Source organism: Arthrobacter sp. GmRoot5-12, assembly GCF_059739365.1.
Window position 1 is genome coordinate 798934 of the sequence record NZ_AP046056.1, and the last position, 227555, is coordinate 1026488.

At 65.7% G+C, this 227555-nt stretch carries 210 protein-coding genes, 1 tRNA gene, 3 rRNA genes and 1 pseudogene (2 of these 215 only partly in view); 86 read left to right on the top strand and 129 right to left on the bottom strand.

The window, feature by feature from the left end; genetic code table 11:
- Both AC6JAM_RS03520 and AC6JAM_RS03525 read right to left on the bottom strand, forming a co-directional pair.
- Window positions 1-691 carry the 5' portion of an APC family permease gene (locus tag AC6JAM_RS03520; protein WP_497934070.1) on the bottom strand. The gene continues 659 nt to the left of window position 1, outside the view, so 691 of the gene's 1350 nt are visible here — the first part of the coding sequence; its start codon is at window positions 689-691; its stop codon lies beyond the left edge, outside the window.
- Window positions 692-700: 9 nt separating this feature from the next.
- Window positions 701-1579 (bottom strand): carbon-nitrogen hydrolase family protein, encoded by an 879-nt coding sequence (locus AC6JAM_RS03525; protein ID WP_497934071.1) that lies wholly within the window; start codon window positions 1577-1579, stop codon window positions 701-703.
- 96 nt (window positions 1580-1675) lie between these two features.
- On the opposite strand from AC6JAM_RS03525, the gene AC6JAM_RS03530 reads away from it, so the two are divergent.
- From AC6JAM_RS03530 to AC6JAM_RS03550, 5 genes and pseudogenes are all read left to right on the top strand, one after another.
- Window positions 1676-2443, top strand: coding sequence for a FadR/GntR family transcriptional regulator (locus tag AC6JAM_RS03530; protein ID WP_268002720.1), 768 nt, complete (start codon window positions 1676-1678; stop codon window positions 2441-2443).
- A gap of 344 nt (window positions 2444-2787) precedes the next feature.
- Complete coding sequence (locus tag AC6JAM_RS03535; RefSeq protein ID WP_497934072.1) at window positions 2788-3681, top strand: Ltp family lipoprotein; 894 nt, start codon at window positions 2788-2790, stop codon at window positions 3679-3681.
- 445 nt (window positions 3682-4126) lie between these two features.
- Window positions 4127-4303, top strand: a complete 177-nt coding sequence (locus AC6JAM_RS03540; RefSeq protein WP_268002718.1) for a hypothetical protein — start codon at window positions 4127-4129, stop codon at window positions 4301-4303.
- Between the two features lie 184 nt (window positions 4304-4487).
- A pseudogene (locus AC6JAM_RS03545) lies at window positions 4488-4670 on the top strand (J domain-containing protein); the annotation flags it as partial.
- A gap of 474 nt (window positions 4671-5144) precedes the next feature.
- On the top strand, window positions 5145-5735 hold the full coding sequence (locus AC6JAM_RS03550; protein WP_497935889.1) for a nuclease-related domain-containing protein: 591 nt from the start codon (window positions 5145-5147) through the stop codon (window positions 5733-5735).
- An 87-nt stretch (window positions 5736-5822) separates the two neighbouring features.
- On the opposite strand, the gene AC6JAM_RS03555 is transcribed toward AC6JAM_RS03550, so the two are convergent.
- The 3 genes from AC6JAM_RS03555 to hisC form a co-directional block, all read right to left on the bottom strand.
- The gene (locus AC6JAM_RS03555; RefSeq protein WP_497934073.1) at window positions 5823-6788 is read right to left on the bottom strand and encodes a protein NO VEIN domain-containing protein; all 966 of its coding nucleotides are present in this window, start codon (window positions 6786-6788) and stop codon (window positions 5823-5825) included.
- A gap of 154 nt (window positions 6789-6942) precedes the next feature.
- Complete coding sequence (locus tag AC6JAM_RS03560; RefSeq protein ID WP_497934074.1) at window positions 6943-8355, bottom strand: amino acid permease; 1413 nt, start codon at window positions 8353-8355, stop codon at window positions 6943-6945.
- 44 nt (window positions 8356-8399) lie between these two features.
- Window positions 8400-9491, bottom strand: coding sequence for a histidinol-phosphate transaminase (gene hisC / locus AC6JAM_RS03565; RefSeq protein ID WP_497934075.1), 1092 nt, complete (start codon window positions 9489-9491; stop codon window positions 8400-8402).
- Between the two features lie 93 nt (window positions 9492-9584).
- Between hisC and AC6JAM_RS03570 the strand changes: the two genes are divergently transcribed.
- The 7 genes from AC6JAM_RS03570 to AC6JAM_RS03600 all read left to right on the top strand — a co-directional run bounded on the left by AC6JAM_RS03570 (window position 9585) and on the right by AC6JAM_RS03600 (window position 16338).
- Window positions 9585-10088 (top strand): Lrp/AsnC family transcriptional regulator, encoded by a 504-nt coding sequence (locus AC6JAM_RS03570; RefSeq protein ID WP_018762049.1) that lies wholly within the window; start codon window positions 9585-9587, stop codon window positions 10086-10088.
- Window positions 10089-10180: 92 nt separating this feature from the next.
- Window positions 10181-10606 carry an SRPBCC family protein gene (locus AC6JAM_RS03575; protein ID WP_497934076.1) on the top strand — a complete coding sequence of 142 codons (426 nt, stop codon included), beginning with the start codon at window positions 10181-10183 and terminating at the stop codon, window positions 10604-10606.
- Between the two features lie 110 nt (window positions 10607-10716).
- Complete coding sequence (locus tag AC6JAM_RS03580; RefSeq protein ID WP_223994096.1) at window positions 10717-12375, top strand: thiamine pyrophosphate-binding protein; 1659 nt, start codon at window positions 10717-10719, stop codon at window positions 12373-12375.
- Between the two features lie 163 nt (window positions 12376-12538).
- Window positions 12539-13033 carry a DUF3106 domain-containing protein gene (locus tag AC6JAM_RS03585; protein ID WP_056393274.1) on the top strand — a complete coding sequence of 165 codons (495 nt, stop codon included), beginning with the start codon at window positions 12539-12541 and terminating at the stop codon, window positions 13031-13033.
- A 97-nt stretch (window positions 13034-13130) separates the two neighbouring features.
- Window positions 13131-13880 (top strand): SDR family oxidoreductase, encoded by a 750-nt coding sequence (locus tag AC6JAM_RS03590; RefSeq protein WP_497934077.1) that lies wholly within the window; start codon window positions 13131-13133, stop codon window positions 13878-13880.
- Between the two features lie 84 nt (window positions 13881-13964).
- Window positions 13965-14720: a hypothetical protein gene (locus AC6JAM_RS03595; RefSeq protein ID WP_497934079.1), complete on the top strand. Its 756-nt coding sequence runs from the start codon at window positions 13965-13967 to the stop codon at window positions 14718-14720.
- A gap of 58 nt (window positions 14721-14778) precedes the next feature.
- Window positions 14779-16338, top strand: a complete 1560-nt coding sequence (locus tag AC6JAM_RS03600; RefSeq protein ID WP_497935891.1) for an HD domain-containing phosphohydrolase — start codon at window positions 14779-14781, stop codon at window positions 16336-16338.
- Between the two features lie 45 nt (window positions 16339-16383).
- Here AC6JAM_RS03600 and AC6JAM_RS03605 read toward each other — a convergent pair whose 3' ends face one another.
- Window positions 16384-17457, bottom strand: coding sequence for a methyltransferase (locus AC6JAM_RS03605; protein ID WP_497935893.1), 1074 nt, complete (start codon window positions 17455-17457; stop codon window positions 16384-16386).
- A gap of 352 nt (window positions 17458-17809) precedes the next feature.
- Between AC6JAM_RS03605 and AC6JAM_RS03610 the strand changes: the two genes are divergently transcribed.
- The gene (locus AC6JAM_RS03610; protein ID WP_497934080.1) at window positions 17810-18226 is read left to right on the top strand and encodes an SRPBCC family protein; all 417 of its coding nucleotides are present in this window, start codon (window positions 17810-17812) and stop codon (window positions 18224-18226) included.
- Window positions 18226-18699 (top strand): MarR family winged helix-turn-helix transcriptional regulator, encoded by a 474-nt coding sequence (locus AC6JAM_RS03615; protein ID WP_497934081.1) that lies wholly within the window; start codon window positions 18226-18228, stop codon window positions 18697-18699. Before AC6JAM_RS03610 ends, AC6JAM_RS03615 begins: the two co-directional genes overlap by 1 nt.
- A 61-nt stretch (window positions 18700-18760) precedes the next feature.
- Here AC6JAM_RS03615 and AC6JAM_RS03620 read toward each other — a convergent pair whose 3' ends face one another.
- Together AC6JAM_RS03620 and AC6JAM_RS03625 are read right to left on the bottom strand one after the other, a co-directional pair.
- Window positions 18761-19504 carry a hypothetical protein gene (locus tag AC6JAM_RS03620; RefSeq protein WP_497934082.1) on the bottom strand — a complete coding sequence of 248 codons (744 nt, stop codon included), beginning with the start codon at window positions 19502-19504 and terminating at the stop codon, window positions 18761-18763.
- Window positions 19505-19890: 386 nt separating this feature from the next.
- Entirely contained in the window at window positions 19891-21135 is a 1245-nt protein-coding gene (locus AC6JAM_RS03625; protein WP_497934083.1) for a virginiamycin B lyase family protein, read from the bottom strand.
- A gap of 170 nt (window positions 21136-21305) precedes the next feature.
- Here AC6JAM_RS03625 and AC6JAM_RS03630 point away from each other — a divergent pair, with 170 nt between their 5' ends.
- A complete protein-coding gene (locus AC6JAM_RS03630) occupies window positions 21306-21773 on the top strand; it encodes a hypothetical protein (protein WP_018770521.1) in 468 nt (155 codons plus the stop codon).
- 88 nt (window positions 21774-21861) lie between these two features.
- Here AC6JAM_RS03630 and AC6JAM_RS03635 read toward each other — a convergent pair whose 3' ends face one another.
- Window positions 21862-22182 carry a GYD domain-containing protein gene (locus tag AC6JAM_RS03635; RefSeq protein WP_018770522.1) on the bottom strand — a complete coding sequence of 107 codons (321 nt, stop codon included), beginning with the start codon at window positions 22180-22182 and terminating at the stop codon, window positions 21862-21864.
- Window positions 22183-22433: 251 nt separating this feature from the next.
- Here AC6JAM_RS03635 and AC6JAM_RS03640 point away from each other — a divergent pair, with 251 nt between their 5' ends.
- Together AC6JAM_RS03640 and AC6JAM_RS03645 are read left to right on the top strand one after the other, a co-directional pair.
- Window positions 22434-25139, top strand: a complete 2706-nt coding sequence (locus tag AC6JAM_RS03640; RefSeq protein ID WP_497934084.1) for a PEP/pyruvate-binding domain-containing protein — start codon at window positions 22434-22436, stop codon at window positions 25137-25139.
- A gap of 209 nt (window positions 25140-25348) precedes the next feature.
- Complete coding sequence (locus tag AC6JAM_RS03645) at window positions 25349-25615, top strand: hypothetical protein (RefSeq protein WP_018770524.1); 267 nt, start codon at window positions 25349-25351, stop codon at window positions 25613-25615.
- Window positions 25616-25660: 45 nt separating this feature from the next.
- Here the strand turns inward: AC6JAM_RS03645 and AC6JAM_RS03650 are convergent, their stop codons facing one another.
- Together AC6JAM_RS03650 and AC6JAM_RS03655 are read right to left on the bottom strand one after the other, a co-directional pair.
- A complete protein-coding gene (locus AC6JAM_RS03650) occupies window positions 25661-26557 on the bottom strand; it encodes a diacylglycerol/lipid kinase family protein (protein ID WP_497934085.1) in 897 nt (298 codons plus the stop codon).
- A 9-nt stretch (window positions 26558-26566) separates the two neighbouring features.
- A complete protein-coding gene (locus AC6JAM_RS03655) occupies window positions 26567-26833 on the bottom strand; it encodes a hypothetical protein (RefSeq protein WP_497934086.1) in 267 nt (88 codons plus the stop codon).
- Window positions 26834-26931: 98 nt separating this feature from the next.
- Between AC6JAM_RS03655 and AC6JAM_RS03660 the strand changes: the two genes are divergently transcribed.
- Entirely contained in the window at window positions 26932-27402 is a 471-nt protein-coding gene (locus AC6JAM_RS03660) for a hypothetical protein (protein WP_224084306.1), read from the top strand.
- Window positions 27403-27410: 8 nt separating this feature from the next.
- Here AC6JAM_RS03660 and AC6JAM_RS03665 read toward each other — a convergent pair whose 3' ends face one another.
- Window positions 27411-28265, bottom strand: coding sequence for a GmrSD restriction endonuclease domain-containing protein (locus AC6JAM_RS03665; RefSeq protein WP_497934088.1), 855 nt, complete (start codon window positions 28263-28265; stop codon window positions 27411-27413).
- A 268-nt stretch (window positions 28266-28533) separates the two neighbouring features.
- Here AC6JAM_RS03665 and AC6JAM_RS03670 point away from each other — a divergent pair, with 268 nt between their 5' ends.
- A complete protein-coding gene (locus AC6JAM_RS03670) occupies window positions 28534-29289 on the top strand; it encodes a YoaK family protein (RefSeq protein WP_497934089.1) in 756 nt (251 codons plus the stop codon).
- Between the two features lie 29 nt (window positions 29290-29318).
- Here AC6JAM_RS03670 and AC6JAM_RS03675 read toward each other — a convergent pair whose 3' ends face one another.
- The 3 genes from AC6JAM_RS03675 to AC6JAM_RS03685 all read right to left on the bottom strand — a co-directional run bounded on the left by AC6JAM_RS03675 (window position 29319) and on the right by AC6JAM_RS03685 (window position 33429).
- Entirely contained in the window at window positions 29319-31175 is a 1857-nt protein-coding gene (locus AC6JAM_RS03675) for a metallophosphoesterase family protein (RefSeq protein ID WP_497934090.1), read from the bottom strand.
- Window positions 31172-32254: a hypothetical protein gene (locus AC6JAM_RS03680; RefSeq protein ID WP_478222255.1), complete on the bottom strand. Its 1083-nt coding sequence runs from the start codon at window positions 32252-32254 to the stop codon at window positions 31172-31174. Before AC6JAM_RS03680 ends, AC6JAM_RS03675 begins: the two co-directional genes overlap by 4 nt.
- Before the next feature lie 305 nt (window positions 32255-32559).
- Window positions 32560-33429, bottom strand: a complete 870-nt coding sequence (locus AC6JAM_RS03685) for a DUF1295 domain-containing protein (RefSeq protein WP_497934091.1) — start codon at window positions 33427-33429, stop codon at window positions 32560-32562.
- A gap of 213 nt (window positions 33430-33642) precedes the next feature.
- On the opposite strand from AC6JAM_RS03685, the gene AC6JAM_RS03690 reads away from it, so the two are divergent.
- Entirely contained in the window at window positions 33643-34074 is a 432-nt protein-coding gene (locus AC6JAM_RS03690) for a DUF2177 family protein (protein WP_018770534.1), read from the top strand.
- A 135-nt stretch (window positions 34075-34209) separates the two neighbouring features.
- On the opposite strand, the gene AC6JAM_RS03695 is transcribed toward AC6JAM_RS03690, so the two are convergent.
- Both AC6JAM_RS03695 and AC6JAM_RS03700 read right to left on the bottom strand, forming a co-directional pair.
- Window positions 34210-34356: an MFS transporter small subunit gene (locus AC6JAM_RS03695; protein WP_200830938.1), complete on the bottom strand. Its 147-nt coding sequence runs from the start codon at window positions 34354-34356 to the stop codon at window positions 34210-34212.
- 1 nt (window position 34357) lies between these two features.
- Window positions 34358-35743, bottom strand: coding sequence for an OFA family MFS transporter (locus AC6JAM_RS03700; RefSeq protein WP_018770536.1), 1386 nt, complete (start codon window positions 35741-35743; stop codon window positions 34358-34360).
- A 262-nt stretch (window positions 35744-36005) separates the two neighbouring features.
- Here AC6JAM_RS03700 and AC6JAM_RS03705 point away from each other — a divergent pair, with 262 nt between their 5' ends.
- Together AC6JAM_RS03705 and AC6JAM_RS03710 are read left to right on the top strand one after the other, a co-directional pair.
- The gene (locus AC6JAM_RS03705) at window positions 36006-36494 is read left to right on the top strand and encodes an SRPBCC family protein (protein WP_497934093.1); all 489 of its coding nucleotides are present in this window, start codon (window positions 36006-36008) and stop codon (window positions 36492-36494) included.
- Window positions 36495-36499: 5 nt separating this feature from the next.
- Entirely contained in the window at window positions 36500-38176 is a 1677-nt protein-coding gene (locus AC6JAM_RS03710) for an FAD-binding dehydrogenase (RefSeq protein WP_497935895.1), read from the top strand.
- A gap of 72 nt (window positions 38177-38248) precedes the next feature.
- On the opposite strand, the gene AC6JAM_RS03715 is transcribed toward AC6JAM_RS03710, so the two are convergent.
- Entirely contained in the window at window positions 38249-38749 is a 501-nt protein-coding gene (locus AC6JAM_RS03715) for a GNAT family N-acetyltransferase (RefSeq protein WP_497934094.1), read from the bottom strand.
- 107 nt (window positions 38750-38856) lie between these two features.
- Here AC6JAM_RS03715 and AC6JAM_RS03720 point away from each other — a divergent pair, with 107 nt between their 5' ends.
- Window positions 38857-39747: a potassium channel family protein gene (locus AC6JAM_RS03720; RefSeq protein WP_134165533.1), complete on the top strand. Its 891-nt coding sequence runs from the start codon at window positions 38857-38859 to the stop codon at window positions 39745-39747.
- A gap of 31 nt (window positions 39748-39778) precedes the next feature.
- On the opposite strand, the gene AC6JAM_RS03725 is transcribed toward AC6JAM_RS03720, so the two are convergent.
- The gene (locus AC6JAM_RS03725) at window positions 39779-40795 is read right to left on the bottom strand and encodes a LacI family DNA-binding transcriptional regulator (protein WP_026265967.1); all 1017 of its coding nucleotides are present in this window, start codon (window positions 40793-40795) and stop codon (window positions 39779-39781) included.
- 206 nt (window positions 40796-41001) lie between these two features.
- On the opposite strand from AC6JAM_RS03725, the gene AC6JAM_RS03730 reads away from it, so the two are divergent.
- The 5 genes from AC6JAM_RS03730 to AC6JAM_RS03750 all read left to right on the top strand — a co-directional run bounded on the left by AC6JAM_RS03730 (window position 41002) and on the right by AC6JAM_RS03750 (window position 46746).
- Window positions 41002-42969: a glycoside hydrolase family 127 protein gene (locus AC6JAM_RS03730; RefSeq protein ID WP_497934095.1), complete on the top strand. Its 1968-nt coding sequence runs from the start codon at window positions 41002-41004 to the stop codon at window positions 42967-42969.
- Window positions 42970-43008: 39 nt separating this feature from the next.
- Window positions 43009-44295, top strand: a complete 1287-nt coding sequence (locus AC6JAM_RS03735) for an ABC transporter substrate-binding protein (RefSeq protein WP_056393237.1) — start codon at window positions 43009-43011, stop codon at window positions 44293-44295.
- A 61-nt stretch (window positions 44296-44356) separates the two neighbouring features.
- The gene (locus tag AC6JAM_RS03740) at window positions 44357-45316 is read left to right on the top strand and encodes a carbohydrate ABC transporter permease (protein WP_223994064.1); all 960 of its coding nucleotides are present in this window, start codon (window positions 44357-44359) and stop codon (window positions 45314-45316) included.
- Between the two features lie 27 nt (window positions 45317-45343).
- Window positions 45344-46204: a carbohydrate ABC transporter permease gene (locus tag AC6JAM_RS03745; protein ID WP_056393234.1), complete on the top strand. Its 861-nt coding sequence runs from the start codon at window positions 45344-45346 to the stop codon at window positions 46202-46204.
- Window positions 46205-46239: 35 nt separating this feature from the next.
- Window positions 46240-46746, top strand: coding sequence for a DinB family protein (locus AC6JAM_RS03750; protein ID WP_223994056.1), 507 nt, complete (start codon window positions 46240-46242; stop codon window positions 46744-46746).
- 24 nt (window positions 46747-46770) lie between these two features.
- Here the strand turns inward: AC6JAM_RS03750 and AC6JAM_RS03755 are convergent, their stop codons facing one another.
- A complete protein-coding gene (locus tag AC6JAM_RS03755; protein WP_223994054.1) occupies window positions 46771-47649 on the bottom strand; it encodes a CPBP family intramembrane glutamic endopeptidase in 879 nt (292 codons plus the stop codon).
- Window positions 47650-47739: 90 nt separating this feature from the next.
- Window positions 47740-48789 carry a helix-turn-helix transcriptional regulator gene (locus tag AC6JAM_RS03760; RefSeq protein ID WP_223994052.1) on the bottom strand — a complete coding sequence of 350 codons (1050 nt, stop codon included), beginning with the start codon at window positions 48787-48789 and terminating at the stop codon, window positions 47740-47742.
- A gap of 183 nt (window positions 48790-48972) precedes the next feature.
- Between AC6JAM_RS03760 and AC6JAM_RS03765 the strand changes: the two genes are divergently transcribed.
- Window positions 48973-49407: a nuclear transport factor 2 family protein gene (locus AC6JAM_RS03765; protein WP_018770549.1), complete on the top strand. Its 435-nt coding sequence runs from the start codon at window positions 48973-48975 to the stop codon at window positions 49405-49407.
- 81 nt (window positions 49408-49488) lie between these two features.
- Here AC6JAM_RS03765 and ppsA read toward each other — a convergent pair whose 3' ends face one another.
- The 4 genes from ppsA to AC6JAM_RS03785 form a co-directional block, all read right to left on the bottom strand.
- Window positions 49489-51909, bottom strand: coding sequence for a phosphoenolpyruvate synthase (gene ppsA, locus AC6JAM_RS03770; protein WP_134165530.1), 2421 nt, complete (start codon window positions 51907-51909; stop codon window positions 49489-49491).
- Window positions 51910-52054: 145 nt separating this feature from the next.
- A complete protein-coding gene (locus AC6JAM_RS03775) occupies window positions 52055-52873 on the bottom strand; it encodes a pyruvate, water dikinase regulatory protein (RefSeq protein ID WP_018770551.1) in 819 nt (272 codons plus the stop codon).
- Window positions 52874-52967: 94 nt separating this feature from the next.
- Window positions 52968-53777, bottom strand: a complete 810-nt coding sequence (locus tag AC6JAM_RS03780; protein ID WP_497934097.1) for a slipin family protein — start codon at window positions 53775-53777, stop codon at window positions 52968-52970.
- Between the two features lie 111 nt (window positions 53778-53888).
- Window positions 53889-54416, bottom strand: a complete 528-nt coding sequence (locus tag AC6JAM_RS03785) for a DUF222 domain-containing protein (protein ID WP_497935897.1) — start codon at window positions 54414-54416, stop codon at window positions 53889-53891.
- Between the two features lie 419 nt (window positions 54417-54835).
- Here AC6JAM_RS03785 and AC6JAM_RS03790 point away from each other — a divergent pair, with 419 nt between their 5' ends.
- Both AC6JAM_RS03790 and AC6JAM_RS03795 read left to right on the top strand, forming a co-directional pair.
- Complete coding sequence (locus AC6JAM_RS03790) at window positions 54836-55324, top strand: hypothetical protein (protein ID WP_497934098.1); 489 nt, start codon at window positions 54836-54838, stop codon at window positions 55322-55324.
- A complete protein-coding gene (locus tag AC6JAM_RS03795; protein ID WP_186447861.1) occupies window positions 55317-55457 on the top strand; it encodes a hypothetical protein in 141 nt (46 codons plus the stop codon). The genes AC6JAM_RS03790 and AC6JAM_RS03795 overlap by 8 nt, the downstream gene beginning before the upstream one ends.
- Here AC6JAM_RS03795 and AC6JAM_RS03800 read toward each other — a convergent pair.
- The 5 genes from AC6JAM_RS03800 to AC6JAM_RS03820 form a co-directional block, all read right to left on the bottom strand.
- Window positions 55454-55714 carry a hypothetical protein gene (locus AC6JAM_RS03800; protein ID WP_497934099.1) on the bottom strand — a complete coding sequence of 87 codons (261 nt, stop codon included), beginning with the start codon at window positions 55712-55714 and terminating at the stop codon, window positions 55454-55456. The two genes, AC6JAM_RS03795 and AC6JAM_RS03800, sit on opposite strands and share 4 nt — an antisense overlap.
- A 173-nt stretch (window positions 55715-55887) precedes the next feature.
- Entirely contained in the window at window positions 55888-56985 is a 1098-nt protein-coding gene (locus tag AC6JAM_RS03805) for a DUF2891 family protein (protein ID WP_497934100.1), read from the bottom strand.
- A gap of 34 nt (window positions 56986-57019) precedes the next feature.
- Window positions 57020-57991, bottom strand: a complete 972-nt coding sequence (locus tag AC6JAM_RS03810) for a DUF979 domain-containing protein (RefSeq protein ID WP_018770558.1) — start codon at window positions 57989-57991, stop codon at window positions 57020-57022.
- Window positions 57988-58701: a DUF969 domain-containing protein gene (locus tag AC6JAM_RS03815; protein WP_018770559.1), complete on the bottom strand. Its 714-nt coding sequence runs from the start codon at window positions 58699-58701 to the stop codon at window positions 57988-57990. The genes AC6JAM_RS03810 and AC6JAM_RS03815 overlap by 4 nt, the downstream gene beginning before the upstream one ends.
- A gap of 211 nt (window positions 58702-58912) precedes the next feature.
- Window positions 58913-59590, bottom strand: coding sequence for a GntR family transcriptional regulator (locus AC6JAM_RS03820; protein ID WP_056393210.1), 678 nt, complete (start codon window positions 59588-59590; stop codon window positions 58913-58915).
- Between the two features lie 69 nt (window positions 59591-59659).
- On the opposite strand from AC6JAM_RS03820, the gene AC6JAM_RS03825 reads away from it, so the two are divergent.
- Entirely contained in the window at window positions 59660-60637 is a 978-nt protein-coding gene (locus tag AC6JAM_RS03825; RefSeq protein ID WP_497934101.1) for a prenyltransferase/squalene oxidase repeat-containing protein, read from the top strand.
- A 7-nt stretch (window positions 60638-60644) separates the two neighbouring features.
- On the opposite strand, the gene AC6JAM_RS03830 is transcribed toward AC6JAM_RS03825, so the two are convergent.
- The 8 genes from AC6JAM_RS03830 to AC6JAM_RS03865 form a co-directional block, all read right to left on the bottom strand.
- Entirely contained in the window at window positions 60645-62393 is a 1749-nt protein-coding gene (locus AC6JAM_RS03830; RefSeq protein ID WP_497934102.1) for an acetyl/propionyl/methylcrotonyl-CoA carboxylase subunit alpha, read from the bottom strand.
- Window positions 62386-64056 (bottom strand): 5-oxoprolinase subunit B/C family protein, encoded by a 1671-nt coding sequence (locus AC6JAM_RS03835; RefSeq protein ID WP_497934103.1) that lies wholly within the window; start codon window positions 64054-64056, stop codon window positions 62386-62388. The genes AC6JAM_RS03830 and AC6JAM_RS03835 overlap by 8 nt, the downstream gene beginning before the upstream one ends.
- Window position 64057: 1 nt before the next feature.
- Window positions 64058-64816, bottom strand: coding sequence for a LamB/YcsF family protein (locus tag AC6JAM_RS03840; protein WP_497934104.1), 759 nt, complete (start codon window positions 64814-64816; stop codon window positions 64058-64060).
- A gap of 486 nt (window positions 64817-65302) precedes the next feature.
- Window positions 65303-65419, bottom strand: a 5S ribosomal RNA gene (gene rrf / locus AC6JAM_RS03845).
- 172 nt (window positions 65420-65591) lie between these two features.
- Window positions 65592-68721, bottom strand: a 23S ribosomal RNA gene (locus AC6JAM_RS03850).
- A gap of 539 nt (window positions 68722-69260) precedes the next feature.
- Window positions 69261-70783: ribosomal RNA gene (locus AC6JAM_RS03855) — 16S ribosomal RNA — on the bottom strand.
- The 16S, 23S and 5S rRNA genes sit together here, the layout of an rRNA operon.
- A 664-nt stretch (window positions 70784-71447) precedes the next feature.
- A complete protein-coding gene (locus tag AC6JAM_RS03860) occupies window positions 71448-72182 on the bottom strand; it encodes an excalibur calcium-binding domain-containing protein (protein WP_497934105.1) in 735 nt (244 codons plus the stop codon).
- Window positions 72183-72248: 66 nt separating this feature from the next.
- Entirely contained in the window at window positions 72249-73649 is a 1401-nt protein-coding gene (locus tag AC6JAM_RS03865; protein ID WP_497934106.1) for a GmrSD restriction endonuclease domain-containing protein, read from the bottom strand.
- A 278-nt stretch (window positions 73650-73927) separates the two neighbouring features.
- On the opposite strand from AC6JAM_RS03865, the gene AC6JAM_RS03870 reads away from it, so the two are divergent.
- On the top strand, window positions 73928-74320 hold the full coding sequence (locus AC6JAM_RS03870; protein ID WP_478222267.1) for a VOC family protein: 393 nt from the start codon (window positions 73928-73930) through the stop codon (window positions 74318-74320).
- 40 nt (window positions 74321-74360) lie between these two features.
- On the opposite strand, the gene AC6JAM_RS03875 is transcribed toward AC6JAM_RS03870, so the two are convergent.
- The 4 genes from AC6JAM_RS03875 to AC6JAM_RS03890 are packed head-to-tail and all read right to left on the bottom strand — an operon-like array spanning window position 74361 to window position 78296.
- Window positions 74361-75386 carry a LacI family DNA-binding transcriptional regulator gene (locus tag AC6JAM_RS03875; protein ID WP_018771323.1) on the bottom strand — a complete coding sequence of 342 codons (1026 nt, stop codon included), beginning with the start codon at window positions 75384-75386 and terminating at the stop codon, window positions 74361-74363.
- A 36-nt stretch (window positions 75387-75422) separates the two neighbouring features.
- On the bottom strand, window positions 75423-76154 hold the full coding sequence (locus tag AC6JAM_RS03880; protein ID WP_018771324.1) for a cupin domain-containing protein: 732 nt from the start codon (window positions 76152-76154) through the stop codon (window positions 75423-75425).
- Between the two features lie 3 nt (window positions 76155-76157).
- Window positions 76158-77138 carry a DUF6807 domain-containing protein gene (locus AC6JAM_RS03885; RefSeq protein WP_478222268.1) on the bottom strand — a complete coding sequence of 327 codons (981 nt, stop codon included), beginning with the start codon at window positions 77136-77138 and terminating at the stop codon, window positions 76158-76160.
- Between the two features lie 24 nt (window positions 77139-77162).
- The gene (locus AC6JAM_RS03890; protein WP_497934108.1) at window positions 77163-78296 is read right to left on the bottom strand and encodes a Gfo/Idh/MocA family protein; all 1134 of its coding nucleotides are present in this window, start codon (window positions 78294-78296) and stop codon (window positions 77163-77165) included.
- A 262-nt stretch (window positions 78297-78558) separates the two neighbouring features.
- Between AC6JAM_RS03890 and AC6JAM_RS03895 the strand changes: the two genes are divergently transcribed.
- A complete protein-coding gene (locus AC6JAM_RS03895; RefSeq protein WP_495635358.1) occupies window positions 78559-80961 on the top strand; it encodes a glycoside hydrolase family 3 N-terminal domain-containing protein in 2403 nt (800 codons plus the stop codon).
- A gap of 8 nt (window positions 80962-80969) precedes the next feature.
- Here AC6JAM_RS03895 and AC6JAM_RS03900 read toward each other — a convergent pair whose 3' ends face one another.
- Window positions 80970-81665, bottom strand: a complete 696-nt coding sequence (locus AC6JAM_RS03900) for a helix-turn-helix transcriptional regulator (protein WP_497934109.1) — start codon at window positions 81663-81665, stop codon at window positions 80970-80972.
- Between the two features lie 73 nt (window positions 81666-81738).
- Here AC6JAM_RS03900 and AC6JAM_RS03905 point away from each other — a divergent pair, with 73 nt between their 5' ends.
- Window positions 81739-82479: an alpha/beta fold hydrolase gene (locus tag AC6JAM_RS03905; protein WP_478222271.1), complete on the top strand. Its 741-nt coding sequence runs from the start codon at window positions 81739-81741 to the stop codon at window positions 82477-82479.
- 17 nt (window positions 82480-82496) lie between these two features.
- Here the strand turns inward: AC6JAM_RS03905 and AC6JAM_RS03910 are convergent, their stop codons facing one another.
- From AC6JAM_RS03910 to AC6JAM_RS03940, 7 genes are all read right to left on the bottom strand, one after another.
- On the bottom strand, window positions 82497-83183 hold the full coding sequence (locus AC6JAM_RS03910) for a DUF624 domain-containing protein (RefSeq protein WP_134165941.1): 687 nt from the start codon (window positions 83181-83183) through the stop codon (window positions 82497-82499).
- 49 nt (window positions 83184-83232) lie between these two features.
- The gene (locus tag AC6JAM_RS03915) at window positions 83233-84867 is read right to left on the bottom strand and encodes an ABC transporter substrate-binding protein (protein ID WP_056389425.1); all 1635 of its coding nucleotides are present in this window, start codon (window positions 84865-84867) and stop codon (window positions 83233-83235) included.
- Between the two features lie 5 nt (window positions 84868-84872).
- Complete coding sequence (locus AC6JAM_RS03920; protein ID WP_026266084.1) at window positions 84873-85742, bottom strand: carbohydrate ABC transporter permease; 870 nt, start codon at window positions 85740-85742, stop codon at window positions 84873-84875.
- Between the two features lie 83 nt (window positions 85743-85825).
- Complete coding sequence (locus AC6JAM_RS03925; RefSeq protein WP_018771333.1) at window positions 85826-86806, bottom strand: ABC transporter permease; 981 nt, start codon at window positions 86804-86806, stop codon at window positions 85826-85828.
- 9 nt (window positions 86807-86815) lie between these two features.
- Window positions 86816-88942, bottom strand: a complete 2127-nt coding sequence (locus tag AC6JAM_RS03930) for a beta-galactosidase (protein WP_497935899.1) — start codon at window positions 88940-88942, stop codon at window positions 86816-86818.
- Window positions 88943-89172: 230 nt separating this feature from the next.
- Window positions 89173-89775 (bottom strand): SOUL family heme-binding protein, encoded by a 603-nt coding sequence (locus AC6JAM_RS03935; protein WP_497934110.1) that lies wholly within the window; start codon window positions 89773-89775, stop codon window positions 89173-89175.
- Window positions 89776-89834: 59 nt separating this feature from the next.
- Window positions 89835-90341 carry a DUF3592 domain-containing protein gene (locus AC6JAM_RS03940; RefSeq protein ID WP_497934111.1) on the bottom strand — a complete coding sequence of 169 codons (507 nt, stop codon included), beginning with the start codon at window positions 90339-90341 and terminating at the stop codon, window positions 89835-89837.
- A 135-nt stretch (window positions 90342-90476) separates the two neighbouring features.
- On the opposite strand from AC6JAM_RS03940, the gene AC6JAM_RS03945 reads away from it, so the two are divergent.
- Both AC6JAM_RS03945 and AC6JAM_RS03950 read left to right on the top strand, forming a co-directional pair.
- Window positions 90477-90938: a MarR family winged helix-turn-helix transcriptional regulator gene (locus AC6JAM_RS03945; protein ID WP_018771337.1), complete on the top strand. Its 462-nt coding sequence runs from the start codon at window positions 90477-90479 to the stop codon at window positions 90936-90938.
- A complete protein-coding gene (locus tag AC6JAM_RS03950; RefSeq protein WP_497934112.1) occupies window positions 90935-92191 on the top strand; it encodes an MFS transporter in 1257 nt (418 codons plus the stop codon). Before AC6JAM_RS03945 ends, AC6JAM_RS03950 begins: the two co-directional genes overlap by 4 nt.
- An 85-nt stretch (window positions 92192-92276) precedes the next feature.
- Here the strand turns inward: AC6JAM_RS03950 and AC6JAM_RS03955 are convergent, their stop codons facing one another.
- From AC6JAM_RS03955 to AC6JAM_RS03995, 9 genes are all read right to left on the bottom strand, one after another.
- Window positions 92277-92519: a hypothetical protein gene (locus tag AC6JAM_RS03955; RefSeq protein WP_497934113.1), complete on the bottom strand. Its 243-nt coding sequence runs from the start codon at window positions 92517-92519 to the stop codon at window positions 92277-92279.
- Window positions 92520-92623: 104 nt separating this feature from the next.
- Window positions 92624-92974 carry a cupin domain-containing protein gene (locus AC6JAM_RS03960; protein ID WP_497934114.1) on the bottom strand — a complete coding sequence of 117 codons (351 nt, stop codon included), beginning with the start codon at window positions 92972-92974 and terminating at the stop codon, window positions 92624-92626.
- A gap of 152 nt (window positions 92975-93126) precedes the next feature.
- Window positions 93127-93516: a VOC family protein gene (locus tag AC6JAM_RS03965; RefSeq protein ID WP_018771341.1), complete on the bottom strand. Its 390-nt coding sequence runs from the start codon at window positions 93514-93516 to the stop codon at window positions 93127-93129.
- 239 nt (window positions 93517-93755) lie between these two features.
- On the bottom strand, window positions 93756-94079 hold the full coding sequence (locus tag AC6JAM_RS03970) for a hypothetical protein (protein WP_026266086.1): 324 nt from the start codon (window positions 94077-94079) through the stop codon (window positions 93756-93758).
- Window positions 94080-94144: 65 nt separating this feature from the next.
- Complete coding sequence (locus tag AC6JAM_RS03975) at window positions 94145-94489, bottom strand: iron chaperone (RefSeq protein WP_018771343.1); 345 nt, start codon at window positions 94487-94489, stop codon at window positions 94145-94147.
- Window positions 94490-94498: 9 nt separating this feature from the next.
- A complete protein-coding gene (locus AC6JAM_RS03980) occupies window positions 94499-94966 on the bottom strand; it encodes an SRPBCC family protein (RefSeq protein WP_056389409.1) in 468 nt (155 codons plus the stop codon).
- Window positions 94967-94997: 31 nt separating this feature from the next.
- Window positions 94998-95915: a 2-hydroxyacid dehydrogenase gene (locus AC6JAM_RS03985; RefSeq protein WP_497934115.1), complete on the bottom strand. Its 918-nt coding sequence runs from the start codon at window positions 95913-95915 to the stop codon at window positions 94998-95000.
- On the bottom strand, window positions 95912-96694 hold the full coding sequence (locus AC6JAM_RS03990) for a DeoR/GlpR family DNA-binding transcription regulator (protein WP_018771346.1): 783 nt from the start codon (window positions 96692-96694) through the stop codon (window positions 95912-95914). Before AC6JAM_RS03990 ends, AC6JAM_RS03985 begins: the two co-directional genes overlap by 4 nt.
- 70 nt (window positions 96695-96764) lie before the next feature.
- Window positions 96765-97907 carry a Gfo/Idh/MocA family protein gene (locus tag AC6JAM_RS03995; RefSeq protein WP_026266087.1) on the bottom strand — a complete coding sequence of 381 codons (1143 nt, stop codon included), beginning with the start codon at window positions 97905-97907 and terminating at the stop codon, window positions 96765-96767.
- A 139-nt stretch (window positions 97908-98046) separates the two neighbouring features.
- Between AC6JAM_RS03995 and AC6JAM_RS04000 the strand changes: the two genes are divergently transcribed.
- From AC6JAM_RS04000 to AC6JAM_RS04045, 10 genes are all read left to right on the top strand, one after another.
- Window positions 98047-98949 (top strand): PfkB family carbohydrate kinase, encoded by a 903-nt coding sequence (locus AC6JAM_RS04000; RefSeq protein WP_018771348.1) that lies wholly within the window; start codon window positions 98047-98049, stop codon window positions 98947-98949.
- A 20-nt stretch (window positions 98950-98969) separates the two neighbouring features.
- Window positions 98970-99854 carry an aldolase gene (locus AC6JAM_RS04005; protein WP_495635350.1) on the top strand — a complete coding sequence of 295 codons (885 nt, stop codon included), beginning with the start codon at window positions 98970-98972 and terminating at the stop codon, window positions 99852-99854.
- A 92-nt stretch (window positions 99855-99946) separates the two neighbouring features.
- Window positions 99947-101236 carry an ABC transporter substrate-binding protein gene (locus AC6JAM_RS04010; protein WP_144601326.1) on the top strand — a complete coding sequence of 430 codons (1290 nt, stop codon included), beginning with the start codon at window positions 99947-99949 and terminating at the stop codon, window positions 101234-101236.
- Entirely contained in the window at window positions 101233-102189 is a 957-nt protein-coding gene (locus AC6JAM_RS04015) for a carbohydrate ABC transporter permease (protein WP_018771351.1), read from the top strand. Before AC6JAM_RS04010 ends, AC6JAM_RS04015 begins: the two co-directional genes overlap by 4 nt.
- Window positions 102190-102193: 4 nt before the next feature.
- A complete protein-coding gene (locus tag AC6JAM_RS04020) occupies window positions 102194-103009 on the top strand; it encodes a carbohydrate ABC transporter permease (RefSeq protein WP_018771352.1) in 816 nt (271 codons plus the stop codon).
- A 79-nt stretch (window positions 103010-103088) separates the two neighbouring features.
- Window positions 103089-104528 carry an NAD-dependent succinate-semialdehyde dehydrogenase gene (locus AC6JAM_RS04025; RefSeq protein WP_497934117.1) on the top strand — a complete coding sequence of 480 codons (1440 nt, stop codon included), beginning with the start codon at window positions 103089-103091 and terminating at the stop codon, window positions 104526-104528.
- Window positions 104529-105272, top strand: a complete 744-nt coding sequence (locus AC6JAM_RS04030; protein WP_018771354.1) for a sulfite exporter TauE/SafE family protein — start codon at window positions 104529-104531, stop codon at window positions 105270-105272.
- A 43-nt stretch (window positions 105273-105315) separates the two neighbouring features.
- Window positions 105316-106590, top strand: coding sequence for an AGE family epimerase/isomerase (locus AC6JAM_RS04035; protein WP_497934118.1), 1275 nt, complete (start codon window positions 105316-105318; stop codon window positions 106588-106590).
- 99 nt (window positions 106591-106689) lie between these two features.
- Window positions 106690-106878: a hypothetical protein gene (locus AC6JAM_RS04040; protein WP_018771356.1), complete on the top strand. Its 189-nt coding sequence runs from the start codon at window positions 106690-106692 to the stop codon at window positions 106876-106878.
- A 225-nt stretch (window positions 106879-107103) separates the two neighbouring features.
- A complete protein-coding gene (locus AC6JAM_RS04045; protein ID WP_497934119.1) occupies window positions 107104-108345 on the top strand; it encodes an MFS transporter in 1242 nt (413 codons plus the stop codon).
- 7 nt (window positions 108346-108352) lie between these two features.
- Here the strand turns inward: AC6JAM_RS04045 and AC6JAM_RS04050 are convergent, their stop codons facing one another.
- Entirely contained in the window at window positions 108353-108688 is a 336-nt protein-coding gene (locus AC6JAM_RS04050) for a cupin domain-containing protein (protein ID WP_018771358.1), read from the bottom strand.
- 147 nt (window positions 108689-108835) lie between these two features.
- On the opposite strand from AC6JAM_RS04050, the gene AC6JAM_RS04055 reads away from it, so the two are divergent.
- The 3 genes from AC6JAM_RS04055 to AC6JAM_RS04065 all read left to right on the top strand — a co-directional run bounded on the left by AC6JAM_RS04055 (window position 108836) and on the right by AC6JAM_RS04065 (window position 111348).
- A complete protein-coding gene (locus AC6JAM_RS04055) occupies window positions 108836-109243 on the top strand; it encodes a DUF1304 family protein (protein ID WP_018771359.1) in 408 nt (135 codons plus the stop codon).
- A gap of 88 nt (window positions 109244-109331) precedes the next feature.
- Window positions 109332-110543 carry a mechanosensitive ion channel family protein gene (locus AC6JAM_RS04060; protein ID WP_018771360.1) on the top strand — a complete coding sequence of 404 codons (1212 nt, stop codon included), beginning with the start codon at window positions 109332-109334 and terminating at the stop codon, window positions 110541-110543.
- A 52-nt stretch (window positions 110544-110595) separates the two neighbouring features.
- Window positions 110596-111348: an ArsR/SmtB family transcription factor gene (locus AC6JAM_RS04065; RefSeq protein ID WP_056389385.1), complete on the top strand. Its 753-nt coding sequence runs from the start codon at window positions 110596-110598 to the stop codon at window positions 111346-111348.
- Window positions 111349-111416: 68 nt separating this feature from the next.
- Here AC6JAM_RS04065 and AC6JAM_RS04070 read toward each other — a convergent pair whose 3' ends face one another.
- The 5 genes from AC6JAM_RS04070 to AC6JAM_RS04090 form a co-directional block, all read right to left on the bottom strand.
- Window positions 111417-112763: an alpha-L-fucosidase gene (locus tag AC6JAM_RS04070; RefSeq protein ID WP_497934120.1), complete on the bottom strand. Its 1347-nt coding sequence runs from the start codon at window positions 112761-112763 to the stop codon at window positions 111417-111419.
- A 57-nt stretch (window positions 112764-112820) separates the two neighbouring features.
- The gene (locus tag AC6JAM_RS04075; RefSeq protein ID WP_018771363.1) at window positions 112821-113720 is read right to left on the bottom strand and encodes a carbohydrate ABC transporter permease; all 900 of its coding nucleotides are present in this window, start codon (window positions 113718-113720) and stop codon (window positions 112821-112823) included.
- A complete protein-coding gene (locus AC6JAM_RS04080) occupies window positions 113710-114597 on the bottom strand; it encodes an ABC transporter permease subunit (RefSeq protein ID WP_495635345.1) in 888 nt (295 codons plus the stop codon). The genes AC6JAM_RS04075 and AC6JAM_RS04080 overlap by 11 nt, the downstream gene beginning before the upstream one ends.
- 91 nt (window positions 114598-114688) lie before the next feature.
- Window positions 114689-115945, bottom strand: a complete 1257-nt coding sequence (locus AC6JAM_RS04085) for an ABC transporter substrate-binding protein (protein WP_051081442.1) — start codon at window positions 115943-115945, stop codon at window positions 114689-114691.
- Window positions 115946-116158: 213 nt separating this feature from the next.
- Window positions 116159-116896, bottom strand: a complete 738-nt coding sequence (locus AC6JAM_RS04090; RefSeq protein WP_018771366.1) for a FadR/GntR family transcriptional regulator — start codon at window positions 116894-116896, stop codon at window positions 116159-116161.
- 183 nt (window positions 116897-117079) lie between these two features.
- Here AC6JAM_RS04090 and AC6JAM_RS04095 point away from each other — a divergent pair, with 183 nt between their 5' ends.
- From AC6JAM_RS04095 to AC6JAM_RS04130, 8 genes are all read left to right on the top strand, one after another.
- The gene (locus tag AC6JAM_RS04095; protein ID WP_018771367.1) at window positions 117080-118477 is read left to right on the top strand and encodes an L-fuconate dehydratase; all 1398 of its coding nucleotides are present in this window, start codon (window positions 117080-117082) and stop codon (window positions 118475-118477) included.
- Entirely contained in the window at window positions 118474-118902 is a 429-nt protein-coding gene (locus tag AC6JAM_RS04100; RefSeq protein ID WP_018771368.1) for an RbsD/FucU domain-containing protein, read from the top strand. Before AC6JAM_RS04095 ends, AC6JAM_RS04100 begins: the two co-directional genes overlap by 4 nt.
- Before the next feature lie 10 nt (window positions 118903-118912).
- Complete coding sequence (locus AC6JAM_RS04105) at window positions 118913-119788, top strand: amidohydrolase family protein (protein ID WP_082581688.1); 876 nt, start codon at window positions 118913-118915, stop codon at window positions 119786-119788.
- 2 nt (window positions 119789-119790) lie between these two features.
- Complete coding sequence (locus tag AC6JAM_RS04110) at window positions 119791-120762, top strand: aldo/keto reductase (protein WP_497934122.1); 972 nt, start codon at window positions 119791-119793, stop codon at window positions 120760-120762.
- Between the two features lie 40 nt (window positions 120763-120802).
- Window positions 120803-121648, top strand: a complete 846-nt coding sequence (locus AC6JAM_RS04115; RefSeq protein WP_018771371.1) for a fumarylacetoacetate hydrolase family protein — start codon at window positions 120803-120805, stop codon at window positions 121646-121648.
- A 27-nt stretch (window positions 121649-121675) separates the two neighbouring features.
- Complete coding sequence (locus tag AC6JAM_RS04120; protein WP_018771372.1) at window positions 121676-122434, top strand: SDR family NAD(P)-dependent oxidoreductase; 759 nt, start codon at window positions 121676-121678, stop codon at window positions 122432-122434.
- Window positions 122435-122486: 52 nt separating this feature from the next.
- Window positions 122487-123776, top strand: coding sequence for a hemolysin family protein (locus AC6JAM_RS04125; protein ID WP_497934123.1), 1290 nt, complete (start codon window positions 122487-122489; stop codon window positions 123774-123776).
- A gap of 130 nt (window positions 123777-123906) precedes the next feature.
- Window positions 123907-124323, top strand: a complete 417-nt coding sequence (locus AC6JAM_RS04130) for a hypothetical protein (RefSeq protein ID WP_056389367.1) — start codon at window positions 123907-123909, stop codon at window positions 124321-124323.
- A 44-nt stretch (window positions 124324-124367) separates the two neighbouring features.
- Here the strand turns inward: AC6JAM_RS04130 and AC6JAM_RS04135 are convergent, their stop codons facing one another.
- From AC6JAM_RS04135 to fdhA, 4 genes are all read right to left on the bottom strand, one after another.
- Window positions 124368-125729, bottom strand: a complete 1362-nt coding sequence (locus tag AC6JAM_RS04135) for an MFS transporter (protein ID WP_495635341.1) — start codon at window positions 125727-125729, stop codon at window positions 124368-124370.
- Window positions 125730-125796: 67 nt separating this feature from the next.
- Complete coding sequence (locus AC6JAM_RS04140) at window positions 125797-126747, bottom strand: serine hydrolase (RefSeq protein ID WP_497934124.1); 951 nt, start codon at window positions 126745-126747, stop codon at window positions 125797-125799.
- A 143-nt stretch (window positions 126748-126890) separates the two neighbouring features.
- A complete protein-coding gene (locus AC6JAM_RS04145) occupies window positions 126891-127244 on the bottom strand; it encodes a GNAT family N-acetyltransferase (protein ID WP_497934125.1) in 354 nt (117 codons plus the stop codon).
- A gap of 113 nt (window positions 127245-127357) precedes the next feature.
- A complete protein-coding gene (fdhA, locus tag AC6JAM_RS04150; protein WP_018771377.1) occupies window positions 127358-128569 on the bottom strand; it encodes a formaldehyde dehydrogenase, glutathione-independent in 1212 nt (403 codons plus the stop codon).
- Window positions 128570-128882: 313 nt separating this feature from the next.
- On the opposite strand from fdhA, the gene AC6JAM_RS04155 reads away from it, so the two are divergent.
- A complete protein-coding gene (locus AC6JAM_RS04155; protein WP_018771378.1) occupies window positions 128883-129857 on the top strand; it encodes an aldo/keto reductase in 975 nt (324 codons plus the stop codon).
- A 26-nt stretch (window positions 129858-129883) separates the two neighbouring features.
- On the top strand, window positions 129884-130213 hold the full coding sequence (locus tag AC6JAM_RS04160) for a DUF6457 domain-containing protein (protein ID WP_026266091.1): 330 nt from the start codon (window positions 129884-129886) through the stop codon (window positions 130211-130213).
- A gap of 13 nt (window positions 130214-130226) precedes the next feature.
- Here the strand turns inward: AC6JAM_RS04160 and AC6JAM_RS04165 are convergent, their stop codons facing one another.
- A complete protein-coding gene (locus AC6JAM_RS04165) occupies window positions 130227-132554 on the bottom strand; it encodes an FdhF/YdeP family oxidoreductase (RefSeq protein ID WP_497934127.1) in 2328 nt (775 codons plus the stop codon).
- Between the two features lie 251 nt (window positions 132555-132805).
- Here AC6JAM_RS04165 and AC6JAM_RS04170 point away from each other — a divergent pair, with 251 nt between their 5' ends.
- On the top strand, window positions 132806-134542 hold the full coding sequence (locus tag AC6JAM_RS04170; RefSeq protein WP_497934129.1) for a RecQ family ATP-dependent DNA helicase: 1737 nt from the start codon (window positions 132806-132808) through the stop codon (window positions 134540-134542).
- Between the two features lie 37 nt (window positions 134543-134579).
- Window positions 134580-135782 (top strand): TerC family protein, encoded by a 1203-nt coding sequence (locus AC6JAM_RS04175; RefSeq protein ID WP_497934131.1) that lies wholly within the window; start codon window positions 134580-134582, stop codon window positions 135780-135782.
- A 24-nt stretch (window positions 135783-135806) separates the two neighbouring features.
- Here AC6JAM_RS04175 and eda read toward each other — a convergent pair whose 3' ends face one another.
- The 6 genes from eda to AC6JAM_RS04205 form a co-directional block, all read right to left on the bottom strand.
- Window positions 135807-136433, bottom strand: coding sequence for a bifunctional 4-hydroxy-2-oxoglutarate aldolase/2-dehydro-3-deoxy-phosphogluconate aldolase (gene eda, locus AC6JAM_RS04180; RefSeq protein WP_223993965.1), 627 nt, complete (start codon window positions 136431-136433; stop codon window positions 135807-135809).
- Window positions 136426-137946 (bottom strand): mannitol dehydrogenase family protein, encoded by a 1521-nt coding sequence (locus tag AC6JAM_RS04185; protein WP_497935902.1) that lies wholly within the window; start codon window positions 137944-137946, stop codon window positions 136426-136428. Before AC6JAM_RS04185 ends, eda begins: the two co-directional genes overlap by 8 nt.
- Complete coding sequence (locus tag AC6JAM_RS04190; protein WP_497934133.1) at window positions 137880-138866, bottom strand: PfkB family carbohydrate kinase; 987 nt, start codon at window positions 138864-138866, stop codon at window positions 137880-137882. The genes AC6JAM_RS04185 and AC6JAM_RS04190 overlap by 67 nt, the downstream gene beginning before the upstream one ends.
- Entirely contained in the window at window positions 138863-140074 is a 1212-nt protein-coding gene (gene manD / locus AC6JAM_RS04195; protein WP_056389343.1) for a D-mannonate dehydratase ManD, read from the bottom strand. The genes AC6JAM_RS04190 and manD overlap by 4 nt, the downstream gene beginning before the upstream one ends.
- A 101-nt stretch (window positions 140075-140175) precedes the next feature.
- Window positions 140176-141204, bottom strand: coding sequence for an L-idonate 5-dehydrogenase (locus AC6JAM_RS04200; protein WP_056389340.1), 1029 nt, complete (start codon window positions 141202-141204; stop codon window positions 140176-140178).
- Entirely contained in the window at window positions 141201-142598 is a 1398-nt protein-coding gene (locus tag AC6JAM_RS04205) for an MFS transporter (protein ID WP_497934134.1), read from the bottom strand. Before AC6JAM_RS04205 ends, AC6JAM_RS04200 begins: the two co-directional genes overlap by 4 nt.
- A gap of 185 nt (window positions 142599-142783) precedes the next feature.
- Between AC6JAM_RS04205 and AC6JAM_RS04210 the strand changes: the two genes are divergently transcribed.
- Window positions 142784-143509, top strand: coding sequence for a GntR family transcriptional regulator (locus tag AC6JAM_RS04210; RefSeq protein WP_142068455.1), 726 nt, complete (start codon window positions 142784-142786; stop codon window positions 143507-143509).
- 78 nt (window positions 143510-143587) lie between these two features.
- On the opposite strand, the gene AC6JAM_RS04215 is transcribed toward AC6JAM_RS04210, so the two are convergent.
- Window positions 143588-143851: a hypothetical protein gene (locus AC6JAM_RS04215; RefSeq protein WP_018771390.1), complete on the bottom strand. Its 264-nt coding sequence runs from the start codon at window positions 143849-143851 to the stop codon at window positions 143588-143590.
- Window positions 143852-144186: 335 nt separating this feature from the next.
- On the opposite strand from AC6JAM_RS04215, the gene AC6JAM_RS04220 reads away from it, so the two are divergent.
- The gene (locus AC6JAM_RS04220; RefSeq protein WP_497934135.1) at window positions 144187-147834 is read left to right on the top strand and encodes a TM0106 family RecB-like putative nuclease; all 3648 of its coding nucleotides are present in this window, start codon (window positions 144187-144189) and stop codon (window positions 147832-147834) included.
- 54 nt (window positions 147835-147888) lie between these two features.
- On the opposite strand, the gene AC6JAM_RS04225 is transcribed toward AC6JAM_RS04220, so the two are convergent.
- From AC6JAM_RS04225 to AC6JAM_RS04235, 3 genes are all read right to left on the bottom strand, one after another.
- Window positions 147889-148203, bottom strand: coding sequence for an acylphosphatase (locus AC6JAM_RS04225; RefSeq protein ID WP_056389332.1), 315 nt, complete (start codon window positions 148201-148203; stop codon window positions 147889-147891).
- 105 nt (window positions 148204-148308) lie between these two features.
- Window positions 148309-149250 (bottom strand): pullulanase X25 domain-containing protein, encoded by a 942-nt coding sequence (locus AC6JAM_RS04230; RefSeq protein WP_018771393.1) that lies wholly within the window; start codon window positions 149248-149250, stop codon window positions 148309-148311.
- A 261-nt stretch (window positions 149251-149511) separates the two neighbouring features.
- Window positions 149512-150573, bottom strand: a complete 1062-nt coding sequence (locus tag AC6JAM_RS04235; RefSeq protein WP_186447840.1) for an adenosine deaminase — start codon at window positions 150571-150573, stop codon at window positions 149512-149514.
- 312 nt (window positions 150574-150885) lie between these two features.
- On the opposite strand from AC6JAM_RS04235, the gene AC6JAM_RS04240 reads away from it, so the two are divergent.
- A complete protein-coding gene (locus AC6JAM_RS04240; protein WP_056389450.1) occupies window positions 150886-151527 on the top strand; it encodes a LysM peptidoglycan-binding domain-containing protein in 642 nt (213 codons plus the stop codon).
- A gap of 182 nt (window positions 151528-151709) precedes the next feature.
- On the opposite strand, the gene AC6JAM_RS04245 is transcribed toward AC6JAM_RS04240, so the two are convergent.
- Window positions 151710-152297, bottom strand: coding sequence for a hypothetical protein (locus AC6JAM_RS04245; protein WP_018771396.1), 588 nt, complete (start codon window positions 152295-152297; stop codon window positions 151710-151712).
- Between the two features lie 156 nt (window positions 152298-152453).
- Here AC6JAM_RS04245 and AC6JAM_RS04250 point away from each other — a divergent pair, with 156 nt between their 5' ends.
- The 5 genes from AC6JAM_RS04250 to AC6JAM_RS04270 all read left to right on the top strand — a co-directional run bounded on the left by AC6JAM_RS04250 (window position 152454) and on the right by AC6JAM_RS04270 (window position 157559).
- Window positions 152454-153374 carry an MSMEG_6728 family protein gene (locus tag AC6JAM_RS04250; RefSeq protein ID WP_142068461.1) on the top strand — a complete coding sequence of 307 codons (921 nt, stop codon included), beginning with the start codon at window positions 152454-152456 and terminating at the stop codon, window positions 153372-153374.
- Window positions 153375-153377: 3 nt separating this feature from the next.
- Window positions 153378-154238, top strand: a complete 861-nt coding sequence (locus tag AC6JAM_RS04255) for an SDR family oxidoreductase (protein ID WP_144601316.1) — start codon at window positions 153378-153380, stop codon at window positions 154236-154238.
- A gap of 69 nt (window positions 154239-154307) precedes the next feature.
- Window positions 154308-154703 carry a DUF1622 domain-containing protein gene (locus AC6JAM_RS04260; RefSeq protein ID WP_223993955.1) on the top strand — a complete coding sequence of 132 codons (396 nt, stop codon included), beginning with the start codon at window positions 154308-154310 and terminating at the stop codon, window positions 154701-154703.
- A gap of 275 nt (window positions 154704-154978) precedes the next feature.
- Complete coding sequence (locus tag AC6JAM_RS04265; RefSeq protein WP_497934136.1) at window positions 154979-156508, top strand: HNH endonuclease signature motif containing protein; 1530 nt, start codon at window positions 154979-154981, stop codon at window positions 156506-156508.
- A gap of 232 nt (window positions 156509-156740) precedes the next feature.
- The gene (locus tag AC6JAM_RS04270) at window positions 156741-157559 is read left to right on the top strand and encodes a YqjF family protein (RefSeq protein ID WP_223993952.1); all 819 of its coding nucleotides are present in this window, start codon (window positions 156741-156743) and stop codon (window positions 157557-157559) included.
- Window positions 157560-157586: 27 nt separating this feature from the next.
- Here AC6JAM_RS04270 and AC6JAM_RS04275 read toward each other — a convergent pair whose 3' ends face one another.
- Both AC6JAM_RS04275 and AC6JAM_RS04280 read right to left on the bottom strand, forming a co-directional pair.
- The gene (locus tag AC6JAM_RS04275) at window positions 157587-157907 is read right to left on the bottom strand and encodes a hypothetical protein (RefSeq protein ID WP_018769623.1); all 321 of its coding nucleotides are present in this window, start codon (window positions 157905-157907) and stop codon (window positions 157587-157589) included.
- Window positions 157908-157953: 46 nt separating this feature from the next.
- Window positions 157954-160407: a Tex family protein gene (locus tag AC6JAM_RS04280; protein ID WP_497935904.1), complete on the bottom strand. Its 2454-nt coding sequence runs from the start codon at window positions 160405-160407 to the stop codon at window positions 157954-157956.
- 137 nt (window positions 160408-160544) lie between these two features.
- Between AC6JAM_RS04280 and AC6JAM_RS04285 the strand changes: the two genes are divergently transcribed.
- Window positions 160545-160862, top strand: coding sequence for a hypothetical protein (locus tag AC6JAM_RS04285; protein WP_018769621.1), 318 nt, complete (start codon window positions 160545-160547; stop codon window positions 160860-160862).
- Between the two features lie 251 nt (window positions 160863-161113).
- Here the strand turns inward: AC6JAM_RS04285 and AC6JAM_RS04290 are convergent, their stop codons facing one another.
- The 4 genes from AC6JAM_RS04290 to AC6JAM_RS04305 all read right to left on the bottom strand — a co-directional run bounded on the left by AC6JAM_RS04290 (window position 161114) and on the right by AC6JAM_RS04305 (window position 165840).
- Entirely contained in the window at window positions 161114-162184 is a 1071-nt protein-coding gene (locus tag AC6JAM_RS04290; RefSeq protein ID WP_134165609.1) for an alkene reductase, read from the bottom strand.
- A 120-nt stretch (window positions 162185-162304) separates the two neighbouring features.
- A complete protein-coding gene (locus tag AC6JAM_RS04295) occupies window positions 162305-163048 on the bottom strand; it encodes a PKD domain-containing protein (RefSeq protein WP_497934138.1) in 744 nt (247 codons plus the stop codon).
- Window positions 163049-163236: 188 nt separating this feature from the next.
- Window positions 163237-163902, bottom strand: a complete 666-nt coding sequence (locus tag AC6JAM_RS04300) for a DUF6318 family protein (protein WP_497934139.1) — start codon at window positions 163900-163902, stop codon at window positions 163237-163239.
- Between the two features lie 210 nt (window positions 163903-164112).
- A complete protein-coding gene (locus tag AC6JAM_RS04305) occupies window positions 164113-165840 on the bottom strand; it encodes a purine-cytosine permease family protein (RefSeq protein ID WP_497934140.1) in 1728 nt (575 codons plus the stop codon).
- A 184-nt stretch (window positions 165841-166024) separates the two neighbouring features.
- On the opposite strand from AC6JAM_RS04305, the gene AC6JAM_RS04310 reads away from it, so the two are divergent.
- Window positions 166025-166459 (top strand): pyridoxamine 5'-phosphate oxidase family protein, encoded by a 435-nt coding sequence (locus AC6JAM_RS04310; RefSeq protein WP_026265824.1) that lies wholly within the window; start codon window positions 166025-166027, stop codon window positions 166457-166459.
- 19 nt (window positions 166460-166478) lie between these two features.
- Entirely contained in the window at window positions 166479-166922 is a 444-nt protein-coding gene (locus AC6JAM_RS04315; RefSeq protein ID WP_018769616.1) for a very short patch repair endonuclease, read from the top strand.
- 129 nt (window positions 166923-167051) lie between these two features.
- Here the strand turns inward: AC6JAM_RS04315 and AC6JAM_RS04320 are convergent, their stop codons facing one another.
- A complete protein-coding gene (locus AC6JAM_RS04320) occupies window positions 167052-168191 on the bottom strand; it encodes a glycosyl hydrolase (protein ID WP_497934141.1) in 1140 nt (379 codons plus the stop codon).
- Window positions 168192-168521: 330 nt separating this feature from the next.
- Between AC6JAM_RS04320 and AC6JAM_RS04325 the strand changes: the two genes are divergently transcribed.
- Entirely contained in the window at window positions 168522-168932 is a 411-nt protein-coding gene (locus AC6JAM_RS04325; RefSeq protein WP_018769614.1) for an Hpt domain-containing protein, read from the top strand.
- Here AC6JAM_RS04325 and AC6JAM_RS04330 read toward each other — a convergent pair.
- On the bottom strand, window positions 168905-169669 hold the full coding sequence (locus AC6JAM_RS04330) for a response regulator transcription factor (RefSeq protein WP_186447835.1): 765 nt from the start codon (window positions 169667-169669) through the stop codon (window positions 168905-168907). The genes AC6JAM_RS04325 and AC6JAM_RS04330 overlap by 28 nt on opposite strands.
- Window positions 169670-169763: 94 nt before the next feature.
- Here AC6JAM_RS04330 and AC6JAM_RS04335 point away from each other — a divergent pair, with 94 nt between their 5' ends.
- The gene (locus tag AC6JAM_RS04335) at window positions 169764-171419 is read left to right on the top strand and encodes a sensor histidine kinase (RefSeq protein ID WP_497934142.1); all 1656 of its coding nucleotides are present in this window, start codon (window positions 169764-169766) and stop codon (window positions 171417-171419) included.
- A 19-nt stretch (window positions 171420-171438) separates the two neighbouring features.
- Here AC6JAM_RS04335 and AC6JAM_RS04340 read toward each other — a convergent pair whose 3' ends face one another.
- From AC6JAM_RS04340 to AC6JAM_RS04390, 11 genes are all read right to left on the bottom strand, one after another.
- Window positions 171439-172692 carry a 5-methylcytosine restriction system specificity protein McrC gene (locus AC6JAM_RS04340; RefSeq protein ID WP_186447836.1) on the bottom strand — a complete coding sequence of 418 codons (1254 nt, stop codon included), beginning with the start codon at window positions 172690-172692 and terminating at the stop codon, window positions 171439-171441.
- Complete coding sequence (locus AC6JAM_RS04345) at window positions 172679-174910, bottom strand: McrB family protein (protein WP_268002643.1); 2232 nt, start codon at window positions 174908-174910, stop codon at window positions 172679-172681. Before AC6JAM_RS04345 ends, AC6JAM_RS04340 begins: the two co-directional genes overlap by 14 nt.
- Window positions 174911-174980: 70 nt before the next feature.
- Window positions 174981-175238: a PLDc N-terminal domain-containing protein gene (locus tag AC6JAM_RS04350; protein ID WP_026265820.1), complete on the bottom strand. Its 258-nt coding sequence runs from the start codon at window positions 175236-175238 to the stop codon at window positions 174981-174983.
- An 83-nt stretch (window positions 175239-175321) separates the two neighbouring features.
- Complete coding sequence (locus AC6JAM_RS04355) at window positions 175322-175738, bottom strand: acyl-CoA thioesterase (protein ID WP_268003354.1); 417 nt, start codon at window positions 175736-175738, stop codon at window positions 175322-175324.
- 110 nt (window positions 175739-175848) lie between these two features.
- A complete protein-coding gene (locus AC6JAM_RS04360; RefSeq protein WP_326498086.1) occupies window positions 175849-177885 on the bottom strand; it encodes an ABC transporter ATP-binding protein in 2037 nt (678 codons plus the stop codon).
- 41 nt (window positions 177886-177926) lie between these two features.
- A complete protein-coding gene (locus tag AC6JAM_RS04365) occupies window positions 177927-179660 on the bottom strand; it encodes an ABC transporter ATP-binding protein (protein ID WP_134165617.1) in 1734 nt (577 codons plus the stop codon).
- 260 nt (window positions 179661-179920) lie between these two features.
- Window positions 179921-182134 carry an MDR family MFS transporter gene (locus AC6JAM_RS04370; RefSeq protein ID WP_497934143.1) on the bottom strand — a complete coding sequence of 738 codons (2214 nt, stop codon included), beginning with the start codon at window positions 182132-182134 and terminating at the stop codon, window positions 179921-179923.
- Entirely contained in the window at window positions 182127-182621 is a 495-nt protein-coding gene (locus tag AC6JAM_RS04375) for a MarR family winged helix-turn-helix transcriptional regulator (RefSeq protein ID WP_497934144.1), read from the bottom strand. Before AC6JAM_RS04375 ends, AC6JAM_RS04370 begins: the two co-directional genes overlap by 8 nt.
- 155 nt (window positions 182622-182776) lie before the next feature.
- Entirely contained in the window at window positions 182777-184465 is a 1689-nt protein-coding gene (locus AC6JAM_RS04380) for a thiamine pyrophosphate-binding protein (protein ID WP_497934145.1), read from the bottom strand.
- A gap of 4 nt (window positions 184466-184469) precedes the next feature.
- Window positions 184470-185534 carry an agmatinase gene (gene speB / locus AC6JAM_RS04385; RefSeq protein WP_018769602.1) on the bottom strand — a complete coding sequence of 355 codons (1065 nt, stop codon included), beginning with the start codon at window positions 185532-185534 and terminating at the stop codon, window positions 184470-184472.
- Window positions 185535-185647: 113 nt separating this feature from the next.
- A complete protein-coding gene (locus AC6JAM_RS04390; RefSeq protein ID WP_018769601.1) occupies window positions 185648-186223 on the bottom strand; it encodes a helix-turn-helix domain-containing protein in 576 nt (191 codons plus the stop codon).
- Window positions 186224-186481: 258 nt separating this feature from the next.
- On the opposite strand from AC6JAM_RS04390, the gene AC6JAM_RS04395 reads away from it, so the two are divergent.
- On the top strand, window positions 186482-188002 hold the full coding sequence (locus tag AC6JAM_RS04395) for a sodium:solute symporter family protein (RefSeq protein ID WP_497934147.1): 1521 nt from the start codon (window positions 186482-186484) through the stop codon (window positions 188000-188002).
- A gap of 91 nt (window positions 188003-188093) precedes the next feature.
- On the opposite strand, the gene AC6JAM_RS04400 is transcribed toward AC6JAM_RS04395, so the two are convergent.
- Entirely contained in the window at window positions 188094-188315 is a 222-nt protein-coding gene (locus AC6JAM_RS04400) for a hypothetical protein (RefSeq protein WP_018769599.1), read from the bottom strand.
- 266 nt (window positions 188316-188581) lie between these two features.
- Here AC6JAM_RS04400 and AC6JAM_RS04405 point away from each other — a divergent pair, with 266 nt between their 5' ends.
- A complete protein-coding gene (locus AC6JAM_RS04405) occupies window positions 188582-189742 on the top strand; it encodes a VIT1/CCC1 transporter family protein (RefSeq protein WP_056389060.1) in 1161 nt (386 codons plus the stop codon).
- Window positions 189743-189745: 3 nt separating this feature from the next.
- Here AC6JAM_RS04405 and AC6JAM_RS04410 read toward each other — a convergent pair whose 3' ends face one another.
- Window positions 189746-190879: an LOG family protein gene (locus tag AC6JAM_RS04410; RefSeq protein ID WP_134165621.1), complete on the bottom strand. Its 1134-nt coding sequence runs from the start codon at window positions 190877-190879 to the stop codon at window positions 189746-189748.
- A gap of 266 nt (window positions 190880-191145) precedes the next feature.
- Between AC6JAM_RS04410 and AC6JAM_RS04415 the strand changes: the two genes are divergently transcribed.
- Together AC6JAM_RS04415 and iolB are read left to right on the top strand one after the other, a co-directional pair.
- Complete coding sequence (locus AC6JAM_RS04415) at window positions 191146-191886, top strand: GntR family transcriptional regulator (protein WP_056389192.1); 741 nt, start codon at window positions 191146-191148, stop codon at window positions 191884-191886.
- 17 nt (window positions 191887-191903) lie between these two features.
- Window positions 191904-192797: a 5-deoxy-glucuronate isomerase gene (gene iolB, locus AC6JAM_RS04420; protein ID WP_497934148.1), complete on the top strand. Its 894-nt coding sequence runs from the start codon at window positions 191904-191906 to the stop codon at window positions 192795-192797.
- Window positions 192798-192810: 13 nt separating this feature from the next.
- Here the strand turns inward: iolB and AC6JAM_RS04425 are convergent, their stop codons facing one another.
- Entirely contained in the window at window positions 192811-194013 is a 1203-nt protein-coding gene (locus tag AC6JAM_RS04425; RefSeq protein ID WP_478222299.1) for an MFS transporter, read from the bottom strand.
- Between the two features lie 172 nt (window positions 194014-194185).
- Between AC6JAM_RS04425 and AC6JAM_RS04430 the strand changes: the two genes are divergently transcribed.
- Window positions 194186-194635: a MarR family winged helix-turn-helix transcriptional regulator gene (locus tag AC6JAM_RS04430; RefSeq protein WP_134165624.1), complete on the top strand. Its 450-nt coding sequence runs from the start codon at window positions 194186-194188 to the stop codon at window positions 194633-194635.
- 65 nt (window positions 194636-194700) lie between these two features.
- Here AC6JAM_RS04430 and AC6JAM_RS04435 read toward each other — a convergent pair whose 3' ends face one another.
- The 7 genes from AC6JAM_RS04435 to iolC are packed head-to-tail and all read right to left on the bottom strand — an operon-like array spanning window position 194701 to window position 203065.
- Window positions 194701-195576 carry an MFS transporter gene (locus AC6JAM_RS04435; RefSeq protein ID WP_497935907.1) on the bottom strand — a complete coding sequence of 292 codons (876 nt, stop codon included), beginning with the start codon at window positions 195574-195576 and terminating at the stop codon, window positions 194701-194703.
- Window positions 195577-195608: 32 nt separating this feature from the next.
- Window positions 195609-196622, bottom strand: a complete 1014-nt coding sequence (locus AC6JAM_RS04440; RefSeq protein WP_018769591.1) for a Gfo/Idh/MocA family protein — start codon at window positions 196620-196622, stop codon at window positions 195609-195611.
- Window positions 196623-196654: 32 nt separating this feature from the next.
- Window positions 196655-197566 carry a sugar phosphate isomerase/epimerase family protein gene (locus AC6JAM_RS04445; RefSeq protein ID WP_223993925.1) on the bottom strand — a complete coding sequence of 304 codons (912 nt, stop codon included), beginning with the start codon at window positions 197564-197566 and terminating at the stop codon, window positions 196655-196657.
- A 22-nt stretch (window positions 197567-197588) separates the two neighbouring features.
- Complete coding sequence (locus AC6JAM_RS04450) at window positions 197589-199130, bottom strand: CoA-acylating methylmalonate-semialdehyde dehydrogenase (protein ID WP_488315038.1); 1542 nt, start codon at window positions 199128-199130, stop codon at window positions 197589-197591.
- A gap of 38 nt (window positions 199131-199168) precedes the next feature.
- Window positions 199169-201097: a 3D-(3,5/4)-trihydroxycyclohexane-1,2-dione acylhydrolase (decyclizing) gene (iolD, locus tag AC6JAM_RS04455; protein WP_268003350.1), complete on the bottom strand. Its 1929-nt coding sequence runs from the start codon at window positions 201095-201097 to the stop codon at window positions 199169-199171.
- Between the two features lie 31 nt (window positions 201098-201128).
- Complete coding sequence (locus AC6JAM_RS04460; protein ID WP_268002637.1) at window positions 201129-202064, bottom strand: Cgl0159 family (beta/alpha)8-fold protein; 936 nt, start codon at window positions 202062-202064, stop codon at window positions 201129-201131.
- Window positions 202061-203065 (bottom strand): 5-dehydro-2-deoxygluconokinase, encoded by a 1005-nt coding sequence (gene iolC, locus AC6JAM_RS04465; protein WP_497934149.1) that lies wholly within the window; start codon window positions 203063-203065, stop codon window positions 202061-202063. Before iolC ends, AC6JAM_RS04460 begins: the two co-directional genes overlap by 4 nt.
- A gap of 382 nt (window positions 203066-203447) precedes the next feature.
- Between iolC and AC6JAM_RS04470 the strand changes: the two genes are divergently transcribed.
- On the top strand, window positions 203448-203807 hold the full coding sequence (locus tag AC6JAM_RS04470) for an ArsR/SmtB family transcription factor (RefSeq protein ID WP_488315041.1): 360 nt from the start codon (window positions 203448-203450) through the stop codon (window positions 203805-203807).
- Window positions 203807-204289, top strand: a complete 483-nt coding sequence (locus AC6JAM_RS04475) for an SRPBCC family protein (RefSeq protein ID WP_497934150.1) — start codon at window positions 203807-203809, stop codon at window positions 204287-204289. Before AC6JAM_RS04470 ends, AC6JAM_RS04475 begins: the two co-directional genes overlap by 1 nt.
- On the opposite strand, the gene AC6JAM_RS04480 is transcribed toward AC6JAM_RS04475, so the two are convergent.
- From AC6JAM_RS04480 to AC6JAM_RS04555, 16 genes are all read right to left on the bottom strand, one after another.
- A complete protein-coding gene (locus AC6JAM_RS04480; RefSeq protein WP_497934151.1) occupies window positions 204247-205065 on the bottom strand; it encodes a triose-phosphate isomerase family protein in 819 nt (272 codons plus the stop codon). The genes AC6JAM_RS04475 and AC6JAM_RS04480 overlap by 43 nt on opposite strands.
- A gap of 29 nt (window positions 205066-205094) precedes the next feature.
- Window positions 205095-206441 carry an MFS transporter gene (locus AC6JAM_RS04485; protein ID WP_018769582.1) on the bottom strand — a complete coding sequence of 449 codons (1347 nt, stop codon included), beginning with the start codon at window positions 206439-206441 and terminating at the stop codon, window positions 205095-205097.
- Window positions 206442-206542: 101 nt separating this feature from the next.
- Window positions 206543-207310 (bottom strand): SDR family NAD(P)-dependent oxidoreductase, encoded by a 768-nt coding sequence (locus AC6JAM_RS04490; protein ID WP_497934152.1) that lies wholly within the window; start codon window positions 207308-207310, stop codon window positions 206543-206545.
- A 17-nt stretch (window positions 207311-207327) separates the two neighbouring features.
- Window positions 207328-208281, bottom strand: coding sequence for a 3-hydroxyacyl-CoA dehydrogenase family protein (locus tag AC6JAM_RS04495; protein ID WP_488315042.1), 954 nt, complete (start codon window positions 208279-208281; stop codon window positions 207328-207330).
- Entirely contained in the window at window positions 208278-208772 is a 495-nt protein-coding gene (locus AC6JAM_RS04500; RefSeq protein WP_488315043.1) for a ribose-5-phosphate isomerase, read from the bottom strand. Before AC6JAM_RS04500 ends, AC6JAM_RS04495 begins: the two co-directional genes overlap by 4 nt.
- Before the next feature lie 10 nt (window positions 208773-208782).
- Window positions 208783-210504, bottom strand: a complete 1722-nt coding sequence (gene dhaL / locus AC6JAM_RS04505) for a dihydroxyacetone kinase subunit DhaL (protein ID WP_497934153.1) — start codon at window positions 210502-210504, stop codon at window positions 208783-208785.
- Window positions 210505-210550: 46 nt separating this feature from the next.
- Window positions 210551-211549 carry a sugar phosphate isomerase/epimerase family protein gene (locus tag AC6JAM_RS04510; protein WP_497934154.1) on the bottom strand — a complete coding sequence of 333 codons (999 nt, stop codon included), beginning with the start codon at window positions 211547-211549 and terminating at the stop codon, window positions 210551-210553.
- A gap of 132 nt (window positions 211550-211681) precedes the next feature.
- The gene (locus AC6JAM_RS04515) at window positions 211682-212371 is read right to left on the bottom strand and encodes a GntR family transcriptional regulator (RefSeq protein ID WP_018769576.1); all 690 of its coding nucleotides are present in this window, start codon (window positions 212369-212371) and stop codon (window positions 211682-211684) included.
- A 115-nt stretch (window positions 212372-212486) separates the two neighbouring features.
- Window positions 212487-213263 (bottom strand): SDR family NAD(P)-dependent oxidoreductase, encoded by a 777-nt coding sequence (locus AC6JAM_RS04520; protein ID WP_018769575.1) that lies wholly within the window; start codon window positions 213261-213263, stop codon window positions 212487-212489.
- A 9-nt stretch (window positions 213264-213272) separates the two neighbouring features.
- Window positions 213273-214622 carry an MFS transporter gene (locus AC6JAM_RS04525; protein WP_497934156.1) on the bottom strand — a complete coding sequence of 450 codons (1350 nt, stop codon included), beginning with the start codon at window positions 214620-214622 and terminating at the stop codon, window positions 213273-213275.
- Between the two features lie 219 nt (window positions 214623-214841).
- Window positions 214842-215573: a FadR/GntR family transcriptional regulator gene (locus tag AC6JAM_RS04530; RefSeq protein ID WP_018769573.1), complete on the bottom strand. Its 732-nt coding sequence runs from the start codon at window positions 215571-215573 to the stop codon at window positions 214842-214844.
- A 191-nt stretch (window positions 215574-215764) separates the two neighbouring features.
- On the bottom strand, window positions 215765-216667 hold the full coding sequence (sucD, locus tag AC6JAM_RS04535; RefSeq protein WP_497934157.1) for a succinate--CoA ligase subunit alpha: 903 nt from the start codon (window positions 216665-216667) through the stop codon (window positions 215765-215767).
- Window positions 216668-216678: 11 nt separating this feature from the next.
- Window positions 216679-217848, bottom strand: coding sequence for an ADP-forming succinate--CoA ligase subunit beta (gene sucC / locus AC6JAM_RS04540; protein ID WP_018769571.1), 1170 nt, complete (start codon window positions 217846-217848; stop codon window positions 216679-216681).
- 225 nt (window positions 217849-218073) lie between these two features.
- On the bottom strand, window positions 218074-218790 hold the full coding sequence (locus tag AC6JAM_RS04545) for a hypothetical protein (protein WP_497934158.1): 717 nt from the start codon (window positions 218788-218790) through the stop codon (window positions 218074-218076).
- A gap of 20 nt (window positions 218791-218810) precedes the next feature.
- Complete coding sequence (gene pcrA, locus AC6JAM_RS04550; RefSeq protein ID WP_497935909.1) at window positions 218811-221360, bottom strand: DNA helicase PcrA; 2550 nt, start codon at window positions 221358-221360, stop codon at window positions 218811-218813.
- Between the two features lie 96 nt (window positions 221361-221456).
- Window positions 221457-222287, bottom strand: coding sequence for an inositol monophosphatase family protein (locus AC6JAM_RS04555; protein WP_134165632.1), 831 nt, complete (start codon window positions 222285-222287; stop codon window positions 221457-221459).
- 32 nt (window positions 222288-222319) lie between these two features.
- Here AC6JAM_RS04555 and AC6JAM_RS04560 point away from each other — a divergent pair, with 32 nt between their 5' ends.
- Window positions 222320-222946: a hypothetical protein gene (locus AC6JAM_RS04560; RefSeq protein WP_497934159.1), complete on the top strand. Its 627-nt coding sequence runs from the start codon at window positions 222320-222322 to the stop codon at window positions 222944-222946.
- Here AC6JAM_RS04560 and AC6JAM_RS04565 read toward each other — a convergent pair.
- Window positions 222943-223716 (bottom strand): DUF998 domain-containing protein, encoded by a 774-nt coding sequence (locus tag AC6JAM_RS04565; RefSeq protein ID WP_134165634.1) that lies wholly within the window; start codon window positions 223714-223716, stop codon window positions 222943-222945. The genes AC6JAM_RS04560 and AC6JAM_RS04565 overlap by 4 nt on opposite strands.
- Window positions 223717-223799: 83 nt before the next feature.
- Here AC6JAM_RS04565 and AC6JAM_RS04570 point away from each other — a divergent pair.
- The 3 genes from AC6JAM_RS04570 to AC6JAM_RS04580 all read left to right on the top strand — a co-directional run bounded on the left by AC6JAM_RS04570 (window position 223800) and on the right by AC6JAM_RS04580 (window position 224802).
- Window positions 223800-223872 (top strand) — tRNA-Arg (locus AC6JAM_RS04570).
- A gap of 1 nt (window position 223873) precedes the next feature.
- Window positions 223874-224368: a DUF6314 family protein gene (locus AC6JAM_RS04575; protein ID WP_497934160.1), complete on the top strand. Its 495-nt coding sequence runs from the start codon at window positions 223874-223876 to the stop codon at window positions 224366-224368.
- Window positions 224365-224802 carry an NUDIX hydrolase gene (locus tag AC6JAM_RS04580; protein ID WP_142068542.1) on the top strand — a complete coding sequence of 146 codons (438 nt, stop codon included), beginning with the start codon at window positions 224365-224367 and terminating at the stop codon, window positions 224800-224802. Before AC6JAM_RS04575 ends, AC6JAM_RS04580 begins: the two co-directional genes overlap by 4 nt.
- A 10-nt stretch (window positions 224803-224812) precedes the next feature.
- On the opposite strand, the gene AC6JAM_RS04585 is transcribed toward AC6JAM_RS04580, so the two are convergent.
- On the bottom strand, window positions 224813-226726 hold the full coding sequence (locus AC6JAM_RS04585) for an ABC transporter ATP-binding protein (protein ID WP_018769563.1): 1914 nt from the start codon (window positions 226724-226726) through the stop codon (window positions 224813-224815).
- Window positions 226723-227555 carry the 3' end of an ABC-F family ATP-binding cassette domain-containing protein gene (locus AC6JAM_RS04590; protein ID WP_497934162.1) on the bottom strand. Its footprint extends 835 nt past the window's final position, so only the last 833 of its 1668 coding nucleotides appear in the window; its start codon lies beyond the right edge, outside the window; the stop codon is at window positions 226723-226725. The genes AC6JAM_RS04585 and AC6JAM_RS04590 overlap by 4 nt, the downstream gene beginning before the upstream one ends.

A 227555-nucleotide genomic window follows, 5' to 3' on the forward strand; every position in this document is an offset into this window, starting at 1 on the left:
GCATGATGGCGCGCGGCACGGTGCGACGCGGGTTGATGGTTTCCTCGGTGAGGGTGGTGACGGCGTCGAAGCCCAGGAACGAGTACGCGGCGATGGCGGCGCCGGCGGAGATGGTGGTGAAGCTGGCGGTGTCGTTGAAGAACGGCTGGCCGCTGGCAAGTCCCCCGGCGCCGTTGGCGGACACCACGCTGCCGATGGCCAGCGCCACGAAGAACACGAGGACCAGCAGCTGGAACGCCATCAGCACGTAGTTGGCCTTGTCCGCCACCTTGATGCCCAGGATGTTCAGCAGCGTGGTGATGACGATGAAGCCCACGATCCAGACGCCGATGGGGACGCCGGGGAACTGGGCGGTCAGGTAGGAGCCGCCGATGAGCCAGATGACCATGGGCAGGAAGAGGTAGTCGAGCAGCACGGCCCAGCCCACCAGGAAGCCCACGCGGGGATCGATGGAGCGGCGGACGTAGGTGTAGGCGGAGCCGGCCACGGGGTAGGCGATGGCCATCCGGCCGTAGCTGTGCGCGGTGAACAGCATGGCCACGAGCGCCACGAGGTACGCGGCGGGCGCGGCGCCGCCGGTGGTTTCGGCGATGATGCCGAAGATCCCCAGGACGATGATGGGGGTCAGGTACGCCAGCCCGAACAGGACCAGCGAGGGCAGCTTCAGCGTGCGGGTGAGGGTGGTTGTCACGGTGTTTCCTTAGGGCTTGTAGGACGGCGGTGTCCAGGTGGCCGGATTGATCCGGCCTTGGTAGACGGAAAGTTCGACGGCGGGCTCCCCCTCGCGGAACTGCGACCAGGGGCGGTTGAGGTTCTCGGTGCCGTGCGTGCGGACATGCTCGATGGCGGCCAGGTCCAGTTCCGCGGTGAGCAGCACCGGCTGATCGTCCGGGGACTCGGCAAGGGTGTTGCCCTCCGGGTCCACGATGATGCTTTGGCCCTTGCCGGTGGGGCCAGCACAGTTGACGCTGACCATGAACACCTGGTTCACGATCGCGTTCGCCTTGGCGAGGACGAGCTCCTGTTTCCGGTCCGGCGTCGTGGTTTTGACGACGTTGAGGATCACCTCGGCGCCCATCCAGGCGAGCTGGCGGGACACCTCCGGGTACCAGGCGTCGTAGCAGATGTTCAGGCCGACCCTGCCGATGCCGGGCAGGTCCACGGTGGTGAACCGGTCGCCTGGATCGTAGGGCTCGAACGGGCGCCAGGGGAAGATCTTCCGGTAGTAGCCGGCGAGCTCCCCTTCGGGGGACAGGACCAGCTGGGTGTTGAACAGCTGGCCTTGGGGGCCGCGTTCGCAGACACTGCCGGGGACCAGCCAGATGTTGAGGTCTTTGGCGAGCTGTTGGAGTTCTTTGACGCGTGGGCCGTCCAGGGGCTCGGCGCTCGCCTGGAGCATTTCGGTTCTTTGCAGGTCCGGGTTTTGGTCGCCGAAGAGGTGCAGCTCGGGGAAGACGACCAGCTTGCTGTGCTGCTGGGCTTCGAGGGCTGCTTTGACCTCATCGGCGAACGCCGAGACGGGCTCGCCAATGAGCCGCGGCCGGGACTGGGCGGCGATGAGGGGAAGGATGCGCTGCATGGGTTTTTCTCCGCTGTGGGGTGTGATCCGGGTTATATTAGATCAGAATGATCCAATAAAGGGAAGGGGGCTGGCGTGGGCCGTAAAGTTGCGGATATGACGGATCAGCTGGAGGACACCGCCGAACCCGCCCGCCTTGGTGCGGGCAGAATGCCCTCGATGGAGCGGCGCAGTGCGATGGACGCTGTGCGGATGCGGATCGGGATGGCGATTTCGCTGGGGCTGTTGAAGCCTGGCGAGCGGTTGCCGGACCAGGAGGACGTGGCGTTGGGTCTTTCGGTCAGCCCGATCACGGCCCGCCGAGCGCTGGCGAGCCTGGCTGAACAGGGCGTGGTGGTTCGGCGGCGCGGCCGGGCCGGCGGGACGTTCGTGGCGGACTCGCCGCCTACGGATGTCTTGGCGTCGCTGTCGGCGTCGCCAGCAGAGTCCCAGGCCGTGAACCGGCTGGTGGACCGGCGCCTGCTGTTCGAATGCGCCGTCACGCACTATGCGGCGGTCAATGCAACTGACGAGCAGCTGGACGAGCTTGAGCGGCTGACCCGGGAAATGGCTGAGGCGACCGATTGGTCCTATTACCACCGGATGGACGAGCAGTTCCATCAACTGGTGGGCACGGCGTCATGTCTGGACTCCGCTGTCGAGGTTTATCACGAGACGCTCGCCGAGCTCTACGACTACTTCATCCCCTACCCGATCGAGAAGCTGCACAAATCCAACCAGGACCACATTGCTCTGGTGGCAGCCCTCCGTGCCGGCCGCGTAGAGGAAGCGGTGGAGGTGGCCCGGAAGCACGTGGACATCCTGCACCGGACGATGTTCATGGGGCTGGCGGAGGGCGGACCCCCAGTCAAAATGTTGGACTGACCGCGCGCTGCTCGCTGTATATTTCCGCAATCGCAGCCCAAACTTTCACCCTCGCCTGAGCTGAGACTCACAAAGCATCAAGGAATAGTCAAGATTCGCGACTAATAGTCAGGATTCGCGCAGTTTTAACTTAGGAACCAAAAATGTCGATGTTTTCTCGGATCTAATGAAATGACTTCGACGCTATTGGGGGAAGCGAAGATGCTGTGTCTGTCGGTTGGATCGGTGTACCGCTTTATGCGGCCGCGCTCCACGCTGAATTTCCTCCATGCGCGTCCATCATCACACCCAAACCCGCACGCTTCGCATCGCACGTCGGTCAGGTGTCCTATGGAAGGACTCTCATGAGCCAGCAACCCTACACAGCCCCCTATCCTCAGAACTACGGCTATGGTCAGCCGCCAGTAAGCAACAAGTCGTTCCTGACGACTTGGCTACTCTCACTACTCTTGGGCGTGTTCGGCGTCGACCGCTTCTATCTTGGCAAGGTGGGGACCGGCATCCTGAAGCTGGTCACCTTCGGCGGCTTTGGCATCTGGGCCTTGATAGACCTCATCCTGGTGCTGGCGAACAAGACCCGCGACAAGCAGGGGCTTCCGCTCGAAGGATACGACAAGCACAAGAAGATAGCTTTGATCGTAACGGGCGTTGTTATCCTCCTGAGCATCGTGGTCAACTCGGCCCGCGCGGGTTCTACCGCTTCGTCTGCTCCCGCTGCTTCGACTGAAAAGGTCGCCACTGCAGCCCAGACTGCTGCGGCCGCCCCGAAGGCGACAAAGGACCCTGCTGTTGCAGCTGCCGAAGCTGAGGCCGCAGCGAAAGCGAAGGCTGAGGCCGATGCAGCAGCCAAGGCCAAGGCCGAAGCCGATGCTGCCGCCAAGGCTAAGGCTGCCGCTGATGCCGCAGCTGCTAAGGCTGCCGCCGACGCTGAAGCTGCTGCCAAGAAGGGCACTGTCAGTCAGCAGAACGCTCTGCGGAAAGCCGAGAGCTACCTCAACTTCAGCGCTTTCTCCCGTAGCGAACTGATCGGACAGCTGGAGTACAACAAGTTTTCTACCGACGATGCAACGTGGGCTGTAGATCGTGTGACCGCCAACTGGAACGATCAGGCAGCCAAGAAAGCCGCAAGCTACCTCAAATTCACATCCTTCTCACGTGGCGACCTGGTCGACCAGCTGATCTACAACGGCTTCACCCCGGAACAGGCCGAGTACGGTGTGAGCACAACAGGCCTTTAGCGACTCGCCATCGCTCCAACGGCACTGAGGCTGGTCGGCGGGTTGACTTTGCAACAAAAACACCTGCTGGCATTTGGCCTTGATGTCCCCCTGGATGCTGAACAGGGGGACATTTCCGGACTCCGGATATCAATCACCAACAACGACGGCTCATGCCATGTATCAATACATTTTCAAGGGGGAATTTAGTTTGAAACTCATCACAACCTTCGCCAGTGGCGCGCTCCTGTGCTTGGTCCTTTCGAGCTGCGCGGGGTCACCCCAAGCAGCTCCTACCGTCACTCATACTGTGACTCAGACGGCCACGGCGACCGTAACAGCCACTGCGACCGTGACGGGGATTGCGACGGTAACAGCTGAGCCTGTTGCTCCTGCCGTGGTGGCGGCCCCAGCGCCAGCCCCTGTTGCTCCAGCGACTGCAATAATCCCTGCCCAGGTTGCAGGTATGAATGCAGAGGCATTGGACGATGAGCTGTCGGCGTTGGGGTTCAAAAAGATCGTCTACAACGCTGACACCGGCAAGACAGTCCTTCTGCTTAGCAACTGGACAGTCACCGGAATCGATAACGCCGGGGCGCAACAGGCCGTCGACAAGGCAGTCGTCGTCCACGTAACGAAGTGATGCTGCTTCCTCGGCCTCCCGCGCCTGGTGGACGAAAGGGTCGCATCGTCTCGATGCCATCTCAAGAATGAAAATGGCGTTTGAAGGACGAAAGTCAGCTGGCTGCTGCGGGCGTTTGAGGCTCCGGGACAGAAATTAGTCCCGCGAGTAGGCTGCCTGAGGGGAATCGAGAGGAACAGTGCGGATGACGCAAGCAACCGTCACACACTACGAGGTGCTTGGAGTACCACCAACGGCGGATACGGCCGAAATAAAAAAGGCGTACCAGCGCAGGCTCAGGACTTCACACCCAGACACTGGCGGCAGCACAGGGCTATTTCGACTCGTGCAAGAAGCCTACGAGGTTCTCTCCGACCCGGCTCGGAGGGCCGCCTACGACAGCAGTACGGACAAGAATTCTGGAGGCACCAGCGGTCAGCGGCCGCAACAGAAACCGTCGCCCCAACCGGATTCCTCTCAGCAGAAGTCGAAAGCAGCTTTCACGGATATGGATCAGCCACCCGGCCCACCGCCGTGGACTGGCCCGGCCGTCGAGTACCGGCCACCACTTGTCCCGCCCTCGGGCGAACCGCAGAAAATCCGTCGACCTGCACCGCCCTGGACTCGCACTTGGCGTACGGTCTTCTTTGTTCTCGGCAGCGTCTGCAGCGTCCCGCCCTTGTTCAGTACCATTTGGTACTTCAGCACTACTCAGTCAAACCCTAACTGGTTGGTCACGGGGCTGACCTGTCTTCTTATCACCGTCCTAACTGCCGGATTCTGGTTCGTAATCGCCAGGCTCCCAAAGTGGTGGACAACCAGGAAACGCCCTGCACCGCCCACCGTCCTTGCCAGCGCCTACTTGGTTGAGGAAATCCTCAGCCGCCCCGTCCATGGCGTTCCGGGTCGCGGTCTTTCCGTGGGACGCTTCGGCGATAAGGCAGAAATCGGCGCAGAAGGCGAACGTCGCACCGCGCGACTCATCACTGATTCCGTCCTTTCTGGAATACCGTCCGCACGGCTGATCAACGGCCTCCGCTGGCCCGGGTCCGAACACGCCGACCTCGATCACGCCGTCATTGCGGGAAACAGGATCGCTCTGATCGACTCGAAAATGTGGGCGGACGGCGCCTACTGGTGGGACAACAAGCAGCTCTTCCGCAACGGCCGCGAGCTTAAAGCCTTCGGGTTGGGAGCAGGTGTCGAGGCAATTCGTGCAGCTTATCCCGGGTTCGTCGTTGACGGCTGGGTCGTGCTGCATTCGCCATCGGGGAGCCTCACGATGCCATCAGTAGAGCGTGCAGGCATGTTTCCGCTTCCCGGCAGGGCCCCCGTCAGGCTGGTCACTCCACTGGAACTCGTCAACGAGGTCCGTGCCTTCTTGGTTCAGGGCGATGCTCCGCATGCGGTCCAGGTCCCCGCTTTGGCCGCGCTCCTCCGATCAATGTTGTAGGCCTTAACCACTTTCGCAGTTTCGTTTCGAACCTGAACGGCCACGGGCAGCGCTCAAGGATGCAGTCCTCTCAGAAAGCCCTTGTCTTCAAGGCGCGGACTCGGGAAGCGTCCAATCGAAGGCACGGGGACGAAGTTGCCGCTCCTCAGGATTAAAGGGAAGAATCGTGAAGTCGCCCTCTTCAGGGTCCACCGCCCCGTCCAATAACCGCATTCCCGACCAGACGCCCATCATGCACAATCCCGGATTTTGCCGCGCGTGCTCAACCTCATTTGGGGTCACGATGACCGTTTCCCCCTTGCTCTGAGTACCTTTCGCTTCAAGATAAATAGTCTCCCCGCTTTTCACAGCGAATGCGTCGTAGGGACGATTCTGCCGGGTGTCTGTCACCGTCCAGCCACGCTCCCGGTAGTAGCACATGAGACGATCCTGCGCGGCGTTCTCAATCGCTTTGCGGACGTCCGCGTCCATCTGCAGCCCTTGACCCCCTGCACCTGGCGTATCCCGCGACTCGGATTGACGAGTGTCTTCTGCCGCTCTGGTATCAGGGTCCCGATCATAAGAAACGGGGTTTCTGCGGTACTCGACCGGTGTCCCTAACAAAGCCTCGTGAACTGGATGCCCTGCAGGCAGAACCCGGCCAATTAGCGCCTTTTTTGGAGCCCCTGTGCGATTATCAGGCAGTATCTCGTAACCAGGGTTTTGAAGTTCCGCGACAAGAATGACTCGGCTTTGATAATTGAGAGCCGCCCAGCGCTCGGTCGCGATGCGGCTGCCACTCAAGGACCAGATGCCACGATTGTGATCCCAAAGTTGTTCAAGTGTTGCCTCGGGATCATAGCCCCACCAGTCACGCGGGAGGGGATCATCGCTATCGGCCGTCTGCCGGTCGATGAGCCTGATGTTGATAACCATGAACTGAGTATCGCTCAACGATCGCAAATAGCTGCCGTGCCGCTCCAGCAGCACGTTGCCTGTCCCGGAAATATCGGCTGCCCTTCCGCATGCTTTGGCGTCCCTTCTGTTCTCTAAGGCCTGATGTTCCGGATTCAACTGCCGCAACTTTTCGGTCTGTGCTTCCGGGATCTAGGCATATGTAGAACTGAGCCACCGCCGCCGGTCTCCTGCATTGCGAAAGCGCGCCCGGCCAAAGCCGGACGCGCCCTCAGCGTGTGCTGAACACCGCGAGTAGCTCGCAGCGCCTCCTTCAGTCGACGAGCACCGACGCCTTGGCCTGCTCGGAGGAGCTAACAACGGCCGGAACCTTCCCCGAACGGTGATTGAACCAGTTCGCGACAGCCAGCAACGCGACCAGCCCAAAAGTGCTCAGGAGCTGCGGACGGGAATCCTCGCCGATGAAGCCCACTGTGAAGATCGCCGCCAGGATCAGGAGGCCAAGGGAAGTGAGCCACGGGAAGCCCGGCATCCGCAGGGGAAGCGCCATCCCGTCGCGATCGGCGCGGAGGCGCAGCGCGAGCTGGGCCAGGAGCGCGGACGTCCACACCAGCAGGCAGGTCGAACCCACAATGTTCAGCAGGACCGGAAGGACTTTCTCCGGGAACGCCAGCTCCAGCACCACCGTCACAACGCCGAAGGCGACGCTGGCCAGCACGGCGACAACGGGCACCCGGGCCTTTGACACCGACGCGAGCCAACGCGGTGCCTCACCCCGCTCGGCCAGGGAGAACGCCATGCGGGAAGCTCCGTAGAGGTTGGCGTTGAGCGCGGACAGCAGTGCCGCAACGGCTACGAGCGTGATGGCGGTGGCCGCGCCAGGCATGCCGGCGGCGTCCAGCACTGCGGCGAAGGGGCTCTTCAGTCCTGCCGAACCCACGGGAACCACGGCTGCGATGACGAAGATGGCACCGATGTAGAACACCAGGATCCGCCACAGCACCGTCCGGACTGCCTTCTTCACGCTGCGCGCCGGCTCGGCCGTTTCGGCCGCGGCCACGGACACGATCTCGGTACCGCCGAACGCGAACGCCACCACGAACAGGGCCGTCGCAATCCCTGCGAAACCGCTCGGGGCGAAGCCAGCGCCGGTGAAGTTGGCCAGACCCGGCGACTGCACGCCCGGCAACCAGCCGAACAGCAGCGCGGCACCCACCAGCAGGAACCCGACGATCGCCGCCACCTTGAGCAGGGCGAACCAGAACTCGAACTCACCGAAGTTCTTCACGCTGGTCAGGTTCACGGCGGTGAGCACCACGATGAACACAAAGGCCATCAGCCACACCGGCAGGGCCGGGAAGATGGTGGCCAGTAGGCCCGCCGCGCCCAGAGCCTCGGCGGCGATGACCACCACCAGCTGCAGCCACCAGAGCCAGCCGACGGTTGCACCCGCCACCGGCCCGTAGGCCTTGGCGGTGTAAACGGAGAAAGCGCCGCTGTCCGGGTTGGCTGCGGCCATCTCGCCAAGGGCCCACATCACCAGGATGATCAGCGTGCCGGCCACGAGGTAGGCGATCAGCACGGCCGGCCCGGCGGCCTTGATGCCCGCGCCGGAGCCGATGAACAGTCCGGCGCCGATGGCGCTGCCCAGCCCCATCATGGTGAGCTGGCGGGGCTTGAGGGCTGCGCCGAGGGGGCGGGCAGACGTCTTTGTCTGTTGTTCCATGTGGATTCCTCTTAGTTGTAGGTGGAACTGTTGGGGATAAAAGTTCAGGCCGTGTGGGTTTCGAGGAGCCGGAGCACGCGGTTGTTGGAGGCGGGGTCGGCAACGGTGATCCGCACGCCGTCGCCCTGGTACGCCCGGACCATGATGCCCGCGGCATTGAACGCGTCCACCAGCGTCGCCAGCAGCTGCTCGTCGGCGCGGATCCACAGGAAGTTGCCCTGGCTCGGCTGCAGCTTCCAGCCCTGGGCTGCCAGCTCCGCGGCCATCCGTGCGCGCTCATGCTTCACCGCCGAGACCCGCGCTTCCATCTCCTCCCCCGCATCCAGCGACGCGATGGCTGCCTTCTGGGCCAGCGCGCTCACGGCGAAGGGCAGGGCGGTGCGGCGCAAACCTTCGGCGATTGCCGCCGTCGTAATGGCATACCCGACCCGCAGGCCGGCGAGTCCGTAGGCCTTGGAGAACGTGCGCAGGATGCAGACGTTCGGGTAGCGGCGGTAGAGCGCCAGGGAGTCGGGGCTGCCGTCGGCGTACTCCACGTAGGCCTCGTCGATCACCACCAGGACGCTGGAGGGCACGGACTGCAGGAAGGCCTCGAGTCGGTCGTGGCTGATCGGCACGCCGGTGGGGTTGTTGGGTGTGCAGAGCAGGATCACCTTGGTGCGGTCGGTGACGGCGGCGGCCATGGCGTCCAGGTCGTGGCCCTCGGCGTCGTCCAGCGGGACGCGGACTGCCCGGGCACCGGCCAGCTCCACCAGGATGGGGTAGGCCTCGAAGGAGCGCCAGGCGAAGACCACCTCGTCCCCGGCGTCGCACAGTCCGGTGATGATCTGCTGCAGGACGCCGACGCTGCCGGGCCCCACCGCCACCTCATCCGCGGTGACGCCCAGGTGCCGGGCGAGCAGTTCGCGGAGTTCGACGGCGGCCATGTCCGGGTAGCGGTTCATCCTGCCGGCCGCTTCGGTCACGGCGGCGGCGGCTGCGGGCAGGGGCTCGTAGTGGCTTTCGTTGCTGGCGAGGGCGGCGATGTTCGCGCCGGCGCCGCGCCGGCCGGGAACGTACGCCGGGAGTCCGGTGACGGCGGCACGAAGGGTGGGCAACGCGACCACGGGTTTCGCCAGGAGTTGATCAGGGCTCATGAAGACCGATCATGGAAGTGACCCGGACCACATTGCAAGGTACGCTTCCATGCTTGGGACTTCTGCTCAACTTCTAGTATCTCTGGTGAAAATATGACCATCGCAACCTCTCGCACCCTTGATTCCCTGGACGGCCGGATCATCCTCGCCCTCGACAAGGACCCCGAAGCCAGCGCCCTGGCACTCTCCCGGACACTCGGCGTCGCCCGCAACACCGTCCACGCCCGGCTGGCGCGGCTCGAGCGCAGCGGCGCGCTCCGCTCCTTCAGCCGCAGGCTGGACCCCGCCGCACTCGGCTACGAACTCATGGCCTTCCTCTCCCTCTCCATCAGCCAGACCCGGACAGGCTCGGTGGAGAACGGGCTCGCCGCCATCCCGGAGGTCATCGAGGTGCACGCCACCACCGGCGACGCTGACCTCATGGCCAAGGTGGTGGCCCGCGGCACGGCCGACCTCTACCGCATCACCAACGAGATCCTTGAGATCGACGGGATTGAGCGGACCAGCACGGCCATCTCCATCCTGGAGCTAATGCCGCCCCGTTACGACGGCCTCATCAGCCGGCTGTCAGAGCAGGAATCCCGCCCGGCGGACTAACCACATCCGACGGCGTACTTCTTCGCAGCTTCCCGGCGTGCGGGCGAACCCCGTCTCTCGCCTCCGCGTGCCGGTGAGCGCATACTGAACGCATGCCAACCTTCCGGCTGTCCACGTTCGTCGGAGCGCCCCCTGAGCGGGTTTTCGCAACCTGGACTGATCCTGACCGGTTCCATGAATGGATCGGCGGAGTCAGCGGCGTGACCGACCGCGTCGGCCCTATCGATGAGGCCGGCAGCCGCTACACGGTGCAGTTCGGGCGGATGACGAGCCCCACCGAGGTCCTCGCGGTCGAGCGGCCTCGGCACATCCGCACCCGCTTCGGCAACGCCATCCTGAAGGGCGAGTCCGATGTGACATTCACCGCCGATGGCGCGGGCACCCGCATTGACCAGGTGATCGTGACGCGCGGTTTCGTGTCCGCGATTTTCGGCCGGCTCTTCGCGACCGGCTCGTATCAAGGCAGCTTTCAGGGCGAGCTGGAGACGTTCCGGAAGCTCGTTGAGCGGGAGGCGTGATACGCACCACAGCTGGGCGTTTTGTCAGTTAGCCCGCTCCTCTGCCGCCAAAAGTACCAACTGCATTTCCGTGTGTTGCCTGTTTCGCCGCCAGGCCACACGATGCCTGCATGACTTCACTCACCGTCTCCGGCCGCGTGGCGCAGGTTCTCAGCAGCTATGTCAGCGACGTCTTCGGCGTCATGGGCAACGGCAACGTCTACTTCCTGGACGCCGCCGAGCAGCAGGGCCTCCGCTTCTCCCCCGTCCGGCATGAGGGCGCCGCCATCGCCGCGGCCGACGCCTACTACCGGACCTCGGGACGGCTCGCCGCGGGCACCACCACCTACGGCCCCGGCTACACCAACGCGCTCACCGCCCTGGCCGAGGCGGTCCAGGCGCAGATCCCGGTGGTGCTGGTCACCGGCGACGCCCCCACCACCGGCGCCCGGCCCTGGGACGTGGACCAAACAGCCATCGCCACCGGCCTCGGCGCGGCCACCTTCACCGTCACCCGCGACGCCGCGGGCGCCATCACCCGGCAGGCGGTGGAGTACGCACTCACGCGCCGCACCGCCGTCGTCCTTGCCATCCCCTACGATCTCGCGGCCCTCGAGGCCGGGGACGAGGACCTTCCGGAGCCGGCGGCACCAAAGGTGACGGACGACGTCGACGGCGGCCTTGGGCAGGTTGCCCGCCTGCTGGCCGGTGCCAGGCGGCCGCTGATCCTGGCCGGCCGGGGTGCGCACCTGGCCGGAGCAGGCCCGGAACTCCGCGAACTCGCCGACCGGCTCGGCGCACTGACCGCCGGAACCGCCCTGGCGCTCAACCTCCTCAAGGGCGAGGGGTACCTAGGCGTGGCCGGCGGTTTCGGCACCGACACCGCCGCCGGGCTCATGGGCGAGGCCGACGTGGTCCTGGTGGCCGGGGCCAGCCTGAGCCCGTTCACCATGCGGTTCGGGCACCTGCTGGGCCCGGACAGCACCGTCATCCAGATCGACACCGCGGTGGAGCCGACGAATCCGCGGGTGGACCTTTTCGTTCAGGCAGATGCGAAGGCCGCCGCTTCACGGCTGTTGTCGCTACTGGACGGCGAGGCCGCTGTGGCGGGGTGGCGGGCCGAAGCCTCGAAGCGTCTGGCTGCGGGGCCGGGGCAGGATTTGGGTTCGGCCGAAACTGTGGACGGGCGCCTGGACCCGCGCGCCCTCGCCACCGCCCTTGACGCCGTGCTGCCGGAGCGCCGCACCGTGGTCCAGGACGGCGGCCACTTCATCGGCTGGGCGCCCATGTACTGGAACATCCCGCGGCCGCAGGACCTGGTGATGGTGGGGACCGCCTACCAGACCATCGGGCTGGGCCTGGCCAGCGCCGTCGGGGCAGCCCGCGCGCTGGAGGACGTCCGCACTCTGGTGCTGGCCTCCGGCGATGGCGGTTTCCTGATGGGCCTGTCCGACCTCGAGTCTCTGATCGGTACGGCCCGCAGCGCCATCGTGGTGATCTACAACGACGCCGCCTACGGGGCCGAGATCCACCAGTACGGCTCGCAGGGGCTCACCGAGAAGCCGATGCTGATTCCGGAGGTGGACTTCAGTGGAGTTGCGAGTGCTCTTGGGGCTGAGTCAGCTGTCATCCGCTCCCTTGGCGACCTGTCCGCGCTGCAGGATTGGATCGACGCCGGCGCTCGCGGAACCTTTGTTGCGGACTGCCGGATCACCTCCAGCGTGCGGGCGCCGTGGCTGACTGAGTGGATGAACGCGACGCGGGCGGCGAAGGCTGCAGTAGTGGGATAGTCGGATCGGTCGATCTCCACGGTTGACAATCACGTCACCAGCGGCGCCGCCCATTGCCGCAACGATGTCCCTTAGTTGTGGGTGGAACCCTTGAAACAGCGGACGCGTCCCTCCGCGGATACCATGTGGAGCACAGGCGCAAGTAGGAAAGACGGGGGCACACATGACGTTGACTAGCGAGGACGATGTCAAGAAAGCGCTGAACATTGACTCTTGGCGGAACCTATCCAAGGAAAAACTTCTCACTTTCGTGGCAGAGATGCCGCAGATGGACAAAGAAGTTGCGTTTAAGGCCATCGAGCAGTTTCCGCATTTCAAATCGCTCGTGGCCGAAACACTGGATTCTCTTGAGCAGCGGTACGAGAGCACCCAAAAATTCAGCTGGAAAAGTCAGAAGAAGGTACACGACGCATACAAGTCGTATCGAAAGACCCTGAATCGCGAACTGGAACGCGATAATCTCACCGTTGAAGACAGATTCAGGATTCTAGAAATGATTCGCGAATCAGTCGACAGGGAGGCAGTGAAGGACAGCGAGCACAAGGCATTTGCAATCAAGATGGTCACAGTCGCCGCAACTGTCGGTGTCGCTGCGGTAGGAGCAGCCGTTGCTGCACTTGGAGGAAAGGCCGGATTCGGTAGCAGCGACAGGGCGTAGGATCAACGTCCGATGCCGCGGCGGTGGCGGGTTAGAACCCGTCGGAAACGCCCACAGACCAGCAGCTTTGTCAGTCACCCGGCATAGGATTCCAACCATGAGGATTGCCGTTGCAGGGGGAACCGGTACAGTGGGCCGCCACGTCGTGGCCATCGCCAGGAAACGCGGGCATGAGGTGGCCAGCCTCAGCCGCGCGGAGGGGGTGGACCTGGTCAACGGGCGCGGCCTCGATCAGGCACTCCAAAATGTCGAGACCGTCATCGACGTCTCCGGCATCCAGGCCATGTCCACCAAGAAGGCCGTGGATTTCTTCACCAACGCCACCCAGAACCTGCTGGCGGCCGGGAAAAAGGCCGGCGTAAAGCACCATGTGGTGCTGTCCATTGTTGGCATCGATAAAGCCAATTCGGGACTGTACGCCGGGAAGCTGGTGCAGGAGGACGAAGTCAGGCACGGCGGCATTCCCTGGACCATCCTCCGGTCCACCCAGTTCCACGAGTTCGTGCCGATGTCCATCAAGGCCGCCTCAGTGGGCCCGCTGGTCTTCGTGCCCACGATGGTCACCCAGCCGGTGGCGGCAAAGGAGGTGGCCGCGGCCCTGGTGGACGCGGCCGAGGCCGGGCCGAAGGGACGCATTCCAGACCTCGGCGGCCCGCGGACCGAACACCTGAAAGGCCTGGTGGCGGCCTACCTGGCTAAGACGCAGCAGAAAAAACTGATCGTACCGCTCCGGGTGCCGGGCGCCATGGGCAAGGCAATGCGCAACGGCGGGCTGATCCCGGCGCCGGGTTCCGCCGTCGGACGCCAGACGTTCCAGGAGTGGCTCGACGCCATCGGCGCCGCGTAAAAGCCGATGCTAAATGGGGCAACTGCCCCATGCCCCTGCTGCGGCCCGGTCATAGTCTCGCCTCATAGAGAAAAGGAGGCGGCCATGACCATCTACCAGCCGCAGTCATCAGCAGAGGCAACACCCAAACTTGCCGACCTTCCCGAGGACGCTGCCGAGCACTTCGCCGGCTACGCCGTCCTGGGGCTGCCTTTCACCAGCGGCCACTACCTGGCGTTCCGGGATTTCCCGGTGAGCTCCGTTGGCCCCGGCTACCGCTCCGTCTGGCACCGGACACCCGGCGGCGAGTGGACCATCTACGCCAACACCGCACCGGAGTTCAGCTGCGCCCGCTACTTCGGGGCGGCCGTCCACCATACGGTGGAGACCGACGTCGACATCCAGTGGAGCGGGCCCTTCACCGCGCTGATTACGGTGCCGGGAGTCCTCGACTGGCACCTGCAGCTGGGCACCTCCGCGGCCACCACGATGCTGACCGCCATGGCAGTGCGGATGCCGGAAAGCCTGTGGCGGAACGAGCTGGTGCTCCGGGCCATGGGGGCATTCGCCGGCCCGCTGCTCGGCGCGGGCAGGATGAAAGTATCAGGCGTTGTGCCCAATGGCCAGACGTTCCAGGCCCAGCCGCGGCAGCTGTGGCTCGTGACGGATTCCCAGGCCACCATCCGGGATGAGGATGCCGGAGTTCCGGGCCCACTGCCGGTCCAGGACCACCTGGCGGACTTCTGGCTTCCACAGCGTGGACTGTTCGGAGCGCAGGTGGGCGTCAGGTTCCCGTCCACCGCACAATCCGCCGGACCAGGCCCCGTCCAGGCACGGACCGGGAAGAACCAGACGGCATAACAGCCGCACGCGTGGTCCCTACTGCCGTGGCTGGCGGCTTCCTAGAATGGCAGGTGTGATGCAGTCACCGGCTGCGCCCCGGCGCAGCGAAGTCCTGGCCGCGCTGTCGCTCGCCATTGACCTGGGGCTGGGGCAGCCGATGGAGCACATGCTGCGTGCGTCCCTGCTGGCGCTGCGGATCGCCGGGGCTGCGGGCGTTGACGCCGCCGGCCAGGGCAGGATCTACTACGCCAACCAGCTGGCCTGGATCGGCTGCCACGCGGATTCCTTTGAACTCGCCGCGCTGTTCACGGACGATATCGCCTTCCGCGCCGACTATTACCGCCGCGACCAGCACGGCCTGCCCATGTACGCCGGCATGTTCAGCCACGCCGGCGCCGGCCTCCCGCCGCTGGCCCGTGTTGCCCGCTGGACGCGTTTCGCGGCGACCGGCAGCGGCGCCGTGCGGACCATGATTGCCTCGCACTGCGTCTCCGCCGGGGTGCTGGCCAGCAGTGTAGGGCTCGACGACGGCGTGGCAGGACTGCTCACCCACACCTTTGAGCGGTGGGACGGCAAGGGCCTGCCGGAGGGGGTGGCGGGGCCGGACATTCCATTGGAGATGCGGATCATGCACCTGGCGGATACGGCCGAGGTCTTCCTGCGGAGGGAAGGAGTGGCCGGCGCGGTGGCCATGGTGCGGGCACGCCGCGGCAGCCAGTTCGATCCGGCACTGGCCGGGCTGTTCATCGACCAGGCTGAGGCACTCACCGAAGGACTCCTCGACGTCGACTGCTGGCAGGCGGCCCTTGACCTGGCTCCCACTGACGCTCCCCTGTCGGGCAGCCAGCTGGATACAGTGCTGCGCGCCATCGGCGACTTCGCGGACCTCAAGTCCCCCTACACGGCCGGACACTCCCGCGCAGTGGCGGCCCTGGCGGCCGCCGCGGGCGAGGAGCATGGGCTGCCGGCGGACGACATCAGGGAGCTCCGCCGTGCAGGCTGGGTGCACGACTTGGGCCGCCTGGGGGTATCCAACCAGGTCTGGGACAAGAAGGAGCCCCTCTCAGCGCTGGAGCTGGAACGTATCCGCATGCACCCGTACCTGGGCGAACGGATCCTCAGCCGCGTTCCCGGCCTGAAGGGCGAGGCGGCCCTCACCGGCTCACACCACGAGCGGCTGGACGGGTCCGGCTATCCACGCGGGATCGGCGGAAACGAGCTGGGGGTAAAGCAGCGGATCCTGGCGGCAGCGGACTCCTACCATGCCTCCGTGGAGCCACGCCCGCACCGGCCCGCGCTCACTCCGGCCGATGCGGCCGCCCGTCTCCGGCAGGAAGTTTCAGCCGGGAGGCTCGCCGCCGGAGCAGTGGAGGCCGTACTTGTGGCGGCCGGCCAGCAGCCCCGCCGTTCGCACGTCGCCGCGGCTGGACTCACCCCGCGGGAAGTGGAAATCCTCGGCATGCTCTGCCGCGGCATGACTCCGGCCGAGATCGCGGACAGCCTCTTCCTTTCCCGGAAGACCGTCCGCAACCACGTGGAGCACATCTACACCAAGATCGGTGCAACCAACCGGGTGGGTGCCACTTTGTTCGCGATCAGGAACGGCCTGACCGATTACGGGACGGCGCCCAATTAGCGCCGGGCCGCGCAGTGCCCGCCTCGTGGGGCACATCCCTTGGTGCTAGCGGCTGACAAGCCGCCACAAGGACGTGACCTCGGCCGAGCGCGCCTCGAACAGGGGATCTTCGCGGTCGGAAGCTTTCGGATGCGTTGGCTTGGTGTCGAGCCGCTCCGTCACCTTCAGCCCGGCCGCTTCGACGGCGGCCAGCAGGTCCTTCCGCGACCGCAGGCCCAGGTGCTCGGCCAGGTCGGACAGGACCAGCCAGCCCTCACCGCCCGGCTGCAGATGGCCGGGGAGTTCGTTCAGGAAGCGGAACAGCATCCTGCTCCCAGGGTCGTAGACGGCGCTGTCCAGGCTGGAATGCGGCGTGGCCGGAATCCAGGGCGGGTTGCACACGATCAGCGGTGCCCGTCCGGGCGGGAACATGTCGGTCAGGACCGCCTCCGCGCGGTCCTGGACACCGAGGTTCCGGAAATTCTCAGTGGCGCAGGCGATGGCACGCGGCTCGTTGTCGGTGGCGATCACGCGGCGGACGCCGCGGCGGGCGAGGACGGCGGCGAGCACTCCGGTGCCGGTTCCCACGTCGAACGCGAGCGTGTCAGAGGGCAGTGCAGCGGCCGCCACGAGATCCACGTACTCGCTGCGGGTGGGAAAGAACGTGCCGTAATGCGGGTGGATGCGGTCCTGCAGGGCATCGACGTAGACCCCGGTCCGGCGCCACTCGTGGGCGCCGACGGCCCCGACGAGCTCGTGCAGGGACACCACGGAAGATTCTCCAATGTCTCCGTACGCTTCCGCGGCGGCTTCCCGGACGTCTGGTGCGCGGCGCAGCGGCACCACCGGACCCGGATCAAGGGGAATCAGCAGCAGGCCCAGGATGCGTGCCCGGTGTGAGGCGGCCTGCCGGTGCCGGTAGAACTTTTCGGCGGGGGTGCCTGCGGTCTTCATTCCGGCGCCTATCCGGCGGTCCAGGGCGTTGAGGATCTGCCGCGCGTTGTGGAAATCTCCGTGCCAGAGCATCGCGATCCCCTGTGACGCCATGCGGTACGCATCGTCGGCCGTGAGGGAGTCGTCCACCACTTCCACGCGCCCCGGTGCCGGCCTGCCGTTCGCCGAGCGCCACCGCGCGGTCATGCCGGCGCCGGCCTCAACCCAGGCCACGTATCCATCCACCGCAGCAGCGCGCGAAGGTTTGGGGTCAGCGGGTGGGATTCCCGCGGGAGCTGGGGTGTGAGTAGGGATGAAGATCCATTCCAAGATATTGGGGGCAATCGGATCCTGACGATTGCAGTGGCGGTTCGATGACGTCCAAGGCGGCGGGCCAGGATTCCAGACCGACATCCGGCAGTAAACCGGGCTTGGTCGATGGGGCGCTGAAGCCCTTGAACCTACATGTCAGGATACAGGAGCGCCCCGGGTTGCCTCTGGACAGAAATAGTCTGTGCATAGATAATCTTTGCATAGACCATCTGCCGAGGAGGCCACCATGTGGGAATACGAGAACAGCATCGAAACCAGTGCCCCGCCTGAGTCCATCTGGCGGCTGTGGTCCGACGTCGAGAACTGGGGCGCCTGGAACGGGGAGATCGAGAGGATCGAGATCAACGGCCCGTTCGCCGCGGGCTCGCAGATCCTGATGACGCCCCCGGGTGACGATCCGATCCCGCTGGTCATCGGCGAAGCTATTGAAAACGAACGGTTCGTGGACGAGGCCCGCTTCGGCAACCTTCTCCTAAGGACCACCCACCGCATCGACCCCATCGAACCCAACCGGAACCGGGTGGTGTACCGGATGGAGATCACCGGCGACGGCGCCGATGAAGCCGGCACGCAGATTGGGCCCGGCATCACCGCGGACTGGCCCGAGACCATGGCCGCGCTGGTCAGGATGGCTGGCGGCTGATGCCACTCAATCCCGGCGAAAGTCCCGGATTCCTGCTCTGGCACGCCACACTGCGCTGGCAGCGGGACATCGCGGCAGCCTTGGCGCCACTCGACCTCACCCACGTGCAGTTCGTGCTGCTCGCCTGCGCCTGGTGGCTCAACAACCAGGGTGAGCACCCGAACCAGCTGGCCCTGGCACGGCAGGCCGGCACCGACGTCAAGATGGCCTCCCAGGTCCTGCGCGCACTGGAAGCCAAGGGACTCATCGAACGGGAAGTCGATCCGGCGGACACCCGTGCCAAACGGCTGCGCGTCACCGACGCCGGAGCCCAGCTGGCGCCACGCGCAATCGCCGCCGTCGAACTCGCCGACGCGCAGTTCTTCCAGCCTGTGCCCGTCGACGACGCCATATCCCTGCTCCGCCGCCTGGCCCGTCCAGACCTGGGAGCGCCCACGACGCCGGCCAAGGAAAGCCGTTCCAAGCACACTTGATGAAGCCGCGGTTACTTCCTCTTCGTCAGGGCAGGTCCACGGTCAGGTCCCGCTGCAAAAATCAGGCATGCCAGGCGATGGCGTTTTGAACAAAGGCGGCAATGCGTTGTACCGAAGCATCACCGGATGGATGGCCAGCTGAATAAGTAGCAGCCGCTTCCCGGACACAGCCGTCCAGTTCCGGCCAGGAGATCCAACAGAAAACCTCCGGTAGGCGGGCCACCAGCTCGGATTCAGACGGAAGGGATACGTCGGCGACACGTTCCAGCACGGGACCGAGGAAGCGGCCTACGGCTTCGGCTAGCTCAAGTTGGCCAAGGCCTTTGACCCGAACCGGCGGGGTTGCACCCAAAAGAAAAAGCACAGGAGCAGCGGGCCCGGCCTTGGACATTAGGGTGATGTATTCGCGCGCCAATTGTTCGGGCTGAAAACTGCCGTACCTGATGCGTTTGGCTTCAACCAATGTGTACGTGCTTGGAGTCTCAAAGATTGCGTCCGGCTGGACTGTCAATTGGGCTTTGCCGCCACCCGCACCGAGATTGAAGTCGCCGGGAAGAAAATGCATCTGCAAATTCTCGGCCTCTGCTGCAAGCTTGTTGCGGGCATCATCGGCTCCATGGGCAGACCTCAGGATGCTTCCCAGGAAGTGGGTCCTGGGAAGGAAGTCGAGGCCCACCAGCACTTCTGCCGTAAGGACATTCTCACGCCCCTGGCCGCCGGCTCTATAGTCACGTGCTTTCTCCCATGAGATTTCTTCCAGGAGCTTTCCCACGATTGAACTGGAGGCGGTGGTTGCAATTTCCAAAGGTTCTCCTTCGACACAGCACGACGGCGTTTGTCGCGACAGTAGCCCAATTGTCGCGGACCGGGTGGGAACCCGCACCGAGATGGCAAAGGTGCTACTCCCGGAACTCAATTCCGGGATGGCTTTTGACGATCCATGGCACGGGCCTTGAATTTCCCGGAGGTATCACTCGTGAGAGGCTTGGAGAAACTCACATTGGGGGACACTGTGGATATTGCGTGGATGCTGTTGAATGCGGCGGTAATGGTTGTGCCTGTGGCACTTGGCGCAACTCTTTTGTATTGGATCATTAGGCTGGGCGTGAAGCATGGCCTGAGGTCGTACTACGCGCAGAGCAACCAGAGGCCGGACGCTGTCAGCCCGGCGCATCAGCCGGAGCGCTTGGGCTAGTCCAGCGCCCACACCTCGGCGCCGTCAGCCCCGCTGACCTTCCGGCGGCGGCGCAGCACCACAACAAGCAAGGCGGCGCCGCCCAGGAACAAGGCGCCCGCTCCGGCGGCGACTGCCGGAAGTGCCACATCGAAGGATCCCTGGGCGATGTCGGCACCATCTGACCCGGCACCATTTGACCCGGCACCATCTGATGCGCCGCCGTCGGCTGCTGCTGGCTCTCCCCCGCCCGTGGTGGGCGCCGCTCCGGTGGCCGGTCCGCCGTCGAGCACTGTCAGTGACCTGCTTTTCCTGTTGACAACCACCACGGACCCGTCGCTCCGCTGCACCATCCGGGCAGGATCGTCCCCGGTGGCGATGGTATGCGCGGCAGCCGTCGCCCCGGCGGGGATGACGGAGACGGTGTCGTCCAGGCTGTTGGTCACGTACACGGTCCCGTCGGCAGCGGCCAGCACCTCCTGCGGCGCAGTGCCCACAGGAATCCGCCGCGCCACCGTTGTGCCGCCGGGCTCGATCACCGCAACATCGTTGGTGAGGATGTTGGCCACATAGACGGTCCCGTCCGGCGCTGCGGCGATCCCGTGCGGCTCGGCCCTGGCACCCACATCAATCGTGTGCGACGGCCACGGCGCACCGGCCGGAACCACGGTGACGGTGCCGGCCAGCTGGTTGGTGGCATAGGCCGTCCCGTCCTTGGCCAGTGCGACCTTCACTGGATACGGCCCGGCCTGGATGATCCGCTGCACCCACGCATCGCCCGGCTTCACCACCGACACCGAGTTCTGGTCCGAATTGACCACGTAGAGCGATCCCTCCGGCCCCACGGCCAGCCACCGCGTACCGGCAGGAACCTTCATCACCAGCGAGACTTCGTCCGTGCCCGGTGCCACCACGCCGATTTCTGGCTGCGCACCATTGCTCTGCGCCACGTACAGCGTCCCGTCCGGCGTTACGGCCAGCGAGGTGGGGAAGTGCCCGGTGGTGATGGTGCGGGACGGCACCGTCTCCCCCGGCCTGTAGACGTTGACGCCGCCGCCCCAGTTGTAGTCGCTGACGTACAGCGTGCCGTCCGGGCCGGACGCAATACCCAGCGGCTGGCCGACGGCGCCAATCACCTTCGGATCGGCCGCGGACGCGGGGGCGGCTACGACGGCGGATCCCAGTATGAGCGAAGCGGTGGCCAGCAGTGCCGTCCCGGCAGAAAGGGCCGCGCCTGCGGCACGGCGGAGCGGCAGATGCATCACGGTGTTCCCCCAAACGTATTGCCGACCCCCGCGGCAATCCTCCGATCCTACCTGCGGTCCACACCGTGGGCGCTCCGCGGGTCGCAGAAGTCTTTGCCACCCCGGAATAGCCCCGCCCGCCGTGGTGCGCGTACGCGCACGCTGCCAAAAGGGCGCATAGTTAGAAGATGACAGGTCCTTACACCCGGGGTGACTCCTACAGCAGCGAGGTTTCCCGGAAACACATCAGGCAGGCGCTCGAGAACTACGGGGCAACGGACATCATCTTCAGCCAGCGGGGAAGCCTGGGCGCCGTCGCCTTCAAGGGCGACGGCAGGCAGTTCCGGATCGTCATGCAGTTGCTGCAGTCAGAAGGTGCCCTGGCCATCCGCGGGGACATCGCGGACAGCCGGCTCCACGAAGCGAACGCCAAGGTCCTGGAACGCGTCAACCGCAAATCCTGGCATGCCCTGGCGCTGGCCATCGACGCCAAACTCGGGGCGGCGGCAGCCGGCATTGCCACGCTTGAATCGGAATTCCTGGCCCATGTGGTTCTCCCCGGAAACCACACCGTGCTCGACGAACTCGAGCCCATCATCGACTCCGCCTACCGCTCCGGCCAGCGTCCCTCCTTCGGCCATCCGGCCCTACCCTAGGCCCCACACTCCACGCTGGCACGCCCAAGCCGGCGGGCCGCCGTCGTAAATTCCCCGACGCCGGCCCACTGCCAAAGTGCAAACCCGCCTATTGTCCCGGGGCCCGGTACGACGGCGTCTTCTTGGCGGCCTCGTCCAGGTCTTCCACGGTGAGGAGCGGCTTCAGGCGGACGTTGACGTTCCCGGTCGAATTGATCAGCAGCGACAGTGCCGCGGCACTTGCATCGTCCGGCGCCTCGAACACGCCAAGGACGTCATAGTAGCCAAACGCGTAGTAGAAGCTCTCCAGCGAGCCGCCCACGGACTTCAAGGCCTCCGCCAGGGCATCACGCCGCTTGGTACCGCCTTCCTGCATCAGCCCCTTGATCCCCTGGCCCACGTACGTTGCTTCAAACAAATACTTCGGCATGGTCTTTCCTCCCTGGCATGTGCATGCGACGGCGCCACGTTCCGCGGATTACGGATGTCCGGCCCCGACAAGGCCGAAAGTATGCCTCCGGCTACAGGCAGTCAATACGCGGAGATACCTAATGGCGGGCGCCGTGGCAACACCGCGATTAGGGGTATGCGGACGCTTCCGGAAGGCCGTTAGGCCCTAGCTGGGTCCCGGCGCCGCGGCACAGGCTGGAACATGTCAATTGCAGGAGGACGGCTCCCGGGATGCAGGCGGGTGTGCCGTTCGAAGCGGCCGACGGCGATGCGCGGCATGGGGACACAGTCATGACCTATGTCAAGGACTTGGGCGACGTGGGCCGGGACGAGCTCGGCACAGCCGGCGGCAAGGCGGTGGGCCTCGGCGGCCTCATCCAGGCCGGCCTGCCAGTCCCGCCGGGGTTCGTCCTCACCACCGCCGCCTACTCGGAATTCGTCACCGGGAACAACCTCGATGCGGCCATCCGGGAACTGGCCTCCCTTCCACCCGACGCCTCGCCGGAGGACTACGAACACGCCTCCGGGCAGCTACGGGCCCTGTTCGGCAAAGGCACCATGCCACCGGCCATCAGAACCGAACTCGCGGGCGCCTACCAACGCCTGGGCAGCGGGACGTCCGTGTCGGTGCGTTCCTCCGCCACCGCCGAGGACCTCCCGTCGGCCAGTTTCGCCGGGCAGCAGGAAACCTACCTGAACGTCCGCGGCCAGGACGCCCTGACCCAAGCCGTGACCGACTGCTGGGCCTCCCTCTGGACGGCGCGCGCCATGGCCTACCGCGCCCGCGAAGGTGTGCAGCCCGGGCAGGTGCGGCTCGCCGTCGTCGTCCAGCAGATGGTGGAAGCCGGCGCCGCCGGCGTCATGTTCACCGCCAACCCCGCCAACGGCCGGCGCGACCAGACGGCGATCAGCGCCGCATGGGGCCTGGGCGAGGCCGTGGTCAGCGGAACGGTGACCACCGATGACCTGGTGGTTGAGTCCGCCACCGGCAGGATCATCTCGCGGCAGACGGCCGACAAGGAGGTCATGACCGTTCCCGTGGAGAACGGAACCCGGGAGCAGCCGGTGGCGGAAGCCCGCCGTCGTGCGCCTGTCCTGGATGACGCGGCAGCTGCGGAACTGGCCCGCTACGGCCAGCGGATCACAGACCACTTCGGGGCACCGCAGGACGTCGAATGGGCGCGGGCCGGCAGCCGGTTCTTCCTGCTGCAGTCCCGGCCCATCACCGCACTGGCCGAACCCGCGGCCGAGGTCCCCGAGACCTGGCCCGTGCCCTATCCCAACGGGCTCTACTTCCGGGCGAGCATCGTGGAGCAGATGCCGGACCCGCTCTCCCCGCTCTTCGCCGACCTCATTGACGGCTCGGTGTCCCGCTCGCTGTCCGCCCTGATGAACCAGGCGCTGGGCATTAACTCCCTCCGCGAAAGCGACGTGCGGTTCCCCACCATCAACGGCTACGCCTATTACTACTACCGCAACTGGGCCATGCTGCGGATGACGGGCCGGACGGTGCCGGCGATGGGGGCGCTGTTCCGCGGCACGGCGCACATGGGCATCGCCGGGTGGCGCGACTATTCGCACCCGCGCTACGAACGGGTGATCAAGGACTGGTCCGTGAAACCCCCCTCGGAGCTCACCGGCGGGCAGTTGCTGGACGGCGTTCAGGCCCTCCTGGACGCCGGAACCGTGTACTACACGGCCGTGCAGTCCATCATTCCGCTCGCCGCCATGAGCGAGATTTCCTTCCGGGCGTTCTATGGCAGGGCCGTCCGGCGCCACGGCGATCCCCCGGCCCAGGCGTTCCTGCTGGGCTTCGACAGCGAACCCATCCGGGCGGAAAAGTCCCTCTACGATCTGGCGGGCTGGGCGCGCAGCGATCCGGCGCTGGCAGCGGCTTTGCTGGAGCGGCCGACGGCGGAGCTCGCCGGGTGCCAGCGCACAGGTGCCGCACCGGAAGGGGTGGACGACGTCCTGTGGCAGGAATGGCGGCTTGCCTTCAAGGAGCACCTGGACCTGTACGGGCATGCCGTCTACAACCTGGACTTCGCCACCCCGGTGCCGGCCGACGACCCGTCCGCCCAGCTGGAGACGGTGAAGTTCTACCTGCGCGGGCAGGGCACGGACCCGCACGAGCGGCAGCGGCAGCTCACCGAACGCCGGGAGGAACTGACCCGGGAGATGGCCGCCCGGCTGGGGCCGCGGCGCCGGGCCCTGTTCCACCGGCTGCTGAAGTGGGCCCAGGAAACGGCACCCGCACGCGAAGACGCGCTGGCCGACGTCGGGCTGGCCTGGCCGCTGATGCGGCGCATGCTGCTGGAACTCGGCCGGCGCCTGGTGGACTCCCACGTGGTCGCGGCGCCGGATGACGTGTTCTGGCTCCGGCACCAGGAGCTGCGGAGCGCCGTCGAATTCGGTCTCGCCGAGCCCGGGGCTCCGGCCGCCGTGGTGATTGCGGGAGCTGCCCGTCCCGTCCGGGCCGCCGCCGTCGAGGATCGCCGGATGCTGTGGCGGGGCCAGGCGAAGGCGAATGCACCGCAGATGCTTCCCGAGAGCAAGTGGATGGAACGGTCTTTCGGGTCGTGGATGCCGGCAGGCTCCCAGCACCAGGCCGGCGACGTGATCAAGGGCGCCGGCGCCAGTTCCGGCAAGGTCACCGCACCGGCGCGCGTCCTGCGCGGACCCGGGGATTTCGGCCAGATGCGGCCCGGCGAGGTGCTGGTGGCCCGCATTACTACTCCCGCGTGGACTCCGCTGTTCGCCATGGCGTCCGCCGTGGTGACCGACGTGGGCGGCCCGCTGAGCCACAGCTCCATCGTGGCCCGCGAGTATGGCATCCCGGCGGTCCTGGGCACCGGGGTGGCGACGCAGCGGCTCAGCAGCGGGCAGCGGATCGCCGTGGATGGCGACGCCGGTACGGTCACCATGGAACGCCCCTGACCGGGCATCGGATGGCAGTCCCGCTGGCAGCCAGAAAATGCCAGGGCTTCCGGCACGTTGGAGCCCGCTATTGGGCGTACACTCAACGTACCCGGGACACCTGTGACTGGACATCCTGTCTCCGACAGTACGTCCCTTGGGTCCCTCCGCCGGGCAGCAGCCGACACTCTCTTCGACTCGCATCCGGCAACTGCCACGAAAGGCACACCATGACAGATCTGCGCATCCGCGACCACTGGAACCAGCTTCCCTCCGCTGTAACGCAGTGGCTGCTGGAAAACCCGGGGTGCATGATCCTCCCGCGGACGCTCTCCGCGGAAATCAGTGCGGCCAATGGCGAAGCGGCCAACGACGACGTCCACGGCGAGACCACGCTGTCCCAGCAGGACATGGACTTCATCCGGATGAAATCACATGAGGCAGCGAACGGACAGCCGGACACCGGTTACACCTTCTTCGACTCCGTCCAGCCGTAACCACTTCCGGCCTGTACGGCACGGGCGCAGTCCTGCGGCGAACGGTCACAGAGTGGCCAGGGCACCCTTGGCGCTTTCCACCAGGACATGCGTACCTGCCTGGATATGGACCACCTCGCCGTCGATCTGGCACGGCACAGCGTTCCGCGTGGAAAAGGCATAGCTGGTGACGCTGGGCTGCTCCCCCAGGCCCAGCGTCACGGCCCGGAGCGTCATCAGCGCCATCTTCATCAGCCCGGCGTGGGGCAGGGTCACTACCTCGAACCGGCCGTCGTCCGGATAGTGCGACTCACTGACCGTTCCGTACTTCGCCATACGGGAGATGTTGGCCAGGATCAGGCTGTCGAACTTTGCCGTGGCCCCGTCGTCCCGCACGAGCTCGAACGGCCTCAGGTTCCGGAGCGTGCGGGCAACGGACACCAGTTCCAGGACTTTTCCCTTGCCGCCCTTTTCGATGCCGATGGCCATCAAGGGCGTCAGCCCGAAACCCACGTAGGAATGCGCGTACAGGACCTCCTCCCGGCCGCCGCTGCGGAACGTGACGCGCAGCAGGTCGATGGGCCGGACCGCTTTCTCCCGGATTGCCTGGCTGAGGGTCCGGGCGGGCAGGCTCCGGTAATGGTCATTGGCGTTGCCTGCAGGAATCACGGTGCACACCGCTTTGCTGCCGGGAACGTCCATCACGCCGTTGACCACCTCGTTGTACCCGCCGTCGCCGCTGACGGACACGATGAGTGGTGCACCCCGCCCAGCCTCGGTCCGCGCAAGCACGCGGGCGTGCCCCGCATACTCCGTGGGCAGCAGCTCAACCGGCAGGCCCGGCAGGTCTGCGGCCAGGTCCTGATGCAACGCCTCGATCCGCGCGTCCATCCCGGCCCTGCCCGGATTGAAGATCACAAGGGCGCGGTCAAAGAGGGCCGCGGGTGCTCCGTCATCGGCCATGGCGTCCCGCTACTCCCCCATCCCGGGGTGGACGGGAACGTAGTCGACGCTGTTGCCGGAGTTGGTCCGGCCCGCGGTGGTCCGGGAGTAGCCGCGCGCATCCAGCCCGTTTTTGGCGCGGAATTCCGCGAGCGCGGCGTCGTAGGCGTTGTTCAGGGTTCGGCCGGAGAACTCACCCGTAGTGCCGTCTTTGAAAGCGATCCGGATCCGGACGCTTGCCGGGTAGTGCCGGTTCATCCGGATGAAGCCGTCTGCATCCTGCTCGAGGGTAATCAATTGGGTCTGCTTTCGTTCGTGGGAGCAGTCTCAAGTTTGCCGCAGATTCCTTGAAAATCCCTTTACGGCCGATGCCATACTGGTCCATGGCGATGGGAATGACCAGGCGCGGGGCGTGGCTGCGGTACGGACTGGTCTCGGTCCTGCTGATTTTGATCCACGTGGGCGCCCTGTGGTTCTTCTCCGACGGCGTCTACCACGGCAACGCAAACGTTCCTCTCTTCAAATTTCCGGAAGAAGTGGATGTCCTGTACATCCTGACGTTCACTCCCCTTTTCATCGGACTCAAGTACCGGGTCTACGACGCCGCGGTGCGGGCCGCCACCAGGAACTACAGGCCTCGCGCGGCGGTGGTCTGTTTCGTCGCCGGCTATGTGGTGGCCCTGGCGATGGACGTGGCATGCCTCGTCGCGGCGTCCAGGCCCATCGCGGATTCAGGGCTGTCCATCCTGGGCTCTGTCTTCCAGACGCCGCTGGTCCTCCTGGTTGCCGGCGCGCTCATTGCGGGGGCCGGTATGCAAAACGGCAGGCCACCGGAAACGGGGCCCGCTCCCTTCCCCGGGCGCTAAGCCCGCGGCTACCCTTCGCAGGCCACCCCGTCGCCGTCGCCGTCCAGCCCGGCCCGGTAGCCGGCAGTGCCGGCATACAGCGGCGCGGCTCCGGCAGCCACCGCCTCGGCGCAGTTCGCGTAGTACACAACAGTCGTAGCGGCGGCGGGCGCCACAGTCGCCGGTGCTGGCTGGCCGGGGCAGCTTGCCAGGATGCTGGCGATCGCGTCGTGCTCCGCCTGCGTCACCCACAGGCTGTACCGCGCCTTCACCGACACCTGCCGGGCCGCATACTCACATCGGAAGGCCTTGGTCGGCGGCAACCAGGTGGCCGCGTCGCCGTCGCCCTTTTGCTGGTTGGTGGGTCCGTCCGTTGCCTGCAGGTTCAGCGGATCATTCGCGAACGCCGTCCGCTGCTCGGTGGTCAGCTGCTGCGCGCCCTTCTGCCAGGCATCGCTGAGCGCCACCACGTGGTCGATCTGCACGGCGCCGCTGGTGGTGGCGCCGCGGACGAAGTTGATGACCGTTCCGGTGTACGGGTCCGCCAGCACTCCGGTCTTGACCGTGCAGGTGACGCTGCCGGTGTAGGTGACCTCGGTAAGGTCCCGCCGCAGGATGTCGTTGCGGGTGTCGCAGCCGTTCTGGTCCACGTCCGCCCACGTTGGCCCGAACAGCGACCGCTCGTACCCCGTCTTCGGCGCCCGCCCCTTGACCGGGAGGGTCTCCAGCACATCGGCTGCATTGACGGCGACCGTGCTGCCGTCGGCAGCAACCGCCGGCAGGCCTGGTGTGAAGAGCGCCAACAACGCGGAAAGGACGACGGCGGCCGTCCAGCGCGTGCCTGGCGCGGGTATTGTTTCGGGCAAGGACGTGAAGCTGGACATGCAGTTCCCCAGGTTGTGCGCAGCAAGAGTTGACGGCGCCAGCTCCCCCAAGACCGCTGGCGCCACGGATGAGCCTAGCGGCCGGCACCTGCCAAAACGGCCGGTTGGGGACCAACTGGGCCAATCCTTCCCGACTCCTGCGCCAACCCTGCGGCTGCTCCCTCTTCCCGCGTTTCCCGGGCCGGCAGGGCCCCGGCGCATACTGGAACAGTCGCCCCTGCTGGGCACAATCCGCGTCCCGCCACCAGGACTGCCGAAAGGTATGCGCATGCCCGCCCGCTTCCTCCCCGCCCATCCGGCCAGGCTGCACCTGGTGCTCATGCTGGTCCTCACGTTTTCCACCGGGGTGCTCGACGCCGTCGGTTATCTGGGCCTGGACCGGGTGTTCACGGCGAACATGACCGGCAACGTGGTGATCCTGGGCATGGCGCTGCTGGGCGGGGACAACCTCCCGGTCCTTGGCCCCATCGTGGCGCTCACGGGATTCATGACCGGCGCCGTCATCTCCGGCCGGGCGCTGCGGCCCACCACGTCAGGGTGGAACCGCCGCACCACCGGGCTGCTGGTGGGCGTCAGCGCTGTGATGGCTGTTGTGGCCACCCTCCTCCTCAGCGGCGTGCACCCCAGGCACAATGAAGCCCTGACCGTTGCCATCACCGGCACCCTGGCGGTGACCATGGGTGTGCAGGCCGCCACCGCGCGGCACCTCAACGTCAAGGATGTCCCCACCGTGGTGGTCACTTCCACCATCACGGGCCTGGCGGCCGACTCCCGCTTTGGCGCCGGCACCCACCCGTTCTGGGGACGGCGGCTCGCGGCGATCGGACTCATCATGGCCGGCGCAGCGGTGGGCGCCGGGTTCGTGCAGCTCCACCTGGGGCTCGGGGTCCTGCTGACCGCACTCCTCACCCTCGGCGTCGCCCTGCTGGGCCGGACAGGCGTGCACAAGTACGGCGCAGACACGGCGACGGCGGCACCCGGGCCGGGTGCCGCCGTCGAAAGCCCTCCGGAGGCGGCTACGTAGGCTTCCGCTGCATCATCATTGGCTCCCGCTCACGGACCCGCCGGCCGCACCACGATGGCCGAGCCGCACTGGTTGATGAGCGTGCCCAGGCTTGAGGATGCCGTGGCGGCCTTCGTGCCGGTGGCGGACGTATCGGTCAGCGGAAGGGCGTTGACCTCAATGGCCGCGTTCGACTTGGCCGCGATATTGGAGGTGGCATCACCCAGCTCGGTGGTCCCTGCCGGTGGCGTGAAGGACGTGGTGGCCGAGTTGGTGCCGTTCCTGACGCCGTGGGCGGTCAACAACAGCGACCCCGGTGTTACCGGCGTGATGGACGGCGCCCGGACATCCGGGTAGGCCACCCCGCTGTTGGTGTCCGTGGTGGGCGTGACGTCCAGCGGCGTTGTGGTGTTTGCGCCCTGGACGGCAACAGTGGACCAGGCATACCGGGAGGCGGGCTCAGGCACGCTCGGCGCGGTATCACCGGCCTGCATCACCCGGTACCAGACTGCCTGGTGCGCCGAGGCGGAGCTGGCGCTGGTGAAATCGCCCACTGCCCGCGTCCACCCCGCCGGAGCGGTGGTGTTCGCGGACCCGGACACGGTTACCTGCGAGTACAGGAATACCGTGTCGCCAGGCTGCCAGCCTGCCGGCAGGGAGGGCGTATAGGACCCGGCCGCCGTCAGTTCACCCGATCCCGTGGCCGTCGACCGGACCGAGACGGCTGTCGCCGGGGGCGTCGTCGTCGTGGGCGTCGGCGTTGGAGTCGGTGTTGGCGTTGGAGTTGGAGTCGGGGTAGGCGTTGGCGTGGCAGTTGCAGTCGCTGTCGCCGTAGCGGTCGGCGTCGGGCTTGGTGAAGGGGCAGGCCGGGTGACCGAGAAATTGTCGGTGAACGTCCCGCCCGAGGCGCCGACGAATGACCCGCTCAGGGTGGTGCTGGTCACCGACACCTTCAGGAAGCCATACGTTGGATTGTTGTTGCTGCCCATGAATCGCTGGAAGTACGGAGCCGTCGTCGTGTTGCTCTCACTGTTGAGCGACCTGCCGCCCGAACCAACTGTGGCCAGGATGGTCCCGGTACCGGCGGCGAACTGCCCCGTCGGATCGGTGTCCGCCACACAGTCGGGATTGAAGCTGGTGACGGGGATGGACGTGCAGCTGCCCTTGAGCGCCAGCGGGTAGCTGCGAGCGTAGGCATGGTCGTGGGCCTGCAGGTACAGATCCACCTTCTTGGACACCAGCATGTTCATCAGGTCAGGACTGGCGGCACAGGGGTAGTTCACCATCGACAGGCAGTACATGTGCATGCCAACGATGATGAAGGGGATCCCGGCAGCACGGGCCGAGTCGATGGCCGACGTCACGAATTTGTAGCCCTGCGTCCCGGACTTGTAGGACCAGTCAAGGCCGCTTCCGCTGTACGTCAGCTTCGGGGACACCATGATCAGCCGGACCAGGGGGCTGGTTGCCGGATAGTCCGTGTAGAACTGCTGGGCGTAATTCCCCACCGAGCCGAGCTTGTCCGGCAGGCACGAGGCGAAGTTGGACCAGACGCCGTCGGGCCCGTCGTCCTCGTGGTTCCCGGTGATGAACTCATAGGGCATGGTCCCGGCATGCTGCTTGACGAAAGAACACCAGGCAGACTCCGGGGTGATCTGGGAGTATGACAGGTCGCCGAGGTTGAACATGGCGGAGGTCCCGGCGTTGCGTGCCGCATCGATCACCTTGCCGGTGTTCGTGTTGCCGCCGGTGTCACCGGCGAACCCCAGGCTCACGGTGGTGGCCGCGGTGGCCTGCGGGTTCCACGATGTGGCAAGGAAGGAGACATTCGCAAGGACGAGTGCAGTGCCGAGAAGGACTGCCAGCGCCAAGCGCAGTGGGTGGCGCATGCGCCTGCGGGCGTTCACTTGCAGCTCCAAACAGTAGCGCGGCGCAGCCCGTTGGCTGCGGCGGAGTACCCGGTGATAACGGTGGGGCCGGCCTGCCGTGAGGCCGACGTGGCCGCCCCGGACACTCCGGTGAACTGGCCGTCAGAGCCTGGCGGCAGGATCCGTGCGCTCTTGCCGATCCACATCACCGCTTGGGGGCGGTCCCCGCGGAAGGACGACGAACTGCCGGTTCCCACCGCGATGCCCGGAACGCCCGATGCCGCACTCGAGGAGGGGCCGGCTGCCGCGCCTGCATCGCTGACGGAGCCGGACTTGTCCCAGGTGGCAGCGTGGGTTCCCTCATTGACGGCGCTCTGGCCGATCGCCTGCCCCGTCGAGTCGATGGCAAGGACCACGCCGCCGCGCCCGCTAAGGGTCGGAAGGGACGTCGGGGTACCGGCCGGCGACCACAGGACCGGCGTGCCGCCGCTGTCGAGGGCCACCCCGCCGATCGTGCCGTCCGGACCGATCGCGAAAGCATGCCCACCTTGTGCACCGGCGGGCAGGGTGAGCGCCCGGGGTGCCGTGGTCAGCGTGGACCAGACAGCGGGACGCTCGTCGTCATCCGCGCCCGGGCCGTCCGAGTGCTCCTCGTCGTTGATCAGCGCACCGACCACGACGCCGCTGTCCGAGACCATCGACGGGAGCGCGATGTCACCCGGGTTGACGGGAAGGGTGTGATAGACACCGTTCTGCCACCACCAGCCGACCAGGACCTCATTGGCCGTGTCATATCCCGTGCCGACGACTACTCCGTCCTTGTTTACGGAGGTGGGGACTGCGGCATCGAGTGGAATCGCCAACTGGGTGGGCTGGCCATCGCGCCAGAGCACCGGCGCGGATCCTCCGGAGGCAGTATCGGCGAGGCCTACCACCAGGCCGTTGCTGCTCGACGCCACTGCGTTGCTGCCCTGGCCGCCGATGCCCGGGAGCAGGGTGGCCGAACAGTTTGTGGCAGCGGGCAATTGCGCGCCAGCGGCTGTCGCGGCAACCGGCACCATGACCATGCCGCCCTCGGCCGCAAGCAGGAGCGCCGTCAGCACCGCCCCGGGTTTCATGTCCTTCGGCCTGTTGAGCCAGGGAGGCCTGCCTCCGCTGCCCGGTAGACCCCTGTTGAAATTCCTATGCTTTGACAATGTCGCTCCCCGGAGTAGAACCCCACGTCCCCAGCAACGTGCAGCGCAAGAGGCCTCTGCATAACCGCACTGTCTTTCGAGACTACGTTGCCACCCCCCGCCGGGCACGGGTAAGGGGGTACTCGGATCGGAGGTTAGGGGCTACTTGCTTGGAGCGAACCGCCCTTCCAAGCCGCGACGGCGGCACCCAACCCGGGTGCCGCCGTCATACGTCCTGCCCAAAGCCCCTATTTGAGCTTGGGGACCAGCACGGGCGTGTTCTTCTTGTACTCCTCATAGTCCGCCTGGCCGCCCCACTTCTGGTCCGCCTTCTTCTCCAGGGGCGGCACGCCGCTGCCCTTGATCAGCAGCAGGGCCACGAAAACCGGGGAGATTAGGGCCGCCCACTGCCAGCCCTGCAGGACGGGCAGGGCGATGATGGCCACGCCCACCCAGAGCGTGATCTCGCCGAAGTAGTTGGGGTGGCGGGACCTGGACCACAGTCCGGTGCTGATGAAGCGGCCCTTGTTGGCGGGGTCGTCCTTGAAGCGGGTCTTCTGGAGGTCAGCCACGGTCTCGATGGCGATCCCTGCGGCCCATACCAGCAGGCCCACCCAGAAGAACCCGTCCAGGCCCATCTTCTGGTCGGACGTGATGGCCACCCAGGCCAGCGCCGCGGTGAGTACCACCCACAGGCCCTGGATGGTCCAGGTGTTCAGGAAACGGAAGAAGTCCGGCTTGAGCTCATCGAAGCGGTCGTCCTTGCCGTGCTTGCTGATCCGCATAAACAGGAAACTGCCCAGCCGCGCGGCCCACAGCACCACCATGGCCGCCAGCACCATGCCCCGCGCGTCCACGCCCGGGGAGGCCAGGACCAGGAACACCGTGATGGAGATGTAGGTCAGGGCGCCGGTAAGGTCGTAGAACTTTTCCGTCTGCGCCTTGTAGGACGGGATGAACACCAGCCACTGGATCACGAACGCGATGGCAACCCCCAGCGCGAACACCGGGAACCCGCCAATCCGGGAGCCGCCCTGGCTGCCGGCCAAGGCAATGAGAACCGCCACCACCACGGCAATTACGGTGCTGATGAGTGCCTTGCGGCTCTTTTCGTTCACGGACACGTTCCTTTCCCCTGGCCCGCCGCGCTCTGCTGCACGGTCGGTCCCAAATCATGCGGCCACCTTCATTCTCCACAACGCACGGCGCCTGCCACTTGGTCTTCGGAGCGGCGGGGGGCTTGTATGGGTGGCCCGCACGTTTGACCAGTCCATCCCTTGCCACGGCGCCGAACAGCTTCTGCAACCGTCACCGACACAAGGAGTCAAAGCATGGGCCCCCGCACCAGGAACTGGCTGATCACGTACGTTGTCAGCGCACTGATATTCGCGGTGCTGGATGTGGTGTGGATCCTGCTGGTGGCCAACCCGCTGTACCAGAGCCAGATCGGCCACCTGCTGGCGCCCAGGGCCAATCTGCCCGGCGCTGTCCTCTTCTATGTCATCTTCGTGGCGGGGATGGTGCACTACGGCGTCCGGCCCAACACCCCCGGCATTAGCCTGCGGCAGCGGGTGGGCGGCGCTGCCCTCTTTGGGTTCTTCACCTACGCCACATGGGCGCTGACCGGGTTCGCTGTGCTGAAGGATTTCACGGCCCTGGTGGCCGTGACGGACATCCTGTGGGGAGCCGCAGCCTGCAGCGTGGTCACGTGGCTGACCGCAACGGTGCTGCGCAGCCGGCTCGCCAACCCTGCCACGGCCTGACGCCTGGCGTGATGCGCGCCCAGAGTGGCCCAGTTTTCATGGTGAAACCCTGAGTATCGCGGGCGGCTCCCGTTGCTTGCCGACCAAAACTGGGCCACTGTGACGCACGGCCCAACGCTGGCCCAGCCCGGGCGGCTACCCGAACAGCGCCGCCACCTGGGTCAGCGTTTGGAAGACCCCAAAGGCCAGCGGGATTCCCACCAAAACCCAAGCCAGTACCAGCCTGCCGGTGGACCGGTGGACCGGCTGATGCGCGCCGTGGTTGTGTGCTGTGCTGCTCATTTCATGCCTCCAGGGAAGATTCGTGCCGCTCGGGGCGGCGTTCGTGGAACCGTGCGTCGACGGGCTTGACCAGCAGGTTGGCCACGAACCCGATGACCAGCAGGGCCACCATGGTCAGCAGCGCGGGCTGGTAGGACGCGGCATTCAGCTGCCCGGGCTTGCCCTGCGCGTCCAGGATGCTGTTGACGATCAGCGGCCCGGCCACCCCGGCCGCGGACCAGGCGGTGAGCAGCCGGCCGTGGATGGCGCCTACCTGGTACGTCCCGAAGAGGTCCCGCAGGTATGCAGGGACGGTGGCAAACCCGCCGCCGTAGAAGGAGATGATGACGAAGGCAAGCACCACGTAAAGGGCGGTGGCGGTGGATCCGGCCAACGCCAGCACCGTATACAGCACGGCGCCCACGCCCAGGTACACCATGTAGATGCGCTTGCGCCCCGTGACGTCGGAGGTGGCGGACCAGGCGAAGCGGCCCGACATGTTGCCGATGGACAGCAGCCCCACAAAGCCCGCAGCAACGCTCGCACTGACCAGGGACTTTCCGTCGGACTGCCGGAAGAAGTCCTGGATCATGGGCGCCGCCTGCTCCAGGATGCCGATGCCGGCCGTGACGTTGCAGAACAGCGCCACCCATACCAGCCAGAACTGCCGGGTCTTGATGGCGTTCTTCGCCGACACGTTCTCCGTGGTGACGAGCTTGGCCGCCTTGACCTTGGCGGGGTCGAACCCTGCGGGCCGCCACCCGTCGGCGGGCACCCGGACGGTGAAGGCGCCGAACAGCATGTAGGCAAGATAGACGACGGCGAGCGTCAGGAAGAGCTTGCCCACGGCATCGCCGCTGGCCACCCAGCCCTGGGCGCCGGAGTTCGGATCGTACGCCTTCAGCAGGGCCTGGGACACGGGGCTGGCGATCAGCGCGCCGCCGCCGAAGCCCATGATCGCCATGCCGGTAGCCAGGCCGGGGCGGTCCGGGAACCACTTGATCAGCGTGGACACCGGCGAGATGTAGCCGATGCCCAGGCCGATGCCGCCCACGAAGCCGTACCCGAGGTAGACGAGCCACAGCTGGTGGGTGAAGATACCCACCGAGCCGATCAGGAAGCCACCCGCCCAGAACATCGCGGAGGTGAACATCGCCTTGCGCGGGCCGTTGGTGTCCACCCAGGTGCCCATGACAGCGGCGGAAAGGCCCAGCATCACGATGGCGATGGAGAAGATGACGCCGATCTCGGTCAGGCTGGCCCCGAAGTGCTTGACCAGCGCCGTCTTGTAGACGCTGGTGGCGTAGGCCTGGCCGATGCACAGATGGACGGCGAGCGCCGCGGGCGGGACCAGCCAGCGGTTGAAGCCCGGCGGGGCGATGGAGTGGTCACGGTCCAGGAAGCCCATGGTTGATTCCCTTTGCTTGTCGATGACGTCGATGTCTGATCGATCCAGAGGCGAAAGGCCTTGTTGAACCCGGGCCCTTTGCCTTGGGCTATCATCATGCAAATCATCAGCAAACGTACTATTGGCGCGCCGAGCGGCAGGAATTGCGCGGCGAGCGGCTTGGTTGGCTGAGGCACTCCCCTGTCAGCCCTGCACAGCCCATCGGGCACGCACACGCAGCGCCTTGCTTTCCGCCCGCCGCGGCGGATGGCAGAGTGGGACGATGAGTGAGCAACCAGCCGCGCTGGTCCTGAACCTGGAGTGCACGGTCCCGTCCCCGCCGGAGACAACGTTCCTGCTGCTGACGGAACCGGCCCGGCTTGCCGAGTGGTGGGGCCCGCACGGCTTCAGTATCCCCGAAGTGGACATCAACCTGGTGGCGGGCGGGCGCTACCAGTTCCGCATGGCCCCGCCGGAGGGCGAACCGTTCCACCTCTCAGGAGAGTTCCTGGAGATCGATCCGCCCTGGCGCCTGGTCTACACCTTCGCCTGGGAGGAACCGGCGCCGGACGACACCGAGACCGTCGTGGACCTCTCCCTCGCCAGCACCGGAACCGGAACCCGGGTGGTGCTCTCGCAGGGACCGTTCCTCACGGAGGAGCGGCTGGAACTGCACCGGAACGGGTGGAGCGATTCGTTCGAAAAGCTGGCTCGTGCCGCCGGGAGCGCCGGCCGCTCCGGTGCCGCCGGCAGCCGGGACAACACCCGGTGACAGGCCTGGACGCGGACGTCATCATCATCGGCGGTGGCCTGGCCGGGCTGGTGGCCAGCAATGAGCTGGTCCGTGCGGGCAGGCGGGTGGCCATCGTGGACCAGGAAAACCCGGCCAACCTGGGCGGGCAGGCCTTCTGGTCCCTGGGCGGGCTCTTCCTGGTGGACACCCCCATGCAGCGGCGCCTGGGCGTGAAGGATTCCTTCGACCTGGCGTGGCAGGACTGGCAGGGTTCCGCCCAGTGGGACCGGCTTTCCGGGCCCAACCCTGAGGACGAGTGGGCACAGCAGTGGGGCCGTGCCTATGTGGAGTTCGCCGCCGGTGAGAAGCGCGCGTGGCTGCAGGCACAGGGCATCCGGTTCACCCCGCTGGTGGGCTGGGCCGAGCGCGGCGACGGCAGGGCCGGCGGCCACGGCAATTCGGTCCCCCGCTTCCACGTCCCGTGGGGGACCGGCACCGGGGTTTCGGAGCCGTTCGCGGACAAGGCGCGGGCGGCCTCCGGGGCGGGCAGCGCCAGGTTCTTCTTCCGGCACCGGGTGGACGGTTTAACGTTCGACGGCGGCACGGTCACCGGGGTGCGGGGCGCGGTGCTGGCGCCTGATGATTCCCCGCGCGGGGTGTCCTCAAACCGGGATGTTGTTGCCGATTTCGAACTCCGGGCCCAGGCCGTGGTGATCGCGTCCGGCGGAATCGGCGGCAACCACGGGCAGGTTCGGCGCTGGTGGCCTGCGCGGCTGGGGACGCCGCCGCGGAAAATGGTCACAGGCGTGCCGCAGCACGTCGACGGACGGATGCTGGACATCGCAGACGGGGCCGGGGTGCGGCTGGTGAACCGTGACCGGATGTGGCACTACACCGAAGGGATCCAGAACTGGAACCCCATCTGGCCGGACCATGCCATCCGGATCCTGCCCGGCCCGTCGTCCCTCTGGTTCGATGCCCTGGGCCGGCGCCTTCCCTCCCCCGGCCTGCCCGGCTACGACACCCTGGGCACACTCCGCCTCCTCCGGACAACGCCGGAGCTCCAGCAGCACGACCATTCCTGGTTCATCCTCAACCAGCGCATCATCGAAAAGGAGTTCGCCCTCTCCGGCTCCGAGCAGAACCCGGACATCACCAACCGGGACCTCAAGCTGCTGCTGAAGACCCGGCTGGGCCGCGGCGCGTCCGGTCCCATCGAGGCGTTCAAGGAGCACGGCGCGGACTTTGTGGTGGCGGACAACCTGGCGGACCTTGTCCGCGGAATGAACGGGCGGACTGACCAGCCGCTGCTGGACCATGCGCTGATAAGGCGGCAGATCGAGGAGCGCGACGCCGAGATCAGGAACCCCTTCTCCAAGGATGTCCAGGTGGCGGGCATCCGCAACAGCCGCCGGTACCTGTGCGACCGCCTCTTCCGTACCGTCAAGCCGCACCGGATCCTGAACCCCGCCGCGGGCCCTCTGATCGCCGTCCGGCTGCACGTTGTCACGCGGAAGACGCTGGGCGGGATCCAGACCAACCTTGACGGCCAGGCCCTCGGACAGGACGGCGCCCCCATTCCCGGGCTGTACGCCGCCGGCGAGGCAGCGGGGTTCGGCGGCGGCGGCGCCCACGGCTACAACGCGCTGGAAGGCACCTTCCTGGGCGGCTGTCTCTTCACCGGCCTGACCGCCGGCCGGGCGCTCGCCCGGGCGCTATGAACTGACTCCGCACTAAGCCCCGCGCTGCACTCAGGCGGGCGCTGCACTCAGGCCACGGGCCGCCGTCGAACACTATTGGCTGCTGCGCCGGACCAACCGGAACTCCGGCAGCCCCTCCCACTCGGGTGGCAGCGTGTTGCGCCTGCCGTCCGGCCGGAACCCCTGCTTCAGGTAGAAGGCCAGGGCGCGGGGATTGTTCTCCACCACCCAGAGGTAGGCCGGGCCGGAGCCGACGGCGGCGCTCACCAGGGCTGCCCCAAGGCCCGTTCCGTAGGTCCGCCGGAGGGTGTAGATCGAGTAGAGCTCCACGGCTGCGGGGCCGTCGTCGTCGCGCCCCGGGCCGGCGTCCGCGAAGCCCACCAGGTCATTGTCGGCGTCCAGCGCGAGGATCCGTGGCTCGTCAGTGGCCAGGAATGGCCGCCGGCGTTCCACCCGCTCGGGGATGCTGGCCCTGCGGCGGCGGAAGAATTCCGCAGAGAGCAGATGCGGGTAGCACTCCTCATGGGCCAGAGTCTGCATGAGCACCACCGCCTCGGCGTCCTCCGGTGTCGCTTGGCGAAGTCGAAAGTCCATGGCGCCAGCCTAACCAGTGGCCCCTCGCTCCCACGCCGTGTTCCGCCGTCGAACCTCTATGCCTTGTCCGGTCCCCGGTTGGGCAGCCCGCGCACTTAAGATGAGGCATGAACTTCGAGGACGCGCTCCTGACGGTGATTGGTGCCGCGCTGATTCTGCTGATGGTCGCCGACGTCTTCCATACCCTGCTGTACCCGCACGGCTCGGGCCCGGTGGGCCGGACGATCATGCGCGGGTTCTGGCTGCTGTCCAGGAGACTCAGGGGCGGGGCGTCCTCCATCGCAGCCCCGCTGGCCATGGCGGCTGTCATCGCTGCGTGGGCGGCGCTGGCTGCCGTGGGCTGGGCCCTGCTGTACCTCCCCCATTTGTCGAACGGGTTCTCCTACTCGGCCAACGTGCCACGGCAGGCTGACTTTGCGGAGGCCCTGTACATCTCGCTGGTGGCCCTCTCCACCGCTGGATTCGGTGAGATCGTGGCCACGCACCCGCTGCTGCGGCTAGTGATGGCGTTCCAGGCCGTGGCCGGTTTCGGCCTGCTGACCGCCACGGTCTCGTGGATCCTGCAGACCTACCCGGCGCTGAGCCGCCGGCGCGCACTCGCCCACCAGTTGAACCTGTTCCGGGAAGCGGCGGGTCCGTCCGGCATCGCCTCACTTGATGCACGGCATGCAGCAGGACTGCTGGAATCCATGGCGGAAAACGTGGCGTCCGTGAGCATCGATCTCCTGTCCTTCCACGAGACCTATTACTTCCATGAGGTGGAGCAACGGGGTTCCCTTCCCGCCACCATCGCCTACGCCCACCACCTGGCCTCGGATGCGCAGGGCAGCGACAACCCCGAACTCCGGTTTGCCGGGCGGATGCTCTACGCGGCGCTGGACGACCTGGCCGAAGTGCTGCGCGGGAAGTTCGGCCACGTGGGAAGCACGTCCTCCGATGTGTTCGACCACTACGAGCTCCACCACAGGCACCGGCGGCCCCCGGAACCGCGGCCATAGCCGCAGGCGCTGCCAACCGTTTGCCGGCGGGTCACCCCCGCGGACCGGAGGACTCACGGACGATAAGGTCACAATCCACGATATGTACGCCCGGAAGGGGTATGCCGTCGAGCGCTGACAGCAGGGCCTCACCCGCCCGCCTGCCAATAGTGGAGAGGTTCAGGTCAATGCTGGACAGATGCGGTCTGTACCCATCGGTGAACGGGGACCAGTTGTCCACGCCGATCAGTGCCACGTCGTCGGGGATCGACAAGCCATGCCGCTCAAGTTCGTAGGCGGCGCCACGTGCGATCTGGTCGCTGCCGCAGAAAATCGCATCGACGTCGGAGTGGCTGGCCAACAGCGCGCGGACCCCGTTGTGGCCCCATTCCTCCGTCCAACTGCCGTACCAGACATCCCCTACCGGCTCCAGTCCCTGGTCGGCCATTGCAGCGAGGAAACCGTCCGCCCGCAGGACCGCCGACGCGTGGTTTTCCAAGCCCGTGATATGGGCAATCCGGCGTCGCCCGGTCTTAACGAGGTGGTCAACGGCACGGCGGGCACCACCCCGCTCGTCCCCCGTGACGGAGCAGTCCCCCGGGTCCTTCGACGGCGCGAACGCATAGACTACCGGCACTGGCAGGTTTTCACCGAGCGGCGGCCGCGGATCCACTTTGCGGCCCACGACGATGATTCCGTCCACCTGCCGCGCCAGCAATGTACGCACGTAGTGCTGTTCCCGGATGGGATCATCCCTGCTGTCACAAAGGAAGCAAAGCATCTCGCCCAGGCCCAGGGCGTCCTCGACGCCGCGCAGGATGGGGATGCTGAAGCGTCCATAACTGTCGGTGGTGATAACCCCCACGGTGTAGGTCCTGCCACTGCGGATGCTCCGGGCGGCACCGTTCGGCAGCCAGCCCACCTCCTCCGCGGCGGCGCGTACCCGCAGCCGGGTCGATTCCCGCAGTTGGCCCGTCCCGTTCAGCGCCTTTGACACCGTTCCGGTCGATACTCCCGCCCGCGCGGCTACAGCCGCGATGCCGGAAGAACGGAAACTATTTTCCGTCACAAGTCCCCCTTTCACCGCCGGACCAATTCCTCATAGAGCCGAAAAGTCGCTTTTCCGCCCGCATAAAGCCTAGCAGAAGCCGTTGACAGGTGAGACGCAGGTCACTTAGGGTTGGGCCTCGGAAGACGATTTCCTGATTTTCCGTTTCCGGCTTTTCCGGATTCTGTCCCGTCTCCCTCCGATTCACACTTTGGAAGAGGTCATTGATGACATCTGTTCACCACAGTCCAGCACCGTCCGCAGGGCAGGGTACCGGCGGCGGGACCGCAGCGGGGCCCGTCGGGGCGACGACGTCCGGACACTACGCGCTGCGCCCGCTGGCCTTCGATTCCGTGCAGCTGCGCCCAGAGGGACATCTGGGCAGCTGGCAGGAGCTCAACCGGACCTCCACCATTCCGCATTGCATCGACAATCTGGAATCCAGCGGCGCCCTCGACAACTTCCGGCGGCTGGGCGGCGAGAGCGACGCGGCGTTCCGCGGATTCTGGTTCCAGGACTCGGACCTGTACAAGACGCTGGAGGCTGTGGGCTGGGAGGCCGGCAGGCAGGCGGATCCGCGGTGGGAAGAGTATGTGGCGTCCATGGGCGAGCTGCTGGCCAAGGTGCAGGAGCCGGACGGCTACCTGAACACCTGGGTCCAGGGCGTTGAGCCCGGGAAGCGCTGGGACAAGCTGCAGTGGAGCCACGAGCTGTACACCGCCGGCCACCTGCTGCAGGCGGCAGTTGCCGTGGCCCGCACCACAGGCAACGGAGCCGTCGTCGAGGTGGCCCGCCGCGTCGCCGACTGCATCGTGGAGAACTTCGGCCCCGGCGGCGCCGAAAAGATCGACGGGCACCCGGAAGTGGAAACCGCATTGGTGGAGCTCTACCGCCTGACCGGAGACAAGCGCTACCTTGAAACGGCCGTCCGGCAGCTGGAACTGCGCGGGCACGGCATCCTCCCCGACGACAGGTTCGGCCGCCAGTATTTCCAGGACCACCTTCCCATCCGCAAGGCGGCCCACGAGGCAACAGGTCACGCAGTGCGCCAGGTCTACCTTTCCACCGGAGTGGCCGATGCCTACCTCGAAAACGGGGACGCATCCCTGCTGGAGGCCGCGGAATCGCTGTGGGAGAACATTTTCACCCAAAAGGCCTACCTCACCGGGGCGCTCGGATCCCGGCACCGGGACGAGGCATTCGGCGACGCCTTCGAGCTGCCGCCGGACCGCGCCTACGCCGAAACGTGTGCCTCCATCGCGAGCCTGCACTTCAGCTGGCGGCTGCTGCTGGCAACCGGCAACAGCAAATACGCCGACGAGATGGAGCGGGCCCTCTACAACGGCATCGCCGCTTCCACCTCCGTTGAAGGCAACAGCTTCTTCTACTCCAACCCGCTGCAACTGCGCACCGGCCATGACGGCTCCACCGAGGACGCGCCGTCGGAACGCCTGTCCTGGTATGCATGCGCCTGCTGCCCGCCGAACCTCGCACGCCTCGTGGCATCCCTGCACCATTACGTAGCCACGCAGGATGAGTCCGGCCTTCAGCTCCAGCTGCTGCACGACGGTGAGATCCGCGCCTCAGGTGAACCTTTCGGCGGCGAAGTAACTGTTGCCACAACCACCGAATATCCCTGGGACGAAAAGGCCAGCATCGAGGTCACGGCTCCTGCCGGCGAGTGGACGCTCTCCGTGCGCATCCCTTCGTGGTGCAAGGACCCGGAGGTGACCATCGGCGGAAAGCCCACCGAGGCAGTGACTGATGCATCCGGCTACCTCCGGCTCAGCCGCGACTGGGAAGGGAGCACCATCGTCTTGCTGACACTGCCGATGCCTGTCCGAATTGTTAGCGCTCATCCCCGCGTCGATGCTGTGCGCGGCACGGTCGCCCTGGTCCGTGGCCCCGTGGTCTACTGCCTCGAGCAGCATGACCAGGCGGACGGCGTCGTGCTGGAAGACCTTGCGGTCGACGCGGCCGCGCCGGTGGAAATTGCAGCGGCGGAGGGCATCCCCGGGGTGCGCACCGTGCTCAAAGCCGCAGGCGTCGCCCGTCCCCAGTCGGAGCAGACGCTCTACCGCACCTCCGGAACGGAAGCCGCGGAACAGCGGCCCGTCGAACTGACTGCCATCCCGTATTTCCGCTGGGCCAACCGTGGGCCGGCCGCCATGCGGGTCTGGATCCCCCTCGCCTAGTTGCACCTCCCACCCATCCCTATGAAGAGGAAACGGCATATGAAACGCACAAAACTCGCTGCAGCACTGGCGCTGGCGGCATCCCTCACCCTCACGGCCACCGGTTGTGGCAGTTCCTCCGGCTCCGACTCCCTGCAGGCCTCCTCCGGGGAGCCGAGCGGGACCATCACGCTGTGGGCCCGCGATTCACAGAAGGGGTTCATGGATCTGCTCGCGGACGCGTACAACAAGTCCCACAAGGCGCAGGTCCAGGTCACCATCGTGCCCAGCGGAAACTTCGTGCAGAAATTCGGCACGGCAACCGCTGGCGGGTCGGGCCCGGACGTGGCTTCCATCGACCTGGTCTACCTGCCCTACTTCGCCTCCACCGGGGTCCTCCAGGACATCACCGACGACGCCTCGAAACTGCCGTACAAGGACAAGCTCAGCCCGTCGCACGCGCGCCTCTCCACGTGGGAGGACAAGACCTACGCCCTGCCCTTCACGGCCGAAGCATCCGTGCTGTTCTACAACAAGGATCTCTTCCAGAAGGCCGGCCTTGACCCTGCCAAACCGCCGGCAAACTACGAGGAGATCCTCAACGCCGCCAAGAAGATCCGCGCCCTGGGCCCCGACACCTACGGCTTCACGATGGCCGGCCAGTGCGGCGGCTGCAATATCTTCGAGTTCACCCCCAGCGTCTGGGCCAGCGGCGGCGACGTACTCTCCGACGACGGCAAGACCGCGAAACTGGACTCTCCCGAGGTCACCAAGGCGCTGACGTTCTACAAGCAGATGCACGACGCCGGCGTGATGCCGGAGGCGGCGAAGACCGACTCGGGCACCGCCCAGCCGGCCCTGTTCCAGGCTGGAAAAGTGGGCATGGTGGTGCTCGGCGCCTTCTTCACGCAGACGCTGAACACGGACAAGAAGGTTGACTACGGCATCGCCCCCATCCCGGGAGAGAACGGCGGCTCAGCTTCCTTCGCGGGCGGCGACAACATCGCGGTCACCACCGGGTCAAAGAACAAGCCTGCCGCATGGGACTTCGTAAAGTGGGCCACCGGCGACGAGGCCCAGACCCTGCTGGCGAAGAACTCCATCGTCCCGGTCAGGACTGACCTCGTAAAGAGCGTCTACGCCTCGGCAGACCCGCGCAACGAGATCTTCAGCAAGGCGCTGGAGACCGGCAAGACGCCGTACAGCGTCGTGGAAAACAAGCTGTTCAATGACAACAACGGACCATGGGCAACCATGATCAACGAGGCCGTCTTCGGCGGCGACATCCAGGCCGCGCAGCAAAAGGCGCAGCAGGCCGCCCAGCAGATCATCCAGACCGGACCCTGACATCCACGGGTGCTGCCGCGGACCCGCGGCAGCACCCGCCTCGTCCTCAAGGAGACCTACTTTGGCACACCACACCACCCTGACAACGCGCCCCGGCAAGCCCCAACGCCCAACGGCGCCCCTACGTCCGCCACGGAGCCGGCGGACCCTCACCACCTCGCGCAGCAGGCTCGGCGCGTTGGTGGTCGCCCCCGCGCTGATCCTCCTCACCGTCTTCTTCTTCCTGCCCGTGGTCCTGATGCTGTGGATGTCCCTGAACCGCTGGCCGCTGCTGGGCAAGATCAGCTTCATCGGCCTGGGCAACTACGCGACGGCGTTCCAGGACCAGGACTTCCTGCGGGCAGCCGGGTTCACCCTCCTCTACACCGTGATCATGACTCCCCTGCTGCTGGTCATCGGGATCGCGCTGGCGCTCCTGATCCGGCGTCCGGGCAAAGCTTCCAGAATCTTCCAGTCCATCTATTTCCTGCCGGTGGTGGTCGGCTTCGCCGCCGCCGGTTACCTGTGGCTCTTCATGGCCCAGCCCAACATCGGGCCCCTGCTGGACCTGCTTACCCGCGGCGGGCTGGCCTCGCACTCGGACAACTGGTTCGGAAGCTTCGCCGGAGCGCTGGGCATCGTGTGCGCCATGGTGGTCTGGAAGGTTGCCGGCATGCAGATGCTGCTGCTGAACTCGGGCTTGCAGTCCATCCCCGTGGAGCTCGAGGAAGCGGCCAGGATCGATGGTGCAAGCCGAACACAGGTGTTCCGCTACATCATCCTGCCGCTGCTGCGGCCCACCCTCGCGCTGGTGCTCGTCTTTTCGGTAGCCGGCTCACTGCTGGCCTTCGACCAGTTCTACATCATGACCAGCGGCGGCCCGGCGAACCAGACCATCACCGCGGTGTACCACATCTACCGGGTGTCCTTCCAGGGTTTCCAGCTCGGCTATGGCGCTGCGCTCTCTGCCCTGCTGATGATCGTGCTCGCGGTCGTCAGCGCCATCCAGATGCTCATCCTCCGCAACTCGGACCACAACTAGTCCAATCCATCGGAAACGGACCCCTCCATGACTTCACTGCAATCCAGACTCCGCCCGGTGCCGCGCACGGCCTGGTGGATTATCAACCTCAGCCTCGCGGCCCTGTTCCTCTACCCGTTCTGGGTAGTTCTCTCACAGTCGATCAAGTCCCCTGCCGAGGCTGCTGCCGCGCCGCCCACGCTTTTCCCGGGTTCCTTCTCGTGGGGGAACTTCGCGAAGCTATTCGGCAACGAGAACGGCGGTGCGGGCTTCGTCCAGCAGTTGGGCAACAGCGTCCTCGTCTCAGTTGGCGCAACGCTCCTGACGATCGTATTGAGCACGCTGGCCGGCTACGGCTTTGCCAAACTGCGCTTCCGCGGCAGCAACCTGCTGTTTTTCGCTACCCTCGCCACCTTCATGATCCCTTTCCAGGCGGTCATCACTCCGCTGTACCTGGTGCTGCACCAGATCGGCCTGACCAACAACCTCCTGGGCCTCATGCTGGTGTACACCACCTTTAACCTGCCATTCGGTATCTTCCTGATGAGGAATTCCTTCGCAGCGCTGCCGGCGAGCATTGAGGAAGCTGCCCTGGTGGACGGGTGCAGCGTGCTGCGTGCCATGGTCCGGGTGCTGCTCCCGGTGGCCATTCCGGGGGTGATCAGCACCGCGCTGTTCACCTTTTTCGCCTCGTGGAACGAGTTCTTCGCCGCGCTGATCCTCATGACAGACCAGTCCAAGTACACCCTTCCGGTGGCCTTGAACGTGCTCTCCAGCGGCACTTTCGGGACCCTGGACTGGGGGGCACTGCAGGCGGGCGTCGCGGTGACGATCGTCCCATGCATCGTTATCTATGTCCTGCTCCAGAAGTACTACGTGGGAGGCATGCTTACGGGGGCGATGAAGTAAGCCGCGTTCCCTTTCCGGCTTGCTAGGGTCTGCTTATGGCTTCCCACTCCCACTCGATGGACGACGTCATCAACGAACCTGCGCGTGTCCAGTTCGAGTTCTTCCTGGATGAGCACCGGGCCGCGCTCAACGGGTGCCTAAACGGGCTGACCGAGGAGCAGGTCCGGCGTCGGCTGGTTCCCTCCCGCACCACACTGCTGGGGCTGGTGAAGCACGCCACCTTCGTGGAGAAGGTCTGGTTCGACGAAGCCTTCACCGGCCGTCCCCGCAGCGAGATCGGCATCCCCGCCACTCCTGACGAGTCGTTCATCCTGGACGACGGTGACACCATCGACTCCGTCCGGAAAGCCCACCGGGACGCGTGCGCCGCGTCCCGGGCTGCTGCCGCCCCTCTGGGCCTCGACGACGTCGTGACCGGCAACCGGCGGGGACCGCTCCCGCTGCGCTGGTTGTACCTGCACATGCTGCGGGAACTCGCCCAGCACTGCGGCCACGCGGACATCCTGCGCGAACAGATCCTGGCCGGCAAGGGCGCGGACTGAGATGCTGCCTCGGCCGCGCAGCGCTCAGGCCGGCGCCGTCGTCGTTCTTTGTTTTGTGAGGTCCCCCCGGCGGGCAAGGGCCACGGCAGCAACCAGCAGCCACATGGCGGCCGCCTGGCCCCAGGGATAGACCTGCTGCGGAATGCCAGGTGTCAGCGGGTTGAGGATGTACTGGAACGCCGCGAGGCTGACGTGCATCAGCGCTGCCAGAAGCATGCTGCCTGTATGGTCGTAAACCCACACCATGAGCACCCGGTACGCCGTAAGCTGGCCGACGAGGACGGCCACCAGCCACAGCGACAGGAAGATTCCCAGGGGCACCCCGCCATTGGTCCCGCCCCCACCCCAATAATTCACGAAGAAGTGCCACGCACCCCACAGCACCCCCACCAGGATTCCCGTCCACAGAACACTGAAGCGCTGCCTCGCCTTGGGGATGGCGAAGCCGGTCCAACCGATTTCCTCGAGAAATCCCGCCGCCAGCCCGATGGCCAGTCCAGTGAGGATGGTGCCGCCCTTATCTGTAGCCGTGGCGATCCGAGGCGCGTAATCCGGGGACGCCAGCCAGAGCACCAGCACGAACGCGGCCAAACAGACCGGCGCCACCAGCAGGACCAAATACCAGCGCCCGCCCACACGCCATCTCAGCAGCCTCGCCCAGAGGTCCCGGTAGCCTGCCCGTCCCGATACAACTCCGGTAAGCACCAGGCTGGCCAACGCTGGTCCGAGCAGCATCGCCGGCACGGTTACGGGGATGGTGAGCTGGAACTGCTCCGGCGTAGGCGACAGGCCACCCGTGACCGCCCACACCGCGAGCACAATGGCGCCCCACGACAAGAGGAAGGTAACAACGTAGTACCACCACAGCGGGTGCGTGCGCACCGATTCCGCCAAGGCATGCATGGGATCCTCCGGTTGCCGGCTGTACCTCCAGCTTCCAGGGCGGGCGCCCCCGGACACAGAGTCCTCGGACCCGTTAAAACAGACTGCCGGTCAGGCCACGAGCCTGGCCACCAGCTCGCCGCGGCTGCCGACGCCCACCTTTTCAAAGAGCGACTTCAAGTGGTCGTGCACCGTGTGCGGCGAGATGAACAGGTGCCGGGCGATCTCCGCCGTCGAACTTCCGGCCAGCACCTCCAGGCAGACATCCCGTTCCCGGGCGGTCACGCCGTACGCCATCAGCAGCAGGGCCACGAGGTCGTGGGTGGTTGCCGGTTCCACGGTGACCACCATCTGTTCGGGATCATCGCCGGTGATGAGGCTGCTGGCCTGCAGCACCACCCAATTGTTCCCGGCGTCGCGCATCCTGGCCCGCGCCGTCCCGGTTGCCGCCGCATGCGCCTGCGCCACCACCGAATAGAGCGTCTGGCTGAAGCGCCCGGGCGCAGCGTCCTCCACCTGGGCAAGCCAGGAGGCGGCGGCCGGCGTGGCCGCGCGGAGGTCGCCGTGCAGCCCGGCCAGGACAATGACAGGCCCCACGGCGGCCGGTCCCGCCGGGTGCGCCACGCGGACGGCGGCCCTGGTGGCCGACGCGAGCGTGGCAGTCACCGCGCCCAGGAATTCCACCTCCCGGTCGGTGAAGTCGCTGCCGCCTTCCCGGAAGATGCTCCCCACGCCCCAGCACAAGTCGTCCACGCGGAACGCGGCCCGCAACTCATGCTCGAAGCCCAGCGGCTTGATCAGGTCGTTGATCCGGACGCTGCGGACCACCTCACGGTGCGGCGCATCCGAAATCCTCGCGATGGGGCGGGGCCGGCGCAGCAGCTCGGCGAAGGTGTTGGGTTCCCGGCCTGTGTATTCGGACTGGGCAAAGCGGAGGAAATACTCCTCAAACTGGCGCCCACCCACCGGCCACGGCAGCCAGTTGGTAACGGAGGTCATCACCATGGAGGCGGGGTCGACGGCGGCCCAGCACCCTTGCTCGAACGGCACCTCCCGCTGCACCACGGCCAGCGCCGAGGTATAGAGGTCAGGCAGGTCCATCCCGCCGGCGGCCATGGCGGCGATGTCCCGCCGGGCACGCTCCGCGCGCTCCTCCCACATACCTCCAGTATCCGCCCGGCAGGCAGGCCGGCAATCCCCCAAATGGGTGGTTTTCCAGTCGCCCCGAAACCCCTGGTGCGGGGATCGCGGGGGTGTGTTCCGCCGTCGTACTTTTCCTTTTACGGACGCCGCACGAAGCGGGCCGTCCGTAGAGGAAAACCGGGAACCACAATGGAGGCTGCAATGGGACAGGCACGTGACGTCATGGGCCGGCTGATGACGGCCATGGACGCAAAGGACAGGGATGCGCTGGCAGGCTGCTACGCCGAAGGCGCCGTAATCAGCACTCCGGACCAGGGAGAGATCTCCGGCCGCGAGGCGATCACCAACTATTTCCTCCACTTCTGGGAGGCCATGCCGGACGTCACGTACCAGCAGGTGGCCACTCATGAGGCCGGGGACGTTGCCATCCTGGAGGGCTTCGTGGTGGGCACGAACACCGGGCAGCTGAACCTGCCCACCGGCGGGACGCTGCCGCCGACAGGAAAGCAGGTCCGGGTGCGAAGCTGCGACATCACCAAAGTGGAGGCAGGCCTGATCACCGCGCACCACGCCTACTTCGACCAGATGGAACTTCTTGGCCAGCTGGGGCTGCTCCCCGAACCGTCCAACCAGTGAAACCGTCCACCAGTGAAGGCGGTTCCGTCACCACCTGTAGGCAGTGGCGGAACCGCCCCTTTAATCCTCAAGCGTTTCTGGTCAGGCTGCTCCGACGGCGGCCACGGCTGCACCTTCCGAAGCGTCAGCTGAGGCCCCCGCGAGCCGAAGCCAGGTGTCCACCACGGTGTCCGGGTTCAGGGAGACGGAGTTGACGCCTTCCTGTACCAGCCACTCGGCGAAGTCGGGGTGGTCGCTGGGGCCCTGGCCGCAGATGCCGACGTACTTTTCGCGGGCCCTGCAGGCCTTGATGGCCATGCTCAGCAGCTTCTTCACGGCCGGGTCCCGCTCATCGAAGCTGTTGGCCACAATCGCCGAGTCCCGGTCCAGGCCAAGGGTCAGCTGGGTCATGTCGTTGGAGCCGATGGAGAAGCCGTCGAAGTACTCGAGGAACTCGTCGGCGAGCAGTGCGTTGGAGGGAAGTTCGCACATCATGATCACCTCGAGGCCGTTCTCGCCGCGGCGCAGCCCGTTCTCGGCGAGCAGTTCGATGACGCCCCGCGCCTCGTCCAGGGTGCGCACGAACGGGATCATGAGCTTGACGTTGGTCAGCCCCATCTCGTTTCGCACGAAAGAGAGGGCCTCGCACTCAAGGTCGAAGCAGTCCCGGAAGGACGGCTCCAGGTAGCGGGACGCGCCGCGGAAGCCGATCATCGGGTTCTCTTCATGCGGCTCGTACGCCGGGCCACCGATGAGGTTGGCGTACTCGTTGGACTTGAAGTCGGACATCCGGACGATCACCGGTTCCGGCGCAAAGGCGGCGGCGATGGTGGCCACGCCCTCGGCCAGGCGCTTGATGTAGTACTCGCGGGGGCTGTCGTAGGCGCTGATCCGTTCCCGGATCTCGGCGGCCACATCCGCAGGCTGGCTGTCCAGGTTCAGCAGGGCCTTGGGGTGGATGCCGATCTGCCGGTTGATGATGAACTCCAGCCGGGCCAGGCCCACGCCGTGGTTGGGCAGCTGCGCGAAGGTGAACGCCTGTTCGGGGGTGCCCACGTTCATCATGACCTTCACCGGCGCCTCGGGCAGGTTGGTGATGCCGGTTTCCTCAACGCTGAAGTCCAGCAGGCCCTCGTAGATGGCCCCCGTCTCGCCGTCGGCGCAGGACACGGTGACTTCCTGGCCGTCGGACAGCGTGTCCGTGGCGTTGCCGGTGCCCACGACGGCGGGAATCCCCAGTTCGCGGGCGATGATCGCGGCGTGGCAGGTGCGCCCGCCGCGGTTGGTGACGATGGCGGAGGCGCGCTTCATGATCGGTTCCCAGTCGGGGTCGGTCATGTCCGCCACCAGCACGTCGCCGGTCTGGAACGACGCCATCTGGTCGATGGCGGTAAGGATCCGGACCTTGCCGGCCCCGATCCGCTGCCCGATGGCCCGGCCTTCCACCAGCACCGGGCCGGTTGCGTTCAGGCGGAAACGGCTCATGCTGCCCGGGGCCCGGCGGGACTGTACGGTTTCCGGGCGGGCCTGCAGGATGTACAGGCCGCCGTCGGTCCCGTCCTTGCCCCACTCAATGTCCATCGGACGGCCGTAATGCTTCTCAATGGCCACGGCGTGGCGGGCAAGCTGCTCCACGTCGTCGTCCGTCAGGCTGAAGCGCGAGCGCAGCGAAGCCTCCACCGGCACGAAGTCGATGGTGCGGCCGATCTCGCTGTTGTTGGTGTACGTCATCTGCAGGGCCTTCTCCCCCAGGCCGCGCTTGAGGATCGCCGGGCGGCCGGCCGCCAGGGCGGGCTTGTACACGTAGAACTCGTCCGGGTTCACCGCACCCTGCACCACGGCTTCACCCAGCCCGTAGGAGGAGGTGACGAACACGGCGTCCTGGAAGCCGGACTCGGTGTCCATGGTGAACATGACGCCGGAAGCGCCGACGTCGGAGCGCACCATGCGCTGGATGCCGGCCGAGAGTGCCACCTCGGCGTGTTCGAACTTGTGGTGCACGCGGTAGGCGATGGCGCGGTCATTGTAGAGCGACGCGAAGACGTCCTTGATGGCCTGCAGGATGTTCTCGATCCCGCGGACGTTCAGGAAGGTCTCCTGCTGCCCGGCGAACGAGGCATCGGGCAGGTCCTCCGCCGTGGCGCTGGACCGGACCGCCCAGGACAGGTCCGCGGAGCCGGCATGCTTGTCCACCAGCTGCTGGTACGCCTCGCGGACCTGTGCTTCGAAGTCGGGCAGGAAGGGCGTATCCCGGACCAGGGAGCGGATTTCCTGGCCGGCGGAGGCCAGGGCCGTCACGTCGTCCGTGTCCAGCCCGACCAGGCGATCGGCGATCTTCTGGTCCAGTCCGGAGTCGGACAGGAACCGGCGGTAGGCGTCTGCCGTGGTGGCGAAGCCGTCCGGAACCTGGACGCCGGCCGAGGTCAGGTTCTGCACCATCTCGCCCAGTGAGGCGTTCTTGCCGCCCACCTTGTCCAGGTCCTTGAGTCCAAGTTCAGAGAACCACAGAACGTCTGTCGTCATGATTGCTGCTCCTTTGCAGTGGGTGGCGTAAGCAATGCTGGCCGTCACGGTAGTGCCGGCCGGAAGAAAAAACCCTGTCAACAGTGGCAGGTCTGCAGCGCACTTTCCACATGATGTGCGCTACGCCACGTTTGTGAAATGGCGGCTAGTGCTTGAGGTTCATCCGCTGCAGGATGGTGGCCGCCATTTCCTCCACGGAGACGGTGGCGGAGTTCAGGTACGGGATCCGGTGGGAAACGTACAGCTGCTCGGCGCTGCGCAGCTCAAAACCGCACTGCCGCAGGGATGCGTAGGGCGAGCTGGGGCGCCGTTCGGTACGGATCTGGCTCAGGCGCAGCGGGTTGGAGGACAGGCCGAAACACTTCGACACGAAAGGCCGCAGCGGCTTGGGCAGCCCGTCCCGTTGGAAGTCTTCATCCACCAGCGGGAAGTTCGCCGCGAAGATCCCGTGCTGCAGCGCCAGGTACATGGTGGTGGGCGTCTTTCCGCACCGGGACGGGGCCACCAGGATCACCTGGGCCTTCTCCAGCGCACGCAGGCTCTGCCCGTCGTCATGCTCCATGGCGTACTCGACGGCGGCCATCCGGGACTGGTAGCGCGCGGCGTTCCCCAGCCCATGCGCCCGGCCCGGCTCACCGCTGGCAGGGGTGCCCAGCGCCTGCTCCAGGACCCCCACATGGGTGCCGATCAGATCCACGATCACACCGTTGCAACCGCCAAGGATCTGCCGTATTTCGCTGTTGACGGCGGTGGAAAACACGAGGGGCCGGGGCCCGGCGGCAGCCAGGCCGTCGATGGTGCGGACCACGGACCTCGCCTGGTCGGGGGTGGTGATGAAGGGAATGGTGACGCGGTCGAAATTGTCCACCGGGAACTGCGTCAGCAGTGTATTGCCCAGTGTTTCCGCGGTGATGCCGGTACTGTCCGACAGGAAGTAGACAGGCCGTAGAGCAGCAGTGGTCATGGCACGACTTTAGCGGCCGCCGCGTTCCGCACCGAAAAGTCGGGGCACGCCGGGTGAGGCCCGCTCCCTGGCTGCGCGCGGGTCAGGCCGCCGGTCAGGCCGCCTTTACAGGTGACGGGCCGGCCGCGGACGCCGCCTGGTTCTCGCCCGCCAGGAACGCGGAAAGTTCGCCGATGGTGCTCATCAGCGGGGCGGGGAACACCACCGTGGAGTTCTTGTCCACCGCGATTTCCACCAGGGACTGCAGGTTGCGAAGCTGCAGTGCCAGCGGGTGGGCCATCATGGTGTCGGAGGCATCGCCGAGCGCTGCTGCAGCGATGGCCTCGCCTTCGGCCGCGATGATCTTCGCTCTCTTCTCACGCTCCGCCTCGGCCTGGCGGGCCATGGCGCGCTTCATGCTTTCCGGCAGTTGGATGTCCTTGAGTTCCACCAGGGTGACTTCCACACCCCATTCGACGGTGAGCACGTCGAGGATTTCGCGGATGTCGCCGTTAATCCGTTCGGTCTCGGACAAGGTCTGGTCCAGGGTGTGGCGGCCCACCACCTTCCGCAACGTGGTCTGGGCGATCTGGTCGATGGCGGAGGCCACGTTCTCAATGGCGATGACGGACTTCACGGCGTCCACCACCCGGTAGTAGGCCACGGCGGAGACGTCCACGCTGACGTTGTCCTGGGTGATGATGCCCTGCGACTGGATGGGCATGGTCACGATCCGGAGGCTGACCAGCGGCAGCCGGTCGATGATCGGGACAATCAGCCGCAGGCCCGGATCCCTAACGCCAATGACCCTGCCAAGCCGGAACAGTACGCCCTTCTCGTATTGCCGCACGATCCGGATGGACATTCTTGCAGCGATGAGAAGCAGGACAACGAGGACGATGACAACGATAGTGGTGGCGTCCACCAGGATCCCCTCCTGGTTACTCGAGTGGGACGTGCCGACGCCTGGGTGGCGCCGTGACAGGTGCCCTGCCTTTATTGTCCCACCAAAGGCGTGAGGGAGCCCAGGGAGGAGCTACCGGTTCCGCACATGGGGCCACAGCGGTGGCTTGTTGCCTCCTTGGAGGTCCTGGTTGCCGCCACCGGTGAGCAGGGCGGCGGAGAGCACGTCAGCGCGGAGTTGCGAAAGGGCCCTGTGCTCGTCCTGGCCTTGGAGTCCCCTGGCAATGGCGGTGGTGCGGTTCCAGACCGCCGAGGCTGTGGTGGCGGGCAGATAGGCGGAGATCCAAGCCATCCCGTCACAGTCCGGCGTGTACTCCACGCGCCGGTCCGCTGCACTCCTGGCGTGGCGTCCTTCCAGGGTCTCCGGGTGGTTGCGTTCGCGCCAGATGCGGGCTTTGGCCTTGAACCGGTGGGCCGGCATCTCTCCGACCGGGCAACCCCGGGCCGGGTTGCGCGTGTCAGGATCCAGGAAGTGCGCTTCCAGGGCGGCTGCGCCTGCAGAGTCCAGGCTGGCGGTTTGGTCCACCATGGTCCGGGCATGCTGCCAAGAGATATGCCCGGAGCGCAGGGCAGCAAGAGTTAAGGGCAGCGAACTGGCCAGTGCATATGTTTAGGCCAGCAAAGCACCAGCCGCGCGATGACTGATCGCCAGTACGCACGCTACCTCCGCCGCCACCGCCATCACATCCAGGCAGCCATCGGCCAGCATTTTGGCGGGCGGGATTGACCGGGTCAACGGGGGTCCCGCGCGTCCCGCGGGTCGGCAAACCGGAGGCTAGACTGGCCGGGTAAGGACGGATTGGGGGATCCATGGCGGCGCTGCCGCTGTTCCGCTGGTCGGTCGCACCAGCGGACCCAAGGATCACCGTGACCTTCTTCCAGGACTTTCCAGTACCTCCGCTCCCACCGAGGCCGAGGTCTCAACGGTACGTCCCGCCGCCATGGGCGGGCGCCCCAGTCTACGAGCTGCCGTCCGTGGTCCACATCGGCAGGTTTGTGTCCAGGACTCCGTGGAGGGTGGTGGCGGTCAAAAGTGCGGACGTGTTCTCCACCGGCTGCGTGTTCAACCTGTCCTGGCTGTTCCGCCGTGACCAGCAATCCGACGAAGACTGGGCCGACCTGCAGCACCTCTTCTTCCAGCCGGGAAGGGGCATCCGCAGTGGCCGCGAACAACAGACCGGCCTGATGTTCGGCGTCCAGTTCCCCGATGGTTCCAAAGCCAGCACCGGCACCCTGGGTCCCCACGGCTTCGTGGAGCGTGGCCAGGAACCCGAACCTCCGGCGCTGGTCCTGAACAATGGCGGCGGCGGTGGCGGAGAGGATGAGTTCCAGGGCACCGGCTCGCTCTGGCTCTGGCCGCTTCCCCCTGCCGGCAGCCTCCGCCTGGTTTCCCAGTGGACCGATTTCGGCCTTGAGGAAACGTCCATCATGCTCGACGGCGGGAAGTTGCGGGATGCCGCAAAGGCAGCCCAGCAGTACTGGCCGGAGGAGGGCAGCAACCATGGGTGACTTCACAGGCTTGGTCCTGTTTGTCCTCTTCGGAGCGGTCTTCTTCTACATCCTCTACGGCGTCATCCGCGCCGCAGTCCGGGACGGAATCGTCCAGGCGGATGAGCGCCGCGCGGACCGGCGTCGTACCTAAACCGAGGAGACGATGCTTCCGTAGCCCTGCAGGAACATCCGGCGGCCCTGGCCGTCGTCCGTCCACACCCAAATGACCGAGTAGTCGGACGTGACGGCGTCCACCACACCCGTGCCGGCCAGGGTTCCCTCGGCGAAGCGGACCCGGTCCCCCACCGCCAGCCGCGGGTGCCTGGTCCGCTTCCTCCTGGGCCGAAGCGTGGTGGACTCCGCTGCTGTTGCGGGGTCTGGCGGGCAGGTCGTGAGCTGCTGGCGCATGGGATTCCTTGGGCTCGCGGGCGGATGGTCAGCTCATTACAACCCTGCCCGCTGCTCCCAGGTCACGCACTCGCGCGTGGTGATGCAAGACTAGCCCGCCACCGGCGTGGCATGCACCCACCAGACGCTCCGAACGGAGTGTGACTGGTGAGGGCGCCACGCCAGCCCGGGAATCAGTCGAGTTCAGCCACCGATCCCAGCGCATCCCACGCGAAGCTGGCCAGCCAGTGCGTGGACATGAAGTCCCCGCTTTCCAGTCCGGACAGCCCGGCCTTCACGAGCGGGTCCAGCGCGTCGGACAGCACGGCCGCGGCGGCCGCGGCTTCCGGGCCGCTGGATTGACGAAGCGTGGCGATGATCCGTGCCACCTGTCCCGCGCGGGTCAGGTTCAGTCCGTGCAGGTGCACCAGGTAGCCGTCGGTCTCATCCGTCACGCTCACCGGCTGCAGGATGCGCGATGCGGTGGACAGCTCCGGCAGGAACCCCGCGAACCACCCGGCGAACTCGTCCGCGGAAAGCACGCGGCGCATCAGGTCCGCCTCGCTCAGGCCCGCGGAGAGGAAGTCCTGGCCGCTGAGCTCCCAGTCGCCCGGCCAGCCGCGGTCATCGGCAAACCAGGTGCGCGCCGCGTCCTCGCACGCTTTGGCGGCATCAACCCTGCCCAGGGAGCGGAAGGCATCCAGCATGTACCCCACACCGAACGCGGCGTTGGTGTGCAGCCCGTGCCGGACGGGATACTGCGCCTTGGCCATCCAGGCGGCGCTGAGCTCCGCCACGGCATCCACCAGGGGTTCCAAAGCGGTTCCCCATTGGCGGATCTCCGCATCCGGGGAGGCGGAGCAGGTGGCGGCCAGCCGCATCAGCCAGGCCCAGCCGTAGGGCCGCTCCCAGGACGGGTTGGCCAGCAGGTAGTCCCGTTCCACTGCCAGCTTGGCCGGGGTCAGGTTGGCGCCCAGGGCTGCCCGGAGCGACGCCTCGGTGGCGGCATCCACCCAAGCCGCCGTGCCGCCGTCGGACGCTCCTGCCGCGGTAGTCCCAGCAAAGGGTGACCCGGGAGTGCCGCCCACCAGGCTCACCCCCAGCCAGTGCATGTGCACGCAGGAGTGCCAGTCGAAGGAGGTATAGAAGGCGGGGTGGATCTGCTCGGGGGTTGGCCGGTCGTCGGCTGACACCTGGGTGTGGTGGGCCGAGTGCGGGAAGGGCTCGGAAAGGTTGCCCAGCACCACGGCCGCGTAGTCCGGTGCCGCCTGTGCGCGAAGATCGTTGTCCATCATGCTCCTTTGAATGGCAGGGTCTGCGGAAGGGTTAGTGGAAGGCCAGGAAGTACATCAGCGCGATGTTCACCGCCAGCAGCGGGATGGCCGTGCCCACCTGTGCGGCGATGACGCCGTATTTGTTGTCCATTTCCAGCAGCGCGGACGGCACCAGGTTGAAGTTGGCTGCCATGGGCGTGCAGAGCGTGCCGCAGAAGCCGGCCAGCATGCCGATCGCGAAGACGATCGCGGGGTCACCGTGGAACGTCTCCACCAGCACGGGCCAGCCGATGGCAGCGGTCATGATGGGGAACGCAGCGAAGCCGTTGCCCATCAGCACGGTGAACAGGAACATGCCGATGCAGTAGACCAGCACGCCGGCGATCAGTGAGCCCTTGGGCAGCAGGCCGGAGGCGAGCGTGCCCACGGCGGTGCCCACGCCGGCTTTGGTGAAGAGGATGCCCAGCGTGGTGAGCATCTGGGGCAGCAGCGCGGCCCAGCCGATGGATTCGAGGATCCGGCGGCTTTCGAAGATGGGCGTGGCCGGGTTCTTGGGCTTGAGGATCACCAGGGCCACGACGACGGCAGCCACGGCGCCAATGGCCAGGGCTACCAGCGTGGTGTTCTTGGGGTCCAGCAGCGGGGTGCCGCCGATGGACAGCAGCGGGGCTGCGAGCACCAGGATGACGGTGACCAGGGGCAGCGTCAGGGCCGGGATGAAGAGCTTGTTGCCGAAGCGCTTGGCGAAGGCCTCGCGCTCGTGGCCGGTGGAGGTGCGGTGCTTGCCGTGGCCCAGCAGGCCGGTGGAGGCCAGCACCACCAGGACCAGGACGGCGATGCCCAGGATCCAGCCGGGCGCCGTGCCGGCCTGGACCCAGGTGCTGTAGAAGAAGCACAGGCCCAGCAGGCCCCAGAAGGAGGAGCTGCCCCAGCGGCGGGGGTGGTTGGTGTCGGCGGCAATGAGTGATGCCCAGGCGACGAACAGAAGGCCGATCAGCCAGTAGACGGCTTCAACGTTGATCATTTCGCTTCTCCTGCGGTTTCCTTCTGGGCGGTGAGCTCGTATTCGCGGTATTCCTTGTCCAGCTGCTTGTCCAGGCGCAGGAGCCGGAAGCCGTGGATGAGGAAGGCCGCAATGGCGGTGGGGATGGCCCAGAGGGCCAGCTGGAGCGGTTCCAGGTGCAGGTGGTACGTGGTGTCCACGAACGTGGTGATCAGCAGAATGGAGCCGACGGCGACGAACACGTCCTCGCCGAAGAACACGCCCACGTTGTCCGCGCCGGCGGAGTGGCCCTTGATCTTCTCGCTGATCTTGTCCGGGACGTGCCCGTAGCGGCGCAGCGCTGCGCCTTCGGCCATGGGGAACACCAGCGGGCGGACGGTCTGGGCGTGGCCGCCGATGCTGTTCAGGCCGACGGCGGCGGTGATCTGGCGGACGGCCAGGTAGCCGATCAGGACCCGACCTGCCGTCAGCTTGGCGAGCCGGCCGATGAGGACCTTGGCCTGTTCCTGCAGCCCGAAGAACTCGATGATTCCCACCACGGGCAGCACGGCCACGAAGATGGTGACCGAGCGGCTGCTGGCAAAACCGGTTCCGAACGAGTCGAGGATCTGCGCGGGGTTCATGCCGCCCAGAAGTGCGGTGACGATGCCCGCAACGGTGACGACAATCAGGGGGTTCAGGCGGATGGCGAAGCCAACGATCACCAGCAGCACCCCGATGAGTACAAGCATGATTATCCCTTCCCAGGGGACCCGTGACGGGTCTGCGAAAGTGGGGGCCGGCGCGTCCGTGAGTGTAGTGGTGGGAGTGACGGCGCCGAGGGGCGGGAGCCCCGGACACGTTAGGGCTGCAGGGTTAAGTGAGCTGCAGAACAACGGTGTGATCTAAAGCATAGCTTTTTGTTCAACAATCCTGCAACCCCCTTTTTTGGGGAAGGGTTGGCTAGCGGCCGACGGCGGCGAGCAGCTGCGCTTCCGCGCGGTCCAGGTAGGCGGCCAGGAAGTCCGCTGCCGCGGCCAGTTCGCCGGCTTCCAGGAGGTCCACGATCCGGGCGTTGTCCTCCACGTAGGGCTCGTGGAAGGCAGGGTTGGCCGCCATCGAGTGGAACACCAGGCGCATCTCGGCCAGCACCTGGTCCATGAGGCTGTTGAGCCGCTCGCTGCCGGAGCGGTCAACGATGGCGCGGTGGAAGTCCTGGTTGGCGCTGGCCATGCCGGGGATGTCGCCGTCGGCGGCAGCCGCCCTGGCGGCCTTGATGATTGCCGCCAGGGGCTCCAGCGGGGCATCGCCGGACCACAGGACCGCCGCGGGCTCCAGGAACCGGCGCACCCGGTAGATTTCGCGGATGTCGTCTGCCGTGGGGTGGGCCACGAACACACCACGGTTGGGGATGCGGGTCACGATGTGTTCGGCATGGAGCGCCGTGAATGCTTCCCGCAGGGTGTTGCGGGACACGCCGAGGGCCTCGCGGAGGGCTTCCTCGGCGAGCTTTGATCCGGGAGCCAGCTGCCCGGCGGCGATGCGGCTGCGCAGCTGGGCGGCCACCCATAGGCCCGTTTCGGCGTGCTTTGTGGTCCTGGCCTGGGCTTGGAGATCAGCCAGTACCTCGTCAAACGTCATGGCACCACGATATCGGGCAGGACAGCGGTGCCCTGTCCGCACCGGACGTATTCCGCCATCATGGTGACCATGACGTGGCTTGACGGCCTCCGGTTCGACCCGATCGCCCCGCTGCTGTCCAGCGGTCACCCCGCCGTGCGCTCCTGGGCCGTCCGCGAGCTGGTCCCCGGACCGGGAGGGCTGCCGGCCGCCCCGGCGGCCGATGAGGCACTCTGGGACCTTCCGGTCCCGCGCCGGATCCTGCGGCACCAGGCGGCGGATGGGTCGTGGGCCTATCCGGGAAGACGGCCCCGGGACCGCATGGATTACGACCTGCTGGAGACCTACCGGCAACTCGGGTTCCTCGTGGAGATGTTCGGGCTCACCCGCCGGCATCCGGCCATCGCCGCGGCCGGCGGTTATGTGCTTTCACACCAGTCCGAGCCAGGTGACCTTCGGGGGATTTACGGCAACCAGGTGTCTCCCAACTACACGGCGGCCCTCATCGGGCTCCTGTGCAAAGCGGGGTACGGCGACCACCCGCGCGTGGAACGCGCGTTCAGCTGGCTTGAGGCGTCGCGGCAGGACGACGGCGGCTGGGCCCTTCCCCTCCGCACCCGGGGGAGGAAGCTGGACGCGCTGGACGAGCCGCAGACCATCACCGGCGATCCGTCGCAGCCGTTCTCGCACCTGATCACCGGGGTGGTGCTCAGGGCCTACGCGGCCCATCCCGCGCACCGCGCAAGCACCTCCGCACAGAAGGCCGCGGAAATGCTGGCGGGCCGCTTCTTCGAGCCGGACGCCTATCCTGATAAGGGCCGCGTCTCCGACTGGACCGAGTTCTGCTTTCCCTTCTGGATGACGGACCTCGTTTCCGCCCTCGACGCGATCAGCATCATCCGCCCCGGCCTTCGAACGGAAAAAACCGGCCAGGCGCGCGACTGGCTGGCCGCGCACCAGGAGCCGTCAGGGCTCTTCACCGGCCACCTGCTCCGGGACAGGTTCCACGACCTCCAGCTCTGGTTCAGCCTGGCGGTGTGCCGCGTGTTCGCGCGGATGCCCTCGTGAGGTGCGTTCAGGAAATGGTGGTGAGCACCTGCCCGGGCCCGACGGCGTCTCCGGCCGCCGCGTACAGCTCACCGACGGTGCCGGCGCGGTGGGCGGCCACGGCCGTCTCCATCTTCATGGCTTCGAGCACCAGCACCGCTTCGCCTTCCTCGACGCTGGCCCCGGGCTCAGCCAGCCACTTGACCACGGTGCCGGCCATGGTGGCCAGCAGGTCGCCGTCGTTCTTCTCCACCGCGGCCTCCCCGCCGTCCTGCGGAGCCGCTGCGCGTCCCCTGCCGCCGCCGTCGAGCAGGGAATCCAGCAGCGCCTTGGGGAGTCCCAGCTCCATCCGCTTGCCGTCCACCTCGATGCCGATGGTCCGGCGGGGCTCCTCCGGCGCGGCGGGACTGAAGGCCGGATCCGCCTCAAGGGCGGTGGTGAATTCGTTTTCGATCCAGGTGGTGTAGACGCCCAGCGTGTCCGTCCGGGTGAAGTCCGGCGCGTCCACCACCGCGCGGTGGAACGGCAGCACGGTGGCCAGGCCGCCGATGCGGAACTCCCGCAGGGCGCGGCGGGCACGGCGGAGCGCCTGCTGGCGGTCCGCCCCGGTCACCACGAGTTTGGCCAGCAGGGAATCGAACTGCCCGGGGACCACCGAGCCCGAACGGACGCCGGTGTCCACCCGGATCCCGGGACCGGTGGGGGCTTCGAAGGTTGCTACGGTGCCGGGGGACGGCAGGAAGCCGCGGCCCGGGTCCTCGGCGTTGATGCGGAACTCAAAGGCGTGCCCGCGCGGCTCCGGGTCCTCGAGGATGGGAAGCTTCTCCCCCGCCGCGATGGACAGCTGGGCGGCCACCAGGTCCACCCCGGAGGTCTCCTCGGTGATGGGATGCTCCACCTGCAGGCGGGTGTTGACCTCCAGGAAGCTCAGGAAGCCCGTGCCGTCCAGCAGGTACTCCACGGTGCCGGCACCGACGTAGCCCGCTTCGCGGCAAATGGCCTTGGCCGAGGCGTGGATGGCGGCCCGCTGCTCAGCGGTGAGGAAGGGGGCGGGGGCTTCCTCCACGAGTTTCTGGTGGCGGCGCTGCAGCGAACAGTCGCGGGTGCCCACCACCACCACGTTGCCGTGCGTGTCCGCGATGACCTGGGCCTCCACGTGGCGCGGCCGGTCCAAAAACTTCTCCACGTAGCATTCGCTCCGGCCGAAGGCGGCCAGGGATTCGCGGACCGCGGAGTCGAAGCTTTCCTCGATGTCGGCCTGGTCCCGGACCACCTTGAGGCCACGCCCGCCGCCGCCGAACGCCGCCTTGATGGCCACGGGAAGGCCCACCTTTTCGGCGAAGGCGCGGACCTCTGCGGCGCTGGCCACCGGTCCGTCGCTGCCGGGTGCCAGCGGGGCGCCGGCCCGGACCGCCACCTCGCGGGCGCTGACCTTGTCGCCCAGCAGCCGGATGGTCTCCGGGGAGGGGCCGATCCAGGTCAGGCCGGCGTCGATTACGGCCTGGGCGAAGCCGGCGTTCTCGGACAGGAAGCCGTAGCCGGGGTGGACGGCGTCGGCGCCGCTTTTCGCCGCAACGGCGAGGATTTTGTCGATGTCCAGGTAGGTTTCCTGGGGGCGGGAGCCTGACAGCGAGTAGGCCTCGGTGGCGGCGGAGACGTGCAGCGCGTCGGCGTCCGGGTCGGCGTAGACGGCCACGCTTTCCAGGCCTGCATCGTCGCAGGCCCGGGCGATCCGGACGGCAATTTCGCCGCGGTTGGCAATGAGGACTTTACGCATGGGGGCTTTCCTTAGGTGTTTCGGGCAGTTCTGCCGGAGGAGCTGCGGCGGTGAACCGGACGGTTGTGCCCGGGGGAAGCTGGGCGGCCTTGTCCAGGTCGGCATGGACGACGACGGCAATCACCGGGTACCCGCCGGTCACCGGGTGGTCGGAGAGGAACAGGACGGGCTGGCCTTCCGGCGGCACCTGCACGGCGCCGCGGACGGTTCCTTCGCTGGCGAGTTCGCCGTCCCGGCTGCGGCTGAGCGGCTGGCCGTTGAGGCGCAGACCGATCCGGTTGGACTTTGGCGTGACGGTCCATTCCTGGGCCAGGAAGTCCTGCAGCGTGTCGGTGCTGAACCAGTCCTGCCGGGGTCCGGGGACCACCCGCAGCACGGTTGCCCCGTCCTGAATCGGAAGGGGGGACACTTCCGGGTGGCCCACCACGCTGCCCGGTTTGGCGGCGTGCACCGGCAGGATGGTTCCCGCTTCGAGCAGCTCGGGGCCGATCCCTGACATGGTGTCCGTGGAGCGGCTGCCGAGAGCATCGGGGCCACCGAGTCCACCGCGGACGCCGATGTAGGAGCGGAGCCCTGCCGTGGGGGTGCCCACGGTCAACCTCTCCCCCGCCAACAGCGCGAAGGGGGCGTCGCACGCTGGGTGCCGCGCCGCCGTCGTCCGCTGGATGTCCTCTTTTGAGTCTGCCCCCGGTGTGATCTGCAGCGGGACGGCCGCTCCGGCGACGGCCAGGACCTGGTCGGTGAGGGCCTCGAGTTCGAGGCCGCCGAAGAGGAGTTCGATGCCGGCTGCGCCTTCGGCGTTGCCCACCAGGCGGTTGGCGCGGCGGAGGGCTCCGCGGTCCATGGCGCCGGCGCTGCTGACACCCAGCGAGGCGAAGCCCGGCCGGCCCAGGTCCTGGACGGTGGCCTGCAGCCCCGGTTTGCGGACGGCAAGGCCTGCGTGCCCCTGGTGCTCTGCCGTCCGGTTGGCGGGGACTTTGGGCCGTTCCGTCACGATGGCGTGGCTGCGGACGGCCTTGAAGCGGACGGTATCGCCGGGGCGGATGAGGGCGGGATTTTCCCGGTCCAGGTCCCACATGGCGGCTTCGGTCCGGCCGATCAACTGCCAGCCGCCCGGCGACTGCCGCGGGTAGACGGCCGAGTACGAGCCGCCCAAGGCCACAGCGCCGGCGGGCACGGCCGTGCGCGGGGATCGGCGCCGCGGGACTTCGAGGCTGGGGTTTTCGCCGCTGAGGTAGGCGAAGCCCGGTGCGAATCCGGCAAAGGCTGCGGTCCAGAGCTGGCCGGCATGCGCGGCCACCACTCCCTCACGGCCCAGTCCGGTGAGCGACGCCACCTCGTCCAGGTCCTCGCCGTCGTACACCACGTCGATGGTGACCAGCGCGCTCTCGGTGTCCGCTGGCGCCTCAAGGTCCAGCCCGCGGACGTGCGCGGCCAGCGCCTGGACTGCTTGGGCCGAATCCGCGGTGACAAGGACGGTTGATGCGGCTGCGATGACGTCGATCTGGCCCGGCTGCGGGTGTGCGGTCAGCTGCGCCTGGAGGCTGAGGACGGCATCGAGGGAGGACAGCTCCACCAGGATGGCCCGGTCACCCGCGCGCCGGATCCCGGTCAGCTCCGGGCGCGGGGCAGTGGCGGTGCGCTGCTGCTGCGTGGCGGCCATGCTAGGCGAAGCTTTCGATCCGGATGCCGGCGTCCACCAATGCGGCACGGACGGCGGCAGCCATTGCCACGGCACCGGGGGTGTCACCGTGCAGGCAGATGCTTTCGGCGTGGACGGGAACCAGCGATCCGTCGATGGCGCGGACTACGCCATCCCCGGCCAGGCGCAGTACGTGCTCGACGACGTCCTCCACCTTGTGCAGCACGGCGCCGGGTTCGCGCCGGGAGACCAGGGTGCCGTCCGGGTTGTAGGCACGGTCAGCGAAGGCCTCGGCCACGGTCCGCAGGCCCGCGGCTTCGGCCTGGCGCTGGATCTCGGAGTTGGGGAGCACCATAAGGGGCAGGGTGGGGTCCACTGCGAGGATGGCTGCCACAATGGCCCCAGCCTGCTTCGGGTGGGTGACGATGGTGTTGTAGAGCGCGCCGTGCGGCTTGACGTAGCGGACGGCAGTGCCGGCGGCGAGGGCCACGGCCTGGACTGCGCCGATCTGGTAGACCACATCGGCGGTCAGCTCGGCCGGGGTCATGTCCACGAAGCGCCGGCCGAAGCCGGCCAGGTCCCGGTATCCGGGGTGTGCGCCCACGGTGACGCCGGCCTTCACGGCGGCCTGGCAGGTGGCCATGATGCCTACGGGGTCGCCGGCGTGGAAGCCGCAGGCCACGTTGGCGCTGGACACGCTTTCAAAGATGGCCGCGTCGTCGCCGAAGGACCAGTTCCCAAAGGACTCGCCGACGTCACTGTTCAGGTCGATGCTGGGCATTGTGATCTCCGTCTCGGATTGCTGTTCATCCAAGAATGCCCTAAAAACTCGGATTGTTCAACAATCTGAAGCCCCCTATTATGCTTCCGGCCCGTGACGCGCCATCACATCCTGCGGGTTTTCCATGATGCGCCATCACATCCTGCGGGTTTTCCATGATGCGCCATCACATCCTGTGGGTTTTCGAGGGATGCGCCATCACATCCTGCCCGTTCGCCGGCCACGCCTCATCACTTCGTGAGAGTCTTCTGTCGTGGCGCGGGACGTGGTGTCGCGTCACCGGTGGGGGAGGAAAGCTGATGTCGCGTCACCCATAACCGCACAGGACGTGGTGTCGCGTCTGCGGTGAGGGGACGAAAGCTGATGGCGCGTCACGGGGCCCAGGTGCGGGATCGCGTTGTGGTGTTGGTGGGTTAAATACTTTGGTGATTGGTGGGTTAAATGTGGGAGGCCCCAACCTGGTGGTTGGGGCCTCGACCAATGTGTGTCCGGCGGTGACCTACTCTCCCACACCCTCCCGGGTGCAGTACCATCGGCGCTGTGGGTCTTAGCTTCCGGGTTCGGAATGGGACCGGGCGTTTCCCCCACGCTATGACCGCCGTAACCCTTGTACCCGCCCGCCCGGTGTTTTGTTCGGGGGTGGGAAGATTCGTGGTTACAACATTGTGGTGTTGTTATTCAGTTGTGGTGGTTCCGTGCCGTGACAACCCCGGTGTTGGGGGGTTGTTGGTTGGGAACCACATAGTGGACGCAAGCAGAGTTTGTATGTATCTGTGTGGTGTAAGTTGTTGGCCTATTAGTACCGGTCAGCTTCACGAGTCGTTAGTCCTCGCTTCCACATCCGGCCTATCAACCCAGTGGTCTGGCTGGGGGCCTCTCACACCCGAGGGTGTATGGAAATCTCATCTCGAAGCGAGCTTCCCGCTTAGATGCTTTCAGCGGTTATCCCATCCGAACGTAGCTAATCAGCGGTGCACTTGGCAGTACAACTGACACACCAGAGGTTCGTCCGTCCCGGTCCTCTCGTACTAAGGACAGCCCTTCTCAAATTTCCTGCGCGCGCAGCGGATAGGGACCGAACTGTCTCACGACGTTCTAAACCCAGCTCGCGTACCGCTTTAATGGGCGAACAGCCCAACCCTTGGGACCTACTCCAGCCCCAGGATGCGACGAGCCGACATCGAGGTGCCAAACCATGCCGTCGATATGGACTCTTGGGCAAGATCAGCCTGTTATCCCCGAGGTACCTTTTATCCGTTGAGCGACGGCCATTCCACAATGTACCGCCGGATCACTAGTCCCGACTTTCGTCCCTGCTCGAGATGTCTCTCTCACAGTCAAGCTCCCTTGTGCACTTACACTCGACACCTGATTGCCAACCAGGCTGAGGGAACCTTTGGGCGCCTCCGTTACTTTTTAGGAGGCAACCGCCCCAGTTAAACTACCCATCAGGCACTGTCCCTGACCCGGATTACGGGCCGAAGTTAGATGTCCAAAGTGACCAGAGTGGTATTTCAACGATGACTCCACCCGAACTGGCGTCCGGGCTTCAACGTCTCCCACCTATCCTACACAAGCCACTCCGAACACCAATACCAAACTATAGTAAAGGTCTCGGGGTCTTTCCGTCCTGCTGCGCGTAACGAGCATCTTTACTCGTACTGCAATTTCGCCGAGTTTATGGTTGAGACAGCGGGGAAGTCGTTACTCCATTCGTGCAGGTCGGAACTTACCCGACAAGGAATTTCGCTACCTTAGGATGGTTATAGTTACCACCGCCGTTTACTGGGGCTTAAATTCTCAGCTTCGCCTTGCGGCTAACCGGTCCTCTTAACCTTCCAGCACCGGGCAGGAGTCAGTCCGTATACATCGTCTTGCGACTTCGCACGGACCTGTGTTTTTAGTAAACAGTCGCTTCCCCCTGGTCTCTGCGGCCCCGATCCCCTCCACACCGCAAAGGGTGTATCAAGGTTGGGGCCCCCCTTCTCCCGAAGTTACGGGGGCATTTTGCCGAGTTCCTTAACCATAATTCTCTCGATCGCCTTGGTATTCTCTACCTGATCACCTGTGTCGGTTTGGGGTACGGGCGGCTAAAACCTCGCGTCGATGCTTTTCTCGGCAGCATAGGATCACCAAATCCCCCCAAACGGGGGTCCCATCAGATCTCAGGCACCATGAGTGGCGGATTTGCCTACCACTCGCCCTACATCCTTAGACCGGGACAACCATCGCCCGGCTCGGCTACCTTCCTGCGTCACACCTGTTAATACGCTTGCCTCCCGGGATCAGGTCCTGCGCTCCACCAAAACCCTCACACCACAAGGGCGCTCGGGCAGGCTTCGGGCAGTTAGTATCCCCCGCTCAGCATGGGCGGTTTTTCGCCGGTACGGGAATATCAACCCGTTGTCCATCGACTACGCCTGTCGGCCTCGCCTTAGGTCCCGACTTACCCAGGGCAGATTAGCTTGACCCTGGAACCCTTGATCATTCGGCGGACGGGTTTCTCACCCGTCTTTCGCTACTCATGCCTGCATTCTCACTCGTGTAGGCTCCACCGCTGGTTTACACCGCGACTTCACCGCCCACACGACGCTCCCCTACCCATCCACACGCCTGAACCACAAGGGCTTAGCTAAAATGTGAATGCCACAACTTCGGCGGTGTACTTGAGCCCCGCTACATTGTCGGCGCGGAATCACTTGACCAGTGAGCTATTACGCACTCTTTTAAGGGTGGCTGCTTCTAAGCCAACCTCCTGGTTGTCTGGGCAACTCCACATCCTTTCCCACTTAGCACACGCTTAGGGGCCTTAGTTGGTGGTCTGGGCTGTTTCCCTCTCGACTATGAAGCTTATCCCCCACAGTCTCACTGCTGCGCTCTCACTTACCGGCATTCGGAGTTTGGCTGACGTCAGTAACCTTGTAGGGCCCATTAGCCATCCAGTAGCTCTACCTCCAGCAAGAAACACGCAACGCTGCACCTAAATGCATTTCGGGGAGAACCAGCTATCACGAAGTTTGATTGGCCTTTCACCCCTACCCACAGCTCATCCCCTCCATTTTCAACTGAAGTGGGTTCGGTCCTCCACGACGTCTTACCGTCGCTTCAACCTGGCCATGGGTAGATCACTTCGCTTCGGGTCTAGATCACGCCACTCACACGCCCTATTCAGACTCGCTTTCGCTACGGCTGCCCCACACGGGTTAACCTCGCGACGTAACACTAACTCGCAGGCTCATTCTTCAAAAGGCACGCCGTCACCAGAATCAGACTGGCTCCGACGGATTGTAAGCACACGGTTTCAGGTACTGTTTCACTCCCCTCCCGGGGTACTTTTCACCTTTCCCTCACGGTACTGGTCCGCTATCGGTCATTAGGGAGTATTTAGGCTTATCAGGTGGTCCTGACAGATTCGCACGGGATTTCTCGGGCCCCGTACTACTTGGGATACTCTCACAGGCGGTACAAACACATTACGGTTACGGGACTAACACCCTCTCTGGCCGGCCTTTCAAAACCGTTCACCTATGCGCGCACATCACACCCCACCAGCCCGGCAGAACTGGTATGGAAAGTCCCACAACCCCGACCATGCAACGCCCGCCGGCTATCACACATGGAACGGTTTAGCCTGATCCGCGTTCGCTCGCCACTACTAACGGAATCACTATTGTTTTCTCTTCCTGCGGGTACTGAGATGTTTCACTTCCCCGCGTTCCCCCCACGCACCCTATGTGTTCAGGTACGGGTCACCGAGTCACTCGCGCGCTCGGCGGGGTTTCCCCATTCGGACACCCTGGGATCACAGTCCGGTTATCGACTCCCCCAGGCTTATCGCAGATTCCTACGTCCTTCTTCGGCTCCTAATGCCAAGGCATCCACCGTGTGCTCTTAAAAACTTGACCACAAAGATCAAAAACATTTCTCGAGAGAACCACAGAAACCAACCACACCCCAACACCCAAAGGGCATCAACAGCGCAGCCAGATCCAGGTTCATTAATCTTGGAAATTGCTTCTTATACAAGATGCTCGCGTCCACTATGTAGTTCTCAAACAACAACCCCACACCACACACCCCACACACCCAAACAGGCGCACAGAACGTCACGGCAGGGAAACCAGAAACAAACAAACCCGACAAGGAACCACCACGACCAAAGCCGCAGCAACCCCTCCCCGGCCCTGTTGCCTCAGGACCCAACAGTGTGCCAAACACTACCCAGCAACCCAAACCAGCCGCGTTCCAGAACACCCGCCCTCCCCCGAAGAGAAGAACAAAACATTCGTACTAACCACACCGGTCCGTGCCACCAGGCACCTATTTGTTGATATTCCACCCATGAGCACCCGCCACGGAACAATCGTCCATGCTGCGGGCTTGCTTCCTGACAACCCCCCACACCGGCATTCACCAGCACAGAAGAGTTGGAGGTGCTCCTTAGAAAGGAGGTGATCCAGCCGCACCTTCCGGTACGGCTACCTTGTTACGACTTAGTCCCAATCGCCAGTCCCACCTTCGACAGCTCCCTCCCACAAGGGGTTAGGCCACCGGCTTCGGGTGTTACCAACTTTCGTGACTTGACGGGCGGTGTGTACAAGGCCCGGGAACGTATTCACCGCAGCGTTGCTGATCTGCGATTACTAGCGACTCCGACTTCATGGGGTCGAGTTGCAGACCCCAATCCGAACTGAGACCGGCTTTTTGGGATTAGCTCCACCTCACAGTATCGCAACCCTTTGTACCGGCCATTGTAGCATGCGTGAAGCCCAAGACATAAGGGGCATGATGATTTGACGTCGTCCCCACCTTCCTCCGAGTTGACCCCGGCAGTCTCCTATGAGTCCCCACCATCACGTGCTGGCAACATAGAACGAGGGTTGCGCTCGTTGCGGGACTTAACCCAACATCTCACGACACGAGCTGACGACAACCATGCACCACCTGTAAACCAGCCCCAAAGGGGAAACCACATTTCTGCAGCGGTCCGGTTCATGTCAAGCCTTGGTAAGGTTCTTCGCGTTGCATCGAATTAATCCGCATGCTCCGCCGCTTGTGCGGGCCCCCGTCAATTCCTTTGAGTTTTAGCCTTGCGGCCGTACTCCCCAGGCGGGGCACTTAATGCGTTAGCTACGGCGCGGAAAACGTGGAATGTCCCCCACACCTAGTGCCCAACGTTTACGGCATGGACTACCAGGGTATCTAATCCTGTTCGCTCCCCATGCTTTCGCTCCTCAGCGTCAGTTAATGCCCAGAGACCTGCCTTCGCCATCGGTGTTCCTCCTGATATCTGCGCATTTCACCGCTACACCAGGAATTCCAGTCTCCCCTACATCACTCTAGTCTGCCCGTACCCACCGCAGATCCGGAGTTGAGCCCCGGACTTTCACGGCAGACGCGACAAACCGCCTACGAGCTCTTTACGCCCAATAATTCCGGATAACGCTTGCGCCCTACGTATTACCGCGGCTGCTGGCACGTAGTTAGCCGGCGCTTCTTCTGCAGGTACCGTCACTTACGCTTCTTCCCTACTGAAAGAGGTTTACAACCCGAAGGCCGTCATCCCTCACGCGGCGTCGCTGCATCAGGCTTTCGCCCATTGTGCAATATTCCCCACTGCTGCCTCCCGTAGGAGTCTGGGCCGTGTCTCAGTCCCAGTGTGGCCGGTCACCCTCTCAGGCCGGCTACCCGTCGTCGCCTTGGTAGGCCATTACCCCACCAACAAGCTGATAGGCCGCGAGTCCATCCAAAACCACAAAAGCTTTCCACCAACCACCATGCGATGGAAGGTCATATCCGGTATTAGACCCAGTTTCCCAGGCTTATCCCAGAGTCAAGGGCAGGTTACTCACGTGTTACTCACCCGTTCGCCACTAATCCACCAGCAAGCTGGCATCATCGTTCGACTTGCATGTGTTAAGCACGCCGCCAGCGTTCATCCTGAGCCAGGATCAAACTCTCCGTTGAAGTAAAACAAAAACAGACACAACCACAACCACCGGAAATAACGGCAGAAACAGCTGCACAAAATTTGAAACCAGCTAAAAACACCATGCACACCACGGGGTGGCGGCACAGCACAATCAACCAATTACATACATAATCGGTATCAACAAACTTGGCACACTATTGAGTTCTCAAACAACAGACACACCCGGCACCACCCAAACCAACGTCCAGGCTCGCTCCGGAGCAACTTTCCAAACTTACCCGGTTCCAACAAGCTTCGCAAATCAGCGTTACCGCGATCCACTCCACTCGAAAACCAGCCCCACCCGCGTCCGGCACGCCAAGAGGCGAACCATTTCCAGGCCGTTCAGTAAGGGGTTTTGCCGCTATCTTTCCGCTTCAGCGGCGGCGACTCAGAAAACAATACCCGCCCCCACACCCAACCGCAAATCGACCCCCTAGCGGGTGAAGATCCGCGGAATCCCGGGGCAGGAGCGGCCATGCGGGGCACCCGCCGGCCTCCCGCCGTCGTAATTCCCTGGTGTGTGCTGCCGCACATGCTGTCTGGCCTCCCCCATCTCCGGCCCCGAGCGCAATTCCCTCGGTTGGGCCTTAAAGCCACGAGCCGCGGATACCTCCGGAAAGGAGGATCCGCGGCTCGTCTTAGCACTGCCCCGCCTGGCTAACGCTCGCAGGCGACGCCGTCGCCGTCGCGGTCAAGGGAAGAGCTGTACCCCGCCTGTCCCCTGTACAAAGGCGCCGCACCCGCGGCCTTGGCTGCAGTGCAATTGGCGTAGTAGGCAGCTGCCGGAGCCTGCACGGGGGCTGGTGCGGCAGGAACTGCCACAGGAGCAGGTGCGGGAGCCTGCGCGGCCTGCTTGGCAGCTGCATCCCGCGCAGCCTGGTCGGCGGCAGCCTTCGCAGCGGCTGCCTGATCGGCGGCGGCCTTGTCGGCAGCGGCTTTCTCAGCGGCCGCCTTCGCAGCAGCAGCCGCCTTCTCGGCCGCGGCCTTGTCAGCTGCCGCCTTGTCGGCCGCAGCCTTCTCCGCCGCAATATCGTCAAGGCTCTTGACGCCGAGATGCACCGTGGACCCCTTGTCAGCCTTTGCACCGTTGGCTGGGTCCTGGGTGGTCACCTGCCAGTTGCTCTTGACCATGATCGACTTGCCGTGGGCCGTGTCCTTGGCATCAACTTCAAACCCAAGGTCTTTCAGCTGGTCCGTGGCCTTGTCCAGGGCCAAACCCGTCACGGACGGAACGGTGACGGTCTCGATCGTTTGCGCAACAGAGGTTGCGGCTGCTGCAGGCTGCGTCGCCGCCTGCTTGCCGCCGCAGCCCGTCAGCATGAGGCCGGCAAGCACAGCCAGAGCCAGCGTCTTCTTCAACCTGCCGGCGGCAGGCATGGGACTTGTTTTCATGATTCCCCCTAGGAATGCGTGTGATGGTGTTGAAATCGTGTCCGGAGAGTCCGGACAAGAACGGGCCTACTCGCAGGCGATGCCGTCGGAGTCGCGGTCCAGTGCGGACCGGTAGCCGGCCTGGCCGGCGTAGAGCGGCGCAGCTCCCGCAGCCCTCGCCGCAGTGCAGTTGGCGTAGTAGACGGCGGCAGGTGCCGGTGCGGCGGGAGCAGGTGCGGGTGCAGCCGGCGCAGGTGCCGCCGGGACAACGGGCGCGGGCGCCGGAGCGACCGGTGCCGGTGCGGGGGCAACCGCCGCCGGAGCAGGAGCCGGGGCAGGAGCAGCCGCGGCAGGCGCCGGTTCAGCCACCGCCGGTGCGGGAGCCGGGGACTGTTGGCTGGTCGGAGCCAACTGTCCGGAGCAGTCACCGAGGATGCGGGCCATCGCGTCGTGCTCCGCCTGTGTCACCCACAGCCCATATGTCGCCTTCACCGAGATCTGCCGGGCCACATACTCACACCGGAAGGGCTTGTTCGGGGGCAGCCAGGTGGCCGCGTCGCCGTCGCCCTTTTGCTGGTTGGTGGGGCCGTCCGTTGCCTGGAGATTCAGCGGATCATTCGCGAACGCCGTCCGCTGCTCGGTGGTCAACTGCTGCGCGCCCTTCTGCCACGCGTCGCTCAGCGCCACCACATGGTCGATCTGCACGACAGTGCTGGTCCCCGAGCCACGGACAAAACTGATGGTCTTGCCCGTGTAGGGATCCGCCAGGGTCCCTGTCTGGACTTTGCAGGGAACACTGTTCGTGTAAGTGATGCCGGTGAGGTCCCGCCGGAGGATGTCGTTGCGGGTATCGCAGCCATTGCGGTCCACGTCCAGCCACGCCTGGCCGAACTGCGCCCGGTCATACCCCGTTTTGGGCGCCCGGCCCTTGATGGAAAGGGTGGCCAACAGATCGACCGCCTTTGTGGCGTAGGCCGGCTGCGCGTTGGGGGCGGTGGCGGTAACGCCGGCGGCAAGGACGGCCGGGTTCTCCGGGTCCAGCGGCTCACCAGTGCTGTCAGCGGTGGGAGTGGGCGTGGACGACGGCGAAGCCGTGGCTGTGGCGGTTGGGCTCGCTTTGGCGGACGCCACCTTGGCGGTGCTCTCCGAGGAGGCTGCCTCCAGGTCTGCGCTGGCAACGTGCGGCAAGGCGACGGCCCCGCCGATGAAGAGGGCGAGGGACGCGGCGATCGCGATGGCGCCGGCCTTGCGTTGCGCCGGGAGCCAGGCCCAGGAGCGCCGCCCTGTAAGCAGGACATAAAGGCCGGTGAGTGCGGTTGAAATGCCCAGGAAAATCAGGGCTCCGCCCACTCCGCCGCTCAGCGCGCCCAAAAGCATGAACAGTGCAGTGATGCCGGCAACAATAAACGTTGAAATGCGTGGTTTCCGCGGCGGCGTCGGTGCCGCCGCAGGTGGAACAAACCCGAAAAGGGTGTCGTGGTCGGGCATTCTTTCCCCATTTTCACGGGGTCCCCATATGGGTCCCCCACATTTGGCGGGCCTGCTGCTAAGCCCGACAAACTCATCGGCATGAGCCTATGGTCCAACTGAAACCGAAAACGGGCGTCCTGCGCGTCCTCGGCCAACATTCAGCAAGTCTTGATCGGACCTTGAGGAAAGCCCGACGCAATACCGTGTGAGTGCTTCATAATTCGCGGTTTCGCGTGGCTAAACCCGTCTGTTCGGCTCCCATTCCCTTGCGTGAGCCGCAAAGATAGAGTGGCCGGATGCAGATGCGTCTTGAGGTTGTCCAGGTCCCGGTTTCCGACGTCGACAGGTCGAAAGCGTTCTATACCGAAAAACTTGGCTTCGTCCTGGACCACGACGTGGAACACATTCCGGGCATGAGGGTGGTCCAGCTGACTCCCCCGGGTTCGCCCACATCAGTAGTCATCGGCACCGGGATGACCGCCATGAGGCCGGGCAGCCTGGAGGGACTGCAACTGGTGGTTCCGGACATCACCGAGGTCCGGGCCGAACTGGTCAGGCGGGGCGCGGACATCAGCGAAATCCAGGACCTGGGCGGCGTCCTGTTCGCCTACTTCAGCGATCCCGACGGCAACCGCTGGGTGATGCAGGGCCAGACCCCTGCGGACATCCGGGACGCGCACAAACCCTAAAAGAAGCTGCTAAAAGGGAGCGGGCGTCGGAGGGTGCGGACTACTTTTTAGCCGGCGGGGCAGTGGAACCCCGGACCACCAGCTCGGTGCCGAGCTCGATCCGCTGCGGCAGTTCCTCGTCACCATCCAGATGCCGGAGCAGGGCGCGCATGGCAGTTTCGGCCATCTGCACTACCGGCTGCCGGATCGTGGTCAGCCCCGGCTCGATCCACTCGGCCGCCGGAATGTCGTCAAACCCAATGACGGACAAGTCTTCGGGAATGCGGAGCCCGGCGGAACGCGCAGCCCGGTACGCACCCAAGGCCTGGTCGTCGTTGCCGGTGAAGATCGCCGTCGGACGGTCCGACAACTCCAGCAGCTTGCGGGTTGCAGCCTCGCCCGCTTCGATGGAAAAGTCGCCGGGAACCATCAACGCCGTGTCCAGGGCTATGCCCGCGCGGCGCAGTGCCGAGATGTAGCCATCCTCGCGGGCGCTGCTGCACTGCAGGTCCTCGCGGCCGCCGATCATGGCGATCCGCTTATGCCCCAACTGCAAAAGGTGTTCCGTGGCCGAATAGCCACCCTCCCAGTTCGCCGCCCCCACTGTCATCAGGTCCGGGCCAGGCTGGCCCACAGGATCGATCAGCACCACAGGTATCCCCAAGGACTTGATCCGCTGGATTTGCTTGGCATCCAACTGGTAGACGGCCATGAGCAGCCCATCCGATTTCCGCTCCGCGAGGTTGGCCAGCCACGGCCGGATGCGCGAGCCGTCCAGGCTCAGGCTGCTGACCACAGTCCCGTAGCCGGCGTCCTGTGCCACACGTTCTACGCCCTCGATGATCTCCAGGGCCCATTCCGAGCCCAGCCCCGGAAACACCAGGTCCACCAGGCCGGCCTTTTGCCTGCGTTTGGCAGGGCGGCGCGCATAATCGCGCCGGGCAATGATCTCCTCCACCCGGGCACGCGTCTCTGCCGCCACGTGCGCGTGCCCGTTCAGCACCTTGGACACGGTGGGAACCGAGACCCCGGCTTCACGGGCAATCTCACTGATCGTCGCGCGCCTGGTGTCCTGCTTGCTCACCACGGAAACCGCCCTCTCACCCGGGTCACGCGCCCGGTGCTATGTATCGGAAAGTTCCCACGTCTGGATCCGGCCACACATGCCGTAAATTCTGCGGTTTTCCCGTTTTCCCATCGTAGTTCGCGCACCGGACAGATAGATACTTTCTGCCGTGTCCAGAGAGGCCAGCTGCTGCCGGGTGACTTCCGCCTGGCGGGCAGCTCCCTCCGCCAGAACGTCTGCCCAGGCGCTGGTCCTGTCCGAGACCAGACGGGCAGCGGCAGCATGGAAGTCGGCCAGTGCTGCCGGACCGGAAACCAGCACGGCTTGCTTAAGCGCAAAGTAACCTTCCAGGGCCAAATCACGACGGCGGCGCGCGGCGTGCTCGCCCGCGTCCGGCCCAGCGTCGGCGTCCTTGTGTTCCAGCGCCGCTGCGCTCCGGTACTTTTCCGCGTGCGCAAGGTACTCGGGCGGAAATGTCATCACGGCGTCGCCGTGTTCGGGCAGCCCGGCATTCTGCATGACTACAAGGACCTTCAGGTCACCCGAATCATTGATGGCGCGATGCACGGTGCCGGGGGTAAACCAAAGCACCACCCCAGGCGCCAACGGTGTCGAGGTGAAGCCGCGCGAGTCAAGTGTCTCCAGCCTGCCGATTCCCTGGAGCACCACGTACGCCTCCGTGGAAGCGGTGTGCACGTGCGGCGACCCGCCGGCTGCACCGTCGGCGCCCGGCCAGTCGTAGATGCTGATTTCGGAGAGCCCAGTGGCGCCTGGAAACGTTGAGGCCATCCGTTACGCCCAATCGCGAAGCGCTGCTTGCGCAGCATCCGCCAGCGCCTGGGCGCGTTCGGCGTCCACACCGCCATCGGCAATCACCACGGCGTAGCGGTAGGTAAGCGGCGCACCTTCAGGGAGGGGCACCTCCTCGCTGAAGAAGGGGGCTGAGCCCAAGCACGCGAACATGGACGACCTGGCAAACCACTGGTTGGGTGCACCGGGGTTATTTCCGTCCTCCACGAACGCGATGGTGGAGGCCCGGCAGGTGACGTCATGCGTACCGGTGAAGGCGATCCACGGCGAGCGGGTGCCCATGAATTCGTCCGTACCCGCATCCTCCTGGTTGCGGAACACGCCGCCTGTAAAGGACCTGGGGCCGCGCCAAAAGAGGCCACCATATCCGGCGTTGTGCCGGCCTTCCGTAGTGGGGCTGCCGATGCGGATCTCTTCGCCGGAGATATTGCTCATCCTGGTCTCAAAGAGGATGGCGTATGCCCCCTCGGTTTCGCTGTTCTCCGTAGCAGCGTCTTCCACCAACCGGAGGCTGAACCGGCGGCTCTCCGCAATGACCGGTTCCCCTTCCTGCGAGGTCCAGGTCAGGGATTCCGACGCCGTGATGCCGGGGCCGGATTGGTCGATGCCCGTGAAGGATCCGTGGGTCATGGCACCATTGTTATCCAGGTTGGCGTACTCCGTGGCGCGTGTGTAGGTGGCTCCGCCCCAGAAATTGTGCTTGCCCACGTTGGGCAGCGCCCAGGAAAGTCCCTTATGCCAGACGTGGTCCCACGGGCGGGAAATTGTCACCTCGTCCCCGCCCAGGGTGGTCAGCGGATGGAAGAACGGCCGCGGACTCTCGTACTGGTCGTCCGTGGGCTTGTAGGTATAGGTGGCGATAGGCCTGCCTTTGGCTGTGAAGGTGAGGGCCGCTCCATCGTCGTGGAAACTGAGTGATGCCGCGGACACAGCGGAAAGGGACGCTGCTGTGGGGGTGGTCATGGTGGTGCCTCCTTGGGTATGGGCTCAGACGCTGGTGGCTTTGAGGGCGGTCAGGTTGAAGGCTGTCTCCTCGAGGACTTTCGCGCCCAGCCCTTCGCCGTCCATGCCCCCGTAGAAGGGGTGGCCGGTGACGATCTCGCCGCGGTGCACGGATTTTCCGGTAAAGGCGGAGGCGTAGAGGGCGGCAGCGAACTCCAGAGTTTGCCGTGCGGAGTCTGCCCCGGCCGGAAGAGGGCGGCCGGCGTCGAGCGCGCCATACATGGCCAGGAACTGGGCCGCGTGTCCGCTTCCCTGATCCAAGGGCTCGCCGTTCCACGCTGTTCCTACCTGGTCCTCGTGGCCGGGCGATGCCGTAATGGTCCAGTTGTCCGTGCTGTAGCCGTAGAGGTGGCTCAGCTCCACAGTGGCAAATTCACAGTCGATTCGGATGTCCGAGGTTTCCCGCGGCGAGAGCAGCGAGTTGATAATGGTGGCCACGGCTCCGTTACTGAACCGGACCAGGGCGGCGGACAAGTCTTCAGTGGAAGTAGGCCGTGCCTGCCGGCTGGCGATGGCGGTGATTTCCTCCCACGGACCCAGCAGGTGCAACAGCAAATCGAACTGGTGAATGCCGTGACCCATGGTGGGCCCGCCGCCCTCGGCTTCCCAGGTTCCGCGCCAGGGAAGTTCCCAGTAGCTGTCCGGCCGGTACCAGAGGGTGTCGCACCGGGCCACCAGGGGACGGCCGAAGTCACCGCCGTCAATCAGCCGGCGGGCCGCGGCTGCCGCATCCCCGAACCGGTGCTGGAAGACGCAAGAGAACTGGGCGCCGCCCTTTGCCTGGGCGGTCTCCAGCCGGTCGAAGTCAGCGAGGCTTAGCGCCGGGGGTTTTTCGGAGAGGACATGGACGCCTGCTTCGAGGCATTCGATGGCCTGGCCGATGTGGAACATGGGCGGCGTGCAGAGGTGGACAATGTCCGGTTTGGCCTCTGCCAGAAGATCGGCCAGGCTCAGGTACGTACCAGGGATGCTGTGCTTCTCCGCGAAGGCATCCAGCCGGCCCTGGTCCACGTCGCATGCCGCCACCAGCTCCGCCCTGCCGTTTGTCCGGGCCAGGTTGTCAGCATGGACCGCCGCGATCCCGCCGGTTCCCACGATGGCCACTCTGTACGTCCGCATGTTTTCTCCGTCGTTGCAGTGATGTAGGTAGCGCCCCAGGGCTTCGAAGTGGTCCGAAGTGCCTCCGGGCGCCTGGTCCCAAAGTCAATGGAAAGTTTCTATTCCATTCACGAAGTTTCGTGGGTTCCGTCGCAGACTTATCCCACGCCCGTTGTCAACCGTAGGAGGATGATCTTTGAAGAGTCAATGCTTTAGGACCTAGAAAGTAAACAATAGTTTCTGATAGTTTCTTAGAAACTTCCTACGATCCCAGGAGACGCCCGTGACCAGCGGTGCCGCCGAAAAGCAAGCCATCACCTCCCCGGCCGCCGGCAACGGCTCCCGTGACGCCGTCGAACGCCTCTCCATTGATGAGCTGGTGCGGCACATGACCCTGGAAGAGAAGCTGGCCCAACTGGCAGGTGTGTGGGTTAATGCGTCCACGGACGGAGACTCCGTAGCGCCGCTGCAGAATGAGATGGCCGGCGACGCGCGCTCCTGGGAGGAGATGATTGCCTCCGGACTGGGGCAGATCACCCGCATGTACGGCACGGTGCCCTTGGAGCCTCTCGAGGGCGCCCGGCGGCTGGCCGCGGCGCAGGAACAGATCATGGCGGCCTCACGCTTCCGCATTCCGGCGCAGGTCCATGAGGAATGCCTCGCCGGCTTGGCTGCGTGGAAGGCCACGGCTTTCCCCGTCCCCCTGGCGTGGGGCGCGACCTTTAACCCTCCGCTGATCCGGCGGATGGCGGGTCTCATTGGTGGGCAGATGCGGGCACTCGGCGTCCACCAGGGGCTGGCTCCCGTGCTGGACGTTGTGCGGGACCTGCGCTGGGGCAGGGTGGAGGAGACCATCGGCGAGGACCCCTACCTGGTGGGCACGGTAGCCAGCGCCTACGTCTCCGGGCTGGAAGGGTCCGGAATCGTGGCCACGCTCAAGCACTTCGTTGGCTACTCTGCGTCCCGCGCCGGACGCAACCATGCACCGGTGTCCATGGGCCCGCGCGAGTTGGCGGACGTGATGCTGCCCCCGTTCGAAATGGCGCTTAAACACGGCGGAGCCCGCTCCGTGATGCATGCGTACACGGACACCGACGGCATTCCTGCAGCCGCCAACCGCGCACTGCTGACCTCGCTGCTGCGCGACGAGTGGGGCTTCGCCGGCACCGTGGTTGCCGACTACTTCGGCATCGCCTTCCTGCATGTCACCCACGGCGTTGCCGCCGATTCCGGCGATGCAGCCGCCTTGGCACTCAGAGCGGGCGTTGACGTGGAGTTGCCTACAGTGAACTGCTATGGCACGCCCCTGCTTGAGCGCGTGCGCTCCGGCGAGGTCCCCGAATCCCTGGTGGACACTGCCCTTCGCCGGGTGCTGCGGCAGAAGCAGGAGGCCGGGCTGCTCGCGCCGGATTTTGACCCCGCACCCCCGGTCCTCAGCGCCGGAGCCGTCGACCTGGATCCAGCCGGGAACCGGGCTTTGGCCCGCGAGATCGCCGCCCAGTCATTGGTGCTGCTGACCAACGGGATGCACGACGGCGGCGCCAGCCTCCCGCTGCCCGTTACGGCGTTGGCCTCGCTTGGCGTGGTGGGGCCCCTGGCAGAGGATCCATTCGCAATGCTGGGCTGCTACTCATTTGACGCGCATGTGGGCGCATCACACCCGGACGTTCCCATGGGTGTTTACGTTCCCACCGTGGCCTCGGCAGGCAGAAACCGTTTCGGATCGCTGCGCAGCGCTGCGACCGGCACCTGCGAGGCCATCACGGACGAACAGATCGCGGAGGCCTGCCGGACTGCCGCGTCGGTGGACACCTGCGTAATCGTGGTGGGCGACAACGCCGGCCTCTTCGGCCGCGGCACCTCCGGGGAAGGCAACGACGCAGCTGACCTTCAGTTGCCCGGGGACCAGCACCGCATGCTCGACCAGGTGCTCACCGCGGCCGAGGCCGCCGGAACGCGCACCGTCGTCGTGGTCCTCAGCGGCCGGCCTTACGCCCTGGGCGACTTCGCGGACCGGGCCGGGGCGATCGTCCAGGGCTTCTTTCCCGGCGAAGAGGGCGCGGAGGCGCTCTGGGACATCCTGACAGGGGCCGTCAACCCGTCCGGCAAACTGCCCGTTTCCGTACCCCGAACTTCCGGCGGACAACCCGGCACCTACCTGCACAGCCGCCTGGCCGGGCCGTCCGGCGTCAGCGCGCTGGACCCCTCGCCACTGTTCAGCTTTGGGCACGGCCTGTCTTACACGACCTTCGACTTTTCCTGCCACTCGGCCAGTGCGGACGCCATGTCCACCGCGGATGCCGTCACCGTGGGATGCACCGTGACCAATACCGGCCCCGTTGACGGCGCCGAAGTGGTGCAGCTGTACCTCGAGGACCCGGTGGGCGAGGTGGTGCGGCCCCTCCGCGAACTGATTGGCTACGCCCGGGTGGACCTTGCCGCCGGCGCATCGGCGAGGGTCGAGTTCACGGTGCACGCCGACCGGACGTCCTTCACAGGGGTGGATCTGAAGCGGGTGGTGACGCCGGGCCTGGTGAAGCTGCACGTGTCGACCTCCAGCAGCCGGGACACCCACAGCCACGAACTCATCCTGCAGGGCGGCCGCCGCGTCGTGGGTTTTGACCGGGACATGCTGACACCGGCAACGGTGGCGCCGCTCCGGGCGTGTACTGACCCGAGAGGTTGATTGAGGACTCACCCCCGGCCGTGCACCGGCCTGGCGTTTGCCGGGGGTTCCCCAACCTCATGGATGCCATGGCCACTGCAGGCCGTCTTGGTGACGCTGGCCCGCTCGATTCGCGAAACGGTGAACCACCGCATGGCGTTGCGCAGCCGGCACCACCCAACCAGGTACCACTGGCCGTTGGTGGCTGCGAACAGCACCGGCTCGACGTCGCGGGTGGTGGTGGTCCCGTCCCCGGATGTGTAGCGAAGGCGAATCACGCGCTGCTCGGCCATCCCCTCCTCCAGTACCGACTTGATGGCCCGCGACGAGGAGGGAAGGGCGTTGACCCAGACACGGTGGGCCAATGCGTCGGCTCGTGCCCGTGTTTTGGGATCGAGGACATCCATGATCTTCCGGACACCTGCTGCTGCCAGATCGGCGTAGGGGGCATCCGACGCAGCGGACACCGCTGCCATGAGCGCCACGGCCTGCGCCGGGGACAGGCTGACTGGCGGCAGGGACCCGCCTGCAGCCAACCCATAGCCACCGCCCGGACCTGGGCGGGACCATACCGGCGCACCGCTGTTCTCCAACGCATCGAGGTCCCTCTTGATGGTGCGAACAGATACCTCAAGTTCTGCAGCCAGCCGTTCGGCAGAAACCCCCTGCCTGCCGCTGCGGCGCAATATCTCGGAGAGGGCATGGAGCCGTTCGACCCGCTTCACCGTTCAAGCCCGGGCAGATTCATGACATAAATAGTGACACACCCTTGTCCAAGGCGGCTGCGAGGCTATTGGCATGACAACTACTGCAAGCCGTCCCGTCATCATTCTCATCGCCGGCCACTGGCTGGGCGCCTGGGCGTGGGATGAAGTGCTGGAACACCTGGCAACCGACCAATCCCGCGCCGTCGCGATGACGCTGCCCGGTCTCGACGGGGACGATCCCGGGCGTGCGGCAAAGACCCTCGACGACCAGGCCGCGGCGGTCCTGGACGTCATCAGCCAACTCGGGGCCTCTGGGGACCACCCCGCCACTCTCGTCGCCCACAGCGGGGCAAACGCCCCCGTCAGCCTCGTCCTGGACCGACACCCTGAGCTTGTCCATCGAGTGGTGTGGGTCGACTCCGGCCCTGTGGCACCGGGAAGCGCCTTCGGCCCGGGCATCCCGGAGGAGTTGGCGGAGCTTCCGCTGCCGCCCTTCGATGTCCTGGCCCAGCAGGCGAGCCTCGACGGCCTGAGCCCAAAAGTCCTCGAGCGTTTTCGGGCCCGGGCTGTCCCTGAACCCGGCCCTGTGCTTCGTCAGGCCGTCGAGCTCACGAACGATGCCCGCCACAAGGTCCGGACCACCCTGGTGTGCTGCTCGATCCCGGGCGCGCAGGTGCTGGAGCTCGCCCGCTCCGGGCATGCCATGTTTGCCGAAGTGGCGAACATTGAACACCTCGACGTCATCGACCTCCCAACGGGGCATTGGCCCATGTGGAGCCGTCCCCGCGACCTCGCCGGGGCCATCCAGTCAGCGGCTTCCCGAACCAGCTGAACTGCACCCATGACCGGTCAGGCGGCGGTGAATTTCTCCTCAACCAGCGCCAGCAGCGGCCGGGAGTTCAGGCACACCAGAAACACTACGGTGCCGGCGAGAACCGGCAGCAGGTACGCAGTGGTCACCAGCAGCAGGGTTCCCGCGACGAACAGGATCCCGGCGTTGCCCAGTGAAACCCGCTTCCGGGCACTGAAGCTGTACAGGGAGAGCCGGTAGAGGTCCCGGGTCCGGAACGAAAACCTGGACAGCAGCAGCAAAGCATTCAGGCCGGCGGTGGCCACGAGCACTGCGAGGAGCAGCATCGCCGGCCTGAGCGCGGGCGTGGCCGGGTTGCCCGGATGCAGCGAGGACAGCCCGGCCAGGTTGACCGCGATGACGGCCAGAACCAAAAGGTACGGCACCCAAACCTGCAGGGCCTGCCCCAGATTCATCCGGTACCCGCGGACGAAGTCCTGGTAAACCCCGCCCTCATGGCCGGCGGCCATTCGGTTGAATGCGTACATGCACGCCACCAGGGCCGGCCCCGCCGGAACGAGTGCCACCACAAGGGGCCAGGCCCCCGCGATGGGTGCCGCCACCAGGGCCGGCAGCAGCAGGATATTGGCCAGCCCCAGGAGGACCGAGCCCATCATCACGCCCGCAACGGTACCGGCCGCCCTGAACAGGGGGCCGGCTCCGTACTCCGCCTTCTTCTGAACCACTGACTGCCTTTCGGTCACCGCGGAAGGCCCGCGGCCGCCGTCGTACGCCCTACTTCTTTTCGGCGTATGCCTTGTAGGCCTTGTTGGCCAACTCTACGTATTTGCCCATGCCCTTGCTGTCCAGCTCTTTGACGTAGGCGTCGAACTCCGAGAGGCTGCGCTGGCCGGTGATGAACTTCAAGGTGTTCTGCTTGACGTGGTCCTTCAGTGGCGTGAGAGTCAGGGTGGCTTGCTCCCGGTCGGTGTCGCTGAACGGGACGGGCGGGGCAACGGGCCTGGGCTTCTTGCTCTTCATGGCCTTTTGGAAGGCCAGCTCTTCCTCATTGAAGGTGGACTGGAGCAGGTCCGTGGTGCCCCCGTAGGCGAAGTTACCGCCGGAGAAGCCGTAATCCACGCGCAGGTCTTTGGTGCCGCCCGGATTCAGGCCCTGGAAGTTGATGTCCTTGGCCAGGATGCGTTTGCCGCCTTCCTTGTTGTAGGTGGTGCCCTGCACCCCCCACTTGGCGAACTCCTGGCCTTCGTCGCTGTAGAACAGCCAGTCGATGTACTGCATCAGCGCCACGAAGCTGTCCTTGTCCTTCACGGACGCGTTCAGCATGATGCCGTTTTCCAGCCGGGAACCGCCAATGACATCGCCTGCGGGGCCGCCGGGAACCGTGATCTTTCGGACGGCGAAGTTGCCCTTCCCCAGAGACTGCTCCATTGACGTGCGGTACGTGATGATGTTTTGGGAGTTGGCGCTGATCACAAACGACTTGCCCGAGGTGAACTTCTGGATGGCCGAATCATCGGTCTGCGTGAAGCTTTCCGGATCCATCAGCCCCTCCGAAACCAAGGAGTTGAAGTAGGTCACAAGATCCTTGAACTGGCCGCTGCCGGCACCGAAGGCGAACTCCTTCTTGCCTTCATCGAACGTCAGTCCGTCCACCAGGCCCCAGCCTGCCACGGTGCCAAAGGCGGTGCCGGCAATGTTCAGCACGCTGTTGCCGTTGAACCGGTCGGAAAAGGGCACCACATCGGGATGGTTCTTCTTGAGTTTGCGCAGCACCTCCCGGAACTCGTCCCATGTCTTGGGCTCCGCGATCCCGTCCTTCTCCAGCACGTCGGTCCGGAACGCCAGCGTGTAGTCCGGCCAGAGTTCCTCGTGCAGACCGGGCAGGACGTAGTACTTGCCGTCCTCCTGGGTGAGGCCTGCAATCTCAGGCTCCAGCTTCCACTTCTTGATCTTGTCCTGGTAGTGCGGCATGAGGTCCACGTAGTCGCTGACGGGAAGGACGGCGCCGGAGGATACATACGCGCTCTCCTGCCCCGGGTAGGTCTTGGCAATTATCTCCGGGGCCTTGCCGGAACTGATCAACAGGCTGCGCTTCTGCTCGTAGTCGCTGCTGGGAACGATGGTCGGTTCCAGGGTGACGTTGTTGTCGCTGGCCATCTTGGAGAACAGGAGCCAGTCCTTCTTGTATGGATAGGTGGGCTGATCGCTGAACAGGAAGGTGAAGCTCAGCGGCGCCGTCGCCTTGAACGTGTCCCCAACCCCAAAGCTGTCCATCGCACCATTGCGGGCCTTTGAGGTATCGGCCTTGCTGCCGGAGTCAGAGTCACATCCCGCCATCACCAGGCCGAAGGCTGCGAGCGCGGACAGGCCGAGGAAATCTCGTCTGCGGATCATGGGTTTTCCTTTCATAAGGGTTATTCCTTGACGGAGCCGAGCATGACGCCCGAAAAGAAGTACTTCTGGACAAAGGGGTAGACGCAGAGGATGGGGATCACGGTCAGGACGATGGTGACGGACTGGATGTTCGCGGCAATCTGGCCCACGTTCTCCGCGGTACCGCCGGCGGAGCCTGCCGTGGTGACGCCGGCAATCATGTTGCGAAGGTAGATGGTCACCGGGAACAGATCGGGGTTGTCCAGGTACAGGAACGCCTGGAACCAGGAGTTCCAGTTGGCTACTGCGTAAAACAGGACCATGGTGGCAACGATTGCCTTGCTCAGCGGCAGGACCACCTTGAAAAGCACCCCGTACTGGGTAAGTCCGTCAATGGCGGCCGCTTCCTCCAGTTCACGCGGCATGTTCTCGAAGAACGACTTCATGATGAGCAGGTTGAAGACGCTGATGGCGTTGGGCAGCACTACGGCCCATAAGGTGTCCCGCATTCCAAGCGAGGTGATGAGCACATAGTTGGGGATCAGGCCGCCATTGAAGAACATGGTGAACACCGCGATGCCGATGAACAGGCTGCGCCCTTTCAGGTCCTTCCTCGCGATGGCATACGCGAAGCTTGTGGTCAGCACCATGGAGATAGCCGTGGCCACCACGGTGTACAGAATCGTGTTGCCGTAGTTCCGCCAAAAGACCGAGTCGGCCAGGATCAGCTGGTAAGTCTCGGTGTTGAAGCCCATGGGGAACAGGTTGACCTTGCCGGCGTTAATGAATCCTTCGCTTGAGAAGCTCTGCGCCAGGATGTTCAGGAACGGATACAAGGTCAGGAACACCACCACCAGCAGGAAGGCCAGGTTCACCACCCGGAACAGCCGCATGCTGCGTGAAACCTTCATGTCCTTGACCAGGACACCTGTGTCCTTTGGTGCTGCTTTCGCGCCGGGTTCTTTCACGGCTGTCCCTTTCACAGTTGTCCCCTTCACCACAGGCTCGTTCCGGCGAGCCGCTTGGATATGGCGTTGGCGGAGAGAATCAGCGTGAGGCCGATGACGGATTCGAACATGCCGATCGCCGCCGCGTAGCTGAAGTTCGACGATTCAAGGCCCACCCGGTACAGGTAGGTGGAGATGACATCCGAGGTCTGGTAGTTCAGCGGGTTGTAGATCAGTAGGATCTTTTCGAAGCCCACGGCCATGAACGTGCCGATGTTGAGGATCAGCAGTGTGATGATGGTGGGCCGGATGGCCGGCAGGGTCACATGCCAGGTCTGCTGCCAGCGGTTGGCGCCATCGATCCGGGCTGCCTCGTACAGCGATTCGTCCACCCGGGTCAGGGCGGCCAGGTAGAGGATGGCTCCCCACCCCATGGTCTGCCACACCTCGGAGCTAATGTACATGGGCCGGAACCACGCGGCGTCCTGGGTGAAGTTAACCGTGGTGCCGAACAGCGAGTTGGCAATTTGGTTTACGGTGCCTGTCATGGAGAAGTTCTGCAGGATCATGCCGGCGATGATCACCACGGACATGAAGTGCGGCAGGTAGGCCACGGTCTGGACGAACTTCTTGAACTTCTGCGAACGCAGTTCGTTCAGCATCAGCGCGAAGATGATGGGCATCGGGAAGCAGAACAGCAGTGTCAGCACGCCCAGGATGATGGTGTTCTGGAACGCTTGCCAAAAGCTGGGATCGTTGATGAAGAGGGTGACGTATTTCAGGCCCACCCATTTCTCGCCGAAGATGCTGCCGCCGGGCTGGAACTGCCGGAACGCGATCACGTTGCCTGCCATGGGCAGGTACCGGAAGATGGCGAAGTAGGCCAGCGGCAACAGCACCAGGGTGTAGAGCCGCCAGTCCCGCCTGAAGGCCAGCTTCCAGCCTCCGGGTTTGTTCCGCGGTTTTTCAGTTCGCGCATCGGCGTCCGTGGGGACCGCCTCGGGAGGTACTTCCAATCGCATGGCCATGACTGCCTCCTACCGGCCCGTTTCTGCGGTTGAGTCTTTAGTGGGTATTTCCTCCAGCACCAGCACGCCGTTGGCGGCGAGCTCCACCGTGCCGGTGACATTGGCTCCGGTGAGCTGGTCTGTGCCGCCCTGCCCCACGTCCACCCTGGCGGGTGCATCGTTGTGGTTCAGGACCAGCAGGTAGCTGCGTCCGTTGCCGGCACGACGGCGGACCTGCACTCCCAGCGGCGCGTCCAGTTCCGCGCGGATTCCCGCAGCGGCACGTTCAGTTGAGAGCAGTTCCGCAAGGAAGGAGCTGTCCACCCTGGCCGACAGGTACACGGCAGTGCCGGCGCCGAAGCTGTTGCGGGTGACGGCGGGCGAGCCTTCCAGCCGGCCGGAGGCATAGCTCGCAACAACGTCAGCCGTGGTGGTGTGCAGGTGCTCGGTCCAGTAATCGGCTGAGGCCGTACCGCCGTCGGCCGTTGAAAGCTTGACTGCCTCGCCCTCCCCGGCCAGCGGATGCATCTCCTCGCTCCACACTCCCAGGACGTTGCGCAGCGCGCCCGGGTAGCCGCCCAGGAGGATGGTGTTGTCCTGGTCCACGATGCCGGAGAGGTAGCTGGCCACCAGATGCCCGCCGCGGGCCACATAGTCCTCGATGTTCCCGGCGGCCTGGTCGGTGAGCAGGTACGACGCCGGCAGGACCACCATGCCGTACTGGCTGAGGTCGCTGGTGGTGTTCACGAAGTCCACGGATATGTTGGCGTCGAAGAAGGGGCGGTAGAGGCGGAGGACTTCCTGGGCGTAGTTCAGGTCCGAGCGCGGGGAGTTCCCCAGTTCCAGGGCCCACCAGCAGTCCCAGTCGAAGACCAGCGCGACCTTGGCGCTGGAGCGTGTGCCGGTGAGGCCGGCCAGGCCCTTGAGTTCCTGGCCCAGTTCACAAACTTCCCGGAAAATGCGCGTATTGGGCCCGGCGTGGTTGACCATGCCGGAGTGGAAGCGTTCGGTGCCGCCCCTGGCCTGGCGCCACTGGAAGAAGAGGATGGAATCGGCGCCCTGCGCGATGGCCTGGTAGGAGCCAAGCCTCATTTTGCCGGGCAGCTTGGAGACGTTGACGGACCACTGGCTGACGGCGCCGGTAGCCTGTTCCATCACCAGCCATGGCTGGCCGCGGCGGAGCGAGCGCATCAGGTCGAAGTTGAGCGCCGCGGCCACGTGGGCGTCTTCCTCGCGCGGGTCCGGGTAGATGTCCAGGGCCGCGGCGTCCTCCTCAGCAGCCCAGGCCCAGTAATCGTTGTTCTTGTAGAAGCGCATGAAGTTGGTGACAATCGGCAGATCTGGCGTGTACCGGCGCAGGATGTCCCGCTCGGCCTTGTAGTGCTCCAGCATGCTGTCCGAAGTGAACCGGTGGTAATCAAGGCGGCGGGACGGGTTGGACCACGTGCGCGGCTGGGCGGGTGCGTTCACCTGTGACCAGTCGGAGTAGCGCTGTCCCCATACGTCGGTGCTCCATGCCTGGTTCAGGTTCTCCAGGTCGCCGTATTTTTCCTGCAGCCATGCCCGGAAGGCGCGGTCGGCGTACGGGCCGTACGAGACCGGTCCGTACTCGTTGTTTACATGCCACATGCGCAGGGCCGGGTGGGCAGCGTAGCGCTCCCCCATCTTCTCTGCCATGGCCAGCGATTTTTCCCGGTAAGCAGGATGGGAGACGTCGAAGTGCTGTCGGGAGCCGAAGCCGAACGTAGAGCCGTCGGCCAGGACGGGCAGGATGTCCGGGTGCTGGGCGATCAACCAGGCCGGCGGGACGGCGTCCGGAGTGGCCAGGTCCACGCCGATGCCGTTCCGGTGCAGCAGGTCCATCACCTCGTCCAGCCAGCCAAAGTCGTAAAGACCGTCGGCTGTCTCGAGCCGGCTCCAGGAAAAGACGGCCAGGGTAACCAGGTTGACGCCCGCTTGCTTCATGAGCCGGACATCCTGGTCCCACACCTCGCGTGGCCACTGTTCGGGGTTGTAGTCACCCCCGTAGGCGATGCCGCCCAGACGTTCGTGCAGGCGTTTGAAGCGGTGTTCGGAGGTGCTGGTGCTGTGCTCGCGGGTCATCATCGTCCTTTTGTTGGCATCATGGCCGCGGGCTCCCACCAGTGCGACCTGCATCACAGTGAGAAACTATCGTAAAGTTTCAGCAATAACAACAGAAAACGGAAAGTGGGAGGAGACTCCGCGCCCCCTGCAACCATCCATAAGGGCAGCAATACCCAGAGAATGGGGCAGCGGAGTGCGGACTGGCCATCCGTTATGCGTGGTTGCCCGAATAGGGATCTTTCCGGGCAGGCAGGAAAGTATCGGGTGGGGAGGGGGAAAGAAACCTACAGCATTGCTTCCAGCTAAGCGCCCGGTGCCGTTCCACCCGCCTGGGGTTCCAGGACATCCTGGACAACCTCATTGTGGCGCAGGAACCACGGCTTGAACGGCGGGTCGAAGCGGGCGAATCTCGGCGTCCCCACGGGAGTCAGCCCGGCCAGGGTGAGCGAAGCCTGCAGGCCGTCGTTGCGCTTCTGGAAAGCCGATGCCGAACCGCTGCCGGAGAATCCCAGCACTGCGGCAAGGGAACCTGGCACCGCGCGGATCCTGACCATGGGATGGGCAGGGACCGGAGCGCCGTCAGCTGTCACGCCGGACGGAAGGACGAACGCCACCAAATATTCGGCAGGCTCCCCCGACCCCGGCACCGGACCGGACTGGAGTACGGGGGTGGTCATTGCCAGTTTCCGGGGCCCTGGTTCCTGGAGCACCGGAGCGGTCATGGCCAGTTTCTGCCGGGCATTATTGCTGCCGCTGATGTAGTTGAAGAGATGCCGGAAGGCGGCATTGCCGGCGCGGTCAAAATCCGCGGTGACCGTCACTTCGGCCACCACGTAGTCCGGATACCGGCGCAGCTCGAAATGCGGATAGCGCCGGATCAATTCAAAGGGCTGCTGCTCGGTCATGGTGGACCGAGCCTACGCCCGCCGAGCCGCAGCGGCCAGACCCAAGAGCCGTGACAGTCTCAGACCACGTGGTTTGTGGCGGGTTTCCGGAATTTGGCACGGAGGGCCGCGGTGCCAACCCCAAGGCAGAGCAGCAGTCCCAGTCCGCCGAAGATGACGGTCAGTACAATGCCCACGCCACGGAACCACACACCGTCGCTCTCATAGCCCAGCACAACGGCCCTGGCCGGGTCATTTTCGGCATAGACCGCCGTGGCTTCGCTGCCGACGACGGGATGCTGGTCGTGGTCAACGGCCGCGAACGTCCTGTGGGGCAGCCCGTCCGCCGCCGTGAATTCAACCTGCATCCTGCGCGAGGAGGCTTTGGTGACGTCCTTGAAGTGGACAATCGTTCCGGTGGCCTGTGTCCCGGTCCGCGCAAGCTCCTCGTCGGCGTTGATCATGAAACTGCCCACGCCAATCAGGATCGGGCCCAGGCAGATGACCAGGACGGCCACCGCAAGGTTCGCTTTTCCTTTCCACGACAACGCGGATTTGCGCTTTACATCAGCTCTGCCCCCAGTCACGCCTCCTATTCTGCCGGAGCATGTCACCAAACCCACACCGCAGGCTGTTGCCCATTGATAAGCAAGCAGACCATAATAGTTAGCAGAACTAATTAGCACTGCTAAGGAACGTCAGCAGGAGGCGCACCCGCATACATGTCACCCACCCAAACGAAGAACACAGCAACCGCAGACCCCACCACGCCCGATACCCTCGCCATCGAGCTCCGCACCGCCGTGATGCGTACTTCACGCCGGCTCCGCGTTGAGGCAACGGGCGACATCATCACCCCCGGGCAATACACAGTCCTGGCCCTGCTGAACGGCAGCGGCCCCAGCACGCTCCGGGCACTTGCCGAGAGTGAGCACGTCCAGGCGCCGTCCATGACCAGGATCGTCAACGCGCTCGCCGACCAGGGCTTCGTCACCAGGAGCGCAGACCCCGACGACGGGCGGCAGGTCCGCGTGGACATCACGGATGCGGGAAGGACGGTCCTCGCCGAGGCACGGAGCCAGCGGACGGCCTGGCTGGCCCAGCGCGTGGCCGGGCTCAGCGAGGACGACAGGCTTACCCTCAGCCGGGCGGCCCGCATCATGCAGGAAATGAGCGGCAAATGAGCGCGATGTTCCGGGCCCTCGAAAACCCCAACTACCGCATCTGGGCCAGCGGTGCGATCGTTTCCAACATCGGCACCTGGATGCAGCGCGTGGCCCAGGACTGGCTGGTCCTGACCGTTCTCACCGACCACTCAGGCGCCGCCGTCGGCCTCACCACGGGCCTGCAGTTTTTGCCCATGCTGCTGTTCGGCCCTTACGGCGGAGTCCTGGCTGACCGGTACCGGAAGCGCATTATCCTCATGTGGACGCAGTTGGCCATGGCATCCACCGGCCTCGCCATCGGCCTCCTGGTGGTGACCGGCACCGCCCAACTGTGGCATGCGTACGTGGCGGCCTTCTGCCTGGGCGTTGCCAGTGCCGTGGACGCACCGGCGCGCCAGGCCTTCGTCTCGGAACTGGTGGGGCAGGAGAACATCTCCAATGCGGTGGCCCTGAATTCCGCCTCCTTCAACACCGCCCGGCTCACAGGCCCCGCGATCGCGGGGGTGCTCATCGCCTGGGCAGGAACGGGCCCGGTGTTCCTGCTCAACGCGGCGAGCTTCGCGGCCGTCCTGGTCTCGCTGTTCAGGATCCGCATTACCCAGCCCGCCCCGGTGGCAAAGGGCGAGCGGAACAAGCACCAGGTGGTTGAGGGCATCCGCTACGTGCGCCGAAGGCCGGACTTGATGCTGATCATGGTCCTGGTGGGCGTCCTGGGCGCGTTCGGCATGAACTTTCCCGTCATCAACTCGCTGATGGCCACCACCGAATTCCGCATGGGCCCGGGTGAATTCGGGCTTCTCGGTTCCATCATGGCGGTGGGCACCCTGGCCGGCGCCCTCCTGGCGGCCCGCAGGTCCCGTCCTCGGCTGAGGTTCCTGCTGGGCGGGGCGCTGGGCCTGGGTGTCTTCACCATCCTGGGCAGCGTCGCGCCGTCTTTCTGGGCCTACGCTGCCCTCCTCATTCCCGTGGGGCTGGCGTCCATCACGTTCCTGAACAGCTGCAATACCAGCATCCAGCTGTCCGTGGAGCCACAGTTCCGCGGTCGCGTGCTGGCCCTGTACCTGGCCATCCTGCAGGGCGGCACCGCCCTGGGTTCACCGCTGGTCGGTTGGATCGGGAGCCAGTTCGGCGCCCGCTGGTCCGTGGCCGCAGGCGGGATCGTGGTGCTGCTGGCGGGTGTCGCAGCCGTCATCGCGGTAACCAGGCGGAACCGGCTCACCCTCCGCGCCGCCCTGCGGCTGGCGCTGGGGCGGCGCCAGCCCGCCGTTTGAATTGGCTGGCGGGGGAAGGAACAGACGGCTTATTTGGGCCGTGGGCCGGTCCCCCAATGTCACACGTTACCGACCCACGGCAGTCTTAGTCCCCCGGAGCGGGCGGGAGGGCCAGCCGGCGCGTGAGTTCGTCGTCGACGAGGCATCGGAGAGCGGACGCGTGGTCCGGTTCGGTGGAGGAATCTTGGCCGACGAGCGCGTGGCGCAGCAGGAGCAGGTCGGCGGCCGGGACGAGCGGCCAGCGCCGGAAGGCATGGAACACCCTGCCCTGTGAGCTGGTGCCGGGACGGATCCTCCCGGAAGGTGGCTGGTCAGCAGCGGCGTCCATCAGTGGCTCCCATGAGTAACTTGCCAGCTGACTGCTCAACCACGGGTATGCACAAGATACCCAGAACACGGCGGATAAGCCACCGGTTTTTACAACACGTGGACTTATGACGGAAGCTTGGTGACGATATCCACGGAGATTTCCACCGCCGGGACCGTCCCCCTGTTCTCCAGCCAGTGGGTGGTGTTCCGGTCCTCCGGCCAGCCCACTCCGGGCCCATAGTCCGTGGCGGCGCCGTCGCGGTGGTCGGTGATGGTTCCCTGCAGGATGAAGACGGTTCCGGGTCGCCCCACATGGTCATGGAGGGGCCCGAAGACCCCGCCGGGGTCGATCGTCACCCTCCGCATCCGCAGCTGCCGGCCTTCCATCCCGTCAATCTCACCGTCAAGGTCTACGGCCGCCAGCAACTCCACCGAGACGCCTTTTGTCTCCGGAACCATGTCTTCCGCGCCCATTCCCGCGCCTTCCTTTCAGGCCGCTTACGACGGCGGCGCCGGCCTGCCGCTGCCACGCACCCGGGTGCGGGTGCTCTGGGCGGCACGTGCCGGCGTCGTACTTATGGCTTTGCTGCCAGGTGATTGAGTATGCGCCTGTGCAAGGCGGATGGCTACGTGACGGGGATCGAGGAAATGTTCAGGATGTTGCCCTCGCTGTCGAGGAACCACGCACCCTTGCCCATGCCTTCCATCGTTGCGATGCCGTTCTCGGTCTTGAGTCCCGGCATGTCGTACTCCTCAAAGACGACGCCGCGGCCCCGCAGTTCCTCCACTTCCTTTTCGACGTCATCGACGCCCCAGGACATCTGGGTGTTCTTGGCGGAACCGGCGTTGTCCGTCTGGTAGAGCAGGAAGCCCGTTCCCTTGCCGCAGCGGTAGATAAGGTTGTCGTTTTCGACCGTCTGGACCGGCTCCAGTCCCAACTTGTCCCGGTAAAACTCCCGTGCCCGGTCAATATCCTTGGCCGGCAGCACAGCCATGATTTCCCTATCCTTGAGCATGACAATTCTCCTTGTGCATTTAGTGGCGTTGCTCTCCCCCTGAAACAGTCCGGCCGTCCCGGCCGGGCCTCGTGGCCGTCCTTCCCGCCGATTGCCGGGGCGGCCACCTGGAACCCCTGGTTCCGCCGTGGCACAGGACAGCGGCGGGAGGTTCCCGAAGTCTACGAGGCCATTATGGAACCGAATTACCGGGGACGAAATAGGGGAATTTTATGGAATGCCGGGCCGCCGGCCGGCGCTTATTTCCGGGCCGAGCGCGCCGCTTTTCGGAACGCCGCGCCGGCAACAGAAACCAATGGGACAAGGCACACCAGCATGGCGATGGTGTTGGGGCGGAAGACCGCGCGCCCATTCACGGTCCGGTACACGCCCAACGGGACAACGAAACCGCCGCCCCCGCCGCCCGATGCCCCCTGGTCCGATTCCGTGCCGCCGCCAAAACCGAAGGACACCAGCGCCACCGGCACAATGTCCTCCCCGCCCACATTCACGGGAGAGCCGTACGCGCGGGCAACGCCCATGTTCTTGAAGGAGTCTGCGAGGGAGGAGAGAGTATCAGCCATGGCACCACGCTATGCACTGGCGCGGCCGGCTGGAAGGACCATAGGTCCCGCCGTCGTCCTGCGCCCTATTTCCGTATTTCTGCCATCCGCAGCCGGACGATGTCAGCGAGCACGTCGTCCGGCACTGGATGGTCCGCCGTGAAGCGGATGGTCCCCTTGGACAGGGAGTACCCCTCCAGCCGGCCGGCCACTGCCTCCACCACCGCGGAGGAGAACGGGAAAACCGAGAGGTGCTTTGCTGCGGCCACGGCCGCCACCAGCGGTTTGCCGTCCAGTTTGAGGGCGGGCATGCCGTAGCTCATGCCCTCCGTGGCGTCGGGAGCCAGGGACCGCGCAATCTCCACCACGTGCTGGAGGCAACTGCGGTCCGGTCCGTCAATCCTGTCCAGGGCTTCGTCAACGACACCCATGTGGCGGCCTCAGCTCTTTCGTGCCGCCACTGTGGCAGCCAACGCGGCCAGGCCGCGTTCGAAATCGGCGCCCACCATCTTGTCCATGTTCATGAACAGTGCGAACACCCTCCCCAGGCCCTTGTTCTCGCCGGTCATCCGCCAGGTCACTTCGGTGCCGCCCGGGGCAGGGGTGAACGTGAAGGTGGTGGGGTTCAGGGCCTTGAAGGGCTTGGTGAACTGCAGCCGGATCCGGACCAGGTTCGACGGCACCGACTCCTCGATCTCCATGGTGCCGCTGCCCGCCTTGCGGTTGCCGCTCCACTCATACCCGGCCCCCGTGCCTGCTTCAGTGCCGAAGTAGCGGCGGCTCATGCCGGGGTCGATGGTCTCCCAGGGGGACCAGGCAGTCCATTCGTGGAAGTTGTTGACGAGCGGAAAGATGTCTTCGGCGGCGGCAGGGATGACGGAACTGCGGCGGACTTCAAAAGTGGACATGGGCCAAGCATAGGGGCGGGAACCGCCGCGGTTAAGGGAGGACCACGTTTACCGGGTCCTTGCCCTCCAACAGCAGCCCGATCTGCTTTCTGAGCAGCCGGACCATCCGGGGGAACATGGCCGAACTGGCGCCGCCCACGTGCGGTGTGATGAGCACGCCGGGAGTGGTCCAGAGCGGATGGTCGGCGGGCAGCGGCTCCGGATCGGTGACGTCCAGCACGGCCCGGAGCCGTCCGCTTGCGGTCTCTGCCAGCAAGGCCCCGGTATCCGCCACCGGGCCGCGGGCCACGTTGACCAGCAGGGCCCCGTCCGGCATGGCCGCCAGGAACTTCGCATCCACCAACTGCCTGGTGTCTTCGCCCAGGGGGACGCTGACCACCACAATCTCGTGCAGCGGCAGCTGCTGGTACAGCGAATCGATCCCGAGGATGGTCCCGCGCTCATCGTCCCGGGCGCGGCTGGCCATCCGGGTGACGTCGGTTTCGAACGGCAGGAGCCGGGCCTCGATGGCCTTGCCCACTCCCCCGTAACCCACCAGCAGCACGCGCCGGTCCGCCAGGCTGGGCCGCTGGCTGTTGTCCCACGTACCGGTTTCCTGGTTCCGGACAAAGTCCGGAATGCCGCGCTGGGAAGCAACCATCATCCCCACGGCGAGCTCCGCCGTCGAGGTTTCATGGACTCCCGCCGCGTTGGCGAAGGTGACGCCGGCGGGCAGCACCGAGGCGACGCCGTCGTACCCGATGGACTGGCTCTGCACCAGGCCGACGTCCACGCCCTCCAGTGCGGCGAGCGCCGCCGGTTTGCCCATGTAGCCGGGCACCAGCAGGTCCAGCCGGCCGTCCGGCGCCGGCCCGGTGAGGTCCCACAGGACAAAGTCGACGCCGTCAATCGGCGCCAGTGCGTCCAGCAGGTCCCGGGACGGCAGGCACACGCGCAGGCGGGCCGTCATGCGGCAACCATCAGCTTGACGTTGGCGGCGCGCAGGGCTGTCTCGATCTCCCGCGGCGGCGGAGCGTCCGTGACCAGGATGTCCACCGCGTCGAACGCCGCCAGCCGCGCCAGCGCGTACCGCAGCATCTTCTGGTGGGTTGCCACCACCACTACCTGTTCCGCTGAATTCATAAGGGCGATCTTAGTGGCGCGCTCCACGTCGCGCTCAATATAGAACGCCTCGTCATGGATGCCGCTGACGCCAATAAAGGCTGTCTTGGCACGGAGTCCGGAGGCGGCGCTGACGGTCATCGGTCCGTTGAACGCCTGGCTGTCCAGCAGCAGCTCCCCGCCCAGGCAGATGGTGCGCGCCGCCGTCAGCTGCAGGCAGCGCTGGATGGCGGGCGCGGAGTGCGTGATGATGGTGCCGGTGAACGACGTGGGCAGTTCCTGCGCGATCTGGTACGTCGTGGTGCCGGCATCAAGGATGATGGCATCCCGTTCGCCAATCATCGAGAGGCACACCCTGGCCACCCGAAGCTTCGCGTCCGCGTCCTCCCGGACGCGCGCGGCGAAGTTCGCGTTCTGGCCGTGACCGTCCACGGCGCTGACGCCGCCGTGGACCACCCGGGCTAGTCCGCGCTTGGACAGCACCCGGGTGTCCCTCCGCACCGTCATGTCGGAGACGGCAAAGGTCTCCGCCAGATCATTTGTTGAAATGAACCCCCGGCGGCCCAGCTCATCGAGGATGGTGCGCTGGCGGGGTGTCAGCGGCGCCTCTTTATCTGCGGTGCCCATTGGCTGTTCTCCCTCCCCCGTGCGCCGGGCAGGAGCCTGGCGGGATGTTGCAATTCCAACATGTATCTTCTTATGAACGTACCCCGAGGGCGGCATTGCCAAGCTCAACGGGGCGTCCTTCCGTAATAGAGCGTTCGGCGGCCAGGCCCATGCGTACGGACTGCAGTCCGTCCGCAATGGTGACTTCCACCGGCCCCTCGCCCAGGATGGCCTTCCGGAAGCCCTGGTGCTCATAGTAGGTGGAGCCGTGGTGCGCGCCGGCCGCCAGGACAGCCTCATCCACCGGAACCTCGTGCTTTTCGGGACCCAGCGGGGACCGTGGGCTGAATTCAACCGTCGCTTCAGCGTGGTCACCGGGAATCCAGTGGTTGGCGGCCACCGGGATGAGGGTTTCAATCTTGGCAGCATCCCCAACAATGGAGATGCGTTCCTGGAACTTGGATCCCTCGGCGAACATGGACAGCTCCAGCATGGCGCGGCGGCCGCCCTTGAAATCGACGATCACATAGGCGTTGTCCAGCATGTCCGACACCCGGCCGTCGTAGACCTCATCCATGTGGTTCACGTCGTGGCCGCCGCTGGCGAAGACGCGTACGGGCTCGTCCTGCAGGATCAGGCGCATCAGGTCAAAGAAGTGGCAGCACTTTTCCACCAGCGTCCCGCCGGTCCGTTCCGCAAAGCGGTTCCACGCATCCACCTTGTGCAGGAACGGAAAGCGGTGCTCCACGATGGAGAGCATGTGGATGTTGCCCAGCTTGCCGCCATGCGCCGCCTGGATGATCTCCTGGACCGGCGGCATGTACCGGTATTCCATGGCCACCCACACCGGGGCCGGGTAGCTGCCGGCCAGCGCCTCCAGTTCGTCCGCCTGCTCCGCCGTGGTGCACACCGGCTTCTCCACGAGGACCGGAAGGTTGGTCCCGCTGGCGAAGATGTCCTTGAGGATGCCCAGGTGGGTGTCGTTGGGGCTGGCAATCACCAGCGCGTCCACCAGGCCCGAGGCCAGCAACTCCTGGTGGGAAGGGAAAGTCCGCACCTCATGGCCGATCTCCTTCACCGTCTCTTCCAGTGAAGAGGGTGTGGGATCCGAGACTGCGGTGATGCGGCTTCCCGGGATCAGGGCAAGGTTCCGGACGTGTTCGCGTGCCATATGGCCCGCTCCAATGAGGCCATACCGGATGGTCCGGACCGATTCCGCAGTAGGCAATGACATGAGCTGCTCCGTTTCTCTACGTTGAGTGGGCGGGACCGCGGCGTTGCATCCCAAACACAACTATACAGAAAGTGTTGTTTTTCCAACATGCTATGTGTATATTTCTTCAGTATCAGCCGGAACTACAACGAGGTGGAACGTGCCCCAACCGTCAACCGGAACCCTGCTCTTCGTAGGCTGCGCCACTCTTGACGCCATCGCCCTGGTGCAGGATTACCCTGCCGCGGACAGCCGCACCGTCGCCACGGACTTTGCCACGGCGGGCGGCGGACCCGCCGCCACGGCAGCCGTAGCGGCCGCCCGCGCCGGAGCCAGGACGGCCTTTGCCGGCGTCCTGGGAACCGACGAAGAAGGGGACCGCATCGTCAGCGGCCTTCAGGCAGAAGGCGTGGACACCTCCGCCGTGATCCGCGACGCCGGCGTCAAGACCGGTGCCAGCGTGATCGTGGTCAGCAGGGCCACCGAAAGCCGGGCCATCGTCACCCGTCCGGTCCCGCCGGTCAGCTTCCCCGGGGACAGCCGCTTCTCCGAACTGCTCCAGTCAGCGGCCTGGGTCCACACGGACCACCTGGGCTGGAACGCGGTGGCCAATGCCCCCGCGCGGCCGGCCGGCCTGGCCATCAGCGTGGACGCCGGCAACCCCATCCCCGCCTTCAGCCCCCGCGGCGTGGCCCTGTACGTCCCCACCATCGAAAGGCTCCGCGCAGAATACGGCGAGGACCTCTCCCCTGAGTCGCTGCTCCGGAAGGCAATTGACGACGGCGCCTCCGCCGTCGTCGCCACCGCCGGCTCCGAAGGTGCCTGGGTTTTGGAACGCGGCGCCGAACCCGTCCACGTCCCGGCCACGCCCGCCACCATTGTGTCCACCCTCGGTGCCGGCGACGTCTACCACGGCGCCCTGCTCGCCGCCGTCGCTGCCGGACTTCCACTGGTGGAAGCCGCCGTATTCGCCGGGCGCACCGCCTCCGCCTCCTGCGGCGGACTGGACGGCCGGTCCGCCATCCCGCACCAAACCGTCAATCTTGTCCCAGCGTCCAACTGACCACCGAAAGAAGCCACCCCATGAGCCATACCGACCTCTCCCCGCTCCAGCGCCCCTCAGGCGCCTTCGCCATGCTGGCCGTGGACCAGCGCGAAGCCATGCGGAACATGTTCGCCGAACACACCGACCAGCCCGTCACGGACCAGGACCTGCGCGACTTCAAGCTTGAAGCGGCCCGGATCCTGACCCCGTACGCCTCCGGCATCCTGATCGACCGTCAGTTCGCCCTGGACCAGGCCATCGAAGCCGGCGTCGTGGACCCCAACTGCGGGCTCATCGCCTCCGCCGACCACTTCGAATCCGCCCACGGCGAGCTCGTTGGCGAGGTCACCATCGACCGGCTGGTGGATCCGCAGAAGTACGCGGCCCTGGGCGTGAAGGCCCTCAAGCTGCTGGTCCTCTACCGCCCGGACGAGCCCGCCGAAGGCCGTGTGGCCATGGTCCGTGAATTCGTGGAAAGCTGCCGGTCCGCCGGACTGATCAGCATCATCGAGCCCGTCTCCCGCAAGCCCCTGGCCGGCGGCGACTTTGACTGGGATGCCGGCATCCTGGCCGCAGCCAAGGAACTCGGAAGCCTGGGCGCCGACCTCTACAAAGCGGAGGTCCCCTTCCACGGCCAAGCCCCCGAAGACCAGGTCCGCGCCGCCTGCGCCGAACTGACCAAGGCCATCGACGGCCCCTGGGTGGTCCTGTCCTCCGGCGTCCCCGAGGACGTCTTCCCGGATGCCGTTCGGTGGGCCTGCCTGGAAGGCGCCAGCGGCTTCCTCTCCGGACGCGCCGTCTGGGCATCCTGCATCGGTGCCCCCGACGTCGTCGAATCCCTCTCCACCGACGCCGTCCGCCGGCTGCACCGCCTCTGCGCCGTCGTTGACGACGTCGTCTCCGCGCAGAGGACGCACGCGTAGCCATAAGTGGCGCGCACCAACGTCCTGACCGGGGCACACCCTTTCCGCAGTAAGCAAACAAGGCACACCAAACACTCAACGAGGAGATTATTGTGAGTCAGATTTCACGCAGGCAGGCAGTCGCCCTTCTGGGAGCCATGGGCTTCGGCGCCGCTGCGGCAGCGTGCGCCGGGCCCGGCGGTTCCACCAAACCCGGCGGTGCCACCGGACCGGCGGCACCCTCCACCGGCGCCGTGACCGGCAGGGTGTCGTTCGCCCACTGGCGCGGCGAGGACAAGGCCGTGTTCGACGAACTCATCAAGCGCTTCGCCGCCCAGCACAACGGCGTGGAGGTTGCCCAGGACATCTCCACCTCCAACGACTACAACGCCCAGGCCCTCCAGAAGCTGCGCGGCGGCTCGATCGGCGACGCTTTTGCCACCTTCCGCGGCGCCCAGTTCAAGAACTTCACCGAAGCCGGCATCTACACCGACCTCAAGGACAGCAAGGCGGTGGGCAACTACCAGAAGGGGCTGCTGTCCGCGGGCCGGAACGGCGACAGCCAACTGGGCCTGCCCTACCAGGTGGTGTTCCCCATGCCCATGGCCAACGTGGATCTCTTTGACAAGGCCGGTGCGGAGATCGCCCCCAAGAACTGGGATGCGTTCCTGGGCATGTGCGAGAAGCTGGCCTCCGCCGGTGTCATCCCCATCTCCTGGCCGGGCGGCGATGTCGGAAACGGCGGCCAGCTGTTCAACTGCATGATTGCCAACAACGCCCCCGTTGACGACATGTGCGCCCAAATCGAACAGGGCAAGCTCAAGTGCACCGACGACTGGTTCATCAAGATGCTTAACCAGTACAAGGACCTGAAGCCCTTCGTTCAGCCCAACGCCACCGGCACCGCCGTGGAACCGGCCCAGAACCTGTTCTCCCAGGGCAAGGCTGCCATGCTGGCCACCGGCTCCTACCACATCGCCGCAGTGCGGGGACTCGGCGCCAAGTTCCCCATCGACCTGGTGTTCCCCAACACCACTTCCGACGGCAACGGCAAATACGAGGGCGCCTACAACGCCACGTTCATCCTCGGCGTCAACTCGGCCAGCAAGAACCAGGCCGCCGCGGCAGCCTGGATCGATTTCCTCTCCGAGCCCGAAAACGCCGGCTACTACGCCAACCAGACCGCCCAGCACGTGTCCGTGGACAAGGTGGAGTACACCAACCCGGACCTGAAGCGGCTGAGCCCCTGGCTGCAGAAGAAGACGGCGCTCGCAGCCCGCTTCCAGTTCCAGAACCTCGACGTCCGCAATGCGGTGGAGGCCAGTGCCACGGCCGTCATCTCCGGCACCAGCCCGGAACAGGCAGCCGCCGCCGCCCAGAAGATTGTTGATGAACGGCTATGAGCATCCATCCCGGAACCGCAGCCAAGGGCAAGGCGCCGGAGAGCCAAACCTCCGCCAACGCCCCCAAGGTGCGCCGGCGCTCCCCCACCCGGGTGAATCCGGCACTGTACCTCTTCCCACTGCCCGCCGTCGCCGTCGTCGCCTTCTTCCTGGTGATGCCCACGCTGCAGGCCTTCCAGTACGCCATCACGGACTGGAACGGCTTCTCGGCGGCCTTCAACTACGTGGGCCTGGACAACTTCATCCGTGCGTTCACCAAGGACTCGCTGTTCACCAATGCCCTGACCAACAACCTGAAGTTCGTGCTGCTGGTGGTCATCGCCCAAACGGCGTTCTCGCTGGTCCTGGCACTGCTCCTCACCCGGAACTCACGCGGCAGCATCCTGCTCCGCGCCCTGTTCTTCTTCCCCACCATCCTGTCCTCGGTGTCCGTGGCCTTCATCTGGAAGTTCATCTACGACCCCAATTTCGGCCTGGCCAACTCGGTCCTCAGAACCGTGGGGGTGGACGGCGGGGCCTACCTCGGCAATGACGCCCAGGCCCTCTACTGGGTTGCTGTCACCCAGGTGTGGTTCCATTCCGGCCAGATGATGGTGGTCTATATCGCGGGGCTGCAGGCCATCCCCAGGGAACTCTACGAAGCAGCCGAAATGGACGGCGCCAACAAGTGGCAGCAGTTCAAGTCCATCACCTGGCCATTCGTGGCCCCGGCCACGTCCATTGTGGTGGCCTACACCACCGTCCAGTCGTTCAAGGCATTCGACCTGATCCTCGGTATCGCGGGCAACCCGCCCAAGGCTGCCCTGGACATCCTGTCCACCCGCATTTACAGCACCTTTGCCAACTCGGAGTTCGGCTACGCCGCCGCCCAGTCGATCATCTTCATGGCGATGATCGCCCTGGTCACCTGGCTTCAGCGCCGACTGCTCCGGCTGACCCCGAAGGGGGAATAGCAGCATGCTCGCCTCACTAAGCCGCCGCGCCATCCTGGCCATCTATGCGGTCATCATCATCGTTCCACTGACCGTGGTGGCGTTCGGCAGTTTCAAGTCCACGCAGGAACTGTTCGCCGGGCCATTCAGCCTGCCGCACTCCCTCTCCGCCGACAACTTCGCGGAAGTGGTGGGCGGCCAGAACCTGGGCTCATCCTTCATGAACAGCGCGATCGTCACGGGTATCTCCGTGCCGCTCACCCTGTTCCTTGCCAGCCTGGCCGGCTACGCAGTGTCCCGGCTGAAGGGATTTATGGCCTGGGCCATCTTCGGGTTCCTGGTCCTGGGCATGGCCATCCCGGCGCAGGCCAACATGGTGCCGCTCTATGTGCTCTTCGGCCGGCTTGGCCTGCTGGACAACCTGGCCGGCCTGGTCGTGGCCAACGTGGTCTCCACGCTGCCCATCGCCGTGTTCATCCTGGGCGGGTTCATGCGGACCCTGCCCAAGGAACTCTACGAGGCCAGCTCCATCGACGGCAGCGGACCGTGGAAGACCTACTTCTCCATCGCCCTGCCGCTCTCGGCGCCCTCCATTGCCGCAGCCGCCATCTTCCTGTTCGTCATCCACTGGAACGAGTTGCTGTACCCGCTGCTGTTCATCCAGTCACCCGGCAACCGCACCCTGCCGCTGGCTCTGCTGAGTTTCCAGGGCGAGTTCCAAACCAACTACCCGCTGCTGTTCGCCGGCGTGATCCTGGCATCCCTGCCCGTCGTCATCGCCTACGTCTTCCTGCAGCGCTACTTTGTAGCCGGCATCACCGCCGGCGCGAGCAAGGGATAAGGAACCAGGCCCCGGGCCCGGCTTTGGCGGCCGCCCGGAACTGCCGAATCTTTTCCCAGCCCTACGAAAGGCACAATCCATGAACCTCAAATCCGCCCGGCACCTCATTAACGGCACCTGGCACACCTCCGGAACCGCCAAGGACGTGATTGACCCGGGCAACGGCACCACCGTGGGAGAGGTGGCCTGGGGCACGGCCGACGATGCCACCAAGGCCGCCGGCGCCGCCGCGGAGGCCTTCAATTCCTGGTCCGGCTCCACCGTCCGCCACCGGGCAGACCTGCTCCGCAACGCCGCCGACCTCCTGGCAGAACGCCGCGACGAACTGGCCCACACCCTGGCACTCGAAGCCGGCAAACGGCTTCCCGAAGCGCAGGGGGAGGTGGACTTCTCCGTGGAGTACTTCCGCTGGTTCGCGGAGGAGGCGCGCCGGGCCACCGGCACCGTCAGCCCGCCTGAACTGCGTGGCCGCCGCCATCTGAGCCTGCGCAAACCCATCGGAGTGGCGCTCAGCCTCACCCCCTGGAACTTCCCGGTCTCCATCCAGGCGCGGAAGCTCGCCGCGATGCTGGCCGCAGGCTGCACGGTGGTGGGCCGGGTGTCTGAGAAGGCGCCGCTGGCTGCCACGGGACTGTTCGAAGTCCTGCACGACGCCGGCTTCCCCGCCGGCGTGGTCAACGTGGTCCACGGCCCCTCCCGTGACATCACCGCCGCCCTGATGTCCCACCCCGCGGTCAGGGCCGTCAGTTTCACCGGATCCACCGGCGTGGGCCGGCAGATCATGGCCTCAGCCTCGGAACGCGTGGTCCGGCCACTGCTGGAGCTGGGCGGCAACGCACCCTTCATCGTGTTCGAGGACGCCGAATTGGACGCCGCCGTCGACGGTGCCGTCCTGGGCCGGCTCCGCAACACGGGCCAGTCCTGCGTTGCCGCCAACCGGTTCCTGGTCCAGGAGGGCATCGCGGAAGAGTTTGCACAGAGGCTGGGCGCCCGCTTTGATGCGATGAGCATCGGCCACGGCGTTCCCGACGGCGGCGCACCGGTTCCGGAGCTCGGTCCCGTTATCGACGCCGAAAGGGTGGCCGCGGTTCAGTCCCTGGTGGACGACGCACTCAGCCGGGGCGCCCGGCAGGTCACCCAGCGCACCGACGTCCCGGCCAAGGGGTCCTTCCTGGCACCCACCCTGCTGGCGGACGTCCCGGACGACGCACGCCTGGTGACCGAGGAAGTCTTTGGCCCGGCGGCCGGCGTCGTCACCTTCTCCTCCGAAGAGGACGCCATCAGGAAGGCGAACGCCACCGAGATGGGCCTGGCTGCCTACGTGTGGACCAGCAGCGCCAAGCGCGGCTGGGACATCCCCGAACGCCTCGAAGCCGGCATCGTGGGCGTCAACGATCCCCTGCCCTCCGTTGCTTTCGCTCCCATGGGCGGCGCCAAGCAGTCGGGCCTGGGCCGGGAAGGATCAAGCCTGGGCCTCGAAGAGTTCGAGGAGGTCCAGTACGTGGCCTGGCGGCCGTAAGTGCTGACCACCGGACTGGTGCTGGGCGCCGTCGTCATGGGCGCCGGGATGCAGCGGATCACCGGGATGGGCTTCGCCCTGGTGGCCGCGCCCTTCCTGGTCCTGCTCCTGGGCCCGGTGGAAGGAGTAGTGCTGGTGAATGTCTGCGGCGCCGTGACGGCGGGCGCCATCATCTTCCGGGTGGTGCGGGACATCGACTGGAAGCGGTACCTGATGCTCGCGGCCTCGGCGCTGCTCGGCATTGTCCCGGCCGCATTCCTGATCCGGCTGGTCCCGGCGGCGGTCCTGGAAATTTCCATCGGGGTGATCCTCGCCGCCGGACTGACCATCCTGCTGGCCCTGAAGTCCGCCACGCTGCCGGCGCGCCGGCGGTACCTGCTCACCGCCGGCAGCCTGAGCGGGTTCATGAACACAGCGGCAGGAGTGGGCGGTCCAGCCGTCAGCATGTATTCCATCGCCACCCGGTGGCAGCACAAGTCCTTCGCGGCCACGATGCAACCGTACTTCTTCACCATCGGCGTCTTCTCGCTCATCTCCAAGGCGATCACCGCGCCCCAGACGTTCCCCGTGATGCCCCTGGCGATGTGGCTCGCCGTCGCCGTCGCCTGCCTGGCCGGCCTGGTTCTCGGCGACCTCGCCGCCAAGCACGTCCCCACCCGCGCCGCGCAGATACTGCTGATCGTCCTGGCCTACCTGGGCGCGGCCGCCACCATCATCCGCGGCATATCCGATGCCGTCGCCTGATCCGACATTTTCACCTGCACCAGCACCAGAGAGAGGAATTAACATGACGTGGCTCGACAGTGCCGCCCACGCACGATGGCTTGAGGCGGAGACGGACCGGCTGGTCCGCTTTGCCGAGGCCTCCAAGGTCCCCACCGGATTCGGCTGGCTGGACAACTACGGCAAGGTGTTCGCCGACAAGCCCACCCATCTGTGGATCACCGCCCGGATGACGCACAGTTTCGCCGTCGCCGCGCTGATGGGCAGGCCGGGTGCCGCGCTCCTTGTGGACCACGGCATCGCTGCGCTCAACGGCCCCCTCCACGACGATGAGTTCGGCGGCTGGTACGCCGAGGTGGACGCGAACGGCCCCGTGAACGATACGAAGTCCGGCTACCAGCATTCCTTCGTGCTCCTCGCCGCTGCCAGTGCCGTCGCCGCAGGGCGGCCAGGGGCCCGCGAATTGCTGGACGAGGCGCTCCGGGTGGCTGACACCAAATTCTGGGACCACCAGGCCAACATGTGTTTCGACTCGTGGAACCGGGAATTCACGGAAACCGAGGCATACCGTGGCGGAAACGCGAGCATGCATTCCGTGGAGGCATACCTCATTGTGGCCGATGTGACCGGGGAGAACCGCTGGCTCGAACGGGCCCTGCACATCGCCGAAGTGCTCATCCACAACTTTGCCCGCAACAACAACTACCGGGTGTTCGAGCACTTCGACCCGGAGTGGAACCCCATGCCGGAGTACAACACCGATGACCGGGCCAGCCAGTTCCGGGCGTACGGCGGCACCCCAGGCCACTGGGTTGAGTGGGCGCGCCTGCTCCTCCACCTCCGTGCCGGGCTCGAAGCCCGCGGCCTGGACGTCCCGGCCTGGCTGCTCGACGATGCGCGCGGCCTGTTTGACGCCGCCATCCGCGACGCCTGGGAACCGGACGGCCACCCCGGCTTTGTGTACACCGTTGACTGGGAGGGCAAGCCGGTGGTCACCACCCGCATCCGCTGGGTGCCCGCCGAGGCAATCGGGGGTGCGGCAGCCCTCTATATCGCCACGGGGGACCAGAAGTACGCGGACTGGTATGAGCGGATCTGGGACCATGCCCGTGACTGGTTCATCGACTACGAGCATGGGTCCTGGAAGCAGGAACTCGACGAGAACGGCAATGTCTCCTCCACCGTATGGTCAGGCAAGGCGGACATCTACCACCTGTGGCACTGCCTGGTGGTCCCCCGCCTTCCGCTGGCCCCCGGGCTGGCACCGGCGGTCGCGGCAGGATTGCTGGACACACGCCTTAACCAAACCCTGCAGGCCAGCGAATCAGCCGGCCGCTGATTCGGCACTTCGTCCCGGGCGGCACGCCCCCGGCTTGCCACCCGGAAACACTCCTCCTGAACAATCCCCCTAAAACGACCCCCTTCCGAAAGGACAGCGATGTCTGCCATCTCCCCCGAAGAATCACTCCTGCGCGTCGCCGCTGCGGACCATGAGCCCGTGACCCTGCACCTGGACGCCGCGCGGCCGACGGCGGTGCGCATCGAAGTGCAGGGCACCTGTACTTGCCAAGGCAGTGCGTCCGGCCGGCCGGGGTCGTACACGGACACCGATTTCGGCCGCAGGTAGGACTTCCCGACCGGAATCACGGTTCGGGGATCACGGCCGGGGACCACGGCCGGGGACCCGGTTCGGGGAGCCTGGCAGCGGGTCCCGCACGGCAGGAGCGGGAGCACGATCCGGACAACGTGTCATGTCTGTGACAGACCCTTCGATCCGGTAAATTTAAGGGAGGAATTGTCAGGCGAGCAGCGCCGCATTCCACACCCTCCCCCTTGAATGGACGCTTCCCCCATGTCTTCCGCGATCCCTGCGCCGGAACCTGCCCGTTTTCCGTATGCCGCGATGGTGGTCCTCGCCACCATCGCTTTTACGGCCATCACCACTGAACTCCTGCCGTCCGGCCTGCTGCCCCAGATCAGCACCGGCCTGGGAGTGTCCGAGCCGGTGGCCGGCTACCTTGCCGCCGCCTACGCCGCCGTCATTGTTGTCACAGTGGTTCCGGCCGCCCGGTTGCTGGGGAAGATTCCCCGGCACGCCCTGCTGGTTGGGCTGGTCCTGACCTTCGCGCTCAGCAACGCGATGGTGGGACTCGCACCGGATTTCACCGCCGCGATGATCGCGCGTTTGGTGGGCGGGCTGGCGCATGGGCTGCTGTGGACCACCATGGCGCCGTTCGTATCCCGTGTGGTCCCGGCGGACAAGGTGGGCAAGGCCCTGGCCATCGTGTTCAGCGGCAACAGCCTGGGCCTGGCCATCGGCGCTCCGGTGGGTACGGCTCTGGGCGTATTCCTGGGCTGGCGCGCAGCGTTCCTGGTGCTCGCCGGGTTCGGCGTGCTCCTGACCGTGCTGGCGTTCTGGCTGCTTCCCCGCGTCCGGCGCATTACCGATTCGGTCCGGCCGTCACTGCGCAGGGCCATCGGCCAGCCCGGCGTGAAGTCGGTGGCCACCGCCTGGCCGCTGCTGGTCCTGGCCCACTTCGCGCTGTTCACCTATATCGCGCCGTTCATCCGCGAGGCGGCCCTGCCGGACTACGCCATCAGCCTCTCGCTCACGGTGCTGGGCGGGTCCGGACTGCTGGGTATTTGGATCGCTGGACTCACCGTGGACTCGCGTCCCCGCCGCTCGCTGCTCATCACGACGGCGGCCATCGCAGCATCGATGTTCCTCCTGCCCCTCGCCGTGGGGAACCTGCCCGCCGCCCTGGTGCTGATGACCATTTGGGGAGCCGGCCTGGGCGCGATCGGCATTTACAACCAGTCGGCGATCCTCCGGGCCGGCGGCGAATACAGTGAGGCCGCGAACGGGCTCACCGTCCTGACCATCCAGCTGGGCATCACCGTCGGGGCACTTTACGGCTCCGCGGCCCTGGTGGTTGGCGGCCCGCTGCTGGTCCCGGCGGCGGCGGCGATTCCTGTGGTTGCCGCCCTGGTGATCACCCTTGCCGGTAAGCGCTACGCCTACCCACCGGGCCCCCGTGAACGCATCTGGCTGGAGCCCCGGCCGGTGAAGGACACCGTCAAGGACCCGGCCTGACCCTGGGTCAGTCCCGGTGCTTGGCCACCGTGAACAGGAAGGTGGAGTCCTCCTCTGCGTGAAGGCTGTGCAGACCGGGCGGGACGATCAGCAGGTCGCCGGACTTGCCCTGCCAGGATTCCCCGCCGGCGCGGAGGCTGACGCAGCCCCGGATCACGAACACCGTGGCGTCGCCCGGATTCTGGTGCTCACTCAGCTGCGTTCCCGCGGTCATCGCCATAACCGTCTGCCGGAGGATCTTTTCGTGACCCCCGTACACCGTGTCCGCAGCCCTTCCGTTCGGGGAGCCGATGGCTGCTTCGAGCTGCTGCCGGGCCAGCGCGTCAATCGATATCTTCTGCATGGGCCCAAGGCTACCCACGTGGTGGGGAGATGAACACGTGCCAAACGGCCTTCCGGTACGAGCGCGGGCGCCAGCGTCGGCGTGGGCGTCCAAGATCCCCCAATCCGGGGATGGAGCAGCCCGCAGGCGCAGCCCTACGCTGCAAGCATGAACGCCGCAGCGCAGGTCTTCGCGGTACTCGCCGCAGCCATCTACATCGTCGTGTTTCCAGTGGAGAGCTTCCTCCTCCGCCGTCACCGGTGGGCTCAGAAGTTCCTGAGCACGCCGCCGGAAAATGTGCGTGCAGTGATGATGTGGGCCATCCCCACCGGTTACAGGAACCTGGTGATTGCGCTGGGGGTGATCGCCGGAGTGGTTGCCGCCAACTCCGGGCAGCTCGTGGTGGGCTACACACTGGTGGTCTACTGCTGCGCCAACATGGTCCTCACCGCCCCCACCATGCTGCTCGCCGACATCCAGGGCCACTACCCAAGTAAATGGGAGAGTGTGCCGGGAACCCTCGCGGCCACCGTCCCGGCACTCGTTGCCTTGCTCCTGCTGCCGCTGGGGCCATAAGCGGGGCACGCCAAGGCGCCGGCGCGATTTCGGTCCTGCCGCCGAAGTTGGTAGTGGTTAACGGATGCCAGACCTACTTAACCGCGCCATGCCCTTCCTTGCCGTCGCCGTGGCGGTGGCCGCCGGACTGGTCCTGTCCTGGCTGCTCCGCAAGGTGGTCCTCCATCTGAACCGGAACCGGCCCGAGCTGCAGGCAACCTCCCGGGTGGCCCGCCAGCCCTTGCGGCTGGCACTGTGCCTGGTGGGCGTCCGTGCTGCCCTCAGGCTCACGGCCAACAACGAAAGCTGGCACGCCGGCGTCGACCATCTCCTGCTGATCGCCCTCATCGGCGCGGTCGCCTGGCTCGCCGTCGCGGTGCTGCTCATCGTGGAAGCCGTGGTGCTGAACCGGCACAGCGTGGACGTGGCGGACAACCGGCGGGCACGGCGCCTGCGCACGCAGATGATCCTGGCACGGCGCATTGCCGTGGCACTGGTGGTGGTGCTCGCCGTCGGCACCGCGATGCTGACCTTCCCCGCCATCCAGGCGCTGGGCGCGGGGCTGCTGGCGTCCGCCGGGGTGATTTCCATCGTTGCGGGCCTCGCCGCGCAGACGTCGCTGGTGAACGTCTTTGCCGGCATGCAGCTGGCGTTCACCGATGCCATCCGCGTGGACGACGTGGTGGTGGTGCAGAAGGAATGGGGCCGGATCGAGGAGATCACCCTCACCTACGTGGTGGTGCACCTCTGGGACGACCGGCGGCTCATCCTGCCGTCCACCTACTTCACCACCACGCCCTTCGAGAACTGGACCCGCCGCCAGTCCGAGGTCATGGGCACCGTGGAGTTCGACCTGGACTGGCGCGCCCCCGTGGAGGACATGCGCACCGAACTGCGCCGCGTCCTGGCGGATTCCGAGCTCTGGGACGAGCGCGTGGGCGTCCTGCAGATCACCGACGCCACCGGCGGCTTTGTCCGCGTCCGGATCCTGGTCAGCGCGGCGGACAGTGCCGCGCTCTTCGACCTGCGCTGCCTGGTCCGGGAAACCATGGTCATGTTCCTGCAGCAGAACCATCCGGAGGCCCTGCCGCACCAGCGTTGGGAGCAGGCAGCGGACGACGGCGGCACGGCCGCACGGCGCAGGGCACCACTGCGCGGGCTGGGGTCGCCCCCGGCCGCCGGTGCCCGTCCCCCGGCGGACCCGCACGAATCGCAGCTGTTCACCGGCTCCATCGAGGCAGTGGAAAGGTCGCGCGCGTTCACCGGGCCCGGTGAGGAAGTGTTCGAGGAGCGGGACCGGAACCTTGCCTCCCGCAACTGAGGCAGGCAAAACCCCTTGATAGGTGACCAATAGGTCACATATCATTGCTGTCATGGACGACGTGTTCAAGGCACTCTCCGACCCCACCCGCCGGGACCTGCTCGATGAGCTCTACCGCGAGGACGGCCAAACCCTGAGCGCCCTTGAAGCCCGGTTCAGCATGAGCCGGTTCGGGATCGCCAAGCACCTCCGCATCCTGGAGGACGCAGGCCTGGTGGTGACCCGCCGTCGGGGTCGGGAAAAGCTGCACTTCCTCAATCCTGTCCCCATCCGCCTGGTCCACGACCGCTGGGTCAGCAAATACGCAGAACCATGGGCCGCTGCCCTCAGCGACCTCAAATCCAGATTGGAAAGTCCCATGGAAAAAATCTTCGAGATCTACATCAAGACCACGCCCGAACGGCTCTGGGAAGCAATCACGGACAGCGACATCCGCAGCAAGTACCAGTTCGGCAACACCATCGATTCCGACTGGTCACCGGGCGGACGCTTCGTGATGGGCAACCCGAAGGCCGGGGAGGCCCTCGGCGAAGGCGAAAACCTGGAGGTGGACCCGCCGCGCCGCCTGGTCCAGACCATGCGCGCCCTGTGGGGCGAGGACGTCAAGGCCGAGGGCACGTCCACCATCACCTGGGAGATCGAACCGGTGGGCGATTCCTGCCACCTCACCGTCACCCACAGCGACCTGCGCGAGGGTGCCAACGAACAGCTTTACGGCGGCTGGCCGATGATCCTCTCCGGCCTGAAGACATGGCTGGAAACCGGCGAAAAACTCACTACGCCCGGCTCGCTGATGTACACCTAAGCCATTGATTTTGAGGTAACGCACGACGGCGGCGGGTGCTGCCCGCCGCCGTCGATGCACTTCCGGGACTATGCCTTGGGGACGCGGACGATGGCCGGCCCGGTTCGGTCAGGCGACAGGGTGACTTTGAGTCCATCCACGGTGGCCTCGACCGTTCCGCCGTCACCCGCCGCTGACGCTTGTGACAATGAGAACCTGCCCGCGTCCAGCTTCAAGGCGGCTTCCGTTCCCCCGCCTAGCAAGTCAACGAAGGCCACGGCTTCCGTTCCGCGGTCAACCCAGCGGATCCAGGGGTCGTCGCTGCTTGCCACGGTTCCATCCTGAAGCGGACGGGCACCCACGAGGTACTGCTTGGCGGAAGCCATCCAGTGGCCAAGATCGGTCAAGGCCTGGCGCTGGATCTCAGGAATGGTGCCGTCCGCCCGCGGTCCCACGTTCAGCAGGAAGTGGCCACCGCGGGAGACCACGTCCGTGAGCTGGCGGGCCAACTGCTGGCCGGTCAGCGACTGCTCCGGTCCTTCCACCTGGTTGTAGCCGAAGGAGAATCCGATGCCCCTGCAGTTCTCCCACTCGGATTCGGACTCGTTCTCCCTGGCCGCTTCGTACTCGCTGGTGGCATAGTCCTTGTGGGTGGCGCCCCACCGGTCGTTCACCACGCCTTGCGGACTGATCGAGTAGAAGTGCTCGAACAGCCGGCCGAGCCCGTACTCGCCAAAGTGCTTGCCGGCGTCGGGCCATTCGATGTCGTTCCACAGGACGTCTGGACGATACTTGTCCACCAGGTCCACCACGTGGTTGTAGGCGTATTCGGCGTAGCCGGCGTCCTTGGGGCGGGAAGTGTCGTGGACGCTTTCGCTGGTGACGAGCGGCGGGAAGGGGCGTACATGCCAATCCAGTCCGCCGGAATAGTACAGGCCCAGCTTCAGGCCCTTGTCACCCACGGCCCGGGCGATTTCGCCGATCAGGTCCCTGCGCGGTCCGCGGTGGACCGTGTTCCGTTCGCCTGTTCCCGGAGCGTCCCAGAGCGCGATGCCGTCATGGTGCTTCGTGGTGGGCACCACGTAATCGGCACCGGCGAATTTGAACAGCTCCACCCAGTCCCCCGGATCGAACTGTTCTGCTTTCCACTGGTCCAGGAAGGCGTCGTAGTCCTCGCCTCCGAACACGTCCCGGTGGTGCTGTTGGGCAGGACTGCCGTCAATGCGGATGGTGTTGTAGTACCACTCCGCATAAGGGTTGTGGGTAAACCACTCGCGGTCCTCGATGGTGCCCAGGGCGCCGATGGGTTCGGCCCAGGCGGGAACGGAGTAGGCGCCCCAGTGGATGAAGATGCCGAACGGCGCGTTCTGGAACCACTCCGGCACGGGCCTGGCCAATTTGTTCCAGTCTTCAGGCATAGCTGTGCTGTCAGTCATAATGCACTCCAATTTCCAGATGGTTGATTTTGGGAATTCCAGGGGTCAGGGCGGTGCTCAGCGGCCGCCGAAGCCGCCCATGCTGACGCCTTTCACGAGCTGGCGCTGCAGGAGGATGACGACGAGCAGGCTGGGAATCACCGCCAAAGTAGCGGCCGCCATGAGCGGTCCCCAGTCCGTTCCGCGTTCACCGGAGAACATGGAGAGCCCCAGTGGAATGGTTGCCTGCGAGACGTCGTTGATGACGATCAGCGGCCACAGGAAACTGCTCCAGTAATCGATGAAACTGAAGACAGCCACCACGGCCAGCGGCGCACGGACAAGCGGAAGGATCACGCTCCACAGGATCCTGATCGAACCTGCTCCGTCGATACGGGCTGCCTCTTCAAACTCAACGGGCAGGGACAGCAGGAACTGTCGGATCAGGAAGGCACCGAAGGCACCGAAAGCAAAAGGGACGATGAGCGCCGGCAGGGAGTTAATCATGTCCAGCTTTGCCATCATGATGTAGAGCGGAATTACCAGGACTTCCTGGGGCAGCACCAGCGTGCCAAGGAAAACGAGGAACAACTTCTCCCGGTGCCTGAACTGCAGCCGGGCAAAAGCGTAGGCGGACAGCAATGACACGACCGTTGTCAGCACCGCTCCGGAGACGGCCACCAAGAAGCTGTTGATGATGACCCGTCCGAAGGGAATAGCGGTCCACACTGTTTGGTAGTTCGACCACTCCACGCGGGAGGCAAGGAAGCTGGCACCGGTGGAGAATATTTCGGAGGTGGGCTTCAGCGATGTGGCGAACATCCAGAGGAACGGGAAGAAGAACGCAGCGCCGACCAGGACAACGCCGATGCGGCTGACGAGGCGGCCGGCCCGCCTCTTCTTCCGCGACGCTGTTGCGTGCCGACGGTGCGCGAGGCCCTTGTCGATTTCCGGTTGGGCGAGAGTTTCAGTTGTCATAGTTGACCAGCCTCTTTTGCTGCGAGAACTGCAGTGCGGTGATGAGCATGACGATGACGAACAACGCCCAAGCGAGTGCCGACGCGTAGCCGAGCTTGTCAAAGGAGAAACCGTTGCGGTAGAGGTACAGAACGATCGTGTTGGTGGAATCGCCCGGCCCGCCGAGTGTCAGCAGGTAAGGCTGGGTAAATACCTTGAAAGAGCCGATGATGGTCATGACCGTGCAGAAGAAGAGCGACGGCGACAGCATCGGCAGCACCACCCGGAAGAACCGCTGCCAGGCTCCTGCCCCATCGATGCGGGCGGCCTCAAGCAAATTCGGCGAGATGCCGCTGAGCCCTGCGCCGAGAACGATGATGTTGTAGCCGATCCCCTGCCAGACAGACATTGCGATCAACGACCCCATGGCGAGCTGGCTGTCACTGAGCCAGGAAGGCCCGTGTATGCCAAAGTTGGCCAGAAAGCTGTTGATGACGCCGTCATCGGTCAGCATCAGGCGCCAAACCAACGCGTTGGCGACCATGGGGGTCACCACCGGAATGAAGAACAGCACCCGGAAGAACGGGCCCCAACTGCCCAGGTTGTGAAGCCAGGTGGCAACAGCCAGGGCAGCGATCAGGTTGACCACGGTGTAGGAGACGGCAAAAAAGAGGGTGTTGCCCAGAACCGTCCAGAACACCGGGTCACCAGTGAGCAGCCGAACGTAGTTGTCCAGCCCCACGAATTTTGGTGCCCCGAACAAGGGCCAGTCGAACAGGCTGATGACCAGCGAAGCCACCAGCGGAAGCACGATAAAAATCAGGAACCCGAGCATCCCGGGAGCGAGGTAAGCCGCTGCGAGCCGGCCCTGCCCGCCCCTGGCGGGGGTCCTTTTCACGTCTTTGACAGCAAGTGTGGGTAAAGCAGTCATCGTTGACCTGTTCCATGAAGGGGACAGGCTCCGGTGCGGGAGCCTGCCCCCGGGGAGTTTACTTGGCTGAATTCATGATGGTGGAGAGGAGTTCCTGCGCGGTCTTGCTGCCGCGGAAGCCTTCTCCGGAGTACTGCGTGAAGTTGGTCTCCACCTGGTTCCAGCTAGGGGTGGTAACCAGCGGACGCCCGCTCTTCAGAAGGGCCTGGACAACTGCCACGTCAGCCGCCGGCTTGGTCCCGGCCCAGTCCTTCACCGCGGACTCAACAGATGGAACGGTTCCACGGGCGGCCCCAACAGCGCCGATGACCTCAGGAGTGGTGATCTTCATGATGTTCTTGAAGGCAGCTTCTTTGTCCTTACAGGACGCTGCGATGGCAAACGCGGACCCCTGGATCATGCCGATGCTCTCTCCCGAGGTGGAAGGGACGACGGCGATGCCCACCTTGCCCTGCGTTTTGGTGGTCAGGGTGTCGTACATCCAGGGACCGTCGATGATCATCGCCGCCTTGCCGCTCATGAACTGCTGCTCCGGCACATCGGTCCCGTCCGACGCCTGCGGCGGGTTCGCAACTTGCGCCTTTGCCACAAGGTCGAAGGCAAACTGCTGGTCGTTGACGAGGCCCTGGTTGGTGAGGTCAAGCTTTCCATCCTTGACCGGTTCATTGCCGTTGGCGAATGCCATGGGAAGCCCCGGGCCCGAGCCGAATCCCGGCGGCACTGCGAGGCCCATCACGCCGCCTTTTGTCAGCGCCTTAAGGTCGGCCGCGAACTGGCTGGTGGTGTATTTGGTGGTAGGCGGCGCCACGCCGGCCGCGGCCAGGAGATCCTTGTTGTAGTAAAGAACCACCGGTTCGGCGTCATAAGGTATCCCCCGCAGCGAGCCATCAACGGTCAGGCCGTCGATCATTGCCTTGTTGTACATGGACACGTCAATGTTGTTGCTCTTAACCATGTCGTCCAGCGGCACCGTAAGGTCCTTAAGCTCCTGGGCACGAGCCGCCTGCGTTGTGATGATGCACGGCGCTCCGGAACTGGAGAGGCGGGTCTTGACCTTGGTCCAGTAATCGTTGAAGCTCGGACCCTCCAAAGTGAGGTTGAATGCAGGGTCCTTTTTCTTGGCTGCGTCCACAAAGGCCTGCCACTGGGCCCTGTCGTTTTCATTGGTGATCCAGGTGTACATGGCGGAGGCTTCCTTGCTCTCCCCTGATGATGAACTCCCGCTTGAGGAACCACATGCGGTAAGGCTTCCGACGGCCAGGGCTGCAACCGCTGCAGCTGTCAGCAGCTTGCCGGTAACACGGTTAGTCGACACAACGAACGTCCTTTCAATAGCTGGGGACAAAGGCTGCCCGGCGACGTCCTCGTGGCCTGCCCGCTGTAATTCCCGCAACCCTTGTCCCCAACAGCATGACCCGCCCCAGTTTGGAAAGTCAAGGAATCATCTGATCTTTTTGACTCCAAAATTCCTGGATCGACCCTAAATCGGCTATTTGTCGGAAATAGTCAATACAAGGTCTGACGAATCCTACGTCTGTTCCTCAAGCTCGGGAGCGGGAATGGTTGTCACGTAGTCCTCCACCGCGTACAGGTGGTTCGCCATGCGGGTTCTGGCCCTGTCCACGTCATTCCGCCTGAGCGCCTCCAGGATTCCCAAGTGCTCCCGATGCGTGGCCAGCAGGCCTTCATTGTCATGAATGGACCGCCACATCCGGCCGCGGATGGTGTTGGTGGAGACGGTTTCGATCAGCGCTGACAGCACGTGATTCCTTGAGGCATGGGCGATGAGCCGATGGAATTCGATGTCACACTGCATGGCGCCGGCATGGTCTATGGGCGATGCTTGAATGGCCGCGTTCGCCCGCTCCAATATGCTTTCGGCCTCGTCGAGTTGCGAGCTTTCGATACAAACCGCTGCCGCGGCAGCAGCCTCTGTCTCAAGGGCCCGCCGCACAGTGTGCACCTGGTTTGCCCGCTCTCCATCCTGCAGGCCCACCCAGAATTCCATCGCGGAGAGCAAAGCCGACGGCTCCAGCCTGGTCACGAAGGTGCCGGCGCCCTGCCTCGTCTCCAGAATGCCCATAGTGGACAATGCCCGCACGCCCTCCCGAAGGGAACCCCGGGAAACCTGCAGCTCTGCTGCCAGGTCCTTCTCAATGGGCAGCCGGTCGCCGGGCCGAAGCCTGCGGGACGACAGCATCTGCTTCACGCCCGAAATAACGACGTCGGTTTGGGACATCGACCCAGTGGAGTTGCTGTTGGTCATCGCAGCCACCTTTCCCAGTGCTTCGTCTAGTGACGCTGAACGCACAATTCACTTTCATCAGATGTATCCCTTGGAAAGGGATGCTTCTTCCGATATTCTCATCAAATACTTCCACATACATCAGATGACGCTCGCGATGTTGCTGGAGCGCCGTCTTCACGGCCTGAACCTGGAGGGCTCACCTTGCCACAAATCACCGGTTTCGATATTTTCGACGTGCGGTTTCCCACGTCGCTTTCCGCAGACGGTTCAGATGCCATGAATCATGACGCAGACTACTCCGCTGCGTACATCGTGCTGAAAACGGACGACCCAGACCTTTATGGCTGCGGCTTCACCTTTACCATCGGCAGGGGCAATGAGGTGTGCTCCGCCGCGATGGAACTGCGCGCCAGGCCCCTCATAGGCCAAGACTTGGATGTCCTTTGCGGCAACCTTGGCGAGGCGTACCGAAGCTTGAAACGTGATTCCCAGCTTCGCTGGCTGGGGCCCGATAAAGGCGTGGAGCACCTTGCCCTCGGAGCCGTGATGAACGCCGTCTGGGATCTTGCCGCCCGCCGCTCGGGAAAGCCCCTGTGGCGTTACCTGGTGGACATGACCGCCGAACAGATCGTGGACGCGGCCGACCTCAGCTACCTTTCAGATGCCCTCACCCGGGAGGAAGCCCTGGCGCTTCTGGAACGACTCGACCCCACCCGGGATCAGCGCATCCACCAGCTGGCCCGGGACGGCTACCCGTGCTACACCACCTCGGCCGGTTGGCTGGGCTACTCGGACGAGAAGCTACGGCGGCTCTGCCAGGAGGCCGTGGACCAGGGCTACCGCCACATCAAACTCAAGGTTGGCGCATCCCTCGAGGACGACATTCGCCGCCTCAGGATCGCCCGCGAAGTCATCGGGCCAGAGGGCAACCTCATGATCGACGCAAACCAGGTATGGGATGTTCCGCAGGCCATCGACTGGATCAAGCAGCTGGCTGAATTCAATCCGCTGTGGATCGAGGAACCCACCAGCCCGGATGACGTCCTGGGCCACGCCGAGATCCGAAGGGCCGTCCAACCGATCGGGGTGGCCACCGGCGAGCACGGCATGAACCGCGTCCTTTTCAAACAGCTCTTCCAGGCCGGGGCGATCGACTATTGCCAGTTGGATGCCTGCCGGCTCGCCAGCGTCAACGAAGTGCTGGCCGTCCAGTTGATGGCCGCCAAGTTCGGTGTCCCGGTGTGCCCACATGCCGGCGGGGTAGGTCTGTGCGAACTCGTCCAGCACCTGTCCATCTTCGACTTCATTGCCGTCTCCGGAGACCTGGCCGGCAGGGTCACCGAATTCGTGGATCACTTGCACGAACACTTTGTGGATCCGTGCATCATCCGGGACGGCGCCTACATCATGCCGGCGAACCCTGGGTACTCGTCGGAACTGAAGGAGCAGACGTTGCAGGCGTATTCCTTTCCCCGGGGCAGTTATTGGGCCGGCACCGACGCCGGCCAAGCCGAACAGGCATGGGAATCGGCCCGCGCTGAGCGCGGTGTCGCCTTCGCTCGGGCAGGGACCGGGGAAAGGGTAGGGGAACAGGCATGATCAACTACACACTTACCCACCCGGGCCTGCTCGCAGCCCTCGCTGAATCCGGCCACGGCTCGCAGATCCTCCTGGCGGACGCAAACTACCCGCACAACACCGGCGCCCCTGCAGCCGCGAGGCGGATAGCCCTGAATCTGCGGCCCGGCCTGCTGACCATTGACCAGGTACTGGAGGTGCTGATCGACGCCGTTCCGCTCGAAGCCGCCGCGGTAATGACGCCTCCGGACGGAAACTGGACGGAGGCAGTCAAAGGCTACGGACGAGCGCTGGGCACCGCAATTCCCATCACTTCGCACCAGCGCTTCGACTTCTACGATGCCGCGCGGTCGCCGAACGTCGCCGTCGTCATCGCCAGTGGGGACACCCGGCACTACGCGAACCTGCTCCTGACCATCGGCGTTCGGCCCGACGGACAGGCATGAGGGCTGACAGTTGCTTCAGGTAATAGACTCACACGTCCACGTCTGGGACCCTTCCGTGCTCAGTTATGACTGGTTGAACCGTGCCCCTTCCCTGAACCGGCCCTTCCTTCCACGGGAACTTCCACACGCGCCCGGGACGCAGGCTGTCTTTGTGCAGGCCGATTGCCGTGATGACCAGGCGCTGAAGGAAGTTGACTGGGTGGCGAGCCTCCGGGCCACCTGGCCGGAGCTGGCGGCGATTGTGGCCTATGCCCCCATCAACCGCGGGGACGGCGTGTCCGAAGACCTTGCGGAGCTGTGTCAGCGGCCCCTGGTCCGCGGGGTGCGCCAGCTGTTCCAGGACAGGGAGGCCGGTTTCATGCTGACGGCGGAAACACTGGCCGGAGGCCGCCATGTAGGGAGGGCCGGGTTTGCCTTCGACGCCTGCGTCCGCTCGTGGCAGCTTTCGGAACTTGCAGCTTTTGCTGCCCGGATACCGGAACTGCGCATAGTGCTGGACCACATGGGCAAACCACCCATTGCAGCCGGCAGCCTCAGCGAATGGAGCACAGCGATGCGTCGATTGGCCAGGCTGCCCAACGTCGTCGTGAAGATTTCAGGGGCGGGCGCGGAAGCTGACCCCACGCGTCCACTTGGGCCGCAGGCGCTGCCCTTCATCCTGGAAGCCCTAAACGTTTTTGGGGCCGATCGGTGCATGATCGGCAGTGACTGGCCGGTCTCTCTGACGGAGCCGGCCGCGTACCAGGACTGGATTCTCACTGTGGAGCAGGCGATGTCCGACGCCTCCTCTTACGAACGCGAAAACGTCGCCCGTGGAACCGCAGTTCGCGCTTACGGACTCAAGGCAGTCCGGGGTCCGGCACACCCGGAAGAGGAGAAAGACTAACCATGCAAACAGAAACCCGCACTATCCCCGGCACCGCAATCCAACTGCCCGTCCTCGGGTTTGGGGGCGCCCCCATCGGCAACCTGTACCGGCAGGTGCAGGAGCAGGAGGCGATCGACGCCGTTGAAGCAGCCTGGGAGGGTGGCGTCCGGTACTTCGACACAGCCCCACACTACGGGCTGGGGCTTTCGGAGCGCCGCCTTGGAAAAGCACTCGCCGGCCAGGACCGCAACAGCTACGTGCTCAGCACCAAAGTGGGGCGCCTACTGCGACCCAACCCATTCCCGAACGGTAAGGACACCGAGGGGTTCGACGTGCCCGATGATCTGGTCCGGGTCCGCGACTACTCACGCGAGGGGGTGTTGCGCTCCATCGAGGAAAGCCTCCAGCGGCTCGGGACTGACCGGATCGACATCGTCTTCATCCACGACCCGGACGACTACTGGAGCGAGGCTGTCGACGGTGCCGCACCCACCCTGTCCGCCTTGAGGGATGAGGGCGTCATCGGTGCCTGGGGCGCAGGCATGAACCAGTCCGAAATGCTCGCCCGCTTCGTCACCGAAACGGACATCGATGTGATCATGCTGGCGGGCCGGTACACGCTGCTGGAGCAGGGAGCAGCAGCGGATCTGCTGCCGGCGTGCCTTGAGCGGAAAGTGGGAGTAGTGAACGTCGGAGTCTTCAACTCCGGCCTGCTCTCCAAAGACCGTCCGGCGCGCAACGCCACCTACAACTACCAACCCGCGCCCCCGCAGCTTTTAGACCGGGCATACCTGCTGGCCGACATCTGCGAGTCGCATGGAACCACCCTCCCTGCCGCCGCCTTGAGGTACCCGTACCAGCACCCCGCCGTGACAAGCGTGGTCCTGGGCATGCGGACGCCCGAACAGGTGAAGCAAAACCTCGATCTGGCATCGCAGGCAGTCCCGGACCAGCTATGGGCCGAGCTGCGCAACCGCGGCCTCATCACGTAGTTCCCCCAACCCAACAGCATCAATTAGCGAAAGAAGGACCATGCAATTCGCACGAATTGGCGAGCCAGGCAAGGAAGTACCAGCCGTCCTGCACCACCAGAAGTACTACTCCCTCGAACAGGTGGCGGCGGACATCGATGCCGGCTTCTGGGAATCCGACGGACCGGTGCGCACAGCGGCAGCCCTAGCCGCCGGGGAACTGGCAGAGATCGCAGTTGATGGTGCCCGGATCGGCGCCCCGATCGCCCGGCCGTCATCGGTCATATGCGTGGGCATGAACTATGCGGCCCATGCGGCCGAGTCAGGGGCCGCTCCCCCGTCGGTGCCCATCATTTTCCATAAGGCCCCAAACACGGTGGCAGGCCCGTTCGATGCTGTGGCGATTCCCCGCGGGTCCACCAAGACCGACTGGGAGGTCGAGCTGGGAGTGGTCATCGGGCGGCAGGCTTCCTATCTGCAGTCCCCCGAACAGGCTCGCGACCACATCGCCGGCTACGTCACCGTCAATGACCTGTCCGAGCGCACATTCCAACTGGAGGTGTCCGGCGGCCAGTGGTCCAAGGGAAAGAGCTGCGCCGGATTCTGCCCCACCGGCCCGTACCTGGTCACCCCGGATGAAGTGGACGCCGGCGACCTGCAGTTACGGAGCTGGGTCAACGGTGAAATCCGCCAGGACTCCTCCACCCGTGACCTGATCTTTGGGGTGGAGCAGGTGATCTACGATCTCAGCCAGTTCCTGGTCCTTGAGCCAGGGGACCTGATCTGCACCGGCACTCCGGAGGGGGTCGCCCTGTCCGGGCGCTTTCCTTACCTGAAGGCCGGGGACGTCGTCGAAATTGAAGTAGCGGGACTCGGCCGCCAGCGCCAGGAATTCTTCCAGGGCTAGGTAGCCCGACCACGAAAGGACCAGACAATGGAGTTTGCGGGACTTAAGGCAATCGTCACCGGCGGAGCCTCCGGAATAGGGGCCGCAACGGCCCAATTGCTGCAGGAGCGCGGCGCAGCAGTGGCGGTTTTGGACCTCCGCCCCGAGCAGGCGCCGAAAGGGGTCACAGCAATTCAGTGCGACGTCTCGGATGACAGCTCTGTCCGGCGGGCCGTACGGCAGGCAGCAGAGCAGCTGGGCGGGATCGACATCCTGGCCAACAACGCCGGAGTGGGCGCACAGGGCACCATTGAATCCAACGACGACGACGAGTGGCACCGTGTGTTTGATATCAATGTGATGGGTATAGTCCGCGTTTCAAGGGCCGCCCTTCCGTACTTGCGCCGGTCCTCCCACGCGGCGATCGTCAATACTTGCTCCGTCGCGGCTACCGCAGGCCTGCCCCAACGCGCCCTCTACAGCGCAACGAAGGGTGCTGTGCTGTCACTCACCCTGGCCATGGCTGCCGACCACCTTCAGGAAGGGATCAGGGTCAACTGCGTAAACCCGGGTACCGCTGACACTCCGTGGATCGCTCGCCTGCTGTCCACAGCGGCAGACCCCGAGGCCGAGCGGGCCGCCCTTGAGGCCCGTCAGCCGCACGGCCGGCTCGTCTGCCCGGAAGAGGTCGCTGCAGCCGTCACATACCTGGCCAGCCCCCTCGCCGGGTCCACCACGGGAGTGGACCTGGCTGTTGACGGCGGTATGCAGGCACTCCGGCTTCGGCCCCGCCCCGCGGCGTCCTGACTTCGACACGAAGGCAGGCGCCGGCGGGTCCGCGGCTGGGTAAGGTCGTGTCATGGACAGCGGCACCCTGGTTAATATCGCTTTGGTTCTCGGTTTCGTGCTGCTGGGCGGGGTGTTCGCGGCGGCGGAAATCGCACTGGTCTCCCTGCGCGAAAGCCAGGTGCGCCGCATCGAGAAATCCGGGGACACCGGCGCCCGGACTGCCGCCCTTGCCCGCAACCCCAACCGTTTCCTCTCCACGGTCCAGATCGGCGTGACCCTGTCCGGATTCTTCTCGGCGGCGTATGGGGCCTCGGCGATCGCTCCCGCCGTCGTACCCCTCCTTGAAGCCCTCGGACTTGGTGCGGCTGCCGGGCCCGTGTCCTTCATCGGCATGACCCTGCTGGTGGCTTTTCTTTCCCTGGTCCTGGGCGAACTCGCCCCCAAGAGGCTGGCGCTGCAAAGCCCTGTTGCCTTCACCCGCATCCTGGCCCCGCCGCTGATTGCCCTGTCGCATGCCATGCGGCCGGTCATCTGGCTCCTGTCGGTCTCGACGGACGCCGTGGTCAGGCTCTTTGGCGGTGACCCGCGCGTCAAGCGGGAAAGCATCAGTTCCGAAGAGCTCTGGGACATGGTGGCCGAGAACGAACTCCTCGAAGAGAGCAGCCGCCACATCCTGGCCGACGTGTTCGGCGCCGGCGACCGGACGCTGCAGGAGGTGATGCGCCCGCGCACGGAGGTGACCTTCATCGACGGTGCCATGACGGTGGCGGACGCCCGCCGGATGGTCAGGGACGGCCCGTACTCACGGTTTCCGGTGATCGGGCGCAGCCCGGATGACGTCCTGGGCTTCGTCCACATCCGCGACCTGATGCCCCGCGACGAGGTGCAGGACCATTCGCCCGTGCGGGACATCGCCCGGGAGATCCTGCCCCTGCCCGGCACCAACCGCGTGCTCCCCTCCCTCTCACGGATGCGCAAGACCAACCAGCACATCGCTTTGGTGGTGGATGAGTACGGGGGCACCGACGGCGTGGTCACGCTCGAAGACCTGGTGGAGGAACTGGTGGGCGAGATCTACGACGAATACGACACCGGCGTCGAGCACGAGGACCGGGTCAACGTGGCCAACGGAACCATCGACGTGGACGGCGGCCTGATCCTGCAGGAGTTCAAGGCCGCCGCCGGAATCGAACTCCCGGAGGGGCACTACGAAACGGTGGCCGGGTTCGTGATGGACCGCCTGGGCCGCCTCCCAAAGGCAGGCGACCGGGTGCAGATACCGGGGTACGTGTTGACGGTCCTCAGCATGGACCGGTTACGGATTGCCCGGATCCGGGTCACGCCGGTGGCACCCACTTAGCCCCTGGCTGCTCACCCCAGCCTGATCCTGCGGCAAGGGCCGGCATCGGGGACCAATGGCCCTAGGGGGCGGATGGGGCGGCGGCCAGAATTGGAGCTCTCCATACCCCCGGCAGGCAGGACGAATCACGATGTTCACGAAACGCACCGCCCTTATTGGCACCGCAGTGGCGCTGGCCGCTGCGGCTTTTGCGGGACCGGCACAGGCAGCAAGCAGCGATGGCGCGCAAGTCAGCAAGCCCGGCGAATGCGGCACTTACAGCGATCCCCGGTTCTGCCATTCAGGTGTCACAGTCAGCACTGACGTCTCTACACCCAGCGGCCTGGAATCGTCGTCGTACAACTCCTCCAGCACCTATCCGGACGATCAGTCAGCCGGTTCCACCGTCCGGACCCGGATCAATACCCATAGCCTCGATCGGAATGGGGAGTCCATCGAAGTGGGCCAGCACTACGCGCAGACCACCGGGCGGTGCACCGACCGGGAAGACAGCCAACAGGTCAGGGACCGGCTCCTTTACAACCGCGAGGTGTATTACTGCAGGTGAGCGCAGGCTGGACACACCTTTCCGGGGGCACCCGCGCAACGCACCTAGGCCTTCTGCTGCCGCCAGAACACGGAGATCCCGAACGTCACGGCACAGAGCACCAGCATGGCCAGCACCATCCGCATCCAGCTGTCCTGGTGCACCCCGCCTGATGCGAACACGCCGATCATCACGGTGGCGGTGATCGCGCCCACGTAGCGGCAGGTCTGGTAGATCCCGGCCGCCACCCCGCGGTCCTGCGGCCGGGTGGACACGAACATGCCCTGGTTGGAGGCGATGCTGACCGTGCCGTACGGGATGCCCATCAACGCGGTCAGTACCACCACAACGGGGATGGCCAGCGTGCCGGTCAGCAGCCACATGAGCGCCGCCACCACGGTCAAAAGGACGACGCCGGCAAGCAGCACCCGCCGGACACCGAACCTTCCCATGGCGGAGACTGCCCACGGGGTGGCTACCACGGACATGCCGGCCAGGGGCAGCATCAGCAGCCCCACCACGCCGGGGTCGTAACCGCCGGCTTCCTGCAGCAGCTGCGGGAGGCCGAAAAAGACGAAGTAGTACACGCTGCTGAAGACGGCGAACGCCAGGTACACGAGCATCAGCGGCCGGTTCCGGCCCAGCAGCCGCAGGTTCAGGAAGGGTTTGGCGAAGCGCAGCTCCCGCCAGGCAAACAGCCCCGCGACCACGGTTCCGGCGGCCAGCATCCACCACCGGTAGTCCGGCGCGACGCTCAGCGCAGCCATCATGACCAGGAGAAGGGCCGCGATGAACCCGGCAATCCCCGGGACGTCGGAGTCCCGCACCAGTTCCGCCACGCTGCCGCGCTCCCGGACCTGGTCCGGCGGTGCGGCCTTCCGCACGGTCAGCAACGCCGCGAGTGCCAGCGGGACGTTGACCAGGAACAGCGACTCCCAGCCCACGAAGCCCACCAGCAGGCCGCCGACCACCGGGCCCACCGCGGCTGCGGACGTGTTGGCCATCTGCAGCCGGCCCAGCGGGCGGGCCGAGTCCACCTTGGCCCGGTGCGCCAGAGCGCCCACCATCACCACGGCACTGGGATATGCGGTGGCAGTTCCCAGAGCCATGACCGCCCGTGCCACGCACAGCAGCGCGAAGTTCGGGGCCAGCGGGGCCAGGGCGCAGGTGACGGCGACCAGCCCCATGCCCAGCATGAACATCCGCCGCGGGCCGAACCGGTCGGCGAGCCGGCCCATCACCGGCTGCCCGGCTGCGGAGGCCAGGTAGAACGAGGTGACCACCCAGGTGACGGCAGCAACGTCGAGCCCGAAGTCGGCGCGCAGCACCACCAGGGCCACGGCGATCATGGAGGAGTTCAGTGGGTTCAGTGCCGTGCCCAGGCTGAGTCCGGCGACGGCCAGGGCAGTCCGGGGGTTGTTGCTCACGGTAACAGTCTGGCCTAAAGCTTCCACCGCGGGCGACTCGGCGGGCTCCCGGGCGGTGTGGCGTGCGCTATTTTCCTGCCACTCCCACCGGGAAGAGTGCGTCCTCCACCGCCCTGGTCAGGTCCCGGATCACCTCGGCCTGGCCCTCATCCGCCCCGCCGTCGGGGTTCTCCGTATAGATGACCAGCGCGAAGGTCGAACCGCGGTAGCTCAGGAGCGCGGCGTCGTGCAGTTCCCCGGACACTTCCCCGTACTTGTGGTACACGTCCACTCCGGACCGTGATCCCGCCGGGATGAGGTCCTCGTTGTTGGTGTCCTGCATGTAGCTGAGCAGCTGCGCCGTGTTGTCCTTGTCCAGGAGTTCGCCTGCATAGAGCTTCTTCAGGATCAGGGCCATGTCCGCCGCGGTCAGGAGGTTTTGTTCGGGGTCGTAGGTGATGCCGATGGAGCCCGCGTAGGCGATCAACTGCGGGTACCCCACGGCATCCATCAGCAACAGCCAGGAGTCGTTGTTGCTGTCGTTGACCATGGCTTTGAGTTGGAACGCGGCGTCGTAGTCGCCCATGGGATCCTCCAGGCCCGCCTGCCCGTTTTCCACCAGGTGATAGTAGGCGGCGGCAGTGAGGATCTTGGCCGTGCTGGCCGCGGTGAACGTGTCCTGGTCGCCGAACGTCCGTTCCGCACCTCCGGACACATCGGCGAGCGCCAGCCCAATCCGGTATTCGGCCGCGTCACTGAGGATGTCGTCCACGCTGTCCTGCAACGACGGCGGAGCTGCCGCCACCGGCGCTGCGGGTACGGCCGGCTGGGTGGGGACCACGGCACCGGTGGGTGGCTCGGACCGGACCACGGCCAGGGTGATGGTCCCGACGATGACCAGTACTACCGCAAGGGCCAGCCACAGCAGCCTTCTGTGGCCCCGGTTCCTGCCCGGAGCTGGCTTGCCGTTTGATGGCCTGCCCGGCGGTTGCAGCGGAGCACCGCGGCCTGGTGTGGGCACCATGGGGTGCACGGACATACAAGGGCTCCTGTCCCGCCTCGGCAATCAAAAACAACACCAGCGCGGCGGTGAGCCGCGCTGACAGATGCTGATTAAATCACCGGCGGTTGGGAGCTTCCTGAAGGCTTGCGGGGTGTTCCGCCGGGTGTGATAGGGATGCGCTAGCCGCGGGCGCGGGCGGCCAGCGCGCTGTCCAGGAATTCCAGGTGCGCCGGCGCCACAGGCACCACGTTGGCCGAGTATTCCGGGTGCTTTGCAAGGAACTTCTTGATGAACGGGCATACCGGGATGATGCTGCTCCCGGCCTGGACCGTGCTGTCCAGGGCAGCCGTGGCCAGCCGCCCGGCAAGGCCCTGCCCGCCGTATTCCTCGTTGATCACCGTGTGGTAGAAAATCCGCTGCGGCGACTCCCCGCCGTCGTACTCCTTGTACACCGCCTTGCCGATCACGTTGCCGGCGTCGAGGATCTCGAAGCGTTCGCGCCCGGGATTGTGGCGGACGGTGATGTCACTCAAGGGAAACTCCTTCGTTTGCGGTTTGTGTTGCCCGTGCAAAGCCTAACCCGGCCCGGGCAACAGTTATTTCCGCAAGCAAGGGGCCCTTGGTGGCATCCCCGCCCGCCGCCGCGTCAGCTTAAGTAGCCGTTGGGATTGAGGACGTACTTGGTAGCTGCGCCGGCGTCGAACTCCGCGTAGCCCTTCGGTGCCTCCTCCAGCGGGATGGCCTTGGCGTTGACGTTCTTGGCGATGTTGACCCTGTCATTCAGGATGGCCATCATCAGTTGCCGGTTGTACTTCATCACCGGGCACTGGCCAGTGGTGAAGCTCAGCGATTTTGCCCAGCCGGTGCCGAGGCTCAGTGACAGTGCGCCCTTCTTGGCGGCCTCGTCGATGCCGCCCGGATCGCCCGTGACGTACAGGCCGGGGATACCAAGGGCTCCACCAGCGGCCGTGAGCTCCATCAGGGAGTTCAGGACCGTTGCCGGCGCCTCCTTGGCATCGTGGCCGTGGCCCTTCGCTTCAAATCCCACGGCGTCGACGCCGCAGTCCACCTCCGGGACGCCCAGGATCTGCTCGATCTGGTCCTTCGGATCGCCCTTGGTCAGATCCACGGTTTCGCAGCCGAAGCTGCGCGCCCGTGCCAGCCGGTCTTCGTTCATGTCGCCCACGATGACGACGGCGGCCCCCAGCAGGTGCGCGCTGGTGGCTGCCGCAAGACCCACGGGACCGGCCCCGGCAATGTACACGGTGGAACCGACGCCCACCCCTGCCGTGACTGCGCCATGGAACCCTGTGGGGAAGATGTCCGAAAGCATGGCCAGGTCCATGATCTTCTCCATGGCCCGGTCCTTGTCCGGGAACTTCAGCAGGTTCCAGTCTGCGTACGGCACCAGAACGTAGTTGGCCTGGCCGCCGACCCACCCGCCCATGTCCACGTAGCCGTACGCGGCGCCGGGGCGCGCGGGATTCACGTTCAAACAGATGCCGGTCTTGCGCTCCTTGCAGTTCCGGCAGCGGCCGCAGGCGATGTTGAACGGCACCGAGCAGAGGTCGCCCACCTTGATGAACTCGACATCGCGGCCCACCTCCACCACTTCGCCGGTGATCTCGTGGCCCAGCACCAGGTTGGGCGGAGCCGTGGTACGGCCGCGCACCATGTGCTGGTCCGATCCGCAGATGTTGGTGGCCACCGTTTTGAGGATCACTCCGTGGTTGACCGGGCGTCCCACGTTCGCGGGGTTGACACCTGGCCCGTCCTTGAGCTCAAACGTCGGATAGTCAATGTCGATTACTTCCACCTTGCCGGCTTCTTTGTAGGCAACGGCTTTGTTCCCTGTCATCTATCGCTCCTGTAGTCAGGCGTCCGGTGGGACGGCCGTGATCTGGTTGGGTGGCACATCCCGCGAGGGGAACAGCCCTGGCCGATTGGTGCGTCCTGATATGTGAAGTGGTCAGGCAACGGTTCCGGGTGGGGATTCGCCCAGTCTAGGCACGGCCCCCCAAGGGGTCTAGGGGTATGAAGCCCCTTGTTTAGGGGAGCAATCCATGAGGGAAACCCCTATAGTGGCGTACGCTGCACCAACCGGTTCCGCTGCCCTGGAAACGGACGCTGCCGGCTGGTTTCCGAACACGTTCTACCGTTGAGGAGCACCCATGAAAACGCGCACCATTGGACAACTCACAGTGTCCGCCCTGGGCCTTGGCTGCATGGGCATGAGCGAATTTTACGGCGACGGCGATGAGCAGGAGTCGATCGCCACCATCCACGAGTTCCTGGACGCCGGCGGCTCCCTGCTGGACACAGCGGACATGTACGGCCCCTTCACCAACGAAAAACTGGTGGGCCGCGCCATCGCCGGCCGCCGCGAAGAAGCGGTCCTGGCCACCAAGTTCGGAAACGAGCGCCGCGAAGACGGTTCCTGGGTGGGCATCAACGGCCGCCCCGAATACGTCAGGTCCGCCTGCGACGCCAGCCTCCAGCGCCTGGGCGTGGACCACATCGACCTGTACTACCAGCACCGGGTGGACAAGACCGTTCCCATCGAGGACACGGTTGGCGCCATGGCGGAACTGGTCCAGGCCGGAAAAGTCCGGCACCTTGGCTTGTCCGAAGCATCCGCCGCGACCATCCGGCGGGCCCACGCCGTGCACCCCATCACCGCCCTGCAAACCGAGTATTCGCTGTGGGAGCGGGAGCCTGAAACCAAGGTGTTCCCCGTGCTCGCGGAACTGGGCATCGGTTTTGTGCCCTACAGCCCGCTGGGCCGTGGGTTCCTCACCGGGCAGATCCGCAGCGTGGACGATTTCGCCGAGGACGACTTCCGCCGCCACTCCCCGCGTTTCCAGGGCGACAACTTCACCCGCAACCTGGAACTCGTGGACCGGGTCAGGGAGCTGGCCGACAAAAAACAGTGCACTCCCGGCCAGCTGGCCCTCGCCTGGCTGCTGGCGCAGGGGGAACATATCGTCCCCATCCCGGGCACCAAGAAACGTGAACGGCTGCGCGAGAACCTGGGCGCCGTGGACATCGAGCTCAGCCAGGACGAGCTTGAGCTGCTGGACCAGCTGGCACCGGCCGGAGCAACTGCCGGCGCCCGCTACCCCAACATGTCCACCATCGACACGTAAACGCACCAACGGCGCTAAGGAGAACCATGGCAATGAACGACGACGAAGCACGGGTGCTGGACCAGTGGAGCCACCGGCTGGCCCAGGCACTGCAGATCCTTGACCTCAACATGGACCAGGAGCTGCTCCTTGACCTGGCCCGCAAATCCTCCGAGAACGTCATCCATGCCGCCGCCCCCGTCACCACGTTCCTGGTGGGCTACGCGGCAGCGCTGGAGGCAGGCACGGGCAGCGCCGGGAACAGGGAAGCCGCTGGTGCAGCCATCGAGAAGGCTGCCAAGGTGGCGTTCCAGCTGATCGACGACGGCGCCCACGGCGGGCCGGCGGGCAGCGGGTGGGCGGACACCGGTCAATAGCCGGCGAGGACAGTCAGCCCGCGGCGGTGGGCTCGTCCTCCAGTACCTTCACCGGCTCCAGGCGGACGATGACCGCCTTGGACACGGGTGTCTGGCTGCCCTCGGCCACGCTGTCCAGCGGAACCAGGACATTGGCCTCGGGGTAGTACGCCGCGGCACAGCCCTTCGCGGACGGATAGGACACCACGCGGTAGTTCCAGAGGACCCGTTCCACGTTGTCCTTGTATACGCCGCGGATGTCCACGCGCTGCCCGTCGGCCAGCCCCAGTTCGGCAAGGTCTGCCGGATTGACGAAAACCACTTCGCGGCCCTTCCTGATGCCACGGTAACGGTCGTTGTTGCCGTAGATGGTGGTGTTGAACTGGTCATGCGAGCGCATGCTCTGCAGGATCAGGGTGCCGGCGGGGCGTTCCACGTGCTCAAGTTCGTTGACCGTCAGGATGGCCTTGCCGGTGGGAGTGTGGAAAGTCCGTGAATCCCGCGGGCCGTTGGGCAGCACGAAGCCGCCGTCCTGCCGGATCTTGCGGTTGTAGTCCCCGCACCCGTTGACAACGCGGGAGATGTGGTCCCGGATGAGGTCGTAGTTCTTCTCGAAGCCGGCCCAGTCGGCGTTGATGGTGTCTCCCAGCGTCGCCTGGGCCAGCCGGCAGATGATCGCCACCTCGGACAGCAGGTTGGGTCCCACCGGTTCCACCGTGCCGTGGGAAGAGTGCACCGCGCAGACGGTATCCTCCACTGAAACAAACTGCGGCCCGGTTTCCTGGCGGTCGATCTCCGTCCGGCCCAAGGTTGGCAGGATGAGCGCTTCAGCCCCGGTGACTCCATGCGAGTGGTTTAGCTTGGTGGAGATCTGCACGGAAAGTTCGGTGTTCTCCATGGCGTTCTCGGCCGTTGAGGTGTCCGACATCGCGCCCACGAAGTTGCCGCCAAGCCCCACAAAGACCTTGATGCCACCGTCGCGCATCTGCCGGACGGTTTCCACGGCATCCGCGCCGTGTTCCCGGGGCGGTTCGAAGCTGAACTCCTTGCCCAGGGCGTCCAGGAAGGCAGGCGGCATCTGTTCCCAGATGCCCATGGTGCGGTCACCCTGGACGTTGCTGTGGCCGCGGATTGGGGAAGCCCCGGCGCCGGGTTTTCCGATGTTGCCGCGCAGCAGCAGGAGGTTGATGATCTCCTTGATGGTGGCGACGCCCTTTTTCTGCTGGGTTATGCCCATGGCCCAGGTGATGATGACCTTGTCCGCAGCCAGGTAGCGGGCCGCCAGTTCATCGATTTCCCCGCTGCGCAGACCCGTGGCTTCGAGGACCGCGGCTTCGTCGAGGTTGGCCAGGTGCGCCCGGAGTTCAGCCAGCCCCTCGCAGTGTTCCTGGAGGAAGGCGTGGTCCAGGACGTTGCCCGGATTGGCATCCTCGGCATCCAGCACCCGTTTCGAAACGGCCTGCAACAGGGCCATGTCCCCGCCGATCCGCACCTGCAGGAACTGGTCGGCAATCTGGGTGCCGTGGCCGATGACGCCCTTGACCTTTTGCGGGTTCTTGTACCGCATCAGTCCGGCCTCGGGCAGCGGGTTGATGGCGACGATGTGGCCGCCGGCCTCCTTGGCTTCTTCCAGTGCCGTCAGCATGCGCGGGTGGTTGGTGCCCGGGTTCTGGCCCATGACGATGATCAGGTCGGCCTTGCCGAAGTCGTCGTAGGAGACGGTCGCTTTGCCCACGCCGATGGTCTGGCCCATGCCCCAGCCCGAGGACTCGTGGCACATGTTGGAACAGTCGGGCAGGTTGTTGGTGCCGTAGGCCCGGATGAACAACTGGTACAGGAAGGCGGCCTCGTTGGAGGTGCGGCCGCTGGTGTAGAACGTTGCCTGGTTGGGGTTGGGCAAGGACTTCAGCTTGTCCGCGATGATCGTGAAGGCATCCTCCCAACTGACCGGACGGTAGTGGTCCTCCCCCGCGGGCTTGTACACCGGTTCGGTGAGCCGGCCCTGCATCCCCAGCCAGTACTCGGTGCGCCGGCGCAGTTCGCTGACGGGATGCCCGGCCCAGAATTCGCTTCCGACCACCACAGGGGTGGCTTCCCAGGTGACCGCCTTGGCCCCGTTCTCACAGAATTCGAAGGTCTTGCGGTGGCCCGGGTCCGGCCACGCGCAGCTCATGCAGTCAAAGCCGTCCTTCTGGTTCAGCGCCAGCAGGGTCTTGCGCGAGCGCTCCACGCCCATGTGCTTGAGGGCAGGCTGCATCGAGTGGTAGACGCCGGGCACGCCGGCAGCCCAGGTCTTGGGATGGCCGCTCACCTCAAGTTCGGATTCGTCGGGTTCTTCGACCTTCGGGTTTTCGCGCGCCACGTTGGGTTCTCCTTGCTTGCCGGTCCCAGATGCGCCTGCTGCCCAGCCGTTTCGGTAATTTCCACAGTTGTTGAGGCTGCCCCTGAAGTCAAGGACGGCCGCCGGCCGGCAGGCCCGTGGGCTGACACCCTGTCCGGCCTGCTTTTCCACATACGCCCGAAGGTTTACGACGGCGGCGCGGGGCTGGCGTAGGGTGGTTCCTACGGCTGAAGCAAGCGGCCGCAGTTTTCTTCTGTGCGGAGCCGCTTTCCATGGCCGACGAACCAGCCCTCCGGGCCCTTGCTGAATCACCCTTCTCGCTGCCCCACCTGCGGGACGGCCAATTGGCTGGCATGGCAGCCCTTGCGGACGGCCGCGACGTCCTGGCCGTGATGCCCACCGGATATGGCAAATCCGCCATCTACCAGGTCGCCGCCCTGCACCTGCACAGGACCACCGGACGTCCCGCCGTCGTGGTTTCACCGCTCATTGCCCTGCAGGAGGACCAGTTGGACGGCCTGGCCCAGGCGCTCGGGCCGGATGCCGCTGTGGCCATCAACTCCTCGCACAGAGACGCCGAAGTCGAGGCTTCATGGCAGGCCGCCGAGGATGGCCAGGCCGTGTTCCTGTTCCTCGCCCCCGAACAGCTGGCCAAGCAGTCAACCGTGGACCGGATCAAAGCCCTAAACATCTCCCTCTTCGTGGTGGACGAGGCCCACTGCGTTTCCTCCTGGGGCCACGATTTCCGACCTGACTACCTCGCCCTCGGCAATGTCCGGGAACAGCTGGGCAATCCGCCCGTGGCTGCCTTGACCGCTACGGCCTCCCCGCCGGTCAGGGACGAGATCGTGGAGCGGCTGGGCATGAACCAGCCACTGGTCCTGGTCCATGGCTTCGACCGGCCCAACATCAGCCTCGATGTGGTCCGCCACCATGAGGACAAGGGCAAGCGCAAGGCCTTCCTTGAGCAGGTGGCGGAGCTGGCCGGGAAGGGTCGAGGCCTGCTGTATGCGGCCACCCGGAAGGACACGGAGAAATACGCGGCCAAGCTGGTCAAGGAGGGGCTGCGCGCGGAGGCGTACCATGCCGGCCGTTCCGCGAGGGACCGGGAACACATCCATGAGCTGTTCCTGGCTGACCAGCTGGACGTCGTGGTTGCCACCACGGCGTTCGGCATGGGCATCGACAAGCCGAACGTCCGGTTCGTGGTGCATGCCGACATTCCGGAGTCGCTGGACTCCTACTACCAGGAGATCGGACGGGCAGGCAGGGACGGCGACCCCGCATCCGCCGTGCTGCATTACCGCTCCGAGGACCTCGGCCTGCGGAAGTTCTTCGGCACCCACTCCCCCGACCCCGGTTCCCTCCTGGCCGTGCTGAAGATCCTCAAGGCCGCCAAGGCTCCCGCGCCCAAGGCGTCCCTGGCCGAGCTCACCGGGTTACCCGCCCGCCGCATCACGGGACTCATCAACCAGCTGGAGGAGATTGGCGCCGTCAGCACAGGCAAGCGGGGCATCCGGCTGACCTCCAAAGCCAAGCTGCCCGCACTGGTGGACGACGCCGTCGAACTCGCCGAAGCCCGGCAGCGCGTGGACCAGTCCCGGCTGACCATGATGCGTGCGTACGCGGAGACGGACGGCTGCCGGCGGCAGTTCCTGCTGGGCTACTTCGGCGAGGACCTGCCGGAGCCGTGCGGAAACTGCGACGGGTGCGCTGCTGCCGCTTCGGGGGACGCGGGGCAGCTGGACGAGGGGAAGGCGGGAAAGAAGTCCCACGCCAAGCAAAAGCAGGGGAAGAAACAGCCGGGCAAGGCGTCCGACGGCGGCGGGCCGGCTTCCGCCGCCGCCGAGCCTTTCCCGCTGCAGTCCGCGGTGGTGCACAAGGAGTGGGGGCCCGGCCTGGTGATGCGGCACGAGGACGACGTCATCACGGTGCTCTTTGAACAGGAGGGCTACAAGACGCTGTCCCGGACCGCCGTCATGGAGCACGAACTCCTGAAGCCCGCTTAGGTAGGCTGGAGGGACCCTCCGACGAAAGGCCCGCCGCGTGGAAGTATCTGCTTATATCTGGACCCTGACCATTGCGGGAATCGTGGGGCTGCTGGCCTTCGACTTCTTCTTCCACGTCCGTAAGGCCCACACGCCCTCCCTCAAGGAATCCGCCACCTGGTCCTCGATCTACGTGGGCATTGCCGTGCTGTTCGGGCTGGCCGTACTGGTGTTCGGCGGACCCGACATGGGGACGGAATATTTTGCCGGCTACGTGACGGAGAAGGCGTTGTCAGTGGACAACCTCTTCGTCTTCCTCATCATCATGGCCAGTTTCAAGGTGCCCCGCGCGGACCAGCAAAAGGTGCTGCTGTTCGGCATCGTGTTCTCCCTGATCGCCCGCACGGCGTTCATCTTCCTGGGCGCGGCACTGATCAACAGTTTTGCCTGGGTGTTCTACATCTTCGGGCTCATCCTGCTGCTCACCGCCGGCAACCTGCTCAAACCCGACAGCCACGACGACGACTCCGAAGGCCTGGTGGTCCGGCTTGCCAGGAAGCTCCTGCCGGCGTCGCAACACTACGACGGCGACAAACTCTTCACGGTGGAGAACGGCAAGCGGGTCCTGACGCCGATGCTGCTGGTGATGGTGGCCATCGGCGGCACGGACATCCTGTTCGCCCTGGATTCAATTCCGGCCATCTTCGGCCTCACCCAGAACGTGTTCATCGTGTTCACCGCCACCGCGTTCTCGCTGATGGGCCTGCGCCAGCTGTTCTTCCTGATTGACGGCCTGCTGGACCGGCTGATCTTCCTTTCGTACGGCCTGGCGGTCATCCTGGGTTTCATCGGCGTGAAGCTCATCCTGCACGCCCTGCACGAGAACACCCTTCCCTTCATCAACGACGGCAAGCACGTCAACGTGGTGGAGGTCAGCACCGTTGTCTCGCTGGGCGTCATCCTGGGTGTCCTGGTGGTGACCATCCTGGCGTCCATCTTCAGCCCCAAGGGCAAGGCCAAGAACGCGGTGTCCGGGGCGCGGCGCCACGCCACGGAATACATGGACCTCAACTACGAGACGGACATGGCCGAACGCGACAAGATCTTCGCCAAGATGTGCCGCGAAGAAAACCAGATCCGCAAGCTTCCCGAGAAGTACAAGCGGCTGGTCCGCAACGAAACCGAGTTCATGGAGCTGCTGCGCAACGCCCACGCGGAGCACGACAAAGCCCAGGTCCGGGCTGCCGCAGCCGAGAGCTGACGCCCGGCCGGCTTGCGGGGTGGATTACCGGCCCAGCGCGGCCGCCCCGCTGGCCAGGCTGGTGATCCGCGCCCAGTCCTTGGCCGCGACGGCGTCCGCCGGAGTGAGCCAGCTGCCGCCCACGCAGGCCACATTCGGCAGCCGAAGGTAATCCGGGGCGGTGGCCAGGCTGATGCCGCCGGTGGGGCAGAACTGCACGTGCGGGAGGGGCGCCCCGATGGCCGCCAGATAGGACGGACCGCCTGCAGGCCCGGCGGGGAAGAACTTCATCGCATCCAATCCGGCTTCCAGGACGGCCATTACCTCGCCCACGGTGGCGACGCCGGGCAGCACCGGGACGTCCAGGGACAGCATGTGCTTGAGCAGGGCCGGGGTGACACCGGGGCTGACCAGGAATGTGGCACCCGCCTGGACGGCGGCGTCGGCCTGGCCCGGCGTGAGGATGGTGCCGGCGCCCACCAGGATGTCCGGCACCTCCTCGGCGATCAGCTTCAGCGAGGTCAGCGCGGAGTCGGTGCGCAGCGTCAGCTCGATGATCTTCACGCCGCCGTCCACCAGGGCACGGGCCAGGGGCACCGCATCCTGGGGGTCGTCGATGGTGACCACCGGGATGACAGGTGAAACGCCAAGGACGCCTGATGCGTCAGCCATGGTTGATCTCATTTCCCAGGCCGTCCGGCCCGTTGGTTTCGATGATGCGGTACCAGTGCAGGAGCAGGTTGCGGAAGCCGCCATGTTCCGCCAGGTCCTGGTCAAAAACGGGCCGGAAGCCCAGCAGTGCAGGCACCACGCTGTCGGCGTCCCTGGCGGCCGGCAGTGTTGCGTTCAGCTCCGAGGCCAGCGGATCGTTGAGGTCGGTTTCCAGGGTGGTGGCCACATGGTGCATCCACGCGGCAATGGCGAGCGCAGCCCAGCGGGGTTCGCGGCCGGCGTCGAGCGTTCCCCTCATGGTGGGCAGCAGGCGCAGCCCTATCTTCTGGGAACCGTCGCTGCCCACTTTCGCGGTGGTGTGGCCCAGGGCGGGGTTGGCGAAGCGGCGGAGCACCTCGTCGCAGTACTGCTCCCCGCCCAGCCCGGCCGGGAGGGTGATGGTGGGCAGCGCTTCCTGGAGCATCATGCGCCGGCAGGCGGTGTGGAACGCGTCCACGGCCACGGCGTCGCTGATGGTTTCCTTGCCCGCGGCGAGCCCCAGATAGGCCAGCATCGAATGGCTGGCGTTCAGCAGCCTCAGCTTTGCTGCCTCCCACGCGGCGACGTCGGTGCTGAACACCGCCCCGGCATCCTCCCAGCGTGGCCTGCCGGCGGCGAAATTGTCCTCAATCACCCATTGCTTGAAGGGTTCGGCCACCACGGCGGCTTCGTCCCGAAGGCCAAGTTCACGTTCGACGCCGGCCAGGTCGCCTGGCATGCTGGCCGGCACCATCCGGTCGACCATGGTGCTGGGGAAGGTTGCGTTTCCTGCCAACCAGGCCAGCAGGGGTTCGCTTTCAGGTGCGGGCAGGGCGGCCGCGAAATTCCGGACCAGGGTTCCGGTCAGTTCGCCGTTGCCGGGCAGGTTGTCGCAGGACACCACGGTGATGGCTCCGGCACCCGTGAGTGGCCGTTGCTGCAGGCCACGGACAATCTGCCCGATGGCGGTACGCGGCGGGCGTCCCGAGAGGTCCGCCTGGACATCCGGGTCCTGCAGGTCAAGGGTGCGGGTTTTCGGATCGAACCGGTATCCCTTTTCCGTGATGGTGAGGGTGACGATCTTTGTGGCCGGTGCGGCGATCCGCTCGACCACCAGTTCCGGGTTGTCACGCCCGGATATGGCGTCGACGATGCTGGAGACCACACGCAGCGGGGCGGCGTTGCCTCCCCGTTCTGCCACGGTGAACAAGCCATCCTGGGGCGCCAGTTGCCGGGCCACGGTGCCGGAACGCTGGGTGACCCCGACGATCCCCCACTCGAAGTCGCCGGCGGCAAGCATTGCGTCTTCCGTGAAGACCGCGGTGTGGGCGCGGGCGAAGGCTCCCAGGCCCAGGTGGACGATGCCGGGCTGCAGTTTGTCCCGCTTGATGCCGGCCTGGTGTCCGCTGGTTGCCAGGGAAGATGTAGTCAGGCGTTCGATGGCTGCGCTCCTTCGGCGAAGTTCCCGGAGGCGTGCGCCCTGGTCTGTTCGAATGTGGGGATGAAACCGGTACCGCCCTTGCCGCCCACCACCAGCGACGATGCGGCAGCCCCGAAACATGCCGCCGTCGGGAAGTCGTCGCCCAGCACCAGACGCGCGGTGAGCGTCCCAACGAACGCGTCCCCGGCACCGGTCTGGTCCACCACGGCGGGGGCGGGAACCGCCGGCACCCACGCAGAGCCGGCATTTAGGGCGGCGTCGCCGCTCCATTCGAGCTGGACCCCTTCCGCCCCACAGGTGACGGCAACGTTGGCGGTACCCAGCGAGCGCAGCTTGGCCGCGGCCTCCTGCGGAGAGGCAACGCCCAGCAGCGCATCCGTCTCGCCGGGGAATGACGGCGTGACCAGGAAGGCCTGCGGCGCCAGGGCGGTGAGTGCCGCCGTCGCCTCTTCCACGGTGGTGAGGCGGGGGCGGTAATTGGGATCGTAGACAAAGCGTGTGGCCAGGCCGGCAGCTTTGACGACGGCGGCGCGCGACGTTGGTGAAATGGCGCAGGCGATGCCGCCCGCCACCAGGGCCCCGGCTGCCGCGACAACTTCGGGATCGACGTCCTCCGGGCCCAAGGTGGAACCCACGCTGCCGCTGCGGGCGTAGGAGAACTCGCGTTCGCCGGCGGGATCGCTGTGGACCAGGTAAACGCCCTGCTGGCCGCGCCGGAACTTTAGAAGGTCGGTCGAAACGCCCAGTTCGGCGATACGGGCGGCAATGGCGTGGCCCAATTCGTCATCGGTCAGCACGGACAACAGGCCTACCGTGGCGCCTGCGGCGGCTGCGGAGGCTGCGACGTTGAGGGCGTCGCCGGAGATGCCAAGCTGCGCGGGAACGCCGTGGGCAAAGGGAAGGTCGGTGGCGACTTCGACGAGGATCTCCCCCATCACCACCACGTCAAAGGGTTGGTGGGCTGCAGTGTTCACCAGTCGTGCACCGATCCGTCCAGGCGCCGGTTCACCGGCAGGTACTTGGGGTCGAAGGGGAAGCGTGCGGCGGCTTCCTCATTGAACTCTACGCCGATGCCGGGAGCGTCCCCGGGGTGCATGTAGCCGTCGCTGAAGGTGTAGGAGGTGGTGAAGACTTCCCCGGCGGGGTCGCGGTGGCCCATGTATTCCTGGATGCCGAAGTTGGGGATGCTCATGTCAACGTGCAGTGCGGCTGCGAACGAGGCCGGCGACAGATCACCCGCGCCGTGCGAGCCGGAGCGGACGCCGTAGAGGTCCGCGAGCGAGAAAATGCGGCGCAGGTGCGTGATGCCGCCGGCGTGCGAGACGGAGGTGCGGATGTAGTCGATCAGGCGTTCGGTGATGAGCTGCTGGCAGTCCCAGATGGAGTTGAACACCTCGCCCACAGCCACGGGCGTGGTGGTGTGCTGGCGGATCAGGCGGAATGCCGACTGGTCTTCGGCCGGCGTCGGGTCCTCAATCCAAAACGGCCGGTACTGCTCAAGGGAGGCGCCAAGCCGGCCTGCTTCGATGGGCGTGAGCCGGTGATGGACATCGTGCAGGACGTGGACGCCGTAGCCGAACTCCCCTCGGACGTGGGCCATCATTTTCGGTGCGAAGTCCAGGTAGGCGGTGGTCTCCCAGGTGTCTTCCTGGGGCACGTTGCCGCTGGCCGGCTCGTAGAGTCTGCCGTCCACGGGGGCGATCCCGTAGGTCTTGTCCAGGCCGGGCACGGCTGCCTGGGCGCGGATGGCCTTGTAGCCAAGGTCCAGGTGATGCTGGAAGTCTGCGCTGAGGTCCTCAAGGGTAGTGCCGCTGGCGTGTCCGTAGACCATCACGCCCTCGCGGGCCGCGCCGCCCAGGAGTTCATAGACCGGCATGCCGGCCGCCTTGCCCTTGATGTCCCAGAGTGCGACGTCGATGGCTGCGATGGCCGTCATGGTCACCGGGCCGCGGCGCCAGTAGGCGCCCTTGTAGAAGTACTGCCAGGCATCCTCGATGCGGCGGGCATCGCGGCCGATGAGCAACGGGCAGAGGTGCTCGGAGAGATAGGAGGCTACAGCCAGCTCGCGACCGTTCAAAGTGGCGTCGCCGATGCCGGTGATGCCGTCCTCGGTTTCAATTACGAGCGTGACGTAGTTCCGTCCGGGCGACGAAACCACAACCCGTGCGTCGGTGATCTTCACTGGGAGTCCTTCTCATGGTGGTATGCAATGTTCGGTGGCGGTAAGTGCCCGCTGTGAGGGTTCAGAACGGGCACTTACCGCTGTTTTGGTGGGGGTGGGTGTCAGTCCGAGCTGAGGCGGAGCATGACCTTGCTGCTGCCGGCCGCGGGGTCCGCGGCCGTTTGCATGGCTTGCGCCGCGTCCTCGATGGCGAACTTGTGGGTGATGATGGGCGAGACGTCCAGGCCGTCCTTCATGGCCTGCAAGGCATCGGTGATTTCATCCACGAACCTGTAGGACCCGATCCAGGTGATTTCCCGGGTGACCAGGTCCCCCAGCGCGGAGGCCGCAGGGGTGCCGGGCAGGTTGCCCACCTGGACGACGGTGCCGCCGCGGGCCGTGGCGCGCAGGACTCCGCCCAGGACTGCGGGGATGCCGGTGGCCTCGAAGACGAGCTCCATGTCCGTGGGAAGTGCCCCGTGCGAGACGTTCAGTACCTCGTCGGCGCCCATGGCCTTGGCAATCCGCAGAGACGCGTCGCTGATGTCGGTGGCAATCACGGTCCGGGCTCCGGCGTACTTGGCGGCCGCCGTGACCAGCGACCCGATGGGCCCGGCACCGTTGACCAGCACGTCCCGGCCTTGCAGGCTGCCGGCGCGGCTGACGGCATGCATGGCGACGGCGAGCGGCTCCGCCAGTGCCCCACGGAGGGTGTCCACCCCGTCCGGAAGCGGCCGGACCTGGAATGCCTTGGCGAGTTTCCGTTCGCTGAACCCACCGTCGGTGTGGGGGTCGAACGCCGCCGAGCCGAAGTAGCGGATCTGCGGGTAGAGGTTGGTCCGGCCCCGGAGCCGCTCCGGCAGCGCGCCGTCCCCCACCAGTTCGGCGGGATGCACCGTGACGGGCTGGCCCACTTCGAGATGTTCGACGCCGGCGCCCAGCTTGGCGATCCGGCCCGCCACCTCGTGCCCCAGGACGAGCGGTGACTTCAGCGCCGCGGTACCCGACGCTCCGTGGCGCCAGTACGAAAGGTCGCTGCCGCAAATGCCGCCCCATTCGACGTCGAGCACTACCTCTCCGGGCCCGGCGACGGGCTCGGGCCGGTCATCGATGCGGAGGTCGTTGGCACCGTGGACGACGACTGCCTTCATACTGCGTCCTCCAGGCGGACCATGTCGCGGCCGCGGACCTCGGGGCCAACAGCTGCGGAGACCAGGGTGATCAGCGAGTAGCCGATGACCATGGCGGCGAGCGGCCACCAGTGTCCGGTGACTGCGGTAAGCGTTGCCGCCAGCAGCGGGCCGATGGCTGTGGCCAGGATGCCGCCGATCTCCTTGGCGAGCGCCAGTTGCGTGAAGCGGGTGCGGGCACCGAAGAACTCGGCCATGGTGACGCTTTCCATGGCGAAGAGGCTCAGCACGCCGAGGTTCAGGCCGATGACCATGGCGATGGTGATAAGCGCCGAATTGCCGCTGGTGATCATGAGCATCATCGGGATGGCGTAGAGGGCAGTGAGGGCGCTGAGCACCAGGTACAGGGGGCGGCGGCCGAAGCGGTCACCAAGGAGGCCAATCAAGGGGATGGTGACGAAGCCGAGGATCGAGCCGTACATAATCGCGTTGGTGCCCACGCTCTTGTCCGTCATCAGGACGGTGGCCAGGTAGCCCACCAGGAAGGTCTGCACCAGTCCGGAGTTGCCGGCCTGGCCAAAGCGCAGGCCCAGTGCGATCAGGAACGCCTTGCCCTTCTTCTGGTGCAGGGCAGCTTCGATGGTGCTGGTTCCCGCGAGTTCGGGGGCCTTTGCGGCTGCGCTCTTGATCTTGTCCTTGGTGAGTGCCACGCCGTCAACCACGTCGGCACGCTGTTCGAAGACCGGGCTTTCCTTGATGGAGCGGCGGATCCAGACGGCGAACAGCATGATCACGAAGCTGGCAAGGAACGGGACGCGCCAGCCCCAGCTCAGCAGGTCCTCCTGCGAAAGGGAACTGACCAGGATGGCCCACAATGCCGAGGCGCCCAGGGTTCCGGAGTTGGTGCCCAGGCAGACCAGGGAAGAGATGATGCCGCGTCGGCGAGCCGAAGCGAACTCCGCCAGCATCACCGTGGCACCCGCGATTTCCGCGCCGGCCCCGAAACCCTGGATGAGGCGCAGGGCCACCAGGAGGATGGGTGCCCAGATGCCCACCATGGCGTAGGTGGGAAGTACGCCGATCAGGGTGGTGGAGGCACCCATCAGGGCGATGGTGATGTACAGGACCTTCTTGCGGCCGATCCGGTCGCCCATGCGGCCGAAGTAGACGGCACCGAAGAGGCGGGCAACGTACCCCACGCCGTAGGTGGCCATCGCGGCGATCAGGCCGATGACGGGGCTGACGTCCGGGAAGAAGATCTTGTTGAAGACGATGGCGGCTGCCAGCGAGTACAGCTGGAAGTCCATGAATTCCATGGCCGTGCCAAGCCAGCCGGAGACGGCCACCTTTGCGAGGTCGCGGGTGTTCCGGGCTTCAACCTTGCTGCCGGTGGGCGGTGCAATGCTTTCGGTCATCAGTTGCTCCTTTGCAGGTGATGCTGTCTAGGGGGAGGAAAAACGTTGAAGGGGATTGAACAGCGGAAAGCTGTGGACTGCCCGGCCGGGCCCCTCGGATGGGCATCAGTGAACCGGCAGCACTTCGATTTCTACTACCATACAAGCACTACCATTCTAGTGTGTCAACGGACTAGACTAATGGCATGGCAACGGACAAAAGAGGTGCTTCCCCCCGGCTTTCGGTGCGCGACCAAACCCTTGAGACGCTCCGCAGCAGGATCATCTCGCTGCAACTCCCGCCGGGCGAGCCCCTATCCGAGAACGAGCTGGCGCAGGAACTGGGCGTCAGCCGCACGCCGGTGCGCGAAAGCCTCATCCTGCTCCGCGAGGAAGGACTGGTGCAGGTCTTTCCCCAGATCGGCTCGTTCGTCTCGCTGGTGGACCTGGCGCGGGTCTCCGAAGCGCAGTTCATCCGCGAAGCCATCGAGTGCGCGTCGCTCCGGGATCTCGCCGTGGACGCGGAAGGCATCGCCGTCCTGCGGGGTATTCTCAAGGCGCAGTCGGATGCTGACGCCAGCGGCGACGTGGAGGAATTCTTCCGGCTGGACGAGGATTTCCACCGGGAACTCCTGCGCCTGGCCGGACACGAATCCGCCTGGAGTGCGGTCAACTCCGCCAAGGCACACCTGGACCGGGCGCGCCGGATGAGCCTGCTGGACACCCGGCCCGTTTCCACCTTGATCGAGCAGCACACGGCCGTGGTGGACGCTCTGGAAGCCAACGACCTCTCCGATGCGGACAGCAGCCTGCGCCTTCACCTTCGCGCCGTCTTCGAGGACGTCCAGCGCATCCAGGAATCCACCCCGGAGCTGTTCTCCGACGCGGCTGCCCGGCGTCCTTCACGGCGGAGCGTTGCCCGCCTGACTTAAGTCACCCAAGGTGTGCGGCCGACGACGGCGGGAAGTCCCGCCGTCGCGCGCGCCCTGGTCAGGCTGGCTGATCAGGAGCTAATCAGGAAGGCATGCCTCCATCGAGCCGTAGTGCAAGTGCGCACCGCCTTGGACGAATTGCCCGAAATTGGGTGCGTCTTCGTCATCAGCCAGGTCCTTGAAGTAGTTCACGTCAAGCTCCCCTGCCTGCGCCTGGGTGGAAACAATAATTCCGACGCAACTGGCGGCGTCGTTGGTTGCCTGGGCCGGAGCGGCGCTCCCAGCGAGGATGGACAGCCCGGCGAGGCTGAAGATGGCAGCGCGGCGAAGAAGGACAGTCATGACTGGAACCGTTTCTGGGATATGGGATTTCCGTTAGCTGCCGGCGGCGGCCAAGGCCCGCAGCAGCCGATAGGGCCGGTTGGTTGCCCCCAGATCGCAGACCCAAACGCGGCGCCGGAGTTGGATGGGCGCCTTCTTCATCTCCCGGCCAGGCGCTTGTGGCGGCTGCCCGCACTGAAAGGGTACTGCTGCGGGACTCCGGCGTCCACGGAAATTCCAACCACCCAAATGGGCTAACCAATTACCCACGGTGCCTGTTTGTCAGTCCCTCTTGCTAGGTTTGATTCCAGGCCAGGGAAACCGTCTCCGGGCCCGCAAACAGTTGGGGAGGCCCCGTGTTTCTGCTGGACGCTGCCGGTCATCATGCCGGATCCGCTGCGCCGCCGGACCTGGTCTTCTCCGCCAGCGACCTTGTGGCAGCTTCCGAGTGTGAGTACCGCACGCTGCGAATCCTGGACGAAAAGCTGGGGCGTACTCCCAAGGCAGAGTTCCCGGTCGATGAGATGCAGAAGCGCGCCGGCGAACTGGGCGACCGGCATGAACAGACCGTGCTGGCCAGCCTGGTGGCCAAGTACGGCCAATGGGACGCGGGCCGCGGGTCCGGCGTCTACTCACTGGACCGCGGCCAAAACCTCCGCGGCGAGCTTCAGGCGAAACACGCAGAGACCGAACTTGCCCTGCGGTCCGGGGCGGACGTCGTGTTCCAGGCCACCTTCTTCGACGGCGAGTTCCTTGGTTACGCGGATTTCCTGGTCAATGAGGCGGCAGGCACCGGGAACCCCGGCCGGTACGAGGTCTGGGACACCAAGCTTGCCCGGCACGCCAAGGTGGGGGCCCTGCTGCAGCTGGCTGCCTACGGCGACCAGCTCCTCGATATGGGGCTGGATCCCTCCCCCGCCGTCACACTGGTCCTCGGCACCCGCGTCGGCGACGATTGGCTGCGGAGCAGCCATTCCCTGCCGGACCTGCTGCCCGTTTTCCGTGAACGACGGCGGCGCTTCCGCCAACTAACAGCCACCCACCGGGCGGCCGATGGTCCCGTCCAGTGGCAGCAGCCCGGCGTCGTGCATTGCGGGCGCTGCGACTACTGCGCCGAGCAGGTGAAGTTGCACAGGGATCTGCTGATGGTGGCGGGCATGTCCGTGGTCCAGCGACGGAAACTTCATGCTGCGAAGATCACCAGCATCGATGAACTGGCAGCCATGCCGGCAGGCGAAGCCAGGAACTCCGTGGCCCGGCTCCGCGCCCAGGCGAGGATGCAGCTGGGCCTGGACCAGCCCGCAGGCTCGAGGACATTTACCAAGGATGGCCAGCCGCACACGGTCTCCTACACGGTCCTTCCGGACAACACCATCGGATCGCTGCCCGCCCCCAGTGCCGGGGACATCTTCTTCGACTTCGAGGGCGATCCGCTGTGGCAGGACCCGGCCACCGGCGCGTGGGGCATTGAGTACCTCTTTGGCGTCATCGAGGCCCCGGTGCCTGGTGCGGAAAGTGATCCCGTCTTCCGCCCGTTCTGGGCGCACTCCCGTTCCGGGGAGCGCCGCGCCTTCCTGGACTTCCTGGACTACGTGGAGAAGCGGCGTGCCCGGTACCCGGACATGCACGTTTACCACTACGCCCCGTACGAAAAGACCGCGCTGCGGAACCTTTCGCTTGCGCACCAGGCGGGCGAGGACACGGTGGATGACTGGCTCCGGCAGGGGCTGCTGGTGGACCTGTACGCCACGGTGCGGCATTCCCTTCGGATCTCGGAGGCGTCGTACTCCATCAAGAAGCTTGAACCGCTGTACATGGGAGACAACCTCCGGTCCGGGGACGTCAAGGACGCCGGCGCTTCGGTGGTTGCCTACGCCGCCTATTGTGCCGCCCGCGATGAAGGGCGCCAGGACGAGGCCGACACCATCCTGGCGTCGATTTCCGACTACAACCGGTACGACTGCCTCTCCACCCTTCGGCTGCGTGACTGGTTGCTTCGAATCGCTTCCGTGGCCCCTGCGGCCGCCCAAGCGTCAGGGGACGCCCCTGACCTGGCTGCTTTGACCGTTGCTCCCCCGACAGATCCCGCAGTCGACGGACGCCAGGATGCACAGGACGAAACCGCCGAAGAACGTCGGCTCCGCGAGTATCTTGCCGGCCTGCCGGACAACCGCCCGTGGACTGACGACGAGCGTGCCATCGCCATGGTTGCGGCAGCCACCGGATATCACCGGCGTGAGCGCAAGCAGTTCTGGTGGCAACACTTCGACCGGGTCGAGGCGCCGCTGGAAAACTGGTCCGATCAACGGAACGTGTTCGTTGTATCGTCAGCGGAAGTCGTCTCGGACTGGGCGTTGGCCAAGCCCCGGGAACGGATGCAAACCCGCGTCCTGAAGCTCCGAGGCACCATGACGGAGGGCTCCGATTTCCGCGCCGACTCCAACTGGTGCCGGCTGTACGACGCCCCGGGACCTGATGGCATGACCGCCCCGGACGCTGCCCCGGGGACCAGGGCCTACTCCTTCGGGACCAGGATCAGCGAACTGGAGCCGGCACCGGACAGCCCGGAACACTTCGTGACCATTGCCGAGCGGGAGACCGGCAAAGTTCGCGCCTATCCGCACCTTCCGGTGGCACTCACGGAGGACCAGCCCCTGGCCACCGCCAGCATTGAAGCAGCCATCGCGGACATCGCCAGCGCTGTCGGGGCTTCGGTGCCGTCCCTCCCCGCGCAACCGGGCCTGGACATCCTGCGCAAGTTGCCGCCGCGGTTCCACTCGCTGCCAGGGCCGGCGGACGTCCGGCATGGCGACGATGGTTCAGCCGATTACGCGGGGGCCATCACCGAATCTTTGCGGGACCTGGACCACTCCTATCTGGCCGTCCAGGGTCCGCCAGGGACAGGCAAGACCTACGTTGGTGCCCACGTCATCGGCAGGCTGGTGGCCGAGGGCTGGAAGGTCGGGGTGGTTGCCCAGTCCCACAACGTGGTGGAAAACCTGCTCTGCCGGGCAATCGAAACCGGCGGAGTGGACCCCCAGGTGGTGGGCAAGAAACTGGCCGCACCCCATCCTGTCCCCTGGAACCTCACCTCAGAAGGCGACGTGTCCCGCCTGCTGGCATCCCCGGGCGGATGCCTGGTGGGCGGCACCGCGTGGACCATGACCGGCAAGGAAGTCCCCGCCGGGTCCCTCGATCTCCTGGTCATTGACGAGGCCGGGCAGTTCTCGCTGGCCAACACCCTGGCGGTCAGCGTCGCGGGTACGCGGCTGCTCCTGCTGGGCGACCCCCAGCAGCTCCCGCAAGTCACCCAGGGCGCGCACCCGGAACCAGTGGACCAGTCCGCGCTTGGCTGGCTCGCGGCCGGCCACGCCACCCTTCCCGTAAGCCTGGGCTACTTCCTCGCCGATACCTGGCGGATGCATCCGGACCTGTGCCGGGCAGTGTCGAACCTCGGCTACGAGGGAAGGCTGGCATCGGCTCCGGCCGCGTCCCTTCGCGAACTGGAGGTCCTGGCGCCCGGGGTGGAGACGGTGTTCGTCAACCACACCGGCAACGCCACCGCGTCAAAAGAAGAAGCTACAGAAGTGGTAAGCCAGGCCCGCCGGCACCTGGGCCTGAAATGGACCTGCGGCCCGGACACCGAATCCCGCCCCCTCGGGCAGCAGGACCTGCTGGTGGTGGCCGCCTACAACGCCCAGGTCCACCTGATCCGCAGGCACCTGGCGGAGGCCGGACTGCCCGATGTCCGGGTGGGCACCGTGGACAAGTTCCAGGGCCAGGAAGCTCCCGTAGTGCTGGTCTCCATGGCATGCTCGGCCGTCTCAGAGGCTCCGCGGGGAGCGGAGTTCCTGCTCAACCGGAACCGCATCAACGTGGCGGTGTCCCGCGGCCAGTGGCGCGCGGTCATCATCCGTTCCCCCGACCTCACCAGCTACATGCCGCACAAGCCCGCGGGGCTGGAGGAACTCGGGGCCTTCATCGGGCTTAGTCCGCGGGATTAGTGCGGGACAGGCCCCCTGACGGCGCCGCGGGAACGTCGCTGCCGCGGGAGCGACTCAGTGCGCCCGGAAGCCGCGGAATTGACCGGAGGCTTCGGATATCGATGCCTCCACGTTGTCCACCCGGCCCGGCGTGCGGCCGGATTTGAGCCACTCCAGGAGCTGGCGCACCTTCGGCTCGGGCCCCTCGGCCACCACGGAAACCGAACCGTCGTCGAGGTTCTTCACTTCGCCGGAAAGTCCAAGGTCCTCAGCCTGGCCCATGGTCCGGAAGCGGAAGCCCACAGCCTGCACCATGCCGGACACGCGCGCGTCCAGCCGGATATTGGCCTGCGCCGGGTTTTCCTGCGCGGGCCCTGCGTGCCTACCCATGGTGGACCTCCTCGTCCGCAGCTTGCCGTCCCGGCCGGGCCGCGCTACCTGTCACCGTTGTTTGGAAACGACAGTCAGCGCGGCCCGGCCGGGCGGATGCATCCCTTAGTTGATGGTGATGTCGCGGGTGGCGTGGTTGTAGCGGATGGTCACCTTGCCGCCGGCGTGGTGCAACTCGTGGTTGGGACCGTCGAACGTGCCGAAGGCACCGTAGTTCTCAGTCCAGGATCGGTTGAGGGCGATCTTGAAGGTGTAGAACCCGGCGGGAAGCTCGGCGCTCTTCTTCCACAGCTGGTCCAGGAAATCGAATTCCATCTGCGCTTCGTCGTACTGCGGTGCCCAGTTCTCCGGGGCACCCAGGATGGTGTTGAAGTCACCAGCCAAGGCCACAGCTTCGGGCTGCGGAAGGGTTTCAACGTCCGGGCCCTCGAACGGCTCGGTGGCGGCGGAGGTCTCGGCAGCGGGGGCTGCTGCTGCCTTGTCCTTGGCCGAAGCCTTGCCCTTGCGTACTGCCTTCACTACGGGTTCGACGGCGTCTTCGATCGCCTTGGCTGCCTTGCCCACCGCCGAGGCGGCCTTCTTCGCGGGAGCCTTCCTGGCGGTCTTCTTCGGAGCCTCCTCCTTGGCCGGAACCTCCAGCGTCGCCGCGGCGGCGGAGACCGGGCGGACAAAGCCTTCGGGAGCCGTGGGAACGGGAGTATCGGCAGGGACGGGAGTGCCGGCGTCGAGCGCTGCGGCGAAGGAATCAGCGTCGGGGAAGGCGACGGTAGCGCGCATGCCGTCCTCGGTGATGGTCCAGCCCGAGCGGCCCTTGATCAGCCAGCCGGCCTTGACCAGCTTGGCGGTGGCGGAGGTGAGGGTCTTGTGGCCGCGCGGGATTCCGCCGCTGAGAAGTTCTGCCTCATGCTCGTTGAACGGCACGCGGGCAGTTGCTTCCGCCAGGACCTGGCCTGCATTCAGTGCATCGCCGGACCACACGCCTTCGGTCAGGACATCGAGCACGGTCTTGAGTCGAAGGTAGGTGTTTTCTGCGGTGGACTTGGCCATGATTCCCCTTATATAAAAGCGATCGGTCTTAGGCATCTTGCCAACAGCCCATTAAATCGCGCGACTTTAATTGGTAAATTCTGCGTGTCGTGACCGACTATGAAGCGGATTGTGCCGCAAGTGAGGCGGAGGTCTCGGGTAAGGGCTGTCTGCATAACCCTCAAGTGCTGGCATGGATGCTGCCCTGCACTCCCCAGACACGCCTGCGGCACTTAGTTTACCGGGCAGAAAGACCGGCTGTTGCCCCCGACACAGCAGCGGTCAGTCGGACACTTCCCTGCCGTTCAATTCCGCCAGCAGCTCCGCTTTCCGCTCCTCTGACGCGAACGAGGAATGGATGGAGTTCGCTGCGAGGCGTGCCCTGTCGAAATCAGAGAGTTCAAACACCGAAGTCAGCTGCGCAAAGTTGTCATCCACGTAGCCGCCGAAGTAGGCGGGATCGTCTGAGTTGACCGAGACGTTGAGTCCGGCGGCCAGCATCGCGGGCAACGGATGGTCGGCCAGGGTGTCTACGGCACGGAGCCGGACGTTGGACAGGGGACAGACCGTCAGGGGAATGCGTTCGTCCACCAGGCGCTCCACCAGGTCGGGGTCATCCATGCAGCGGATCCCGTGGTCGATCCGCTCCACGCCCAGGAGGTCCAGGGCTTCGATGATATACGACGCCGGGCCCTCCTCCCCCGCGTGCGCCGTCAACCGCAGGCCTGCTTCACGCGCCTTCGCGTACAGCCGCTCAAACTTGGACGGCGGGTTTCCCACTTCGGCCGAATCCAGGCCGATGGCACCGATGGGCGCATTCATGGCCAGCAGCCGGCCGAGGACTTCCAGCGCGGAGTCCTCCGGCAGGTCCCGGAGGAATGCCGCGATCAGGATGGTGGAGATACCGTAGTCCTCCTCCGAGGTCTCCAGCACCGATGCCACACCCCTGACGCACGCCTCAAGGGGAATGCCGCGGGAGAGGTGCGCCTGCGGGTCCATCATGATTTCCGCGTGCCGGACCCCGGCGGCAGCAGCCCGCTCCAGGTAGGCCCGGGTCATGTCCGCAAAGTCCTGCTCGGTTCGCAGCACCGCCATGTTGGCGTAGTAGAGGTCAAGGAAGGACTGCAGATCCGTGAACTCATACTTCTCGCGGAGTTCGTCCAGACCGGAATACGGCAGCGCAATACCGTTGCGCTCGGCCAAGGCAAAGATGAGCTCGGGCTGCAGCGTGCCCTCGATGTGCAGGTGCAGTTCTGCCACCGGGAGGGGCTTGGCAGGGGCTGCGGGTTCCGCAGGGTCCGTTTCGGTTTCGGGCATGGTGCTGCCGCCGGCAAAGTTGTCCATCCGGTCAGGATAGTGCCCCTCCCGGTTTTGCGCCTGCCCGGGACTTCGACGCCTTAAAGACCGCCGGCTCCCCGCAGATGCACTGCACCTACCCGACACCCCTGCTGGAATCTCGATTTGATAACGCCCAAGCGATGTCCTAGCGTGAAATGCATGCCCGCCCGGCGGGCTCTTTGATTGCCCGGTGCTGCCTCCACCAGAACTGCCCAGCGGCAGCCACCGACAGTGACCTCTATTTGTCAGGGGCGGGCAGTGGCGCGACGATCTCCGGGGACGGAACCAGCGCTGGTGGCCTTCAGGAGCATCACCATCATGAAAAACACCAAATTCCGTACTGCCGCACGCCGTGGAGTCACCCTGGCCGCCGTCTCCGCGGCAGGTTTGGCCCTCTCAGCCACGGCGGCCAACGCAGCCACCCCGACCTCCACCTGGGATGCACTCGCCCAGTGCGAGAGCGGCGGCAATTGGTCCATCAACACCGGTAACGGCTTCTCCGGCGGCCTGCAGTTTACCTCCAGCACCTGGGCCGCTTACGGCGGAACCGGCTCCCCCGCGGATGCCAGCCGTGAACAGCAGATCGCGGTAGCGGAGCGGGTCCAGGCCTCCCAGGGTTGGGGTGCCTGGCCCTCCTGCGCGTCCCAGCTCGGCCTGAGCGGGGGCGGCGGAGCCCCGGTCCAGAGCGCGCCCGTCCAGGCTGCTCCCACGCAGAGCGTCCAGGTTCAAAGTGCCCCGGCTCAAAGTGCTCCGGTTAAGCAGGCACCGGCGCCGCGGCATGCTACGTCGGTTGCCCTTAGCGGCGAGACCTACACGCTGCAGGCCGGGGATACCTTAAGCATTGTTGCCGACAAGCTGGGCATCCAGGGCGGCTGGCAGCATCTTGCCGACGCCAACCTGGACACCATTTCGGATCCGAACCTCGTGTTCGAGGGACAGGTCATCCAGCTTCCCGCGTAACGCCTGAGGCGGCATCCCCAGCGGCCCCCTGGCCGCCCGCCTTTTGGAAGGCGACACAGACAGGTCGGCGATAGACAAATTCCGTTGACCAAAAGACGACGCCGGCACACCCCCACAAGGGATGTGCCGGCGTCGTTCTTTTAATTCCCGGGCCGCTGCCGGAGTCGGCAGGGAACCGCCGGTCAGCTGGCCGGCAGTTCGCGGACGATCCGCACCTTCCAGGCGGAGTCATCGCTGGTGTCCAGCAGGGCAACCGTGCCGTGCGCAAGGTTCAGGGCGACACGCTTGACGGCCAGCAACTCCAGGTAGAGGTGCTCGTTCATGCGGCTGGGGGTGTCGATCATGTATTTCACGGCGTCGCGCACCTTGCGGTAGTTGGCGCTGCGTTCGCGGTGCATGTGCAGTTCCAGGGCGGAGCGCTGCTTGAGCCGCGGTTCGTGCCGGTTGAGCAGCGTCACTGCTGCGTGGACCGCAACGACCAGGGCGAGTGAGACTCCGTAGATCCACACGCCGCTGGACAGCAGGAACAGGGGCAGGTTGCCGATGGCCACGAGCGCGATGACCACGCGAAGGGCGGCGATCCGCCGGACCGTCCTGGCCACGGTGGCCATGCCGTCGCGGAACCGGTGCTGGTCCTTGCGCGCGGCGGCGGGATCGATGGTGAACTCGTCGAGGACCAGGATTCCCTGGGCTTCCGGGGCCAGCATCTGCCCGAAACGGGGCAGGGCGGTGCGGGCGTGGGCGACTGCTTTGTCAGGTGTAGATGTCATGAGAGAGCTTCCGAAACGCGGTTGGGGTTGCGGTGATCTTAGTGGTTTAACCTGAACGTCGTATGCATGCGTCCACTATTTGGACATTAACCTCTCCGCGATGTGGCCGTTGGCACAGCAATTGGCACTTCCGCCGGGGACCGTCAGACTGAATAGATGCAAACCTTCCTCCCGTACCCTGACTTCCGCCAAAGCGCCAAAGCCCTGGACACTGCACGGCTGGGCAAGCAGCGGGTTGAAGCGCTGCAGACCCTCCGCGCCCTGGTGATTCCCGGGTACGGTTGGCAGACCCACCCCGCCATCCGCATGTGGATGGGCCACGTGCCGGCCCTCACCATGTATGGGCTGGCGATGGTGGACGAATGGATCGAACGTGGCCACCCGGACAACACCCGGGCGAACATCGCCGAGTTTGCGCCGCAGGCTGCCCATCCGGACTACGCCGCCAAGATCATCCTGCCGCCCTGGCTCGGGGACCCCGACTTCCACCTGAGCCACCGTTCCAAGCTGGTGCACAAGGAACCGAAGTTCTACACGTCCGTTTTCCCGGACGCCATTCCGGACATGGACTACGTCTGGCCAGAACCCCGGCACGAATTCCTGCCGCAGGAACCGGAGGGGGACATTCTCTGGATCCTGCGGGAGCCGCATGACGACGTCGACCCCCAGTCGCTCAGGACCGTTGCGCTTCCGCCGGTGAACCGGAGCGCTGCGGCCGCGGCCGCGATGTCGGCCGGAGATGACGGTTACTCCCCTGTCTACGTGGACGACGGGTCCCGCCGGCCGTCACGGGCGCCCAAGAAGGCGCCCCCGAAGCCTCAGGAGAAGAAGCCCACCCGCAAGCGCGCGGCGCAGGAGGAGGCGTTCCGGACCCTCCCGGGGAAGACGCCGGTTGCGGTTCCGTTCGAGAACGGAGCCAGGTTCGCCGTGGGACAGGTCGTGGGGCGCCCCATCACCCTCGATGACGGCCGCTTTGGCAGGAATTTCGAGGTCATGGAGATCATTGACCGCTCCGCGTTCGCGTACCCGGCGCTGTTGCAGGATCCGCGCGTGTTCTTCCCGGTTGAGGCGCCGTAGGCCGTGACGATTCTTTTGGCAGGGTGCGGCGACCTGGGTACCGAAGCGGGGCTCAGGTTCGCTGCGTCGGGGCACAGGGTTGTGGGCTGGCGCCGGTCCCCTGCGAAGCTTCCGGCAGCCATTGAAGGTGCTGCGGCGGACCTGGGCTCGCCCGAACTGCCGCCAGTCCCTGCGGACACCACCGCCGTCGTCATTGCCGTCGCTGCCGATTCCCCCTCGGAAGAGGCATACCGGACGGCGTATGTACGTGGTGTGGCACATGTCCTGGATGCGCTCGAGCGTGACGGCGTGCACCCGGACCGGGTGTTATTTGTTTCCTCCACGGCCGTCTACGGCGATGCGGGTGGCGGCTGGGTGGATGAATCCACGGCGCCGGATCCGGGCGGCTTCTCCGGACGGGTGCTGGTGGAAGCCGAGGATCTCCTGCACAACAGGCTTGCGGGAACCGGGACCACCGGTATTGCGCTCAGGTTGGGAGGCATCTACGGGCCGGACCGGACGCGGCTGATTGACCAGGTGAAGACAGGCTCGGCCGTGGTTCCCGAGGACGTGCGCTACACCAACCGGATCCACCGTGACGATGCAGCGGCCGCCATTGTGCACCTTGCCACCATGGAGGCTGCGCCCGCGCCGGCATATATCGGCGTGGATGATGAGCCGGCCGAGCTGGGTTCCGTGTTGCGGTTCCTTGCAGCCGAACTTGGGCTTCCAGAACCCCGGGTGGGTGACGCCGGTCCCGCTCGTGGAGGCAACAAGCGTTGCCGTAACCACCTGCTCCGAAGCACCGGGTTCACCTTCACGTTTCCCACGTTCCGGGAAGGGTACAGGGACGTCATAGCAGGGAACGGCATCCGCCATCCGTGACGAAGGCCGCCGTCCAATGGGTTACAGCCAGGTTGGCCGCGGGATGCCTGGCCCGAGCTAAGGCGGGGCATGGAATTTCGGCAGGTCATTGAGGCAGTTGGGCAGCTTGTCGACTTTGCGGGAGTCGCGGTGATGGTGATCGGGGCCGTGGTGTCCCTCCCGCTGGCGATCCGTGGCCATCAGGCGCACCAGCTTCCGCCGGGGGCCGGGAAGCTGGGTTTCTACCGGTCCTACCGCCAGTTGCTGGGCCGGTCCATCCTGCTGGGCCTTGAACTGCTCGTCGCCGCCGACATCATCCGCACCGTTGCCGTCACACCCACGTTCGCCAGCGTTGGGGTGCTGGCTATCATCGTGCTGATCAGGACGTTCCTCAGCTTCTCCCTGGAATTGGAAATCACGGGGCGCTGGCCCTGGCAAAAGGAGCCGGCCGCGGCCCGTACCGGCTCCGCCGCCGCCCCCAGCTGAGCACCCGGGGTTGGGTTTTCCACATAGGGGTTTTGGGGGCTCTTGATTGTCGGTGGTGGCTGGCAGAGTTGGGTTATGGAGGCCATTGGGGAGCAGCTGGACGGGCCGTTCGGCGGGTTATACGGTGGGTTGCTCGGCGGGAACGCTGACGACGCCGGCAGCCGGCGGACGAGTCCGGCCCGCCTTCGCGCCGTCCCCGGCGGGGAGGGATCCGCCCTGCCATCCTCGGGGCACTTGCCGAAGAACTCGCCACCGCCGCCCTGGCCGCCCCGGGCGTGCTGGCCACCGCCACCTACATCGAGGCCGCCGATTACGCCGCCAGGGTCGAGAACCTTGCCCGCACCGTGGAGTATCTGCAACTCATCTCAGCCCTGACTGTGGACCGGACCCGCACCCAGGCCATCACCCAGGCCGCGGCCAGGACCACCCACCCTGCCGTGCCCTCCCCTGCCGATGACGGCTGCCGCAACACCGCAGAGTTCCTCCGCCTCAGGCTCCGCATCCCCATCCGCGAAGCACGCCGCCGCCTCACCCTCGCCCAGCACACCCTGCCCCGCACCAGCCTCACCGGCGAACCACTCCCGCCAACCCGGCCCCACCTCGCCACCGCCCTCACACCCCACCCCGGCACGGACGGGACCACCCCGCAACCGCCCACCGGAACCACCCTCCAGGCACCGGCCGTGTCCTCCCACGCCGCGACCCTCATCACCGCCACCCTGGACCGGCTCCAACACCACACCACCCCGCACACCCTGGACCGGATCGAAGAGCACCTCACCACCGCAGCCACCACCACCGACCCCGACTTCCTCACCCGCCTGGCCCAACGCTGGACCGACACCATCGACGCCGACGGCACCGAACCCACCGAAGAAGCCCTCCGCCACACCCAAGGCGCCTTCATCCGCAAACCACGCCACGGCCTGCACCACCTCGAAATCTTCGCCACCACCGACCAATACGAACACCTCCTCACCGTCATGAACACCGCCACCAACCCCCGCACCACCACCCCAACCACCAGCACCGGCGACTCACCCGGCACCGGCACCGAACACCACGGACGAACAGCCGAAACAGCAGCCGTGCCCGACCTGCCTGCCCAGCCGGCCCCGCCCGACCTGCCGGACCTGGACCGGCGCACCCGCGCCCAAAAACAACTCGACGGCATCATCACCGCCGCCAAAACCGCACTCGCCACCAACACCCTGCCCACCACCGGCGGCAACAAACCCCAAATCATCGCCACCATCCACTACCGGGACCTCTTCCCCACCCACACCACAGCAACAGCGACAGGAGAACGGCCTGGAATACCCGCACCACCAGGGACACGGACAGGCACAGGGACACGGGCCGGGGCCGGGGCTTTCGCGTTCACCGGCCCCGTCGCCGCCACCACCCTACGGAAAATCGCCTGCGACGCCGACATCATCCCCGCACTCCTGGGCACCAACGGCGAAATCCTCGACCTCGGCCGCAAAACCCGCCTCTTCACCCCAGCCCAACGCACCGCCCTCACCACCCGAGACCAAGGCTGCGCCTTCCCCAACTGCACCATCCCCGCACCCTGGTGCGAAGCCCACCACATCACCTACTGGTCACACGGCGGACCCACCACCACCAACAACGGCGTCCTGCTCTGCAGTCACCACCACCACCTCATCCACAAAGAACAATGGACCATCACCACCACCAACCACACCCCAACCTTCATCCCCCCACCCCACATCGACCCCACCCAAAAACCCCAACAAAACCACTACTTCAAACCCCCACCACCACCCCACCAACACGAATGAACCAGACGGCCTTGCCACTACGGTTGCCCAGAAGTCCCGGCCGGGACCCCCCTTGCCATCAGGCTCTTCCGGCCCGGCCCGGCCCTTCCTTCGACAACACCACCCGGGGACCGGCAGCCTCAGTTAGGCTTCAAGCATGACGGGCACATCAGTGCGAACGTTGCTGAATTTCTCTGCCTAGATCAGTCCAGCGAGCCTATTCAGCCGGGCCAATCGAAGGAGCACATGGGCCTTGACCGGAAACTTGGGTGCCCCGGCAGTGTGGCCGCGGCCACCGGAACTTCCTGCGCCGGTATTCTCCGACCAGCGGTGGCTCGACGCAGTCTTCCTCCACTGGCGCATCACGGAGGAAGAGGCAGCAACTTTCATGCCCGATGGCGTCCGGCCGGACGTGTTCGACGGCAGTTCGTGGGTGGGCCTGATCGGTTTCCGCATGGAACAGGCGGGACTTGGACGCGGGCCGGGCATTCCCTATCTGGGGAGCTTCAACGAGGTCAACGTTCGGCTGTATTCGCGGGAACCAAATGGGACCCGCGGCGTAGTGTTCCTGAGCCTGGATGCGAACCGGCTGCCCGTCGTTCTGGCAACGCGAGCGGTGGGAATTCCCTACGTGTGGTCCCGTATCCGGCAAAGGCCGCCTTTTCCCGGCAGTAGCGTCGTCCGGCGCCAGCATGGCCACAGCGAGGTCGAGGCCGCCGCGATCACTGATGAATTTCCTGTGGGCTACTCCGTGCGCCGGTTCGGCAGCGCGGCGGCACGCAGCGACTTCACGGTGGTTCCCAGACTCCGCGCCGCCGCCGGCGATCCCCTGTCAGTCTTTCTGACCGCCAGGTTCGGCATGCATGGGCACTTCTTCGGAAGGACGGCCTTCATACCGAACACGCACCAAGCGTGGCCACTGTTCGGAGCTAATGTCCACCAGCTCAGCGACGGACTCATCAAAGCTGCCGGCATCAGTGTGGGCGGGCCGCCCGAGTCTGTCCTCTACTCGCCTGGAGTCCGGACCAGATTCGGCAGGCCACGCCTGGTCTGCGCCAGCGCCACCGGCTAAACCTCACGATCCGGCTGATGCAAACCTTTAGACGTCCTGCCAGCCCTGGCCTTCGCTGAAAGTACTCACCAGCGTGCCCACCCCCGCCTGCAGGGAGTTCGACGGGTCGAAGTACAAGGATGCCTCCGAGGCGCGGCTGTGGGTGATCAGCTGCTCAGCCTCGAGCTTCGCCTCGGGCACGGTAGCTCCGATAATTGCCGTACGGGCCGGGAGCTCGGGCGTGTGCACCACGTCGGCGCCGGTCTGGGTCAGCGGAACCGTGGTGCCGGTGTTGATCTCGTCGTGCGGGAACTCGAACTCGGCATCACCGGGAGCGGCAGGAACTGTGTACTCCAGGAAATAGGTCATACTCCACCCTTGCAGAAAAGCCGCCACTGCCAAAAGCCCTGATGGACTACTTGCCCAGGCCGGCCTTCCTGAGCGCCTCCGCCATTGCCGTGTTGACGGGCTGGGCTACAGGAGTGGGACGGCCACCACCCGCGGTCCTGCCTGACGGCTGATTCCCTGGCTGTTGCCGGTCCGGGCGTCCGCTGCGCTCACCCTTGCCGCCGCCCACTCCCCGGCGGTTGTCGTTCCCGCCCGGTCTCCCTGCCCCGGGCTTCGCCGAGCCGCTCCGCCCGGAACCTGCACCGCCGCTGGCCGGTTCGTCGTCGAGCCTTAGGGTCAACGAAATCCGCTTCCGCTCAGGATCAGCTTCCAGGACCTTGACCTTGACCACCTGGCCGGACTTCACCACCTCGCGCGGATCGGACACAAAGCGGTTGGCCAGGGCGGAGACGTGGACCAGGCCGTCCTGGTGGACTCCGATGTCCACGAAGGCACCAAACGCCGCAACGTTGGTCACGGTTCCTTCGAGAATCATGCCCGGCAACAGGTCAGCGATCTTTTCGATCCCCTCCGAGAAGGTGGCGGCGGCAAAGGCGGGCCGGGGGTCGCGCCCCGGTTTGTCCAGCTCAGCCAAGATGTCCCTGACCGTCGGCAGACCGAAGGTATCGTCAACGAACTTCTGTGGGTCCAGGGACGACGCCGGGGCCGCGCCCGCGGCCTTCAAAACCTTGCGCGCGACGGCGTATGCCTCCGGGTGCACGCTCGACGCGTCCAACGGCTCGGCTCCTCCGGAGATCCTCAGGAAGCCGGCACACTGTTCGAAGGCCTTCGCGCCCAGCCGCGGTACCTTCTTGAGGTCGGTGCGCTTGTTGAAGGGTCCGTGCTCGTTCCGGTAGGCCACAATGTTTTCGCTCAGCAAAGGACCGACGCCGGCCACCCGGCTCAGCAGCGCGGGCGAGGCGGTGTTGACGTCAACACCCACGGCGTTGACGCAGTCCTCCACGACGGCGTCCAGGCTGCGGTCCAGCTTCGACGCCGTCACGTCGTGCTGGTACTGGCCCACGCCGATGGATTTGGGGTCGATCTTCACGAGTTCGGCCAGCGGATCCTGCAGCCGCCGGGCAATGGAAACGGCGCCCCGGAGCGAAACGTCCATTCCCGGCAGTTCCGCGGCGGCGAGCGCGGAAGCAGAGTAGACGGACGCGCCAGCCTCGGACACCACGAGTTTCTGCGGTTTCCGGTCCACGTCCGGGAGGAGCTTGATCAGTTCGGCAGCCAATTTGTCCGTCTCGCGGGACGCCGTGCCGTTGCCGATGGCTACGAGTTCGACGGCGTGCTGCCGCGCCAACCGCACCAGGGTGGCCAGGGCGTCGTCCCACCTGCGTGCCGGGGCGTGCGGGTAGACCGTGTCTGTGGCCACCACCTTGCCGGTGCCGTCCACCACTGCGACCTTGACGCCCGTGCGCAGTCCGGGATCCAGCCCCAGCGTGGCGCGGTTTCCAGCAGGGGCGGCCAGCAGGACGTCGCGGAGGTTTGCCGCGAACACCCTGACCGCTTCGTCTTCCGCCGCCGCGAATAACCTTGCCCGAAGATCAGAGGTGAGGCGGGACAGCACGCGGGAGCGCCATGCCACCTGCGCGGTCTGCAGCAGCCAGGCGTCGGCGGGGCGGCCGCGGTCGGCGACCCCGAGGAACCTGGCCACGGCGGACTCGTAGCGGGCGCGGGCGGCGGTGAGGGCGGCGTCGTCCGATGGATCGGCTTCGGCGAGCTCCAGCTCAAGGATGCCGTCCTTCTCCCCGCGGAACAGCGCGAGGACCCGGTGGGATGGCATCCTGTCCGGCGCCTGGGCGAACTCAAAGTAGTCCGCAAATTTCTGGCCTTCTGCCTCTTTGCCCTTCTTGACGCGGGACACCATCCGGCCCTGGACCCACAGCCGGTCCCGCAAATTTGCTGCGAGGTCGGGATCCTGGGCCACCCTTTCCACCAGGATGGAGCGTGCACCTGCGAGCGCGGCGGCGGCGTCATCAACGGAATGCGCGCTGTTGAGGTACTTCGCGGCCTCGCGGTCGGGATCCAGGTCCGGCCGCTTCAAGAGTGTGTCCGCGAGCGGCTCCAGGCATGCTTCCCGGGCGATCTGGGCCTTCGTCCGCCGCTTGGACTTGAACGGCAGGTAGATGTCCTCAAGCCGCGACTTGGTGTCCGCCGCCAGGATTGCCTTGCGCAGTTCCGGCGTCAGCTGGCCTTGCGCTTCGATCGCGTCGAGGACGGCACGACGGCGGTCCGCCAGCTCCCGGAGGTAGCGGAGCCGTTCGTCGAGGTCGCGGAGTTGGGTGTCGTCCAGCGTCCCGGTGGCTTCCTTGCGGTACCGGGCGATGAACGGAACTGTCGAGCCGCCGTCGAGCAATTCAACTGCAGCCTTCACTTGCCAGGCCTTGACCCCCAGCTCAGCAGCGATCTGGGCAAAGAGTTCGTCCTCCCCTGATGCGCTGGGGCGGACGGAAGCGGCGGAAGGTCCTGGCATTTGGGTCACCAGAACATCTTGCCTTACCGGCCTGCGGGGCTCCACCGCCGCCGTACTCGCTGAGGCGCCATAGGGAAAAGCAGGTATTCCCCTGGGACGCGCAAAGTGCTGTAGTGGACTAGCCATCACTGGCACCCATGCTCGAGGAAGAGGCCACCATGCGGGAATTGCTGGTTGTGTTTCAGGACGGGTTCGACGAAGCGAACGTCACCGTGACCGTGAACGGGAAGGCTGTGCGCAGGGATGTGGGGATTTCCACGAATCCGCTTCTCGGCATCGCGTCAGAGGTCTCGGTAGAGCTGCCGGCCAAGGGTGCCCAGGTGGGCGTTGAGGTCACCAACCGTGGGCTGAAAGCCATCACCAAGGTCAGCGGCAGGCCCAAGAGTGTGCTGGTGTCCATCGAGGACGGGCGCTTGGTGATGAAGGAAGGGACCGGCCGGGAAGCCGTGCTCTAGCGCTTTTTCCTTGCGGCAAAACTGGCTCTGGTAAGAGTCCATTCGTTGGAGTAGCATCTGATCACCGCCGGCATCCGATGGAGTCCGGCGGGCCACATAATTCTTCAGCCGTGAGGTCGTCGGATGACCTTCCGGTGTTGCTGCCCGGGACCAGCACCCCAGACAGCCAACGACGGCGGCACCCATTATGGGTGCCGCCGTCGTCGTTTTGTTCAGCTCGGCCGATCCGCCGCTCAGCCCTGGTAAGCGGCTCAGCCCTGGTAGGCGGGGTAATCCGTGTAGCCGGTGGCGCCTTCGGCGTAGAAGGTGGAGGCGTCGGGCTCGTTCAGCGGAAGGCTTTCCTTCCAGCGGCGGGCAAGGTCCGGGTTGGCGATCGCGGGGCGGCCCACCACCACGGCGTCCGCATGGCCCTCAGCCACCAGGCTCACGGCTTCTTCCCGGGTGGTGACCACGCCGAAGCCTGTGTTCACCAGGAAGGTGCCGCCGAAGCGTACGCGAAGATCCTGGACAAGTTCGCCGGCAGGTTCGTGGTGCAGGATGCTCAGGTAGGCGAGGTTGAGCGGCGCAATGCTGTCCACGAGGACTTCGTACGTAGCACGAACATCCGCGGCGTCGGTCTCGGCAATGCCCTGGACGTTGTGCTCCGGGGAAATGCGCAGGCCCACCCGGTTTGCGCCGAGGGCGGCAACCACTGCGTTGACCGTTTCGATCACAAAACGGGCGCGGTTCTCGGGTGATCCGCCGTAGCTGTCGGTCCGGATGTTGGAATTTGGCGCCAGGAACTCGTGCAGGAGGTAACCGTTGGCCGAGTGCAGTTCCACACCGTCGAACCCTGCCTCAATTGCGTTCAGGGAGGCGTTGACGATCTCCTGGATGACGACGGGGAGTTCGTCGGTGGTCAGTGCCTGCGGCACCGGGTAAGGCTTCTTGCCGGCCGGCGTCCGGACGTCGCCGTCAATCGCTACGGCACTGGGGGCGACGATGGGCAGACCGCCGGTGATGTCAGGGTGCGAAACCCGGCCGCCGTGCATGATCTGGGCGAACATGCGCCCGCCTTCGGCGTGGACGGCATCCGTAACCTTTTTCCACCCTGCAACCTGCTCCTGGGTGACGATGCCCGGCTGGCCGGGATAGGCCTGTCCTGCGGGGGTGGGGTAGGTGCCCTCGCTGACGATGAGGCCAAGGGACGCGCGCTGGCGGTAGTGCTCGACGACGAGCGGGCCCGGGATGCCTTCCTGACCGGCGCGGAGGCGGGTCAGGGGCGCCATCACCAGCCGGTTGGGAAGTTCAAGTTCGCCGAGGGTGAGTGGGGAAAACAGCATGCGCAGTTCCTTTCGAAGGCTGAAGACGTACTGCCTTTGCCAACTGTGGGGCGCGTGCAACTATTCCGGACTTTCGCGGGTGCGATAGGGATCACAGCCAGTTCTGCCCTGCTTTTGAACCTACCGTGGTGCTCCGGCACCCGGACAGCCCTGCCCCTGGGGATTGGCGTTGCAGTCGTCGGCGTAGTTGCGGGTGAGCGAGCGCCAGACGCTGATCCCTTGCGGGGGCGCGCTGAACTGGCCCTGGCCGGGTATGGGAAGGGGTGGACCGGAGTTCACCGAATAGGTGCCTTGGAACGAGGTTGTCAGCACCACCTGGAAATCTCCGGTGGATGCGTAGGCGTGGCTGGTCCGGGTCTTCTCGCCCCACCTGTCCTGCGGCAAGGCGCCGCCCATTGACGGCTGGGGGCCGAAAACCGTGCCGTCCCCGTAGTTCCAGGTGTATTGGACGGGTGTCGCCACCACGTGTACCTGTTGGCCGAACATGGTGATGTCGAACTGCTGTTCAATCGCTTCCGCGTAAAAGTTCGTCTCCGCGCCCCGGAGGGTATTGGGGCTGGGCTGCGCCACAACCTTCCCGGCGTTGACCGGCAGGTTCTGGAACTGGCGCTGGATATCGGCGGCGATCCGGGGCAGGAGGTCCTCGGGCTTCGGGTCGTAAAGGCAGGTGGGTCCTGAGTGATGCGCCCAAACCGCGCCGGGCACGCCCCGCGGCCGCGACAACCACACGACCGGAATGCCCTTGGCACCGTCCTCCCGGTCCTTGCAGTCGAGCTGGCGGGCAAGGCAAGGGGTGTCAAAGTCTCCTCCGCCGAGGTGGCATTGGAGCTCGTACTTGTACTCGTTGGGGTCGTTAGAGGGCACTAACGGGTCTACGGAGACGAACTCCTTCCGTTCGGGGTCCCAAGTGTGTGCCCCCATAGTGAGGCCGGGACTCCAAGCACCACCAAATTCTGGGTCATCACCGTCCTCCGCCTGTGCTGCCCATGCAGGAAGCACTAGGGTCATGACGACTACGAGCAGGAGGGGGACCAGCCGCGAAAGGGACATCGTTATCCAACTATGCTTCCGAGCTCTACCATCGACCATTCACCCTCACCGTAAGTAAGGACGAGCAGATTTCCTTGGTCTGGCGCCTGCGGGTCGGTCCGCGCAACAGTCCCATCAGCTCTCATGTACGACAGGGGCTCTTGGTGAACCTGAACTGCAACTTGGTACGTGCCATTTTGACTTTTAGAAAAGGTGGTGTTTGAGACGGGTGTCGACAACTTCCCACCGACCAACCACCGCCCTTCCGAGTGCCAGTCCCTAATCACTTTGCTGACCTTCTGACAGGCCTCGCACGGGTTTGGGGCAATACTCTCGAATAGCGCAATGTCTCCAGTTTCGTAGGAATAACTGAGGACGCTAAACCAGTATCTGGAAAAAGCTTCTGCCCCTTCCTTCGTTTCTGTCTTGGCTACTTCCGGCAGCACGGGAACCGGCACGTTTTGGGCGGGGCCGGACGCGTCGGCTGGCTTATAGACGGCGCTGGGCGTGGGGGTGGGAGTCGGCGTGGTGCTGGCTGTGGGCGTCTCGGCCGCCACGGGCGACGAAGTGCCGCCCGGCCCCGGAGAGCCCCCGGAATTGCAGCCGGACAGAGCCAGTGAAAGACCAATAACAAGGGCTGCTGCCCCGGACCGCACAGCGCGGGACGTAAAGAAGTTCTGTGATGTCATGGGCCGCTGTACCCCCAGTAAATTTCAAGACGGCTTGCTCCGGACAGTGAGTTAAGGGTAGCCCACGTCACAATTCGGCGACCGAACTTATCCACAGGCGGACCCGGTTCCGTTTCTACCATCCGGAATGCGACAGAAGAAGTCATAAAGGAAGCCGGCACACCACGTGCACCGGCTTCCTTTTTGTAATGACCGCCAGAACTAAAGCGCCTATCTTCCGGCTGGGAGCACCAACTCCCCTGTCTTGTCCGTCGACAAGGCGAGCGAAGAAACGTACTGGATACCGCCGTCGGGAGCGTCCTGCGCGGAACGCACCATGTCCGGCCGCTCGAATTCCAACCCCGTCACGTGGCACAGGAGCTTGGCGTCGCTCGGGTTCCCATCGGCGTCGAACATGGGCAGATCAATGCCGTCTTCGGTGCGGCGAAGATAAAACCTGCCGCGGGTCAGCACAGCGAGAACCGGCGGCAGGACCAGCGCCAGGCCAACCGCGAAAATGGGCGAGTACGGCTGGATTGCGGCACCGAACGCACCAAAGAACACGGCAATGGAAATTCCTGCGGACACCAGCATGGACACGAATCCGACCGGGTTCACGGCGTACAGCATGCCGCGGCGGAACTCCGGCACCTTCGGCGAGATCTTCAGCAGGTACTTGTTGATGGCGATATCGGACGCCACCGTGACCACCCAGGCCATGGCGCAGTTGGCGTAGAAACCGAGGATGGTATTGAGGAAATCGAACATGTTCGCTTCCATCAGAACCAGCGCAATCAGCAGGTTCACCACGACGAACACCATCCGGCCCGGGTACGTCTTAGTGATGCGCGTGAACGAGTTGGTCCACGCCAGGGAGCCCGAATATGCGTTGGTGACGTTGATCTTGATCTGCGAGATGACCACCAGCACCACGGCCAGCGTCATGGCCAGCCAGGCCGGCATCATCTCCTGGTAGACGCCCAGGAACTGGTGCACGGGCTCATTGGCCGTGGCAGAGGCGGCGGGGTCCAGTGTGGCGATCAGGTAGATGGCGATAAACAGTCCCACAATCTGCTTGATCGCCCCAAAGATCACCCAGCCCGGCCCGGCAAGGATCACCGCACGCCACCAGGCTCCCTTGTTGGCCTCGGTACGCGGCGGCATGAACCGGAGGTAGTCGATCTGCTCGGCGATCTGCGCCATCAGGGACAGGCACACTCCGGCTGCGAGCATCACGGACGCCAGGTTCGGTCCGCCATCGCCGGACGCACCCGTGTACGCAAAGAAGCTGTCGATGCTCTCCGGATGGGACATCAGCAGGTAGCCCACGGGAACCACCATCAGCAGCAGCCACAGCGGAGTGGTCCACACTTGAAGTTTGGCCAGGGTGTTCATCCCATAAATCACCAACGGGATGATGATCACGGTGGAGGCGGCATACCCCAGCCACTGCGGGACGCCGAGCCCGAGCTCCAGGCCCTGCGCCATGATGGAGCCCTCCAGCGCAAAGAAGATGAAGGTGAAGGTCGCGAAAATAACGTTCGTGACCACCGATCCGTAGTAGCCAAAGCCGGAACCGCGGGTGATCAGGTCCAGGTCGATGTTGTACCGGGCCGCGTAGTAGGCCAAGGGGAATCCGGTGGCGAAGATGACGACGGCTGCGACCAGGATCCCCAGGATCGCGTTGACAGTGCCGTACGAGATCCCGATGTTCGCGCCGATCGAGAAGTCCGCCAGGTAGGCGATGCCGCCCAGCGCGCTCGTTGCCACCACTCCTGCACTCCACTTGCGGTAGGAGCGCGGCGCGAACCGCAGCGTGTAGTCCTCCAGGCTTTCCTTGGTGGCGTTCAGCGCCGCGGTGTTGCCTGCCGTCGGGGTTGCCGGGGAATGTCCGACGACGGCGGCATTGGATGGTGCCGCCGGTTCCAGTAATTGCGTTGTGTCTGTGTCGTTGCCCATTAGGTGCGTCGCTTTCGTTTGCGTTTAGCCATCACGGCCCTGCGTGCGACGCTATCCAGCAGGAAAGACAGTCCGGTCACAAGCCTGTTTCGGAAGTGTTAAGCCTTGACGGACCTGTCACAAACAGGCGGAGATGGGTACAAAGCCTCTGGCGCATTTCTACTGCGAGTAGAACAATGGCCGCATGATGTTTGAACACGCGGACGGCAATCCCGTCCTGGAACTCGATGACGAGCAGTCCTGGCGCCTGCTGGCGGCAACGCAGCACGGGCGGCTGGTGGTTTCTGTTGCGGGGGAACCGGACATTTTCCCGGTGAATTACGTGACCTCAAACCGGAAGGTCTACCTGCGCACGGCGCCGGGAAACAAACTCGCGCAACTGACCATCAACGCCCAGGTGCTGTTCGAGACCGACGGCATCCTCTCGCAGGAGGCCTGGTCGGTTGTCCTGAGGGGCACAGCGCGGGTGCTCAGCAATTCGGATGAGCTCGCAGCCATTGAGGAGCTTGGCCTGAAGACCTGGGTTCCAACACTCAAGGACTTCTACGTGGAGATCGAACCGAAGTCCGTCAGTGGCCGGCACTTCGTGTTCGGCGAACAGCCGGAACGGGAGATCTAACCGCTCCTAGACTGGAAGGATGGCGGACAGGTCCACTGCAGACAAGCTCACCCCCGAGCAGCGCAGCTGGAACATGTCCCGGATCCGCGGCAAGAACACCAAACCCGAGCTTCTGGTCCGCAGGTTGCTGCACGCCAAGGGCTATCGGTACCGCCTGCACGGCAGGTCCGGCGGCACCAAACTGCCGGGAAATCCGGATCTCGTCTTCGCCGCCCGGCACAAGGTGATCTTCGTCAACGGCTGCTTCTGGCATTTCCATGACTGCAGGGTGGGCCTGCACGCTCCGAAAGCCAACGCCGAGTTCTGGGCCGCCAAACGCACCCGGACGCGAGAGCGCGACGAAGGTCAGCGCCGGCAGTTGGAAGACGCCGGCTGGGAAGTGCTGACAGTCTGGGAGTGCGAGCTGAAGGACCGTTCAGCCCTCGAAACCCAGTTGGTGAACTTCCTGGACGCCGGCGGCTGACGCAGGAATTCTTGAGGAAATCTTTAGCCGCTGCCGGCACTGTCCTTGATCCTGGCGAGGCAGGATGAACGGGTTGCCGCGATCAGGCAGCACGCCACTGGCAGTTTCGGAGCGGCTATCCCCTATCCCCTAGCTTCTCCGGGCCCACAGGGCGGACTTGAAGGCGGATGCCGACGAGTCACTGCTGTTGATGCGCCAGTCCGTTTCCTTCTGCAGATGGAACCAGACGAAGCCCATCACTTCCGGCTGCGCGGCCAGATAAGACACCAGGTCCGTGTTCCAGGCGGCTTTGGAACCACCCAACTCACTGGACGCTGTCTCCGCGATCAGGACGGGTTTTCCGGGTGCCAGGGTGCGGAGCTGGGAGATGCCGGGGCCAAGGAGATCCATCGGGGAAACCCAGCTGCTCCAGGTTTGGGACGTGCCCCAGTTGTAGCCGTCCAGCGCCACGATGTCCACGTAACCTGCCCCCGGGTACAGGCCGGCCAGGTCGGTCGAGCCCCAGTAGGGCACGTTCGGGGACCAAACCCACTGGACATTGGCGGCACCCGTCGCGGCGACAACGTCGTGCACATGACGCCAAGCGGCCACATAGTCTCCGGGCTGGTTGCCGTTGACGCCCTCGGCCCACGGGTACCAGTTGCCGTTCATCTCGTGCGCAAAGCGCAGCATGACCGGCTTGCCCCAGGCCGCCAGCGACTGGCCCCACTGGGTGATATTTGCGTCGAAGTCACCGGCAGCCACCCGGTCAAGCGAATAGGCCGGCTGTTCCACCCCGCCGCCCCAAGCCCACGGCTCCCAGGTCACCAGGGGCGTGGCACCCCGCGAGCGCACCGCATCCATCTCGGTGATTGGCGGAGACTGCAGGAAATCCTTGTAGATCATGACCATCGAGGGACTTTCCCCGGCCAGGGTGGCCACCTCGTCAAGCTCGGTGCCGGCCAGCGCTCCCCCGGCGGTTGCCACTCCGAAGCGCAAGGGAGCCGTGCTGACTGTGGGCGGCTGCGGGGCGGGCGCTGGTGCTGGAGCCGGGGCAGCCTGAACCACGAAAATCGCGGAAGCCTTGATGGACGAGGTCTTGGCAGTGATGGTGAGGTTTCCGGTTGACGCCGCTGGAATGGTGATCCCCGTACTGAAAGCACCCGTCGATGTGGTCTGGAACGCGAAGGTCGTGGAACCCACAATCACTGTCCCGGTAGTGGAGACCTTGAACCCTGTTCCGGTAACGGTCACCGCGGAACCGGCCGGACCGGAAGCCGGGTTGAGCATAACTTGAGGTGAAGTGGCTGCGCTGGCCGGCTGGATTATGGACACGGCCAAACCAGCCACGATTAAGAGCGCGGCAAATAAGGTCCTGAGCGTTCGGAACACGGCAATCTATCCCCAGATTGAAGGCGGTTTTGGGCCGCTGTTGACGTCAATGCGGAAAGCACTGGCCTTGATCCTATGGGCAGCAAACCGCACTCCCATCAAGAAAACCACAATTCTTGCCGAGTCTTCTGCAAGGTAAAGGGAACGGTCCTAACCTGAAAAAAGACGAAGCACCTCCGCATTACCACCCTGTTTTCCGAGTCAGCAATTCCAGCAGAAAGGAGTGTCATGAGCACTTCAGATGATGCGCCCAGGCCGCTGGTAGACCAGTCCGTCCTGGACCGGCTGCGGGAAGAGCTTGAGGAGGAAGAAGGCTACAGCAGGGTCTTCGTGGGGAACTTCATCGAGTACCTGCCACAACGGCTGGCCCGTTTGCGGCTTGCCCTGACCACCGGAGACCTCGACGGATCGATGGATGCCGTCCTCAGCTTGAAGACCTCAAGCCAGATGGTTGGAGCCGAGCGGCTGGCGGGGCTTGCCCTGGAACTGGAGAACGAGATCCGGGCCGAGGCGCGACACGCTGACATGACGGTGGCATTGCCCAGGCTGGCAGCCGCGTACCTGCGGCCCATCACCCAGTGCAGCAGGCAAACCACGCACCGGCTGCAGGCTCAGTGCTGCCCGGGCGCCAAGCGATAACCCACTCCGCGGACTGTTTGCAGCCACCGCGGCTGCTGCGGCGAGTCGCCCAGCTTTTTGCGCAGGTTTCCCATGTGGACCTCGACGGAACGTTCGTCGGCCTCGCTGATGTAACTGCCGACGTCGTAATCCTCATCCCGAAGCCTGCGCACCAGGTCGGACTTGGTCCGGACCGTCCGGCCGGCTTCCAGGAGCGCGTACAGGAGTTCGAACTCCGTTCGGGTCAGGTTCATCTCTTTGCCGTCGACGGCCACCGTGCGGGACGCGTAGCTGAGTTCCAGCCCGTTGTGGCTGAAGTTTCCACGCTCGGGGTGGGCAGTTCCGTCTTGGGAAGCATCCACCGTTACCTCGCCGGGCTCGGGAACGGAGCGTGGCCGCCGCATCATGGCCGCGACGCGGGCGCGCAATTCGCGCGGCCGGAACGGTTTGGTGAGGTAGTCGTCCGCACCCGACTCGAGCCCGATCAGGGTGTCCAGTTCCTCGGTGCGGGCCGTGAGCATCACGATGTAGGCATCCGAAAACTCGCGGATCTGCCGCGACACCTCGAATCCGTCGATGTCCGGCAACCCCAGGTCCAGGGTGATGACGTCAGGATTCAGGCTCTTTGCCATCAGGACGCCCTCCGCGCCGCCGCTGGCGACCGAGACGTCGAATCCAGCCTGGGTCAGCACAGTGCGAACCAGTTCCCGAATGTCGTGGTCATCCTCGATGACCAGACCCACACGTGCCTCACTCATAGAGCCCCCTCAGTGCCAACGTCAGAAGTATAGCTGGCTGCGGATATCCTGCTGGTATGGCCCTGCAAACCCCCACATCCGCGTCTTCCACCCCATGAGCGACCCCACAGCCTGGTCCTCCGGACGGCTGCGGTTTTTCAAGCGGCCCTTTCACGAGTACCGGCTGACGGACCGGGTGGCCATGAGCCAGATGCCGTTGTTCGTGACCACCATCCTGACGGCCCTGCTGGTCTGGGCGTTCTTCCCGGACACCATGGACAACCCCCTTTTCGTCACGTTCCTCATCTCCCAGCTGGCGATCATGGCGCTGTGCTACCTCATCCCCTGGGAGCGGCTGCCCTACACCAGCTTCCTGGCCATCCCGCTGCTGGACTTCATCTCGATCGCCGCCGGCCGGGAGGGCGGACAGGAAAGCCTCGCGGGTATCAGCCTGCTGGCCGTGTTCCCGGTCATCTGGCTCTGCGCGTCGGGCTACTACCCGCGGGCCGCCTTGTGGCTCTCCTTCCTGGGACCGCTGGCCATTATCTGGGTGCCGTTGCTCGTGAAGGGAAACTACACGCCACAGGACTTTGCCCGGTCGCTCCTGCTGCCGGTCATGATGCTGGGCATTGGCGTCTCAGTGAGCGTCCTGACCCTGAGCATGATGCGCCAGCAGACGCAGCTGGAGGAGAAAGACGAGCAGCTGAGGGCCAACCTGCGCATCAGCAAGCGCCAGGAGGCCCTGTTAAACACCGTGCTGGAAACCGTGCACCTGGGCGTCCTTGCCGTCGACGCCGACGGCCACGACGTCCTGATGAACCGGAAACAGCGCGCCAACCATGAACTGGCCAGGCCAAAGAATATCGCGGACCCCAACGAGTCACAGCTGCTGGTCTTCGGCCCTGACCGCAAGACGCTGGTCGCCGTGGAGGAGCGGCCGGTCCGCCGGGCTGTCCTGGGGGAAACCTTCACCGATTACCTCGTCTGGCTGGGCGAGGGGAAAGAACAGCGGGCCTTTGTCACGACGGCACGCGCCATGAAGGATTCCGATGGCAACCTCGGCGGCTCCGTCATCGTCTTCAGCGACGTCACGGACCTGGTGAACGCGCTCACCGCCAAGGACGACTTCGTCTCCAGCGTCTCCCACGAATTCCGCACGCCATTGACCTCCATCCTCGGGTACGTGGAGATCCTTCTGGCCGATGAGCTGGAAGGGCCGCAGCGCGAGATGCTGGAGATCATCCGCCGGAACTCCGAGCGGCTCCTGACCCTGGTGTCGGACCTGCTGTCCAGCAGGAACGGCCAGTTGATCGTCACGCCCCACGCCGTCGATGTGGCCGAACTCGTGCGCAGCAGCGTCTCCTCCGCGATGCCGCGGGCCGCCGCCGCCGGCGTCGAACTGCGGGCCGAAACCCCGGAGCGCCTGGAAGCTCACGTGGACAGCGCCCGGATCTCCCAGGTCCTGGACAACCTGGTGTCCAATGCCATCAAGTACTCACCGGACGGCGGCGAGGTGGTGGTGTCGCTGGCGCAGGAGGACGGCCACGTGGCCTGCCGCGTGGCCGACACCGGCATGGGGATGAGCCCGGAGGACGCCTCCGAAGTGTTCGCCAAGTTCTTCCGCACCAGCAGCGTCCGCCGCACCGCCATCCCCGGCGTGGGCCTGGGCCTGCCCATCAGCAAGGCGATCGTCGAGGCACATGGCGGCACCATCGGCGTCGACAGCACGCTGGGTGAAGGGACCACCTTCATGTTCCGGGTGCCGGTGTAGCGGCCCCGCGCCCGCGGGGTTACCTGGCCGGGCCTGCGGGGGCAGGACGCGGGTGGGAAACCACCTCGCCCCAGGACTGGCGGGCGAGGTCCCTGACGGAGGCAAGGATGGCCGACGGCGGCTGGCTGAGATCCAGCGGGAACTCCACGATGTCGATATCGGTGTTAAGGATGCGGCGGAGTTTCATTTCGCCCTTGCCGGCATAGACGAGCCAGGCGGTGGGTACGGCCAGCGCCGTGCAGTGCGCCAGCATCTGGTAATGGTCTGCGGTGAGGGACGCACCGGCGTCCGACGCGGCCCGGTACTTGGCGTTGTACGCCACCACCGGCCGCCCACCCAGCAGGTGGACAGCATCCGGGCGCACGGACAGGCGGTCCGAGTCGCGCACCGCCTCGCTGAGGAGGGCGTTGTACCGCAGCCGAAGCTCCCCCGGATACGCGGCCATCGCCGCCCGCAGTGCGGTTCCCACGAAGTCCCCGAACACCTGGGCCATGTCCACCACGAACGAGGCCGTCCGCTGCCTGCCCTCCCCCGCTTCCGCGGACGCGTTGCGCAGGATCAGCTCCGCCAGGCGCAGCACGGCGTGGTAGCGCAGGTTCATCCTGGTGGGCTTCCACGGCGGCACCGGCGCCCCGGACGGAAGGCGTGTGACGGCGTCGAGCTTTCCCTTCAGCTGCCGCAGCCTGCCCAGCACCTCCGGCCGTACCCCCGGCACCTGCCCCATCCGCTCCAGCGCAGCGCGCAGGATCCGGTTTTCCGCGATGTCCTCGGTGAACTCGTCGTAGGAGACCTCCAGGGGAACCAGCATCCCGGGACGGCGGGAGATCTGGTCCGAAATCCGGATGCGTCCCTTGACCGTCCGCAGCGACTCGTCCACGGTGAGGTAGCCCTGCAGGACACCACGGCCCAGGGCCCGTTCGGCCAGCTGCGCCAGCGACTCGGCCAGGGCGCTCCACAGGTCCCGGTCCTCGTCAGCGGCCACCAGGTCCGGCCGGAAGCCCTGATCCCCCGCATAGCTGAGGAGGAAGAGGAGCCGGCTGAGCCCCAGCCTGTCCTTGGGCCGGACGTCCAGCTGGAGCGTGGGGGTCCGGACGGAGCCCACCTTGCCCACCGGTTCAATCCGGTACAGCCCCATGCCCATGGGGGATGCCTTGGCCAGCCCGCTGGAGTTCAGGAAGGAAGCACTTGGCGCGTCCAGCCGTTCCACCAGGCCGCCTGACAGCTCGTCCAGGACCAGGTGCCGCACGGACGCCCGGGGATCAGCGCGCTGCAACGCGTCCCAGCAGCTGGTCCAGCCCGAAGCGCTCCTCCAGCTGCGCCCGCGTGAGCTGGCCGTGGTAGTGCTCCTGCAGCAGCGGCATCAGCTCATACTTCCAGATCCGGCGGAGCCCGGCCGGGGTTTGGGCCGCCGGCTTCATGAAGTAGGACGGCCCGATCATCAGGTCCCGGTCCCACTCGTCGATGGCACCGTTCAGCGCATCCAGCAGCAGCGCCGGGGTGGTGTCCAGCTGCCGGGCCTGCAGGAACCGGAGCAGGGAGCCCTTGACCGGCTCGGTCTGCGGGTGCAGCTCAATGAAGGAGAACCGGCGGCGGATGGCTGCGTCCATCATGGCGATGGAGCGGTCCGCAGTGTTCATGGTGCCGATGATGTAGAGGTTGTCCGGCAGCGTGAACGGTTCGTTGGGGCTGTACTGCAGGTAGATCCGGTCGTCGCGGTATTCCAGCAGGAAGTACAGCTCGCCGAACACCTTGGCCAGGTTGGCGCGGTTCATCTCATCGATGATCAGGAAGTACGGCTTCTTCTCGTTCCCGGGCTTGGCGGCTTCCTCGGCCAGGCGGCGCAGCGGGCCAGCCACCAGCTTGAAGGACACCTGGCCCTCGTCCGTCTTGTCCGGCCGGTAGCCCTCGAAGAAGTCCTCGTAGGCATAGGACGGGTGGAACTGGACCAGCTTGACGCGCTCGTCGGTGGTGTCGTCCGCCAGCTCGGCGGCGAGGTGCTTGGCCAGGTAGGTCTTGCCGGTGCCCGGAGGGCCGTAGAGGACCAGCTGGCGGTTCTCCTCCAGCAGGTCCGCGATCTCCTGGAGCGGTTCCAGCTCCATGTGCAGCGACGCCGCGAATTCCTGCGTCAGCGGGCGGAAGCCCTCCTGGACAGGCTGGACGACGGCGGCACCGTCAGTGTCGCCGTCGGGCTCGGTTTCCGCCTCGGCAGGCAGCAGCGCCTGCAGCGCCTGGACCACCCGGGTCACGTCCACCACGATGCCGGGGGTGGCGAGCTGGCGCTGGACGTGCCGGGGAAGGCTGGTGGTGGTGTGCCCGTCGTCGAACCAGCGCACCTTACGCCGCAGCCGGCGGTTGTCGTCGTTGTACTCGGGCTCCCCCAGCACGCCGCCCAGCCGGACAGTTCCGGCGTGCTGGTAGAGCACCAGGTCACCCGGTTTCATGACGGTCAGGAAGGCAAACACCGCAGTCTTGGTGTCCTCGCGTTCCACGTAGCCAAGGTGTTTGTAGTCCTCGTCCACGGCGTGCTGGACCAGGCCGGCGGTGACGCCGGGGTCCAGGTGCCGGAGATGTTCGACGTCGAGGGTCACCTTTTCCTCGCCGTGCCAGGCCGTGAGCAGCTCGGCGTGGTCGCTGTGCGTGCGGAGCAGCCAGGCCCGCCGGCCGGGGTCGCCCACTTTGCGCCACTGGCTGACCAGCTGGCGGGAGTACCAGTCCGTGCGCTGGCCCGCCTGATCGTCCAGGTGCAGCCGGATGCGGTGGATGTCCGCCGTGATGTCCTCTTCGCTGTCGCCGTTGGCCCCGCCCACCAGCGACGCGAACGCGTCCCGGATTTCCTGCCGCTCCACGTCCGCCACCACCGGCTCGAAGTAGCTGGGCCAGGCCAGGAACTCAATGCTGCGGCGGATGGCGGGCTGATCGTCGGGAGTTGATGCAGCGAGGCGGTGGAACTGCACGGGGTCCTTGATGGCCGCCTGCACCACGCTTGCCGGCCGCTGCGCAACGTTCTGCACAAACCGGCACAGCCACTTCAGGTGGTCCCAGATGGTCCAGTTGAATTCGGCGGTCCGGTCGCGGATCACGCCGTGGTCCGTCATGCCGGCGTACAGCTCCTCGGGAAGCTCCAGCGGCGGCTCAAGCCAGCCCGCGGCCTCGGCCACGCGGGCGCGCTTGACCTTCAACGACTTCACTTCGTGGGCCAGCGGAAGCGACTGCAGGAACAGCAGCTCCACGGCCAACTGCTTGGCCCCGCGGGTGGCGCCCTCCAGGTTCTCGCGGAGGTTGGTCATCATCGGGGCCTTGGAGTCGGCGATGCCCCGGTCCAGGCGGTCGAGCAACTCCGCGGCCGCCGGAACCGACCAGGTCCGGGTGCGGCCGTCCAGGGGTGAAGCCTTGCCTTGGAGACCGGGCCCCAGCACGAACCACGCCGCATCCTCGATCTCCTTGGAGATGCCGAGGGCGCGGGTCATGGCAACAGTGGCAGTGGGGGTCATGCCTCCAAATTTACAGGGTCAAGCTGGGCGGCCGCTCCAAACCGTCCGGCCGCCCATCCGCCATGCCGGGCTAAATGCCGGTGGCGGGCCGCTTCCTGCCGAAGACGAAGTACCCCATGGGGCCGATGAAATTGATGAACGAGGCCGCCCGCCAAACAGCCTTTGGGCCGTTAATCAGCTCGGCGGGCCTGCGCGAGATGTCCCGTTGGGCGGCAACCAGCAGGGACACCTGCATGATCGCGGTAAGGATGATGCCCGCCCTGCCGGATGGGGACATTTCCTTCCATGTCTTCTTGTTCCGGCGGCCATGGGTCTTGTTCTTGGCCATCTTGTTTTTAGCCATCGGGGCTTCCTTTCACCGTTCGCTGGTTGTTCCAGTCCAGTGTGTCCAGACCGGCCCTGTCCAGAGGCTTACTGCCTGTAGGGGGCCATCCGTTCCTTTTGTTCCTGGCTGAGTCTCTGCACCCGGCCGGTCGTTTCGTCCACGAACGCCAGGTGGCTGCTCGCCTTCACGCAGTCCTCGCGGGTGACGGGGTCCTGGAGCAGGTAGTGGATATCGAAGCTGGCTCCCTTGACGGCGCCGATCCAGAGCTGCACCACCGCCGGAATGTTGCGGTACTCCAGCGTCCGGACGTAGCGGATCCTGTGATCCACCACCAGCGCCATGGTTCCGGCCGGAACGTCGTTGAACAGCGATACCGGCGGCTCCACACCGGGCAGACCCGCGCCCCGGGGCGGCCCGAAGGCGGCGATCCTTGCCTCCTCCAGCATCCTGACGATCTGGACATTGTTGATATGGCCGTAGGCGTCCATGTCTCCCCAGCGCATCGGCACCAGGACCTCAATGCGCTTACCGCCGTCCGGCCCGGCCCCTTCCGCGGCCTCCCGTCCGTCTTCCTGCCGCTGCAGCTGCTGGGCTGCCTCGGCCTGCTGGGCGCTCAGCTGCGCACCGCCGTCGAATCGTCCACCGGTACTTCTCCGGCATCTGCACCCGCGAACTGTGACATGTAGAGGCGGTGGTAGGCGCCCCGGGCATCGAGCAGCAGCTGGTGGTTGCCCTGTTCCACGATTTGTCCGTTTTCCATGACCAGGATGGTATCGGCATCGCGGATGGTGGAGAGCCGGTGGGCGATGACGAAGCTCGTGCGGTCCGAGCGCAACGCGGCCATGGCCTTCTGCACCAGGAGTTCGGTGCGGGTGTCCACGGAACTGGTGGCCTCGTCCAGGATCAGCAGCGAGGGGTTCGCCACGAAAGCACGGGCGATGGTGATGAGCTGTTTCTCGCCGGCGCTGACGTTGTTGCCCTCCTCGTCAATCACGGTGTTGTAGCCCTCGGGCAGCGCCCGCACGAAGCGGTCCACGAAGGTGGCCTTCGCGGCGGCCATCACCTGCTCGTGCGTGGCGTTGAGGTTGCCGTAGCGGATGTTGTCGTAGATGGAGCCGCCGAACAGCCACGCGTCCTGGAGGACCATACCCACTTTGGAGCGCAGCTCGGAGCGGCTGAGGTGCGTAATGTCCACGCCGTCGAGCATGATGGAGCCGGCGTTGAGCTCGTAGAACCGCATAACCAGGTTCACCAGCGTGGTCTTGCCGGCGCCCGTGGGCCCCACAATCGCCACTGTGTTGCCGGGCTCTGCCGTGAAGGACAGGTTCTCGATGAGCGGCTTGTCCGGGGTGTAGCTGAAGGTGACGTTCCGGAAGTCCACATGCCCGTCGGTCTTCGGCGGCAGGTGTTCGGTGGCGGTCTCGGCGTCCTGTTCGTCGGCGTCCAGGAATTCGAAGACGCGCTCGGAGGATGCCACGCCGGACTGCAGCATGTTGGCCATGCCCGCCATCTGGCCCAGGGGCTGGGTGAACTCACGGGAGTACTGGATGAACGCGGTGGCATCACCCAGGGACATGGCGCCGGATGCCACCCGCAGGCCGCCCACCACTGCGATGCCCACGTAGCTCAAGTAGGAGACGAACTGCATGACGGGGAAGATGATTCCGGACACGAACTGCGCCCCAAAGCTTGCCTTGTAAAGGGCCTCGTTGCGTTCCTCGAACCGGGCCAGCATGTCCGCATCGCGGCCGAAGACGCGGACCAGGTCGTGCCCGGAAAAGGACTCCTCGATCTGGCCGTTCAATGACCCGGTGTTCTTCCACTGGGCAGCAAAGAGCTTCTGGCTCCGGACTCCGATCAGGCCAGCGGCCACCCCGGACAGCGGAAGCGCGATCAGGGCAATCAGGGCCAACTGCCAGGAGACGATGAACATCATGATCACGATGCCCACCACGCTCAGCACGGAATTGACCAGTTGGGCGAAGGCCTGCTGGAGTGCCTGCTGGATGTTGTCGACGTCGTTGGTCACCCGGGACAGCACGTCGCCGCGCTGCCGGGTGTCGAAGTAGTTCAGGGGAAGCCGGTTCAGCTTGGCCTCGGTGTCATCGCGCAGCCGCCGGATGACCTTCATGACGATCCGGTTCAGCACGTACCCCTGCAGCCACATGAAGATGTTCGCCACGAAGTACATGAGCAGCACGATGGCGATGAGCATGGTGAGCTTGTCGAAGTTGATGCCGGTGCCGGGCACAAGTTCCATGCGGGCCACCATGTCCGCAAAGTTGTCCTGCCCCTGCTGCCGGAGGCCGGCAACGAACTGCTCCTTGCTGGCCCCGGCGGGAAGTTGTTTGCCAACCACCCCGGCGAAGATCACGTCCATGGCCTGGCCCAGGATCTTGGGGGCGATGACGTTGAGGACCACGGAGATGACCACCAGCCCCACCACGGCATAGATGCCCAGCGCTTCGGGCTTCAGCAGCCCCATGAGACGTTTGGCAGACGGCCAGAAATGCTCGGCTTTCTTGGCCGGCATGGCACCGAACATGCCGCCGTCGGCTTCGGTGGGCTGGAACTCCTCTTCGACGTAGTCGTCATCCTCCGGCTGCCCTGCGCCCGGTTGTGCCTCCCCCGCGGGCGGCTGGACGGACATTGGCGTCTCTTCCACGGGACTGGAGTCCTTCTTGCGCGGGCTCATGCCACTTCCTCCACACTCAGCTGGGATTCGACGATTTCCTGGTAGGTGGGTGAGGTTTCCAGTAGTTCCTCATGGGTTCCACGGTCAACGATCCGCCCGTTGTCCAGGACCAGGATCTGGTCAGCCTCGGTAATGGTGGAGATCCGCTGGGCCACGATGATCACCGTGGCGTCCGAGGTGGTGCGTTTGAGGGCGGCACGGAGCCGGGCGTCGGTGGCAACGTCCAGGGCGGAGAAGGAGTCGTCAAACAGGTAGACGCGCGGTTTGGTCACCAGCGCGCGGGCGATGCACAGGCGCTGGCGCTGGCCGCCGGAGACGTTGGTGCCGCCCTGCGAGATCCGGGAATCGAGTCCGTTCTTCTTTTCCCGGACAAATGATTCACCCTGGGCTGTCCGGAGCGCATCCCACAGTTCCTGGTCGGTCGCCTCGGTCTTGCCGAACCGGAGGTTGTGCCCGATGGTGCCGGAGAACAGGTAGGGACGCTGCGGCACCAGGGCGACGCGTTTGGTGATCTCCGCGCGGTCCAGCCTGTCCACCGGGACGCCGTCAAGCAGCACCTGGCCTTCTGCGGCGTCGTACAACCGCGGCAGGAGGGAAAGGAGGGACGTTTTGCCGGCACCGGTTGACCCAATGATGGCGATGGTCTGGCCGGGGCGTGCAGTGAAGCTGATGTTGCTGAGCACCGGGGACTCGGCTCCCGGGTAGGCAAACGTGACGTTGCGGTACTCAACCACGCCTTGCAGGGAGGCCGGGGCTTCGGGACGCTCGGGGTCGTGGATGGAAGGTTCGACGCCGAGCACCTCGCCGATGCGGTCAGCACAGACTGAGGCGCGCGGGATCATCATGGCCATGAACGTGCCCATCATGACGGCCATCAGGATCTGCAGCAGGTACTGCAGGAATGCGGTCAGCGACCCTACCTGCATGGCGCCGGCGTCCACCCGCTGCCCGCCAAACCACAGCACAGCGGCAGTGGACAGATGCAGGATCATGCTGATGGCCGGGAACATCAGGACGAACAGGGCGCCGATGCGGAGGGAGACGTCCGTGAGTTCCTTGTTGGCGCCACCGAACCGGTCCGTCTCATACGGTTCGCGGACGAAGGCCCGGACCACGCGGATACCGATGATCTGTTCGCGCAGGACGGCGTTGATCCGGTCGATCTTCCGCTGCATGGAGCGGAACAGCGGCATGAGGCGGACCACCAGGTACCCCACCACCACGGCCAGCAGCGGGACGGACACCCACACCAGCCAGGAGAGGTTGATGTCCTCACGCAGCGCCATGACGATGCCGCCGATGCACATGATGGGGGTGGCGACCATGAAGTTCAGCGCCATCAGCAGGAGCATCTGCACCTGCTGGACATCGTTGGTGCCGCGGGTGATGAGCGTGGGAGCGCCGAACGCGTTGACGTCCTTGGCGGAGAAGCTGGTGACTTTGCGGAACACCGCGCGGCGCAGGTCGCGGCCCACCGCCATGGCCGTCCTGGAGCCGAAGTAGACGCCGGCGATGGCCGCAGCTATCTGGGCGAAGGCCACCAGGAGCATCACTGCACCGGTGCGCCAGATGAAATCGGTGTCTCCGCGGGCCACCCCTTCGTCAATGATCTGCGCATTCAGGCTGGGCAGATACAGGGCGGCAATGGTGGACGCGAGCTGGAAAACGAGGACAGCCAGGATGTACGGCAAATACGGTTTGGAGTAGCGCCGTATAAGGGTGAGGAGCATGGACTCAACTCTAGTGATGCCCACCGACATTGGGTCCCCTTGGAAGCAGGTTTTCCGGCCGGAGCCACTGGTGGAGGGCCAGTCTACGGGGGCACCATGGGCAGCGGCATTCCCCGCAGTCCGCAGTAGAAGCCGCAGCCCGCACCGGGAAGTGTCTTCCCAGTGCGGGCTGCGGCGTTGGTGTTCCCAGTGCGGGCTGCGGCGTTGGTGTTGCCGGTGCGGGGGGCCGCGCCCTGCTGTCGATGGCCTGCCAGGCGCTGCTAGGAGCCGGCCCCGGCGGACGGAGCCTCGGCTGACAGGGCATCGGCTGACGGTGCGTCAGGCGCTGCGGCACTGTGCTTCCCGCGCCCTGCCAGGTACAGCGCGGCCGCTGCCTGGATCTTTCGCTCCTTCAGGAGCTTGCGCTGCATCCTGCTGAGCTCTGCCGCGGTGGCCGCCTGCCTGGCCGCCACGTCCTGCTGGGAGCGCAGCTGTTCCTGGATGTCCAGCACCAGGCCGCCCAGTTCCGCCTGCTGGCGGGCCAGCAGGTGCTGGGTGTCCTGCAGTTTCTGCAGGGTGGCGGCGGCGCTGGCCACCGCGTCGGCAGCCTTGTCCATCGTGTCGGCAGAGCGCAGGTCCAGCCCTTCGGAACGGAAGCTCCTGGCGAAGACTTCCTCGAAGTCCTCCGTGGCCACCCGCCCGGACGCCGCCGCAGCAGCGGCAGCACCGCCGTCGTACATCTTTGCCGGCGCTGAACCCAGCCCCGCAGGTGTGGCACTCCTTGCGGGCAGTCCGTTCCCGGGGGCGTTCCCGGCCGGCGGGACCACGGGCAGCTGGCCGGTCATGGCGGTCATTCCGGCTTCGCCGGCGGCGTTGGCCTGCAGTGTGGCCTCGGGGGTGATGTCCACGGTCCTGCGCAGCGGCACCTCCTTGATGAAGATCACGGCGATGAGGGCAACCGCGCTCACGACCGCGGAAATCATGAAGATGCCGGCAGTCGCGTCACCGTAGGCCGCCCGCATGATGTCCGCGACCGGTGCGGGCAGGTCCTTGAGGTCCATGCTGGCGCCGCTGTTGCCGGAAGCCTGGATGCCCAGCTTCGACAGTCCATCGGTGGCCAGGTCCTTGACGTGGTTGGCCATGACGGCGCCCAGGACGGACACGCCGATGGCGCCGCCCACCGAGCGGAAGAACGCGACGGAGGCACTCGCGGAACCGATGTCCTTGGCCTGGACCGTGTTCTGCACGGCGAGGACCAGGTTCTGCATCAGCATGCCCAGGCCGATGCCGAAGATGCCGGTATAAAGGCCGGTCAGCCAGAGTTCGGTGGTGTGGTCCATGGTTCCGGCTAGCGCCAAGCCGCCGATCAGCAGGACGGTGCCGCCGATCAGGAAGCGCTTCCACTTGCCGTAGCGGCTGATCAGCTGGCCGGACAGGACGGAACCGACCAGGTTGCCGGCGATCATGGGCAGGGTCAGCAGGCCCGCCTCGGTGGGCGTGGCGCCGCGGGCCACCTGGTAGTACTGGCCCAGGAAGGTGGAGGAGCCGAACATGGCCACGCCCACGGCAACGGATGCCACGATGGCCAGCGCGGTGGTGCGTTCGGAGATGATCTTCAGCGGGATGATCGGCTGCGAGACCTTGGATTCAACCAGGACCAGCAGTGCGAGCAGGAGGACGCCGCCGCCCACCATTACCGCGGTCTGCCAGGACCACCAGTCGTAGTAGTCGGCTTTGCCTGCGAAGGAGACCCAGACCAGGAGCAGGCTGACGCCGGAGGTGAGCAGGATGGCACCGAGCCAGTCGATCTTGGCCGGGCGCTTGATGTGCGGAACCTTGAGCGTGACCTGGAGCAGGATCAGGGCGACGACGGCGAGCGGCACGCAGACGAAGAACGTCCAGCGCCAGCCAAGCGAGCTGTCCACGATGAAGCCGCCCAGCAGCGGTCCGCCGGCGGTACCGACGGCCATGACGGCACCCATGTAGCCGGAGTACTTGCCGCGTTCACGCGGCGGAATGATGGAGCCGATGATCGCCTGGGCCAGGGCAGTCAGCCCACCCATGGCGATGCCCTGGATCACGCGGGCGGTGAGCAGGAACGGGATGTTTTCGGAGAAGCCTGCCATCACCGAGCCGGCCACGAAAATCACGATGCTGAGCTGGACCAGGACCTTTTTGTCGAAGAGGTCGGCGAGCTTGCCCCAGATGGGGGTGGTTGCTGCGTTGGCCAGCAGCGCGGCTGTGATGACCCACGCGAAGTCCGTCTGGGTGCCCTTGAGCTCGGACATGATGGTGGGCAGCGCGTTGGCCACGATGGTGCTGCTGAGGATTGCGGTAAAGAAGGCAGCGAGGAGACCGGTCAGGGCCTCCATGATCTGCCGGTGGTTCATGGGTGCGCCGGGTTCGTGGCGCTTGGATTGCCGCGACTCCTGTTTGGCGCTGCGTTGGCGCTGGCGCTCCTGTTCCTGGTCCGCGGCGGCGGTGACGTTAGCCATTAATGGACTCCTGCGTTTCGTGTTCAATGGTGGTTCCGGCCGCCCTTGCCCGGATGGAATTCTTCAGGGATGTGGTGAGCTTGCTCAGCATCGCGGCTGTTGCCACGGCGTCGTCCTCGTTCCAGTCGGCGAGGTAGGCCTGCAGGGTCTCCGCCCGGCGCCGCACCAACTCCGCAAGCTTTTCCTTGCCGCGCGGGGAGAGTGCCAGCAGCTGGGCCCGGCCGTCGTCCGGATCCGGGGTGCGGACCACCAGGCCCGCGTCCGCCAGCTCCGCCACATGCCGGCTCAGCACCGGAGGGCTGACCCCCAGCCGCTCAGCCAGGTGCGCGGCACGGGTCTCCCCTTCGCCGATGAACTTGAGCACGCCCTGGAGGGCGATGCCCGTGTCCTGGCCCTTGATGTTGATCATGGTGACGCAGCGCAATGCGCGCTGGAGGTCATAGATGTTGCTGACGAGGTCGGCTGCAGTGGCCGGTGCGACAGACATGATCCTCCCTAAAGAATTAGTTGCTGCAAGCAACTGTATCAGGAAAAGGTTGCTTAGGGAAACGAAGTTGTTGCCGCTGGCCCTTAAACACACACGCTCCCCCACTTCAGCCGTTGTGGCAGAAGTGAGGGAGCGTGTGAGCGTTATTGGCTACATCAGTCGTCCAGGTGGGTGGGCCCGAACATCTTCAAAAGCGTCTCAACCACGACGACGTTGGGCCCGTCCCCGGCGAAACCCGCCTTCAGCGCGTCCCCCACATCCTCCGGGGCAACCCGGGTGGCGGGAATGCCGAAGGACTCGGCAAGCCTGACGAAGTCCGGGCGGGCCAGTTCGGTAGCGGTTGCCTTGCCGAAGGCACCCACCATGTATTCACGCAGGATGCCGTAGCCGCCGTCGTCCACGATCAGCCAGGTGACCGGCACGTTGTGCTGTTTCGCCGTAGCCAGTTCGGCGATGGAATACATCGAGGAGCCATCGCCGGACACGGCGAGTACCCGGCCCGGCCTCCCCTGGGTTTCCAATCCCACGGCCGCTCCAATGGCGCCGGGAAACGCGAAGCCCAGGCCGCCGGCGCCCTGGGCTGAGTGGAACTGCCCCTGCCGCGCGTCCCAGCAGGACCAGCCCCAGTAGGCGGCGATGGTCATGTCCCAGAAGGTCTGCATGTCCGCCGGCACGGCCTCGCGGATGTCGGCCATGAACTTCAGTTCCTTGCCCAGGTCCTGGGATTCCAGCCGGGCGCGGACCTTGGCGAGCGATTCCTGCACCAGCGACTCCGGGGTGGCACCATGCCAGTCCGGGGCCGCGGCCCTGCCGGGCTGCAGTGCTTCATCAAGGGCCGCGAGCGCCTGCCCGGCGTCGGCACGGATGCCAAGGCCAGGCCGGTTGGATTCCAGCACCCGCGGTTCGGCGTCGATCTGGATGATCCGCCCGCGTGGTTCGAACGTGAAGTAGTTGGACGTCACCTCGCCCAGCGAGGAGCCGATCACCACCAGGACGTCGGCGTCCTCCAGGACGTCGGTCATGTAGCGGTCCTCGATCCAGGCCTGGAGGGACAACTCGTGGTTCCAGGGGAACGCGCCATTGCCGCCCGGCGTGCAAATCACGGGAGCGCGGAGTTTCTCCGCGATGGACAGCAGGGACTTCTCCGCCTTGCCGCGGCGGGTCCCGCCTCCTGCAATGATTGCCGGGCGCCTGGCTGCTTCCAGCCACTTCACGGCCTCGCGTACCAATTCAACGCGCGGCGGGTTGTCCGCTGCTTCCGCCAGGGCATCCTCCACCGGAGGCACCATGATGGGATCCAGCAGCACGTTTTGCGGAATCTCAAGCCAGACCGGGCCCTGCGGTGAGGAGATGGCCTCGGTCCAGGCGTCCTGGATGGCGGACGGGATGCCCGAGGCATGCTGGATCAGGCGCTGGCTCTTGGTCACGTTCGCCGCCGACGCCTTCTGGTCATCAAGCTGGTGCAGCATGCCCTTGCGCCGGGCACCCAGCCCCTCCAAGGGAATCTGGCTGGCCACCACCACCATGGGCACACCCGTGGCGTAAGCCTCCTGCAGGCCGGCCAGGGACGTCAGCGCGCCGGGGCCGGTGGACAGGAACAGCACACCCACTTCCCCGGTGGCGCGGGAGTAGCCGTCCGCGGCAAAGGCGCTGTTGTTCTCGATCCGGGAGGAGACGAAGTGCAGGTTGCCGCGTCCCATCGCGTCGAACAGTCCCAGGGCATGCTGCCCCGGGATGCCGAACACCGTCTTGGCACCCAACGCTTCGAGGGTCTCGACGACGAGGTCCCCGCCATTGCGGGCACCCCTTACCTCCGCGGGGGCGGGTGCCGCCAGTTCGGTCACCGCTCTACTCCTTGGTGGCCGCGGCGAAACCGGCGGGACGGCGGGCCTCCTGGCCCAGGGCCTGCGCCTGGTAGCCCGTTTCGGCTCCGAAGCGGCTCCCGGGAACGGCATTGTCCGCCATGAGGGTCACCAGTTCGTACGCCACGTGGCTGGCGGCAACACCGGTAATTTCGGCATGGTCGTAGGCGGGCGCTACTTCAACGACGTCGGCCCCCACCAGGTTCATGCCGCGGAAGCCGCGGATGATCTCCAGGAGTTCGCGGCTGGTGATGCCACCTGCTTCCGGCGTGCCGGTGCCCGGTGCGTGTGCCGGATCCAGGACGTCAATGTCCACCGAGATGTAGAGCGGGCGGTTGCCGATCCGGTCGCGGACCTTGGCGACGGTTTCCAGCACGCCCTGGTAGTAGACGTCCGCTGAAGTGACAATGCCGAACCCAAAGCGGTGGTCGTCGTCGAGATCCTTCTTGCCGTAGAGCGGGCCGCGGGTGCCGATGTGGCTGATGGCTTCGGTGTCCAGGATGCCTTCCTCCACCGCGCGGCGGAAGGGCGTGCCATGGGTGTATTCGGCGCCGAAGTAGGTGTCCCAGGTGTCCAGGTGGGCATCGAAGTGGAGCATGGCGATGGGCCCGCCGGCGCGCTCGGCAGCGGCCCGCAGCAGCGGCAGCGCGATGGTGTGGTCCCCGCCCAGGGTCAGCAGCTTGCTCCCGGCGGCGGTGAGGTCCAGCGCGTTCTGCTGGATGGTTTCGATGGCTTCGTTGATGTGGAACGGGTTGACGGCCATGTCGCCGGCGTCGGCCACCTGGATGTTCTCGAACGGGCTGACATCCCAGGCGGGATTGTAGGGACGCAGCAGCCGGCTGGCCTCGCGGACATGGTTGGCGCCGAAACGGGCCCCGGGGCGGTAGGAAACACCTGAATCGAACGGCACCCCCACCACGGTCACGTCAGCCTTGGCCACCTGGTCCAGGCGGGGAAGACGGGCATAGGTGGCAGCTCCGGCATAGCGGGGAATCCGGGATGAATCGATGGGGCCAAGGTTGCCGTTGGCTTCAATGCGCAGCTCTTCCAATGGAGGCCTCTCCTTCGAGGAGGTAAGGGACAGGTGTGACTGCAATCATACACTCCTGTTTCCCCTAGAGCATCAGGTGTTTACCAAACCTACCCCCGAACCCCGAGGACAAGTCAGCGGCTGGCGGCGGGCACCAGGACCCAGAGCACCTCTACGGGCTTGTCCGTGGGGTTGACCCAGGTATGGGGTTCGCGGCCGGGAAAGGTTACGGTGTCGCCGGTGCTCAGGTCGTATTCCTCGTTGGTGAGGATCAGCTTGATGGACCCCTTGATCACATGCAGCACATCCACGTCGCAGTCCACCGCATAGAGCTCGGACTCGCCGCGGCCGTGCGGCTCGATCACGGCCTGGATGATCTGGACCCTGCGCTCCGAGCGCGCCGTCAGGAGCCGCTCCACGATGCCCTGGCCGCCGAGCGAAATCCGGGGGCCGTCGTTCCGCTTGGTCAAGTGGGTCTCGGGTGCCGCAAAAAGGTCGCCAATGGAAATGGACAGGACCTGGCAGAGCGTCACCAGTGAGGCCACCGACGGTGAGGTCAGGTCCCGCTCCACCCTGCTGAGGAAACCCTTTGTCAGGCCGGTGGCATCGGCAACCTGCTCGATGGTGAGCCGCTGGGACTGCCGGGCGGCCCGGATCCTTGAGCCGATGGCAACAGGGACGTTACTGGGCTCAACTGGCAGTGCCTTCATCTACGAACCTTTCATGGCCGGCAGTCCGGCTCCACTCTCGAGCCATACTAATCTGCGGCGCTTTTGTGACACGCGCATGCCACACGGGAGCGGCACCGGCGTTCCGATCCTTGACTGTTGCAACCGTCACACTCTAGTCTTTGGAAACTCCTGTTGCCTATAAGGCAATACCAGGAACCCCTCTCCGTTCGTCCGCGGCGGTGCCGGGCGCCGTCGCTCCCGGCACCACACCCGGCCCACAGCTCCAAGGAGCCAACTATGGATGCAAGTGCCATCAACATCGCCACCGTGGTGGTGTATCTGCTCGCAATGCTGGCCTTCGGCTGGTGGGGCAAATCCCGCACCAGGAACAACAGCGACTTCCTCGTTGCCGGCCGTCGCCTGGGACCGTTCCTGTACACCGGGACCATGGCCGCCGTCGTCCTCGGCGGGGCGTCCACGGTGGGCGGCGTGGGCCTTGGCTACAAGTTCGGCATCTCCGGCATGTGGCTGGTGGTGGCCATTGGCGCCGGCGTCCTGCTGCTGAGCCTTCTCTTCGCCGGGACCATCCAGAAACTGAAGATCTACACCGTGTCCCAGATGCTCACCCTCCGCTACGGGAGCAAGGCCACCCAAGCCTCCGGCATCGTCATGCTCGCGTACACGTTGATGCTCTGCGCCACGTCAACCGGCGCCTATGCCACCATCTTCGTCGTACTGTTCAACCTGGACCGGGCGCTGGCCATCGCCATCGGCGGCGCGATCGTCCTGGTGTACTCCACCATCGGCGGCATGTGGTCCATCACCCTTGCGGACCAGGTCCAGTTCGTGATCAAGACGGTGGGCATCTTCTTCCTCATGCTCCCCTTCACCCTGAACGCCGCGGGCGGCCTCGACGGGATCCGCAGCCGCGTGGATGCCAGCTTCTTCCAGATGGACGGCATCGGCGTCCAGACGATCATCACCTACTTCGTCGTCTACACCCTGGGCCTGCTGATCGGCCAGGACATCTGGCAGCGCGTGTTCACCGCCAAGACCCCAAGGGTGGCCCGTTGGGGCGGCGCCACCGCCGGCATCTACTGCATGCTCTACGGCGTGGCCGGTGCGCTGATCGGCATGGCCGCCAACGTGGCCCTGGCCAACGTCAAGATCGCGGCGAAGGACGACGTCTACGCCGAGGTGGCCCAGAACCTGCTCCCCGTCGGCATCGGCGGACTGGTCCTGGCCGCCGCCGTGGCTGCCATGATGTCCACCGCGTCCGGCGCCCTCATCGCCGCCGCCACCGTTGCCCGTGCCGACGTCCTGCCGTTCGTTGCCGGCTGGTTCGGCAAGGACGTCAACACCGGCGACACCGAAAACCCGGAACACGACGTCAAGGCCAACCGCATCTGGGTCCTGGCGCTGGGCATTGTGGCCATCGTCATCGCCATCATCACCAAGGACGTGGTAGCGGCCCTGACCATTGCCTACGACATCCTGGTGGGCGGCCTGCTGGTCGCCATCCTGGGCGGCCTGGTGTGGAAGCGAGGCACCGGCGTGGCTGCCGCCGCGTCCATGGCTGTCGGTTCGGTCATCACCCTCGGCACCATGATCATCCTGGAAGTGAACGCCAAGGCCCCGCTGGACGGGATATACGCCAACGAGCCCATCTACTACGGCCTGATCGCCTCCGCGGTTGTCTACATCACGGCTTCGCTGCTCACCCGCCCCACGGACCCCGCCGTCATGCGGGCCTGGCAGCTTCGTGTTGCCGGCCAGGAGCCGGAAGAAGCGCCCGAGGAAGTCCTCGCCGGCCGCTGACCTGACCAAGCATTAAGCACGACGGCGGCGCCTCCTTTCGCATTCACGCGCAAGGAGGCGCCGCCGTCGTAAGTCCTACCCTCCTGGGTCCCTACCCCTCAGTGTCGCGGGGCTCGTCGTCATCCAGCGGGACCTCGCGGTCCTCGGCGTCGATGACTATCGGTGGCGGCTGGACCACCGGTTCCCCTTCATCAAGGACCCCGTCCTCCGCGTCCGCATCGTCTACCGGTGCATCCTCGGCGTAATCGTAGGCGGGGTCCGCTTCCACGGCGTCCAGGTGCGGCATGTCCGGGTGCTGTCCGGTGGTGCTCATGATTCAACCTCCGTTATTCGCCTGACGTGCTCTTTAGGGGAGGGCGCAGGATGCGCCACACCTTCATCACAGCACCCGCCGGGCGGACGGGTCAATAGTCGTGGCGGCGCCCGGAAGAGTGGCCAACGGGGGCGGTATCGGCCCCGGTTTTAAGGCATACCGAAAGTTCCCAGCGAGGTTGGCCAGCCAAAAAACCGCGGAAATACGCAGTACGCTGGCAAGGCAAAGGCGCGATAAACATGCCCTTTCCAGCCCAGGAGTTACCAGTGTCGCAGCACGCCCAGTCCAACAACGTCGGGTCCAATTCCCGGACCCCGCACCCGGAGGCCGCCGGCACCCCGCAAAGCCAGCCCTCGCCGTCGAACATCAAACGGTGGCGCCAATACCTGGCGGACGAGCGCGCGGAAGCAGCCGTCTACCGGGACCTCGCCCAGAACCGCGAGGGGGAGGAACGGGACATCCTCCTGGCCCTGGCCGAGGCCGAAGGCCGGCACGAGGCCCACTGGCTGGCCCTCCTGGGAGAGCACGCGGGCAAACCAAAGAGGGCCTCGGCGCGAAGCCGGTTCCTGGGGTTCCTGGCGCGGCACTTTGGCTCGGTGTTTGTGCTGGCCCTCGCCCAGCGCGCCGAGGGCCGCTCCCCCTACGCCAAGGACCCCAACGCCACTCCGGCCATGGCTGCCGATGAGCAGATCCATGAGGAAGTGGTGCGCGGCCTGGCCACCCGCGGCCGCAACCGCCTGGCCGGTACGTTCCGGGCAGCGGTCTTCGGCGCGAACGACGGCCTGGTCAGCAACCTCTCCCTGGTGATGGGCATGGCGGCGTCCGGCGTGGCCAGCACCGTGGTGCTGCTGAGCGGCATCGCCGGGCTGCTGGCCGGTGCCATGTCCATGGGCGCCGGGGAATTCATCTCCGTGCGTTCCCAGCGCGAGCTGCTGGCGGCCACCCGCCCCACGCAGATCACGCTGGCGGCCGCGCCCCAGCTGGACCTTGAACACAACGAACTCCTCCTGGTGTACCTGGCCCGCGGGATGTCCCGCGAGGCGGCGGAACACCGGGTGGCCGAGCGCATGGGGCTGCTGTCCTGCGACTGCGACCCCAGCCTGTCCCTGCAGCCGGACCTGCCGGAGGAAGAGGACCAGCACGAGGCCGTGGGGACGGCCTGGGGTGCGGCGCTGTCCAGCTTCTGCTTCTTCGCCTCCGGCGCCATCGTGCCCATCCTGCCGTTCCTGTTCGGCCTGACCGGGGTCGCCGCATTGGTGGTGGCCGGGGTGCTGGTGGGCATCGCCCTGCTGGCCACCGGTGCCGCCGTCGGCCTGCTGTCCGGCACCTCCCCGCTGACCCGCGGCCTGCGCCAGCTCGCCATCGGCCTCGGCGCCGCCGGCATCACCTACCTGCTGGGCCTGCTCTTCGGCACGGCCGTCGGATAGGGCTCAGCCCCGGAGGACCTCCACGGCCTGATCCACCGTATCCACCAGGTGAATGTAGTCCGCCATGGGCCGCCCGGCGGCCAGGCTGCGCAGCATGGGCCAGGCCGGGTACTCCTGCTCCCAGTGGCGCCGCCCCACCAGCACCATGGGCGCCACTTTCTCGCGGGCGCCATAGTAGTTTTCGCAGGCGTCCTGGAAGATCTCCTGGACGGTCCCGGCTGCTCCGGGCAGGAAGACGATTCCGCCGTGGCACAGTTCCAGCAGGATGGCCTCCCGGATGGCGTTGGCGAAGTATTTGGCGATGTGCGTGGCAAAGTAGTTGGGCGGTTCGTGCCCGTAGAACCAGGTGGGGATCCCCAGGGATGCAGTCCCGCCCGGATGGCGTTCGACGACGGCCGCCGCCGCGCGTGCCCACGCCGACACCGAGGGACGGAACCCGGGGACCGCGGCAAGCGTGCCTAGCGCTGCGTCCAGGTCGCCGTCGGACGCCTGGCTCAGGTAAGCGCCCAGGTTGGCCGCCTCCATGGCGCCGGGCCCGCCGCCGGTAGCCACCGAATACCCCTGGAGGGCCAGGAGCCTGCCCAGCCGTGCCGCCTCCGCGAACTCCAGGCTGCCGCGCGGCGCTGCATGGCCGCCCATGACCCCGACGATGGAGCGGCGGGTCCAGGCCGCCGACCCCGTCAGCTCTTCCAGCGCGTCCCCGATGGCATGGTCGTGCAGGGCAGAGGCCAGGGTCGCATCCACGCGGCGCCGCTGGCCGGACTGGATGCTCCAGTGGTAGATGCGGGCGTCCGGCAGTTCCTCGTAGGGAGACGATGCCAGTCCGGCATACAGTTCAGCCGGGGAGTACAGCGATGCCCGGTATGGGTCGAAGGGGACGCCTTCCAGCCGGGGAAAAATCAGGGCACCGCGGCTGCGCAGGTTGCCTTCCATGCCGTCGTCGAACAGGCAGCCGAGGAACATGGCACCTTCGACGGTGACGCTCTTCAGGGCGGCCGACCGGCCCCGCAGGTCCAGCGACTGCGCGTGCCAGCCATGCAGGTTAACTGCGCCGCCGGCCACCAGGCGGTCGAAGCTGGCCAGATCCTGGACCTCGAGGTTGCGGGGACGGGGACCAAGGCTTCCGGCGAAATTCACGGCTGCCGCCTTCCAGTCCACATCATGGAGCCAGCCTAGGCCACGCAACGCAACGCTGGCCGGACCTTGTTGCCTCTCAAATTCTCCCGGGGACCGGAAGCCTGCCACCCCGCCTGCTTCTGCCTGCCTCCCTTGACCCGGGAGTAGCGCCTGTTACGATCATGGAAGAAGAGTATGTCCTATCAAGCGAACATATGGTGGCAGTGCGCCACTGGCGCAGGCGCCGGTCGGGCGGACGCGCAGACATGAACATGAGGGAACGCACCGTGGCGAACAATCTGGGACTCAGCATCGACCGCTCTTCTCCCGTGCCCCTGTACCACCAGGTGGTCCAGGGCATCGAAGCGGCCATCTACAGCGGGGTGCTGGAACCCGGAAGCCGGCTGGAGAACGAAATCGACCTGGCCGCCCAGCTCAACCTGTCCCGGCCCACCATGCGCAAGGCCATGGACGAGCTGGTCCGCTCCGGACTCCTGGTCCGTAAACGCGGCGTGGGAACCCAGGTGGTCTCCAGCCAGGTGCGCCGTCCGCTCGAGCTTTCCAGCCTCTACGACGACCTCACCAACGACGGCAAGAAACCCACCACGGAAGTCCTGAGCTTCTCCCACGTTGAAGCCGACGACGCCACCCGGGCAACACTGCAGCTTCCGGCAGGCTCAAAGGTCTATCACTTCACCCGGCTCCGGAAGGTAGGCGGCAATCCGCTGGCCCTCATGGAGAACTGGGTTCGGGACGATATCGCGGAAATGGATGAGGCCATGCTCGCCGCTGAAGGCCTGTATTCGATCCTCCGGCGCGGTGGGGTCAACTTCCGCCTGGCCAACCAGCGCATCGGCGCCGTCAATGCCAACGACTACCAGGCCTCCATGCTGGACACGACGCCGGGATCCGCGCTGGTCACCATGGAACGTACGGCCGTCGACGACACCGGGCGGCGCGTGGAAACGGGCCACCACGTGTACCGCGCCGATTCCTACAGTTTTGAAATGACTCTCGTACAGCGATAATCCAAGGAGCCAACTCCATGACCAACTGGGTTTACCCCCTGGGCACCGCCGCTGACGGCAAATGGGACATTTCGATCGGAACCTCCGACTCCTCCCTCGCCGTGGACGGCTGGGCGCACACCGGCCTGAAGGTGGCCACGGTGCCGGCCGGTGCCGCCGTCGAACTCTCCGCCGCGGACGAGGAACGGATCGTGGTGCCCCTCAACGGGGCCTTCACCGTGACGGTTGACGGCACCGACTATCCCCTGGCGGGCCGGCCCTCGGTCTTCTCCGGGCCCAGCGACGTCCTTTATTCCGGCGCCGGACGCGCCGTGAGGATCAATTCCGCCGACGGCGGCAGGGTGGCAGTGGCCACGGCCCCCGCGAAAGCCTCCTACCCCACCCGGCTGGTCCATGCCGCGGAGACCCCCGTGGAACTGCGCGGCGCCGGCAACTGCTCGCGCCAGGTCCACAACTTCGGCACCCCGGCAGCGCTGGAGGCCGACCGGTTCATCGTCTGCGAGGTCCTCACCCCCGCAGGGAACTGGTCTTCCTACCCTCCCCACAAGCATGACGAGGAAAAGGACGGCGAGACCCAGCTCGAAGAGATCTACTACTTCGAAACCCAGGTGGCGTCCGGCTCCGCAGCGCCACCCGACGCCGACGCCATCGGGTACCAGCGCGTCTACGCCTCCGATGAGCGGCCCATCGATGTGTCGGCCGAGGTGCGCACCGGCGACGTGGTCCTGGTCCCCTACGGCTGGCACGGCCCGGCGATGGCCGCGCCCGGCTACGACCTCTACTACCTCAACGTCATGGCAGGTCCGGGCCCGGTGCGGGAATGGCTGATCAGCGACGATCCCCACCATGGCTGGGTGCGTCAGACCTGGGAGACCCAAAACATCGACCCGCGGCTTCCGTTCGGTGCCTAAGGAACCCCGCCGCCTAGCGGCTGGCCAGCTCCTCGACAGGCACCGGCACCTGGCCTTCAAGCTGCCGTTCCCGCTTGGCCGCGGCGGCGGCGAACGCCATGACGGCCAGGCCCGCAACGGTGATCACGGCCCCCGCCCAGATGGGTGAGGTGTAGCCGAGGCCGGCGGTGATGGTGACCCCTCCCAGCCAGGCACCCAGGGCGTTGCCCACATTGAAGGCACCGATATTGGCGCCGGAGGCCAGGGTGGGAGCCCCGGAGGCATACTTCATCACGCGCATTTGCAGGCCCGGCACGGTGGCGAAGCCGAAGCCGCCCATCAGGACCAGCGACATGACCGCCAGGACAGGGCTGGCGGCCGTCAGAGCGAACACCACCATGACCACGGCCAGCGCGGCGAGCACCACCACGAGCGTCCGGTCCACGTTGCGGTCTGCGGCTTTGCCGCCAAGGGTGTTCCCGGCGAAGAGGCCCGCCCCGAAGACAATGAGCAGCCATGGCACGGTGGAGGCCGCAAATCCGGACACCTCGGTGAGGGTGTACGCAATGTAGGTGAACGCGCCGAACATGCCGCCGAAGCCGAGGATGGTCACCAGGATGGAAAGCCACACCTGGCCGGAGCGGAAGGCCCGAAGCTCGGAGCGGAGGCTTCCCGCCTGCCCCGCTTCACGGGCCGGCTTGGGAACCAGGGCCAGGATGCCGGCGAGCGCAGCCACGCCAATGACCGTGATGGCCCAGAAGGTGGCACGCCAGCCGGCCGCCTGGCCCAGCAACGTCCCGAACGGCACGCCAAGGACGTTGGCCGCGGTCAGTCCCGTGAACATGAGCGCGATGGCGCCTGCCTTCTTGCTGGGCGGGACCATGCCGGCCGCCACCACTGCCCCGATGCCAAAGAAGGCGCCGTGCGAGAGGGCGGCAACAACGCGGCCCAGCATCATTGGCCAGTAACCGTCAGCAGTGGCGGAAAGCAGGTTTCCGGCAATGAACAGGACCAGCAGTGCGGCCAGTACGGGCTTGCGCTGGAATCGCGTCACGGCTGCCGTCAGGCCCAGCGCGCCCACCACCACGGAGAGTGCGTAGCCGGAGATGAACCAGCCGGCCTCCGCTTCGGTGACGCCAAAGTCGGTTGCCACCTGCGGGAGGAGGCCGGCGATGACGAATTCCGTGAGTCCTATGCCAAACCCGCCCAGGGCGAGTGCTATCAGGCCAACAGGCATGCGAATGCTCCTTTGAGCTGTACGTGTGGTTGTTCCGTGAAGTGGAAGGCGCCTAAGATATTTGCAGGCGCGGTATTTATTGTTGCACATGCAAATATGCCGCGCAAGCAACTATCTCTACCCGCGGCTGCCGGAGGGCTCTCCCGCCGGGACAATTCGTAAAGGAGCAACCATGGGCATCAAGGACGACGCCGTCGAGGTCCGCGCCCAGGGCTGGCGCACCCTGGCGGCCCTGCATGGGCTGATCGAAGGCGAGCTGGAGCGCTCCCTCCAGGCAGAGTCGAAGCTCTCCGTGGTGGAGTACACAGTGCTGGACGCCCTCAGCCGGCAGGACGGCTGGCACATGCGGATGCAGCAGTTGGCGCGTGCCACGGCGCTCAGCCCCAGCGCCACCACCCGGCTGGTGAACCGGCTTGAGGACCGCGGCCTCCTGACCAGGATCCTGTGCGACGACGACCGCCGTGGAATTTATACGGAACTGACGCCCACCGGCCTGAGCCTCCTTGAGGAAGCACGGCCCGTCCACGATGCCACGCTTGAGCGGGCCCTCGGCCGCGCGATGGCCATGCCGGAACTCGCACCGCTGGTTGACGCACTGCCCGGGCTGCATGCGCGCGCATAGGACAGCAGAGCCCCTTTGAGGATCCTCATAGGGGCTTTGCAAGGAGCAGCGGGGCTCTGGTCCGGTCAGGGAACCTTCGCCGCGGCGGCCCCGGCCTTGCTGCCGGCCACATTCTTTAAGTAGTGCTCCAGGTCCTCCAGGCTTTTGTCCTTGGTCTCGGGCACGTATTTGGCGGCAAAGGCGATGGCGCCAACACCCAGCACGGCGAACACGAAGAACGTGCTGGAGATCCCGATGGCCGCAAGCAGCTGCGGGAAGCCGAAGCCGATCAGGAAGTTCACGATCCACAGCAGGAAGGCCGACGCGCCCATGCCCAGCCCACGGATCTTCAACGGGGTGGAGGCCAGCCAGCGTGGACTCTCGGGCATGACGTTCATCCCGATCCACAGCGCGATGGCCGGCAGGGTGGCGATGACCAGCATCCAGCGCCAGATACCGTGCGATTCGCCGAAGGAGTTGCCCAGGTAGGCGTTGAAAATGAAGGCCAGCAACTGCCCGGTGACGATCATGAGTTCGTTCTGGGTGACGATCCGGCCGCGCCGGTCGCGCGGCGATATCTCGGCCAGGTAGACCGGAACGGTAACGGATGCCCCGCCCACGGCAAGCCCCAGGATAAACCGCGCGGCGATTAACACTTCGGTGTTCGGCGCGAAGGTGCAGCCCAGGGTGCCCAGCAGGAAGACGACTGCCAGGACCATGATCATCCCGCGCCTGCCGTTGCGGTCTGCCAGGCGGCCGCCGAACAGGGCGCCAAACGCGGCGCCGAACAACAGGGACGAGGTCACCAGGCCCTCGGTCAGCGGGGTGAGGCCCAGATCCTGCTGCATATAGGGCAGCGCGCCGTTGATTACGCCGGTGTCGTAGCCAAACAGCAGGCCGCCAAAGGTGGAGATGATCGTGGCGGTCCGCAGGGCGCACTGGTGGTTGCCGGGCTGCTGTATGGTCGTTTTCCCCTCCGTCCCCTTCTCCTGTCCTACTTGTAGAGGTCGGGCTTCGCAGCCAGCTTCACGGCGACCTTTTCGCCGTTCTTCTGCGCCTCGACGCCTGCCTCGCAGCATGCCGCGGTGGCGTACCCGTCCCAGGCGGAGGGGCCACCGATTTCGCCCCTCAGTGCAGCGTCCACCCATGACTGGATTTCGACGTCGTACGCGGCGCCGAAACGCTCTTCGAAGCCTGGGGTGACGCTGCCGCCCCAGCGGCCGGAACTGCGGGTGTAGGGACCCTTGTCGCCGCCGATGCTGACGATGCCGTCCTCGAAGGAGGCCTGGGTGGCCACCTCGTAACCGAATTTGGCGTTGACGTAGATCTCGACGTCCGCCAGGACGCCGGACTCGGTCTCGATCAGGACGTGCTGGGGGTCGTGCTGGCCGTTGGGAGCATTGCGGGTGGGCTTGCCCAGCCGGACCTGGATGCTGGTGATTTCCTCGCCGGTGAAGAACCGGATGGCGTCGAATTCGTGGACCACGGAGTCATTGATGAGCATCTCGTTGGTGAAGCCCTCAGGGGTGTTGGGGTTGCGGTGCTGGTGGTGCAGCATCAGCAGTTCGCCCAGCTCATGGTTGCGGATGATGGAGCGGAGCGCTGCGTATTCGGCGTCGAAGCGGCGCATGAAGCCCACCTGGATGCGCTGGTGGCCCAGCGCCACTTCGGCTTCGACAATCTTCCAGGAGGATTCGGCGTCCGGGGTCAGCGGCTTTTCGCAGAGGATCGGAATGTCCCTGGCGATGGCCTTGAGCAGGATGTCCTGATGCAGGAAGCCCGGGGTGGCGATGAGAACGGCGTTGACGTCGCCGTTGTTGAGGGCTTCGTCAGCGTCGGCCAGGGCGACTGCGCCGGGGATGTCTTCGACGGCGGCCTCGGCGCGGGCGAGGTCGACGTCGACGACGGCGGCCACTTCGGCGCCATGGATCCGCTTGTTGAGGCGCTGGATGTGGTCGGCGCCCATGCGGCCGGCGCCGATGACGGCGACGCGGAGGGTTTCAGTCATTGTTTGGTCCTTTTGGCGTTAGCAGGAAGAGGTCAGTTGACGGCGGTGCGGGAGCCGCAGGTCAGCAGGTAGTTGCGGGTGCGCTTGGCGATCGGCATCGGGACGTCGAAGGCCACCGGGTACATGTCCTGTTCCACGATCCCGAAGATGGGGCGGTTCAGGGCTTCCACGGCCTCGATGACGGCGCGGAGGTCGGGCAGCCCGCTCGGCGGTTCGGTCATGACGCCGGCGAGGTTGGCCGCGGCCCATGTCATGTTTTCCTCGTTGACTCGCCTGAGGATGTCCGGATTGATCTGCTTCAAATGCAGGTAGCCGATGCGGTCAGGGTAGTTCTTGATGAGCTCCAGGCTGGAGGCGCCGCAGTATTCCGCGTGGCCGGTGTCCAGGCAGAGGTTCAGGTACTGCGGATCGGTAGCTCCCAGCAGCGTTTCGATGTCCTCCTGCGCGCCAACGTGGGAGTCAGCGTGGGAGTGGAACTGCTGCTTCAGGCCGAAGTCCTCCAGCAGGGTCTTGCCCAGGCGGTTGTGGCCGGCGAACAGGTCGCTCCAGGCCTTGTCGCTTAGCGTGCCGCTTTCCACGGCCTCGCCGGTGACGTCGTCGCGCCACATGGCCGGAATGACCACGATGTGCCCGCCGCCCATTGCCGCGGTGAGTTCGGCGACCTTGCGGGCCGGCTCCCAGGCGGTCTCCCACTGGTCCACGCCGCGGTGGAAGGCGGTGAACACGGTGCCGGCTGTGACTTTCAGGTCGCGCTGCTTGAGTTCCTCCGCCAGGCGGGCCGGGTCGGTGGGAAGGTAGCCGTACGGGCCAAGTTCGATCCACTTGTAGCCGGACTCGGCCACTTCGTCGAGGAAGCGTTCCCACGGGGTCTGCTTCGGATCGTCCGCAAACCAGACGCCCCAGGAGTCCGGCGCCGTGCCGATGATCAGCTTGTTCTCAGTCATGACAGCGTTGTCTCTCTGGGTGTTAGTTGGACGGGAAGTTGTAGGAGGCTTCGGAGGCGTGGTGGGTTTCGGGCCAGCGGGAGGTGACGACTTTGCCGCGGGTGTAGAAGGAGACGCCTTCGGGGCCGTAGATGTGTTTGTCGCCGAAGAGGGATGCTTTCCAGCCGCCGAAGGAGTGGTAGGCCACGGGGACCGGGAGGGGCACGTTGATGCCGATCATGCCGACGGTGACGGAGCGCTGGAACTTGCGGGCGGCGGCGCCGGAGGAGGTGAAGATGGCGGTGCCGTTGCCGTAGGGGTTGGCGTTGATCAGCTTGATGCCGTCTTCGAGGGTGTCGACGCGGACCACGACGAGGACGGGTCCGAAGATCTCTTCCGTGTAAGCCGTCATTTCGGTCTTGACGTGGTCGATCACGGTAGGCCCCACCCAGAAGCCGTCTTCGTGGCCCGGGACCACCAGGTCGCGGCCGTCCACCACCATGGCGGCGCCGGCGGCCTCGGCTTCGGTGACGATCCGTACGATGCGTTCCTTGGAGGCCGGGGTGATGACCGGGCCCATTTCGGCGTCGGGGGCGGTGCCGTTGTTGACCTTCACGGCCAGGGCGCGTTCTTCGACTTTCTTGACCAGCAGGTCGGCGGCGTCCCCGACGGCGACGGCGACGGAGATCGCCATGCAGCGTTCGCCGGCGGAGCCGAAGGCGGCGGCAGCGAGGTGGTCGGCGGCGTTGTCCAGGTCGGCGTCGGGCAGGATGATGGCGTGGTTCTTCGCCCCGCCCAGGGCCTGGACGCGCTTGCCGTGTTTGGTGGCGGTTTCGTGGACGTACTGCGCGATCGGGGTGGACCCGACGAAGGAGATGCCGTCCACGTCCGGGTGGGTCAGGAGCCCGTCGACGGTTTCCTTGTCGCCGTGCAGGACCTGGAACACGCCGTCGGGCAGGCCGGCTTCCTTCCAGAGCTTGGCCAGCAGCAGGGACGCGGAGGGGTCGCGCTCGGAGGGCTTGAGGATGAAGGCGTTGCCGGTGGCGATCGCCATCGGGGCCATCCACAGCGGCACCATGACCGGGAAGTTGAACGGGGTGATGCCGGCGACCACGCCGAGGGGCTCGCGGAAGTTGAACACGTCGATACCGGTGGAGACCTGGTCCGAGTAGTCGCCCTTGAGCAGGGTGGGGATGCCGCAGGCGTACTCGATGACTTCCAGGCCGCGGCCGATTTCGCCCTTGGCGTCGGAGAGGACCTTGCCGTGCTCGGTCGTGATTAGTTCAGCGAGGTCGTCCACGTGGGCGGCGACGAGTTCGCGGAACTTGAACAAGACGGCGGTGCGCTTGGCCAGGGAGATGTCACCCCAGCTGTCGGCAGCCTTCCGGGCGGCGGCGACGGCGGCGTCAAGGTCGGCGCGGTTGGCCAGGCGCAGCTCGCCGGTCACGGCCCCAGTGGCCGGGTTGTACACGGGGGTGGTGCGGTCGCCAGCGCCGGCGGTTTCGGCGCCGTTGATGAAGTGGTTGATCACGGTGGTCTGGGTATCGGTGGTCTGGGTATCGGTGGTCTGGGTGGTGGCAGTCATGGGGACTCTTCCTTGAGGGGGTGGTGTCTGGAGGAGGGTTAGCCGAGCAGTTTGCGCTGGCGGGACTTGTGGTCGACGTAGGTATGGAAGGCCTGCTTGGTGGAATCCAGTTCGGAGACCTGGGAGACGGGGACGTCCCACCAGGACTCGGAGGATGGTGCGTCCAGGAGCGGGTCGGACTCGACATGGATGAGGATGGGCCCGCTGCCCTCGGGGGCGGCCTTGGCGTCGCGGATGGCCTGTTCCAGTTCGGCGATGACTTTCTCGCCGGGTTCGATCCGGATGACCTTCACGCCCAGGGACTCGGCGTTCAGGGCAAGGTCCACCGGCAGGGTGTCCCCTTCGTCGAAGCTGTGCTGTTCTTCGTCCAGGGCCCGGTAGCGGGTGCCGAAGCGCTGCGAGCCCAGGGATTCGGACAGGGAGCCGATGGAGGCGTATCCATGGTTCTGGATCAGGACCACGATCAGTTTGATGCGTTCGGCGACGGCGGTGACCAGTTCGGTGTGCATCATCAGGTAGGAGCCATCCCCCACCATCACCACGACGTCCCGCTGCTCGCCGCCGCGCGCGGCTTCGGCCAGGGCTGCGCGCTTGACCCCGAGGCCTCCGGGGATTTCGTAGCCCATGCAGGAGTAGGCATATTCGACGTGGTAGCCGAACGGGTCCCGGACACGCCACATCTTGTGCAGGTCCCCGGGCAGGGACCCGGCCGCGCAAATCACCACATCCGCAGCGTCCATGGCCCGGTTGGCGGCGCCGATGATTTCGTTCTGTGCCGGCAGCGGGGTGTAGCGGGTGTCAAAGGCCTCGTCCACAGTGGCGTTCCAGCGCTTTTTCTCGGCGGCGACCTTCTGCTCCAGGTCGGCGCCTACCCGGTAGCCGCCCAGTGCTGCGTTGAGCTTGACGAGTGCCTTGCGGGCGTCGGCGACGATCGGCAGCGTGGTGCCGTGCTTGTAGGCGTCGATCGGGGCAACGTTGATGTTGATGAAGCGCACGTCCGGGTTCTGGAACGCTGTGCGTGACGCGGTGGTGAAGTCCTCGTAGCGGGTGCCGATGCCGATGATCAGGTCGGCGTCGGCAGCGATGGCGTTGGCCGCCGTCGTACCGGTGGAGCCGATGGCACCCAGGCTGAACTGGTGGTCCCAGGGCAGGACGCCGACGCCGGCCTGGGTGTTGCCTACCGGGATGCCAGTCAGCTGGGCGAGCTTTGCGAGCTCGTCGTTGGCGTAGGCGTAGAGGACGCCGCCGCCGGCGATGATCAGCGGGCGCTTCGCGGCACGGATGGCCGCGGCGGCACGGGCGATGTCGTCGTCGTCCGCGTCGGGGCGGCGGATCCGCCACTCCCGCTCGGCCAGGAACTCCTCGGGGACATCGAACGCCTCGGCCTGGACATCCTGAGGCAGCGAGATGGTTACGGCGCCGGTCTCCGCCGGATCCGTCAGGACACGCAGGCCGTGGTGGAACGCGGAGAACAGCTGTTCCGGGCGGGTGACGCGGTCGAAGAACTTGGACAGTGGCCGGAAGGCGTCATTAACGGTGATGTCGTAGGCGTAGGGCTGTTCGAGCTGCTGCAGCACGGGGTCTGCCGCGCGGGTGGCGAACGTGTCGCTGGGCAGCAGCAGCACCGGCAGCCGGTTCGTCGTGGCCAAAGCGGCACCGGTCAGCAGGTTGGAGGACCCCGGGCCGATCGAGGTGCTGATGGCGAAGGTCTGGCGGCGGCGGGTATGCCGGGCATACCCCACGGCCTGGTGCGCCTGGGCCTGTTCGTTCCGGCCCTGGTAGTACGGCATGATGGCCGGGTCCAGCTGCTGGTACTGCTTCAGGGCCTGCCCCACACCGGCAACGTTACCGTGCCCGAAGATACCGAACGTGCCGGGGATGAGCCGCTCCCGGTAGTCCACACCGCCCACCTTGTCGACGGTGTATTGCTTGGACAGGTATTCGACGACGGCCTGGGCCACCGTCATCCTGCGCGTTCCTGTTGTGTCCATGGGGAGGCTACTCCGATACTTCCGTGGTGTGGTTCAGCAGTGAGGCGGCCGTGGCCACGGCACCGGCAACATCGCCGTCGGCCGGGTACAGGAGCGTCCGGCCAACAGTGAGGCCCTGGACGCCCGGGAGCGCCAGTGCCGCCTGCCAGGACGCAAAGACCTCGTCCTGGGACCCATCCGGGTCTCCGCCCAGCAGGACGGTGGGCATGGTGGTGGCGGCCATGACGCGTTCCATCTCCGCCACGACGGGAAGCTTCATCCAGGTGTAGGCGCTGGTGGAGCCCAGCCCCTCTGCGATGGCGATGGACTTGATCACGGCGTTGGTGGACAGATCGTTGCGGACGCGGCCGTTTTCCCGGACCGACAGGAACGGTTCCACCATGGCAATCAGCTTGCGCTCCGCCAGCGAATCGATGGCCTTCGCGGTCGCTTCCAGGGTGGCCACGGTGTCGGGGTCGCCCAGGCAGATGCGGGTGAGCATCTTGCCGCCGTCAGCACCCAGGGCCTCCAGAGCGGCGGCGGTGTGGCCGGTGAAGCGGTCATCGAACTCGTTGACCAGCCCGGAGAGGCCGCCGCGGTTCATGGAACCGAAGACCAGCTTGCCGTCCAGGGCGCCCAGCAGCAGCAGGTCGTCCATGATGTCCGGGGACGCCAGGACACCGTCGACGGCGGGGTTGGCCAGGGCGATCTGCAGCCGGTCCAGCAGCTGACGCCGGTCAGCCATGGCCACGGGGTCGCTGCCGACGGCAAGGGCGCCGCGGGCGGGGTGGTCGGCGGCGACGATGAAGTTCTGCCGCCCCGACTTCAGGCCGGGGTGGCGCCGGCGGGACTTGGCCGCCCGGGCCACGGCACCAGGGTCTTCCAGCCGTATAGTGCTCAGGTGCTCATAGCGGCGCGGATCGTCGTCCACAGCGTTGTTGGAAGCAAGAGAGGTGAGGGTCACAGTGCTGCTCCTTCGGGAATCGAGGCGCCCGGAACCGCGCGGCCGCGTTCGGCCAGCAGCGAGGTGACCTCCTCCGGCGTCGGCATGGCGTCGGCGCAGGAAAGGCGTGAGGCGACGATGGCGCCGGCGGCGTTGGCGTAGTCCAGGACCTGTGCCAGCGGCCAGCCGGAGAGGAGTCCGTGGCAGAAGGCGCCGCCAAAGGAGTCGCCGGCACCCAAGCCGTTGAGGGTTTCCACCGGGACGGGCGCGGAGACCACGCGTTCGGTGCGGGTCTTGGCCATCACGCCTTCCGCGCCAAGCTTGACGACGGCGATTTCCACGCCGGCAGCGAGCAGGCGGTCCGCCTGCTCATCGGGAGTCCCCTCGCCGACTGCCACGGCACATTCCTTGTCGTTGCCGATCGCGACCGTGACGTGCGGCAGGACCTTGGCAACCTCGGCCCGGGCCTCCTCCTCGGAAGCCCAGAACATCGGCCGGTAATCCAGGTCCAGGATGGTGAACTGGCCCTCAGCCAGCCCGGTCCGCGGCCGCGCCTCATGCGCGGCAATGTGCGCTGATCGCGAGGGCTCCTGGCACAGGCCGGTCACCGTGGACCAAAAGATCCCGGCCTCACGGATGGCGTCCAGGTCCAGCTCTTCAGCCTTGATCTGCAGGTCCGGCGCCGTGGGGAACCGGCCGTAGAAGTACAGCGGGAACTCGTCCGTGGCCGGCCTGATCGCGCAGAAGGTCACCGCCGTGGGCCAGTCCTTCACCGGGGTAACAAAGGCGTCATCGACGTTGAACTTGCGCAGCTCGCGGTGCAGGTAGGCGCCGAACGGATCATCCCCGGTCCGGGTAATGACCCCGGTGCGGCGTCCGTGGCGGGCGGCGGCAACCGCGACGTTGGACGGTGAACCGCCAAGGTATTTGCCGAAGGAATCAACGTCCTCCAGGCCAACCCCGATGTCGTTCGGGTAGATATCAACGCTGATGCGCCCGATCGTAAGAAGCTCGTGGGTCACGGGAATCGTGGACCTTTCTGGTGTGGAACGCGGATCCTTCGCGGGGCAGGAGTTCCGGGACTGGCAGGCCGTGGCGCGGGCCACAGGCACTACTTTGCCTTAGATCCAATGTCCTGTCAAAAGTTTGTACTGACATACTTACAAGTAAAGTTGCCGGGCGCCCCTGTCCCAATATTGCGGGTGCCGGAACTACTTTTTAGCGACGGCCAACTCTCCCGTGCGTACTGCGCGCAGCCGAAGCCGAAGGACCAGCCACCGGGCACTGTTTTCCACGTAGCCGGAATCCCGGAAGACGCGGGTCTTGAATCGTTACCCTGGGACCCTTATGGTTAAACAACCTAAAGGTTGATAAACCTGGAGGTTGATTAGAAACGGGCAGGCAATGAACCCTGAAAGTGCGGCATTGGACTCGGCCTTCATGGCCCTGGCAGATCCCGTGCGGAGGAGCATCATCGCCCGGCTCAGCCGGGGCCCGGCAACAGTGAACGAATTGGCAGAACCGTTCGAGATCTCCAAGCAGGCGGTCTCGAAACACATCCAGGTACTCGAGCAGGCAGCGCTGGTGACCCGAAGCAGGGATGCACAGCGCAGGCCCGTCCACCTGAACCCGGCGCGGCTTGAGGAGCTGACCGCCTGGATTGACCGGTACCGGTTGGTCCGCGAAGGCCAGTTCCGCAGCCTCGACGCCGTTCTTAGGTCAAACGCTGCGGACAGCGGCGACAAATCCTCCAAGGAGTCATGATGAGCAATTCCCTGAAACTCAGCGTCCCTGAGGGCGTCCCCTTCATCGATTACGAGCGCGAGTTTGATTTCCCGGTGGCGGACGTGTTCCGCGCCCACAAAGAACCGGACCTGATTGTCCAGTGGCTGGGCCCGCGGGGCTTGAAAATGGAGATCGACCACTACGATTTCCGCACCGGCGGCAGCTACCGCTACCTGCACACAGGACCGGACGGTGTGGCCTACGAGTTCAAGGGCCTCTTCCACACCGTCCGGGACAACGAATTCGCCATCCAGACCTTTGAGTTCGGCGGATACCCGGATGTGGTCAGCCTGGACTTCATGACGTTTGAGGACCTGGGCAACGGAAGGACACGGTTGCGGGGCCACTCCGTCTACCCAAGCCAGGAGGCGCGCGACGGCATGGCCCAGTCCGGGATGGAGGGCGGCCTGAGCGAGGGCTACGAGCGGCTGGAGGAATTGCTGGCCGGGGCGCGGGTCTGAGCCAGGGCGAGGGCTTCGTCCAGCACGCGGCCAAGGTTGGCGGCGTCGTGCGCAAAACGGCCCAGGAAGAGTCCGTCCGCTGCGGGAAGCTGCGGCAGCAGCCCTGGCCCGGCACTGCCGCCATAGATCAGGGGGCAGTCCGGGCCCAGTGCGGCCCGGAGCAGGGTCAACACGGAGTTGATGTGCTGCGGCGGGGCGGGTGCAGGAGCACCGATAGCCCATACAGGTTCGTAGGCCAGGACCAGGCAGCTTAGGAGGCTGGGGTCGCCGCCAGTAGCGGCGTGGACCTGCCGCACGCAAAAGTCGGCGGCAGCACCGGCGTCGAGCCTGTCCGGCTCACCGATGCAAAGCAGCGGGGTAAGGGAACTGTCGACGGCGGCACGCACCTTGCGTGCCACCACGGCGTCGTCCTCGGCAAACAGGCTGCGGCGTTCCGCGTGGCCGATCTCGACGAGCTGGACGCCCAGTTCGGCCAGCATGCCGGGGCTGACTTCCCCGGTGAGGGGCCCGTCCCCCCAGGCGCAGTTCTGGGCGCCGAGCAGGACGGGTGAGCCGGCCAGGATCCGTGTGGCCGGCTCCAGGACGGGGAAGGAAGGGATGATGAAGACCCGGACCGGTGCGTCCTTGGCGGAATGCGCACCCAGCCCGGGCCTTTCGTCCACAACGGAGCGCACCTCCGACAGCCAGCGCAGGCTTGCCTGGTAACCCAGGTACATTTTGGTGCTGACGCCGATGTGGACGGTGCCGTTGCCTGTGCTGCTGCCGGAGGTGCGCATGAAGTTCCTTGCGATGTGTTGTGACGGGCTCAGTCGAGCAGGTCGTCGGCCTTGTTCTTGAACCGCTTGGTGGCGTACATCATTGCGGCGGCCACGAAGGGCAGGACGCCCAGGGCGTACACACCCATGGATCCGGTGGGCGAGTGCGTGGCCTCGTTGACGGCGGTCCGCAGGATCGGGGCCACAAAGCCGCCCAGGTTGCCCAGCGAGTTGATCAGGCCGATGCCGGCAGCTGCTGCGGATCCGGCGAGGAACGCGGTTGGGTAGGACCAGACCACCGGACCGACGGCGAGGAAGCTGCAGACTGCCAGGGTTATGAAGATCATGCCCAGGACCGGCTGGTGGTTGGTTCCCGCCCAGGCCGAGCCGAAGATGCACAGGCCGGTGGAGAGAAACAGGATGGTGCCGAACTTCCGCCGCTTGGCAACGGTGTTAGCCGCCCGGCCGATGAAGTAGCAGGAGAAGATGCCGAAGAACCACGGGACCGCGATCAGCAGGCCGACGGCGAGGCCCACTTTCTGCCCGGTCAGGGACGACACCTGCTGCGGCAGGAAGAACGTCACGCCGTAGACGGCGATCTGCAGGCAGAAGTAGATGGCGGTGAAGTACCAGACCCGGCCGTTGCGCATGGCGGCGAGGATGCCGCGGGGGCCGGTCTGGTCCTTGATGTTGTCTTCCAGTGCCATGACTTCCTTGAGCGCGTACTTCTCCTCCCGGCTGAGGAACTTGGCCTTTTCAGGACCGTTGATCAGGAAGAAGAAGGCGGCGATGCCGGCCAGGACTGCGAGCAGGCCCTCGACGAAGAACATGACCTGCCAGCCGCGCAGGCCCGGCACCTGGTCGCCGATGTTGATCAGCCAGCCGGAGAGGGGGTTGCCGATCATCTGGGAGAACGGCTGGGCCAGGTAGAAGATGGCGAACATCTGGACGCGCACCTTGTTGGGGAACCATTCGGCCAGGTACATGATCACGCCGGGGAACAGGCCGGCCTCGGTCACGCCGAGGAGGAAACGCAGGATCACGAACGAGGTCTCGCCCTGGACGAAGGCGAAGCACGCCGAAACGATGCCCCAGGTGATGGCGATGCGCGCCAGCCAGATCTTGGCGCCGACCTTCTTGAGCAGCAGGTTGCTGGGGATCTCGAAGATCGCATAGCCAATGAAGAAGATGCCGGCGCCCAGGGCGAAGGCTGCGGCGGACACTCCTTTGTCCGCCCCGAGGGCCGCCTCGGCAAAGCCGACGTTGGTGCGGTCCAGGAACGAAACGACGTACAGGATGACCAGCATCGGCATGAGCCGGCGGGCCGCCTTGAAGATCGCGGACTTCAGGACCGGCCGGGCCAGAAGTTCCTTGGATGTTGCGGTGGTTTCGGACACAACACTCTCCTTCGAGTGGTGACGTGGTGGTTTCCGCGGGCCGGCGGCCCGCATGTTGGTGGTGGCTCCGGTCTTCTTGATGCGAAGGGAAACGGAGCCCGTCAGTGCATGTACAGTCCGCCGTCGACGTTCAGCGTCTGGCCGGAGATATACCCGGCGTCCTCGCCAATCAGGAAATGGATGGCGGCAGCGATGTCGCGCGTGTTGCCCACGCGGTTCACCACCAGGTCCTTGACCAGCTCGTCCTTGCGTTCCTCGCTCAGGGTGCCGCCCATGATGTCGGTGTCGATCGGCCCGGGCGAGATGGCGTTGACAGTGATGTCGTACTCCCCCAGTTCACGGGCGGTGGCGCGGGTCAGGCCGATGACGCCGGCCTTGGCCACGGAGTACGGGGTCTTGCTGAAGGTTCCGCCACCGCGCTGGGCGGAGACGGAGGAAATGTTCACAATCCGGCCCAGCTGGTTCTTGACCATCGATTCGGCGGCACGGCGGGTGGCGTAGTGGACGCCGTTCAAGTTGATGCTGAGTACCCGGTCCCATTCGGCGGCGTCCAGTTCCAGGTACGGCACCGGGGAGCTGACGCCCGCGATGTTGGCCAGGGCCACCAGCTGCGGAAGTTCGGCCTCGATCTCGTCGATGGCCGCCCGGACCGACGCTTCGTTGCTGACGTCTGCGCCTGCTCCGTGGGCCTTGATTCCGTACTTTTCGGCCAGCTCCTTGGCCACGGCCTTGGTGGCGGCGTCATCGATGTCGATCACGCCGATGTTCCAGCCGCGCTCTGCCAGGTAGTCTGCGGCGGCCCGGCCGATGCCGCGTTCGGAGACAGCGCCGGTAACGATCACCGTGCGGTCTGTGGGAAATGCTGTCATGGAGGTGTTCCTTCGGATCAGGAAAGCGGGGCAGGGCCCAGCTCTTCGATGAGCTTCTGCATGGCGACGTACGCCTTGTTCCGGTAGGCAACCAGGGCTGCGGTCCGGTCTGCGGGGACGTCAAGGAAGCCGGAACCGGTCTTGGTGCCCAGCTGGCCGGCGTCGACCTTTTCCTGCAGGATCTTGGGGGTGGCGAACCGCTCCGGGAACCCGGTCTGGAGGGACTTGTAGCAGAACGCATATACGTCCAGGCCCGCCATGTCGGCAATCGCAAACGGCCCGAAGAACGGCAGCCGGAAGCCGAAGGTGGTGCGCACCAGGGTGTCCACGTCCTCCGCGGTGGCGATGCCTTCCTCCACCACTTGGGCTGCCTCGTGGAACAGGGCGTACTGGAGCCGGTTGAGCACGAAGCCGGTCACGTCCTTGACGGTGGCTGTTTCCTTGCCGGTCTCCCCCACGATGGTGCGGGCCGCCTGGATGGTGGCCTCGGAGGTGCCCTCGTGCGGGATGACTTCCACGCCGGGAATGAATGGTGCCGGGTTGGAGAAGTGGACGCCCAGGAAGCGCTCCGGGTTGTCCACCACCTCGGCCAGCTTGGCGATGGAAATGGTGGAGGTGTTGGAACCAATGATGGCCTCGGGGCGGGCGGCGGCGCTGATCCTGCCCAGGGTGGCGTGCTTGATCTCCAGGATCTCCGGCACTGCCTCCTCGATGTACTCGGCGCCGGCCACGGCTTCTTCGATGTCCTTGGCTGCCCAGAGGTTTTCCTTGAGCAGGTCGGTGGCGTTGGCCGGGAACAGGCCGGCGGCGACGAACTCGTCGGACTCCTTCAGGAGCCGTTCGTAGTTGCTTTGCGCGATTTCAGCGGAGACGTCGGCGAGTGCCACGCGGGCTCCTGCGAGTGCCAGGACCTGGGCGATCCCGCCGCCCATATAGCCTGAGCCGACGACGGCGATGTTGCGGTTGCTCATTTGTCTTCAAGTCCTTCCGACGCGTCCTCGTAGGAGGAGATTGCGTCTACTTTGGCCGCGGATGGGGAGTCTTCATCGAAGCGGTGGTCAAGCCACTCGCCCACCAGTTTCTTGGCCAGTTCCAGGCCGATGACGCGCTGGCCCATGGTCAGCACCTGGGCGTTGTTGGACAGCACGGAACGCTCCACTGAGTAGCTGTCGTGTGCTGTGACGGCCCGGATGCCGGGAACCTTGTTGGCCGAGATGGCCACGCCGAGGCCGGTTCCGCAGATCAGCAGGGCACGGTCCGCCTCTCCGGCTGCGACCTTGCGGGCTGCGGCGACAGCAAGGTGCGGATAGGCAGTAGCGTCGTCGGCGCCCACGCCCACGTCCTCCACCGAGGCGACCCGGGGGTCTGCCTCCAGCATCTCGCGCAGCGCGTTCTTGTATTCGACGCCGGCTTCGTCATTGCCGACGACGATGCGCCAGCCTTGCTGGGTGTGTTCGGTCATGCGATTCTCCTTAGTGGCTTTCGATGGTGGCGGCGTACTCGGCCACCCTGCGGGCAATGAGGCCGAACGAAACGGCGCCGGGATCCGGGTGGCCCAGGCTCTTCTCGGCCAACGGGCGCGCCCGGCCTTTCCTGGGGCTGAGTCCGGCAGTCGCGTCAGCGGCCTCGGCGGCGGCCTCCGCTGCCGCACGAAGGCTGCCGGCCAGGCTGCCGCCGTCGTCAATTGCTTTGGTGAAGGTCTCGGCGAACGGAAGGAGCGCGTCCACCATGGTCTTGTCTCCCGCCTCGGCCTTGCCCAAGGTGACAATGGCGTCGCGGAGGGCATTGACGGCCGCCGCTGCGTCGGCCGCGGTGTAGGCGTCCTTGCTGCCCAGGGTCCTGCCGACGGCGGTGACCGCCGCGCCCCAAAGGGCCCCGGAGGTACCGCCGGCACGCTCGGCCCACTGCTCCCCCGCCGCCGCAAGCACTTCCTCCAGGCCGGCACCGCCGGCATGGGACTTCTCCGCGGCAGCAACGGCAGCATCCACTCCGCGGCGCATTCCGATGCCGTGGTCGCCGTCCCCGGCGATGGCATCCAGCTTCCCGAGTGCCTCCTCGTGTTCGACGACGACGGACCGGGCTTCCTTCAACACTCCCACCGCCGTGGCAGCCAGCGCGGTGGACGCCGGCGTGGCTGCCAGCCCCGGCGTCGTGGCCGCCTCGGCCAGGGACTCGACGGCCCGTGCCCGGCGCGGGGCCAGGTTGCCCTTGCGGAAGGCGGGGGTGTCAGCCGGCGCGGCCCAGAACTTCTCCAGTTCCGCATCCAGCCAGAACAGCGTCAATGACAGGCCGGACATGTCCAGGCTGGTCACCAGTTCACCGCACTCCGGCTCAACGATCTCGAGTCCGGCAGCGGTGAGCAGGGCCTCGATCTTGCCGAACAACAGGAAGAGTTCGTCGTACTTGACTGTTCCCAGTCCGTTGAGGATGGGCACTACCCGGTGGCCTGCGGTTTCCGGCTTGTCCTTCAAAAGCCCGTCCACCAGCAGCTTGGCCAGTTCACTGGCACTGGGCAGGGGCAGGTCTGAAATCCCCGGTTCGCCGTGAATGCCCAGTCCCACGGACATCATGCCTTCCGGCACGGTGAAGAGGGGCTCGGATGCTCCGGGGAGGGTGCAGCCGGCGAACGCCACGCCCAGCGAACGGGTGTGGTGGTTGGCCTTGATGGCAAGCCGCTCCACCTCATCCAGGTCCAGCCCGGCCTCTGCCGCCGCGCCGGCAACCTTGAAGACCGTCAGGTCGCCGGCGATGCCGCGGCGCTTGCCGATCTCCTCGAGGGGCGCGCTGGCGATGTCGTCAGTCACCAGGACGGTGCGGGTTTCGATGCCCTCAGCGTTCAGCTTCTCCTGGGCCTGGCCGAAGTGGAGCACATCGCCGGCGTAGTTGCCGTAGCTCAGGAGGACGCCGCCGCCGGTCTGGGATGCCTTGGCCACGCGGTACACCTGCCCGGCGGAGGGGGAAGCGAACATGTTGCCGCAGGCGCTTCCGGCGGCGAGCCCTGCCCCCACCAGGCCGGCGAAGGCGGGGTAATGGCCGGAACCGCCGCCAATGACCACTGCCACCTGGCCCTCTGGTGTTTCGGTGGAACGGACAACGCCGCCGTCGACTCGCGCCACATACTTGCGGTTGGCGGCCACGAAACCGTCGATGGCGTCGTCTGCGAACTGCGCTGGATCGTCAAATATCTTTGTCATGATTCCTCGTTGAACCGGTTGGATCGGTTGGGAAGCCTGCCGTGGCTTAGCGTGCGGGGACAGCCGCCGGGGCCTGCCGGCCCTGCGCTACCATGCTGGTGCCCAGGGTGTAGCCATCGCGCTTGGGCAGGACCTGGCGGCGCAGGTAGTCCTGGTTGGCGGCGGTGACGCTCAGGCCGTCGCCGCCGTAGTGCTCGGTGCAGATGATGCCCTGGAAGCCCACCGAGATGGCGAACTGGAAGGCCTCGCGGTAGCTGATGAGGCCGGATTCCATGGGCGCCGGCATGGCGACGTAGTGGTTCCGGGCCTGGTCCTCGTCGCGGATGTAGTTCTTGACGTGCCAGTAGTTGGAGTAGGGCAGCGTCTTGTGCACGAGTTCGCGCCAGTCTTCGATGGGGCGGTGCAGGCGGATCAGGTTGCCCAGGTCGGGGTTCAGTCCAACGTTGGGCAGGTCGATGTCCTGGACGAGCTGCACGGAGGAGTCAGCAGTGCCGAGGTACGTGTCCTCGTACATCTCCAGGGACACCAGGAGGCCGAGTTCAGCGGCGTGCTTGCCGACCTCCCGGATGCGGGTGACGGCGTTGTTCCAGGTTTCCTTGTCCGCTACCGGGTCCTTGTGGCCTTCAACGGTCCAGAACCAGAGCTGTTTCTGCTGCTCCGGGGTGATGGCCTGGTGCAGGCCGATGGAGACGACCTCGCAACCGAGCTGCGCAGCGGCGTCGATGGTCCGGTGGGTGTAGGCCAGGTTTTCCTCCCACTTGCCTTCCTCAATCACGCTGCGGCGGATGGCGGAGATGGAGGGAAGCCCGAGGCCGGCGGCACTGGCCGCGGCCTTCAGTTCGTCCAGACGGGCGCTTGAGAGATCGCCCGGCCGCACCCAGCTGTCGGTGAGGTCGGCGTTGCTGAAGCCGGCGTCTGCGACTTCTTCAAAGACCTGCTGCCAGTCGCTGGCGGGGGCCTCCTGGGCGGTGGTCCCGTCCGGCCTTGTTCCCGGGAACTGCAGCAGGGCAGCAGCGATGGGCCAGTTTTCAGCGGTGTACGGCATTGTCACTCCAAATTTAGAATCGCATTTCCTATAGGATCTACGCTATTCGAGGCCCTGTCAAGGGCCTCTCTGTTCCTCCCGGGCGGAGGTTGGTGAAAAAGTCGGGCCATATTGGGCCCACGGGCGTGCGTGCTAGCTGCGCACTTCGCTGTCGTGCTGCGAGCGCTGCTTGACGCCTTCGATGTGGTCGATCATTTTCTGCCGGGCAAGATCGGCGTCGCCGGTCTCGAAGGCTTTGAGGATCTCGGTGTGCTCGGCAATGGCGTAGTCGGCATCGGTCACGCCCAGGCCGCCAAAGAAGCGGAAGCGCTGCACCTGCCCGCCCAGGGCGTTATATGCGGACAGCAGGAACTGGTTGTCAGCGGACTCGGCGATGAGCCGGTGGAACCGTTCATCGGCTTCCCAGTAGGCGCGGAACTCCGTGAAGGATGGACCGCGCGGGGCTGCCTTGAGGTCCTCGATGGCCTGCTCCAGCTGCCCGGTCAGTTCCGGGTCAGCATGCTTGCAGGCCATGAAGGCATTGGCCGGTTCGATCACCAGGCGGGCGTCCATCAGGTCGGCCAGTTCTTCCGGGGAGAACAGCGGTGCCACACGGTAGCCGCGCAGGGCCATCCTCCGCACCATCCCGGTCGCTTCCAGCCGGGCGAGCGCTTCGCGCACCGGCGTCGGGGAAACGTCCAGCTCCCTGGCCATCCCGTCGATGCTGACCGGGGTTCCCGCCTCCAGCCGGCCGTCCATCAGGGCAACAAGAAGCGCTTCGTAAACGTGGTCGGCGAGGACCTGCCTGCTCACGCCGCCGGAGGCCTGGTTCTTGGTTGCCATGTAGAAATCCTATAGCCGGAAAATGTGCGGGAGCGCGTGGGATGGGGTGTCCCCGGACACGTCCCGCTGGTGCCGTACGGCCGGCAGGCAGCACTGCACCAGCGGAAACCGGTGGTCAGGAAACCTGCAGGCCGCCGTTGATGTCGTAGGTGGCGGCAGTAATGTAGCCGGCGTCCTCGCTGAGCAGGAATGCGATCAGCGCCGCCACTTCCTCCCGGGTTCCCACCCGACCCATCATGATGCCCTCGGACATCTGGGCCTTGCGCTCGTCCGTCAACGTTCCGCCCATGATGTCAGTGTCGATCGGACCGGGGGCGATGGCGTTCACGGTGATGTTGTGTTCACCCACTTCACGGGCCAGCGCACGGGTGAAACCGAGGATGCCGGCTTTCGAGGCGCTGTAGGCCACCTTGGAGTAGGTGCCGCCGCCACGCTGGGCCGAGATGGAGGAGATGCTGACGATCCTCCCGAGTTCGCGCTCGATCATGCCCCTGAGGACCCGCTGGGAAACAAGGAAGGTGCCGCGCATGTTGATGGCGAAGACCTTGTCCCATTCCGCCACCGTGGTCTCCATGAAGGGGGTGGGTGAGCTGATTCCGGCCAGGTTGACCAGTCCGACGATGGGCGGAAGCGCCTCCTCAATTTCCGTGATGGCGCGGTCAACCGATGCCTCGTCGGAGACGTCGGCGCCCACGCCGATGGCCTTGACGGCACGGCTGGAGCCGATTTCGGCAGCCGCGGCCTTCGCGTCTTCGGCATTGATGTCCAGGATGGCGATGGACCAGCCCTCGCTGGCCAGCCGGTCAGCGGTTGCCCGGCCAATGCCGCGGGCAGATGCTGCCCCGGTGAGGACAGCGGTGCGCTCTGCGGGGAAGGTGTGCTGTGTAGTCATTGATGCGTCCTAGTGGGTTTCGGCGGCAGGAACTGTGACCCCGGGGGCGGAGACACCCTCCGGCCGCTTGCGTGCGTAAAGGTAGGTGGCGGCGGCGGTCACGGCGAGGCAGGCGGCCAGGAAGGCCAGCCCGCTCTGGCTGTTTCCGGTGGCGTCCTTGAGGATGCCCACGATGTAGGGCGCCACGAAGCCGCCCAGGTTGCCAAGGGAGTTGACCATGGCGAGGCCGGCGGCGGCTGCAGCACCGGTGAGGGCTGCGGAGGGCATGGCAAGGAACGGCGCGATGGCGGAGTAGATGCCCATGGCCGCGAGGGTCAGGAACACCATGGCGAGCACGGCATTGACCGGCAGCAGGTAGCCTGCGCCCAGGAGGCCGACGGCGGCGAGCACCATGCTCATGCTGGCATGCCATACCCGGTTGCCGGTGCGGTCTGAGCGCTTGCTCCAGAAGTAGACGAAGACGGCAGCGATGGCGTACGGGATAAAGACGATGAAGCCCACCTGGGTCGAGTCGAACTTGCCCAGCGCCTTGACGATGGTGGGCAGCCAGAGGCCCAGGCCGTAGATGCCGCATACCAGGCCGAAGTACAGGGCCGAGTATGCGATGGTGCGGGGGTCCTTCAATCCGGCAAGGAAGTTGTGGTTGCCGGACTTCTGCTTGTGGGCCAGTTCGGCGCTCATGGTGTTGGAGAGCCACTCACGCTCTTCCGGCTTGAGCCACTTGGCGTGTTCGGGCCGGTCCGTCATGACGAAGGGGGTGATGATGCCCAACAGGATGGCGGGAATGCCTTCCAGGATGTAGAGCCACTGCCAGCCGTGCAGGCCTGCCACGCCCTCCAGGTTCAGGAGCATGCCGGACACCGGGGCGCCGAGGGCGTTGGAGATGGGCTGGGCCAGGATGAAGATGCCCAGCACCGTCACGCGCTGCGCCGCGGGGAACCACAGGGTCAGGTAGAAGAGGATGGCCGGGAAGAAGCCTGCCTCGGCGGCTCCGAGGAGGAAGCGGATGATGTAGAACGTCGCTTCACCGTTCACCAGGAACATGGCGGTGGCAAAGATGCCCCAGCTGATGAGGATGCGGGCGATCCACTTGCGGGCGCCATAGCGGTACATGCCGCCGTTCGACGGGATCTCAAGCAGTGCGTAGCCGAGGAAGAAGATGCCGGCGCCCAGGCCGTAGGCGGCCTCGGTCAGTCCGATGTCCCCCTGCATGCCGAGCTTGGCGAAACCAACGTTGTTCCGGTCCAGGTAGGCAATGAAGTACAGGAGGACGATCAGGGGCATGAGCCTCCGACGAACCTTGCGGAGGGTGGTCTCGCCCAGCTCGCTGAGAGCGGGGGCAGCAGCACGGGAGGTCATCGCAGGCCTCCCAGGGTGGTGTGGGGACCCTCGAAAAGGGAATGCGCGCGCATAACGACTCCTTTGGCTGGCGGCATTTTTTGGGGGTGATATCAGATGTCTGATGTCTGTATGAGATTCTAATCACAGGGGACGGGAGCGTCAACACGGCTGCGGACGCGGCCTGGTGGGGATGCCGCTGACAGGGAATACCCCGATGGGACGGGCCCGGACAGGCGGCTAGCGGGCCGCGGCTCCGCTGCGGCTGGACACGGCAAGGTAGTGCTCGTAATCCTCGAAAGTCTGGGTGATATGTGCATCCATGGTGGAGCGGGCGGTGGCCGGGTCTCCGGCGGCGATGGCGGCCAGGACCATCTTGTGGTGGTGGATGGCGTGCCGCTGCACGTCGGGGAACGCCGAGGTTTCGCGCCGCATGGCGTAGAGCAGGGTGGACAGCTGGCCCAGCAGGGCCGGCACGAACGGGTTGCCGGACGCGCGCAGAACGGTGTCGTGGAAGGCGATGTCTGCCACGGTCAGCGCGTCCACGTCGCCGGCATGGTGGGCCGCTTCCATCTGCTCCACGCTGTCCTGCAGCGCGGCGAGGTCAGCCGGCCGGTGCCGGGAGGCAGCGAGTTCGGCCGCGCCGGTCTCCACCATGCGGCGGACCTCGAGCAAACGGAGTGCCACCTGGTCCGAGGCCACTCCCCTGGAGGCTGCGCGCATGATGGCGTCCAGTCCGGTCCAGCGCTCGGGCGGGTTGACGAAGGTGCCCAGGCCGCGCCGGACGTACACCACGTCCTGCGCTTTCAATACCTTCATCGCCTCGCGGGCCGTCAGCCTGCTGACACCGGACTCCTTGGCGATATCCGCTTCAGGCGGCAGGGCGTCGTCGGCCTTGATCTCTCCGCTGAGGATGTGCTCAAGGACCTTGTCGACGACGGCGTCGACCAGGGTCGGTCGCTTCTCTGCCATCCGTCATCCCCTGCCTGCGCGCGCAAGGCGCCCTGATTTTCCTTCCTCAACATTACTCGACGCACTCGGGCGCGCGCTGCCCGCCGTCGTCGTGCGTCAAACGGTCAGGTGGGTTAAACAGCAAACGCGGGGCCGCCCTGCCGGCCCCCAAAGGGGAACCGGGCCGGGTGGCCCCGCGTTGTGCAGGACTGCTAGAGGGCTGCGCAGACCTCACGGAGCAGCTTGGCGGTCTCGGACGGCGTCTTGCCGACCTTGACACCGGCAGCCTCGAGGGCTTCTTTCTTGGCCTGGGCGGTACCGGCGGAACCGGAGACGATGGCACCTGCGTGGCCCATGGTCTTGCCTTCGGGCGCGGTGAAGCCGGCCACATAGCCGACGACCGGCTTGGTGACGTTGGCCTTGATGAAGTCGGCTGCACGCTCTTCGGCGTCGCCGCCGATTTCGCCGATCATCACGATGGCCTTGGTCTCGGGGTCAGCCTCGAACGCGGCCAGGGCGTCGATGTGCGTGGTGCCGATGATGGGGTCGCCGCCGATGCCGATGGCGGTGGAGAAGCCCAGGTCGCGCAGTTCGTACATCATCTGGTAGGTCAGGGTACCCGACTTGGAAACCAGGCCGATGGGGCCCTTACCGGTGATGTTGGCCGGGGTGATGCCAACGAGCGCTTCGCCGGGGGTGATGATGCCGGGGCAGTTCGGGCCGATGATGCGGGTGACCTGGTTGCCGTCGGCATCCACCTTGGACTGGGCCAGGGCCCAGAATTCGGCGGAGTCCTGGACGGGGACGCCTTCGGTGATGACCACGACCAGGCCGATGCCGGCCTCGATGGCTTCCACAACGGCGTTCTTGGTGAATGCCGGCGGCACGAAGACGATGGAGACGTCGGCGCCGGTTTCCGCCATGGCTTCCTTGACGGTGCCGTAGACGTTGATTTCCTTGTCGCCGTGCAGGACCGTGGTGCCGGCCTTGCGGGCGTTGACGCCGCCGACGATGTTGGTGCCCGCCTTGAGCATCAGCGCGGTGTGCTTGGTGCCTTCGCCGCCGGTGATGCCCTGGACGATGACCTTGGAGTCCTTGTTCAGATAGATAGACATGGTGCGTCCCTTTACTTAGCTGCGTTGGCGAGCTCGGCGGCCTTGTCGGCGCCCTCGTCCATGGTGGCGGCCAGGGTTACCAGCGGGTGGTTGGCCTCGGTGAGGATGCGGCGGCCTTCCTCGACGTTGTTGCCGTCAAGGCGGACTACCAGCGGCTTGTTGGCGGAGTGGCCCAGCTCGGCCAGCGCGCCAACGATGCCCTTGGCGACGGCGTCGCACGCGGTGATGCCACCGAAGACGTTGACGAACACGGACTTGACCTGCTCGTCACCCAGGATGACGTCCAGGCCTGCGGCCATGACCTCTGCGGAGGCTCCGCCGCCGATGTCCAGGAAGTTGGCGGGCTTGACGTTGCCGTGGTTCTCGCCGGCGTAGGCCACGACGTCGAGGGTGGACATGACCAGGCCGGCGCCGTTGCCGATGATGCCTACTTCGCCGTCGAGCTTGACGTAGTTGAGGTCCTGCGCCTTTGCCTTGGCCTCAAGCGGGTCCGCTGCGTCCTTGTCCTCGAGCTGCGCGTGCTTCGGGTGGCGGAAGTCGGCGTTCTCGTCGAGGGAAACCTTGCCATCGAGGGCCAGGATGTCACCGTTGCCGGTCTTGACCAGCGGGTTGACCTCCACCAGGGTGGCGTCTTCCTTCTTGAAGACGTCCCAGAGCTTCAGGATGACGCCTGCCACCTGGCCGCGGAGTTCCTCGGCGAAGCCTGCAGCTGCGACGATCTCGTCCGCCTTGGCCTGGTCGATGCCCACGGCGGGGTCGATGGCAATCTTGGCCAGCGCTTCGGGGCGTTCGACGGCGAGCTGTTCGATTTCCATGCCGCCCTCAACCGAGCACATGGCCAGGTAGTTGCGGTTGGCCCGGTCCAGCAGGACGGAGAAGTAGTATTCCTCGGCGATGTCCGCACCCTGGGCAATCATCACCTTGTTAACGGTGTGGCCCTTGATGTCCATGCCCAGGATGTTGGTGGCGTGCTCAAACGCTTCGTCGGCGGACTTTGCCACCTTGACGCCGCCGGCCTTGCCGCGGCCGCCTACCTTGACCTGTGCCTTGACAACGGTTACGCCGCCGATCTTCTCGGCGGCTGCCTTTGCTTCTTCTGGGGTGTACGCCACGATGCCGGCAAGCACGGGTACACCGTGCGCCTCGAACATATCGCGCGCCTGGTATTCAAACAGGTCCACGGTTTAGTGTCCTTCTACGTCGAAGTAGTTTCTGTACAGTCGGACACCATCCGAAAAGACGATGACCGGGCTGCGGATTGCACGCACCGGCGGCCTGTCTGGAAACGAGCCACGCGGCGTAATGCTCCATGGGGAACTCTAGTCCTTTGGAGGGACCGGGCCGTCCCAGACTACCTCTTATGTGAGTAAGCACACTATTCTATGGAGCGTAGAAAAACCGCGGATTTACGGGGTTTTTGGGCCCTCTGCCTGCGGGGATGCACTGCTTTTGGCGGGGCCCGGGACCAGTTCGTAACGTTCGGGGGAGATGAAGAATCCGACGCCGGCGGAGACGTTTCCGCATGCCACGCCGCCGTTGTAGGCGGAACAGCGCAGCCCGTTCCGTTCGAGGTTCTGACCGTCCGCAAGCACAGGCAGCTGGGCCAGCGGGCCGGCCTTGGTCCCCTTGGGTCCGTAGGCCGCTTCCATCGACGTGACGCCGGAGCGGCACTCGCCGTAGCGTGCACTGTCCGGGGCCAGCAGGGCCACGCCGCCCAGGTAGCCCAGGTGGGTTCCGGCGCAGTCATCCCTAACGTCCCCGGGTTGGGGAGGCTGATAGGTGGCCAGCTCGCAGTGGGCCACCGGGACAATGGGCAGCTTGTTGTTGGCAGCGTCGCCGTAGCGGTTCTGCTGGTACGGCAGGTTCACGTGGTCCCCGCGCGCGGACGTCAATGAACAGGCGATGGTGCGGTCCGCGGTGATGAAGGAGAGGACGCCGCCACCGCTGGAGTATGTCTTGGCGTCGGCCAAGGGCGCCTTTTCCAGTTGTTCCATGGGCGGCAGCGGGGCCGGTGGAACGTAGGAGGGGTCCTTGGTGGTCACGCTGCATCCCGTGGCGGTGACAGCAATGAGGAGGAGAAGGGCGGCGAGCATCCCCCAGACATTCCGTCGCATGGGCTCCATTATGCCCGGCCGGGGGCGGCTTAGGCGTCGAGCTTGGTCAGCGGCGCGTACCGCAGCAACAGGCGCTTCTCGCCGACGTCGAACTTCACCTTGGCCACGGTCTTGTCCCCCGCTCCTTCAAGCGCCAGGACCGTGCCGTTGCCGAAGCTGGTGTGGTTGACCTTGTCTCCCACGCTGACGGCGATGATTTCCTTTTGCGGCTGCACCCGGTTCTTGGCGATGAACGCCGGAACGTCGGCGTTGAATCCCGCCGAGGAGTCCGCTGCCGCGCCACGGGCAGTGCCGGCGCCCCAGAAGGACCCGCTGTACCGGCCGGACCCGATGGAACCGCCGCCCCAGCCGCCGGCCTGCCTGCTGGTCCCTTCACGCTTCCATTCCAGAAGCTCCGCCGGGATTTCCTCGAGGAACTGGCTGGCGGGGTTGTACTGGCTCTGGCCCCACATGCTGCGCACCTCGGACCGGGTCACGTAGAGCCGCTTGCGGGCACGGGTCAGTCCCACGTACGCCAGGCGTCGTTCCTCGGCCAGTTCCTTGGGGTCGGTGGCGGAGCGCTGGTGCGGGAAGAGGCCGTGCTCCATGCCGGTCAGGAAGACCACGGGGAATTCCAGGCCCTTGGCCGTGTGCAGGGTCATGAGGGTCACCACGCCCAGCCGTTTGGCCTCGGCGACGGCGGCGTCGATGTCCGCGCCGGGAGCATCCGGGATCTGGTCGGCGTCCGCTACCAGGGAGACCTGTTCCAGGAACGCGCCAAGGCTTCCTTCCGGGTTCTCCTGCTCGTACTCGCGAACTACGGCCACGAGTTCAGCCAGGTTCTCCACGCGGGACTCGTCCTGCGGATCGGTGCTGGATCGCAGCGCGGCAAGGTAGCCCGTCTGTTCCAGGACGGCTTCCAGGGCGGCGGCCGCTCCGGATCCGGAGGCAACCTCGGCCAGGTCGTCCAGCATCTTCACGAAGCCCAGGACGGCGTTGACGGACCGGGTGGCCATGCCGGGCGCCTGGTCGGCGCGGCGGGCCGCCTCCATGAACGACGTTCGCTCACGCTGGGCCAGGGCCGCGACGGCGCCTTCGGCGCGGTCGCCGATGCCGCGTTTGGGCTCATTCAATACACGGCGGAGGTTGACGTCGTCATCCGGGTTGACCAGGACGCGCAGGTACGCCAGGGCGTCCTTGATTTCCTTCCGCTCGTAGAAGCGGGTGCCGCCCACCACCTTGTACGGCAGGCCCACGCGCACCAGGACGTCTTCGATGGAGCGGGACTGGGCGTTGGTCCGGTAGAAGATGGCAACATCGCCGGGGCGCAGGTTTTCCTCGTCCTGGAGCCGGTCGATCTCCTTGGCGATGAACTGCGCTTCGTCGTGTTCATTTTCGCCGACGTAGCCGATGATCTTGTGGCCTTCGCCCTCGGCGGTCCACAACCGTTTTTCCGGACGGTTGGGGTTGCGGGAGATGACCGAGTTCGCCGCGCTCAGGATGTTTTGGGTGGAGCGGTAGTTCTGCTCCAGCTTGATGGTGCGGGCCTCCGGGTAGTCCTTTTCGAACTCCACGATGTTCCGGATGTCCGCCCCCCGGAAGGCGTAGATGGACTGGTCCGAGTCACCCACCACGGTGAGTTCCGACGCGCCCGGGCCCTCCCCCACGATTTCCCGCACCAAGGCGTACTGGGCGTGGTTGGTGTCCTGGTATTCGTCCACCAGCACGTGGCGGAACCGGCGGCGGTATGACTCGGCGAGCGCGGGGAAGGCACGGAACATGTAGACGGTCTCGGCGATCAGGTCGTCGAAGTCCATGGCGTTGGCCTGCCGGAGGCGCTGGGTGTAGCCCTTGTAAACGTCCGCGACCGCATGTTCGAAGGGGTCGTTGTAATTGGCTGTCGAGGCAAAGGAATCGGCGTCGATGAGCTCGTTCTTCAACGCCGAGATCTTGTGCTGGATGGCCTTGGGCGCAAACTTTTTGGGGTCCAGGTCCAGGGCCTTGGAGACCTGGGTGACCAGCCGCAGGGAGTCGGCGGAGTCGTAGATGGAGAAATTGGATTTCAGGCCGACGTTGGCCGCTTCCTGCCGCAGGATCCGCACGCAGGAGGAATGGAACGTGGAGATCCACATGATCTTGGCGCGTCCGCCCACCAGCGCCTCAATGCGCTCCCGCATTTCCGCGGCGGCCTTGTTGGTGAAGGTGATGGCCAGGATTTCGCCGTGGTGGGCACGGCCGGTGGCGATCAGGTACGCGATCCTGTTGCTGAGCACCCGGGTCTTTCCGGATCCGGCACCGGCGACGATCAGCAGCGCCGGCCCGGCATGCTTGACCGCTTCCTCCTGCTGGGGGTTCAGCCCCTCCAGCAGCTGGGCAGCGTCCGGGCGGTGGCTGCCTTGGTGCCGGCCGCCGTCGTGCCTGTCCGTGCTGTTCCGGTCCGGGTCGTGCCGGTCCCCGTTGTTCTGCTGCCAGCCGGCCTGGCTGCCCGGCATTCCGCCGGGCCCGGCCGTGGTGGCAACGCCTTCCGGCACCGTCCTGGTGCGGGCGGTGGCGGCAGGAGCGGCCTTGAACGGTCCGTCAGAGTACGGGTCAAACAACATATCCATGGTGCATACAAGTCTAGGCGGTGGGATCGACAACGCCTTCCAGCCTGTGGATTACTGCCGCTGACCCGTGAACCAGTGCCGGCAACCGCCTCAGGCCACCGAGCCTGACTGAAGGGCTGCACGCAACTCCTGAACCGCCGTCGTTCCTCCTGCCAGGAACCACTCCAGCCCGTTGACGCGGACTGTGTCCACGGCGCCCCCCGCCGCCCGGACGATCGCCTTGCCCGGCAGCCAGTCCCATTCCGGGCAGCTGTGCTGGAACCAGCACCCCAGCTGCCCGTCTGCGACACGGCCCAGGTCGCAGGACCCGGATCCCAGCATGCGGAGGGACGCGGCGGAGGTGGCGGCCGCGTGCCAGGGCATGGCGCACATGGGATCCATCAGCCAGGTGGGGTGGATGTAGGTGGCGGCCCCAAGCTCGGCGACGCTGGTGGCGTTGCGTTTGCCGCCGTCGTCGCTGAAACCGGTGAGGAGGCCACCGTTCAGGGTGGCGGGCCGGTCACGGCCGCCGAGCCACAGTTTGTCCTCCTCCGGCTGGAAGACGGCGCCCAGCAGCACATCATCGCGGTCCTTCAGGGCAATGGCGGAACACCAGTAGGTGGATCCGTGCAGGAAGTTGTAGGTGCCGTCCACGGGGTCGATCACCCAGGTACGGCCGCTGGTTCCCTGGACGGAGGCGCCTTCCTCACCCAGGATGCCGTCATCCGGCCGGCAACGTTGGAGCTGCTCCAGCACGTAGGCCTCGGCGGCGTGGTCCGCCGCCGTCACCACGTCCGAGACGGAGGTCTTTTGTTCCGACTGCAGGCCGGCCATGCGCATGAGGAGCGCCAGTTGCCCGGCTTCGCGGACCAGCGCGGCCGCCAGTTCGTAGTCGTCCAGTGCGGGATCAAGAACAGCTGCGCTGTGTCGGCCAGTGGTCATGGCTTCAGTTTATGGGGCGGGATAATGGTGCCATGGCCAAAACCCCTGCCCAGAGGATCAAGAAGCACGGCGACAAAGCGGTTGTGCCGCAGCACCACCTTCCACCTGTGGTGAACCCCACCACGGCGCGGACGCCGCAGAAGGCTCAGGGCAACAGCAACCTGATTGTGGTTGCCGGCGTGGTGGCAAGCCTGTTCCTGTTCTGGTACCTGCACCTGCTGACCCTGGACCAGCTCACCCAGCTCACCAAGGGCCTGGCCATGCCCGATTCGCTGGTGGGCGGGTTCGAGCCCGGCTACATCGGCCGCCTGCAGGCAGCGATGGACGGCGATGCCCTGGGCCAGCTGAACTACGTCCACAAGACCGCGGGGACCCTCTTCCCGCTGATCTTCGGCTTCACGTGGCTGCTGCTCATCGGGACCAATGTGGCACGGAAGGGGCTGCGCTGGGCGTTGTGGGCCTTGCCCATGCTGTTCGTTGTGGTCCGGTTGTGGGGGAACGTGGCCGTAGACGCCATGATGGCCTCGGAAGGTCCCGACGCTGGCCAGGTTGCCCTGGCGTCCGGCCTCACGGTGGCGGGGTGGGTGCTTTTGGTGTTGAGCCTCCTGGCCGGGGCCGCGGCTGTGTTCCTGAACAGCCGGAAACGGAACGAGACCTAGCCGGCAGTTACCCGGGCCGCCGCAGCCGCCGCCCGCTGTTCCTTCCGGTGCCGGTGCACCCGCTGTGCAATGACCAGCCCGGCGGCGGCCATGCCCACTGTCACGGGGTACCCCATGAGCCGTTCCAGCGTCCCGGGCTCGGGAACCATCATGCGGGTAAGCCCGCCGGTTGCCACCGCGGCCAGTGACACGCCGCCGCAGGCCACCAGGAACCACGCCATCCCGGTCTTCCGGAGCCACAGGAGTCCCAGGACCAGGAGGGCCGCACCACCCGTCACGAAGTACGTGACGGCGCCGGCATAATGCCAGGGTGAGCCGGCGTCCTCCGGGACCAGTCCCACAACCACCGTTCCTGCCCCGGCGGCTCCGGTGAGCAGGCGGACCGCGGCGGCCGCGAGCCAGGGCCCCCTGCGGCTCCAGCCGACCCGGGTCCCGGGGCGGGCGGCCACGCGCAGCAGCCCGGATGTCAGCATCACCGCCCCCACCAGCAGGCCAAGGCCCTGGACCACGAACGAGGCATTCATCAGCCAGTTCAGGGGTGAGCAGACGTCCCGGCCTGAGAACGTCCCGCAGTGGAGGGCACCGAGGTCACTGATGTATCCGGTCCGCAGGTCGTATGGACGGGGTCCGGCCCACGCCATGGCCACGGCTGCCTCCGCGGCGAAATACTGCAGCACGCTCAGGATTGCCCAGGCACCGATGTACTGCCGGGTGGACGCAACGTTCGGAATGAAGGCGGCGGCGGGAGCGGCAGTGGGGGCTGGACTCATGCCATGAGCGTAGTACGGCCCGGCACCTTGTATGCTTGTAACCGTGTCCGGACGGACCGGCCCCGCCGAACCACCGGATGCCCGCCCTCGTAGCTCAGTGGATAGAGCACGGCTCTCCTAAAGCCGGTGTCGTTGGTTCGATTCCAATCGAGGGCACTTGAACTCCCGTTTCCCGGAGCCCAGCCTCCGCGCCTACCTCCTGGGCAACCAGCCGGCCGGCGCCACAAGCCACAACACCCACCCGGGCCGCTGGCTGGTGGAGCGCGACCTGCTGGACAGGTCGGAGGGCACCCGCGGAACCTTTACCGGCGTCGTCCTTTTCATCCCCACGGACGACGACGGCCTGGCCTTCCGTGAGGAAGGCACCATGCGCTGGCCTGCTTTTTCCGGCCCCGCCTCACGCGAGTACCTGCTGCGGACCACCGGGCGCCCTGACGCGCTGGACTTCTTCTTCCCCGATGGCCGCCCCTTCCACCGGATGAGCTTCACGCCGGAAGCCAACCTGGACAGCCACTGGTGTGATCCCGATACCTACCGGGTGACCTACACCTTGGAGGACCCTGACCACTTCAGCTACAGCTGGGATGTCACCGGTCCGCGCAAGGACCTGCTGCTGACTTCACACCTGGTGCGGACGCAGGCACCGGCATGAAACACCGCATCGTGGTTTCCGCCGTCTGCGTGTTCGACCACACCGGCCGCCTGCTGACCGTGCGGAAGCGCGGCACCACCATGTTCATGCACCCGGGCGGCAAGCCGGAACCGGGCGAGACAGCTGTGCAGGCCGCAGCCCGGGAGCTTGAGGAAGAAGTGGGCATCACCATCGACCCGCGCGAACTGGTGTTGATGGGCGTGTGGATCGCCGACGCAGCCAACGAGGCCGCCACTGACATTGAAGCCACCGTCTTTACCGCTCCGGGCACCTGGTCAGCACACCCTTCAGCTGAGATTGCCGAGATCCGCTGGCTGGACCTGGACGTCCTGGCTTCCGGCGCCGGACAGGCCCGGGACCTGGCGCCACTGCTGACGGACCACATCCTGCCCCTGCTCGCCGCCCGGGCAGTCCCGGGAGCCGCGCAGGCTTAACTGATCAACCCTAAAACTCGGGGACGGACTCCTGGGCCACGGCGGTGGCCTCCGCGAACTGCGTCCGGTAGAGCTCGGCGTAGCGGCCGCCGGCGGCCAGGAGCTCCGTGTGGGTTCCGCGTTCCACAATTTGGCCGCCCTCGACCACCAGGATGGCGTCGGCCGCGCGGACGGTGGACAGCCGGTGGGCAATCACGACGGCGGTCCGCCCCTCGAGTGCGGCGCCCAGGGCTGCCTGCACGGCGGCTTCATTCGTGGAGTCCAGGGCAGCGGTGGCCTCGTCGAGGATGACGACGCGGGGCTGCGCGATCAGGAGCCGGGCAATGGTCAGCCGCTGGCGTTCGCCGCCGGAAAGCCGGTAGCCGCGCTCCCCCACCACCGTTTCCAGCCCGTCCGGCAGGGACCTGATCATCGTCTCCAGCCGTGCCTGCCGCAGCACGTCCCACATGTCCTCTTCGGTTGCGTCGGGCTTGGCCAGCCGAAGGTTGGACGCGATGGTTTCATGGAACAGGTGGCCGTCCTGGGTCACCATGCCCAGGGTGTCCCGCAGCGAATCGAAGGTGGCGTCCCGCACGTCCAGCCCGGTGCCCCGCGCAGTGCCGCCGAGACGCACTGCGCCGGAGTCGACGTCGTACAACCGCGACAGCAGCTGGGCGATAGTGGACTTGCCGGCGCCGGAGGAACCCACCAGCGCCACCGTCTGGCCCGGTTCCACCCGGAAGCTCACGCCGTGCAGCACTTCCTCGCCGCCGCGGGTGTCCAGGGTGGAGACTTCCTCCAGCGAGGCCAGCGAGACCTTGTCCGCGGACGGGTAGGCGAAGCGGACGTTGTCGAATTCGACGGACACGGGGCCGGCAGGAACGGGCTTCGCGTCCGGCTTCTGCTGGATCAGCGGCTGCAGGTCCAGGATCTCGAAGACGCGTTCAAAGCTGACCAGGGCGCTCATGACTTCCACCCGGGCGTTGGACAGGGCCGTGAGCGGAGCGTAGAGCCGGGTCAGCAGCAGTGCCAGCACCACCACATCCCCGGGTGCCAGCTGGCCGCCCAGGGCAAGCCAGCCGCCCAGGCCATACACCAGTGCCAGGGCAAGCGCGGACACCAGGGTCAGGGCCGTGACAAAGGTGAACTGCAGCATCGCCATGCGGACGCCGATGTCCCGGACGCGGCCCGCGCGGGCGGCGAATTCGCGTGATTCCTCGTCAGGACGCCCGAACAACTTGACCAGGGTTGCGCCCGGCGCCGAGAACCGCTCGGTCATTTGGGTGCCCATGGCGGCGTTGTGCGCGGCAGCTTCCCGGCGCAGGTCAGCCAGCTTGGAGCCCATGCGCCGGGCCGGAATCAGGAAGATCGGCAGCAGCACCATGGCAAGGACGGTCACCAGCCACGACGTATTGAGCATCACGGCCAGCGTCAGGGCCAGCGCCACCGAGTTGCTCACCACCCCGGAAAGGGTTCCGGCGAAGGCGGACTGGGCGCCGATGACATCGTTGTTGAGGCGGCTGACCAGCGCGCCCGTGCGGGTCCGCGTGAAGAAGGCAATGGGCATCCGCTGCACGTGGTCGAACACCCGCGTGCGCAGGTCCACGATGACGCCCTCGCCAATGGTCGAGGACAGCCAGCGGGTCAAGAGCCCCACCCCGGCCTCACCGACGGCCACGATGGCGATCAGCACTGCCAGCCAGATGACCGTGTCAACGCCGGTCTTGGCGATGATGGCGTCAACCACCTTGCCGGCAAGCACCGGGGTGGCGACGGCCAGGAAGGCAGCCGCAATGGAGGAGAGCACAAAGGCGATGAGCTTCCCCTTGTGGGGGGCGGCAAAGGCCAGCACCCGCTTCAGGGTCTCTTTGGAAAACGGCTTCGAAGCGCTCTTAGCGGTGCTGATGTTGTAGAGCGAACTCCAGGCTACGCGGTCCATGCTCATGGGTGTTTCTCCTGGGTTGCAGTGTGGTGGAGTTCCTGGACCGTGCCGTTTTCCAGGTGCCACCGGTAGTCGAGTCGAACGTTTTCCAGCAGCCGGCGGTCGTGGGTGACCAGCAGCAGCGCTCCGTCGTAGCTTTCAAGGGCCTCTTCCAGCTGTTCAATGGCCGGCAGGTCGAGGTGGTTGGTGGGTTCGTCCAGCACCAGCAGGTTCACGCCGCGGGCCTGGAGCAGCGCGAGGGCAGCCCGCGTCCGCTCACCCGGTGACAGGGAATCCACGGTCCTCGACGTGTGGTCCGCCTTGAGGCCGAACTTGGCCAGGAGCGTGCGGACGTCGGCACTGTTCCAGTCCGCCAGCACCGCTTCGACAGCGTCGCCCAGCGGCAGGGCGCCGTCCAGCAGCCCGCGGGCCTGGTCTATTTCGCCGACGGCGACGGAGGCACCCATGGAGGCATCGCCGTCGTCCGGCGCCTGGGTGCCCAGCAGCAGGCGCAGGAGGGTGGATTTGCCGGCGCCGTTGGGGCCGGTGATGCCCACGCGCTCGCCGCCGTTGAGCTGGAGGCTGACCGGTCCCAGCGTGAAGTCGCCCTGGCGTGCCACGGCCTTGCGCAAGGTGGCGACGACGGCGCTGGAGCGCGGTGCCTGGCCGATGCTGAACTGGAGCTGCCATTCCTTCCGGGGCTCCTCCACCGCGTCCAGACGGGCGATCCGGGATTCCATCTGCCGGACCTTCTGGGCCTGCTTTTCTGAGGATTCAGTACTGGCGGCGCGCCGGATCTTGTCGTTGTCGGGGTTCTTTTTCATGGCATTGCGAACGCCCTGCGAACTCCACT

Bases quoted from the DNA above. Each gene is read 5' to 3' on its own strand.
- AC6JAM_RS03525 (WP_497934071.1), bottom strand. From the start codon at position 1,579: ATGCAGCGCATCCTTCCCCTCATCGCCGCCCAGTCCCGGCCGCGGCTC.
- AC6JAM_RS03530 (WP_268002720.1), top strand. From the start codon at position 1,676: ATGACGGATCAGCTGGAGGACACCGCCGAACCCGCCCGCCTTGGTGCG.
- AC6JAM_RS03535 (WP_497934072.1), top strand. From the start codon at position 2,788: ATGAGCCAGCAACCCTACACAGCCCCCTATCCTCAGAACTACGGCTAT.
- AC6JAM_RS03540 (WP_268002718.1), top strand. From the start codon at position 4,127: ATGAATGCAGAGGCATTGGACGATGAGCTGTCGGCGTTGGGGTTCAAA.
- AC6JAM_RS03560 (WP_497934074.1), bottom strand. From the start codon at position 8,355: ATGGAACAACAGACAAAGACGTCTGCCCGCCCCCTCGGCGCAGCCCTC.
- hisC (WP_497934075.1), bottom strand. From the start codon at position 9,491: ATGAGCCCTGATCAACTCCTGGCGAAACCCGTGGTCGCGTTGCCCACC.
- AC6JAM_RS03570 (WP_018762049.1), top strand. From the start codon at position 9,585: ATGACCATCGCAACCTCTCGCACCCTTGATTCCCTGGACGGCCGGATC.
- AC6JAM_RS03575 (WP_497934076.1), top strand. From the start codon at position 10,181: ATGCCAACCTTCCGGCTGTCCACGTTCGTCGGAGCGCCCCCTGAGCGG.
- AC6JAM_RS03580 (WP_223994096.1), top strand. From the start codon at position 10,717: ATGACTTCACTCACCGTCTCCGGCCGCGTGGCGCAGGTTCTCAGCAGC.
- AC6JAM_RS03585 (WP_056393274.1), top strand. From the start codon at position 12,539: ATGACGTTGACTAGCGAGGACGATGTCAAGAAAGCGCTGAACATTGAC.
- AC6JAM_RS03590 (WP_497934077.1), top strand. From the start codon at position 13,131: ATGAGGATTGCCGTTGCAGGGGGAACCGGTACAGTGGGCCGCCACGTC.
- AC6JAM_RS03595 (WP_497934079.1), top strand. From the start codon at position 13,965: ATGACCATCTACCAGCCGCAGTCATCAGCAGAGGCAACACCCAAACTT.
- AC6JAM_RS03600 (WP_497935891.1), top strand. From the start codon at position 14,779: ATGCAGTCACCGGCTGCGCCCCGGCGCAGCGAAGTCCTGGCCGCGCTG.
- AC6JAM_RS03605 (WP_497935893.1), bottom strand. From the start codon at position 17,457: ATGACCGCGCGGTGGCGCTCGGCGAACGGCAGGCCGGCACCGGGGCGC.
- AC6JAM_RS03610 (WP_497934080.1), top strand. From the start codon at position 17,810: ATGTGGGAATACGAGAACAGCATCGAAACCAGTGCCCCGCCTGAGTCC.
- AC6JAM_RS03615 (WP_497934081.1), top strand. From the start codon at position 18,226: ATGCCACTCAATCCCGGCGAAAGTCCCGGATTCCTGCTCTGGCACGCC.
- AC6JAM_RS03625 (WP_497934083.1), bottom strand. From the start codon at position 21,135: ATGCATCTGCCGCTCCGCCGTGCCGCAGGCGCGGCCCTTTCTGCCGGG.
- AC6JAM_RS03630 (WP_018770521.1), top strand. From the start codon at position 21,306: ATGACAGGTCCTTACACCCGGGGTGACTCCTACAGCAGCGAGGTTTCC.
- AC6JAM_RS03635 (WP_018770522.1), bottom strand. From the start codon at position 22,182: ATGCCGAAGTATTTGTTTGAAGCAACGTACGTGGGCCAGGGGATCAAG.
- AC6JAM_RS03640 (WP_497934084.1), top strand. From the start codon at position 22,434: ATGCAGGCGGGTGTGCCGTTCGAAGCGGCCGACGGCGATGCGCGGCAT.
- AC6JAM_RS03645 (WP_018770524.1), top strand. From the start codon at position 25,349: ATGACAGATCTGCGCATCCGCGACCACTGGAACCAGCTTCCCTCCGCT.
- AC6JAM_RS03650 (WP_497934085.1), bottom strand. From the start codon at position 26,557: ATGGCCGATGACGGAGCACCCGCGGCCCTCTTTGACCGCGCCCTTGTG.
- AC6JAM_RS03660 (WP_224084306.1), top strand. From the start codon at position 26,932: ATGACCAGGCGCGGGGCGTGGCTGCGGTACGGACTGGTCTCGGTCCTG.
- AC6JAM_RS03665 (WP_497934088.1), bottom strand. From the start codon at position 28,265: ATGTCCAGCTTCACGTCCTTGCCCGAAACAATACCCGCGCCAGGCACG.
- AC6JAM_RS03670 (WP_497934089.1), top strand. From the start codon at position 28,534: ATGCCCGCCCGCTTCCTCCCCGCCCATCCGGCCAGGCTGCACCTGGTG.
- AC6JAM_RS03680 (WP_478222255.1), bottom strand. From the start codon at position 32,254: ATGAAACCCGGGGCGGTGCTGACGGCGCTCCTGCTTGCGGCCGAGGGC.
- AC6JAM_RS03690 (WP_018770534.1), top strand. From the start codon at position 33,643: ATGGGCCCCCGCACCAGGAACTGGCTGATCACGTACGTTGTCAGCGCA.
- AC6JAM_RS03695 (WP_200830938.1), bottom strand. From the start codon at position 34,356: ATGAGCAGCACAGCACACAACCACGGCGCGCATCAGCCGGTCCACCGG.
- AC6JAM_RS03700 (WP_018770536.1), bottom strand. From the start codon at position 35,743: ATGGGCTTCCTGGACCGTGACCACTCCATCGCCCCGCCGGGCTTCAAC.
- AC6JAM_RS03705 (WP_497934093.1), top strand. From the start codon at position 36,006: ATGAGTGAGCAACCAGCCGCGCTGGTCCTGAACCTGGAGTGCACGGTC.
- AC6JAM_RS03715 (WP_497934094.1), bottom strand. From the start codon at position 38,749: ATGGACTTTCGACTTCGCCAAGCGACACCGGAGGACGCCGAGGCGGTG.
- AC6JAM_RS03720 (WP_134165533.1), top strand. From the start codon at position 38,857: ATGAACTTCGAGGACGCGCTCCTGACGGTGATTGGTGCCGCGCTGATT.
- AC6JAM_RS03730 (WP_497934095.1), top strand. From the start codon at position 41,002: ATGACATCTGTTCACCACAGTCCAGCACCGTCCGCAGGGCAGGGTACC.
- AC6JAM_RS03735 (WP_056393237.1), top strand. From the start codon at position 43,009: ATGAAACGCACAAAACTCGCTGCAGCACTGGCGCTGGCGGCATCCCTC.
- AC6JAM_RS03745 (WP_056393234.1), top strand. From the start codon at position 45,344: ATGACTTCACTGCAATCCAGACTCCGCCCGGTGCCGCGCACGGCCTGG.
- AC6JAM_RS03750 (WP_223994056.1), top strand. From the start codon at position 46,240: ATGGCTTCCCACTCCCACTCGATGGACGACGTCATCAACGAACCTGCG.
- AC6JAM_RS03755 (WP_223994054.1), bottom strand. From the start codon at position 47,649: ATGCATGCCTTGGCGGAATCGGTGCGCACGCACCCGCTGTGGTGGTAC.
- AC6JAM_RS03760 (WP_223994052.1), bottom strand. From the start codon at position 48,789: ATGTGGGAGGAGCGCGCGGAGCGTGCCCGGCGGGACATCGCCGCCATG.
- AC6JAM_RS03765 (WP_018770549.1), top strand. From the start codon at position 48,973: ATGGGACAGGCACGTGACGTCATGGGCCGGCTGATGACGGCCATGGAC.
- ppsA (WP_134165530.1), bottom strand. From the start codon at position 51,909: ATGACGACAGACGTTCTGTGGTTCTCTGAACTTGGACTCAAGGACCTG.
- AC6JAM_RS03775 (WP_018770551.1), bottom strand. From the start codon at position 52,873: ATGACCACTGCTGCTCTACGGCCTGTCTACTTCCTGTCGGACAGTACC.
- AC6JAM_RS03795 (WP_186447861.1), top strand. From the start codon at position 55,317: ATGGGTGACTTCACAGGCTTGGTCCTGTTTGTCCTCTTCGGAGCGGTC.
- AC6JAM_RS03800 (WP_497934099.1), bottom strand. From the start codon at position 55,714: ATGCGCCAGCAGCTCACGACCTGCCCGCCAGACCCCGCAACAGCAGCG.
- AC6JAM_RS03805 (WP_497934100.1), bottom strand. From the start codon at position 56,985: ATGGACAACGATCTTCGCGCACAGGCGGCACCGGACTACGCGGCCGTG.
- AC6JAM_RS03810 (WP_018770558.1), bottom strand. From the start codon at position 57,991: ATGATCAACGTTGAAGCCGTCTACTGGCTGATCGGCCTTCTGTTCGTC.
- AC6JAM_RS03815 (WP_018770559.1), bottom strand. From the start codon at position 58,701: ATGCTTGTACTCATCGGGGTGCTGCTGGTGATCGTTGGCTTCGCCATC.
- AC6JAM_RS03820 (WP_056393210.1), bottom strand. From the start codon at position 59,590: ATGACGTTTGACGAGGTACTGGCTGATCTCCAAGCCCAGGCCAGGACC.
- AC6JAM_RS03825 (WP_497934101.1), top strand. From the start codon at position 59,660: ATGACGTGGCTTGACGGCCTCCGGTTCGACCCGATCGCCCCGCTGCTG.
- AC6JAM_RS03830 (WP_497934102.1), bottom strand. From the start codon at position 62,393: ATGCGTAAAGTCCTCATTGCCAACCGCGGCGAAATTGCCGTCCGGATC.
- AC6JAM_RS03835 (WP_497934103.1), bottom strand. From the start codon at position 64,056: ATGGCCGCCACGCAGCAGCAGCGCACCGCCACTGCCCCGCGCCCGGAG.
- AC6JAM_RS03840 (WP_497934104.1), bottom strand. From the start codon at position 64,816: ATGCCCAGCATCGACCTGAACAGTGACGTCGGCGAGTCCTTTGGGAAC.
- AC6JAM_RS03860 (WP_497934105.1), bottom strand. From the start codon at position 72,182: ATGAAAACAAGTCCCATGCCTGCCGCCGGCAGGTTGAAGAAGACGCTG.
- AC6JAM_RS03865 (WP_497934106.1), bottom strand. From the start codon at position 73,649: ATGCCCGACCACGACACCCTTTTCGGGTTTGTTCCACCTGCGGCGGCA.
- AC6JAM_RS03870 (WP_478222267.1), top strand. From the start codon at position 73,928: ATGCAGATGCGTCTTGAGGTTGTCCAGGTCCCGGTTTCCGACGTCGAC.
- AC6JAM_RS03880 (WP_018771324.1), bottom strand. From the start codon at position 76,154: ATGGCCTCAACGTTTCCAGGCGCCACTGGGCTCTCCGAAATCAGCATC.
- AC6JAM_RS03885 (WP_478222268.1), bottom strand. From the start codon at position 77,138: ATGACCACCCCCACAGCAGCGTCCCTTTCCGCTGTGTCCGCGGCATCA.
- AC6JAM_RS03890 (WP_497934108.1), bottom strand. From the start codon at position 78,296: ATGCGGACGTACAGAGTGGCCATCGTGGGAACCGGCGGGATCGCGGCG.
- AC6JAM_RS03905 (WP_478222271.1), top strand. From the start codon at position 81,739: ATGACAACTACTGCAAGCCGTCCCGTCATCATTCTCATCGCCGGCCAC.
- AC6JAM_RS03915 (WP_056389425.1), bottom strand. From the start codon at position 84,867: ATGAAAGGAAAACCCATGATCCGCAGACGAGATTTCCTCGGCCTGTCC.
- AC6JAM_RS03920 (WP_026266084.1), bottom strand. From the start codon at position 85,742: ATGAAGGTTTCACGCAGCATGCGGCTGTTCCGGGTGGTGAACCTGGCC.
- AC6JAM_RS03925 (WP_018771333.1), bottom strand. From the start codon at position 86,806: ATGGCCATGCGATTGGAAGTACCTCCCGAGGCGGTCCCCACGGACGCC.
- AC6JAM_RS03930 (WP_497935899.1), bottom strand. From the start codon at position 88,942: ATGCAGGTCGCACTGGTGGGAGCCCGCGGCCATGATGCCAACAAAAGG.
- AC6JAM_RS03935 (WP_497934110.1), bottom strand. From the start codon at position 89,775: ATGACCGAGCAGCAGCCCTTTGAATTGATCCGGCGCTATCCGCATTTC.
- AC6JAM_RS03945 (WP_018771337.1), top strand. From the start codon at position 90,477: ATGTCACCCACCCAAACGAAGAACACAGCAACCGCAGACCCCACCACG.
- AC6JAM_RS03950 (WP_497934112.1), top strand. From the start codon at position 90,935: ATGAGCGCGATGTTCCGGGCCCTCGAAAACCCCAACTACCGCATCTGG.
- AC6JAM_RS03955 (WP_497934113.1), bottom strand. From the start codon at position 92,519: ATGGACGCCGCTGCTGACCAGCCACCTTCCGGGAGGATCCGTCCCGGC.
- AC6JAM_RS03960 (WP_497934114.1), bottom strand. From the start codon at position 92,974: ATGGGCGCGGAAGACATGGTTCCGGAGACAAAAGGCGTCTCGGTGGAG.
- AC6JAM_RS03965 (WP_018771341.1), bottom strand. From the start codon at position 93,516: ATGCTCAAGGATAGGGAAATCATGGCTGTGCTGCCGGCCAAGGATATT.
- AC6JAM_RS03970 (WP_026266086.1), bottom strand. From the start codon at position 94,079: ATGGCTGATACTCTCTCCTCCCTCGCAGACTCCTTCAAGAACATGGGC.
- AC6JAM_RS03975 (WP_018771343.1), bottom strand. From the start codon at position 94,489: ATGGGTGTCGTTGACGAAGCCCTGGACAGGATTGACGGACCGGACCGC.
- AC6JAM_RS03980 (WP_056389409.1), bottom strand. From the start codon at position 94,966: ATGTCCACTTTTGAAGTCCGCCGCAGTTCCGTCATCCCTGCCGCCGCC.
- AC6JAM_RS03985 (WP_497934115.1), bottom strand. From the start codon at position 95,915: ATGACGGCCCGCCTGCGCGTGTGCCTGCCGTCCCGGGACCTGCTGGAC.
- AC6JAM_RS03990 (WP_018771346.1), bottom strand. From the start codon at position 96,694: ATGGGCACCGCAGATAAAGAGGCGCCGCTGACACCCCGCCAGCGCACC.
- AC6JAM_RS03995 (WP_026266087.1), bottom strand. From the start codon at position 97,907: ATGTCATTGCCTACTGCGGAATCGGTCCGGACCATCCGGTATGGCCTC.
- AC6JAM_RS04005 (WP_495635350.1), top strand. From the start codon at position 98,970: ATGAGCCATACCGACCTCTCCCCGCTCCAGCGCCCCTCAGGCGCCTTC.
- AC6JAM_RS04015 (WP_018771351.1), top strand. From the start codon at position 101,233: ATGAGCATCCATCCCGGAACCGCAGCCAAGGGCAAGGCGCCGGAGAGC.
- AC6JAM_RS04020 (WP_018771352.1), top strand. From the start codon at position 102,194: ATGCTCGCCTCACTAAGCCGCCGCGCCATCCTGGCCATCTATGCGGTC.
- AC6JAM_RS04025 (WP_497934117.1), top strand. From the start codon at position 103,089: ATGAACCTCAAATCCGCCCGGCACCTCATTAACGGCACCTGGCACACC.
- AC6JAM_RS04035 (WP_497934118.1), top strand. From the start codon at position 105,316: ATGACGTGGCTCGACAGTGCCGCCCACGCACGATGGCTTGAGGCGGAG.
- AC6JAM_RS04040 (WP_018771356.1), top strand. From the start codon at position 106,690: ATGTCTGCCATCTCCCCCGAAGAATCACTCCTGCGCGTCGCCGCTGCG.
- AC6JAM_RS04045 (WP_497934119.1), top strand. From the start codon at position 107,104: ATGTCTTCCGCGATCCCTGCGCCGGAACCTGCCCGTTTTCCGTATGCC.
- AC6JAM_RS04050 (WP_018771358.1), bottom strand. From the start codon at position 108,688: ATGCAGAAGATATCGATTGACGCGCTGGCCCGGCAGCAGCTCGAAGCA.
- AC6JAM_RS04055 (WP_018771359.1), top strand. From the start codon at position 108,836: ATGAACGCCGCAGCGCAGGTCTTCGCGGTACTCGCCGCAGCCATCTAC.
- AC6JAM_RS04060 (WP_018771360.1), top strand. From the start codon at position 109,332: ATGCCCTTCCTTGCCGTCGCCGTGGCGGTGGCCGCCGGACTGGTCCTG.
- AC6JAM_RS04065 (WP_056389385.1), top strand. From the start codon at position 110,596: ATGGACGACGTGTTCAAGGCACTCTCCGACCCCACCCGCCGGGACCTG.
- AC6JAM_RS04070 (WP_497934120.1), bottom strand. From the start codon at position 112,763: ATGACTGACAGCACAGCTATGCCTGAAGACTGGAACAAATTGGCCAGG.
- AC6JAM_RS04075 (WP_018771363.1), bottom strand. From the start codon at position 113,720: ATGACAACTGAAACTCTCGCCCAACCGGAAATCGACAAGGGCCTCGCG.
- AC6JAM_RS04090 (WP_018771366.1), bottom strand. From the start codon at position 116,896: ATGACCAACAGCAACTCCACTGGGTCGATGTCCCAAACCGACGTCGTT.
- AC6JAM_RS04100 (WP_018771368.1), top strand. From the start codon at position 118,474: ATGATCAACTACACACTTACCCACCCGGGCCTGCTCGCAGCCCTCGCT.
- AC6JAM_RS04110 (WP_497934122.1), top strand. From the start codon at position 119,791: ATGCAAACAGAAACCCGCACTATCCCCGGCACCGCAATCCAACTGCCC.
- AC6JAM_RS04115 (WP_018771371.1), top strand. From the start codon at position 120,803: ATGCAATTCGCACGAATTGGCGAGCCAGGCAAGGAAGTACCAGCCGTC.
- AC6JAM_RS04120 (WP_018771372.1), top strand. From the start codon at position 121,676: ATGGAGTTTGCGGGACTTAAGGCAATCGTCACCGGCGGAGCCTCCGGA.
- AC6JAM_RS04125 (WP_497934123.1), top strand. From the start codon at position 122,487: ATGGACAGCGGCACCCTGGTTAATATCGCTTTGGTTCTCGGTTTCGTG.
- AC6JAM_RS04130 (WP_056389367.1), top strand. From the start codon at position 123,907: ATGTTCACGAAACGCACCGCCCTTATTGGCACCGCAGTGGCGCTGGCC.
- AC6JAM_RS04140 (WP_497934124.1), bottom strand. From the start codon at position 126,747: ATGTCCGTGCACCCCATGGTGCCCACACCAGGCCGCGGTGCTCCGCTG.
- fdhA (WP_018771377.1), bottom strand. From the start codon at position 128,569: ATGACAGGGAACAAAGCCGTTGCCTACAAAGAAGCCGGCAAGGTGGAA.
- AC6JAM_RS04155 (WP_018771378.1), top strand. From the start codon at position 128,883: ATGAAAACGCGCACCATTGGACAACTCACAGTGTCCGCCCTGGGCCTT.
- AC6JAM_RS04160 (WP_026266091.1), top strand. From the start codon at position 129,884: ATGGCAATGAACGACGACGAAGCACGGGTGCTGGACCAGTGGAGCCAC.
- AC6JAM_RS04170 (WP_497934129.1), top strand. From the start codon at position 132,806: ATGGCCGACGAACCAGCCCTCCGGGCCCTTGCTGAATCACCCTTCTCG.
- eda (WP_223993965.1), bottom strand. From the start codon at position 136,433: ATGGCTGACGCATCAGGCGTCCTTGGCGTTTCACCTGTCATCCCGGTG.
- AC6JAM_RS04200 (WP_056389340.1), bottom strand. From the start codon at position 141,204: ATGAAGGCAGTCGTCGTCCACGGTGCCAACGACCTCCGCATCGATGAC.
- AC6JAM_RS04205 (WP_497934134.1), bottom strand. From the start codon at position 142,598: ATGACCGAAAGCATTGCACCGCCCACCGGCAGCAAGGTTGAAGCCCGG.
- AC6JAM_RS04210 (WP_142068455.1), top strand. From the start codon at position 142,784: ATGGCAACGGACAAAAGAGGTGCTTCCCCCCGGCTTTCGGTGCGCGAC.
- AC6JAM_RS04215 (WP_018771390.1), bottom strand. From the start codon at position 143,851: ATGACTGTCCTTCTTCGCCGCGCTGCCATCTTCAGCCTCGCCGGGCTG.
- AC6JAM_RS04225 (WP_056389332.1), bottom strand. From the start codon at position 148,203: ATGGGTAGGCACGCAGGGCCCGCGCAGGAAAACCCGGCGCAGGCCAAT.
- AC6JAM_RS04230 (WP_018771393.1), bottom strand. From the start codon at position 149,250: ATGGCCAAGTCCACCGCAGAAAACACCTACCTTCGACTCAAGACCGTG.
- AC6JAM_RS04235 (WP_186447840.1), bottom strand. From the start codon at position 150,573: ATGGACAACTTTGCCGGCGGCAGCACCATGCCCGAAACCGAAACGGAC.
- AC6JAM_RS04240 (WP_056389450.1), top strand. From the start codon at position 150,886: ATGAAAAACACCAAATTCCGTACTGCCGCACGCCGTGGAGTCACCCTG.
- AC6JAM_RS04245 (WP_018771396.1), bottom strand. From the start codon at position 152,297: ATGACATCTACACCTGACAAAGCAGTCGCCCACGCCCGCACCGCCCTG.
- AC6JAM_RS04250 (WP_142068461.1), top strand. From the start codon at position 152,454: ATGCAAACCTTCCTCCCGTACCCTGACTTCCGCCAAAGCGCCAAAGCC.
- AC6JAM_RS04260 (WP_223993955.1), top strand. From the start codon at position 154,308: ATGGAATTTCGGCAGGTCATTGAGGCAGTTGGGCAGCTTGTCGACTTT.
- AC6JAM_RS04275 (WP_018769623.1), bottom strand. From the start codon at position 157,907: ATGACCTATTTCCTGGAGTACACAGTTCCTGCCGCTCCCGGTGATGCC.
- AC6JAM_RS04280 (WP_497935904.1), bottom strand. From the start codon at position 160,407: ATGCCAGGACCTTCCGCCGCTTCCGTCCGCCCCAGCGCATCAGGGGAG.
- AC6JAM_RS04285 (WP_018769621.1), top strand. From the start codon at position 160,545: ATGCTCGAGGAAGAGGCCACCATGCGGGAATTGCTGGTTGTGTTTCAG.
- AC6JAM_RS04290 (WP_134165609.1), bottom strand. From the start codon at position 162,184: ATGCTGTTTTCCCCACTCACCCTCGGCGAACTTGAACTTCCCAACCGG.
- AC6JAM_RS04300 (WP_497934139.1), bottom strand. From the start codon at position 163,902: ATGACATCACAGAACTTCTTTACGTCCCGCGCTGTGCGGTCCGGGGCA.
- AC6JAM_RS04305 (WP_497934140.1), bottom strand. From the start codon at position 165,840: ATGGGCAACGACACAGACACAACGCAATTACTGGAACCGGCGGCACCA.
- AC6JAM_RS04310 (WP_026265824.1), top strand. From the start codon at position 166,025: ATGATGTTTGAACACGCGGACGGCAATCCCGTCCTGGAACTCGATGAC.
- AC6JAM_RS04315 (WP_018769616.1), top strand. From the start codon at position 166,479: ATGGCGGACAGGTCCACTGCAGACAAGCTCACCCCCGAGCAGCGCAGC.
- AC6JAM_RS04320 (WP_497934141.1), bottom strand. From the start codon at position 168,191: ATGCTCAACCCGGCTTCCGGTCCGGCCGGTTCCGCGGTGACCGTTACC.
- AC6JAM_RS04325 (WP_018769614.1), top strand. From the start codon at position 168,522: ATGAGCACTTCAGATGATGCGCCCAGGCCGCTGGTAGACCAGTCCGTC.
- AC6JAM_RS04330 (WP_186447835.1), bottom strand. From the start codon at position 169,669: ATGAGTGAGGCACGTGTGGGTCTGGTCATCGAGGATGACCACGACATT.
- AC6JAM_RS04335 (WP_497934142.1), top strand. From the start codon at position 169,764: ATGAGCGACCCCACAGCCTGGTCCTCCGGACGGCTGCGGTTTTTCAAG.
- AC6JAM_RS04345 (WP_268002643.1), bottom strand. From the start codon at position 174,910: ATGACCCCCACTGCCACTGTTGCCATGACCCGCGCCCTCGGCATCTCC.
- AC6JAM_RS04350 (WP_026265820.1), bottom strand. From the start codon at position 175,238: ATGGCCAAGAACAAGACCCATGGCCGCCGGAACAAGAAGACATGGAAG.
- AC6JAM_RS04355 (WP_268003354.1), bottom strand. From the start codon at position 175,738: ATGCGCTGGGGAGACATGGACGCCTACGGCCATATCAACAATGTCCAG.
- AC6JAM_RS04360 (WP_326498086.1), bottom strand. From the start codon at position 177,885: ATGTCCGTCCAGCCGCCCGCGGGGGAGGCACAACCGGGCGCAGGGCAG.
- AC6JAM_RS04365 (WP_134165617.1), bottom strand. From the start codon at position 179,660: ATGCTCCTCACCCTTATACGGCGCTACTCCAAACCGTATTTGCCGTAC.
- AC6JAM_RS04370 (WP_497934143.1), bottom strand. From the start codon at position 182,134: ATGGCTAACGTCACCGCCGCCGCGGACCAGGAACAGGAGCGCCAGCGC.
- AC6JAM_RS04375 (WP_497934144.1), bottom strand. From the start codon at position 182,621: ATGTCTGTCGCACCGGCCACTGCAGCCGACCTCGTCAGCAACATCTAT.
- AC6JAM_RS04390 (WP_018769601.1), bottom strand. From the start codon at position 186,223: ATGAAGGCACTGCCAGTTGAGCCCAGTAACGTCCCTGTTGCCATCGGC.
- AC6JAM_RS04395 (WP_497934147.1), top strand. From the start codon at position 186,482: ATGGATGCAAGTGCCATCAACATCGCCACCGTGGTGGTGTATCTGCTC.
- AC6JAM_RS04400 (WP_018769599.1), bottom strand. From the start codon at position 188,315: ATGAGCACCACCGGACAGCACCCGGACATGCCGCACCTGGACGCCGTG.
- iolB (WP_497934148.1), top strand. From the start codon at position 191,904: ATGACCAACTGGGTTTACCCCCTGGGCACCGCCGCTGACGGCAAATGG.
- AC6JAM_RS04425 (WP_478222299.1), bottom strand. From the start codon at position 194,013: ATGCCTGTTGGCCTGATAGCACTCGCCCTGGGCGGGTTTGGCATAGGA.
- AC6JAM_RS04430 (WP_134165624.1), top strand. From the start codon at position 194,186: ATGGGCATCAAGGACGACGCCGTCGAGGTCCGCGCCCAGGGCTGGCGC.
- AC6JAM_RS04440 (WP_018769591.1), bottom strand. From the start codon at position 196,622: ATGACTGAAACCCTCCGCGTCGCCGTCATCGGCGCCGGCCGCATGGGC.
- AC6JAM_RS04445 (WP_223993925.1), bottom strand. From the start codon at position 197,566: ATGACTGAGAACAAGCTGATCATCGGCACGGCGCCGGACTCCTGGGGC.
- AC6JAM_RS04450 (WP_488315038.1), bottom strand. From the start codon at position 199,130: ATGACTGCCACCACCCAGACCACCGATACCCAGACCACCGATACCCAG.
- iolD (WP_268003350.1), bottom strand. From the start codon at position 201,097: ATGACGGTGGCCCAGGCCGTCGTCGAATACCTGTCCAAGCAATACACC.
- AC6JAM_RS04470 (WP_488315041.1), top strand. From the start codon at position 203,448: ATGAACCCTGAAAGTGCGGCATTGGACTCGGCCTTCATGGCCCTGGCA.
- AC6JAM_RS04475 (WP_497934150.1), top strand. From the start codon at position 203,807: ATGAGCAATTCCCTGAAACTCAGCGTCCCTGAGGGCGTCCCCTTCATC.
- AC6JAM_RS04480 (WP_497934151.1), bottom strand. From the start codon at position 205,065: ATGCGCACCTCCGGCAGCAGCACAGGCAACGGCACCGTCCACATCGGC.
- AC6JAM_RS04490 (WP_497934152.1), bottom strand. From the start codon at position 207,310: ATGACAGCATTTCCCACAGACCGCACGGTGATCGTTACCGGCGCTGTC.
- AC6JAM_RS04495 (WP_488315042.1), bottom strand. From the start codon at position 208,281: ATGAGCAACCGCAACATCGCCGTCGTCGGCTCAGGCTATATGGGCGGC.
- AC6JAM_RS04500 (WP_488315043.1), bottom strand. From the start codon at position 208,772: ATGACCGAACACACCCAGCAAGGCTGGCGCATCGTCGTCGGCAATGAC.
- dhaL (WP_497934153.1), bottom strand. From the start codon at position 210,504: ATGACAAAGATATTTGACGATCCAGCGCAGTTCGCAGACGACGCCATC.
- AC6JAM_RS04510 (WP_497934154.1), bottom strand. From the start codon at position 211,549: ATGCCGTACACCGCTGAAAACTGGCCCATCGCTGCTGCCCTGCTGCAG.
- AC6JAM_RS04515 (WP_018769576.1), bottom strand. From the start codon at position 212,371: ATGGCAACCAAGAACCAGGCCTCCGGCGGCGTGAGCAGGCAGGTCCTC.
- AC6JAM_RS04520 (WP_018769575.1), bottom strand. From the start codon at position 213,263: ATGACTACACAGCACACCTTCCCCGCAGAGCGCACCGCTGTCCTCACC.
- AC6JAM_RS04525 (WP_497934156.1), bottom strand. From the start codon at position 214,622: ATGACCTCCCGTGCTGCTGCCCCCGCTCTCAGCGAGCTGGGCGAGACC.
- AC6JAM_RS04530 (WP_018769573.1), bottom strand. From the start codon at position 215,573: ATGGCAGAGAAGCGACCGACCCTGGTCGACGCCGTCGTCGACAAGGTC.
- sucD (WP_497934157.1), bottom strand. From the start codon at position 216,667: ATGTCTATCTATCTGAACAAGGACTCCAAGGTCATCGTCCAGGGCATC.
- AC6JAM_RS04545 (WP_497934158.1), bottom strand. From the start codon at position 218,790: ATGGAGCCCATGCGACGGAATGTCTGGGGGATGCTCGCCGCCCTTCTC.
- pcrA (WP_497935909.1), bottom strand. From the start codon at position 221,360: ATGTTGTTTGACCCGTACTCTGACGGACCGTTCAAGGCCGCTCCTGCC.
- AC6JAM_RS04555 (WP_134165632.1), bottom strand. From the start codon at position 222,287: ATGACCACTGGCCGACACAGCGCAGCTGTTCTTGATCCCGCACTGGAC.
- AC6JAM_RS04560 (WP_497934159.1), top strand. From the start codon at position 222,320: ATGGCCAAAACCCCTGCCCAGAGGATCAAGAAGCACGGCGACAAAGCG.
- AC6JAM_RS04565 (WP_134165634.1), bottom strand. From the start codon at position 223,716: ATGAGTCCAGCCCCCACTGCCGCTCCCGCCGCCGCCTTCATTCCGAAC.
- AC6JAM_RS04580 (WP_142068542.1), top strand. From the start codon at position 224,365: ATGAAACACCGCATCGTGGTTTCCGCCGTCTGCGTGTTCGACCACACC.
- AC6JAM_RS04585 (WP_018769563.1), bottom strand. From the start codon at position 226,726: ATGAGCATGGACCGCGTAGCCTGGAGTTCGCTCTACAACATCAGCACC.